At 72.6% G+C, this 230,686-nt stretch carries 195 protein-coding genes and 2 tRNA genes (1 of these 197 cut by a window edge); 84 read left to right on the top strand and 113 right to left on the bottom strand.

Going from position 1 to position 230,686, the window contains the following annotated elements; translation table 11 throughout:
• Positions 1-779 carry the 3' portion of an ABC1 kinase family protein gene (locus CC117_RS27820; RefSeq protein ID WP_071089273.1) on the top strand. It extends 778 nt beyond the left edge of the window, so 779 of the gene's 1,557 nt are visible here — the last part of the coding sequence; the start codon falls outside the window, past its left edge; it ends in the stop codon at positions 777-779.
• A gap of 50 nt (positions 780-829) precedes the next feature.
• Here the strand turns inward: CC117_RS27820 and CC117_RS27815 are convergent, their stop codons facing one another.
• From CC117_RS27815 to CC117_RS27800, 4 genes are all read right to left on the bottom strand, one after another.
• Positions 830-2,557, bottom strand: coding sequence for an alkaline phosphatase family protein (locus CC117_RS27815; protein ID WP_241830482.1), 1,728 nt, complete (start codon positions 2,555-2,557; stop codon positions 830-832).
• Between the two features lie 123 nt (positions 2,558-2,680).
• Positions 2,681-2,974 (bottom strand): WhiB family transcriptional regulator, encoded by a 294-nt coding sequence (locus CC117_RS27810; protein WP_018634512.1) that lies wholly within the window; start codon positions 2,972-2,974, stop codon positions 2,681-2,683.
• 153 nt (positions 2,975-3,127) lie between these two features.
• A complete protein-coding gene (locus CC117_RS27805) occupies positions 3,128-3,430 on the bottom strand; it encodes a hypothetical protein (RefSeq protein WP_071089267.1) in 303 nt (100 codons plus the stop codon).
• Between the two features lie 245 nt (positions 3,431-3,675).
• Positions 3,676-5,988 (bottom strand): ATP-dependent DNA helicase UvrD2, encoded by a 2,313-nt coding sequence (locus CC117_RS27800; protein ID WP_071089585.1) that lies wholly within the window; start codon positions 5,986-5,988, stop codon positions 3,676-3,678.
• Between the two features lie 263 nt (positions 5,989-6,251).
• Between CC117_RS27800 and CC117_RS27795 the strand changes: the two genes are divergently transcribed.
• Positions 6,252-6,491, top strand: a complete 240-nt coding sequence (locus CC117_RS27795) for a mycoredoxin (protein WP_071089583.1) — start codon at positions 6,252-6,254, stop codon at positions 6,489-6,491.
• Positions 6,492-6,802: 311 nt separating this feature from the next.
• Positions 6,803-8,116, top strand: coding sequence for an ANTAR domain-containing protein (locus CC117_RS39425; RefSeq protein WP_241830481.1), 1,314 nt, complete (start codon positions 6,803-6,805; stop codon positions 8,114-8,116).
• 52 nt (positions 8,117-8,168) lie between these two features.
• On the opposite strand, the gene CC117_RS27785 is transcribed toward CC117_RS39425, so the two are convergent.
• The 3 genes from CC117_RS27785 to CC117_RS27775 form a co-directional block, all read right to left on the bottom strand.
• Positions 8,169-9,572: a M16 family metallopeptidase gene (locus CC117_RS27785; protein ID WP_407673594.1), complete on the bottom strand. Its 1,404-nt coding sequence runs from the start codon at positions 9,570-9,572 to the stop codon at positions 8,169-8,171.
• Positions 9,573-9,645: 73 nt separating this feature from the next.
• Positions 9,646-10,986: a M16 family metallopeptidase gene (locus tag CC117_RS27780; protein WP_407673593.1), complete on the bottom strand. Its 1,341-nt coding sequence runs from the start codon at positions 10,984-10,986 to the stop codon at positions 9,646-9,648.
• 217 nt (positions 10,987-11,203) lie between these two features.
• Positions 11,204-11,467, bottom strand: a complete 264-nt coding sequence (locus CC117_RS27775; protein ID WP_071089261.1) for a hypothetical protein — start codon at positions 11,465-11,467, stop codon at positions 11,204-11,206.
• Positions 11,468-11,558: 91 nt separating this feature from the next.
• Between CC117_RS27775 and CC117_RS27770 the strand changes: the two genes are divergently transcribed.
• Entirely contained in the window at positions 11,559-12,836 is a 1,278-nt protein-coding gene (locus CC117_RS27770) for a PucR family transcriptional regulator (protein ID WP_407673601.1), read from the top strand.
• Between the two features lie 28 nt (positions 12,837-12,864).
• Positions 12,865-13,644 carry an endonuclease/exonuclease/phosphatase family protein gene (locus CC117_RS27765; RefSeq protein ID WP_071089255.1) on the top strand — a complete coding sequence of 260 codons (780 nt, stop codon included), beginning with the start codon at positions 12,865-12,867 and terminating at the stop codon, positions 13,642-13,644.
• Here CC117_RS27765 and CC117_RS27760 read toward each other — a convergent pair.
• Both CC117_RS27760 and CC117_RS27755 read right to left on the bottom strand, forming a co-directional pair.
• A complete protein-coding gene (locus CC117_RS27760; RefSeq protein ID WP_084132902.1) occupies positions 13,641-17,012 on the bottom strand; it encodes an ATP-dependent DNA helicase in 3,372 nt (1,123 codons plus the stop codon). The genes CC117_RS27765 and CC117_RS27760 overlap by 4 nt on opposite strands.
• Entirely contained in the window at positions 17,009-20,440 is a 3,432-nt protein-coding gene (locus CC117_RS27755) for an ATP-dependent helicase (RefSeq protein WP_241830496.1), read from the bottom strand. Before CC117_RS27755 ends, CC117_RS27760 begins: the two co-directional genes overlap by 4 nt.
• 257 nt (positions 20,441-20,697) lie before the next feature.
• On the opposite strand from CC117_RS27755, the gene CC117_RS27750 reads away from it, so the two are divergent.
• Positions 20,698-21,504 carry an SDR family NAD(P)-dependent oxidoreductase gene (locus tag CC117_RS27750; protein ID WP_084132900.1) on the top strand — a complete coding sequence of 269 codons (807 nt, stop codon included), beginning with the start codon at positions 20,698-20,700 and terminating at the stop codon, positions 21,502-21,504.
• Here CC117_RS27750 and CC117_RS27745 read toward each other — a convergent pair.
• From CC117_RS27745 to ku, 3 genes are all read right to left on the bottom strand, one after another.
• A complete protein-coding gene (locus tag CC117_RS27745) occupies positions 21,451-21,804 on the bottom strand; it encodes an MGMT family protein (protein ID WP_071089250.1) in 354 nt (117 codons plus the stop codon). The genes CC117_RS27750 and CC117_RS27745 overlap by 54 nt on opposite strands.
• A gap of 116 nt (positions 21,805-21,920) precedes the next feature.
• Entirely contained in the window at positions 21,921-23,093 is a 1,173-nt protein-coding gene (gene moeZ / locus CC117_RS27740) for an adenylyltransferase/sulfurtransferase MoeZ (protein WP_071089248.1), read from the bottom strand.
• A 241-nt stretch (positions 23,094-23,334) separates the two neighbouring features.
• Positions 23,335-24,378: a non-homologous end joining protein Ku gene (gene ku, locus CC117_RS27735; protein WP_084132898.1), complete on the bottom strand. Its 1,044-nt coding sequence runs from the start codon at positions 24,376-24,378 to the stop codon at positions 23,335-23,337.
• A 233-nt stretch (positions 24,379-24,611) separates the two neighbouring features.
• On the opposite strand from ku, the gene CC117_RS27730 reads away from it, so the two are divergent.
• The 3 genes from CC117_RS27730 (at position 24,612) to CC117_RS27720 (ending at position 26,077) form a co-directional block, all read left to right on the top strand.
• Positions 24,612-24,824 (top strand): hypothetical protein, encoded by a 213-nt coding sequence (locus CC117_RS27730; RefSeq protein ID WP_071089246.1) that lies wholly within the window; start codon positions 24,612-24,614, stop codon positions 24,822-24,824.
• A 165-nt stretch (positions 24,825-24,989) separates the two neighbouring features.
• The gene (locus tag CC117_RS27725) at positions 24,990-25,655 is read left to right on the top strand and encodes a TetR/AcrR family transcriptional regulator (protein ID WP_407673592.1); all 666 of its coding nucleotides are present in this window, start codon (positions 24,990-24,992) and stop codon (positions 25,653-25,655) included.
• 194 nt (positions 25,656-25,849) lie between these two features.
• Positions 25,850-26,077 carry a DUF3107 domain-containing protein gene (locus tag CC117_RS27720; RefSeq protein ID WP_071089244.1) on the top strand — a complete coding sequence of 76 codons (228 nt, stop codon included), beginning with the start codon at positions 25,850-25,852 and terminating at the stop codon, positions 26,075-26,077.
• A 113-nt stretch (positions 26,078-26,190) separates the two neighbouring features.
• Here the strand turns inward: CC117_RS27720 and CC117_RS27715 are convergent, their stop codons facing one another.
• On the bottom strand, positions 26,191-26,952 hold the full coding sequence (locus CC117_RS27715) for a ferritin-like fold-containing protein (protein WP_071089566.1): 762 nt from the start codon (positions 26,950-26,952) through the stop codon (positions 26,191-26,193).
• 682 nt (positions 26,953-27,634) lie between these two features.
• On the opposite strand from CC117_RS27715, the gene CC117_RS27710 reads away from it, so the two are divergent.
• The gene (locus CC117_RS27710) at positions 27,635-29,377 is read left to right on the top strand and encodes a DEAD/DEAH box helicase (protein ID WP_071089562.1); all 1,743 of its coding nucleotides are present in this window, start codon (positions 27,635-27,637) and stop codon (positions 29,375-29,377) included.
• A 51-nt stretch (positions 29,378-29,428) separates the two neighbouring features.
• On the opposite strand, the gene CC117_RS27705 is transcribed toward CC117_RS27710, so the two are convergent.
• The gene (locus CC117_RS27705) at positions 29,429-29,917 is read right to left on the bottom strand and encodes a hypothetical protein (protein ID WP_071089242.1); all 489 of its coding nucleotides are present in this window, start codon (positions 29,915-29,917) and stop codon (positions 29,429-29,431) included.
• Positions 29,914-30,828 carry a ParA family protein gene (locus tag CC117_RS27700; protein WP_071089240.1) on the bottom strand — a complete coding sequence of 305 codons (915 nt, stop codon included), beginning with the start codon at positions 30,826-30,828 and terminating at the stop codon, positions 29,914-29,916. The genes CC117_RS27705 and CC117_RS27700 overlap by 4 nt, the downstream gene beginning before the upstream one ends.
• Before the next feature lie 239 nt (positions 30,829-31,067).
• Between CC117_RS27700 and CC117_RS27695 the strand changes: the two genes are divergently transcribed.
• The gene (locus CC117_RS27695) at positions 31,068-32,561 is read left to right on the top strand and encodes a hemolysin family protein (protein ID WP_071089238.1); all 1,494 of its coding nucleotides are present in this window, start codon (positions 31,068-31,070) and stop codon (positions 32,559-32,561) included.
• Positions 32,558-33,649 carry a hemolysin family protein gene (locus CC117_RS27690; RefSeq protein WP_071089236.1) on the top strand — a complete coding sequence of 364 codons (1,092 nt, stop codon included), beginning with the start codon at positions 32,558-32,560 and terminating at the stop codon, positions 33,647-33,649. The genes CC117_RS27695 and CC117_RS27690 overlap by 4 nt, the downstream gene beginning before the upstream one ends.
• A gap of 129 nt (positions 33,650-33,778) precedes the next feature.
• On the opposite strand, the gene CC117_RS27685 is transcribed toward CC117_RS27690, so the two are convergent.
• The gene (locus tag CC117_RS27685) at positions 33,779-34,195 is read right to left on the bottom strand and encodes an antibiotic biosynthesis monooxygenase family protein (protein ID WP_071089234.1); all 417 of its coding nucleotides are present in this window, start codon (positions 34,193-34,195) and stop codon (positions 33,779-33,781) included.
• 180 nt (positions 34,196-34,375) lie between these two features.
• Here CC117_RS27685 and CC117_RS27680 point away from each other — a divergent pair, with 180 nt between their 5' ends.
• Positions 34,376-35,146 carry a hypothetical protein gene (locus tag CC117_RS27680; protein ID WP_071089232.1) on the top strand — a complete coding sequence of 257 codons (771 nt, stop codon included), beginning with the start codon at positions 34,376-34,378 and terminating at the stop codon, positions 35,144-35,146.
• Between the two features lies 1 nt (position 35,147).
• Here the strand turns inward: CC117_RS27680 and CC117_RS37635 are convergent, their stop codons facing one another.
• Entirely contained in the window at positions 35,148-35,885 is a 738-nt protein-coding gene (locus CC117_RS37635; protein ID WP_198542002.1) for a hypothetical protein, read from the bottom strand.
• A gap of 342 nt (positions 35,886-36,227) precedes the next feature.
• On the opposite strand from CC117_RS37635, the gene CC117_RS27670 reads away from it, so the two are divergent.
• Both CC117_RS27670 and CC117_RS35360 read left to right on the top strand, forming a co-directional pair.
• The gene (locus CC117_RS27670) at positions 36,228-37,127 is read left to right on the top strand and encodes a helix-turn-helix domain-containing protein (protein ID WP_071089229.1); all 900 of its coding nucleotides are present in this window, start codon (positions 36,228-36,230) and stop codon (positions 37,125-37,127) included.
• The gene (locus tag CC117_RS35360) at positions 37,099-37,320 is read left to right on the top strand and encodes a DUF397 domain-containing protein (protein WP_084132894.1); all 222 of its coding nucleotides are present in this window, start codon (positions 37,099-37,101) and stop codon (positions 37,318-37,320) included. Before CC117_RS27670 ends, CC117_RS35360 begins: the two co-directional genes overlap by 29 nt.
• A gap of 202 nt (positions 37,321-37,522) precedes the next feature.
• Here CC117_RS35360 and CC117_RS27665 read toward each other — a convergent pair whose 3' ends face one another.
• Both CC117_RS27665 and CC117_RS27660 read right to left on the bottom strand, forming a co-directional pair.
• The gene (locus CC117_RS27665; RefSeq protein WP_071089227.1) at positions 37,523-37,750 is read right to left on the bottom strand and encodes a DUF397 domain-containing protein; all 228 of its coding nucleotides are present in this window, start codon (positions 37,748-37,750) and stop codon (positions 37,523-37,525) included.
• Between the two features lie 167 nt (positions 37,751-37,917).
• Positions 37,918-38,748: a RecB family exonuclease gene (locus CC117_RS27660; protein WP_071089225.1), complete on the bottom strand. Its 831-nt coding sequence runs from the start codon at positions 38,746-38,748 to the stop codon at positions 37,918-37,920.
• 332 nt (positions 38,749-39,080) lie between these two features.
• On the opposite strand from CC117_RS27660, the gene CC117_RS27655 reads away from it, so the two are divergent.
• A complete protein-coding gene (locus tag CC117_RS27655) occupies positions 39,081-39,422 on the top strand; it encodes a chorismate mutase (RefSeq protein WP_071089223.1) in 342 nt (113 codons plus the stop codon).
• Between the two features lie 36 nt (positions 39,423-39,458).
• Here the strand turns inward: CC117_RS27655 and CC117_RS27650 are convergent, their stop codons facing one another.
• The 3 genes from CC117_RS27650 to CC117_RS27640 form a co-directional block, all read right to left on the bottom strand.
• Positions 39,459-40,085, bottom strand: a complete 627-nt coding sequence (locus CC117_RS27650; RefSeq protein WP_071089221.1) for a DUF1003 domain-containing protein — start codon at positions 40,083-40,085, stop codon at positions 39,459-39,461.
• On the bottom strand, positions 40,082-41,452 hold the full coding sequence (locus tag CC117_RS27645; protein WP_071089219.1) for a magnesium transporter MgtE N-terminal domain-containing protein: 1,371 nt from the start codon (positions 41,450-41,452) through the stop codon (positions 40,082-40,084). Before CC117_RS27645 ends, CC117_RS27650 begins: the two co-directional genes overlap by 4 nt.
• 230 nt (positions 41,453-41,682) lie before the next feature.
• Positions 41,683-43,137, bottom strand: coding sequence for a TerD family protein (locus tag CC117_RS27640; protein ID WP_071089217.1), 1,455 nt, complete (start codon positions 43,135-43,137; stop codon positions 41,683-41,685).
• Between the two features lie 63 nt (positions 43,138-43,200).
• Here CC117_RS27640 and CC117_RS27635 point away from each other — a divergent pair, with 63 nt between their 5' ends.
• Positions 43,201-43,929 (top strand): suppressor of fused domain protein, encoded by a 729-nt coding sequence (locus tag CC117_RS27635; RefSeq protein WP_071089215.1) that lies wholly within the window; start codon positions 43,201-43,203, stop codon positions 43,927-43,929.
• Between the two features lie 31 nt (positions 43,930-43,960).
• On the opposite strand, the gene CC117_RS27630 is transcribed toward CC117_RS27635, so the two are convergent.
• Positions 43,961-45,394, bottom strand: coding sequence for an aldehyde dehydrogenase family protein (locus tag CC117_RS27630; RefSeq protein WP_071089213.1), 1,434 nt, complete (start codon positions 45,392-45,394; stop codon positions 43,961-43,963).
• 350 nt (positions 45,395-45,744) lie between these two features.
• Here CC117_RS27630 and gabT point away from each other — a divergent pair, with 350 nt between their 5' ends.
• The 3 genes from gabT to ctaD all read left to right on the top strand — a co-directional run bounded on the left by gabT (position 45,745) and on the right by ctaD (position 49,802).
• Entirely contained in the window at positions 45,745-47,160 is a 1,416-nt protein-coding gene (gene gabT, locus CC117_RS27625; protein WP_084132893.1) for a 4-aminobutyrate--2-oxoglutarate transaminase, read from the top strand.
• 246 nt (positions 47,161-47,406) lie between these two features.
• A complete protein-coding gene (locus tag CC117_RS27620; RefSeq protein ID WP_071089211.1) occupies positions 47,407-48,036 on the top strand; it encodes a DUF6758 family protein in 630 nt (209 codons plus the stop codon).
• Between the two features lie 65 nt (positions 48,037-48,101).
• Positions 48,102-49,802 (top strand): aa3-type cytochrome oxidase subunit I, encoded by a 1,701-nt coding sequence (gene ctaD / locus CC117_RS27615; protein WP_071089209.1) that lies wholly within the window; start codon positions 48,102-48,104, stop codon positions 49,800-49,802.
• Positions 49,803-49,891: 89 nt separating this feature from the next.
• Here ctaD and CC117_RS27610 read toward each other — a convergent pair whose 3' ends face one another.
• Together CC117_RS27610 and CC117_RS27605 are read right to left on the bottom strand one after the other, a co-directional pair.
• Complete coding sequence (locus CC117_RS27610; protein ID WP_071089553.1) at positions 49,892-50,851, bottom strand: diacylglycerol/lipid kinase family protein; 960 nt, start codon at positions 50,849-50,851, stop codon at positions 49,892-49,894.
• A gap of 120 nt (positions 50,852-50,971) precedes the next feature.
• A complete protein-coding gene (locus tag CC117_RS27605) occupies positions 50,972-52,627 on the bottom strand; it encodes an alkaline phosphatase D family protein (RefSeq protein WP_071089207.1) in 1,656 nt (551 codons plus the stop codon).
• 259 nt (positions 52,628-52,886) lie between these two features.
• Here CC117_RS27605 and CC117_RS27600 point away from each other — a divergent pair, with 259 nt between their 5' ends.
• The 4 genes from CC117_RS27600 to CC117_RS27585 all read left to right on the top strand — a co-directional run bounded on the left by CC117_RS27600 (position 52,887) and on the right by CC117_RS27585 (position 58,164).
• On the top strand, positions 52,887-54,161 hold the full coding sequence (locus CC117_RS27600; protein WP_116287916.1) for an HNH endonuclease signature motif containing protein: 1,275 nt from the start codon (positions 52,887-52,889) through the stop codon (positions 54,159-54,161).
• 146 nt (positions 54,162-54,307) lie between these two features.
• The gene (locus tag CC117_RS27595; protein WP_071089205.1) at positions 54,308-56,815 is read left to right on the top strand and encodes an AAA family ATPase; all 2,508 of its coding nucleotides are present in this window, start codon (positions 54,308-54,310) and stop codon (positions 56,813-56,815) included.
• A complete protein-coding gene (locus tag CC117_RS27590) occupies positions 56,812-57,246 on the top strand; it encodes a hypothetical protein (RefSeq protein ID WP_071089204.1) in 435 nt (144 codons plus the stop codon). Before CC117_RS27595 ends, CC117_RS27590 begins: the two co-directional genes overlap by 4 nt.
• A gap of 51 nt (positions 57,247-57,297) precedes the next feature.
• A complete protein-coding gene (locus CC117_RS27585; protein ID WP_407673600.1) occupies positions 57,298-58,164 on the top strand; it encodes a PHP domain-containing protein in 867 nt (288 codons plus the stop codon).
• A 137-nt stretch (positions 58,165-58,301) separates the two neighbouring features.
• Here the strand turns inward: CC117_RS27585 and CC117_RS27580 are convergent, their stop codons facing one another.
• Positions 58,302-58,754, bottom strand: a complete 453-nt coding sequence (locus CC117_RS27580; RefSeq protein ID WP_198542007.1) for a MarR family winged helix-turn-helix transcriptional regulator — start codon at positions 58,752-58,754, stop codon at positions 58,302-58,304.
• A 295-nt stretch (positions 58,755-59,049) separates the two neighbouring features.
• Between CC117_RS27580 and CC117_RS27575 the strand changes: the two genes are divergently transcribed.
• The gene (locus tag CC117_RS27575; RefSeq protein ID WP_071089198.1) at positions 59,050-60,195 is read left to right on the top strand and encodes an Mrp/NBP35 family ATP-binding protein; all 1,146 of its coding nucleotides are present in this window, start codon (positions 59,050-59,052) and stop codon (positions 60,193-60,195) included.
• Positions 60,196-60,342: 147 nt separating this feature from the next.
• Here the strand turns inward: CC117_RS27575 and tatB are convergent, their stop codons facing one another.
• From tatB to sigE, 4 genes are all read right to left on the bottom strand, one after another.
• Positions 60,343-60,879 (bottom strand): Sec-independent protein translocase protein TatB, encoded by a 537-nt coding sequence (tatB, locus tag CC117_RS27570; RefSeq protein WP_071089547.1) that lies wholly within the window; start codon positions 60,877-60,879, stop codon positions 60,343-60,345.
• A 240-nt stretch (positions 60,880-61,119) separates the two neighbouring features.
• Complete coding sequence (locus tag CC117_RS27565) at positions 61,120-62,193, bottom strand: S1C family serine protease (RefSeq protein WP_071089196.1); 1,074 nt, start codon at positions 62,191-62,193, stop codon at positions 61,120-61,122.
• A 2,133-nt stretch (positions 62,194-64,326) separates the two neighbouring features.
• Positions 64,327-65,145: an anti-sigma factor family protein gene (locus CC117_RS27555; RefSeq protein WP_071089192.1), complete on the bottom strand. Its 819-nt coding sequence runs from the start codon at positions 65,143-65,145 to the stop codon at positions 64,327-64,329.
• Positions 65,142-65,999, bottom strand: coding sequence for an RNA polymerase sigma factor SigE (gene sigE, locus CC117_RS27550; protein WP_071089190.1), 858 nt, complete (start codon positions 65,997-65,999; stop codon positions 65,142-65,144). The genes CC117_RS27555 and sigE overlap by 4 nt, the downstream gene beginning before the upstream one ends.
• Before the next feature lie 166 nt (positions 66,000-66,165).
• Between sigE and CC117_RS27545 the strand changes: the two genes are divergently transcribed.
• From CC117_RS27545 to CC117_RS27535, 3 genes are all read left to right on the top strand, one after another.
• Positions 66,166-66,828 carry an O-methyltransferase gene (locus CC117_RS27545; RefSeq protein ID WP_071089188.1) on the top strand — a complete coding sequence of 221 codons (663 nt, stop codon included), beginning with the start codon at positions 66,166-66,168 and terminating at the stop codon, positions 66,826-66,828.
• Positions 66,829-67,045: 217 nt separating this feature from the next.
• Entirely contained in the window at positions 67,046-68,272 is a 1,227-nt protein-coding gene (locus CC117_RS37630) for a hypothetical protein (RefSeq protein WP_157905464.1), read from the top strand.
• Positions 68,273-68,412: 140 nt separating this feature from the next.
• Positions 68,413-68,811, top strand: a complete 399-nt coding sequence (locus CC117_RS27535; protein ID WP_071089542.1) for a hypothetical protein — start codon at positions 68,413-68,415, stop codon at positions 68,809-68,811.
• Positions 68,812-68,859: 48 nt separating this feature from the next.
• Here the strand turns inward: CC117_RS27535 and CC117_RS27530 are convergent, their stop codons facing one another.
• The 3 genes from CC117_RS27530 to CC117_RS39420 form a co-directional block, all read right to left on the bottom strand.
• The gene (locus CC117_RS27530) at positions 68,860-70,632 is read right to left on the bottom strand and encodes a leucyl aminopeptidase (protein ID WP_071089186.1); all 1,773 of its coding nucleotides are present in this window, start codon (positions 70,630-70,632) and stop codon (positions 68,860-68,862) included.
• A gap of 52 nt (positions 70,633-70,684) precedes the next feature.
• The gene (locus CC117_RS27525; RefSeq protein ID WP_018634565.1) at positions 70,685-70,852 is read right to left on the bottom strand and encodes a DUF3117 domain-containing protein; all 168 of its coding nucleotides are present in this window, start codon (positions 70,850-70,852) and stop codon (positions 70,685-70,687) included.
• A 178-nt stretch (positions 70,853-71,030) separates the two neighbouring features.
• Positions 71,031-71,675, bottom strand: coding sequence for a DivIVA domain-containing protein (locus CC117_RS39420; protein WP_241830479.1), 645 nt, complete (start codon positions 71,673-71,675; stop codon positions 71,031-71,033).
• A 336-nt stretch (positions 71,676-72,011) separates the two neighbouring features.
• On the opposite strand from CC117_RS39420, the gene folP reads away from it, so the two are divergent.
• Positions 72,012-72,824 carry a dihydropteroate synthase gene (gene folP, locus CC117_RS27515; RefSeq protein ID WP_071089539.1) on the top strand — a complete coding sequence of 271 codons (813 nt, stop codon included), beginning with the start codon at positions 72,012-72,014 and terminating at the stop codon, positions 72,822-72,824.
• A 24-nt stretch (positions 72,825-72,848) separates the two neighbouring features.
• Here the strand turns inward: folP and CC117_RS27510 are convergent, their stop codons facing one another.
• From CC117_RS27510 to fdxA, 6 genes are all read right to left on the bottom strand, one after another.
• Positions 72,849-73,448, bottom strand: coding sequence for an LOG family protein (locus tag CC117_RS27510; RefSeq protein WP_071089183.1), 600 nt, complete (start codon positions 73,446-73,448; stop codon positions 72,849-72,851).
• Positions 73,445-74,245 carry an LOG family protein gene (locus tag CC117_RS27505; RefSeq protein WP_071089181.1) on the bottom strand — a complete coding sequence of 267 codons (801 nt, stop codon included), beginning with the start codon at positions 74,243-74,245 and terminating at the stop codon, positions 73,445-73,447. Before CC117_RS27505 ends, CC117_RS27510 begins: the two co-directional genes overlap by 4 nt.
• Before the next feature lie 144 nt (positions 74,246-74,389).
• Positions 74,390-75,475, bottom strand: coding sequence for a succinyl-diaminopimelate desuccinylase (dapE, locus tag CC117_RS27500; RefSeq protein WP_071089179.1), 1,086 nt, complete (start codon positions 75,473-75,475; stop codon positions 74,390-74,392).
• Positions 75,476-75,511: 36 nt separating this feature from the next.
• A complete protein-coding gene (locus tag CC117_RS27495) occupies positions 75,512-76,399 on the bottom strand; it encodes a 2,3,4,5-tetrahydropyridine-2,6-dicarboxylate N-succinyltransferase (RefSeq protein ID WP_241830478.1) in 888 nt (295 codons plus the stop codon).
• A gap of 129 nt (positions 76,400-76,528) precedes the next feature.
• Entirely contained in the window at positions 76,529-78,229 is a 1,701-nt protein-coding gene (dapC, locus tag CC117_RS27490) for a succinyldiaminopimelate transaminase (protein WP_071089175.1), read from the bottom strand.
• 59 nt (positions 78,230-78,288) lie between these two features.
• Positions 78,289-78,612, bottom strand: coding sequence for a ferredoxin (gene fdxA, locus CC117_RS27485; RefSeq protein WP_071089536.1), 324 nt, complete (start codon positions 78,610-78,612; stop codon positions 78,289-78,291).
• An 89-nt stretch (positions 78,613-78,701) separates the two neighbouring features.
• Between fdxA and CC117_RS40915 the strand changes: the two genes are divergently transcribed.
• The 3 genes from CC117_RS40915 to CC117_RS27480 all read left to right on the top strand — a co-directional run bounded on the left by CC117_RS40915 (position 78,702) and on the right by CC117_RS27480 (position 80,200).
• Positions 78,702-79,085, top strand: a complete 384-nt coding sequence (locus tag CC117_RS40915; RefSeq protein WP_456320357.1) for a putative acetyltransferase — start codon at positions 78,702-78,704, stop codon at positions 79,083-79,085.
• Entirely contained in the window at positions 79,027-79,227 is a 201-nt protein-coding gene (locus tag CC117_RS37110) for a hypothetical protein (protein ID WP_131803147.1), read from the top strand. Before CC117_RS40915 ends, CC117_RS37110 begins: the two co-directional genes overlap by 59 nt.
• A gap of 67 nt (positions 79,228-79,294) precedes the next feature.
• Positions 79,295-80,200 carry a transglutaminase family protein gene (locus CC117_RS27480; protein ID WP_198542001.1) on the top strand — a complete coding sequence of 302 codons (906 nt, stop codon included), beginning with the start codon at positions 79,295-79,297 and terminating at the stop codon, positions 80,198-80,200.
• A gap of 16 nt (positions 80,201-80,216) precedes the next feature.
• Here the strand turns inward: CC117_RS27480 and CC117_RS27475 are convergent, their stop codons facing one another.
• From CC117_RS27475 to CC117_RS27450, 6 genes are all read right to left on the bottom strand, one after another.
• A complete protein-coding gene (locus CC117_RS27475; RefSeq protein ID WP_321572648.1) occupies positions 80,217-80,828 on the bottom strand; it encodes a flavin reductase family protein in 612 nt (203 codons plus the stop codon).
• Positions 80,829-80,985: 157 nt separating this feature from the next.
• Complete coding sequence (locus tag CC117_RS27470) at positions 80,986-81,453, bottom strand: DUF6113 family protein (RefSeq protein WP_071089170.1); 468 nt, start codon at positions 81,451-81,453, stop codon at positions 80,986-80,988.
• A gap of 247 nt (positions 81,454-81,700) precedes the next feature.
• Positions 81,701-82,768: a S1C family serine protease gene (locus tag CC117_RS27465; protein ID WP_241830477.1), complete on the bottom strand. Its 1,068-nt coding sequence runs from the start codon at positions 82,766-82,768 to the stop codon at positions 81,701-81,703.
• Positions 82,769-83,038: 270 nt separating this feature from the next.
• Positions 83,039-83,962, bottom strand: coding sequence for an N-acetyl-1-D-myo-inositol-2-amino-2-deoxy-alpha-D-glucopyranoside deacetylase (gene mshB / locus CC117_RS27460; RefSeq protein ID WP_071089168.1), 924 nt, complete (start codon positions 83,960-83,962; stop codon positions 83,039-83,041).
• A gap of 121 nt (positions 83,963-84,083) precedes the next feature.
• The gene (typA, locus tag CC117_RS27455; protein ID WP_071089166.1) at positions 84,084-85,925 is read right to left on the bottom strand and encodes a translational GTPase TypA; all 1,842 of its coding nucleotides are present in this window, start codon (positions 85,923-85,925) and stop codon (positions 84,084-84,086) included.
• A gap of 192 nt (positions 85,926-86,117) precedes the next feature.
• Entirely contained in the window at positions 86,118-86,591 is a 474-nt protein-coding gene (locus CC117_RS27450; RefSeq protein ID WP_071089164.1) for a (deoxy)nucleoside triphosphate pyrophosphohydrolase, read from the bottom strand.
• 211 nt (positions 86,592-86,802) lie between these two features.
• Here CC117_RS27450 and CC117_RS27445 point away from each other — a divergent pair, with 211 nt between their 5' ends.
• A complete protein-coding gene (locus CC117_RS27445) occupies positions 86,803-87,102 on the top strand; it encodes a 4a-hydroxytetrahydrobiopterin dehydratase (RefSeq protein ID WP_018634583.1) in 300 nt (99 codons plus the stop codon).
• A gap of 19 nt (positions 87,103-87,121) precedes the next feature.
• Here the strand turns inward: CC117_RS27445 and CC117_RS27440 are convergent, their stop codons facing one another.
• Positions 87,122-87,463: a DUF952 domain-containing protein gene (locus CC117_RS27440; protein WP_071089162.1), complete on the bottom strand. Its 342-nt coding sequence runs from the start codon at positions 87,461-87,463 to the stop codon at positions 87,122-87,124.
• A 103-nt stretch (positions 87,464-87,566) separates the two neighbouring features.
• Here CC117_RS27440 and CC117_RS27435 point away from each other — a divergent pair, with 103 nt between their 5' ends.
• From CC117_RS27435 to CC117_RS39860, 3 genes are read left to right on the top strand one after another with little or no spacing between them, the layout of a single operon-like run.
• Positions 87,567-88,793 (top strand): heparan-alpha-glucosaminide N-acetyltransferase domain-containing protein, encoded by a 1,227-nt coding sequence (locus CC117_RS27435; protein ID WP_071089160.1) that lies wholly within the window; start codon positions 87,567-87,569, stop codon positions 88,791-88,793.
• Entirely contained in the window at positions 88,790-88,924 is a 135-nt protein-coding gene (locus CC117_RS39865; RefSeq protein ID WP_256385421.1) for a hypothetical protein, read from the top strand. Before CC117_RS27435 ends, CC117_RS39865 begins: the two co-directional genes overlap by 4 nt.
• Positions 88,921-89,046, top strand: a complete 126-nt coding sequence (locus CC117_RS39860) for a hypothetical protein (protein WP_256385420.1) — start codon at positions 88,921-88,923, stop codon at positions 89,044-89,046. Before CC117_RS39865 ends, CC117_RS39860 begins: the two co-directional genes overlap by 4 nt.
• A gap of 49 nt (positions 89,047-89,095) precedes the next feature.
• On the opposite strand, the gene ychF is transcribed toward CC117_RS39860, so the two are convergent.
• Entirely contained in the window at positions 89,096-90,172 is a 1,077-nt protein-coding gene (ychF, locus tag CC117_RS27430; protein ID WP_071089158.1) for a redox-regulated ATPase YchF, read from the bottom strand.
• Between the two features lie 449 nt (positions 90,173-90,621).
• Here ychF and CC117_RS27425 point away from each other — a divergent pair, with 449 nt between their 5' ends.
• The 10 genes from CC117_RS27425 (at position 90,622) to CC117_RS27380 (ending at position 105,331) form a co-directional block, all read left to right on the top strand.
• Positions 90,622-91,224, top strand: coding sequence for a DUF6542 domain-containing protein (locus tag CC117_RS27425; protein WP_071089156.1), 603 nt, complete (start codon positions 90,622-90,624; stop codon positions 91,222-91,224).
• Positions 91,225-92,386: 1,162 nt separating this feature from the next.
• The gene (locus tag CC117_RS27420; protein WP_241830475.1) at positions 92,387-93,265 is read left to right on the top strand and encodes a polysaccharide deacetylase family protein; all 879 of its coding nucleotides are present in this window, start codon (positions 92,387-92,389) and stop codon (positions 93,263-93,265) included.
• Between the two features lie 257 nt (positions 93,266-93,522).
• A complete protein-coding gene (locus CC117_RS27415) occupies positions 93,523-94,914 on the top strand; it encodes a hypothetical protein (protein WP_131803146.1) in 1,392 nt (463 codons plus the stop codon).
• 15 nt (positions 94,915-94,929) lie between these two features.
• Entirely contained in the window at positions 94,930-96,282 is a 1,353-nt protein-coding gene (locus CC117_RS27410; protein ID WP_241830474.1) for a glycosyltransferase family 4 protein, read from the top strand.
• Positions 96,283-96,831: 549 nt separating this feature from the next.
• Entirely contained in the window at positions 96,832-97,725 is an 894-nt protein-coding gene (locus tag CC117_RS39415; RefSeq protein ID WP_084132878.1) for a glycosyltransferase family 2 protein, read from the top strand.
• On the top strand, positions 97,632-100,181 hold the full coding sequence (locus CC117_RS27400) for a glycosyltransferase family 2 protein (protein ID WP_071089150.1): 2,550 nt from the start codon (positions 97,632-97,634) through the stop codon (positions 100,179-100,181). The genes CC117_RS39415 and CC117_RS27400 overlap by 94 nt, the downstream gene beginning before the upstream one ends.
• Positions 100,178-100,603 (top strand): hypothetical protein, encoded by a 426-nt coding sequence (locus tag CC117_RS27395; RefSeq protein ID WP_071089148.1) that lies wholly within the window; start codon positions 100,178-100,180, stop codon positions 100,601-100,603. Before CC117_RS27400 ends, CC117_RS27395 begins: the two co-directional genes overlap by 4 nt.
• Positions 100,600-102,534, top strand: a complete 1,935-nt coding sequence (locus CC117_RS36735) for a hypothetical protein (protein ID WP_071089146.1) — start codon at positions 100,600-100,602, stop codon at positions 102,532-102,534. Before CC117_RS27395 ends, CC117_RS36735 begins: the two co-directional genes overlap by 4 nt.
• The gene (locus CC117_RS27385; RefSeq protein WP_071089144.1) at positions 102,531-103,934 is read left to right on the top strand and encodes a lipopolysaccharide biosynthesis protein; all 1,404 of its coding nucleotides are present in this window, start codon (positions 102,531-102,533) and stop codon (positions 103,932-103,934) included. Before CC117_RS36735 ends, CC117_RS27385 begins: the two co-directional genes overlap by 4 nt.
• Positions 103,931-105,331, top strand: coding sequence for a hypothetical protein (locus CC117_RS27380; RefSeq protein WP_071089142.1), 1,401 nt, complete (start codon positions 103,931-103,933; stop codon positions 105,329-105,331). The genes CC117_RS27385 and CC117_RS27380 overlap by 4 nt, the downstream gene beginning before the upstream one ends.
• On the opposite strand, the gene CC117_RS27375 is transcribed toward CC117_RS27380, so the two are convergent.
• The 5 genes from CC117_RS27375 to xseA all read right to left on the bottom strand — a co-directional run bounded on the left by CC117_RS27375 (position 105,332) and on the right by xseA (position 110,041).
• Positions 105,332-106,135 carry a sterol desaturase family protein gene (locus CC117_RS27375; protein ID WP_071089140.1) on the bottom strand — a complete coding sequence of 268 codons (804 nt, stop codon included), beginning with the start codon at positions 106,133-106,135 and terminating at the stop codon, positions 105,332-105,334.
• A 194-nt stretch (positions 106,136-106,329) separates the two neighbouring features.
• Entirely contained in the window at positions 106,330-107,355 is a 1,026-nt protein-coding gene (glpX, locus tag CC117_RS27370; RefSeq protein WP_084132873.1) for a class II fructose-bisphosphatase, read from the bottom strand.
• A gap of 411 nt (positions 107,356-107,766) precedes the next feature.
• Positions 107,767-108,357, bottom strand: a complete 591-nt coding sequence (locus tag CC117_RS27365) for a DUF4245 domain-containing protein (RefSeq protein ID WP_084132936.1) — start codon at positions 108,355-108,357, stop codon at positions 107,767-107,769.
• A 153-nt stretch (positions 108,358-108,510) separates the two neighbouring features.
• Positions 108,511-108,789: an exodeoxyribonuclease VII small subunit gene (locus CC117_RS27360; protein WP_071089135.1), complete on the bottom strand. Its 279-nt coding sequence runs from the start codon at positions 108,787-108,789 to the stop codon at positions 108,511-108,513.
• Complete coding sequence (gene xseA, locus CC117_RS27355) at positions 108,776-110,041, bottom strand: exodeoxyribonuclease VII large subunit (protein WP_071089133.1); 1,266 nt, start codon at positions 110,039-110,041, stop codon at positions 108,776-108,778. The genes CC117_RS27360 and xseA overlap by 14 nt, the downstream gene beginning before the upstream one ends.
• Before the next feature lie 122 nt (positions 110,042-110,163).
• Between xseA and CC117_RS27350 the strand changes: the two genes are divergently transcribed.
• The 3 genes from CC117_RS27350 (at position 110,164) to sthA (ending at position 114,769) form a co-directional block, all read left to right on the top strand.
• The gene (locus tag CC117_RS27350) at positions 110,164-111,123 is read left to right on the top strand and encodes a 4-hydroxy-3-methylbut-2-enyl diphosphate reductase (RefSeq protein ID WP_071089131.1); all 960 of its coding nucleotides are present in this window, start codon (positions 110,164-110,166) and stop codon (positions 111,121-111,123) included.
• A gap of 430 nt (positions 111,124-111,553) precedes the next feature.
• The gene (locus CC117_RS27345; protein ID WP_071089129.1) at positions 111,554-112,945 is read left to right on the top strand and encodes a class II fumarate hydratase; all 1,392 of its coding nucleotides are present in this window, start codon (positions 111,554-111,556) and stop codon (positions 112,943-112,945) included.
• Positions 112,946-113,356: 411 nt separating this feature from the next.
• On the top strand, positions 113,357-114,769 hold the full coding sequence (gene sthA, locus CC117_RS27340) for a Si-specific NAD(P)(+) transhydrogenase (RefSeq protein ID WP_026310530.1): 1,413 nt from the start codon (positions 113,357-113,359) through the stop codon (positions 114,767-114,769).
• Between the two features lie 11 nt (positions 114,770-114,780).
• Here the strand turns inward: sthA and CC117_RS27335 are convergent, their stop codons facing one another.
• Positions 114,781-115,836 carry a DUF3616 domain-containing protein gene (locus tag CC117_RS27335; protein WP_407673599.1) on the bottom strand — a complete coding sequence of 352 codons (1,056 nt, stop codon included), beginning with the start codon at positions 115,834-115,836 and terminating at the stop codon, positions 114,781-114,783.
• Between the two features lie 83 nt (positions 115,837-115,919).
• Positions 115,920-116,441 carry an NUDIX domain-containing protein gene (locus tag CC117_RS27330; RefSeq protein WP_195905213.1) on the bottom strand — a complete coding sequence of 174 codons (522 nt, stop codon included), beginning with the start codon at positions 116,439-116,441 and terminating at the stop codon, positions 115,920-115,922.
• A gap of 430 nt (positions 116,442-116,871) precedes the next feature.
• Here CC117_RS27330 and CC117_RS27325 point away from each other — a divergent pair, with 430 nt between their 5' ends.
• Positions 116,872-117,465, top strand: a complete 594-nt coding sequence (locus CC117_RS27325) for a hypothetical protein (protein ID WP_071089125.1) — start codon at positions 116,872-116,874, stop codon at positions 117,463-117,465.
• 19 nt (positions 117,466-117,484) lie between these two features.
• On the opposite strand, the gene CC117_RS27320 is transcribed toward CC117_RS27325, so the two are convergent.
• Positions 117,485-118,231: an adenylate kinase family protein gene (locus tag CC117_RS27320; protein ID WP_071089123.1), complete on the bottom strand. Its 747-nt coding sequence runs from the start codon at positions 118,229-118,231 to the stop codon at positions 117,485-117,487.
• A gap of 392 nt (positions 118,232-118,623) precedes the next feature.
• Here CC117_RS27320 and CC117_RS27315 point away from each other — a divergent pair, with 392 nt between their 5' ends.
• On the top strand, positions 118,624-120,075 hold the full coding sequence (locus CC117_RS27315; protein WP_071089121.1) for a hypothetical protein: 1,452 nt from the start codon (positions 118,624-118,626) through the stop codon (positions 120,073-120,075).
• A gap of 26 nt (positions 120,076-120,101) precedes the next feature.
• Here CC117_RS27315 and CC117_RS27310 read toward each other — a convergent pair whose 3' ends face one another.
• Together CC117_RS27310 and CC117_RS27305 are read right to left on the bottom strand one after the other, a co-directional pair.
• Positions 120,102-120,845, bottom strand: a complete 744-nt coding sequence (locus CC117_RS27310) for a maleylpyruvate isomerase family mycothiol-dependent enzyme (RefSeq protein WP_071089119.1) — start codon at positions 120,843-120,845, stop codon at positions 120,102-120,104.
• 19 nt (positions 120,846-120,864) lie between these two features.
• On the bottom strand, positions 120,865-121,473 hold the full coding sequence (locus CC117_RS27305; protein ID WP_071089117.1) for a hypothetical protein: 609 nt from the start codon (positions 121,471-121,473) through the stop codon (positions 120,865-120,867).
• Positions 121,474-121,635: 162 nt separating this feature from the next.
• Between CC117_RS27305 and CC117_RS27300 the strand changes: the two genes are divergently transcribed.
• Both CC117_RS27300 and CC117_RS27295 read left to right on the top strand, forming a co-directional pair.
• Positions 121,636-122,352 (top strand): JAB domain-containing protein, encoded by a 717-nt coding sequence (locus CC117_RS27300; protein WP_241830472.1) that lies wholly within the window; start codon positions 121,636-121,638, stop codon positions 122,350-122,352.
• 51 nt (positions 122,353-122,403) lie between these two features.
• The gene (locus CC117_RS27295) at positions 122,404-122,874 is read left to right on the top strand and encodes an HIT family protein (protein WP_071089113.1); all 471 of its coding nucleotides are present in this window, start codon (positions 122,404-122,406) and stop codon (positions 122,872-122,874) included.
• Positions 122,875-122,913: 39 nt separating this feature from the next.
• Here the strand turns inward: CC117_RS27295 and msrA are convergent, their stop codons facing one another.
• From msrA to CC117_RS27280, 3 genes are all read right to left on the bottom strand, one after another.
• Positions 122,914-123,579, bottom strand: coding sequence for a peptide-methionine (S)-S-oxide reductase MsrA (msrA, locus tag CC117_RS27290; RefSeq protein WP_071089110.1), 666 nt, complete (start codon positions 123,577-123,579; stop codon positions 122,914-122,916).
• 232 nt (positions 123,580-123,811) lie between these two features.
• Positions 123,812-125,104 carry a PhoH family protein gene (locus tag CC117_RS27285; RefSeq protein ID WP_026310533.1) on the bottom strand — a complete coding sequence of 431 codons (1,293 nt, stop codon included), beginning with the start codon at positions 125,102-125,104 and terminating at the stop codon, positions 123,812-123,814.
• Between the two features lie 529 nt (positions 125,105-125,633).
• Positions 125,634-127,457, bottom strand: a complete 1,824-nt coding sequence (locus CC117_RS27280) for a phosphoenolpyruvate carboxykinase (GTP) (protein WP_071089108.1) — start codon at positions 127,455-127,457, stop codon at positions 125,634-125,636.
• A 375-nt stretch (positions 127,458-127,832) separates the two neighbouring features.
• On the opposite strand from CC117_RS27280, the gene trhA reads away from it, so the two are divergent.
• Complete coding sequence (gene trhA / locus CC117_RS27275; protein WP_071089530.1) at positions 127,833-128,450, top strand: PAQR family membrane homeostasis protein TrhA; 618 nt, start codon at positions 127,833-127,835, stop codon at positions 128,448-128,450.
• Positions 128,451-128,638: 188 nt separating this feature from the next.
• On the opposite strand, the gene CC117_RS27270 is transcribed toward trhA, so the two are convergent.
• Together CC117_RS27270 and CC117_RS27265 are read right to left on the bottom strand one after the other, a co-directional pair.
• Positions 128,639-129,208, bottom strand: coding sequence for a hypothetical protein (locus CC117_RS27270; RefSeq protein WP_071089107.1), 570 nt, complete (start codon positions 129,206-129,208; stop codon positions 128,639-128,641).
• A 249-nt stretch (positions 129,209-129,457) separates the two neighbouring features.
• Positions 129,458-131,467: a thioredoxin domain-containing protein gene (locus tag CC117_RS27265; RefSeq protein WP_071089105.1), complete on the bottom strand. Its 2,010-nt coding sequence runs from the start codon at positions 131,465-131,467 to the stop codon at positions 129,458-129,460.
• A 248-nt stretch (positions 131,468-131,715) separates the two neighbouring features.
• On the opposite strand from CC117_RS27265, the gene CC117_RS27260 reads away from it, so the two are divergent.
• Both CC117_RS27260 and arfB read left to right on the top strand, forming a co-directional pair.
• Complete coding sequence (locus tag CC117_RS27260; RefSeq protein WP_071089103.1) at positions 131,716-134,715, top strand: leucine--tRNA ligase; 3,000 nt, start codon at positions 131,716-131,718, stop codon at positions 134,713-134,715.
• A 66-nt stretch (positions 134,716-134,781) separates the two neighbouring features.
• Positions 134,782-135,222: an alternative ribosome rescue aminoacyl-tRNA hydrolase ArfB gene (gene arfB, locus CC117_RS27255; RefSeq protein ID WP_071089527.1), complete on the top strand. Its 441-nt coding sequence runs from the start codon at positions 134,782-134,784 to the stop codon at positions 135,220-135,222.
• Between the two features lie 77 nt (positions 135,223-135,299).
• On the opposite strand, the gene CC117_RS27250 is transcribed toward arfB, so the two are convergent.
• Both CC117_RS27250 and mca read right to left on the bottom strand, forming a co-directional pair.
• On the bottom strand, positions 135,300-135,695 hold the full coding sequence (locus tag CC117_RS27250) for a hypothetical protein (RefSeq protein ID WP_071089101.1): 396 nt from the start codon (positions 135,693-135,695) through the stop codon (positions 135,300-135,302).
• A 162-nt stretch (positions 135,696-135,857) separates the two neighbouring features.
• Complete coding sequence (gene mca, locus CC117_RS27245) at positions 135,858-136,763, bottom strand: mycothiol conjugate amidase Mca (protein WP_071089099.1); 906 nt, start codon at positions 136,761-136,763, stop codon at positions 135,858-135,860.
• 560 nt (positions 136,764-137,323) lie between these two features.
• Between mca and greA the strand changes: the two genes are divergently transcribed.
• From greA to CC117_RS27220, 5 genes are all read left to right on the top strand, one after another.
• On the top strand, positions 137,324-137,809 hold the full coding sequence (gene greA, locus CC117_RS27240; RefSeq protein ID WP_018634619.1) for a transcription elongation factor GreA: 486 nt from the start codon (positions 137,324-137,326) through the stop codon (positions 137,807-137,809).
• 99 nt (positions 137,810-137,908) lie between these two features.
• Positions 137,909-139,420, top strand: a complete 1,512-nt coding sequence (locus CC117_RS27235; RefSeq protein ID WP_071089524.1) for a magnesium chelatase — start codon at positions 137,909-137,911, stop codon at positions 139,418-139,420.
• A gap of 27 nt (positions 139,421-139,447) precedes the next feature.
• Positions 139,448-141,451, top strand: coding sequence for a vWA domain-containing protein (locus CC117_RS27230; RefSeq protein ID WP_071089097.1), 2,004 nt, complete (start codon positions 139,448-139,450; stop codon positions 141,449-141,451).
• 105 nt (positions 141,452-141,556) lie between these two features.
• Positions 141,557-142,708 carry a trypsin-like serine peptidase gene (locus CC117_RS27225; protein ID WP_321572647.1) on the top strand — a complete coding sequence of 384 codons (1,152 nt, stop codon included), beginning with the start codon at positions 141,557-141,559 and terminating at the stop codon, positions 142,706-142,708.
• A 99-nt stretch (positions 142,709-142,807) separates the two neighbouring features.
• Positions 142,808-143,269 (top strand): hypothetical protein, encoded by a 462-nt coding sequence (locus tag CC117_RS27220; RefSeq protein WP_071089094.1) that lies wholly within the window; start codon positions 142,808-142,810, stop codon positions 143,267-143,269.
• On the opposite strand, the gene CC117_RS27215 is transcribed toward CC117_RS27220, so the two are convergent.
• Positions 143,244-144,152 carry an alpha/beta fold hydrolase gene (locus CC117_RS27215; protein ID WP_071089091.1) on the bottom strand — a complete coding sequence of 303 codons (909 nt, stop codon included), beginning with the start codon at positions 144,150-144,152 and terminating at the stop codon, positions 143,244-143,246. The genes CC117_RS27220 and CC117_RS27215 overlap by 26 nt on opposite strands.
• Positions 144,153-144,371: 219 nt before the next feature.
• On the opposite strand from CC117_RS27215, the gene CC117_RS27210 reads away from it, so the two are divergent.
• Both CC117_RS27210 and CC117_RS27205 read left to right on the top strand, forming a co-directional pair.
• On the top strand, positions 144,372-146,060 hold the full coding sequence (locus CC117_RS27210; protein WP_071089089.1) for an MBOAT family O-acyltransferase: 1,689 nt from the start codon (positions 144,372-144,374) through the stop codon (positions 146,058-146,060).
• 511 nt (positions 146,061-146,571) lie between these two features.
• Positions 146,572-147,555, top strand: coding sequence for a DUF459 domain-containing protein (locus CC117_RS27205; RefSeq protein WP_071089088.1), 984 nt, complete (start codon positions 146,572-146,574; stop codon positions 147,553-147,555).
• An 86-nt stretch (positions 147,556-147,641) separates the two neighbouring features.
• Here CC117_RS27205 and CC117_RS27200 read toward each other — a convergent pair whose 3' ends face one another.
• Positions 147,642-148,046: a hypothetical protein gene (locus CC117_RS27200; protein WP_071089087.1), complete on the bottom strand. Its 405-nt coding sequence runs from the start codon at positions 148,044-148,046 to the stop codon at positions 147,642-147,644.
• 127 nt (positions 148,047-148,173) lie between these two features.
• On the opposite strand from CC117_RS27200, the gene CC117_RS27195 reads away from it, so the two are divergent.
• Together CC117_RS27195 and CC117_RS27190 are read left to right on the top strand one after the other, a co-directional pair.
• Entirely contained in the window at positions 148,174-148,401 is a 228-nt protein-coding gene (locus CC117_RS27195; protein WP_018634628.1) for a DUF4287 domain-containing protein, read from the top strand.
• Between the two features lie 77 nt (positions 148,402-148,478).
• Positions 148,479-148,889 (top strand): PPOX class F420-dependent oxidoreductase, encoded by a 411-nt coding sequence (locus CC117_RS27190; RefSeq protein ID WP_071089086.1) that lies wholly within the window; start codon positions 148,479-148,481, stop codon positions 148,887-148,889.
• 60 nt (positions 148,890-148,949) lie between these two features.
• Here CC117_RS27190 and CC117_RS27185 read toward each other — a convergent pair whose 3' ends face one another.
• The 11 genes from CC117_RS27185 to mfd all read right to left on the bottom strand — a co-directional run bounded on the left by CC117_RS27185 (position 148,950) and on the right by mfd (position 164,497).
• Positions 148,950-149,759: a Bax inhibitor-1/YccA family protein gene (locus tag CC117_RS27185; protein WP_071089084.1), complete on the bottom strand. Its 810-nt coding sequence runs from the start codon at positions 149,757-149,759 to the stop codon at positions 148,950-148,952.
• Between the two features lie 363 nt (positions 149,760-150,122).
• Positions 150,123-150,197: transfer RNA gene (locus CC117_RS27180), tRNA-Leu, on the bottom strand.
• Positions 150,198-151,834: 1,637 nt separating this feature from the next.
• Entirely contained in the window at positions 151,835-152,647 is an 813-nt protein-coding gene (locus CC117_RS27175; protein ID WP_071089521.1) for a uracil-DNA glycosylase, read from the bottom strand.
• Between the two features lie 31 nt (positions 152,648-152,678).
• Positions 152,679-153,653, bottom strand: a complete 975-nt coding sequence (locus CC117_RS27170; protein ID WP_071089082.1) for a Ppx/GppA phosphatase family protein — start codon at positions 153,651-153,653, stop codon at positions 152,679-152,681.
• A complete protein-coding gene (locus CC117_RS27165) occupies positions 153,650-154,243 on the bottom strand; it encodes a DUF501 domain-containing protein (RefSeq protein ID WP_071089518.1) in 594 nt (197 codons plus the stop codon). Before CC117_RS27165 ends, CC117_RS27170 begins: the two co-directional genes overlap by 4 nt.
• Before the next feature lie 44 nt (positions 154,244-154,287).
• Entirely contained in the window at positions 154,288-154,689 is a 402-nt protein-coding gene (locus tag CC117_RS27160; protein WP_071089079.1) for an FtsB family cell division protein, read from the bottom strand.
• Between the two features lie 7 nt (positions 154,690-154,696).
• The gene (gene eno, locus CC117_RS27155) at positions 154,697-155,980 is read right to left on the bottom strand and encodes a phosphopyruvate hydratase (protein ID WP_071089078.1); all 1,284 of its coding nucleotides are present in this window, start codon (positions 155,978-155,980) and stop codon (positions 154,697-154,699) included.
• Positions 155,981-156,429: 449 nt separating this feature from the next.
• A complete protein-coding gene (sppA, locus tag CC117_RS27150) occupies positions 156,430-158,517 on the bottom strand; it encodes a signal peptide peptidase SppA (RefSeq protein WP_071089076.1) in 2,088 nt (695 codons plus the stop codon).
• A 154-nt stretch (positions 158,518-158,671) separates the two neighbouring features.
• Positions 158,672-159,931, bottom strand: a complete 1,260-nt coding sequence (locus tag CC117_RS27145) for a MazG family protein (protein ID WP_071089074.1) — start codon at positions 159,929-159,931, stop codon at positions 158,672-158,674.
• A gap of 125 nt (positions 159,932-160,056) precedes the next feature.
• Positions 160,057-160,812: a SurA N-terminal domain-containing protein gene (locus CC117_RS27140; RefSeq protein WP_071089072.1), complete on the bottom strand. Its 756-nt coding sequence runs from the start codon at positions 160,810-160,812 to the stop codon at positions 160,057-160,059.
• 109 nt (positions 160,813-160,921) lie between these two features.
• Positions 160,922-164,497 (bottom strand): transcription-repair coupling factor, encoded by a 3,576-nt coding sequence (gene mfd, locus CC117_RS27135; RefSeq protein WP_071089070.1) that lies wholly within the window; start codon positions 164,495-164,497, stop codon positions 160,922-160,924.
• A 441-nt stretch (positions 164,498-164,938) separates the two neighbouring features.
• On the opposite strand from mfd, the gene CC117_RS27130 reads away from it, so the two are divergent.
• Positions 164,939-165,352 (top strand): MerR family transcriptional regulator, encoded by a 414-nt coding sequence (locus tag CC117_RS27130; RefSeq protein ID WP_071089068.1) that lies wholly within the window; start codon positions 164,939-164,941, stop codon positions 165,350-165,352.
• A gap of 82 nt (positions 165,353-165,434) precedes the next feature.
• On the opposite strand, the gene CC117_RS27125 is transcribed toward CC117_RS27130, so the two are convergent.
• Positions 165,435-167,606 carry a glycosyl hydrolase gene (locus CC117_RS27125; protein WP_084132934.1) on the bottom strand — a complete coding sequence of 724 codons (2,172 nt, stop codon included), beginning with the start codon at positions 167,604-167,606 and terminating at the stop codon, positions 165,435-165,437.
• Between the two features lie 783 nt (positions 167,607-168,389).
• Here CC117_RS27125 and CC117_RS27115 point away from each other — a divergent pair.
• Genes CC117_RS27115 through CC117_RS27095 form a run of 5 tightly spaced genes read left to right on the top strand, consistent with a single transcriptional unit; the run spans position 168,390 to position 173,282 of the window.
• Entirely contained in the window at positions 168,390-169,232 is an 843-nt protein-coding gene (locus tag CC117_RS27115) for a glucose-1-phosphate cytidylyltransferase (RefSeq protein WP_071089062.1), read from the top strand.
• 19 nt (positions 169,233-169,251) lie between these two features.
• The gene (locus CC117_RS27110) at positions 169,252-170,763 is read left to right on the top strand and encodes a DUF4910 domain-containing protein (RefSeq protein ID WP_071089060.1); all 1,512 of its coding nucleotides are present in this window, start codon (positions 169,252-169,254) and stop codon (positions 170,761-170,763) included.
• Complete coding sequence (locus CC117_RS27105) at positions 170,760-171,530, top strand: IspD/TarI family cytidylyltransferase (protein ID WP_071089058.1); 771 nt, start codon at positions 170,760-170,762, stop codon at positions 171,528-171,530. The genes CC117_RS27110 and CC117_RS27105 overlap by 4 nt, the downstream gene beginning before the upstream one ends.
• A complete protein-coding gene (locus tag CC117_RS27100; RefSeq protein ID WP_071089056.1) occupies positions 171,493-172,419 on the top strand; it encodes a phytanoyl-CoA dioxygenase family protein in 927 nt (308 codons plus the stop codon). Before CC117_RS27105 ends, CC117_RS27100 begins: the two co-directional genes overlap by 38 nt.
• Positions 172,416-173,282, top strand: a complete 867-nt coding sequence (locus tag CC117_RS27095; protein ID WP_084132871.1) for an SDR family oxidoreductase — start codon at positions 172,416-172,418, stop codon at positions 173,280-173,282. The genes CC117_RS27100 and CC117_RS27095 overlap by 4 nt, the downstream gene beginning before the upstream one ends.
• Positions 173,283-173,307: 25 nt before the next feature.
• On the opposite strand, the gene CC117_RS27090 is transcribed toward CC117_RS27095, so the two are convergent.
• Positions 173,308-174,561, bottom strand: coding sequence for a glycoside hydrolase family 26 protein (locus tag CC117_RS27090; RefSeq protein WP_241830470.1), 1,254 nt, complete (start codon positions 174,559-174,561; stop codon positions 173,308-173,310).
• Positions 174,562-175,019: 458 nt separating this feature from the next.
• Here CC117_RS27090 and CC117_RS27085 point away from each other — a divergent pair, with 458 nt between their 5' ends.
• Positions 175,020-176,372 (top strand): hypothetical protein, encoded by a 1,353-nt coding sequence (locus CC117_RS27085; RefSeq protein WP_071089054.1) that lies wholly within the window; start codon positions 175,020-175,022, stop codon positions 176,370-176,372.
• A gap of 522 nt (positions 176,373-176,894) precedes the next feature.
• Here the strand turns inward: CC117_RS27085 and CC117_RS27080 are convergent.
• The 5 genes from CC117_RS27080 to CC117_RS27055 form a co-directional block, all read right to left on the bottom strand.
• Entirely contained in the window at positions 176,895-178,478 is a 1,584-nt protein-coding gene (locus tag CC117_RS27080) for a Wzz/FepE/Etk N-terminal domain-containing protein (RefSeq protein ID WP_071089052.1), read from the bottom strand.
• A 221-nt stretch (positions 178,479-178,699) separates the two neighbouring features.
• Positions 178,700-180,943, bottom strand: a complete 2,244-nt coding sequence (locus tag CC117_RS27075; protein WP_071089051.1) for an MATE family efflux transporter — start codon at positions 180,941-180,943, stop codon at positions 178,700-178,702.
• Between the two features lie 1,292 nt (positions 180,944-182,235).
• On the bottom strand, positions 182,236-183,519 hold the full coding sequence (locus CC117_RS27065) for a class I SAM-dependent methyltransferase (protein ID WP_071089047.1): 1,284 nt from the start codon (positions 183,517-183,519) through the stop codon (positions 182,236-182,238).
• Between the two features lie 624 nt (positions 183,520-184,143).
• Complete coding sequence (locus tag CC117_RS27060; protein WP_071089044.1) at positions 184,144-184,737, bottom strand: dTDP-4-dehydrorhamnose 3,5-epimerase family protein; 594 nt, start codon at positions 184,735-184,737, stop codon at positions 184,144-184,146.
• Positions 184,737-185,762, bottom strand: a complete 1,026-nt coding sequence (locus tag CC117_RS27055; RefSeq protein WP_071089041.1) for an NAD-dependent epimerase/dehydratase family protein — start codon at positions 185,760-185,762, stop codon at positions 184,737-184,739. The genes CC117_RS27060 and CC117_RS27055 overlap by 1 nt, the downstream gene beginning before the upstream one ends.
• Before the next feature lie 1,335 nt (positions 185,763-187,097).
• Between CC117_RS27055 and CC117_RS27050 the strand changes: the two genes are divergently transcribed.
• Complete coding sequence (locus CC117_RS27050) at positions 187,098-188,585, top strand: S8 family serine peptidase (RefSeq protein WP_407673588.1); 1,488 nt, start codon at positions 187,098-187,100, stop codon at positions 188,583-188,585.
• 132 nt (positions 188,586-188,717) lie between these two features.
• Here CC117_RS27050 and CC117_RS27045 read toward each other — a convergent pair whose 3' ends face one another.
• Positions 188,718-189,608, bottom strand: coding sequence for a glycosyltransferase (locus tag CC117_RS27045; protein ID WP_071089509.1), 891 nt, complete (start codon positions 189,606-189,608; stop codon positions 188,718-188,720).
• A gap of 70 nt (positions 189,609-189,678) precedes the next feature.
• On the bottom strand, positions 189,679-190,899 hold the full coding sequence (locus CC117_RS27040) for a glycosyltransferase family 2 protein (RefSeq protein ID WP_071089037.1): 1,221 nt from the start codon (positions 190,897-190,899) through the stop codon (positions 189,679-189,681).
• Positions 190,900-191,221: 322 nt separating this feature from the next.
• On the opposite strand from CC117_RS27040, the gene CC117_RS27035 reads away from it, so the two are divergent.
• On the top strand, positions 191,222-192,460 hold the full coding sequence (locus CC117_RS27035) for a glycosyltransferase (RefSeq protein ID WP_071089035.1): 1,239 nt from the start codon (positions 191,222-191,224) through the stop codon (positions 192,458-192,460).
• Positions 192,461-192,568: 108 nt separating this feature from the next.
• Here the strand turns inward: CC117_RS27035 and CC117_RS27030 are convergent, their stop codons facing one another.
• The 10 genes from CC117_RS27030 to CC117_RS26985 all read right to left on the bottom strand — a co-directional run bounded on the left by CC117_RS27030 (position 192,569) and on the right by CC117_RS26985 (position 198,383).
• Complete coding sequence (locus tag CC117_RS27030) at positions 192,569-193,222, bottom strand: PIG-L deacetylase family protein (RefSeq protein ID WP_071089033.1); 654 nt, start codon at positions 193,220-193,222, stop codon at positions 192,569-192,571.
• Between the two features lie 183 nt (positions 193,223-193,405).
• Entirely contained in the window at positions 193,406-193,993 is a 588-nt protein-coding gene (gene pth / locus CC117_RS27025; protein ID WP_071089031.1) for an aminoacyl-tRNA hydrolase, read from the bottom strand.
• A 17-nt stretch (positions 193,994-194,010) separates the two neighbouring features.
• Positions 194,011-194,634: a 50S ribosomal protein L25/general stress protein Ctc gene (locus CC117_RS27020; protein WP_071089029.1), complete on the bottom strand. Its 624-nt coding sequence runs from the start codon at positions 194,632-194,634 to the stop codon at positions 194,011-194,013.
• 287 nt (positions 194,635-194,921) lie between these two features.
• On the bottom strand, positions 194,922-195,599 hold the full coding sequence (locus CC117_RS27015; RefSeq protein ID WP_241830468.1) for an alkaline shock response membrane anchor protein AmaP: 678 nt from the start codon (positions 195,597-195,599) through the stop codon (positions 194,922-194,924).
• Positions 195,596-196,135, bottom strand: a complete 540-nt coding sequence (locus CC117_RS27010) for a DUF6286 domain-containing protein (RefSeq protein ID WP_071089025.1) — start codon at positions 196,133-196,135, stop codon at positions 195,596-195,598. Before CC117_RS27010 ends, CC117_RS27015 begins: the two co-directional genes overlap by 4 nt.
• 32 nt (positions 196,136-196,167) lie before the next feature.
• Complete coding sequence (locus tag CC117_RS27005) at positions 196,168-196,659, bottom strand: Asp23/Gls24 family envelope stress response protein (RefSeq protein WP_241830467.1); 492 nt, start codon at positions 196,657-196,659, stop codon at positions 196,168-196,170.
• The gene (locus tag CC117_RS27000; RefSeq protein ID WP_018634663.1) at positions 196,656-196,856 is read right to left on the bottom strand and encodes a DUF2273 domain-containing protein; all 201 of its coding nucleotides are present in this window, start codon (positions 196,854-196,856) and stop codon (positions 196,656-196,658) included. The genes CC117_RS27005 and CC117_RS27000 overlap by 4 nt, the downstream gene beginning before the upstream one ends.
• A 69-nt stretch (positions 196,857-196,925) precedes the next feature.
• Positions 196,926-197,345, bottom strand: coding sequence for a hypothetical protein (locus CC117_RS26995; RefSeq protein WP_071089023.1), 420 nt, complete (start codon positions 197,343-197,345; stop codon positions 196,926-196,928).
• Positions 197,335-197,832 carry a hypothetical protein gene (locus tag CC117_RS26990; RefSeq protein ID WP_241830466.1) on the bottom strand — a complete coding sequence of 166 codons (498 nt, stop codon included), beginning with the start codon at positions 197,830-197,832 and terminating at the stop codon, positions 197,335-197,337. Before CC117_RS26990 ends, CC117_RS26995 begins: the two co-directional genes overlap by 11 nt.
• A complete protein-coding gene (locus CC117_RS26985; protein WP_071089021.1) occupies positions 197,829-198,383 on the bottom strand; it encodes an Asp23/Gls24 family envelope stress response protein in 555 nt (184 codons plus the stop codon). Before CC117_RS26985 ends, CC117_RS26990 begins: the two co-directional genes overlap by 4 nt.
• 294 nt (positions 198,384-198,677) lie before the next feature.
• Between CC117_RS26985 and CC117_RS26980 the strand changes: the two genes are divergently transcribed.
• Complete coding sequence (locus CC117_RS26980; protein WP_084132869.1) at positions 198,678-199,847, top strand: 4-(cytidine 5'-diphospho)-2-C-methyl-D-erythritol kinase; 1,170 nt, start codon at positions 198,678-198,680, stop codon at positions 199,845-199,847.
• Between the two features lie 73 nt (positions 199,848-199,920).
• On the top strand, positions 199,921-201,711 hold the full coding sequence (locus tag CC117_RS26975) for an ABC-F family ATP-binding cassette domain-containing protein (RefSeq protein WP_071089017.1): 1,791 nt from the start codon (positions 199,921-199,923) through the stop codon (positions 201,709-201,711).
• 108 nt (positions 201,712-201,819) lie between these two features.
• On the opposite strand, the gene CC117_RS26970 is transcribed toward CC117_RS26975, so the two are convergent.
• The gene (locus CC117_RS26970; RefSeq protein ID WP_071089015.1) at positions 201,820-202,851 is read right to left on the bottom strand and encodes an acyl-CoA desaturase; all 1,032 of its coding nucleotides are present in this window, start codon (positions 202,849-202,851) and stop codon (positions 201,820-201,822) included.
• Positions 202,852-203,370: 519 nt separating this feature from the next.
• Between CC117_RS26970 and CC117_RS26965 the strand changes: the two genes are divergently transcribed.
• From CC117_RS26965 to CC117_RS26945, 5 genes are all read left to right on the top strand, one after another.
• Positions 203,371-203,442: transfer RNA gene (locus tag CC117_RS26965), tRNA-Gln, on the top strand.
• A gap of 266 nt (positions 203,443-203,708) precedes the next feature.
• Complete coding sequence (glmU, locus tag CC117_RS26960) at positions 203,709-205,211, top strand: bifunctional UDP-N-acetylglucosamine diphosphorylase/glucosamine-1-phosphate N-acetyltransferase GlmU (RefSeq protein WP_071089007.1); 1,503 nt, start codon at positions 203,709-203,711, stop codon at positions 205,209-205,211.
• Positions 205,212-205,558: 347 nt separating this feature from the next.
• Positions 205,559-206,533 carry a ribose-phosphate diphosphokinase gene (locus CC117_RS26955; RefSeq protein WP_071089005.1) on the top strand — a complete coding sequence of 325 codons (975 nt, stop codon included), beginning with the start codon at positions 205,559-205,561 and terminating at the stop codon, positions 206,531-206,533.
• A gap of 371 nt (positions 206,534-206,904) precedes the next feature.
• Positions 206,905-208,365, top strand: a complete 1,461-nt coding sequence (locus CC117_RS26950) for a cytochrome P450 (RefSeq protein ID WP_241830465.1) — start codon at positions 206,905-206,907, stop codon at positions 208,363-208,365.
• A 1,149-nt stretch (positions 208,366-209,514) separates the two neighbouring features.
• Positions 209,515-210,537, top strand: a complete 1,023-nt coding sequence (locus tag CC117_RS26945; protein WP_071089001.1) for a tryptophan--tRNA ligase — start codon at positions 209,515-209,517, stop codon at positions 210,535-210,537.
• A gap of 42 nt (positions 210,538-210,579) precedes the next feature.
• Here the strand turns inward: CC117_RS26945 and rsmA are convergent, their stop codons facing one another.
• Together rsmA and CC117_RS26935 are read right to left on the bottom strand one after the other, a co-directional pair.
• Entirely contained in the window at positions 210,580-211,428 is an 849-nt protein-coding gene (rsmA, locus tag CC117_RS26940) for a 16S rRNA (adenine(1518)-N(6)/adenine(1519)-N(6))-dimethyltransferase RsmA (protein ID WP_407673598.1), read from the bottom strand.
• Between the two features lie 50 nt (positions 211,429-211,478).
• On the bottom strand, positions 211,479-212,303 hold the full coding sequence (locus CC117_RS26935) for a TatD family hydrolase (RefSeq protein WP_071088999.1): 825 nt from the start codon (positions 212,301-212,303) through the stop codon (positions 211,479-211,481).
• Positions 212,304-212,441: 138 nt separating this feature from the next.
• Here CC117_RS26935 and CC117_RS26930 point away from each other — a divergent pair, with 138 nt between their 5' ends.
• Both CC117_RS26930 and CC117_RS26925 read left to right on the top strand, forming a co-directional pair.
• Positions 212,442-213,782 carry an ABC transporter substrate-binding protein gene (locus CC117_RS26930; RefSeq protein ID WP_071088997.1) on the top strand — a complete coding sequence of 447 codons (1,341 nt, stop codon included), beginning with the start codon at positions 212,442-212,444 and terminating at the stop codon, positions 213,780-213,782.
• 10 nt (positions 213,783-213,792) lie between these two features.
• Complete coding sequence (locus CC117_RS26925) at positions 213,793-214,392, top strand: YdcF family protein (RefSeq protein WP_241830464.1); 600 nt, start codon at positions 213,793-213,795, stop codon at positions 214,390-214,392.
• A 33-nt stretch (positions 214,393-214,425) separates the two neighbouring features.
• Here the strand turns inward: CC117_RS26925 and CC117_RS26920 are convergent, their stop codons facing one another.
• The 8 genes from CC117_RS26920 to CC117_RS26885 all read right to left on the bottom strand — a co-directional run bounded on the left by CC117_RS26920 (position 214,426) and on the right by CC117_RS26885 (position 221,428).
• Positions 214,426-214,932, bottom strand: coding sequence for a YdcF family protein (locus tag CC117_RS26920; RefSeq protein ID WP_241830463.1), 507 nt, complete (start codon positions 214,930-214,932; stop codon positions 214,426-214,428).
• Positions 214,933-215,120: 188 nt separating this feature from the next.
• Complete coding sequence (gene rfbA, locus CC117_RS26915) at positions 215,121-215,984, bottom strand: glucose-1-phosphate thymidylyltransferase RfbA (RefSeq protein ID WP_071088993.1); 864 nt, start codon at positions 215,982-215,984, stop codon at positions 215,121-215,123.
• Positions 215,981-216,562, bottom strand: a complete 582-nt coding sequence (locus CC117_RS26910; protein WP_071088991.1) for a dTDP-4-dehydrorhamnose 3,5-epimerase family protein — start codon at positions 216,560-216,562, stop codon at positions 215,981-215,983. The genes rfbA and CC117_RS26910 overlap by 4 nt, the downstream gene beginning before the upstream one ends.
• A gap of 311 nt (positions 216,563-216,873) precedes the next feature.
• Positions 216,874-217,368 (bottom strand): acyltransferase, encoded by a 495-nt coding sequence (locus CC117_RS26905; RefSeq protein ID WP_241830462.1) that lies wholly within the window; start codon positions 217,366-217,368, stop codon positions 216,874-216,876.
• Positions 217,369-217,606: 238 nt separating this feature from the next.
• Positions 217,607-218,590: a glycosyltransferase family 2 protein gene (locus CC117_RS26900; RefSeq protein ID WP_071088987.1), complete on the bottom strand. Its 984-nt coding sequence runs from the start codon at positions 218,588-218,590 to the stop codon at positions 217,607-217,609.
• Positions 218,587-219,195 carry an acyltransferase gene (locus CC117_RS26895; protein ID WP_084132865.1) on the bottom strand — a complete coding sequence of 203 codons (609 nt, stop codon included), beginning with the start codon at positions 219,193-219,195 and terminating at the stop codon, positions 218,587-218,589. Before CC117_RS26895 ends, CC117_RS26900 begins: the two co-directional genes overlap by 4 nt.
• Positions 219,192-220,091 (bottom strand): glycosyltransferase, encoded by a 900-nt coding sequence (locus CC117_RS26890; protein ID WP_071088985.1) that lies wholly within the window; start codon positions 220,089-220,091, stop codon positions 219,192-219,194. The genes CC117_RS26895 and CC117_RS26890 overlap by 4 nt, the downstream gene beginning before the upstream one ends.
• Positions 220,088-221,428, bottom strand: coding sequence for a glycosyltransferase family 4 protein (locus CC117_RS26885; RefSeq protein WP_084132863.1), 1,341 nt, complete (start codon positions 221,426-221,428; stop codon positions 220,088-220,090). Before CC117_RS26885 ends, CC117_RS26890 begins: the two co-directional genes overlap by 4 nt.
• A gap of 320 nt (positions 221,429-221,748) precedes the next feature.
• On the opposite strand from CC117_RS26885, the gene CC117_RS26880 reads away from it, so the two are divergent.
• Positions 221,749-223,458, top strand: a complete 1,710-nt coding sequence (locus CC117_RS26880) for a lipopolysaccharide biosynthesis protein (protein ID WP_256385417.1) — start codon at positions 221,749-221,751, stop codon at positions 223,456-223,458.
• A 97-nt stretch (positions 223,459-223,555) separates the two neighbouring features.
• On the opposite strand, the gene CC117_RS26875 is transcribed toward CC117_RS26880, so the two are convergent.
• The 6 genes from CC117_RS26875 to CC117_RS26855 all read right to left on the bottom strand — a co-directional run bounded on the left by CC117_RS26875 (position 223,556) and on the right by CC117_RS26855 (position 229,733).
• On the bottom strand, positions 223,556-224,941 hold the full coding sequence (locus CC117_RS26875) for an O-antigen ligase family protein (protein WP_071088983.1): 1,386 nt from the start codon (positions 224,939-224,941) through the stop codon (positions 223,556-223,558).
• Between the two features lie 98 nt (positions 224,942-225,039).
• The gene (locus CC117_RS26870) at positions 225,040-225,648 is read right to left on the bottom strand and encodes a hypothetical protein (protein WP_241830460.1); all 609 of its coding nucleotides are present in this window, start codon (positions 225,646-225,648) and stop codon (positions 225,040-225,042) included.
• Between the two features lie 281 nt (positions 225,649-225,929).
• A complete protein-coding gene (locus CC117_RS40695; protein WP_407673597.1) occupies positions 225,930-226,145 on the bottom strand; it encodes a hypothetical protein in 216 nt (71 codons plus the stop codon).
• A complete protein-coding gene (locus CC117_RS26865) occupies positions 226,042-227,145 on the bottom strand; it encodes a glycosyltransferase family 4 protein (RefSeq protein WP_071088979.1) in 1,104 nt (367 codons plus the stop codon). The genes CC117_RS40695 and CC117_RS26865 overlap by 104 nt, the downstream gene beginning before the upstream one ends.
• Positions 227,142-228,203, bottom strand: a complete 1,062-nt coding sequence (locus CC117_RS26860) for a polysaccharide pyruvyl transferase family protein (protein ID WP_071088977.1) — start codon at positions 228,201-228,203, stop codon at positions 227,142-227,144. Before CC117_RS26860 ends, CC117_RS26865 begins: the two co-directional genes overlap by 4 nt.
• Before the next feature lie 396 nt (positions 228,204-228,599).
• The gene (locus tag CC117_RS26855) at positions 228,600-229,733 is read right to left on the bottom strand and encodes a hypothetical protein (protein ID WP_241830459.1); all 1,134 of its coding nucleotides are present in this window, start codon (positions 229,731-229,733) and stop codon (positions 228,600-228,602) included.
• Positions 229,734-230,686 lie beyond the last annotated feature (953 nt).

The following is a 230,686-nucleotide window of genomic DNA, read 5'->3' as shown; positions in this document are numbered from 1 at the left end:
CCGGGCTGCTCCTGGTCCGGTTCCTCTACTCCTGCCCGGGGCGGGCCGGGCTACTCCACGCCGACCCGCATCCGGGGAACTTCCGCCTGCTGCCCGACGGCCGGCTCGGGGTCCTCGACTTCGGGGCCGTCAACCGGCTCCCCGGCGGGCTGCCCGAACCGATCGGCCGACTCGCCCGCCTCACCCTCGCCGGCGACGCCGAGGCGGTGGCGGACGGGCTGCGGGCCGAGGGCTTCATCCCGGCCGGCGCCGACATTCCGGCGGACGGTCTGCTGGACTACCTGGCTCCGATGCTCGCGCCGATCGCCGCAGACGAGTTCACCTTCTCCCGCGAATGGCTGCGCGGCGAGGCGCTCCGGCTCGGCGACTGGCGGTCCGCCGCGGCGCAGCTCGGCCGCCAGCTGAACCTGCCGCCGTCCTACCTGCTGATTCACCGGGTGACGCTCGGCGCCATCGGCATCCTGTGCCAGCTGGGCAGCTCAGGGCCGTTCCGGGCCGAGATGGAGCGCTGGCAGCCCGGCTTCGCCGCGCCCCGCACCGCCGCGGCCCGGCATGCCGCGTCGGCGAACCGGCCCGGTCGCCGCCTGCCGAAGCTCGACATCGAGGACGATGCGGGGGTCGTCCGCGCACGGCAGGGCCCGGTGGTGCTCGCACCAGCGCAGCGTTCCGGCCGGTCACGGAGCCGGATCCGCCCACCGGAGCAGGCCGGGCCCGCCGAGCCGAGCCGCCCGTCCCGGCGGCCCACGCCCACCCGCAAGCCGAACGCCGACCAGGACTGAGCACGGCTGGCCACCGTCCCGGAACCAGGCCTACGCCCGCCCCGGCCGGGTCAGGAGCCGGCCGGCTGTGGCGGCAGCAGGTCCACCGCCGACTCGTCCCCTTCCGGCTCGCCATCCGGGGCTGCCCTGGTGGGCGGCTCCGCTGGGGCGGGAACGTCCAGGTAGATGAACCCGTAGCCCTCGTCGCGAAACCGCAGGCCCTGCTCGCGCAGGACAGCGTCCCAGTCACCCCGGCAGTCCGGATCGGCTGTCTCGAACCCGTGGTCGGCGGTCAGCAGAATGGCGGTGGAGTCCGTGAGCCCGCGGCGGTCCACCAGGTCCAGGAAGACCCCCAGGCGGCGGTCGGCGTCCGCCAGTGCGGCCCGTGCCTCAGGCGAGAAGGCCCCGCCGCCGTGGTGGCCGGTGTCGGTGATGGTGGTGTTCCACCAGGTCAGCGCCGGTGGTTCCTGCCCTTCGGACCACAGGTCGACGACCTGGTTGAGCCCCAGCGCGTCCACCCGCGTCGACCAGGCGTAGTCCCGGTCGGCAGCCACCCAGTCGGGACTGGCGTGCGGGTCGTCCTGTGCGGAGGGCAGGTAGTCGTCCATCCGCCCGCCGCCCGCACCGCCCGCCTCCCCGGAGTCGCCGCCCTCGGCGGTGCCGCTGGTGACGCCGAGGGCGCGGACGAGGCCGAACGTCGAGTAGTCCGCGCCGCGGTCGATCGGTTCGTTCACGCAGGCTGTCGCGGCTCCGGGGCGCGAGGACGCGACCGCCTCGAACACGGTGAGCACCCCGTCCCGAAGCTGGTCGCAGGCGGCGTGCCAGGAGGCGGCGTCGTTGGTGATCACCTGGCGGCCGGTGGCGCGGTCGAAGTAGACGTTGTGCAGGATCCCGTGCCGGCCCGGACCGAGACCGGTGAGGGCCGAGGTGTGGTTCGTCAGGGTGACGCTCGGGAACTCCGCGACGGCACCGCCGGTGAGCGCCACCCCGCGGGCAAGCAGGCGGGCGACGTTCGGCAGCTCCCCACGGGACGCCAGGTCGAGCAGGTCGTTGCAGTTCGTCCCGTCCCAGAGCAGCCCCACCACGTGGCGAGCCCCGGGCTCGGCGAGGTCGGCGAGCGGGGCTCCCTCCGCGCGGGGCATCTCCGCACCGGCGAGCATCGCCAGTGTCGGGCCGATGTCGACCACCCGGGCGGCCCTCGGCAGCAGGCCACGGGCGGTGACTCCCGCCCCGGAGAGGATCAGCGGCGCGCGGGACTGACCGGCGTCCAGCGAGCCGTGCTCGCCCAGATGGCCCCCGCGTTCGGGCCAGTAGTGACGCGGCGTGTGGACGACGACGACGTCGGGGGAACGGGTCGGGTCGGCGAGGACGGACAGCAGCCGCCGCCCGGCGAACGGATAGGAGTTGCGGGCGGAGGGCGGCGACGGGTCTGCGAGCGCCGCCGCCAGCGGGACGCCGTGCAGCGGGTCCTGGACCGCGACCGGGTCGCGCCCGCRCACGACCTCCCATGCCCCGTCCGGGTCACCGGTCGGCAGGCGTGACGCGCCGTCGGCGTTCGCCACGTGCAGCCAGCCGTCCTCGATCCAGGCGACGAGGTCGACCACCTGAGCGAGGTCGGAACCGGTGAGAACCTCCACCGCCCGCCTCAGCGCGACAGACACCGCGGCGACAGGCGCCGCGGCGGCGCTGGCCTGCGCGCCAGGAGCCTCAGCGCCGGAGGCCTCGAGAACATGACCGGTACCGGCGACCACCCTGCCGTCACCCGTCCGGACCGGATACACACGATCAGTGCTGGGCACGCTCGCACCCTACCGGCACCGACCGCACCGCCAGGAGAAGCACATACCAACGTGGTGCGGCGGGACGCCGAAGACTCGACGTCCCGCCGTGGTGCCGACAGTCGGCGTGGAGGGCCGCGGCCTTCAGGCCGCGACCTCCTTGCGGGGCCGGCCGCGAGGCCGCTTGCGCGGGACGACGCGGCCCGTCACAACAAGCTCGCCGCCCCAGACTCCCCAGGGCTCGGCCCGATCGATCGCGGCGGCCAGGCAGGCCAGCCGCACCGGGCAGGCGACGCAGACGGACTTGGCGGACTCGACGTCCGCCGGGGATTCGGCAAAGAACAGCTCGGGGTCCACGTCCCAGCAGGGCAGGACGAGACGTTCCCGCTCGATCCGGGAATCGATCGAGGGGTCGAACACCGGGGTCACCTCCGACACTGGCGGTTTCTTCGGTTCGGTTGCGGTCCTGCGTCCATCGACGACGGTCAAGATCACACCTCGGGTGGTGGCCGGCACTGATGCGCCAGGAGAAACAAAAAGGCCGCGAGTCCCTGTCGGGACCGCGGCCTTGGATGTCACTCCGAGTCGGCGTTATGCCAGGAGCGGATCCGGGACGGGGCCCGACGGGTGGTACAGACGCGTGGTGCGTGCGCCTGCGCGGATGCCGGTCGTGTGCTCATGCGTCATGTGCTCGTGCGCCGTGTGCGCCGCCGGGACGGCGGAGCCGCAGCCGGCAACGCGTGCTTGGGCGGACCCGGCGACAGCGAGCGCCGCGCGGGCATCACCCAGGGCATCTGCCTGCAGGGCGGCCCTCGGCGCGCCGGCACCACGCGGCAACGAGACGTCGGCGGGGAGCGAGCGCATGCGCGCGAAGGCCACCATGAGGTACTTCATCGTGGTGACCTCCCTCCGCGAGCCCGTAGGTGCGGACCGCATCCGGCCCGCGAGCGCGATGATCGCGCCCCGGTGTTCACGGACAACGGTAGGAGCCGCCGCCCGCGCTGACAACCTATTTTTCGCGCGATCATCCAGACACGTGCAGCCACAGGCACGATCGGGCCGTCCCGGGCGCGTCACCGTCCGCGACAGATCCGTTTCCGACACTCGGGCGCGGTGTCGTCAGAGCGGGTGCGACACGCTCAGCCGGTGGGCCCCGGTGGCCGCGGGCTGCCCGCGACCAGCGCGAGGACGTCCTCGCCGTACCGGTCGAGCTTGACCTGGCCGATGCCGGGCAGTGCAACGAGCTCGGCGACGGTGGCGGGACGCCGTTCGGCGACGAGGCGCAGCGTCGCGTCGGTGAGGACGACGAAGGCGGGCTGGCCCTGTTCCTTCGCCCGCTGCGCCCGCCAGGCGCACAACCGCTCGAACAACGCCGTGTCGACCTGCCCCGGGCAGTCGTCGCACCGGCCGATCCGGGCCCGGGCGCCCGCGAGAGCGCGCCCACAGACCCGGCAGGTGACGCTCTGCCGCCCCCGCCCGCGGGCCTGCCCGCGGTCCGCGCCGCCGGTGGACCGGGCGGCGGCGTCCCGGCCACCGGGCGAGCCACCCGCGTCTGGTCCACCGGCGGGGCCGGACGTCCGGGCCGCGGACCTGCGCAGGTCGTCAAGGAAGCGCGACGGCCGCCGGGAGCGGCGCGTGCCCTCGGCCCGGGCCAGTGCCCACGACAGCGTGAGGTGGACACGTGCGCGGGTGACCCCGACGTAGAGCAGCCGCCGTTCCTCGGCCAGTTGCTCGTCGGTCTGCGCGTGGACGATCGGCAGGGTCCCGTCGACGAGCCCGACCAGGAAGACCGCATCCCATTCCAGGCCCTTGGCCGCGTGCAGCGAGGCCAGCGTGACGCCCTGCACGGTCGGGGTGTGCTGGTGCACGGCGCGCTCGGCCAGTTCGGTGACGAAGGTGGCGAGGCTGGCTTCGGGCTGGTYGGTCTCGAGGTCGGCGGCGAGGCGGTGCAGCGCGGCCAGGTTCTCCCACCGCTCACGGTCTGCGCCCGGGCCCGCCGGGGCCTGGCCCGCTCGCCAGCCGACGGCACCGAGGGCGTCCGCGACGGCGTCGGCAAGCCCGCCGGGACGGTCCGGTTCCGCGGAGCGGACCGCCGCGCGCAGCATCCGCACCGCCGCGGTGACCTCGGGCCGATCGAAGAACTTCTCCCCGCCACGCAGAAGGTACGGGATGTCCGCCCGGCCGAGCGCGGTCTCATACGCCTCGGACTGCGCGTTGATCCGGTACAGCACCGCGATCTGGCTGGCGGGGACGCCGGCGGCCAGCAGAGCGCGGATACGCCGGGCGACCCCGGCTGCCTCCTCGGGCTCGCTGTCGGCCTCCAGCCAGGCGGGCGCCGGGCCCGGTGGGCGCATGGCGACCAGCCGCCCGGCCCGCCCGACCCGCCCGACCTGGCTCGCCTGGCCCGCCCGGTCACCGCCCGGCACGGTCGCACCGTCGAGCAGACCGTTCGCCAGGGCGACCACCTGCGGAGTGGACCGGTAGTCGCGGACGAGCCGGACGACCGTGGCGGTCGGGAACCGACGTGGAAATCCGACCAGGTAGCGGGCGCTCGCCCCGGTGAAGGAGTAGATGGTCTGGTGCTCGTCCCCGACGACACACAGGCTGTCCCGGTCGCCGAGCCAGGCATCGAGAACGCGCTGCTGGAGCGGGTTGACATCCTGGTACTCGTCGACGACGAAGTGCCGGTAGCGGGCCCGCAGCTCGGTCGCGACCCAGCTGTGCTCCTCGATGACGGCCGCGGTGAGCAGCAGCAGGTCGTCGAAGTCGAGGACGCTCGCCTCGCTCTTGACGTCCTCGTAGGCCTCGTAGAGCCGGGCGACGAGGTCGGGGGCCAGCGAGGTCTCCCGCCTGTGTTCGGCGGCGGCGGCGGGGTAGTCCGCAGGGGTGACCATCGTCGACTTCGCCCACTCCACCTCGGAGGCGAGGTCGCGCAGCTCGGCCCGGTCCGGACGGATCTGCAGGCGGGCCGCCGCCCGGACGAGCAGGGGTATCCGGCTCTTCTCCAGCCTCGGCAGCGCCACGCCGGCCACCTGCGGCCAGAAGTAGCCGAGCTGGCGCAGCGCGGCGGCGTGGAACGTCCGGGCCTGGACGCCTTCCACCCCCATCGACCGCAGCCGCCCACGCAGCTCACTGGCGGCCCGGTTGGTGAAGGTGACGGCCAGGACCTGGCCGGCGCCGACGCCCCCTTCCGTCACCATGTGCGCGATCCGGTGCGTGATGGCCCGTGTCTTGCCCGTGCCGGCGCCCGCGAGGATGCAGACCGGGCCCACCGGGGCCAGGACTGCGGCGAGCTGCTCGGGGTCGAGACCCTCGCGCGGCGCCGAGGCGGCTGCGTGCTCCGCGGCTGCGGCGGGCTTCGGCTCCACGGCGGGCTTCGGCTCCGCGGCGGGCGGCCGGCTGCGCGCGGCGGACGTCACCTGGCGGTTCCCGCGAGTACCTGGTCCGGACATCATGCGACACGGTAGTCGGGGCACCTCCCGACACGCGGGACCGGGAAGCGAAGACGCCACATCGGGGTTATGCACCTCGCCGGCCACCGGCCATCCACCGGCACAACCRCCGAAGACCGGACCTCCCGGGCGAGGCCCCGCCAGACCGGGTGATCCGGCCTACCATCACCAAACGTATCGGCAGTGCCGGCACCGCCGATGAGACCACACCGCGCTACCGGTCGCCGTCCCCGGACGGGTCACTCACCAACGGAGGTTCCGCCGTGATCACGATGTACACCACTCCCTGGTGTGGTTACTGCGTCCGGCTGAAGGGTCAACTTGACCGGGCCGGCCTGGAGTACGTGACGGTCGACATCGAGAACGACCCGACGGCAGAGCAATTTGTCCGCGATGCCAACAACGGCAACGCGACCGTACCGACAGTGCTGTTCGCCGATGGGACGGTGATGACGAATCCGTCCATCCGCCAGGTCACCGAGAAGGCCACTTCCGCCGCATAGCGGATACGTAGAGCAACGACGACGGGGGAGTTCACCTCTTCCCGACGCACACGCGGCCGGCTCGTGGGACGGTGTCCGTCACTGCCCGTGAACTTTGTGGGAGAGTTCGGCCYGTGTCGTCAGCACCTTCAGGACTCCCGTGGAGCACGGTCGACGCCGCGCTGAGAGCCACGCACGCCCTCCACCAGCTGGAGCAGACGTGCCTCGTCGCGGTGTCGGCGACCGATGCCGTATACCTGCGGGTGACCGGGYCGATCCCCGAGCTGGTTGCCGGGCTTGGTATCCCTCGCGCCCGGTGTCTACCTGCCCGAATGCTCGACGGGGCGCCCGCAGCCGGCTCCCGGGCCGACCAGGAACCCGCTCTGGCCGACACCGTCGAGGTCGAACGGTTCGGCATCCGCAGCCATGTCTCCATGCCCATCCTCGGCCCGGACGGAACGGTGCTCGGCATCCTCGCCGGGCTCGACCGGTCCCCAGTGGAGGTGCCCGCGGAATCACTCGGCGTAATACGGGCGATAGCGGACAGCCTGGGCGCGTCCGACACACTACGGGGCCAGCTTGCCCGCCAGGCCCACGCCGAGGTTGCTGCCAGTAACGGAAGCGGGGCCGGCCGGCAGGAAGCCGCCGCGGAGGCAGCGGCAGCAGCCGGCCGGATGGGCAGCCCCGGCGGCGCCGCCTCGCCCACCGGGCGCCCGCCCGCCGCCCCACCGCCGCCCGTCGCGTCGTCTCCCGAAGTGGTCCCGCCTGCCGCACCCGGCACCGCGGCTCCGGCGCCGGCCGAGCCACGGCCCGCCGCGGTCCAGCCGTCGGCCCCGGCCGCGGGCTCCCCGGAGGCAACCGGCGACATCAGCGCGCCGATCGAACCGGAACGTCCCCCGGCTACGGGCCAGGGCCAGAGCCCAGGGCAGGGCCAGCCCGGGCTGGCCCCGACCGGTGGCGCGTCGCGGGTCACCCCGGAGGTCCTCGCCCGGGCAGCTCGGCCCGGGCCTGCCGCGCGGGGAGGCGCCCCGCGGCCCGCGCCGCCGCGGTCCGGGCCGCCGCGGTCCGGGCCGCCGCGGTCCGGCGCCGCCCGCGGGCAGGGCGGGCCGTCCGGACCATCCGGGGGAAGCGTTCCGGGACCGTCCGACATGCGCCTGCGGCGGGCATCCGCCGGGTGGGTCGTCGAAGGGCCCGGTTCCGAGGTCCGCCCGGTCGGCGATCTCATCTCCGCGATGGTCCTCGCCGATCTGCTTGCCGACGATCTCAGCCCACCGGGCCGGCCCCGGCGGGCGGACCGTGATCTCAACGAGACCGAACAGCTTCGCCTGTCAGTGATCCAGCTGGAACACGCGTTGGCGTCACGGGTCATCGTCGAGCAGGCGATCGGCGTGCTGGCCGAGCGGAACCACATCAAGCCCAGAGACGCGTTCGAACGGCTGCGCCGCACCGCACGCGGCATGGGCAGGCGGGTTCATGACCTGGCCCGCCAGGTGGTCGAGTCGGTGGGCGACCCACGGATCAACCTGCCTGGGGAACTGGGCCGTGGCAGCGCCGGACCGCCGCCGGGCGCGAGCCCGGCAGGGGGAGGTGCCGGCGGCGGGTCACCCCGGCCCAGCCCGCCACGCGCCACGCCCAGCCGCCACTGACCGCCGCGACACGACCCACTTCGACAACCCACCCGGCCTGACCCCGCGCGGTTCAGGCGGACTCGACGTCGCCGAGCACCCGCACCGCACTGGTGATCTTCGACGCGTCGCCCACCAGGACGATCACCAGGCCGGCCGGGGCGAGCAGCTCCGCCGAGACCGCCTGGACGTCCGCCGCGGTGACCTCGGTCAACGCTCGCGGATGGTCCCGCAGGAACTCCACCCCGATGCCCGCGCCCGACAGGCCGGACAGCGTGCCGGCCAGCCCGGCCGCGGTGGCGCTGGCCAGCGCCAGCGTGCCGATCAGGTACTGGCGGGCGGCCTCGAGCTCGTCGGCGTCGGGCGGCAGCAGCGCGATCCGACCGAGCTCGTAGAGGATCTCGAGCAGCGCCGGGCCGGTCACGTCGGTGGAGACGTCCGCGGCGGCGGTGAACCGGGAACCGGCCTGGTAGTGCTCGACCGAACTGCGCGGGGAGTACGTGTACCCCTTGTCCTCCCGGATGTTGGAGACCAGCCGCGAGCTGAAGTAGCCACCGAAGATCGTGCTGGCGAGCCGCAGCGCCGGGTAGGCCGGGGCGGTCCGGTCCAGCGCACGACCGCCGAGCCGGATGTTGGTCTGCACCGCCCCCGGCCGGTCGACGATCACGATCCGGCCGGCCGCCGGCACCGGGGGGGCCGGGTGGCCCGCACCGGCGGTGCCGCTCCAGGCGCYGAGGGTGGCTTCGACGGCGTCCAGTGCGCGCTCGGGATCGACGTCCCCCACGAGGGTGAGGATCGCGCCGCCGGGGCGGACCCGCGCCGCGTGCAGCGTGCGCACCGGCCCGACGCCCACCTCTGCGAGCACCGACGGCGGCGTGACGGCGGTGCCGTAGGGGTGGTCACCGAACATGCGCTTCAGCAGGGCCTCGCGGGCGATCACCGCCGGCTGACTCAGCGCCGTCTCGGTGTCCTCGACAACGCGGGCGCGCTCGCCGGTGAACTCGTCCTCGGGGTAGCTCGCCGAGATCAGGACGTCGGCGATCAGCGCGAGCAGCGGTTCGAGGCTGGTGGCGAGGGCGGAGCTGACGATGGCCAGCCGGTCCGCGTCGACGCCGGCCCGCAGCGACCCGCCCAGGGCCTGCACCGCGGTGGCCAGGCCGACGCGGTCGTACCGGCCGCTGCCGGTGAGGATCGTCTCCGCCAGCAGCTCCGCCTCGGCCTGGTAGACGCTGCCCGCGCCCGCGAACGGGATCCGCAACCGCAGCTCCACCAGCGGAACGCTCGCCCGGGCGACCACGTCGACGCGCAGGCCGTTGGCCAGCGTGCGCCGCACGACCGTCGGCAGGTCGCGGGGGACCGTGGCAGCCACCGCGGGGATCACCGAGCCCGCCCCCACCGGCGTCCCGGCGCCGGTTCCCGCGCCGGCACCGGCCTCCGGCGTGGAGGGGGTGGCCGCGGTCTCGGTGGTCGTCGTCACGCTGTCTCCTCGTCCCCCGGGCGGGGGATCGCTCGGCCGATCATCCGGCTGCTGGCGGAGCACCCGGCCGTCATCAGGCGGCCCCGGCCCGCAGCTCCAGCACCGCGCGGCCCTGCCCGCGCAGCGCGCCCGCGGCGGCGGCCACCGCGTCACCGGTGATCTCCGCGAGCAGGCCGGGCAGCTCGTTGAGCAGCTCGGGGCGACCGTGGTGCAGTTCGAACGTCGCGATCTTCAGGGCCCGGCCGAGCGCGTCGTCCGCCTCGCGCAGGATGCCGGCCCCGGCCTGCGCCCGCACCCGTTCGAGCTCACCGGGCTCCAGCCCGTCGCCCGCGATCCGGTCGAGTTCCTCGTCGACCGCGGCCAGCACCGCGTCAGCGGTGGAGTCGCCGGCGTGCCGGGCATCCAGCGTGAGCAGCAGCGGGTCACGCTGGCCGAAAGGATCACCGAAGGTGCCGACGTAGGTGCTGACCGCGGTCACCAGGCGGTCCTTCTGGACGAGCCGTCGCTCCAGCCGACTCGCGTCACCGTTGGTGAGCACGTCCGCCAGGAGCTCGGCCGCCAGCAGCCCCGGCAGGTCGCTGTCGGGGTCGGGCACCCGGTAGCCCACCGCGAGCGCCGGACGGGGGGCGAGCCGGTCGGTCAGCACCTCGCGGCGCTCCTCGGCCCGCACCGGCTCGGCGAAGCTGCGTCGCGGCGGCACGGGCCGGGCCGGGATCGTGCCGAAATACCGCTGGACGAGGTCGAGCGCCTGCTCGGGGTCGAACTCACCGACGATCGTCAGGATGGCGTTGCCCGGCGCGTAGAACGTGTCGAAGAAGTCCGCGGCGTCGTCCAGGCTGGCGGCCTCCAGCTCGGAGAAGTCGCCGTACCCGTTGTGGGCGTTGGGGAAGGTGTCGAACGCGACCGGCGGCAGCGCGATCCACGGGAACCCGCCGTAGGGCCGGTTCAGCACGTTGACCCGGATCTCCTCCTGGACCACGGCGATCTGGTTGTCCAGGTTCTCGCGGGTGATCTTCGGGGCGCGCATCCGGTCGGCCTCGAGGAACAGCGCCCGCTCCAGCGCGCCGGACGGCAGCAGCTCGAAGTAGTCCGTGTGGTCCGGGTGGGTCGACCCGTTGAAGATGCCACCCGCCGCCTGCACGTACTTCGGGTGCTCGGCCTTGCCCACGTTCTCGCTGCCCTGGAACATCAGGTGCTCGAACAGGTGGGCGAAACCGGTGCGACCCTCGGGCTCCGAGCGGAAGCCGACGTCGTAGTGGACCGCGACGGCCACCACCGGCGCCGTCTGGTCCGGCGCGAGCAGGACGCGCAGGCCGTTGTCCAGCACCACCTTCCGCAGCGGGTAGGCGGGCGCGGGCAGCGCTGCACCCACCGCACTGGAGGCGGCCGAGCCGGCGGCTGTAGGTGAGGACACAGCGCCACGCTACTGCCCGCGCTGCCCGCCCGGCCACGTTCGGCAGCTTCCCCCGACGGCCCCGTCCCCGCGCGGAGATGCGCGGACTACGAAAGGGCCAGTCGGACGCCCGCCCGCCGTCCCACATGGTGGTCCTGGACTGAGCTCGCCGCGATCAGCAGGTACCGCCAGTCAGCAGCACAGCGGTCAGCAGGCACCGCGTCAGCGGCGACCGCGGTCAACGGCGACCGCGGCCGCCCACGGAGGAGACGAGGAGGACGAGCACCGTGGCGACGGCCACCTGGAGCAGCAGGGTCAGGAACCAGCCGGCGTCGATGCCGCTGGCGACCACCAGCCCGAGCGCGGCCCCCAGCAGGCCGATCAGCACCGTCATCAGACAGCCGATCGGCACCCGGCGCCGGGCCGGGACGGCCAGCCGGCCCAGCAGGCCGACCAGGCAACCGGTGATCAACACACTGACAATGCCGGTCGGGGTCTCCACGGAGCCGATTGTGCTCCTCCCCACCGCCGCCGACCGGCCCGCGAACGCCACCCATCCCACCGTGCGCGGCGCGAGGGGACAGACTGTGCCGGTGGGAACGTTTCCGCCCGGGCTSAGCGACTCCCTGGCCCATGGCCTGGAACAGCTGGCCGACGAGATCATCGCGGCGATCGCCGCGGAGGTTCCGGCCTATGCCCGGCCGCTGGAGGGCTCGTTCGGCCAGGGAGTCCGCCGCGGCGTCGAGGAGGCGCTCGCCCGGTTTCTCGCCCTCGTCGACGCCGGCCCGCAGGCCGCCGGTGACCTGGCCGCGAGTCGGGACGTCTACGTCCGGCTGGGGCGTGGTGAGGTGCGGGCCGGGCGCTCCCTCGACAACCTGCTGAGCGCCTACCGGGTGGGCGCCCGCATCTCGTGGCGCCGGATGGGCGAGGCCGCGCGCCGCGCGGGCCTCGACGCCGCCGGGCTCGTCTCGCTCGCCGAGATGATGTTCGCCTACATCGACGGGATCTCCGCCGCCTCGGCCGACGGCTACGCACTCGCGCAGTTCGAGGTTGCCAGCGAGCGGGAGCGGCTCTGGGACCGGCTGGGCGAGCTGCTGCTCTCCGGCGCGGACCCGGCCACCATCGAGCACGCCGCCAGCACCGGCGCGATCCGGCTGCCGGAACGGATGGCAGCCGTTCTGATCCCCGACGGGCCCGGTGACCACCTCTCGGCGCGTCTGTCCACCGGCTGCCCCCGCGCCAGTCACGGGTCGGACTTCTGGTTGTTCGTGGGCGAGGCGGACGATCCCTCCCGGCGGCTCTGGCTGGCCGAGCGGCTCGCCGGCACCGGGGCGGTGGTCGGGCCGTGCGTGGCGTGGCAGCAGATCACGACCAGCGTGGAGCGGGCCGGATTCGCCCGGGCCGCCCTGGTCGCCGGACGCCTGCCCGCCGCGACGGGACCGGATCCCCTGATCACCGACGATCATCTGACCGAGCTGCTGCTGGCCCGCGACCCACGGCTGCTCGACGATCTCGCCCAGCGCCGGATCGCCCCGCTCGCGGGGCTGCCCGAGCGCACCCGGGCCCGGCTGGCCGAGACCCTGCTGTACTGGCTGACACTGCACGGCCAGCGGCAGCTCGTCGCCGAGCGCCTGCACATCCACCCGCAGACCGTGCGTTACCGGGTGGGCCAGCTCCGGGAGCTGTTCGGAGACACCCTGGACGATCCCGACGCCCGCTTCGAGCTGGAACTCGTCCTGCGGGCGACCACCTGCCGCGGGCCGCGGCCCACAGCGCACCCGCCCGCCGCACAGGCGCCTACAGCGCACGTGTCCGTCACGCAGCAGCCCGCCGCACAGCAGCCCACGTCACAGCGGGACCCGGCCGGCTGACGCCGCCGGCCGCGCTACCGTCCGTACCGTGCGGGTGGGTTCGTTCAACGCGATGCACGGCCTGTCCCTCGCCGACGGCCGGGTCGAGGTGGACCGCTTCACCGCCGCGATCGCCGATCTGGACTGCGACATCCTCGGCCTGCAGGAGATGGACCTCGCCCAGCCGCGTTCCGGCGGCGGCGACCTGGCGGCCACCGCCGCGGCCGCGCTGGGTGCCGCCGACAGTGGCTGGCGCTTCGCCCCCACCGTCTACGGGACTCCGGGGCACAGCTGGCGGCCGGCCGAGGGGGTCCGGGCCGACGGCGAACCCGCCTACGGCATCGCCCTGGTCAGCCGGTTGCCGGTACGCCGCTGGTGGGTGCTGCCGCTCGGCCGGGCGCCGGTGCGCGCGCCGATCCTGGTCCCCGGCGGATCACGGCGGGCGCGCCTGATCCTGTTCGATGACGAGCCGCGGGTGGCACTGGCGGCCGTCGTCGAGACCCCCGCCGGGCCGCTGACCGTGGTGACGACCCACCTGTCGTTCGCGCCGGGCTGGAACGCCGTCCAGCTGCGCCGGCTGGTCGGGCTGCTGCGCGGCCTCGACGGCCCGGTGCTGCTGCTCGGGGACCTGAACCTGCCCGGCCGGCTGCCGACCGCGCTCACCGGCTGGCGGCGCCTCGCCGCCCACCGCACCTACCCGGCCCACGCGCCCCGGGTACAGCTCGACCACATGCTGGCCCGGGGCCCGGTGGGGCCGGTCACGGCGACCGAGGCGCGCCGCACCGCGGTCTCCGACCACCTCGCGCTGCTCGCCGACATCCGCCGCTAGGGGTCGTTTCGGCGACCGGACAGCAGCGCGACGATCTCGGTCTCGCCCAGCAGGGCCGGGCGGACGATCTCGCCGGAGGTGACGTAGAAGTAGGACGCCTCGACGTCCGCCACGGGCACCCCGCGCACCCGGGCCCAGGCGACCCGGTAGACGGAGAGCTGGGTCGGGTCCGCGGGCTCCGAGCCGGTCTTCCAGTCGACGACCTCCCAGCGGCCGCCGCCCAGGTCGTAGACGGCGTCGATCCGCCCACGCACGGCACGCCCGCCGATCATCACCTCGAACGGGGCCTCGACGGCGAACGGCCGGCGCGCCCCGTACGGCCCGACCAGGAAGGCCTCCTGCAGGCGGGACAGGTCGTGGTCGTCCAGGGTCGCGGCGTCGGCAGCGTCGGGGAGGTCCTCCACATCGATCAGCGGCCGCTGGTCGAAGATCTCCTCCACCCAGGCGTGGAAACGGGTGCCGCGGCGGGCCTGCGGCACCGGCCGGCGCGGCACCGGCCGGGCCAGGTCGCGGGCGAACTCGGCCGGGTCGGCGCGCATCCGCACGATCTCGGACGCCGTCAGACTGGCTGGCAGGGCGACGTCCCGGACGGGGCTGCGGGCGGCGCGTTCCTCGGCGAGCAGCAGCGCGGCCTCGCGGTCGAACTCGGCGAGCTGCGCCCGTTCCCGGGCGGTCATCCCGGCCAGGTCGTCCGGCGGCGGTGCCTGGCCGGCGCGGAGCAGCTCCAGGGCCTGCCGGACGGCGTCCGCGGCCGCCTGCCGGCGCGCGAACGCGACCGGTTCGTAGGGCACCGGCCAGACGAACTCCGGCGGGACGGCCAGCTCGGGGTTCCCGCCCGGCGGCGGTTCGGCAGCCCAGACGTCCACCTGCCCGTGGCCGGCCGCGGCATGGTCGTGCAGCTCGGTGAGGAACACGGAGGGACCACGCCGGGTGCGCTGGGTGGGCCCCCACCAGTGGCCGCTGCCGAGCAGCACCGACTTCGCCCGGGTGAAGGCGACGTAGGCCAGCCGGCGCTCCTCGCGTTCCTGGTAGCCCCGGCAGTCCTCGTCGAAGGCCGCCAGCGCGGCCTTCGAGTCGCCGACCGTGTAGGACGGCAGCTCGTCCGCGTCGCCGCGCAGCGGAGTCGGCAGCGCGCCGGGCGAGGTCGTCCACCTGTCCCGCACGGTGAGGTCGGGGAAGACCCGCCGGCTCAGATCCGGCACCGCGACGACCTCCCATTCGAGGCCCTTCGCCCGGTGCACCGTCATGAGCGCGACAGCGTCCGCGCCGGTCGGGCCGGTGATGTCCAGGCCCCGCTCGTGCTCGCGGGCGGCCCGCAGGAAGGCGAGGAACGACGTCAGCGAGTTCGGGCCGTCGGGATCGTCGAAGTCGGCGGCGGCGTCCAGGAAGGACGCCAGGTTCTCCCGCCGGCGGGCCGCGACCGCCTTCGGGCTGGCGGCGAGCTCGACATCCAGGCCGATCGTGGAGATCACCCGGTGCAGCAGGTCGAGCAGGCCGTCACCGACGTGCGCGCGTAGCGCCGCCAGCTCGGCTCCGAGGCGAGCCACCCGCTCCCGCCCCGGCGCGGAGATCTCGTCTCCGGCGTCGAGGAGGGCGTCCGCGAGCGAGACGACGTCGCACGGATCAACACCCGCGACGGCCTCGGCCAGCGGATCGGTGCCGTCCCGCGCGACCTCGGCACGGTCCGTCGCCGCCCCGCCGACGGCCAGCAGGCCGCGGGCCCGGCGGCCGAGCGCCGCCAGGTCACGCGGCCCGAGCCGCACCCGCGGGCCGGTGAGCAGCCGGACGAGCGCCGCGTTCGCGATCGGCGAGTCGAGCACCTCCAGGACGGTGACGACGTCGGCGACCTCCGGCAGGTCCAGCAGGCCGGCGAGGCCGACGACCTCGACGGGCAGCCCGGCCGCCGTCAGCGCCGTGTGCAGCGCTCGGACATCCGACCGGGCCCGCACCAGCACAGCCATGTTCCCGGGCTTCTCCCCCGCCGCGACCAGCTCCGCCAGCCTGGCGGCGACCCAGGCGACCTCCTGCGCCCAGCTCCCGTGCAGCGCCACCAGGGTCCGCCCGGCCCCGACCACGTCGGCCCGGGGCCGCAGCTCCACGACGTGGTGGCGCGCCCGCAACGGGGCGGCGACGTCGTTCGCGAGAACGAGCAGCCGGCCGCCGCTGCGCTGGTTCACCGACAGCCGGTAGCGGGCGGCCGGCGAGCCGTCGGCGCGCGGGAAGTGCTCCGGGAAGTTGTCGAGGTTCGCGACCGAGGCCCCGCGCCAGCCGTAGATCGCCTGACAGGGGTCGCCGACCGCGGTCACCGGATGGCCGTCGCCGAACAGGCCCGCCAGCATCGTCCGCTGGGCCACGGAGGTGTCCTGGTACTCGTCCAGCAGCACGACGCCGGCCCGCTGCCGCTCGGCGGCGCCCACCTGCGGGATGTCGCGCGCCAGCCGGGCGGCGAAGGTGACCTGGTCACCGAAGTCGAGGACGTCACGCGCCCGCCGGGCGGCCCGGTAGTCGGCAACCAGCCCGGCGAGCTCGCGCCGCGCCCGCGCGGTGGACGCCATCCGGCGCAGCTCCTTGCGCAGCGTCTTCGTCCCCGGTCGCAGCGCGGCCGATGCCAGCGCAGCCAGTGCGCGCTCGAACATGCCGGCGTCAAAGGCCATCAGGTCGTCCGCGGAGACCAGGTGCTCGCTCATCTCGCCGTCCAGGGCGACGAGGTCGGCGACGAGGGCTGGCAGCGACCGGCTCAGCACCTCCACCCGCCCGCGGTGGGCGCGGGCGACCCGGGCGGCGAGCTGGTAGCGGGCCGCCGCGACGAGCATCCGGGTGTCCGGCTCGAGGCCGAGCCGCAGCGCGTGCTCGCCGACGAGCCGGCCTGCATAGGCATGGTAGGTGCTGATCGTCGGCTCGTCCGCGCCCGCCGCGTCGTCCTGGGCACCGGCAGGCCCGGCAGGCCCGGCGGAGTCGGCAGACCCGGCGGAGTCGGCAGCGCCGGCAAGCCCGGTCGTGCGGCCAGGGTCGGTGCCGCCGGCGCGGCGCAGCGCCGTGCGCACCCGTCCGGCCAGCTCGGCAGCCGCCTTGTTCGTGAAGGTGAGGCCCAGCACGCGGCCCGGCTCGACCTGCCGGGTGGCCACCAGCCAGACCACCCGGGCGGCCATCACAGACGTCTTCCCCGAACCGGCCCCGGCGATGACGACAGCCGGCTCCAGCGGTGCGGTCGCCGCCRCGAGCTGTTCGTCGGTGTAGGGCACGCCGAGCAGCTCGCGGAGGTCCTCGGGGTCGAGCCGGGGTGCGGTGACCTCACCGTCCCCACCGCCGGACGGTGAGCCGAAGCCGGGGAGCGCCTGCTGCGCGCCTGTGCCGACGACGCCGGTCAATCGATCACCTGCTCTCCCTCCGGCCGCGCCGGGCAGCACCGACGGAACGAACACATGGTGCACGCATCGCCCGGAACCGGCTGGAACGACTCGGTGGTGACGGTCTCCACGGCGGTCTCGAGCAGGTCGTCGATCCACGCCCGCCCGGCGGGAAGCGCCTCCTGACGCTGCACCTCGGGCGGCGCGGGTTCCTCCCCGGGCAGGCGGGGCCCCAGGCTCTCCCCGCCCGTGTCCCGCCGGAGCTGAACCAGCTCCGCCCCGCCCGGCACCGCTGCCGCCGGACCGGACGGCTCACCACCACCGGCCGGCTCACCACCACCGGACGGGCCGTCACCACCGGACGGGCCGTCACCACCGGACGGGCCGTCACCACCGGACGGGCCGTCACCACCGGACGGGCCGTCGCGGTGGCGGGCCTCGTCGAGCACCTGGTCGAGCGCACCCTCCCGGACGGCGAGCTGGTAGCTCCCGAGCTGGGCGTGGGTCTGCAGGTCGCGCCGGCTGGGCGCCGCGCGGCCCGTCTTGAAGTCGACGACGTGCACCCGGCCGGCGTCGTCGAGTTCGACCCGGTCGATGAAACCGCGCAGCCGGACCACCCGGCCGGCCACCTCCAGGTCGCAGGAGAAGCGCACCTCGGAGGCCACAACCTCGCGCCGACGGGCGGCGTGCCAGTCCAGGAAGCGACGCAGCGCCTCACGGGCGGCGGACCGCTCCTGCTCGGACCGCCACCGCGCGTCGAACTCCAGGTGCCGCCACACCAGGTCGAGCCGGGCGTCGAGGGCGTCCATCGACGGGGGGGTGCGGCCGCTCGACACCTCGTCGGCGAGGGCGTGCACCACCTTGCCGAAGCCCTGCGCCGCCGAGGCCGCCTCGGCCGCGTTCGCCTCATGCTCGAGGAACCAGCGCAGGCCACATGCGGCCAGGCTCGACAGTGAGGACCCGGAGAGCCGGATCGGACCGTCCGGCGGAACGACCGGCACCGGCGAGGTGGTGACGTCCACCAGCCCCCACCACCGCCTGGGGTCGGCGGCGGGGACCAGCGGGCGCCCGGCCCCGTCCCCGGTGGCCGCGAGTGCGGCGAGGCGCACCGCGGCCGCGGCCCGCACGGCCGCCGAGGCCTCCGGGTCGACGGTCAGCCGGCGCAGCGCGGCGACCAGGCCGACCAGCGTGAGCGGCCGGGCCGGGCGGACACGGACGTTCTCCACCTGCACGCCCAGCTCGCCGAGAAACCGGCTGGGCTGCTCCCCGTCGTCGTCGGCGCCGTCCACCGCCGTCACCACGAGCCGCCGGCGGGCCCGGGTGATCGCCACATAGAACAGGCGGCGCTCGTCGGCGAGCAGCTCCTCCCTGGTCCGCGGCGCCCGGACGCCCCCACCGCCGCGCCGCGGGGTGTCGAGGGTCTCGGCGGCGAGCAACGTGTGCCGCGCCCGCAGGTCGGGCCAGACGCCGTCCTGCACCCCGCAGACGACCACGACCTCCCACTCCAGGCCCTTGGAGCGGTGTGCGGTCAGCAGCCGCACGGTTGCCGGGCGGCCGGCCCGGGCGGTCTCCGTGTCCGGCGCGATCTGCTGCCGGGTGAGCTCGCCGACGACGGAGGCCACACCGAAACCGGGCCCGCGCCGCTCACCGAGGCGGCCCACCGCCTCGAACAGCGCCACCACAGCGTCGAGATCACGGTCGGCCGACCGGCCAGCGGCCCCGCCGGCCGCCGAGACGCGCTCCAGCCTGGGGCCCCATTCGCTGGCTGTCCACAGTGTCCACAGCGCGTCCTCGGGGGCGGCACCGCGGCGCAGCTCGGCGCGCACGGCCCGCAGCAGGCGCCCGAGCCGGCGGGCCGGGGCCGCGATGTCGTCCGGGATCGTGAGCAGCATCCGCTCCGGGTCCGCCACCGCCGCGCGCAGCAGCTCGGCGGACGACGCCGCTGTCCCCGCCAGCAGGCCCGCAGGGCTGGCCGTGTCGGCAGAGGACTCCGTGTCAGCAGAAGGCTTCCCCTCGTCGGCAGAGCTGTCCATGCCGGCGGCGCGAGCCGCCGCGTCGAAGGCCCGCAGCTCGCGGCCGAGCGCACGCAGACCGGCCGGGTCGGCACCGCCCAGCGGCGAGGTGAGCAACGCACGCGCCGTCTCCGGCGTCAGGTGGACGGACGGCTCGTCCGCGCAGCGCAGCGCCGTCAGGAGCAGCTGGGCGGCCGGCTCCCGCGCGGCCGGCAGGTCGCCGCCCGCGACGCTCACCGGGACCCCGGAGGCCGTCAGCACCCGCCGCAGCAGTCCGAGGCCCGCGGTGGAGCGCACCAGGACGGCCATGCCGTCCCAGCCGACGCCGTTCTCCAGATGCTCCCGCCGCAGCACCTCGGCGATGGCCTCCGCCTCGGCGCCCGCCGTGGGGTAGGTGATGGCCGCGACCTGGCCGGGGCCGGTGGTGCTCCCCGCCGGAACGAGATCGCGGTGCGCGCGGATGTACCGGACGGGCAGACCCGCCGACGGGAGCCGGGCCGCCACCCGGCGGCTGGCCGCGAGCGGCGCCGGGGCCATCCGACGGCAGCGGCGCAGCGCCGTGACCTGGGCGGGCGAGCCGTCCCCGTGCGGGAAGCGGGCCGTGAAGTCGAGCAGGCCGCGCACCTCCGCCCCGCGGAAGGAGTAGATCGCCTGGTCGGGGTCACCGAAGACGACCAGGTCCCCRCCCCCACCGGCGACGGCGGTGAGCAGCCGCTCCTGCGCCGGGTCGGTGTCCTGGTACTCGTCGACGAAGACCGCCCGGTAGCGACGACGCAGGGCGGCGAGGACGTCCGCGTCGCCGGCAAGGGTGGCCGCACTGTGCACCAGGTCGGCGTAGTCGATCGCGCCTTCGGCGCCGAGGGCGTCCAGATAGTCGCCGTAGAACTCGGCCACGGCCGCCCAGTCGGCCCGGCCCGTCCGCCGGCCGATCCGGGCGAGCGCCGGCGGGTCGACGCCGACCTCCCGGGCCCGGGCCATGAGCATCCGGACCTCCTCGGCGAAGCCGCGGGTGGTCAGCGCGGCGGCAAGTGCGTCGGGCCAGACGGGACGCCCCAGTTCCCGCGAGCCTTCGAGCAGGTCGCGTAGCCGGGCGTCCTGCTCGGGGCCGGACAGCAGCCTGAAGCCGCCGAGCGGGGTGTCGGCGCCGTGGGCACGCAGCAGCGCGAGGCACCACGCGTGGAACGTCCAGGCCGGCGGGCCGACGGCACCCGCCCCGAGCCGGACGGCGAACCGTTCCCGCAGGTGGCGGGCGGCCCGGCGGCTGAATGTGAGCACCAGCAGCGAGGCCGGGTCGGCACCCGCCTCGACGCGCCGGGCGACCGCTTCGACCAGTGTCGTCGTCTTCCCCGTGCCGGGCCCGGCGAGGACCAGGAGGGGACCACCGGCGTGTCCCACCACCTCGGCCTGCGCACCGTCCAACACGATGGGTGACGCCATCGGCGCCGGCGGTGCCACCAGACGGAACGATCGCCTGGACAGGTGGCGGGTGACGGGCGGCACGGTGACCACGCCGCACAGCACATCACGACGCTCTGACAAGATCGCCAACGCATGGCGCGGGAACGCGGGCCGCACTGCCGCGGAGCCTGCGCCGCGGCGCAGGGACACTTGGAGCAGCAAAGATGAGCACGAATAGCACTAAAGGCGGCGAATCGGATGCCTCGCGTGCCGCCGACATGACACCTTCCCCCGATATGAGTGAAGGCACTGAAGGCACGACACGCCCGGCAGGCACCGATCGGGCCGCGTCCGCGGGGCAGTCGGCACGCGAGGAGCACGCGGGCCAGGTCGCGTTCGTGACCGGCGCCGCGGCCGGGATCGGGGCCGCCTGCGCACGCCGGCTCGCCGCCGCCGGTGCCTTCGTCGTCCTCGCCGACCAGGACATCGCCACGGCGAAGGACGTCGCCGCCCAGATCGAGGGCGCCGGTGGCGGTGCCCTCGTCCTGGAGGTGAACGTCGCCGACCCGGAGTCGGTGCTGGGCGCCGTCCGGACCACCGTGGAACTCCAGGGCCGCCTTGACCTGGCGGTCAACAACGCCGGCGTGGCCACCGACCGGGCACCGCTGGAGGACACCCCGCTGTCCGACTGGGACAGGGTGCTCGCGGTGAATCTCTCCGGGGTCTTCTACAGCCTGCGGGCGGAGATCCCGGCGATGCTCGCGAACGGCGGCGGCTCGATCGTCAACATGGCCTCCGTGCTGGGCACCGTCGGCCTCCAGGGAACCCCCGCCTACGTGGCCGCCAAGCACGGCGTCATCGGCCTGACCAGGGTGGCGGCGCTGGACAACGCGACTCGCAACATCCGGGTCAACGCGGTGGCACCCGGGTTCATCGACACCGGGATGGTCCACGGGCAGCGCGGCGCACGGTTCTTCCAGCCGACGAACCGGCTGGGAACCGCCGACGAGGTCGCCGAGGTCGTCAGCTTCCTGCTGTCGCCCCGGGCCTCACTGGTCACCGGCAGCGTCTACTCGGCCGACGGCGGATTCACCGCTCGCTGACGCCATCGCCCCAGCTTCCCCGGCCTCCCCGTCCCAGCGGGCGCGGGCGAGGTCGACCCGGTCGCCGCTGCGGCCCAGTGGCGTGCCGTCGGCCTGCAGCCGCCGCAGGGCCTCAGCCGGTGCGCTCGGGTTGGGCTCCCCGGACGCCCGGATCACGCGGTGCCACGGGACGTCGTCCTCGTCGCCGAACCGGGCCAGGACGGTTCCCACCGTGCGCGCGGTGCCGGCACCGACGTACTCGGCGACGTCCCCGTAGGTCATGACCCTGCCCGCGGGGATACGCGCGACGGTGTCCAGCACGGCCAGCGTGTAGGGGGTCGGCGCGCCGCCGGCGTGGATCCGCGCCGCGGCGACGGGCCCGGGCCCGAAGCCAGAAGCTTCGGGCCCGGACCCGGTCCGCCCACCTGTGGGGGCGGTCAGTAGACCGGCAGGGTCTTGTCCACCTGGGTGGCCCAGGCGGTCACCCCGCCCTGGACGTRCACGGCCGAGGAGAAACCGGCCGCCTTCAGGGTCGCCAGCGCCTCGGCGGAGCGCACACCGCTCTTGCAGTAGACGACGACCCGTCGGTCCTGCGGCAGCTCCGACAGGTGCGCCGGCAGCTCCCCCTTGGGGATCAGGCGCGCGCCGGGAATCCGCACGATCTCCCACTCGGCGGGCTCGCGGACGTCGACCAGCTCGATCGGCTCCCCACCGTCCAGGATGCCCTTCAGCTCGGCGGCGGTGATCGTCGAACCGGAGGCGGCCTGCTGGGCCTCCTCGGAGACCACACCGCAGAACGCCTCGTAGTCGATGAGCTCGGTGATCGACGGGTTCTTGCCGCACAACGGGCACTCCGGGTCCTTGCGGACCTTGATGGAGCGGTAGGACATCTCCAGGGCGTCGTAGACCATCAGCCGGCCGACGAGCGGCTCGCCGACCCCGGTCAGCAGCTTGATCGCCTCCGTGGTCTGGATCGACCCGATCGAGGCGCACAGCACCCCGAGCACGCCACCCTCGGCGCAGGACGGGACCATCCCCGGCGGCGGCGGCTCCGGGTACAGGCAGCGGTAGCAGGGGCCGTGCTCGGCCCAGAAGACGCTCGCCTGCCCGTCGAACCGGTAGATCGAGCCCCAGACGTACGGCTTGCCCAGCAGCACAGCGGCGTCGTTGACCAGGTAGCGCGTCGCGAAGTTGTCCGTGCCGTCGACGATCAGGTCGTACTGGCTGAAGATCTCCTTCACGTTGGAGGTGTCCAGCCGGGTCTCGTGGATCACGACGTTCACATACGGGTTGATCTCGCGGACGGCGTCACGCGCCGACTCGGCCTTGCTGCGGCCGACGTCCGACTGCCCGTGGATGATCTGCCGCTGCAGGTTCGACTCGTCCACGACATCGAACTCGACGATGCCCAGCGTGCCGACACCCGCCGCCGCCAGGTACATCAGCGTCGGCGAACCGAGGCCGCCGGCGCCCACGGCGAGCACCCTGGCGTTCTTGAGCCGCTTCTGCCCGTCCATCGCGACGTCGGGGATGATCAGATGTCGCGAGTACCGGCGGACCTCGTCGACGGTCAGCCCCTCGGCGGGGGAGACCAGGGGCGGTAGTGACACGTTGCTCCTCGCCTTCTGAAGTCTTACCACCCGACGATGCCACAGCCGCCCGCTCCGGCAGCCATGATCGACGGCTCGCGTGACCCCGGGCTGGCCACACCGCGGCCGGCACCCGAGGTCCTCCCCCGGTGCAGCGCATGCCGGCGGCACGATGTTCCCGCCGGTCGGGTTCCCACCCGCCGGTGTTCTCGCCCACCGGTGTTCCCGCTCACCGAGCCGGGAACCCACGCTCCGGGAGGCGTCAGGCCGAGCGGCGGGTGGAGCGCGGGCCTGCGCCGTTCTCCGCGGCCACCTCCGGCTTCTTCTTCGCTCTCGTGCTCGTACGCGTGCTCGCCTTCGTGCTGCCCGCCTTCACCCCGCCCGTCCCGCTCTTCGTACCGCCCGTCCCGCTCTTCGTACCGCCGCTCCTGGCACCAGTACTCCTCGCACCGCCGCTCCTGGCACCCGCGCCGCCGTGGCTCGCCCGGCTCCTTCGTGCCGCCGGCGTGGCGCCGACGGAGCCTTCCTCCCGCCCCTGCCGGGCAGCCTCGATGCTCGCCCGCAGCGCCGCCATCAGGTCATCCGCCGGCCCGGCGGACTCCYCCCCTGCCGCGGGGCCGGCGACCTCCCGGCCGGCGATCTTGGCCTCGATGACGGCCTGCAGCGCCTCGCGGTACCCGTCGCGGAACCTGGTCGGGTCGAAGTCGGCGGCGAGGGTATCGATCAGCGACGTCGTCATCGCCAGCTCCTGCGGCCGGACGTCCACGTCGTCGGACAGGAAGTCGAACTCGGGCTCGCGTACCTCGTCCGGCCACAGCATCGTCTCCAGGACGAACACGTCGTCCCGGACCCGCAGGGTGGCGAGCTGCTCGCGCTGACGCAGCGCGACCTTCACCAGCGCGACCCGCCCCGAGCCGGCGAGCGCGTCCCGCAGCAGGACGTACGGCCTGACGCCCAGGAGGTCCGGCTCGAGGTAGTAGCTCTTCGCGAAGTAGATGGGGTCGACCTGGTCGAGGGGCACGAACTCCAGGACGTCGATGGCACGGGACGTCGTCAGGGGCAGGCTGGCGAAGTCCTCGTCGGTCAGGACGACCGTCTCGCCGTCGGGCAGCTCGTAGCCCTTGGCGATGTCCGCGTACTGGACCTCCACGCCGTCGCTCTCGGCCACCCGCCGGTACCGGATCCGCACGCCGTCCGAACGCCTGACCTGGTGGAACGAGACGTCCCGTTCCTGGGTGGCGGGGTACAGGCGGACCGGGATCGACACCAGGCCGAACGAGATCGCACCTTTCCAGATCGCACGCATGCCCCGCCCCTCACGTCACATCAACACAATGATGTCCCACCGGACACCCATGGGAAAGTCGACGGGTCGACCCGTGTATCGGCGTCGCCGACGGCGGGTATCGGGGACTGGCGGCCAAACGGTGGCCAGCTGGGCCGCGCAAACGCCACCGACAACGTCACCGACAGGCCACGGACAAGGCCACCGACAAGGCCACGGACGAGTCCACCGACGAGCGATGAGGGAGCGACGCGATGGGGTCATCGACCGAGCGGCTGCTGGACGTCCCGGACGCGGACGCCGCCGAGCAGTCCCGGGACCTGCGCCCGCCGTCCGCCGGGGAGGGCGAGGGCCAGGCCGCCGACACCTCGCCCGGCACCGGCGGCGACGCAGCCGAGGCCGACGAGTTCGACGCGGCCGAACAGCGCCTCGTGGTCGAGCAGGACGACGAGGAGGAATACCGGTAGACCGGGCCGACGGAGCGGGGGGAGCCGGGTGGTCCGGGCGCAGTGGTGGGCAACGGGAGGATCGAGGCCCGGGCGCGGGTAGTGTTGGCACGATGTCGACGTGGCTGCGCACCGACGGCCCGCGTGTGTTCGACGGACGCCGGTGATCTGCCAGGAGGTGCGCGGGTGACAGCCGAACCTGTGACGCCCGGACCTGCGGCGTCGCCGTCGCGCCCGGGTAGGACGCCCCGGCTGCCTCGTACCGCCCGGCGCTTCCAGCTCCTGGGCGCGGCCAGGGAGGTCTTCGTCGCCCAGGGCTACCACGCGGCGGCGATGGACGAGATCGCCGAGCGGGCCGGCGTCAGCAAGCCCGTCCTCTACCAGCACTTCCCCGGCAAGCTCGACCTCTATCTGGCGCTGCTGGACGAGCACTCGGAGCGGCTGATCTCGGCCGTGCGGGCGGCGCTCGCCTCGACGTCCGACAACCACGTGCGCGTCGAGCGGTCGGTCCGGGCGTACTTCGACTTCGTCAGCGACCCGAGCGGCGCGCACCAGCTCGTCCTGGAGTCCGACCTGCGCAGTGAGCCCGCCGTGCGGCAGCGGGTCGAGGACAACTTCGCCCAGTGTGTGCGTGCCATCGCCGCCACCATCGTCGCGGACACCGGCCTCGGCCAGGACGAGGCCGACCTGCTCGCGGTCGGGCTGGTCGGCCAGGCCGAGTCGGGGGCACGCTGGTGGCTGCTGCGCGGTGCCGCGATATCGAAGGAGCGCGCCGTGGAGCAGCTGGTGGAGCTGGCCTGGCGCGGGATCGCCGGGTACCCCCGTCAGGTGCCCCCCGCCGAGAGCGCGTAGCGCCGGTCACAGCCCTGGTCCCCGGTACCGATCCGCCTGGTGGCGGTGGCATCGGCGTGTGCCGGGAGCGAACAGCGGTCCCGCGGGCCCGTCCCGGGGCCGGAAGGCCATAGTGTGGGCGCTGATCGTCCGACGGAGGCAGCCGTCACCGTCGGCACGCGCCCCAGCAAACTCGACCACGCGGAGGTCATCGAGTGGAGGTCAAGATCGGGATCAAGCAGGTCGGTCGCGAGCTGGTACTGGAGAGCAGCCAGTCACCGGAGGCGGTCGCCGCGCTGATCGACGAGGCGGTCGGCGGCAAGACCGGACTTCTCACCCTCGTGGACGAGAAGGGGCGCCGGGTCGTCGTCCCGGTCGACGCGCTCGCCTACGTCGAGATCGCCGAGTCCGAGTCTCGCCGGGTCGGTTTCGGCACCGCCTGACAGCGGCATGAGCCGGCTGGCCGCCGCCGTGACGCTGGCCGCGGTCAGCCGGACACACCCGGCCGGAGCACACCCGGTCAGGCCCGGAGCCGGAGCACATCCGAGCCCGGAGCTCAGGCGGAGAGGCCGAGGGCGGACATCCGCCGGCCGTGCGCGGCCATGATGCGGTTGAAGATGGCGGCGATCTGCTCCAGGTCACCGACCCCGGCGAGCAGGCTCGTCAGCGCGTCCCGGTCGACCGCGACCCGCTGGGCCTGCGTCAGCGCCTCGCCGACCAGACGGCGCGCCCACAGCGCGAGGCGGCCGGCGACCGCCGGGTTGCTGTCGATGGCGGCGCGCACCCGGTCGACGGCGAAGGCCGCGTGGCCGGCGTCGGCGAGCACGCTCAGGACCAGTGCCTGCGGGCCCGGCTCGAGCCGGCCGGCGATCTCCCGGTAGAAGTCCGCCGCGATGCTGTCGCCCACGTAGGCCTTGACGAGGCTTTCCAGCCAGTCCGACGGGGCCGTCAGGTTGTGGAAGGCCGTCAGCGCGGGCACGAACGGCGTCATCGCCTGCTCCATGTCCACGCCGAGCCGGGTCAGTTCCCGCTCGATGGCCTCGAAATGCGCGAACTCGGCCGCCGCCATCCGGCCCAGTGCGATCTTGTCGGCCAGGGCCGGGGCCATCCGGGCGTCCGTCGCCATCCGCTCGAAGGCGGTCAGCTCACCGAACGCCAGCAGACCCAGCAGGTCGACGAGGGCGGGGTCCGCCGCTTCAGGTATGACGGGCTCTCCGGCGGCGTCGGCCGTGGGCGCGGCGGCACGAGTGCCGGCGTTCGTCCCGGCGTTCGCGTCGGTGGGAACGGATCCGGTGCGGGTCTGCGAAGTCTGCGCCACAGCGTGATTCTGGCACCTCCAGGTGCTCCGCCCGTCGCGTCTGTCCGCGGCGGCGCCCCGGGTCCGTGGCCTGCGGATGCCGGTGGCCGCCAGGAGTCGCCCGGGCGTCGACCAGACGCCGATCCAGACGTCGATCCAGACGTCGATCCAGACGTCGACCAGGAGTCGACCAGACGTCGGCGCAGGGCCGACCAGGAGTCGATCGGGCCTGATCGGGGGCCGGTCGGAGTGGTGTCCGAGAGATGTCAGCGACCGTTGCCGGACGGGTCGGCGACGGCGGAAGCCGTGCCGCGGGGCACCCACAACCACGAAATCCGGCGGCCGTCGGGCCTGCCCGGCAACGACTTCGTGGGCCAACGAAGCCGGGAACCTTGCAATATCACACCCACTCGGGGCGGGACACGGGTTATCCTGGGCTCAGCCGGTGGTCATCACACCACCCAGCCAACAGGCCGCTGATCGACTGACGCCGCCCCGGGGAATCGGGCCGCTGGCGCCGCGCGGCGAATCGCGAGCGGGTTCAGCGAACGGACACCGCTCAGAGCAGACCAGGAGTGTCCCGCTGTCCGTCACAGACACACCATCGACCGACACTGAAACCACCAGCCCCACCGAAGCCGTCAGCGAGTCCCCGGCCGGCCTGACAGACCAGGCCCCGGAGCAGGCTCCGCAGGAGGCCCCGCTGTTCGCCGAGATCGGCGTTCGCGCGGAGACCGTTGCGGCACTCGCCGAGGTCGGCATCCTCCGGCCGTTCGCCATCCAGGCGCTGACTCTCCCGCTGGCTCTCGCCCGTACCGACATCATCGGGCAGGCGCRCACCGGCACCGGCAAGACCCTCGCCTTCGGTATCCCCGTCGTCCAGGTCGCCACGGCCAAGGACGAGGGTGCGACCGGGCGTCCGCAGGCCCTCGTCGTCGTTCCCACCCGTGAGCTGTGCGTGCAGGTCACCGCGGACATCGCCCGCGCCGGCCTCGGCCGCGCGCTGCGGGTGCTGGCGGTGTACGGCGGCCGTGCCTACGAGCCGCAGCTCAGCGCGCTGCGTGCCGGCGTCGACATCGTCGTCGGCACGCCGGGCCGGCTGCTCGACCTGGCCCGGCAGAAGGTGCTCGACCTCAGCGAGGTCCGCACCCTGATCCTCGACGAGGCCGACGAGATGCTCGACCTCGGCTTCCTGCCGGACGTCGAGCGCATCATCGCGTTCCTGCCGGCCGACCGGCACACGATGTTGTTCTCCGCGACGATGCCCGGCCCGGTCATCTCGCTGGCCCGCCGGTTCATGACCCGGCCGGTGCACGTCCGCGCCGAGCAGCCGGACGAGGGCAGGACCGTCCCGAACACCCAGCAGCACGTCTTCCGCGCCCACGCGCTGGACAAGATGGAGGTGCTGGCCCGCCTCCTCCAGGCGGCGGACCGTGGCCTCGCCATGGTCTTCGTCCGCACCCGCCGCACGGCGGACAAGGTGGCCGAGGACCTGGCCCGGCGCGGCTTCGCCGCCGCCGCCGTCCACGGCGATCTCGGCCAGGGCCAGCGTGAGCAGGCCCTGCGCGCCTTCCGCGCCGGCAAGGTCGACGTGCTCGTCGCCACCGACGTCGCCGCCCGCGGCATCGACATCGGTGGCGTCACCCACGTCGTGAACTACCAGTGCCCCGAGGACGAGAACGTCTACCTGCACCGCATCGGCCGCACCGGCCGGGCTGGCGGCAGCGGCGTCGCGATCACCTTCGTGGACTGGGACGACCTCCCCCGGTGGACGCTGGTGAACCGCGCGCTGGCGCTGCCGTTCGAGGAGCCGCTGGAGACCTACTCCACCTCGGCGCACCTGTTCGAGCTGCTGGGGATCCCGGCCGAGGTGAAGGGCACGCTGCCGCACGCCGCCCGCACCCGGGCCGGGCTCGCCGCCGAGGAGGTCGAGGACCTCGGCGGCGGTGGCCGGCGCGGCAGCCGGCAGCGCACCCGCGAGCGCGGCACCGAGGAGCAGCCGGTCCGTCCCGCGGCGCGCACCCGCGTACGCCAGCGCACCCGCGGTGCCGGCGCTGCCGCCGCGGCGAGCGGGCTCAGCGTGGCCGGAGCCGACGGGGCGCCCGGCGACCCGAGCGTGGACGCCGGTCCCGACGCCGACGTGACGGATCTGGCCGGCGCTCCGGCCGGTGGCGTCACCGACGGTTCCGTCGCCGAGGTCCATGTGCTGGGCAGCGAGACGACCGTGCGGCACGACACCGGGTCCGCGGAGGCGGACGAGGACGGTCTCGACCTCGCCTCCACCGATCCGTCCGCCGAGCCGGCCCGCCGGCGCCGCCGACGCCGCGGCGGGCGCGGGCGCGGCACCGGCTCCGTCACCGTTCGCGACACCGGCTCGGAGCCGGGCAGCGACGGCGACGTCGGTTCCGACGCCGACGACCACGCCCCCCGGGCCGAATCCGCCTGACACCCGCACGAAACCGCAGGGCCCCGGTGATGTCCGGGGCCCTGCGGCATGTCAGGGCCTGGTGCGCAGCGCAAGCCGCACCCAGCTGGCCCGTCCGCAGGCCGGGCAGCGCAGGAGCGACGGGTGTCGCAGCGGCAACGGCAGGTGCATGCTCGGGGTGAGTACCAGGAGCGCTCTCCACAGGCCGACCGCGCTGCTGCGACCGCAGCGGGAACAGGCGATGGCGAGTGTCGGCCGCCGGTTCCCGGGCGGCCGTACCCCGCTGTAGAGGGCTCGCTTGCCGTGCGCGTCACGGCCGATCGAGGCCCCGCGCCCGTGGGCACTGTCGGTCGCCGGCATTTCGACGACCCGCTCCCGCAGCGGCACGGGCCTGGATGCGGGGATGCCGGCCCCGCCCCGCCCGGCGCCGCCCCGCCCGGTTCCACTCGCCGTCCCGTCCGTGCGGGCACGGCCGGTGTCCTGCCCGGACGCGCTGCGGATACCCCCCGCCGTCCCCCGCGGGCGCAGGCGCTCGAAGCCTGCCGACGCGCGCGGGTTCATACCGGCGCGCCGGACACGGCGGCGTCCGGCCCGACAGTCCGCGCGGGCGGGCGGGCCATGGGGGGCACCGGTAGCCGCACATCGGGCAACCGCGGCGGCCCGCCCCGGCCAGGACCGGTGCCAGGACCGGTGCCAGGAGCGGCGCCGGTGCCGGAGCCCTGTCCGGCGATGGCGCGGGCATGCGCCCGGTACGCCTCCGCCCCTTTCGAACGGGACGCGGTGGTGAGGATCGAGCGGCCCAGACCGGGTGCCTCGGCGAAACGCACCGACCGGGCGATCGGCGGCTCGAGGATCGTGACCTCGTAGCGCGTGGCGACGTCCAGCACGACGGCGCGGCTGTGCGCGGTACGCGCGTCGAACAGGGTGGGCAGGACCCCACGGACCCGCAGCCGCGGGTTCGTCAGCCGCTGGACGTCCGCGACCGTGTCGAGCAGCTGCCCGACCCCGCGGTGGGAGAGCGTCTCGCACTGCAGCGGGATGACGACCTCGTCCGCGGCCGTCAGCCCGTTGATGGTCAGGACGCCGAGCGACGGGGGGCAGTCGACGAGGACGAAGTCGTACTGGTCGGCGACCTCGTCGAGGGCGAGGCGAAGCACGTGCTCCCGCCCGGTGCGGGAAAGCAGAATCGCCTCGCAGCCGGCCAGCTCGATGGTGGCGGGCAGCAGATCGGCGCCGTCGGGCGTCGGGCGGGTGACGATCCCGGCGGGCAGCCGACCGAGGAGCACGTCATGGACGGAGAGTTCCAGCGCGTCGGGGTCGAGGCCGAGGGAGAAGGTCAGGCACGCCTGCGGGTCGAGGTCCACCAGCAGGACACGCTGGCCGAGCTCGCTCAACGCGGCGCCGAGGCTCGCCACCGACGTGGTCTTGGCCACGCCACCCTTCTGGTTGGCTACAGCGAGGACCCGGGCCACACCGACCAGTGTGGCAACTGGAACAGCCTGACCACAACACTATGTGTGACCGAGTCTTGCGCAGGCGACAACCGTGGGGACGAACCCGCCCAAGCGGGGACGCGCCAAGGGTGCCTTTCGTGAGATCTCCGGAGCATTGGTGCCGCGAGCCGTGTTCCGGGCGCTACCGGGGGGCAGGGCCCTTCCGGGGCAGCGCGCACAGCGCACACCCGCCAGGCCGACCAGAGGGAGCCATCAGCATGCTTGAGGCCGCCGGCTATCTGCTCGTGGCCGTGCTCCTGATCGCCGGCAACGCACTGTTCGTCGCGGCCGAGTTCGCGCTGGTGGCCGTCGAGCCGCACCAGGTCGCCGAGGACGCCGAGGCGGGCGAGCGCCGCGCCGGCGTCGTGCTGGGGGCGGTACGGTCGCTGTCGTTCCAGCTCTCCGGCGCCCAGCTGGGTATCACAGCGACGTCCCTTGCCGTCGGCTATCTCGCCGAGCCAGCCATCGCCACCCTGCTGCGGCCGCCGCTGGAGGCGATCGGGCTGCCGACGGCACCGAGCGGGCTCGTCGCCATCGCCCTGGCCCTGGTGCTGGCGACCGTGACGCAGATGGTCTTCGGCGAGCTGGTCCCGAAGAACTGGGCGATCTCCGAGCCGGTACGGGTCGCCCGGGCGGTCGCGCCGGCGCAGGTGCTGTTCTCCCGGGTGTTCCGGCCCCTGATCAGCCTGCTCAACGGGGCCGCGAACGTGCTGGTGAGGGCAGTGGGCGTCGAGCCGCAGGACGAGCTGCGCACCGGTCGTTCCTCCGAGGAGCTGGGATCGATCGTGGCGTCGTCCGCCGAGCACGGGACGCTCCCGGTCACGACAGCCTCCCTGCTGAGCAGATCACTGCGGTTCGGTGACCGCCGCGCCTCGGACGTCATGACTCCCCGGATGCGGACCGTGTTCGTCCACGCCGACACGTCCCTCACGGAGCTGCTCGGGCTCGCCGAGCGGACCGGCCTGTCCCGCTTCCCCGTCCTGCGCGCCGGGCGGGGCACCACCCCCCGCGGCGGGCTGGCCTCGGCGGGCACACCCGCAGCCACCAGCGAGACCACGAGCACGGGCGGGTCTGCCGGGGCGCACGGCGACGACGCGGCCGGCGACGACGCCAACGCCGGCGACAGCAGGAACGACGGAGACGCCTACGACGTGATCGGTGTTGTCCACGTCAAGGACGCGTTCCGGGYGCCCCCGGCGGAACGCCCCCGACGCGGCGTCGCGGAGTTCATGGTCGARCCACTTCTGGTCCCCGCGTCGCTGCACTGCGAGGTCCTGCTGCACCGCCTGCGGCGCGGCGGCCTCCAGCTCGCCGTCGTGATCGACGAGTACGGCGGGATGGACGGCATCGTGACCATGGAGGATCTCGTCGAGGAACTGGTCGGCGAGGTCGACGACGAGCACGATCGGCCGGCGTCGCCGGACGTGGTGGCCCTCTCCGCCGGCCAGTGGCTGCTGTCCGGCCTGCTGCGCCTGGACGAGGTGCGGGAGGAGACCGGCATCAGCCTGCCCGACGGCCCGTACGAGACCGTCGGCGGCCTCGTCCTGGCCCGGCTCGGCCGCCTCGGGAAGCCGCAGGACGTCGCGGTCGTGGACCACAACGAGCTCGTCGTCGTCGCGGTCGACGGCCGCCGCATCGACCGCGTCCGCCTCGTCGCCGCGCCGACCGCCGCGACTGCCGCGACCGCCGCGGGCCGGGCGGACCACCGATGAACCTGCTGGCCCTCGCCGCCGGGCTGCTCCTGCTCGCCGGGAACGCCTTCTTCGTCGGGGCCGAGTTCGCGCTGATCTCGGCGCGCCGTGACCGCGTCGAACCGCTCGTCGACAGCGGCGACAAGCGCGCGGCCGCCGTCCTGGCGCACATGGAGCACCTCTCCCCCATGCTCGCCGCCACTCAGCTCGGCATCACCGTGTGCTCGCTGGCGCTGGGCTCCGTCGCCGAGCCGGCGATGGCCCACCTGCTGGAGTCGGGCCTGGACGCCGCCCACGTTCCGTCCGACGCCCAGCATGTGATCGCGTTCGCGATCGCCCTGCTCATCGTCGTCTCGCTGCACATGGTCCTCGGCGAGATGGTCCCGAAGAACCTCTCCATCGCCGGGCCGGAGCGCGCCGCGCTCTGGCTGGGCCCGCCCCTGTTCGCGTTCGCTCGCGTCACGCGCCCGTTCATCATGTTTCTGAACGCCTTCGCGAACACGATCCTGCGGCTGCTGCGCGTCGATCCGCAGGACGAGCTGGCCTCCGCCTACACCCCGCAGGAACTGGGGGCGCTGATCGGGCAGTCCCGGCAGGAGGGCCTGCTGCACCCGGGCGAGCACGAGCTCCTCACACACGCCCTGGAACTGTCCGGCCGCACCGCCCGCTCGGTGATGGTGCCGCTCGCGGACACCGTGACCGTCCCGTGGACGGTGACGGCCACCGAGCTGGAGCGGATGGTGGCCGAAACCGGGTTCTCCCGCTTCCCGGTCCGTGCCGACGCCGAGCTGGCCGGCTTCCTGCACGCGAAGGACGTCCTGGGGATTCCGGCGGAGGCCCGGGACGAGCCGCTGCCGCCTCGCCGCCTGCGCCCGATGGCGCGGATACCCGTGGACCTGAACCTCGACGAGGTGCTGCGGCTCATGCAGCGGACGAGAAGCCATCTCGGCCGCGCCGTGGACGCGACCGGCGCCACTCTCGGCGTCGTGGCGATGGAGGACGTCGTGGAGGAGTTCGTCGGTGAGGTCGAGGACGCGAGCCATCGCGATGCCGACGCCGCGGACACCGCCGACGCCGACACCGCCGACGCCGCCGGCCCCTGGCAGTGAGAACCCACCTCCGGCTCCGGGTTCGGCCCGCGACCGCCGTCCCGGCCGGGCCCGCGGAGCAGGCGAGCCCGGCCGCTCAGACGAGCGCGACCCGGACGGTGTGGATCGGGTACAACCCGTCGTGCCTGGTCAGCCCGCGGCCGGCGCGGCGCTCTGGACGACCTCGAACGACCACAGGGTGGCCCCGCTTGCGGCCGGCCCGCCGTGGCCCGGCTGGCCGCCGTGACCGCCCGAGGCACCGTTTCCGGCCGGGGCGCCTGTGGGCGCTCCGCCGGGATGGCCGTGGGCCCCAGGCGCGGCCTCGGCGCCCGCGGCCCGGTGCCCCTCGCTGAAGGCCATCGAGGACTGCCACTTCTGGAAGTCCTCCTCGCTGCGCCAACGGGTGTAGACGAGGTAGGTGTCGGTTCCCTCCAGGGGCCGCAGGAGCTCGAACCACTCGAACCCGTCGGCCTTCTCCACCATCCCGGCGCGGCCGGCGAACCGCGACTCCAACGTCTCCCGCATCGCCGGGGGAACCGTCAGGACATTGATCTTCACGACACTCATATCCGCAACGGTAGTGCGCGGCGGCACGCCGCGGCGGTGCCGGCCCCACGACCGTCCCATGCCTGTCGGGCTGGAGACCGCGCCGGCGGCGGTGGCGACACGTGCGGGAGACCCGCGTCTCCGCCGGTGCCCGGGAGGCCCCGCCACCACCGCCGGCAGTGGTCACTACAGTCGGCGGACGTGTCCCGTCTCCCCCGCCTCGCCGTGCTCATCGAGGCCGGCGTTGTTTCCCAGGCCCCGTCTTCCCAGGGCCCGTCCCGCGCGAGCGCGGAGCCGCAGGCACTCGGTTACGCCGGGGCGGCCGCGCTCGTCTCCCTCGTCGACAGCGGACTGGACGCGATCGCCGTGGTCGCGGGTGGCGCCGGCCTGGCAGCCCGCGCGGCAGCCCGGGAGCTTGGTGAGTTCGGCCTCGTCGACCGGCTCACTGTGCTGCCGGAGCCGCTCGTACTGCGCGCCGGGCCCGGCGGACGCCGCCCCTWCACCGTGCTGGGTGGCGCACCGCAGCACGGGCCGGAGCAGCTGCCCGATCAGGACGCGGTTGTGCTGGTCGGCCGGCCCGCCGCCATCGGGCCGGTGCGCTGGGACACCCCGGCTGGACCGCCACCGCCGCCCGAGCTCGTCCGCGGAGCCGGTGGTTTCTTCGGTGGTGTCTTCCACCCCGAGCTGGAGGGCGTGTTCCGGGTCTCACCCGATCCCGAGCTGGCCGGGCCGCAGGGACGGTGGATCGGCGAGTACGTACGGGGGCGGTACCTGCTCCCGCCCCGTTCGGTGATGGTGTGCGGCGCCGGGCGGCTCGCGGGCCTTCCTGGGCGAGGCGGACTGGTCTCGAGGTCGGACGGGCGGGCTGCCAGCCGGCGCTACCTGAAGGCGCTCGCCAAGGAGATACGCCGAGGACACGACCGCGCGTCCCGCGCCGGTTACCCGCTGCCCGTCCCCGCCGGCCAGGCCTGAATCAGCCCGGCCGCCGCCGGGGACCCGGAGCTTCCGGATTCGGCGTCACCTCCACCGCGGGCTGCGCGGGCGCCGAAGCCGGCCCGGCAGCCGCGGCAGCCTCGGCGGCGGCGGTGACGTACACCGGCGGCGGCTCGGGCTGGCGGCGCCAGACCGAGAGCTGGCACAGGCCAGGCTCGACGGTCCAGGTGCGGCCGTCGAGGTGGTCCTCGATGCGGAGGGGAAGCCGCGCCCCGGGTTCGGCGGCCCGGCGGTGCCCCCAGGCGTGGGCGGCGTCCCAGCTCTCGAAGACGCCCACGAACTGGTCGTCCCCGTCGAACACCTGGTAGTGGCAGGCCTCGGCGACCGAGCGGTCGATCTCGGCACCGCCCCGGCCGCCGCCCACCGCCCCAGCGGTTCCCCCCGCCTCAGCCAGCCGGGCCCGGGCCGCACCGGCTGCGCCAGCCGACCCGGCCCGGCCCACCGGCCCGGCGGCGCCCGCGGTGTGCGCTGGACCCGCGGTGTGCGCTGGACCCGCGGCTCGCGGGACACCCGCCGAACGCACCCCGAGGGGCCCGTCAGGACCCGCGAACACCGATCCGACGAATCCGCTGGACCTCGATCCGGTCGCCCCCGCCGCGTGGGCGCCTACCCAGCCCTCCATCACGATCACCCCGTCCACCAGCGACGACGCCCCGAGAGGCGGGCCAACCTGGCCACCAAAAGCAAGATACCGGACACTCAGTGTCAGACGGGCCATGTGATCGGCGCACATGCATTCACCATGATTGTGCATCCATTGTTCCAAGGCTCTGGCAACTTATGCTGAGATCATGACCCTCAGGCTACATTGGCATGCAAACCGTTATATTCAGCAAACTATTTAAACTGACACAAACTCGTGGTAACCCCACGGCGGCGGAGACCGCTCCCCGTTTGGTGTGCTCAGCTCCGTTCGACGTGCGTCCCGCGGGTATGYGCCGGCACCGTCGAAAACACCGCGACACGGGGTGTTCCGGCCAGGTGTATGCCCCGGCCGGGCAACAGCCGCGCGCAGGGATGACGCGCAAAGCACCCACGAAAACAGCCACAGAGAGGCACCATGTCCGAGCTCACCATCGGGGGAAGTCCCACAGTGCGCCGCCGGCGGCTCGGCGCCGAGCTCCGCCGGCTACGCGAGCAGGCCGGCCTGTCCGCGGACGACGCCGCACGCCACCTGGAATGCTCGCCGTCGAAGATCAGCCGGGTCGAGACCGGGCGGACCCCGGCACGCATCCGCGATGTTCGCGACCTGCTCGACCTCTACGGGCTCCACGACACTCCCGAACGGGAGACCCTGCTGGACCTGGTGCGCCAGTCGAAGGAGCAGGGCTGGTGGCAGTCGTTCGGGGATGCGGTTCCGGAGTGGCTGGAGACTCTGATCGGCTTGGAGGGCGACGCCGACACCATCCTCACCTACGAGTCCGTGCTGGTCCCCGGGCTGCTGCAGACCGAGGAGTACGCACGCGCCCTCGCACTGGACTTCGACCGGGACGGCTCACCGACCGACGCCGAGCGCACGGTGGCGCTCAAGCGGGAGCGGCAGAAGCGGCGCGGTCAGAGCGGCCGGCCGCTGGTCCACGCGCTCCTCGACGAGGCGGTCCTGCGCCGGCCGGTGGGCGGGCCGGACGTCCTGCGCGGGCAGCTGGAACACCTGCTCGCGGAGGCGGCCCGTGGGCGCGTCATCATCCAGGTGATCCCGTTCCAGGCCGGCGGCTACCCGGCCCAGGGCTTTCCGTTTACTCTTTTCGAGTTCCCCGACACGCGGGACCAGCCCGTGGTCTATCTGGAAGCTCTCTCCGGCGCGGTCTACCTGGAAAAGGCGCACGAGGTGCGCCGCTATAAGGTCGCGTTCGAGAAACTGCGGGCCTGCTCTCTCGGTCCTGACGAGGCAGGTGCCATGATCATGCGCATAGTCGAGAAGGTGAAACAGGGTGAAGGCATACACGGCCAGCGGCGGTAAGGGTGGCTTCGAGTCTCTCCACTGGAGGACGAGCAGCCACAGCCAGCCGCGCGGGAACTGTGTCGAATGGGCACCCGGAACGGGTTCCGCGTACGTTCGCGACTCCAAGGACCGCACCGGAGGCACTCTTGAGTTCTCCGAGCGGTCGTGGTCGTCGTTCGTCAGCGCCATCCGCGCCGGCGACCTGGCCTGACGGAGCCAGCCGGGACTGATCAGCCCGCCGTCCGGCTCATCGCGGTGCCTCCCGAGGGCCGCGATCGGCCGGCGGCGAGGCACGGCTCCTCGACGCAGGCCGCAGCCACCGACGCAGACCGCAGCCACCTGTGCCGGCGTCGGCACTGGCCACGACGCCGACGACGCCTCCGAGGCGCCCGAGGCCCCGGAACCTGCTGCCGTCAGATCGTCAGGTCGAACTCGCCGTCGGCGAGTCCGGCGATGAAGTCGTCCCACTCCGCGTCGGTGAACAGCAGGACAGGGCCGACCGGCCGGTCGGAGTCCCGCATCGCCATGCCGCCAGGGATCCGCGCCACCTCCACGCGGTTGGGCTCATCGCCCTCCGGACGTGCCGAACGCCACGACGCGGTGGCGAGGTCGCGATGGGAGAGATCGAACTTGCGCGGCACCGGAACAGCCCCTGACCTGTCTGAAACGGACATCTGGACCCAGCCACCGGGCGGCGAGCGACACGCCCCGGACCGCGTCACCCCTATGGACAAGGGTAGAAGGCGCGGCACCTGACACCGGGTAGGAGCATCGGCGCGTCACTCGCCGGCATCAACCTGCCACCCGGTCACTCGCCCAGCCCGGCCCAGGGCTCGCGGTCGGGTGTGACCTCCCGCCCCTGCGGGCAGTGCCGCCGGAAGTCGCACCAGGAACACAGCGTGCCGGGCCGGGGCGGGAAGGCCACGTCGCGGTCGGCGCCGGCCCGCAGCCGGTCGGTCGCCTCGGTGATGTCCCGCGCCACGGACTCGGCGCGCCGCACATGACGGGCCAGCGACTCCTCGGTGTGCTCGGCGGCTGCGACCGACCCGGTCGGCAGATGGTGCAGCTCCACCCGGCGGCACGGGGTGCGCAGCATCCGCCCGGCAGCGAGCGCGTACAGGGCCAGCGCGGACGAGCCGCGGGCGTCGGCGTTGTCGAGGGGGCGCCGGCCCGTCTTGTAGTCGACCACAACGAGCTCACCGCCGCGCTCGTCGAGGCGGTCGACGCGGCCGTGGAAGGCCAGCTGCTCTGTCCGGGTCGCCACCTGGCGCTCGACCGCGCGCGGCTCGGYCGCCGGGTCGAGACCGGCGGTGTACCCCTCCACCATCGCGGCTGCGCGCTCCCGCCAGGCCGCGGACTGTGCGCTGTCGCGGAAGCCGTCCTCGATCCAGGCCGTCCGCAGCAGGGAGCCGGCGCGCTCCGGCGTGCGGGCCGGAAGTGGCACCTCCCACCAGCGGTGCAGCGTGTTGTGCACGCTGATACCCAGGGACGTGTGCGCCCACGGCGGGCCCTTGGGTGGGGCCGGCCGATCCAGGTAGATCATCCGGTACTTCCGCGGGCAGTCCTCGAACGCCGCCAGGCGGGACGGGGTGCAGGAGAACAGCCGACGGGGCATCCCGGCCAGTTCCATCTGGTCCATCAGCCGATCATCTCATCGCCGTGACTCGCGCCAGGTCTCACATACATACCTTCTGGACGGCGCGAACCCCGCCTGGCATGCTCGGTCCATGCGGTTCGGTGGATCTCAGGCGCGCGTGACGGCGCTGCCGACCGGGACCGCACCACGGGCCGGGCGCGGGCGGCCGGTGGCCGGTCGGGTCGGCCCTCGTCCACCGCGAACGTTTTATGGGGGCCGGGTACGGTCCCCGCACTGCCGCTGATCCCACGCGGCTCCGCGCCAGACCACAGCCCGGCAACCCCCGGGCCCTTCGTGGCGCGGGTAACGCCGAGCCCTACCGAAGGGCCCCCACCGTGACGAACGTCGTCGACGCCTCCAGCTCCGCCGCCGCGGCCGGCGATGCCGCGCCTGCCGAGCCCGAGACGGCCRCCGCGCCCGCCGCCGTGCCGACCATCTCCTCCATCGACGAGGGTCGACACCTCATCGATGACATCGACGCCAGGCTGCGCGCGCTGGTGAGCACCCGCAAGGAGCTGTCCCGCCAGGTACAGGCCCTGCGGGCCGAGGCCGGCGGGCCGCGGGTACAGCACGGGCGCGAGAACGCGATCATCTCCTCGTGGGCGGACGAGCTCGGCCCCCGGGGAGCCGAGATCGCGCTCGCCGTGCTGACCCTCTGCCGCGGCAACCTCCCGTAGGCCCCTCGGCCTCCCGCAGGCTCGCCAGCTGCCAGGTCAGTCCGGCCTGCGGGATCTGCCGGACCTGGCCGGGCCACTGACACCGCTGCGCGGGGCCGCCGTCTCCTCCGGACGCTGGCGGCGTTCCCGCCGGTCCCTGCGCGCCCGCTCCCCGCGAGCCCCGGCACCCGCGTCGGAGTTCGCGCTGTCGAGGTCTGCGAGCAGAGCCTTCAGCTCGGAGCGCAGGAAGTCCCGGCTGGCCAGCTCGCCGATGGAGACCCGCATCGCGGCCAGTTCCCGCGCCAGGTACCCGGTGTCGTCCTGGAGGCGCACCGAGGTCTCCCTGTCCTGCGCGAGGTTCGCGCGGTCCCGGTCATCCTGCCGGTTCTGCGCCAGCAGGATGAGCGGCGCCGCGTATGCCGCCTGCAGTGACAGGGCGAGGGTCAGGAAGATGAACGGGTAGTTGTCGAAGCGCGCCGGCGGCGGCGCGACGATGTTGTAGACGACCCACACCACGACCACGACCGTCTGCGCGGCGATGAAGCGGGCGGTGCCGAGGAACCGCGCGATCCGCTCGGCGGCACGACCGAACGTCTCCGGCTCGTAGCTGGGCCGCAGATGGGCCCGGCGCGACGGACGCGGCTGGTCGAGACGCTCGCCGCGCCTGCGCAGCAGTCTGGTCACGAGCCCGTCGGATCGCCGGCCGGTGACACGCCGGTCGGTGGGGCGCCGACGGCCGCCCGCGGCGCGCCCGGCCCGGTCCGGTTCACGACGTCCGAGGCGAGCTGGCCTTCCCTCCAGTCGGAGGGGAGCAGGTGGTCCAGCACGTCGTCCACGGTCACCACCCCCACCAGGCGTCCCGCGTCGTCGAGGACGGGCGCCGCGACAAGGTTGTACGAGGCCAGGTGACGTGTCACCTCAGGCAGCGGGGTGTCCGGGCGCAGCGGGGTGATGTCGACGTCGATGACGCCGCCGACCAGCGTGCTGGGCGGCTCCCGCAGCAGCCGCTGGAAGTGCGCGAGCCCCAGGTAACGCCCGGTCGGCGTCTCGTACGGCGGGCGCACCACATACACCTGGGCGGCGAGCGCCGGGGAGAGCTCGGGTTCACGCACCCGCGCCAGGGCCTCGGCGACCGTGGCGTTCGGGGCCAGCACCACCGGCTCACTGGTCATCATGCCGCCGGCGGTGTCGTCGGCGTAGACCAGCAGGCGGCGCACCGGCGCCGCCTCCTCGGGCTCCATCAGGCGCAACAGCCGCTCGGCCTCGTCGGTGGGCAGCTCACCCAGCAGGTCGGCGGCATCGTCCGGGCCCATCGCCTCCAACACGTCGGCGGCCCGCTCCGCGGCAAGGCCACCGAGCAGCTCCACCTGCTCCTCTTCGGGCAGCTCCTCCAGGACGTCCGCCAGCCGCTCGTCGTCGAGCGCGGCCGCGACCTCCGCGCGCCGTTTGCTCGACAGATGGTGCAGCAGTGACGCCAGGTCGGCGGGGCGCAGCCGCTCGAAGGCGGCCAGCAGGTTCGCCGCGCCCTGGCCCTCCTCCGGCAGCGTGAAGCCGGTGACCTCGTCCCAGCCGACGGTCCGGACCTCGCCACGGCGCCCCTTGCCGACCCGCACCGCGACCTGGTCGAGGAGCCAGTCCCCGCTCCGGGTCGGCTCGATCGCGGCGTCGACGACGGTCACCTCGCGCCCCTGCGGGGCGGTGCCGTCCGCGGACGGCTCCGCCCTCGGCGGCAGCAGGGTGACCCGGCGGTCGAGCAGCTCGGCGAGCACCCGGGTCTCGTTCGGGCGCTGCGCGAAACGGCGCCAGCTCAGCCGCGCCGAGGAGAGCACCACGGCGCCGGACTCGACGCCGGTGACCCGGGAGATCGGCACGAAGATGGGGCGCCGCTGGACCTCCACGGCCAGGCCGAGGACCCGCGGGGGCTCGTGGCCCAGCCGCAGCGTGACGATCACGTCGTGGACCCGGCCGACCTGGTCGCCGTTCGGGTCCAGGACCAGCAGCCCGGCGAGGCGCCGGCAGTAGACCCTGGAGGGGCCCTGCCGCGCTGTCACCGCCGCCCTCCCGCGAGGCGTGCACCGGCCAGGCGGCCGTCAGGGGCGGGGGAAACCGGGGCCGGCGCCGCGCGCGACGGTGCCGGAGGCGCAGGGGTCACGGCCGGAGGCTACCCTCGCGCCGCCCGTCCACAACACGCCGGGACGCGAGACCGCGCGCATCACATCCGGCCGCGCCCGTCGGCGGCCGCGCCCGTCGGCTGCCGCGCCGCGGCCGTACCGGAGGTGGCCTAGAGGTACTGCTTGGCCGGGCCGACCATCGCGCGCACGGTGCGCCCGTCGTGGAACTCGCCGATCGCGGTCATCGCCCAGGTGGGCGCCCCAGGCTCCCGCTGCAGCCGGCACATCACCAGGCCGGTCGCCGGCTTCGACTCGGACAGGTCGAACCGCACCAGCTCCTGGCCGGTCTGATCGTCGATCAGCCGGCAGAAGGCGTTGCGGATGTCGGTGAACGACTGCCCCTGGAAGCTGTTCACGGTGAAGATCAGGCTCACGACGGTGGGCGGCAGCGCGCCCAGGTCGACGAAGATGGTCTCGTCGTCGCCCTCGCCCCTGCCGGTGAGGTTGTCCCCGGAGTGGCGGACGGCGCCACGGGCGCCCTTCTTCGACATGAACCAGACCTTGTCGACGTCCTTGCCCCGCTGGTCGAACAGGATGCACGACGCGTCGAGGTCGATGGACTTCCCGTGCTGCGCGGGATCCCAGCCGAGGCCCATCCGGACCCGGGCCAGGGGCGGGGCGCCGGTCTTGACCAGCGACACGCTCTGGCCCTTGCGCAGCGAGACCCGGCCCTTGTCGAGGTTGATCCGGCCGGCGGCGCCGGGCGGCGGCCCGCCGACGGGCGCGCCCCACTGCTGGCCCCCGCCGGGCGGCGGAGGCGGCGGACCCCACTGCTGACCACCGGGCGGCCCCGCGGGCGGCGGGCCCCACTGGCCGGGAGCCGGCGGCGGGCCCCACTGCTGGCCCGCGGGCGGGCCCCACGGCTGCCCGGCCGGCGGTGCCGGCGGCGGACCCCACTGCTGACCACCGCCGGGTGGCGGAGGTGGCGGACCCCACTGCTGACCACCGGGCGGCGGCTGCACGACCTGGGTCGGGGCGTCGTAGTGCGACGGGACGGGCGGCGGCGCCGCGGGTGGGGCGGACGGGGCCGGCGGYGGGCCTGACTGCGCGGAGCCGCTGCTGGCGGTGCCCGGGTCGTCGACGGCGATCCCGAAGTCGGTGGCGATGCCCGCGAGCCCGGACGCGTACCCCTGCCCGACGGCGCGGACCTTCCAGGACCCGGCGCGGCGGTACAGCTCGACGAGCACCAGCGCCGTCTCGGTGCTCAGGCCGGCGGGGTCGAAACGGGCGATCTCCTGGCCGCGGCCGTCCCGGACGGCCACCGCGAGACCACGGACACCGGCGAACGTCAGCGGGCCGCTTCCGTCCAGGCTGCCGGTCACGACCACCTTGTCGATGTCGGACGGCACCGCGGTGAGCGTGAACTCCAGCGCGGACGGCGGTGCGAGACGCACCCCGGGCCCGGCCGGCTGGTTGAAGAAGACGAAGTCGGCGTCATCGCGCACCTTGCCGGACGGAGTGACCAGCAGCGCGGCGATGTCCAGCGGGGTCGACGAGGAGACCTCGACCCGCACCTCGGTCGTCGGCAGTGCGGCGTTCGCACCCTTGCTGAGCATCTGTGCCATCTGACCCTCCCATCCGCCGTCACAACGAACAGGTGCGGCGTCGCGATCCTACGATCGACCGCTATGAGCGCAACCGACGATCCGGAGCATGACAGCCCTGACCGCCCGGGGCACCCGCCCAGCGGCGGCGACGTCCTGCGGCGCGTCGAGGGGCACCTCGTCGGCTGGTTCGGCCCGGACAGCGGGCGGGCGAGCCTCACCTTCCTCGGGGCGGACCCGATCGAGGTGCTCCGCTTCGGCCCGGACCCCGATGGCGTGGTCCGCTATGTGACCCTCGGGATGGCGCGGGAGCCGATGACACCCGCCGAGGCCACGGTGCGCGACCCGGCCGGGCCACGGGCCGAGCTCGTCCTGTCGCTGCGCGGCCGGCGGGACGGCGCGGCGCGGGCGCTGGCCGTCCTCGCCTCGGTGCCGGTGGTCGAGGGCCGGCCGGTGGTTGCCGGCGCCGGCCTCGACCTCGGCGAGCCGTTGTGGGACGGCGCCCGGTTCACCGCCGTTCTGGTCGGCGAGCCCGGCGGCCTGGTGCCCGACCTGCCGCTCGCGTCAGCTCGCCCGGCCGCGGCTGGCAACGGCTCCGGCCCCACGACCCCAGACCCCACGACCCCAGACCCCGCGGCCCCAGGCTCGGCGGCCCCCGGGCCGGCTCCGGTCCACTTCCTGCCACTGCTCCCAATGACCCCGAACGAGGCGGCGTACAAGCGCGTACACGGCGCCACCGCGATGCACCAGCGCTGGCTGGACGTCGGCACCGACCTGCGCGACCCCGACCGGGCGGAGGCCCCGCTGAGCTGACCGCCGTGGGCCCGGCAGGGGCGCGGGCCAGTCAGAGCTCGACGCCGGCGAGCACCATCACCCGCTCCACTGTCAGGTCCGCCATCGCTGCGCCGACGCCCTCCCGGCCCAGCCCGGAGCCCTTCACCCCGCCGTAGGGCATCTGGTCGGCGCGGTAGGAGGGGACGTCCCCGATGATCACACCGCCGACGTCGAGCGCCCGGTGGGCGCGGAAGGCCGTCCCGAGGTCGCGGGTGAAGACGCCGGCCTGCAGGCCGTAGGAGCTGTCATTGACCCGGGCCAGCCCGTCGTCCAGGCCGTCGACGGGTTCGAGCACGAGCACCGGCCCGAACACCTCCTCGCTGGCCACGGTCGCGTCGCGCGGCACGCCGGTCAGCACGGTCGGCGCGAAGGCGGTGCCCTTCGCGATACCGCCGCACAGCACGGTGGCACCGCGCGCCACCGCCTCCCGCACCCAGGCCCCGACCCGCTCCGCGGCGGCCGCGTCGATCAGTGGGCCGACGTCGGTGGCGGGATCGGCGGGGTCGCCGCCGCGCAGCTCGGCGACGGCGGCGACGATCTCGTCCCGGACCGGCTCGTACAGGCTGCGGTCGACGAACACCCGCTGCACGGCGATGCACGACTGGCCGGCCTGGTAGTTCGAGAACAGGGCGATCCGCCGCGCTGCGTGCCGCAGGTCCGCCGGGCTCGAGTAGTCCGCCGCGACCAGCACGGCCGCGTTCCCGCCGAGCTCAAGGACGACGTGCTTGCGCGGGACGGCGTCCCGGATCGCCCAGCCGACCCGCGCCGACCCGGTGAACGACACCACCGGCAGCCGTGGGTCGGCCACCAGGGCGGGCATCTGGTCGTCGCTGACGGGCAGGACCGACCAGGACCCTTCCGGCAGGTCGGTCCCGGCGAGCAGCTCGCCGAGCAGCAGGGCGGACAGCGGGGTACGCGGCGCGGGCTTCACGACGATCGGCGCGCCCGCGGCGATGGCGGGCGCGACCTTGTGAGCGACGAGGTGCAACGGGAAGCTGAACGGCGCGATGCCCAGCACCGGCCCGATCGGAAAGCGCCGGGTGAGGGCGATGCGTCCCTCACCGGTCGGGTCGGTGTCGAGCCGGTCGACCTCACCGGCGAAACGGCGGGCCTCCTCGGCGCCCCAGCGGAAGGTCGACGACGCCCGGGCGACCTCGGCCCGCGCCCAGGTGATCGGTTTCCCGGACTCGCTGGTGATCAGGGCGGCGATCTCGTCCCCGCGGCGGGCGATCTCCCGGGAGACGCTGCTCAGCGCGCCGGCCCGCACGTGGGCGGGCAGCGCCGCGCAGGCGCGCGCGGCGCCGGCTGCCGCGGCCAGGGCGTCCTCGACGTCGGACTCCGCCGGGCGCGCCACCGTCGCGACCAGCCGGCCGTCGAACGGGCTCCGCACCTCGAAGGTCTCCGCGGACCCACGCCGCCGGCCGGCCACCCAGAACCCGGTCATGACACGACCACCTTCTCCTCACCACCAGGACGGGTGGACGCGCGGGGGCCCGGCCGGACACCATCTCCGGACATGGCGGATTCCCCACCCGTCGGAATCCGCGCGACAACAACTGACATCCTCCTCCTCGCGATCGATGGGACTCCAACTCCCACACACCGGCCACAGCGGGTGCACGGTGTGGGGTCGCAGTTCACGGGCGCGTCGGGAGCCCCTGGAACCGTTACTCGGCACACTCACCAGCCAGCCGCTTACACTCGGCACCCGATCGACTCCTCTCCGAAGTGGGCGTCGGTCCGAGACAGGCACAGCCGGCGCCGCCGGACGGAGCCGCCAGGAGGAGAGGCCCAGTGCGGAGCGGGACATACACGGCCCTGCGGCCGCCACACGGCGGTCCGGGGCTTCCGCAGGTCCGGCGACTGGTCACGGCCGTCCCGGGGCCGGGCTCGACAGCGCTGGCCCGGCGCCGCTCGCAGGCGGTGGCCCGCGGCGTCGGCGAGACGCTTCCCGTCTACGTGACGGCCGCCGGCGGCGGCGTGCTGGTGGACGTCGACGGCAACTCGCTGATCGACTTCGGTTCCGGCATCGCGGTGACCAACGTCGGCAACAGCGCCGACAGCGTGGTCCACAACGTCACCGACCAGGCCCGCCGCTTCACCCACACCTGCTTCATGGTGACCCCCTACGAGGGGTACGTCGCCGTCTGCGAGGAGCTCACCCGGCTGACGCCGGGCGGGCACGAGAAGCGCTCCGTGCTGTTCAACTCGGGTGCCGAGGCGGTCGAGAACGCGGTGAAGATCGCCCGCGCTTACACCGGGCGATCCGCCGTCGTGGCGTTCGCACACGCCTACCACGGTCGCACCAACCTCACCATGGCCCTGACCGCGAGGTCGACGCCCTACAAGGCGGGCTTCGGTCCGTTCGCACCGGAGATCTACCGGATGCCGATGGCCTACCCGTACCGCTGGCCCGGTGGTCCGGTGGGCTGCGGCCAGCAGGCCGCCGGGCAGGTGATCGACGCGATCCGCGCGGAGATCGGCGCGGAGAACGTCGCGGCCGTCGTCATCGAGCCGATCCAGGGCGAGGGCGGGTTCATCGTCCCCGGCGCCGGCTTCCTGCCGGCGCTCGCGGAGTTCTGCGCCTCGGCCGGAATCGTCCTCGTCGCCGACGAGGTGCAGACCGGGTTCGGCCGCACCGGCCACCTGTTCGCCTGCGAGCACGAAGAGATCGTGCCCGACCTGATCGTCACCGGAAAGGGCATCGCCGGCGGCCTGCCGCTCGCCGCCGTCACCGGCCGCGCCGAGGTGATGGACGCGCCGCAGGTCGGCGGCCTGGGCGGGACCTACGGCGGCAACCCGCTCTCCTGCGCCGCCGCGCTCGGCGCGATCGCCACGCTGGAGCGCGAGGACCTCGCCGCCCGCGCCCGCCTGATCGAGCGGATCGCGATGCCGCGCCTGCGGGCACTGCGCGGCCGGTACCCCTTCGTCGGGGACGTCCGCGGCCGCGGGGCGATGCTCGCGCTCGAACTCGTCGCCGACGAGCCACCCCCCGCCGGGCAGACGGCACCCCGGCCCGACCGGGCGGTGACGGTGGCCTGCGCGGCCGAGGCACACCGACGCGGCCTGGTCCTGCTCACCGCCGGTACCTGGGGGAACGTGCTGCGTCTGCTCCCCCCGCTCGTCATCCCGGAACACCTGCTTGTCGAGGGCCTGGACGTCCTGGAGGAGGTCGTCGCCGACATCGCGCGCCACCGCTACGGCACCTGACCGCCGCCGCGCCGCAGAGTCACGGGCCCGTCCGACATCTGGCGCCGAGGTGGACAAGTCCCGCGCGAAGGAGTCGGAACCCGCCTCGGTGGGCATCAAACCTCCGCCCACCTGTACATGGAGGCGGAGGATGCCCGTGGTTCCCGTTCTGTCAGTTGACGCGCTCCTGCCCGTCGACGCGCTCCTGCCTGTAGACGCGCTCCTGCCTGTAGACGTCCTCGTCAGCGCGTCGCGGCGGGGTGCGCGGTGACCACCCCGCCGGTGTGCCCGGCCTGCCTGAGCGACCTCGACCCGCCGAACGTGTGGAGCGACCGGTGGCGCTGCACCCGGCACGGCGACGTCGAGCCCTTCCACGAGGCGCACGCCTCCCGCGAGCAGGTGCTCCGCTCACTGGGGCGGACCAGCCGGGTGCCGGTGTGGCTGCCCTCGCCGATGCCGGTCCACTGGTTCGTCAGCGGAGTCGGCTGGGCCGGTGACGAGCGCACCGGGGCACACGCGGCCGCGCTCTCGGTGAGCGGTCCGTCGCCGGTCGGCGGCCCCGCCGAGATGGTGCTGGTCGCCGAGGCGCCGCGGATCGGCCTGGGCAGCCGGCTGGCCGGTCTTCCGCTCGCCGACCCGGACCGTCTCGAGGAGAGGCCCGAGGCGAAGGTGGAGGCCGCCGGGCACCCGACGGCACTCTGGCCACTTGCTGCTCCCCCGGACCGCGCGGCCTTCGTCGGAGAGGCACTCGGTGTCTGGCTGTGGTGTGTGCTCTGGCCGGCCGACGCGGCGCTGATTCTGCTCGAACACCTGGTGATAGAGGACATGCGCGACGACCCGAGGCTTGTCGACCACCTGCTGTTCGGCGCCACGGGTTCTCATCTGTCCGCACCCTGATTCGGCTCCGGGCGCGCTAGTATTCTGCCGCCCGCCCGTTCGCCGTGCCAGAGCCGGGAGCCGGAGTGACTCTTCTACGCGAACCACCCGGCCCCGACACCCGGCCCGGCACCGCCGAACACGGCGAAACCGGGCACACGCGTCCACGCGTCTCCCTGCTCGGATACCTGCGCACGACCTCGCACAAGGACATCGCCGTCATGTACGCGGTGGCCTCGTTCGGGTTCTTCGCCTTCGCCGGCGTGCTGGCGATGATGATGCGCGCCGAGCTGGCCAGGCCCGGGCTGCAGTACTTCTCGAACGAGCAGTACAACCAGCTGTTCACGATGCACGGCACGCTGATGCTGCTGATGTTCGCGACGCCGCTCGCGTTCGCCTTCGCGAACTTCCTGATCCCGCTGCAGATCGGCTCCCCCGACGTCGCCTTCCCCCGGCTGAACGCGATGTCGTTCTGGTTCTTCCTGTTCGGCTCGCTCACCGTGGTGGCCGGCTTCCTCACCCCGGACGGCGCCGCCGCCTTCGGCTGGTTCGCCTACGCGCCGCTGAACAGCGAGATGTACAGCCCCGGCGCCGGGGCGGATCTGTGGGTCATGGGGCTGTCCGTGTCCGGGCTGGGCACGATCCTCGGCGGGGTCAACATGATCACGACGGTGCTGACCCTGCGCGGGCCCGGGATGACGATGTTCCGTCTGCCGATCTTCTGCTGGACGTTCCTGGTGACGTCCATCCTGGTGATCGTCGCGTTCCCGGTTCTCGCCGGAGCACTGCTGGCGTTGGAGGCCGACCGGCGTTTCGGCGCCCACGTCTTCGACGCCGAGAACGGCGGGGCGATCCTCTGGCAGCATCTGTTCTGGTTCTTCGGGCATCCCGAGGTCTACATCATCGCGCTGCCGTTCTTCGGCATCATCAGCGAGATCATCCCGGTCTTCTCCCGCAAGCCGATCTTCGGCTACAAGGGCCTGGTGTTCGCCACGATCGCCATCGGCGTCCTGTCCGTCGTGGTGTGGGCGCACCACATGTTCGTCACCGGCGCGGTGCTGCTGCCGTTCTTCGCCATCATGTCGTTCCTGATCGCCGTGCCGACCGGCATCAAGTTCTTCAACTGGATCGGCACGATGTGGCGCGGCAACCTCAGCTTYGAGACCCCCATGCTCTTCTGCATCGGGTTCCTCGTCACCTTCCTGCTCGGYGGGCTCACCGGCGTTCTCCTCGCGAGCCCGCCCATCGACTTCCACGTCAGCGACAGTTATTTCGTCGTCGCACACTTCCACTACGTGGTGTTCGGAACGGTCGTCTTCGCCGCGTTCGCCGGCACCTACTTCTGGTTCCCGAAGCTCACCGGCCGGTTCATGGACGAGACCCTCGGAAAGATCCATTTCTGGACGGTCTTCGTGGGCTTCCACCTGACCTTCCTCGTCCAGCACTACCTCGGGATGCAGGGCATGCCCCGCCGTTACGCGGACTACGGGCCGAACGACGGGTTCACCAGCTGGAACACGGTGTCCACCGCGGGCAGCTTCCTGCTCGGCGTCTCGACACTGCCGTTCATGTACAACGTGTGGCGGTCGTACCGGCACGGCCGGCTCGCCCTCGTCGACGACCCGTGGGGCTACGGCAACTCACTGGAGTGGGCGACGTCCAGCCCGCCGCCGCGGCACAACTTCCACCGGCTGCCCCGCATCCGCTCGGAGCGGCCCGCCTTCGACCTGCACTACCCGGAGGTCGCCGGCACGGCCGACTACCACGCGACCCCCGAGCTGCGCTGAGCGAGCGCCCGCCCGGGCCACCGGCACCGGCACCGGCACCGGCACCGGCGTCAGCCTCGGCCCTGGCTGGGTACGGGCCCGCCTGGCCCTCAGGGCTGCGGCGGCACCAGCAGGCGCAGCGCGCCCGGCCGGACGACGATCTCGGCCGGCAGGTCGGCGACGGGGTCGCCGTCGGCGTACACCTGGAACGGCCGGTCGGCGTCGACGACGAGCCGCCGGGCCCGGCTGACCTGCACGTAGGGCACCTCGACGTGGCGGCCGGAGAAGATCCGCGGGAACAGCCGCAGGAACGTCAGCCGCTTCGCCTTCGCGACCAGGACGATCTCCAGCAGGCCGTCGGCGATGTCGGCGTCCGGGGCGAACTTCATCCCGCCGCCGTAGTAGGCGCCGTTCGCCGCGCCCACCGTCCAGCCAGCGTGCTCCCGCGGGGCCTCGTCGTCGATCGTCACGGTGAACCGGGCGGGCTTCCACGCCGCGAGCGCCCGCAACACCGCATAGGTGTACACGCTCTGGCCGGAAAGCCAGGTCGTCTGGTTCGCGATCACCTGGACGTCGGAGTCGAAGCCGAGGCTGGCGATCCCCAGGAACGGCACGCCGTTCGCCTCCGGAAGGTCCACCCGGCGCTCCACCGCGGCGACGAGCGCCGTCGCGGCGAGAGCGGGGTCGCGCGGGATCCCGAGGCCGCGCGCGAAGTCGTTGCCCCGCCCCCCGGGGAGGATCGCGAGCACACCCCCCGCCCGGGCGACGGCGCCCGCGACTCGGCCGGAGAGACCGTCACCGCCGAGCGCGACCGTCACCCGGCCATCGGCCACGGCAGCCCGGGCCAGTTCGTCGGCGTGCTCCAGGCTCTTCGTGGTCTCCACGGTGACGTCGTCCGCCCACCGCGCCAGGGCGGCGCGGACATCGTCAAGCGCCTTGGCCGCCCGCCCACCACCCGCCTTCGGGTTGACGACGACCGTCAGCCGGGAGCGGTCCACCGCCGCGTCCGCCACTGCGGGCGCGTGGTCCGCCACCTCGGCCACCTCGGGCACCTCATCCACGCCGGCCATCTGTCCCTCCCACACCACCGCCGAGCCGATCACGGCACAGCCTACGGCCATGTCCTCACACCCATGAGGACCCGGCCGCGCCCGCCTCGCGCATCCGCGCCCCGCTCGAGGGCGGGGGGATCAGGCCCTGGTCGCTCCGGGGGCTCCGGCCTCGACGACCCAGGTCTCGTCGGTGGACGTCGGGGCGTCCCGCCTCTCGATGGTCTCGACGACGCGCATGTCCGAACGCCACTCGTCGTCGCTCACCGTGATCCGGGTGTAGCCCCGCCGATCCCCGCGGAAGTAGCGCACGTGCGGGTTGAGACGGGCGTTGTTCTCCCGGACGAAATCCTCGCTGATCAGGAAGAACCCTGAGCTGACCGAGGTGCAGACGAACTCGGTCGCGATCACCGGGGTCTCCGGCCGGTCGAAGTCGACACGCAGGTCGTTCACCCACGCGCAGTGGATGTCCCCCGCGAGAACCACCGGGTTCGCGACCCGGCTGTCCCGCACCGCCGAGAGGATCCGCGTGCGGTACGGGAGGTAGCCGTCGGCCTGGTCCAGGTTGGTGAGCGTCTCGCTGCCGTTCAGCTGGCCGTGCAGCTGGGCCAGCATCGTCTGCTGGGCGATCACGTTCCAGCGCGAGCGGGACGTCCGCAGCCCGTCGACGAGCCACGCCTCCTGGGCCGCACCGGACATCGTGCCGCTGCTGTTGTCCCGGCCCTGCCTGACGGCGCCGATGCCGTCCGCGGGCGATCCGGGCAGYGGCGTCCGGTACTGGCGGGTGTCCATGACGTTGAGGGTCAGCAGGTCGCCGAACGTCAGACGGCGGTAGATGCGCAGGTCCGGCGACCCCGGGTCGAGCTCGGCCCGGATCGGCATGTGCTCGTAGTACGCCTGGTAGGCCGCCGCCCGCTGCCGGGCGAAGGTCACCTCGTCCTGGCGGCGGTCGCCGGTGTCGCCGGCCTCGTCCACCAGGCCGGCATAGTTGTTCTCGGTCTCGTGGTCGTCCCAGGTCACGACCCAGGGCGCGGCGAGGTGGGCTGCCTGCAGCGCGGGGTCGGACTTGTACTGTCCGTACCGGTTCCGGTAGTCGGCAAGGGTCTGGAGCTGGTCGAGACCGGGGGTCTCGGGGGTGGTGTGACGGCGGTCCGGGTAGGCGCTTTCCGGGTCGTACTCGTAGATGTAGTCCCCTACATGGAGGACGAAGTCCGGGCGGTCTCCGGCGATGGCGTCGAAGGCCGGCCAGTACCCGTTCTGGAAGTCCTGGCAGCTGGCGAGCGCGAACGAGAGCCGCCCGCCGGCGGCCCCGGGAGCGGCCGCGGTCCGGGTCCGCCCGACCGGGCTCAGGACGTCCCCCGCCCGGAACCGGTAGAAGTAGTCCCGCCCGGGCTCCAGGCCGCGGACGTCCACGTGCACCGAATGCGCGAACGAGGCGGTGGCGAGCTGGGTGCCGCCGCGGACCACGTCGGAGAACCGCTCGTCCCGGGCGACCTGCCAGTCGACCTCGACATCCCGCAACGGCATGCCGCCGCCGGACGTCGGCTCGGGCGCCAGCCGGGTCCAGAGGATCACCCCGTCGGGCAGCGGGTCACCACTGGCGACCCCGAGGGAGAACACCCCGTCCCGGATTCCGGGAATCGGGGTGGGCGCGCGCATCGTCGGTGCGGGCGACGGCGCCGACCCTGACCCGCCCCCGCATCCCCCGACCGCGGCAGCCATCAGGGCACCGACGCCACCTGCCAGAACCGCTCGCCGGCCCGGTCGCACGACCGCGAAGGAGCCCTCGTCCCGCATCACCGGCTGATGACACCACAGTGGGATGAACGGCGGACGACCAACCGCCAACCGGACCGACCCCGCCGTCACCCGAACCCCGCATCGCCGTCCTCCCAGGCGTTGGTAGTGCCGTTCCCGGGGGTCGTCAAGGGCGTGCGGTGCTCTGCGTGGCCTCACACGGACACGCCGGCCGCGCACCACAGACGACGCCTAGGATCGAACATGAGTTCGATAGCGATGGCGGGCGTTCCCGCCCCTGCCCCGGACGGAGCACTCCATGCCCCACATCGACAGCCAACCCCACACCCACGGCGGTGGGTCGATGGTGGATCCGATGGATCTGTTCGCGGCCCAGCTGAACGCCCGCCTCGCCGCGGTGGGCGACACCGCCCGACAGGTCGCGGCCAGCCAGGCCCGAATGCTGCGTGCCCTCGCCGAAGCCGCCGCCCTGCAGGCACCTCGGGAAGGCGACCCGGCCGGGATCTTCTCCGACTACGCCCCGGAGGAGGTCGCGACCATCCTCGCCGTGTCCGGTAACTCCGCTCGTAACCAGATGCACTTCGCCGAAACCGTGGCACGGCGTCTCCCGCATGCGTTGGACGCATTGGAAGCCGGCGAGATCGACCTGCCCCGGCTCCACACCCTCGAACATGCCATCAGCCCGCTCGACGACGACACCGCCGCCGCGTTCGAGGCATGGATGCTGCAGCGGGGTCGACGCAAACACCGCGCCGCCTACGCCGCCGCGGCACGCCGCGCCGTCCTGCGGCTGGATCCCGCCGGCGCCGAACGCCGCGCGGAGGAACGGAAGAAGGAACGCGGGGTGTGGATCGAGCCGGAAGACGACGCGGTCAGCACCCTCGCCGCACGGCTACCCTCCGACCAGGCAGAAGCCTGCTACCGGCGGATCTGCACCCTCGCCGAGGGCATCGCCCGCGACCGCGCCGACGATGACAGTCGCACCCTCGACCAGATCCGCGCGGATGTTCTGGTCGACATCGTGATGGGCCGCACCGAGCATGCCGCGCCGATCGGCTGCGAAATCCAGGTTGTCGTACCCGTCACGACGCTGCTCGGCCTCGGCCAGGAGCCGGGCGAGCTTGCCGGCTACGGCCCGCTGCCCGCCGCGGTCGCGCGAGAGATCGCGATGCGACCAGGATCAACCTGGCGGCGTCTGCTCACCGATCCCCAGGGGGCACTGCTCGAAGTCGCCGACCGACGGCTGCCCAGCCCGGCGCAGGTGCGGCATGTGCGGGCCCGGAACCGGCAGTGCACCCATCCGACCTGCACCCGCCCCGCGGTACGTACCGAAACCGACCACACCGTTCCCTACGCCGACGGCGGGCCCACTCTGACCACGAATCTTGGCCCCTGCTGCAAGCGTCATCATCGGATGCGGCACCAGCCGGGCCGGCTGTGGAAGGTCCGCCAGCCCCGCCCCGGCGTGTTCGAGTGGACCGCACCATCCGGCACCACCACCATCACCTACCCGCACAACTACCTCACCGGCGAGGAACAGCTCCCCGCGACCGACTGGAGCATGTCCCAGTAACGAGCAAGCGGCGTAACGAGCAGGCGGCGACGAGCGACGCGGTCGATGTGATCACGAGCTTCGGCGAGACGGACCCGGCACCACCGAGGGATATGGCCCGCTCGTCTAGGATTTCGCGGGTCCGCCGCCGAACCGGAAGAACCAGGATGCCTCGCGACCGTCTCCGGGATCTGATCGCCGCGCAGCTGGTGCACAGCGACCTGCCCACCCGGGTCAGCGACCTGATCCTCACCGCCCTCGACGAGCCCGCAGCGGGCCGGCAGGGACCGGGCGACGCCCGCCCGGGCGACGCCGGCCGCGGCTCCGAGCGGCTCGCCGCCGAGGCGGCGGTGTATCTGCGAGCGGTCAGCGTCGAGGGGTTCCGCGGCATCGGTCCGTGGGTGACCCTGCGACTCCGCCCCGGCCCGGGGCTCACGCTCGTCACCGGGCGGAACGGGTCGGGCAAGTCCAGCTTCGCGGAGGCAGCCGAGATCGCGCTGACCGGCGAGGGCCGCCGCTGGTCCCAGCGGGCGGCGGTGTGGCGCGGCGGCTGGCGCAACCTGCACAGCGGCGGGACGGTCCGCATCGAGGTCACCTGCACGGTCGAGGGGATCGCCGGCCCGGTCACCGTCACCCGAAGCTGGCAGGACGGTGACGGCCTGGCCGAAGGACACGGTGCGGCGGCGACCGCGGACGGCGGTCGGCTGTCGACGTCCGGCTGGGACGCGGCGTTCTCCACCCACCGGCCGTTCCTGTCCTACGCGGAGCTGAGCGACCTGCTCGGCGGCCGGCCGAGTGCCATGTTCGACGCGCTGCACGCGATTCTTGGCCTCGACGCGGTCGCGGACGTCGCCCGTACGCTCACCGCGGCCCGCGGCAGGCTCACCGACGCCGCCCGCCGGCTGTGGGAGGAGCACCCGCCACTGCTGGCGGCGCTGCGGGCGAGCGGCGACCCCCGCGCCGCACAGGTGGCCGACGCCCTCGGCGACCCGGCCCACCTCGACCTGGACCGCGCATGGGCGCTCGCCGCCCAGCCACCCCCTGCCGCGGGTTCCGCGGTCCCCCCGGGCCAGGCGGTGACCGAGGGGCTCCAGCACGCCCGGCTCGCGGCCCTGGCCGCGCTGCGCGTACCGGCGTCTGGCGAGGTCGCGGTCCTGGCCGCCCGGCTGCGTGAGCTGGCGGCCGAGGAGTCCGGGCTGCTCGGGACCACGACCGGCGACGCGGCCCGGCTCGCCACCCTGCTCGCCGCGGCAGTCGACCACCACGAGCGGCACTCCGACGCCATCGCAGACGCCGTCGCGGCGGCGGAGCGACCCTGCCCGGTGTGCGGCACCGGCCGGCTGGACGAGGCGTGGTTGCGCACGGCCACCGCGGAGCTGGCTCTCCTGCGGGAGCGGGCCGCGCCGCTGGCCGCCGTGCGGGAGGGGCTGGCGCGCGCCCTCACCGAGGTCCGTCTGCTGGTCACCCCGGTGCCCGCCGCGCTGGCCACCGCGCAGGCGGGGAGCTGCTCCACGCCGGTCCGTGCGGCGGGAGCGGCCTGGGAACGTTGGGCCGCGCTGCGGCTGCTGACCGATCCGGTCGCGGTCGCGGACGGGCTCGCGGCTGCCTACCCACCGCTGCGCGAGGCGGTCGAGGAGCTGGCCACCGCCGCGGCGAAGGCCCTCGACCTGGCGGACGCCGCGTGGCTGCCACTGGCCGCGCGGGTCGCCGCCTGGGTCTCGGCGGCGCGCCGGGCCGAGGCCGACGCACAGCCGCTGGCGGACGTCCGACGTGCCCTGGAATGGTTCCGCGGGGCCGCCCAGGACCTGCGCGACGAGCGGATCCGGCCGTTCGCGGAACAGTCTGCCGGCATCTGGTCGCTGCTGCGCCAGGAGAGCAATGTCGATCTCGGCCCGGTGCGGCTCACCGGCAGCGCGAACCAGCGGCGGGTCGATCTCGACGTCACCGTCGACGGGGTGGACAGCACCGCTCTCGGCGTGATGAGCCAGGGGGAGCTGCACGCTCTCGGCCTGGCGCTGTTCCTCCCGCGGGCGACGAGCGAGGCGAGCCCGTTCCGGTTTCTCGTCATCGACGACCCGGTCCAGTCGATGGACCCGGCGAAGGTGGACGGGCTGGCCCGGGTGCTCGCCCAGGTGGCCGAGACCCGCCAGGTCGTCGTCTTCACCCACGACGACCGACTCGCGGACGCCGTCCGGCGGATGCGGCTGCCGGCGACGGTGCTCGACCTGGTGCGCCGGGAGGGATCACGGGTCGAGCTGCGGGAGAACCTCGACCCGGTCGAGCGGCACCTGGCCGACGCGCGTGCCCTCGTCCGCACCGCCAGCCTGCCGCGCGACATGGCCGCGATGCTGGTCCCGGCGATGTGCCGGACGGCGGTCGAGACGGCGTGCAACGAGACGGTCCGGCGCCGCCGGCTGGCCGCGGGCGCGCGGCACGCGGACGTCGAGGCGGCGCTGACGGCGGCGCACTCGGTGACCGAGAAGGCGGCACTCGCGCTGTTCGACGACGCCCGCCGGGCCCGGCTGGTGCTGCGCCAGCTGGACGGGCACGCACCGTGGGCGGCGGACACCTTCCGTGCGCTGCGTGACGGGGTGCACGTCGGCTACGGCGGCAACCTCGCCGGGTTGATCCGCAACACCGCCCGGCTGGCGGACCACTTCCGCTCGCTCGCATGAGCCGCCCCGGCCCGCGGCTGGATCCGGAGGTGCCGCTCGCCCAGGCCGATCGGCTGCTGCGCGGCGAGGGCGTCGCCGACCTGCGCGGGTCGTGGCCCCGCATCTGCGCCTGGCTGCTGCGGCTCGCCGTCGAGCAGGCCGTGGACGAGGTATGGCGGGCCCACGGCCGCCCGGAGCTGATGCGGCTGCCGATGCGCGCGCAGCTGCTGCTCCTGCCGGCCTTCGTGGACGGCGCGGCGGCGGACGAGGTCGGCAGTGCCTGGTACGCGCTGTCCCGGGCCGGCCACCTGCACGCCTACGAGCTGGCGCCGACCGCCGCCGAGCTGCGCCGCTGGCACCAGGACCTGCGCACGCTCCTGCCGCGGCTGGCGCAGCCGGAGCCAACACCGCCGAACGGAATGCCGCCGAACGGACTTCGACCAAGCGGATAGTGTGAGCCGGTTGGGCTCAAGGAGGTCGCGTCAAGGAGGTCCCCCCTGACCATCGGCCCGCACCCGCGCATCGACCTGCACACGCACTCGACGGCCTCGGACGGCTCCCTCACTCCGGAGGAGCTGGTCCGGCACGCCGCGGGCGCCGGCCTCGACGTCCTCGCGCTGACCGATCACGACACCACGGCCGGCATCGACCGGGCCGCGGCCGCCCTGCCGCCCGGGCTCACCCTGCTGCCCGGCGCCGAGATCTCCTGCTCGGTCGCGGTCCGTGGCCGGAAGGTGTCCCTGCACGTGCTCGCCTACCTGTTCGACCGGGCCGAGCCCCGGTTCGCCGCCGTCCGCGCCCGCCTGCGCGACGAACGGGCCAGCCACGCCCGGCGGATGGTCGAGGGGATCGCTGCCGCCGGCCACCCGCTGCGCTGGGAGCGGGTCCGGGAACTCGCCGGCGGAACGGTCGGCCGTCCGCACGTGGCAGCGGCTCTGGTGGACGCGGGCCTCGTCCCGACAGTGCGGGACGCGTTCACCCACGACTGGATCGGTGCCGGCGGGCGGTTCTGGCTTCCCAAGACGCAGCCGGACGTCGGGGAGACACTGCGGCTCATCCGGGACGCGGGCGGCGTCAGTGTGTTCGCCCACCCGTTCGCCAGCGCCCGCGGGGAGACCGTCGGCCCGGAGGTCATCACGGACATGGCCCACGCCGGCCTGACCGGCGTGGAGGTCGACCACCCCGACCACCAGCCCCCCGACCGGGACCGGCTGCGGGTGCTGGCTGCCGAGCTCGGCCTGGTGGTCACCGGGGCCAGCGACTTCCACGGTCCCGGCGACCGCCGGGTGCTCGGCTCGGAGACGACGGCGCGGACGTCCTACGAGGCGCTCGTCGACCGGGCGAGCGGCGCCGCGCCCATCAGCGGGTAGCGGCAGCGGGTAGCGGCAGCGGGTAGCCGCCCGGGGCCGGGCGCCGCCACCGCCAGGACCGCCGCCACCGCCGGGACTGCCGCCACCGCCGGGAGACCAGTGGGTCGGCGTGGGCGATGGTTCGATGTGGGCGGCGCTCAGTGGACGGCGGGTGCGATCTCCGGGTCGCCCAGGCGCCCGAGGAGCTCCGCGATGATGTCCTGCTCCTCCGGGGTGAAGTGGCTCAGGACGTGGCGCGCGACCCCCCGCAGGTGGGTACCGGAGGCATCCCGCAGCCGGGAGAACCCCGCGTCGGTCAGCGTGGCCAGGGTGCCCCGCGCGTCCGACGGGCAGGAACGGCGCTCGACCAGGCCCTCCCGCTCCATCCGGTCGACCAGCCGGGTCAGGCCACTGCGGGAGAGCAGCACCTTGTGCGCGAGCTCACTCATCCGCAGCTGGTGCCCGGGCGCCTCGGACAGCTGCACGAGCACGTCGTAGAAGGCGAGCGGCAGATGGTGCGCCGCGTCGAGCTCGGCCTCCAGCAGGCGGGTCACGTGCGCATGTGCCCGGAGCAGCTGCCGCCAGGCGCGCATTCCCCGCGCGTCCACCATCTCCCGCGCCATGTGGATCAGGGTACGTCGCACGAAACGGTCGCGTCGCCCGCCACCGAGGCCGCCCGGGGCGGCCGTGACCCCACCGCCGGGCCGGCCCGACGACCCGGCGGCGGGCTATCGTGGACAGGGTCGTGCCCGGTAAGCATCCACCGCGCGGCCGCGACACGCGATCCACACAGCGAACCCGCGATCTACCCAGCGATCCCGTCCACAGGCCCGTTCCGAGCCCCCGCTATGCAACATCCGTGGTCGTGACCCGACCGTGGATGTCGACCCGCGACCGAGGTTTCCCTTGTCACCAGCCCTGCCTTCGTCCGACGCCATCCAGACCGCCCTCGCGACAGTGCTGGACCCGGAGATCGGGCGGCCGATCACCGACCTGGACATGGTGGAGTCGGTCCACGTCCGCGATGACGGATCCGTCGACGTGGCCGTTCTGCTGACCGTCTCCGGCTGCCCGATGCGCGATGAGATCACGTCCCGCGTCAGTCGTGCCGTCAGCGCTGTCGACGGCGTGCGGGATGTCCGGGTGGCTCTGGGAGTGATGACTGCCGAGCAGCGGACGGCCCTGCACGAGAAGCTGCGGGGCGGTACCGCGCAGCGGGTCGTCCCCTTCGCCCAGCCGGGCTCCATGACCCGCGTGTACGGCATCGCCAGCGGCAAGGGCGGTGTCGGAAAGTCCTCGGTCACCGTGAACCTGGCCGCTGCGATGGCCCGCTCGGGGTTGTCCGTCGGTGTCCTCGACGCCGACATCTACGGCCATTCCATCCCCCGCATGCTCGGCATCGACCGCCCGCCCACCCAGGTCGAAAAAATGATCATGCCGCCACAGGCACACGGGGTGCGGGTCATCTCCACCGGCATGTTCACCCGCGGCAACGAGCCGGTCACCTGGCGCGGGCCCATGCTGCACCGTGCCCTGGAGCAGTTCCTCTCCGACGTCTTCTGGGGTGACCTCGACGTCCTGCTCCTCGACCTGCCGCCCGGCACCGGCGACATCGCCATCTCGCTGGCCCAGCTGGTGCCGACATCCGAGCTGCTGCTCGTCACCACGCCGCAGCTCGCGGCGACCGAGGTGGCGGAGCGGGCGGGCACCATCGCGGTGCAGACCCACCAGAACGTGGTCGGCGTGGTCGAGAACATGGCCTACATGCCCTGCCCGCACTGCGGCGAGCGGGTCGACGTGTTCGGTGAGGGCGGCGGCGCGGTCGTCGCCGAGCGGCTGACCCGGGTCCTCGGCCACGACGTGCCGCTGCTCGCCCAGATCCCGGTGGACGTCCGGCTGCGCGAAGGCGGCGACAACGGCCGCCCCCTGGTCCTCTCCGAGCCCGACTCCGAGGCCGGGAAGGCGCTGCGCGCCGTCGCCGAGCGGCTCACCTTCCGCTCCCGCGGGCTCTCCGGCCGTTCGCTCGGGATCAGCCCCGCCGGCCGCGTCTGACACCAGCACGCGCCACACAGCGGAAAGGGCGGGCCTCCGAAGAGGCCCGCCCTTTCCGCTGTTCTGCTGTGATGAGATGCCGTACGTGGCGCTGGTGTCGTGACCGTGGCAGGCCGCCCTCGTGACCGGGCTGCCGCGAGCGAGCTGCTAGGTGGCGTCCGAGTCGAACGGCGCCGGGCTCGCGAGCGGCTCGGGCCGGGCCGCCGGTGCGCTGCCCGTGGCGACGGCGCGCCCGGGCGAACCGGGCTTCGCCAGCGACAGGTGCGGGTCGGGCTTCGCCGCCGGGGCCGGCTCCGCGGGGCCCGGCGGCAGGTGGTCCTTGGTGAGGGACGGCGGCTGGTCCTTGGTGAGGGACGGCGGCGCGGCCGGCAGATCGTCCCCGACCAGCAGTGACTCGAACGAGGCCCGCTTGCTCGGATAGCCCGTGAGCAACGGGTCGTCGTCGCCTTCGAACAGGTGCTTGCGCACGAAGGTCTTGGGGTGCAGATCCCGCAGGTCGAGATCGGCCAGCTCGGGGCCCAGCTCCGACCGCAGGTCGTTGCGCATCCCGTTCGCCATCTGGCGGAACTGGCGCAGCATGCGACCGGCGTCCCGGGCAGCCTTCGGCAGCCGGTCGGGTCCGAAGACGAACAACCCGATCAGGAGCAGAACAACTACCTCGCCCCATCCGACGCCGTTGAACACATCGGTCAGAGTACCCCCAGTGTCGTTGCGCGCGAAGGGCTCCGACATGACGAGCAGGTGACCTGTTCCCGGCCGATCCGGGCGCGACCAGCACGTACCGAGCCGTTCCGGGCATGGCTCATCCGCCTGCCCGGATCTCGCCGCCCCCACTGTCGTGCCAGCCGGGCAGGGCCGGCCCGGCAGTGCAAGCCGGGCAGTCCGGCCGGCGAGACCCTGCATCGCTCGTCCGGACTACCCGGACTACCCGGGCTGCTCCTGCAGCACCACCCGAGTGGTGGTCTGGGCCCCGTTGCGCCAGAAGGTGACGGTCACCGTGTCACCGATGCGGTGCAGGCGCGTCGCCGCGTTGAGATCGTTCGTGCTCGTCACCGTCCGGTCGTCGACCCGCAGGATGATGTCGCCGGGGATCAGGCCCGCCGACGAGGCCGGCCCGGTCGGCTCGATGTCCCGGATGATGGCCCCCGGCACGGTGCCACGCGCACGAGCCTCGGCCGCGGTGACCGTGGCCGCCGACACCCCGAGGTAGGGATGGGTGGCCCGCCCGGTGCGGATGATCTCGTCGGCGACCGACGAGGCGTAGTCGATCGGGATGGCGAACCCGACCCCCACGCTGCCCGACTGGCCCGCCGCTCCGGGAGCGGTCGCGATCGCCGTGTTGAGGCCCACGACCTGCCCCTTCGCGTCGAGCAGCGGGCCACCCGAGTTACCCGGGTTGATCGCCGCGTCGATCTGGATCGCGCCGATGATGACGGACGCCCCGCCGCCCTCCGCCGGCACGGTCGGGTTGCGGTCCAGCGCGCTGACGATCCCGGTCGTCACCGTCCCGGCCAGGCCGAACGGGGCACCGATCGCGATCACCGGAGCGCCGGCGACGAGCGATCCCGACCGGCCCAGGGTGGCCACGGGCAGCCCGGACGCCCCGGGCAGCCGCAGCACGGCCAGATCGGAACGCGGGTCCCGGCCGACGATCTCGGCGAGGATCGGCTCGGCGCCGGCGGTCGTCGTGACCATGACCTGGCCAGCCGCGTTAGCCGCCGGGGCGATCACATGGTTGTTGGTGAGGACGTAGCCGTCCGCCCTGATGATCACACCGGAGCCGTTCCCGCCCTGGGTGCCGGCGGTGACGTCGATCGTCACCACCGACGGGAGCACGCGGGCGACCACCGAGGCCACCGAGCCGGGGTCGACAACGGTGGGGGCCGGGGCGGCCAATGCCGTCGGCGCGGGATCACCGGCCGACCGGTCGGACAGCAGACTGGTCACCCAGCCGCCGATCACGCCGCCGCACAGCCCTGCGATGAGCGCGGTGGCCACGAGGGCACGCCGTCCCCGCCCGCCCCTGAACCGTGAGGGAGTCCCCGCCGCAGGCCCACCCGCGCCGGACGCGCCGGACGCGCCGCGGACGACCGCGTCGGCCGCCGCGGTCCTCGCCGCCGCCTCCGCCCGGAGAGCCGGTCCGCTCTGGGCGGCCTGAGCGGTCTGGGTTGCTTCTGACGGCGCGGGGGAATCCGCCGCCCGCCGGAGACTGACCGGCCCGGTGTCGGACCGGGCCCCGCTCCTCGTGCGAGACGTCAGCTCGGAGGGCGGCGGTGTCGGCGGCCGCGGCGGCCGGCGCTGGGCGACCAGATCCACGAAGGGATCCGGCGTCGGCCGGCCGGCCGCCCGCCCGGGGGAACCCGGTGCCGCCCGCGCCGTCGTCGACCGGTCGGCGACGGTGGCCGCCGACTCCCGCGGTGCGCTCCCCCTCGGCGTTCCCGACGGACGCGGGCTCCCGGAAGCCGCCGCGGCGGGGCGGGGGGCCGCGGCACGGGACGCCGCCGGTGTCGACGATGTGGACGTGGACGTGGACGTGGGCGTGGATGCGGGTGCGCCCGGCGCGGAGGGACCCGAGTGGGCAGCGGGATCCGAGCGCGCGGCGGGACCGGACGGAGCCGGCGGCGCGCCGGCGTTCCGGGCGGGCGACGCCGGCGGGGCAACGGCGGCCGGACGACCAGGCCCGCCAGCTGCCGGGGCGGAAGAACGACCGGCCGGGCCAGCGGGCATGGGGGCGGAGCGGACCGGCGCCGGTGCGGGGCGGGCCGGGGCGGACCGGTCGGTCGAGGCAGCAGGGCGGGCGGGCGGTGCCGAGGGGGCAGCGGAACGCGGTCTGCCATCCTCGGCACCGCCCGAGGTCACCGCTCCCGGCCGGGAGCGGGACGAGGAGGCGTTCCGGAACAGATCGCCCTTGCCCTCTTCCGTGTCGCCTGCCCGGGTACCCCGGGCGCCGGACCCTCCGGCACCCCCGGACCGGGCGCTCGCGTCCCGAGACCTGGCACCGGCGTCACCAGGCCGGGCACCGCCGGCGCCGGCCGCCGCCGCCGCCGCGGCACGATCAACGCTTCCGCCCGAGGCGGTTCCGGCGGGGGTCGCACCGCGCCCGGCCTCCGTACTCCCGGGCACCCGCGCTGCGGACCGGACCGGCTCGACGAACGGCGCCCGGTGGGGGCTCTGCCCGCGTGCGGGGGTCCGTTCCGCAGCATCGGTCTTCCCGGACCGGGTGTCCGCGCCCGGACCCGTCGGCGAAGGTGCGGCCGGCGAAGCTGCGGCCGGGGCCGGCTGGGCTGCCGCGGAGGCGGAGCTGACCGATGCAGGTCGGGCCGGGGCGGATGCGACCGAGGTGGCGGGCCGGCCGGCGGTCGACGGGCCCGCATCCCGATTCCGCTGGTCTCCCTGCTTACCGGGCCCCGGAAGGTCGTCGTCGGGACGCTCCCGCTTCGTCGCCGGTCTGCCGGGCACGAACGGGGCGGCCGCTGCTGGCTGTGCGGAGGCCGCCCCGGTGCGGCGGGACGCGCCGCCGGTTCCGGCGCCGGGCTCGGGGTCCGAACCGGCTCCGGTGGGGCGGCGGGAACCACCTGCCGGCCGGTCCGGCTGCCCACCCGGCGGACGGCGCGCGGGGCCGTGCAGCGGCGTCAGATCCGGGACCGGGCGGTCGACGCCGCCGCTGGACGGAGCGGTGCCTTCCGCCGCTTCCCCGGGGCGGGGACGAGATGCCGGCCGGGCCGGCGCCGAGACGCGTGGCGCCGCAGTGCCGGCCCGGCCTCGATCTCCGGGTCGTGCGTCCGCGCCGGACGGGGCATCCGCGGTCTGGTCGTCGCCGGTGGTGTCCACATGCCCTCCCCGAAGTGCCCGATCACCACACTGAGGACCGTGGGCTTCCTGTGGGCCCGCCTCACGGTCCGCGCATCAGGCGGACAACACGGTAAAGGTGTCGGACGGGCACAGGAAGGTCAGCAGGTACCAAATCCCCCCGGCGTGGCGCGCCACGGTAGCTCATAGTGAGGGATGCGGTGCGTTCGCGCACCTGGTGGCGGCCGACCTGCCCTTTTCGCCGGGGAAGATGACAGCTGGACACTTTTTCGGTAGCCCAGTCGGGCTATTGCCCACGCCTCACCGGAGCACGCAGGTCCGCTATGGCCGCGGGAACGAGGCGGAAGCGATCATCGGACCTGGGCGGGGGACGCTGACGGACGGGGCCTTGGCCGGTATCGCCGTCACCACCGTCGGGACGATCRTCGTCGGCCCGCTCGGGCGGGACGCCGCCCTGCCATCCGCGAGCGCCGAGCCGCTGACGGCGAGCAGCATGAAGGCGGCGGAGCCGACGAGTGTCCGCCGCATCCGGCCGCGGCCGTTCGAGCGCGCCGCTCGAACCGGCCGACGGACGGGTGCGGGCCCGCCGCGCGGTGATCCGCTCTGGCCCGGATACGGATGGGCGCCGGCCCGCGAGGAACCCGAGCCCGGCGGACGGCCCGCGGCCGGACCCGGCCGGACCGCCAGCTCCCGCCGTCGGGCAGGAAGGACGGGACCGGGTGGACGCGTTCTCGCCGCCCCGACCGTGCCACCGCCCCGGTTCGCCCGGGGCGCAGGACGGGACACCTCCGGACGGGAAAGCGCAGGCCCGGACAGCTCCGGACGGGAGCCGGCCCGCTCGGCGCGCCCAGCCACGAAACCGCTCGCCATCGCCGGGATCCTGAGCGGGACCGGCGGCGGAGGTACGGGCGGGGCTGCCCGGTACTCCCGGGCGCCCAGGTTGAGAAGGTTGGCGGCCAGGCCGCTCGGCAGCGACGGTTCAGCGAGCCGCGCGAGCCGGGACTTGATCAACCGTTGCTCAGCCACCTCCGCCTGGCAGGCGGGACACCGCGCGACATGAGCCAGTGCCCGGTCGCGATCGTCGTGGCCGAGCTGGCCGTCCACCAGAGGGGTGAGACGCTCGCCCAGGTGACCGCTCACGCCCGCCGCTCCCGAGGAGCACCGCCCTCGGCTCCGACGGCACTACTCACCGGACCGCGCCGGCGTTCACCTCTGCGCCCTCGCCGACCCGGCCGTTCTCCGTCACCGAAGCCGTCGTCGCCGAACGCCTCGCCGCGGTGCGGTGCGTCGGCCGGCTCGCGCTCCCAGGAACCGGCGGCCTCGGCCGCGGCCGGAACGCCGGCGGACGTGGGAAGGGGCGGCGCCCCGGCGTCGCTCTGGCCGCTCTGCGCCAGCGCGCCCTCGGCGGCCATCGCCGCGCCACGCGGTGCACGGTCGGCCAGGGCCGCCCGCAGCATCGCCCGGCCACGGGAGATCCGGCTGCGCACGGTGCCGAGCTTCACCCCGAGGGTCTGGGCGATCTCCTCGTAGGAGAGCTGCTCGATGTCGCACAGCACCACCGCCGCCCGGAAGTCCGGCGGAAGCGCGGCGAGGGCCGCCTCGACATCGGCGTCCAGATGACTCTCGGCGTACACCGCCTCCGGACTCGCCTCGCGACCGGCGAGGCGCTCGGTGTCCTCCGGCAGCGCATCGAACCTGATCTTCTGCTGGCGACGCATCCGGTCCAGGAAGAGATTCGTGGTGATGCGGTGCAGCCAGCCCTCGAACGTGCCGGGGGTGTAGTCGGCCAGCGAGCGGAACACGCGCACGAAGACGTCCTGAGTGAGATCCTCAGCGTCGTGGGCGTTACCGGTCAGGCGGTAGGCAAGGCGGTACACCCGGTTGCCGTGCTCCCTGACCACGTCCTCCCAGGACGGGGGCACCCAACTCGTGACTTCTGGGGCGGTGGCCGAGTTCCGGACGGCCGATCCCGCCCCGAGTTCCTCCGCCGCCACGGCCGCCTCTCGATCGGTTCGCGACGAACGTACCCGACGCGCCGGCCAGGGAGCGGCGAATCCCGCTGCGGACACCGAATTTTCTCCCCTCGACCCAGTCGACACGAGCGCACTGACAAGACGAACGTTCCTGTCTCGTCTCCCGTTCCCGTAGGCTGCGGGTGTCATGCCGGACATTGACATCGCGGCACGGGAATCTGCCGTCGCCTACGCAGAGGGCTTCCTCCTGGAGGACCCCGTCCTTCGTGCTGCCCGCGCCCGCGCCGAGGAGGTCGGGATCCTCCCGGTCAGCCCCGGTGCCGGAGCAGTGCTCCGTTTCCTCGCCGCCTCCGTGGGGGCCCGCGCGGTCGTCGAGATCGGCACCGGTACCGGCGTGTCCGGAACCTGGCTGCTGCGTGGGATGCGCCCCGACGGCACGCTGACCACCATCGATGTGGAGGCCGAGCACCTGCGGCTGGCCCGGCGGATCTACGCCGATGCCGGCATGGCACCCGGCCGCAGCCGACTGATCACCGGGCGGGCCCTCGAGGTCCTGCCGCGGCTGACCGACGGCGCCTACGACCTGGTGTTCTGTGACGCCGATCGGCGGGAGAGCACCGAGTACCTCACCCAGGCACTGCGGTTGCTGCGTCCCGGTGGCGTGGTCGCGTTCGCCGGAGTCCTCGCCGCCGGTCTGACGATGGACCCGACCGCCCGCAGCCAGGAAGTCGTCGCCGTGCGCGAGGTCGCCACCGCCGTCCGGGATGACGCGCGCCTCACTCAGATGCTCCTCACCGCCGGTGACGGGCTTCTGGTGGCCGTCGTCGCCAAGTCCTCGCCCGTCGGCTGATCGGCCGGCGCGCCCGCGTACATCGCGCACTCAATCCGGGCTACCGTTTAGTCTCGTTTTGGCCCGTTCGTGCCGGGGGGCACCTTCGTGTTGACGGAACCGGGGATCACCGCTGTCACCGTCCTGGCGCCACGGCACCTCGCGGCGGCGACCGGGAGCCGTCGGCACGTCGGTGGGCACAGGTCGGGCGGCACAGCGTCGAGCCGGGAGATGTCAGGTGCGCAGTCAGGTGGAGCGTCGTCGCTCTGACGACGACCGCGACCGCTATGACGACCGTGGTGACGTCCACGAGCCCCACTCCTGGGCCGGCCACCGTGGGTGGGCCGACGAGGCCGGCTACCGCGAACGGTCCGGCTACTACCGGAACGAGGCGGGTCCGGTCCCCGGCCGGGATGGCCACGACGCCACTGGTGGCTACCGCAGGGACGGGTGGGGCGGCAGCAGGGACGGGTGGGGCGGCAGCCCCGACGGCTCGCCCGACCGCGGGGGCAGTGGCTACGAGCGCCAGGGCGGCTATGCCGGTCACCGCGGCGACGACCGTCACCCCGGCCGGTCAGGTGGCACCGGCTCGCACGCCCTTCCCGAGGGGCGGGGTCACACCGGCGGCCGTCCCACCGGCCCCGGCCGTCCACCGGCCCCGGGGCCCGGCCGCCCGGGAGGCCCAGGGCACCCGGGAGGCTCAGGCCGCCCGGTAGGCGCGGGCGGCACGCGGCCGTCTGCGGCGGACTACGCCGACCAGCCCACACCGCCACCGAACAGCATCCGCCGGCCACCCTTCGGTGGACCGGGTGGCTTCGCCGTGCCACCGGCCGCCTCCGCCCCACCGCCGCCTCCGGAACGGGGTGAGAACTGGCTGGGCTGGGTGGCCTTCCTGGTCGGCATCGCGGTGCTGGCCGGAGCGGCCGGCTATGCGCTGAACCGGGTCACCGCCGGCACCGCCGAGGCCCCGGCGGCACGCCCGACACCGACCGCCGGCGCCACCATCGGAGGTCCCGGCACGGGTCCGACCGATCAGGCCGGGGGTGTGCCCGGCCAGGCCGCCGGCCCGACCGCGGAGCAGGTCGCGATCATGCTGGCCGGCAACGGCCTGCCGCTGCGTACGACCGTGGTCTACACCGCGCAGAACGACCCGGACAGCCTGCTCGGACGTCCAGGCGGCTACAGCAGCCGGATCGCGTTCAGCGACGCCCGGATCAGTGCCAGCGAGATCGCCGGGGCGCCGCCGGACGCCATCGAACGCGGCGGGGCGATCGAGGTCTTCGGGGATCCGGCCGCGGCGCAGGCCCGCGGCTCGCGGCTGAGCGCCCCGGGCGCCGGCGGCGATCTGCCGGCCGAGTACACCTTTGTGCAGGGGCGGGTCGTCCTGCGGCTCTCGATGATCCTTCCGGAGGCGATGGCCTCCGCGTACCGTTCCGCCCTCACCCGGGTCGGCGGCGGGTCGTAGCGCACGTCCCGTGGAGTCGTGGCGGGCCGCCGGTGGAGTCGTGGCAGCCGCCCGTGGCGGAGGTCCGCCGCGGCGCGCCCCGGCAGGGCCGGCAGGGCCGCGACGTTTGCGGCGGCGGTTCGGAGGGGCAGGCGTACAGCATGAACATCCGCGAGTTCTACGACGCTGATCCCCGCCGGCGGACGTCCGAGGAGATCTCTCTCGGCGACGGGTGGACCACCGAGGGCGACGAGCACTCCACCTACCGCCTGAGCTGGGTGGTCGACACCCGGGAGGTCTACGCGGTGCGGGAGCCCCACCCGGGTGGCATCCTCGCGCGTTATCTCGACCAGCTGCGGGTCGACCAGGCGGACGTCGACGAGCTCCTGGTCGAGATCCTGGCGCGGGCAGACCGCTACGACATCGAGGCGGCCCTCGCCGGCTGGCCCGCGGTGATGCCGGAGAAGAACAGTCTGCGCTGGGCATGGCAGCAGCTCACCGCACTGGACCCGACGAGCATGGCGAGCCCCACAGGCTCTGTCAGTCCCACACGGCCCTGATCCGGCGGCCACAGGGCCCGCGGGTCTGCACCCGCGGGCCCTGTTGGCTCAGGCCTCGGCCGTCCCGGCTCCGGCCAGGTAGGCGAGCAGGGTGCGGACACCCCACCCGGTGCCACCACGGCTGATCTCGCCGTCGTCGGAGTCGGCGCGGGCGGTGCCGGCGATGTCGAGGTGCGCCCACGGCCGGCCGGCGGTGAACTCCCGCAGGAACAGCGCCGCGGTGATGGAGCCGCCGTTCACGTCCAGCGCCCGGCCGATGTTCGCGAGGTCGGCGACCGGGGAGTCGATCGCCGGGCGGTACTCCTCGGTGAGCGGCAGGCGCCAGACCCGCTCCCCCGCGGTGGCGGACGCGGCCGCGAGCTCGGCGGCGAGCGTGTCGTCCGAAGCGAACAGGCCCGCGGTGCGCCGGCCCAGCGCGACCGTGATCGCGCCGGTCAACGTCGCGAGGTCGACCATCTGGTCGGGCTCGAGGGTCGCGGCCGCGTAGGCGAGCCCGTCGGCGAGCACCAGGCGCCCCTCGGCATCGGTGTTGAGTACCTCCACCGTGGTCCCACCCCAACAGGTGATCACGTCGCCGGGCCGGACAGCGGACGCGCCGATCATGTTCTCCGCCAGGCAGAGCAGCGCCGTGACCCGGCCGGGAACCGCCAGGTCCCCCAGCGCCGTCATCGCCCCCAGAACGGCGGCTGCGCCCGACATGTCGGTCTTCATGCTGGCCATCGAGACCGACGGCTTGAGGGACAGGCCGCCGGAGTCGAACGTGATCCCCTTGCCGACCAGCACCCGGTGGCCGGGAACGGCCCCCGCGGGCGCGGGCGGGCCGTCGTAGGTGAGGCGGACAAGGCAGGGCGGGCGCGGCGACCCGCCGCCGACCGCGACCAGCCCACCGAAACCCTCACGGATCAGGTCCTCGTGGGTGAGGACGGTGACCTCCAGGCCGGCCTCGGTGCCGACCCGGCGCGCCTGCTCGGCGAACCAGTGTGGCGTCTTGATCAGGCTCGGCATGTTGATGAGATCACGGGCAAGGCACACCGCGTCCGCGATCGCCCTCGCTCGGCGCACGGCCTCCGCGACGGCCGGCTCTCCGGCCTGCTCAACACTCAGGACGACGACCCGATCGGCACGCGAATCCGCCGCGACGGCGGCCCCTGCTGCCACTGCCGCATCCGGCCCGTCGGCCGCCGCCTCGGTCGGACCGGTGGACCCGCCCGCTGCCCCAGGCACCTCGGCGCCGGGCGCAGTCGTCGCGGCGGCCCGGTCCCCGTCGGACGGAGCGCCGGAGACCGCGTCCGCCAGCCGGTAGGAGCCGAGAGAGAAGCCCTCCACGAAGGCGTGGGCCCGGTCGGCGTCCAGGTCCGCGACAACGAGGGGCCGGCCCTTGGCGCCCGCGCGCCGCGCGAGTGCGGCACCGGCCGCGCGCCAGTCAGCCACCTCGCCGGAACCCACACCGAGCAGCATCAGCCGCCACGGCCGCTCGGTCCGGGACAGGGGAACCACCAGCACCCCGCCGGTATCCGCGCGGAAGCCCTCGTTCTCGATCAGCTGCTCCGCATCGACCCCGACACCGGCGCAGGCCCGCTGACCGCGGTCCGACACGACCACGGTGCCGTCGACGGGCGCGGCCACGACGGCGAGGACGGCGCAGTCAGCGACTGCGCCGTCGGTGTCAGCGTTGGGCCCACCGGCCTCACCGGCCGGTCCCGCCAGCCCGCCCGCGGGCGGGAGGAGGAACGGAAGGTCAGCAGAGGTGAGGATGACGAGCGGGGCTCGGTACCTCGACTCCAGCAGATCGGGGCCGGCGACGACTGCGCCGGGGCTCATACCGGGCACCGCGTGCCGCGGATGCCTCGGCGGTGGTTGATGACCACCGAATCTAACCGACCGCGACCTTGAGGGCGTCCCCCAGCGCGCTCGCCTCGTCGGCCGTGAGTTCGACGACGAGCCGGCCGCCCCCTTCGAGCGGGACACGCATGACGATGCCGCGCCCCTCCTTGGTGACCTCGAGCGGACCGTCACCCGTCCGCGGCTTCATGGCCGCCATCGGTGCACCTCTTCCTGCCGTCGGACCTGCGTCTGACAACGATTATCCCGGAGACCCGCCCGCAAACGGAAACACGTCCCAGCGGGGAATCACAACGGTCACGGCAGGATAGTGATCTCGATGGTCTTCCGGGCGCTTCCGGGCTCGACGCTAGTGGATCTGATGCGTTTCACTACCGTTACCCATCAGCCCCCTTGTCCGGTGACGCGGTGCCGGGCTCGCCGGGCTGGTCCTGGACGGGACGGGGCCCGCGCGGCTCGTCCCGGTCGGGCCCGTCGTGGCGGGCATCGCCCCGGGCCGCGCCCAGGTCGACGGAGGTGCCCAGGTCGGAGACCGGGCCATGGCCGCCAGCCGGGTCGGGCTCGGCCGGGTCGGACTCGCCAGCCGGGCCGGACTCGCCAGCGGGGCCGCCAGCCGCACCACGGTCGGCGGACGTGCCGCTGTCCGTCGCGGCGCCGTGGGCCCAGAGCTGGTCCGGAGTGTCATCCCCCGGGTCGGTGGCGGGGTCCTGCACGCCGCCGAGACGTGCGAGTTCCGCGAGGCGCAGGAGCTCGTCGTCCCGGCGCGCGAGCTCCTCGTCCCGCCAGGCCAGTTCGTAGGCGAGGCGGGACAGCACCGCGTCGACCTCGGCCATCCGGTAGCCGCGCACCGCCATTCCGAAACGGACCGCCTCGACGTCACCGGAGGCGACCGTCTGGCCGCCGAGACCGACGTGGGGCCCGTCCGGCACCGCGGGCGCCAACCGGTCGAACCGCCCGACTGCCAGCGCGGCCACGACGAACACGACCGTCGCGATGAGGACGATCTCCACTGCGAGCACCACGTGGTCGATCGTGCCATGGACGGCGTCGCCCGGCCGACCCGCCCACCCGGGCCACCTGGGCGCGTCGCCAGGGTGGCCCGGCGCGGTGCCGAGGGGCGGGATCACCGCCGCGGGCCGGCCGGAGACAGCTGGCGCGCCAGCGGGATGCCTCGCCTGGCCGGCAGGATGTCTGGCAGGCTGGGCCGGGTGCCCGTTGATCCTCACCCGACCGCCGATCCCCGCCAGGCCGGACATCCGCATCCCACGGGGAACCCTCACCCGACGAGCGGCGAGGCACCGGCCGCCCGGTCGCTCCGGCTCGGCGCGCGCGTGTTCGGCCCGTCCGAGCTCGTCGTGATGGCGATCGTGAACCGCACGCCGGACTCGTTCTTCGACCGCGGCGCCACCTATGGCGAGGCCGAGGCTCTCGCCGCCGTCGACGCGGCGGTCGGCGGCGGTGCCGCGATCATCGACATCGGCGGGATCAAGGCGGCTCCGGGCGAGGAGATCGACGCGACGGAGGAGCTGCGCCGCATCGGGGGGTTCGTCTCCGCCGTGCGGGGCCGCCACCCGGAGGTGGTGATCAGCGTCGACACCTGGCGTGCCGAGGTCGGGCGGGTGGTCGCGGGCGAGGGCGCCGACCTGCTCAACGACGCCTGGGGCGGCGTCGACCCGGAACTGGCGGAGGTGGCCGCCGAGTTCGGCGCCGGTCTGGTCTGCACCCATGCCGGCCACCTGCCACCGCGGACCCGCCCGCACCGGATCGCCTACGACGACGTCGTCGCCGACATCGCCGCCACAACGGTCGGGCTGGCCGAGCGCGCGGTCTCCCTCGGGGTGCGGCCGGACGGAGTGCTGATCGACCCGGGGCATGACTTCGGCAAGAACAGCCGGCACTCGCTGGAGGCCACCAGGCGGCTGCCGGAGCTGGTGGCGACCGGGTGGCCGGTGCTGATGGCGATGTCCAACAAGGACTTCGTCGGCGAGGTGCTGGACGCCCCGGTGGACGAGCGGCTGGAGGGTACCCTGGCCGCGACCGCCGTGGCGGCCTGGCTCGGCGCCCGGGTCTTCCGCGCGCACCAGGTGACCGCGACCTGGCGCACGCTGCGGATGGTCGCCGCACTGCGCGGGGATGTCGGTCTGCGCATCGCGCGCCGCGGTGTCGTCTGACACCGGCGTTCGCTACACCGGGGACTACTCCCCCTCGGCGAGCTCCGCCGAGGTCGGCGCCGGCGGGTGGCCGGGCCCGTGCCCGGCGGCACGGCTCTCCAGGATGTCGAGAGCCTCGGTGACGCTGGTCGCCCAGACCACGGTGTCCCGGGCAGGTGGGCGCACGAAACCGCGGTCGACCAGGTCCTCGACGAGCATGCGCAGGTGTGCGAACACGCCGTCGTGGTCGAGCACCACGACCGGCTTGGCGTGCATGCCGAGCAGCGCGCCGACCCAGATCTCCAGCAGTTCCTCCAGGGTGCCCAGCCCGCCGGGGAGTGCCAGAAAACCGTCGGCGCGGTCGTCCATCACCGCCTTGCGCTCGCGCATCGTGGCTGTGACGATCAGCTCGTCGGAGTCGGCATCGCCGACCTCCATCGCGATCAGCGCCTCGGGGATGACCCCGATCGTGTGCGCACCGCCGGCCCGCGCAGCGCGGGCGACCGCGCCCATGCACGACACCGACCCGCCGCCCGACACCAGGCTGTGGCCGCGCCGGGCCAGCTCCGTTCCGACCTCGGCGGCAAGCAGGACGAACGAGTGATCGATCAGGTCGGACGACGAGCAGTACACGCAGATGTTCACGACGGGTCCGTCGGCACGGGCCGGCCGCCACCGGCAGCGGCACCGTCGACGCTGCCGCTGCCTGCCTGCTCGCCGGTCTCCGGCCCACCGGGCGGGTCGAGCCGTCCGGTGCCGCGCAGGATGACCTGCACCGCCTCGTCGACGTCGTCGGTGAGGGTCACCAGGTCGAGGTCGCCGGGCCTGATCCGGGCCGCATCGAGGACGGTGGTGCGCAGCCAGTCCAGCAGGCCGGCCCAGTAGCTGGTCCCCATCAGCACCACCGGGAAACGGGTGACCTTGCCGGTCTGCAGCAGGGTCAGCGCCTCGAAGAGTTCGTCGAGGGTGCCGAAACCGCCTGGCATGATCACGAACGCCTCGGCGTACTTCACGAACATCGTCTTGCGGACGAAGAAGTACCGGAAGCTCACGCCGAGATCGACCCAGTCGTTGAGCGCCTGCTCGAACGGCAGCTCGATGCCCAGGCCGACCGACAGGCCGCCGGCGTCCCGCGCACCCCGGTTGACCGCCTCCATCGCGCCCGGGCCGCCGCCGGTGATCACCGCGTAGCCGGCCTGGGCCAGCGCGGCGCCGAGCCGGCGTCCAAGCTCGTAGTCGGGCTCGTCCCGGCCGACCCGCGCCGACCCGAACACGGTGACCGCCGGTGGCAGGTCCGCGAGCAGGCCGAATCCCTCGACGAACTCGCTCTGGATGCGCAGCACCCGCCACGGGTCGCTGTGGACGAACGACGCCGGGCTGCGGGTTCCGAGCAGGCGCTGGTCGGTGGTCGACGCCTGCACCTGCCCGTGACGGGCCGTCACCGGACCGCGGCGTTGCTCCGGCGGCGGCCCCGTCGAATCAGGAGAGGCAGAGCGGGTCACGCCCCGCACGATACGCAGATATGCCGTGCCCCCCGGAGCTCCCGGGCCCGGAGCCCGGGGTCGAGYCGTGCCACGCCCGGACGGTCACACCGATGTGCCGGTGGCCAGGTAGGAGCCGAGAACGCGTTCCGCCTCCTCGATCAGCGCCACGTCGACGTACTCGTCCCGGGTGTGGGCGAGGTTCGGGTCGCCGGGGCCGTAGTTGAGCGCCGGGATGCCCAGCGCGGCGAACCGGGCGACGTCCGTCCAGCCGTACTTGGCGACCGGGGTGCGCCCCGTGGCCGCGACGAACGCGGCCGCGGCCGGGGCGGACAGCCCGGGCGGCGCCCCGGCGGCACTGTCGTCGAGGGCCAGTTCGTACCCGTCGAGCACCTCGGCCACATGCGCGAAGGCGCCGGGGACGTCCCGGTCGGGCGCGAACCGGAAGTTGACGGTGACCCGGYACTCGTCCGGGATCACGTTGCCCGCGACCCCGCCCTCGATCCGGACCGCGGACAGCCCCTCACGGTAGGTGCAGCCGTCCAGGGTCACCGAGCGCGGGCGGTAGGCCGCGAGCCGGGTGAGCAGCTCCCCCATCCCGTGGATCGCGTTGTCGCCGAGCCAGGAGCGGGCCGAGTGCGCGCGCCGGCCGCGGGTCGTGACGACGGCACGCAGCGTCCCCTGGCAGCCTGCCTCGATCTCCCCGGCGGTCGGCTCCATGAGCACGGCGAGGTCGGCGGCGAGCCAGTCGCGGTGGCCGGCAGCGAGCCGGCGCAGCCCGTTCCGCTCGGCCGCGACCTCCTCGTTGTCGTAGAAGATCCAGGTCACGTCGTGCCGGGGTATGACACCCGTACCCGTACCGAGCAGTGCCGCCAGCCGCAGCATCACGGCCACGCCGGCCTTCATGTCCGACGTCCCGCAGCCGTACAGGCGGGGGCCGTCGAAACGCGCCGGCAGGTTGTCGGCGATCGGCACCGTGTCCAGGTGGCCGGCGAGCAGGACCCGGGACGGCAGACCGCGGGCGGTGCGGGCCAGCACCGCGTCGCCGTCCCGGCGGACCTCGAGACCGCCCAGCGCTCCCAGCGCCGTCTCGACGGCCGCCGCCAGCACTGCCTCGTCACCGCTGACCGACGGGACGTCGACGAGTGCGCGGGTCAGATCGGTCACCGGGAGGGCCAGGTCGAGCTCCATGCCGCCGACCCTAACGGCCGGCGGCACCCGGCCGGGTCAGGAGGCGACGCCGTGCTCCCGCAGGATGTCGTTGAGGGCGAGCTTGTCGTGGATCTCGCCCTCCTCCAGGGTGCGCAGGACGAGGATGCACGGCATGGCGAACTCGCCGGCCGGGAACGAGCGGACCCGGCTGGAACCGACCGCCACCGCGCGCTCGGGGATCTCGCCGCGCGGGTACTCCTCGCCGGTGACGGCGTCGAAGACGTGCGTCGAGGCGGTCAGGATGGCACCCGCGCCGAGCTTCGCCCCGCGCCGCACCCGCGCGCCCTCGACCACCATGCAGCGGCTGCCGACGAAGGCGTCGTCCTCGACGACCACCGGCACCGCGCTCGGCGGCTCCAGCACGCCACCGAGGCCGACGCCGCCGGACAGGTGCACGTTGCGCCCGACCTGGGCGCAGGAGCCGACGGTCGCCCAGGTGTCGACCAGGGTGCCCGCGCCGACGTAGCCGCCGATGTTGGTGTAGCTGGGCATCAGTACCGCGCCCGGCTCGATGTGCGCACCCCAGCGGACGATCGCGCCGGGAACCACCCGGACGCCGTCGAACCGGGTCTTGAGCGGCACGCGGTCGTGGAACCGGAAGTCTCCGGCGGCGGACTCGGCCATCGGCAGGACCTTGAACGACAGCAGGATCGCGCGCTTCGCGCGTTCGTCGACGACGACCGATCCGTCCGTGCCGACCACCGCCACCCGGGCCTCGCCGGCGTCGATCGCGTCGACCGCGCCGACGATGATCTTACGGGACTGGGTGTCGTCCGGGGTCAGCTCGGCCCGGCGCTCCCACAGGTCGTCGATGGCCCGGTCCAGCGGGGAGCCGACCCCGTCACCGGACGCCCCGGCCACACCGGCCGGGCTGCTGGACGTTCCTTCACTCACGCTGCTCACGCCTGTAGACCCTACGGTCCGGACCATAGGCGGCGCGCGCGACCACGGACTTCGACCGACTTCGACGGAACGCCGAAGCAGGGCCCGCGGTGACGGTGACGGTGACGGACCGGCGGTCTCAGTCGGCGGTCAGCGGATGTCCGGCTCCGCCCGCCAGCCCCGGGCACCGTTGTGGTCAGCCGGGCCACCGGAACCGTCGGGGTTGCCGGGGCCCGGGGTGCCGGCGGTCACGTCCGCCTCCGCCGCCGCGGCGGGCCGGTACTGCGGCACATGGCTCGGGCCCGTGTCGTAGGGCGGCAGCGGCTGTTGCCCGGTGTCGTAGGGCGGCAGCGGCTGCTGCCCGGTGGCGTACGGCGGCAGCGGCTGCTGCCCAGTGCTGTACGGCGGTAGCGGCTGCTGGCCGGTGCTGTACGGCGGCAGCGGCTGCTGGCCCGTCTCGTACGGCCGCGGGGCGGGCTGGTCCGCCCGGTAACGGTGATCGTGGTCGAACGCCCCTGCCGGGCCGGCGGAGCCCGCGACGCGGTGGCCGCCGGTGTGCGCGGCATCGCCGGTCCCGTAACGGTCCGGCTGGTAGCTCTCCGGTGGGTAGTTCTCCGGCTGGTAGTTCTCCGGTGGGTAGGCGTCCTGGTAGCTGTCCTGCCGGGCGTGGGCCGGCTGGGGCGGCTGCGGGTAGCCGCCCGTGGCCGGGCCCTGGGCCCAGCCGTCACCGGCGCCGGCACCGTACTGGCCGGGACGCCCRCTCTGGGCGTTCTGACCGCCCGCCATCGGGAGCATCGTCATCCGCTCGGGAACGGTGGCGATCTGGGCGTCGGGCGCGGTGAGCGCGACACGCACGTGGCGCCGGCCCGACTCGCCGTAGAAACTGCCGGGCGCAACCAGGACACCCACGCTGGAGAGCGCGTCGACCGTGACCCAGCAGTCCTCACCGCGGGTCGCCCACAGGTACAGGCCGGCCTCGCTGTGGTCGATGGTGAAGCCGGCGACGGCCAGCGCCGCGGCGAGGACCGCCCGGCGGTTGGCATAGCGGGCGCGCTGGTCGGCGACGTGCATGTCATCGGCGAGCGCGGCGGTGGTCGCGGCCTGCACCGGCGTCGGCATCATCAGGCCGGAGTGCTTGCGGATCTGGAGCAGGCCGTCCACAAGCTCCGGATCACCGGTGACGAAACCGGCGCGGTAGCCCGCGAGGTTCGACCGCTTGGACAGCGAGTGCACGGCGAGCAGGCCCTCGTGGGAGCCGCCGCACACGTCCGGGTGCAGCACCGAGACGGCGCGGGCCTCCCAGCCCAGCTCGATGTAGCACTCGTCGCTGGCGACGATCACGCCGCGCTCACGGGCCCAGTTGACGACGGCGCGCATCTCCTCGACGGAGAGCACCCGGCCCGTGGGGTTCCCGGGCGAGTTCAGCCAGACCATCGTCACGCCCTCGGCGGGCCCGACGACGGGCTCGCAGCGGGCGAGCAGTGCGCCGACCTCGTAGGTCGGGTAGGCCGGGGTGGGCACCCAGACCCGGTCACCGGGTTCCAGCCCGAGCTGGGCGGGAAGCTGGGCGACCAGCTCCTTGGTACCCAGCACCGGCAGGACGGCGGACGGCTCGACGACCACCCCGAGACGGCGGGCCAGCCAGCCGGCCGCCGCCTCACGCAGATCCGGCGTCCCCGCGGTCAGCGGGTAGCCGGGAGCATCCGCGGACCCGGCGAGCGCGTGCCGCACGACCTGCGGCGTCGCGTCGACGGGAGTCCCCACGGACAGGTCGACCAGACCGTACGGGTGGGCCCGCGCCTTCTCCTTGAACGAGACCAGATGGTCCCACGGAAAATCGGGCAGCCGCACCCGAGACCGCCCCGGCGATCTGATCGTCCGGGGCGGTCCAGCCGACTCCCCCGGACCGGTCAGGACTCGCCCTGGGGGGCCAGCGCCGAGACGGCGGGCGGGTCAAACTCGAGCGCGCCGACCTTCGACGCGCCACCCGGCGAGCCGAGCTCCTCGAAGAACGTGGCGTTCGTGTCGGTGTAGGTCTTCCACTGCTCGGGGACGTCGTCCTCGTAGTAAATGGCCTCCACCGGGCAGACAGGCTCACACGCACCACAGTCGACGCACTCGTCAGGCTGGATGTAGAGCATCCGTCCGCCTTCGTAGATGCAGTCGACCGGGCACTCCTCGATGCATGCCCTGTCCTTTACATCAACACAGGGCTCCGCGATGACGTAGGTCACCGGACGTTCCTCCTCGAGCTCACGGACGACTGAGTTCCTTAGTATCGACCTGGACAGTTCGGTGTCGACAGCAAGGGCGTGCACTGGTCGTGTATGTCGTCCACATCACTCCAGCAGACATCGGCTCACGGGTCGTGATCCGGCGTCGTATTCCCGGGCCGCTCCCCCTGAGTGATGTTCTGGGCACGCTTGAGTCCTGGTCCGAAGGCGAGCTTCGCCTCCGTCGCTCCGACGGTACGACAGTGAGCGTGCCCGAGGAATCCCTAGTGGCGGCGCGTGTCGTCCCCCCGACACCCCGCCGGGCCACCGGGCGATCCCCCGGCCAGGCACCCGGTTCATATCAGGCCGGATCAGGTCGCCGCGAGGAGATCGCGGAACGCGACAACCAGATCACAAAAGGGGACATCCCGTCGGATGACCCGAAGAACGGGGCGGACCGCGGCGCCCCGCGCGGCGATACTGAAGGACAATGACGGTCAGCAGGACGGCTACCAGGACGCGAGCGGCTGGTCCGCGTGCTGGTCAGCCAGGGTGACGGGTCCGGGCGCACATCCGTGGGCCCGGGTGGTGGGAGCGGGGGTGCGGGAGGGCCGGGCCGGGTGGGCCCAGGCCTGATCGGTCCCCGGATCGACGCAGACGCCGGTCGGCTCGGACGGGCTGATCCGAACGTGGAGGTCCAGCGGTGAGCGCCCACAGCAGGCGGATGTTCGCCACGGTCGTCCGGCGCGAGCAGGTCGATCTCGCTCTCGCGTGTCACCTGATCGCCGCCGAGGCCGGTCCCGAGACGAACCCGGTCGAGACGACCCGGGCGCTCGACGCGTTGGCCGCGGAGACGGCCCCGCTGCTCGCGGCGCGCGGCGCGGCCACCCGGGGCAGCGGCCGCGGGCAGCCCGCGCCGGAGGCCGCCGCCGAGCCGGCCGCCGACGGCCGGGGCCTCCTCGCCGGCCTGGATCTACGGGTCGCCGCGGAGACGCTGGGCGAGTCGCTCGGTGAGCACTCCGGGTTCGCCGGTCACGACAGCGACTACGACGACCTCCGGGCCTCCCTGCTTCCCGAGGTGCTCCGCCGCCGCCGCGGCCTGCCGATCCTGCTGTCCGTGGTCTGGGTCGAGGTCGCGCGCCGGCTCGGCATCCCCGCCTACGCGGTCGGGCTGCCCGGGCATGTGATCGTCGCGGTGGGCGCGCCCGGCGAGAACATTCTGGTCGATCCCTACTCCGGCGGCCGGATCATGTCCGTCCACGACGCGGCGGCCCGGGTACGCGCCGGCGGCACCCCGTTCACCCGCGCGCATCTCGCCCCGATGTCCCCGGAGGACCTGCTGGCCCGCATCCTGGGCAACATCCGGGTGCTCGCGGCGCGCACGGACGTCCCGCGGACCCGCCTGTGGGCGGTCGAGCTGTCCCTGCTGCTGCCGCACCACCCGGCGGCGCTGCGGCGGGAGCGCGGCGAACTGCGCGTCCGGCTGGGCGACTTCCTCGGCGGTGCCCGGGATCTGACCAACTTCGCCGATGCCGTCGCGACCGTCGAGCCCGCGGCATCGGCGGCGGCCCGGCAGGCGGCCGGCTCCGCGCGGGCCAAGCTCAACTGACCAGTGCCCGCCCGTCTCAGCTCCCGTCGCCCGCGCGCGGGCCGGTCGACAGGTAGGCGCCCTCGTAGAAGACCAGCGGCGTCGCGTCCGGGCGGGGCCGTGCCAGGCCCATCACCTCGCCGACGACAAGGGTGTGGTCACCGGCCGGATGGGTTGCGACAGTGCCGCATTCCAGGAGTGCCAGCGCGCCGTCCAGCAGTGCGACACCGGTGCGCGGCCCGAGCGAATGCGCCCAGCCGCGGAGCTGCCGGTCTCCCGGATCCGGGGCGCCGCCCCGCCGGGCGAAGTCGCGGGACGCCTGGCTCATGTCGGCCGCGAGGACGGAGACACCCCACACCCCGGCCGCCAGCAGCGGATCATGGAATCGGGCGTCCTGCCGCACACTGACGAGGACCAGCAACGGCTCGAGCGACACCGAGACGAACGAGTTCGCGGTCATGGCCAGATGACGTCCGTCGACGACGGTGGTCAGGACGGTGACACCGGTGGCGAACCGCCCGACGACCTTGCGGAAGGCATCTGGATCCGGCCGCTCCAGGATTCCGGGCGCATCCGCGGGACGGGATCGCGCGCGATCCGAGTCCACGGGGACGGGCTCGGGCAGGGGCTGGCGCGCTGGGCTTGCCACGGCGGCCACGCTACCGCCGCGGCAGGGGCCACACCGGGCCGCGGTTCCCCATCAGTGACCATCGACACTGCCACCCGCACGCCAGCCGGTGGCGGCAGAACCCGCGCGACGGCCCGGCCGACCACGCTCGATGCCCCACGGCGGCGCGCGCCGCCGGTCAACCTCCGCCGGCGCGCGGCGCAGGCCGTGACGGCACCCTCGGGGGCGCTGCCATCGGCGGCAGGGCCGTCAGGCCGCGCCGGGCCTTCCCGACCACGGCGACGACCACCGGCGTCAGCACGCCGATCCCGAGGAAGAGGTAGCCCGTCGCCGACGCCTTGAGCAGAAGATCACCCTCGGTCCGCGACGACGCCAGCGCGAGGACGATCGGCAGCCAGCCGACCAATATGATCATCGCCCCGAGCCGGGTGCCGGTCAGCCAGCGGACCAGCAGCGCCGCACCGGCGTTGCCGATCAGCGCCATCAGCAGGCCGACCGAGATCAGGAAACCTCCCGGCCGCGGCCCGGCAGCCACCAGGACCACCCCGTACAACCCGAGAACGAACCCGGCGAGGACGCCGAAGGCGTAGGACCCGCCGAGGAGGACCCGCCCCGGCGCGTGCGGACCGGAAGCAACCGATGCCACCGGCGGGGCGGGCGGGGCGGATGGGGCGGGCCCGGCGCCGTGAGCGGCCGCCCTCGTACCGGGGGCGGAGCCGCCCCTGCCCGTGGCGGCTCCGCCCCCGGTGCGGGCAGGCCTGCCGCGGGCAGCCTTGCCGGGGCCTGAGCTCGGGCCGGGGCCGCGGGTCGGACGGGGCATTCTCCGACAGTAGGCCATGGCCCGCCCGGTTCGAGCGCCGGCGGCGAACGGGTGATCGACCCGCGGCCGGTCATCAGCGGACGGCGAGCTCCACCGGCACGGCGATGACGTCCACGAGTGCCCCGCGCCGCCAGACCGTCATCTCCACCGGTTGCCCGATGGTGTCCTCGGAGAGCAGCCTCTGCAGATCACCCGGCCCGGCCACCGGCGTCCCGGCCACCGAGAGGACGAGATCGTCCGCGAACAGGCCGGCCCGCCCCGCCGGGCTCCCCCGCACCACCTCCGCGAGGCGCAGGCCGAACCGCTGCCCCGTCCGGCCGGCGAGGCCGGAGGGCAGCGGGACCCGCGCGCTGGCGACCCCGAGGTAGGCACGGCGGACCCGCCCGTCCCGGATCAGCGCGGCGAGGATGCGCCGGGTGGTGCTGTTCACCGGCACCGCAAGGCCCAGCCCGATGCCGGCGACGGCCGTGTTGACGCCGACGACCCGGCCGTCGCCGGTGACGAGCGCACCACCGGAGTTCCCCGGGTTCAGCGCGGCATCGGTCTGGATCACCTCGTCGACGACACGCACCGCAGAGCCGGAACGGGTCGGCAGTGATCGGTTCAGTGCGCTGACGACGCCGGCGGTGACACTTCCGGTCAGCCCCAGCGGGTTGCCGACGGCCACGACCAGCTGGCCGACCCGCAGGGTGGCCGCGTCGCCGAGCTGGGCCGGCGCCGGTGTGGACCCTCGGGCCCGCAGGACGGCGAGGTCCGACAGCGGATCGGCGCCGACGAGGTCGACTGCCCGCTCGGTCCCGTCGACGAACTCCGCGGTGCCGACGGACGTCCCGGCGTGGTTTCCCTCGACGACGTGGGCGGAGGTGAGAAGGAAGCCGTCCTCGGTGAACAGGACGGCGGAGCCGGCACCGGGGCCACGCGGGGTGCGGACCCGCAGGCTGGCCACACTCGGGGTCACCTGTTCGGCCACCCGGGTGACGATCCGCGAGTAGGCGTCCAACGCGGCGTCGTCGACAGCGGCGTCCTCGGCAGCACCGGCGCCGGCGGACTCACACGGGCCACCGGGCTGGCCCGGCTCCGCGGGGCGGCCGGGTTCGGCCGGGTCGCCTCCGGGGCGGGGCACTCCCCGGTTACGGAACATCCGTGCCGCCCTCGGGGATGACGGTCACGCCCGGGGTTTCGAGGGGCGCGAGCCACCCCTTCGGGCTCGGGCGGGCACTGCCATGGCGAGCCATCCGAACCTCCTCGTACTGATTACAGCGTTGCATCTGTATCAACGACTGCACCTGAGGAGGACATGCCGCCCCGGCGTCCGCCCTCGGCGGAAACACCACTTACGTGGACGGACCAGCAGCGACACGGCGGCGCTGCACCGCGGCACCGCGGCCGGCGGGTCAGCGCAGCCGGCGAATCAGCGCGGCAGCGACAGGCCGGCGAAGAGATCGTTCTCGTGTGCCCCCGGCTCGGCGCCGGGCTCACCGCGGGTGAGGACGAAGTGTTCCGCGGCCCAGATGCGCTGGCCGATGCCGTCGGCGAGCGCGAAGAAGAAGCCGTCGACGGCCATCTGCGTGCGGTGGGCGCGCATCGCCGCCAGCTTCGCCGGCAGGAACTCCTCCGCGCTGATCAGCGTGGTGATCCTGTCGTCCGGGACGGCGAGCGGGACGTCGTCCGCCGACTCGACCTCGAACGGGTTGTTCCCCGGCGAGTGCTCCCGGAAGTAGTCGATGCTCGCCTGCACGATCGACTTCGGCATCGCGGTCTCGTAGAACTTGGTGATCTGCCAGGGCGGCCCGGCATCGGGCGCGAACCCGGGATCGGCAGCATCCGTGAAGGCACGGACGGACACATCGTGAGCCCGGATGTGGTCCGGATGCCCGTAAGCGCCGTTCGCGTCGTAGGTGACGAGAACCTGCGGCCGGACCTCCCGGACGACGCGGACCAGGGCCTCCGACGCCTCATCCAGGCTCGCCTGCCACAGGCAGCGCGGATCCTTGTTGGCCTCGGTGCCCATCATGCCGCTGTCGCGCCAGCGGCCGGGACCGCCGAGAAAACGCTGGTCGGTGATCCCGAGCTCGGCACAGGCCCGTGCCAGCTCGCCGATGCGGTAGCCGCCGAGCTGGTCACCGCGGTCCGCCCGCAGGTTGATCAGGTCGGGGACGAGCACCTCACCGACCTCGCCCAGCGTGCAGGTGACAAGCGTCACGTGCGTGTCGTCCCGGGCCGCGTTGGACGCGATGGTCACCCCGGTCGAGATGACCTCGTCATCCGGGTGGGCGTGGACGAACAGCACCCGGCGGGGCGGCTGGGACGGCACCGTTTCGACGGTTTGTGTCACGACACGACCCTACGTGGGCCACCCGCCGCACCCACCCGCGCCACCGCACGGGGCGGCGCGGCGCGGGTGGGTGGGTGGGCCGGGTACGGCGCGCGTGCGGTTCGGGGGCTGGCGGGCGCCGTCAGCCGGTGYGGCGGCGCGAACGCAGCTTCTCCCGCTCCGACGCGGTCAACGCGACCTTGCGCAGCCGCACCGTCGCCGGGGTCACCTCGACGCACTCGTCCTCGCGGCAGAACTCCAGCGCCTGCTCAAGCGAGAGCTGCCGGTGCGGCGAGAGCCGGACCAGCTCGTCGCCGGTCGAGGAACGCATGTTGGTGAGCTTCTTCTCCTTGGTCGGGTTGACGTCCATGTCGTCGGCCCGGGAGTTCTCACCGACAATCATGCCCTCGTAGACCTCGGTCGTCGGCGCGACGAACATCGTGCCGCGTTCCTGCAGGTTGAACAGGGCGTACGCGGTGGCGACGCCGGATCGGTCGGCGACCATCGAACCGGTCGGGCGGGTGCGCAGCTCGCCGAACCAGGGCTCGTACCGGTCGAAGACGTGGTGCAGCAGGCCGGTCCCGCGGGTCTCGGTGAGGAACTCGGTGCGGAACCCGATGAGGCCACGGGCGGGCACCAGGTACTCCAGCCGGATCCAGCCGGTGCCATGGTTCACCATCTGCTCCAGCCGGCCCTTGCGCAGCGCCAGCAGCTGGGTCAGGACCCCGAGGTACTCCTCGGGCGAGTCGATCGTCAGCCGCTCGACGGGCTCGTGGATCTTCCCGTCGACCTCCTTTGTCACCACCTGGGGCTTGCCGACCGTCAGCTCGAACTCCTCGCGGCGCATCAGCTCGACGAGGATCGCAAGCGCCAGCTCGCCCCGGCCCTGCACCTCCCAGGTGTCGGGACGCTCGGTCGGCAGCACCCGGATGGACACGTTGCCGACCAGCTCGGCGTCCAGCCGGTTCTTCAGCAGGCGCGCGGTCATCTTCTTGCCGGACTTGCCGGCCAGCGGCGAGGTGTTCACGCCGATGGTCATGCTGATGGACGGCTCGTCCACCGTGATCACCGGAAGCGGCTGGGGGTCCTCGGTGTCGGCCAGCGTCTCGCCGATCATGATGTCGGGGATGCCGGCGATGGCGATGATGTCACCGGGGCCGGCCTGCTCGGCCGGGACCCGCTCGAGCGCCTCCGTCATCAGCATCTCGGTGATCTTCACCCGCTGCTGGGTGCCGTCCACCCGGCACAGGGTCGCGGCCTGGCCGCGCGTGATCGTCCCGTTGTGCACCCGGCACAGCGCGAGGCGGCCCAGGTAGGGCGAGGCGTCGAGGTTCGTGACCAGTGCCTGCAGCGGCGCGCCCTCGACGAACGACGGCGCGGGCATCGTCTCCAGCAGCAGGTCGAACAGCGGCTTGAGGTCCGGTGAGTCCGGGCTCTGGCCGTTCTCGGGGCGGGTGACGGACGCCCGGCCGGCCTTGGCGTTGCAGTAGACGATCGGGAAGTCGATCTGGTCCTCGTCTGCGTCGAGGTCGAGGAACAGCTCGTAGGCCTCGTCGACGACCTCGCTGATCCGCGCGTCCGACCGGTCGACCTTGTTGATGACCAGGACGACGGGCTTGCGCGCGGCGAGCGCCTTGCGCAGCACGAAGCGGGTCTGYGGCAGCGGGCCCTCGCTCGCGTCCACCAGCAGCAGCACGCCGTCGACCATCGCGAGACCCCGCTCGACCTCGCCGCCGAAGTCGGCGTGGCCGGGAGTGTCGRTGATGTTAATGGTCACGTCACCGAAACGTACCGCGGTGTTCTTCGCGAGAATGGTGATGCCCTTCTCGCGTTCGAGGTCCATCGAGTCCATGACCCGATCGGTGGCCTCACCGCGCTCTCCGAACGCGCCGGACTGCCGGAGCATCGCGTCCACGAGAGTCGTCTTGCCATGGTCAACGTGGGCAATGATGGCGACATTGCGAAGGTCAGCGCGTACGGGCACGGTGGTGAGCTCCGGGGAAACGTGGGGCTTCAGGGCTCGAACCTTGGACCCCGAAACGGTTCGTCAGATGAAGGACCACGGTCTTCGGCGCGCCACCCAGCGGGTGGCCCCGCCCGGGTGTACGACGTCCGCACCGCCGCGGTCCGTCTCCATGGTACGGACTCGCCGCGACACAGCGCGCGCGGCGGACCGTCACCGTGCCCACGAACCGTCCACCGGATCCACCGGATCCACCGGATCGGCGAGCTCGACCCGCAACGCGTCGACGAGCGGAGCGTCCGCGGGGATCCAGGGCACGTCGTCGAGTTCGTCCACACCCAGCCAGCGCAGCGCGCCGTGCTCGACGGCGACCGGTGTGCCGCCGCTCACCCGGCCCAGCCACAGCCGCATCCGCCAGCCCGGCCGGGGCAGCGCGATCTCCCCGAACAGACGACCGGTCTCGATCTCCACCCGGAGCTCCTCGCGGCACTCCCGGCGCAGTGCCGCGAGCTCGTCCTCGCCGGGCTCGACCTTCCCGCCGGGAAACTCCCACAGCCCGGCCAGCTCCGGCGGGGACCTCCGCCGGGCGGCCAGGACCCGCCGGACGCTGTCGACCAGCGCGACCGCGACGACCAGCCGGCCCGGTTCGCCGGGGCGCCCCTGAGCTTCCTCCGATGTGCCGACCACGGTCCGGACTCTCCCAGAGCCGGGCGGCCCGGACGCCCCCGGGCCCGCCCACCGGCCGCCGGCCACCGCGTGTGGATCTGGCGTAGCCGGGCCGCGGGTGGCACGATCCGCGCGAGGTGCGGGACCGGTCGCAACGCAGCCGGACGGCCACGGAGCACACACGAGGCCACCGTGTGCCTCGCACGGATCACTGCTCACCGAGGAGTCCCGGATGCCCACACGACTGGACAACAGCGCTGTCGCCACCTCCCTGGAGGCCCTCCCGGGCTGGATCGGCGACGCCGACCGGATCCGTCTGGAGATCCTCGTCGACGGCGAGGAGGCGACCGCCGTCGTCGACGAGGTGATGCGCGCGGCGGACGAGATGGATCATCACCCGGTCGTGGAGCACGGCCCAGGCAGCACGACCTTCACCGTCTGGACCCACTCCGCCGGCGGGGTGACCGAGCTCGACATGGAGCTCGCGCGCCGGATCTCGGCGATCCTGCGCTCCGCCGGCATCACGTTCTGAGCCGGCCTCACGTTCTGGACTACAGGACGGGCATCGTCGTGAAGGCGCCGCCCGGCCCGCACGGGATCGGCGTCACCGCCAGCACCGCCCCCGGGTCGATCGGGCCGTACAGGTGCGGGAACAACACGTCACCGCGGTCCGCTGGCCCGGCGGCCGGCTCCCAGCGGAGCGGGGCGGACAGCCGCTGCGGGTCCACGACAACCAGCAGCAGGTCGGAGCGGCCCGCGTAGTACAGGTTTGCCGTCTCCAGCAGCCGCTCCGGGGCAGAGAAGTGGATGAAGCCCTCGGTGCCGAGGCTCGCGGGACGGTAGCTGCCCGCTCCGAAGGCCCACTCGTCCCGCCCCACCAGATGACAGATCATCTGTGCGTCACCCGTTCCGCTTCGCCGTTCCCCCCGAACGAACCGCACCTTACGCGGCCGGTCCCCCACCCCGGGAGTCCCAGATGCTGCGACCCTGGAGGGCATGGACGATTCGAGCCAGCCCGGGTCCAGGCGGATCACCGGGGTCGACCTCGCCCGGGGCGTCGCACTGATCGGCATGGTTGCGACCCACGTCTACCCCGCTTTCACCGACACCGGGTCGGACGATCCAGCGGTCTCGCCCGCGTTCACTCTCGCCGCGGGACGATCCGCCGCGGCGTTCGCCGTCCTCGCCGGGGTGGCCCTCGTGTTGTCCACCCGCCGGCGGGCCGCTGCCGAGGCCCGGCTCTCGGTCTTCCTGCGCGCGCTCGGTGTCGGGGTGATCGGGCTGGCACTCGCCTACGCCGATTCGGGCATCGCGGTGATCCTGGTCTACTACGCGCTGTTGTTCGTGCTGGCACTACCGCTGCTGCGAGCGTCCGTCCCGGTCCTGGTGACGGTCGCCGTGCTGGCGACGACCGCGGTGCCGGCCGTCAGCCAGGCCGTCCGGGACGACCTGCCCGCCTCGGACCTGTCCTCACCGAGGTTCGACGACCTGGCAGAACCGGGCCACCTGCTGGCGAAGCTCACCGTCAGCGGGGTCTACCCCGCCCTCGCCTGGCTGGGCTACCTCTGTGTCGGCATGGCCGTGGCCCACGCGGACCTGCGGTCACGCGCGGTCGCGGTGCGCCTGTTCGCCGGCGGCCTGCTGCTCGCCGCCGTGGCCAGTGGGACGTCCTGGCTGCTGCTCGGGCCAGTCGGCGGTAGCGGCCGGCTCGGGGACCCGGCCGTGGTCTCCGGGGTGGGAAGCCTGCCACAGGGCTGGTTCATCGACTCGGGCCTGTACGGGACGACGCCGACGGACACCGCCTGGTGGCTCGCGGTCGACACACCGCACTCGACGACGCCGTTCGACCTGGCGCACACCACCGGGACGGCGCTGGCGCTGCTCGGCCTGGCGCTGCTGATCGCCCGTGTCCCGCTGACCCGCCCGATCGCGGCTCTCGGCGCGATGACCCTCACCTTCTACGCGCTGCATGTGGTGGTGATGTCCACGGACGTTCTGCCCACGGACCCGACCAGGTCGTACGTGCTGCAGATCCTGGTGGCTCTGGCCGCTGCCACCCTGTGGAAGGCCACCGGGCGCCGCGGACCGGCGGAGGCCGCCGTCTCCGTCCTCCCCCGTGCGGCCCACCTGCTGCTTCACACCCAACGGCCTGCTGTCGCGGCCGGACGGGGTACCTGGCCGACAGGGCCGAGAAGGACACGCCAGGAAGGACACCACCCATGACGGACAACGCCACGGACCCGACGAGCACTGGCAGAGGCGCCGACGCCTACGGGAACGCCCACGGGAACATCGCCGTCGTCGCCGTGGGCGGCCGGGAGGTCACCGCCGCCGACACACCACGAGGACGGTGACGCTGCCCGGGCTCACTCCCGAGAGCCTGCGTCGCGCCCATGAGATCGTCGGCTCCGGCCGGGCCGTCGGCAAGGTCGTCATGGACGGCTCGGAGCCCGCCCCGAAGAGCGCCCCGCAGTAGTCACCACCCGTGGGCGGCGGCACATCCGCCGCCGGGCAGCCGCCCCCGGTCAGACGTTGAAGCGAAAGTCGACGATGTCGCCGTCGGCCATCACGTAGTCCTTGCCCTCCATACGGACGCGGCCGGCGGCACGGGCCGCCGCCATCGAGCCGCCCGCCATCAGGTCGTCATAGGACACGATCTCGGCCTTGATGAAGCCGCGCTGGAAGTCGCTGTGGATCGCGCCGGCGGCCTCGGGCGCGGTGGCACCGGCCGTGATCGTCCAGGCGCGGGACTCCTTCGGGCCGGCCGTGAGGAACGTCTGCAGCCCGAGGGTGTGGAAACCGATGCGGGCCAGCTGCGCCAGCCCGCTCTCCTCCTGCCCGAGGGACGCCAGCAGCTCGGTGGCGTCCTCCTCGGGAAGCTCGATCAGCTCGGCCTCGACCTTCGCACAGAGGACGATCGCGTCGGCCGGAGCCACGAGCTCGGCGAGCTCCTTGTGCCGGCCGGGGTCAGCCAGGACGTCCTCGTCGACGTTGAAGACGTAGAGGAACGGCTTCGCGGTGAGCAGGAACAGCTCCCGCAGCGCGGCCCGGTCGACCGACGGCTCGCTGGACAGCGGACGGCCCGCGTCGAGAACCTCATGGGCCGCCTTCATCGCGGCCAGCAGCGGCTGCTTCGCACGGTCGAGGCGTGCTTCCTTCTCCAGCTTCGGCAGCCGGGCACCGATGGTCTGCAGGTCGGCCAGCACCAGCTCGGTGTTGATGGTCTCGATGTCGGACGCCGGGTCGACGTTGCCCTCGACATGGACCACATCGGGATCCGAGAAGACCCGGACGACCTGACAGATTGCGTCCGACTCACGAATGTTGGCCAGGAAGCGGTTACCCAGGCCCTGCCCCTCCGACGCGCCCCTGACCAGGCCGGCGATGTCGACGAAGCTCACCGTGGCGGGCACGACCCGCGCACTGGAGAACATCTCGCCCAGCTTCGCCAGCCGCGGGTCCGGGACGCCGACGACGCCCACGTTGGGCTCGATCGTCGCGAACGGGTAGTTGGCCGCCAGGACCTCGTTCCGGGTGAGGGCGTTGAACAGCGTGGACTTGCCCACGTTGGGCAACCCGACGATGCCGATCGACAGACCCATGACCGAGCAGTCTACGGGTGATCGCCCCGGTCACCGCCGCCGGTGCGGTACAGCGGCCGGGCCGCGGCGGCCCCGGGCGGGATGGCCGCATCGGGACCCGGGTGCCCGGCAGCGGCACCATCGGTCCATTCGAGCACACCATCTTCCCGATGCGACAGGCGTGGTCACGGACAGTGTCGACGGCGCCCCCGGTCGCGGGCGCCGTCCGACCCGGCCCAGGCACTGCGCGACGCGGGGCACTCGCCCACCACCCGGTGGATCGAGCTGCTTCCGCACGGTCATCCGCGCAGTCCCGCGCCATCCCGCGCAACCGACGCGCCCGCGCGGGACGCGCCCGCCGTGGCCTGGCGCGCCACGGCAATTGGTAGCGCATCGTGCATAAAGGTATGCCCAAAGTGCAGTGACCAGGACGCGTTCGTTCTCCGGCCCATCGCCCTGACGCAGTCGCAATGTCGGGGCGGTACCTTGCCCTGGTGAGTACGCCGCCTCACCGGCAGTCCGCCGGATCGCCCGGCAGGCCCGGCCGCGGCCGCGCGCCGGATGACGCGTACCCGCCCAACCCACGCCAACGCCCTGGCGCACCGGAACGCACGACGGTCGTCACCGGAACCCGGCGCGGGCTCACCGCGCTGGGCGCGGCGCTGCTCGTGGTCATTGCCGGCAGCGTCGGTGCCGTTGTCGATTCGCTGCTCTTCGACAATCTCCGGTATGTCTTCGGGGTCCTCTTCGTGGCCTCGTGTGTGCTGGCGATCGCGCGGGTCCACGTCGACGACCTGATCGGCGTTGTGATCATGCCGCCGCTCGCCTACGCACTGATCACCATCATTGTGGGCTTCCTGAACCCCGCGGCCGGTGACGGCAGCGCCGGGCTGCGCAACCGCGCGCTCGACATCGGTTCCGAGATGATCCTGCACGCTCCGGTGCTGCTCGCCGCGGTCATCCTGGTCGCGGTGYTGGCCGCGGTGCGCGGCCGGCGCGCGCAGGTCGCCCGCCGCGAGCGGCAGCGCTCGCTCGCCCAGTCCGCGGCGGCCCGCCGCCGCCGGCCGCTGTAGCCTCTCCGTCCCCTCGGCCGGCCTCTCCCCTCCCCGCGCCGGAGCCGGGCCAAACCCGCCCAGCCCGGAGCGGTACTCCGCCGCGACGGTCGCCGGGCCCGGAGGGTGCGCCGGCCGCACCGTCCCGCCCGGTTCCACACCGGCGCCGAGCAGGGAGTTTCCGCGACCGGGGACACACACCAAGGCGCCACCGGAACGATTCGTCCAGATTGTTCACGGGTTAGCACTCTCGGGCTTTCCTCAGGCCAGGACGGCCCTCCACCACCATTAGGCACCCGAGGGTAGGCAGCACAACAATCGGTTGGGCTGATCCGTGGGGTACTGTCAGTCCGTGCCCACCAACACGCCGAATTTCCAGGGTCGCGCCCCGCGCTCCTGGTGGCGTACCTGCCGGTGCGGCCACAGGGATGATTCGCACCGGCATTACCGACCGGGAAGCGACTGCGGCAAATGCGAATGTCCGCGGTTCACGCGCCTTCAGCGCCGTTTCGGGCGGGCGGGAGCACCCCCGCCCTAGCCGCTTCCCGCCGGCCGTGACGCAGCGCCGCTCTCGGCACTGTCGCCGGGCGCACGAGCCGCTGGCGGCAATCCGTGCAACACGACAGTCCGGCCCGTCCACCCGGCACCGCTACCGGTCTCAGCCCCACGAGCCGGTGCCAGGTGCTGGTGTCGGCGGGTACTGACGCGCGCCGCGCCGCGAGTCACAGCGGAGATCGGCGGCAGAGGTGACGACCGTCCCTGGCTCCACAGCGGACACGGCGACGGCGGGGTCATCCCGACTCTCCGACCGTCATGCGGCACAGAGTTAACGAAACAAGATGATCTAACTTGCAAGAATGAGAACGCACCAAGGGCCGGCTGGGACCGGCGAATGACTCCGGGGTCCCGCACGGAAGCGCCTTCGATGACCTTTCATTTTCCGCTCACCTCTTGACACAGATCTGCCAGCCGTAATGGCGTCGCTACACCCAGCAATCACCCATGCTAGATTCCGCAGGACGCCAACCGGTTACTTTCCGCGATGTGAGCCGACCCGGCGAGAACGGGCGGCCCGGGGACCGCTGGAGGGGCGATAGTGTCTTCCCCACAATCCGTCACCACAGCTGAGTGCAAAGAATTCAAGGAAGGCCCGGACAACGTCGGGCCCGCACAGTCCGCGCCGGTGAGCAACCGGTACCGCGGCCATGCCGGCACGGCCGGTCGGCCGCAGCCGGTCCCGATCCTCCGCTACGACGTGGCCGCCGATCCCACCGGGCACGTCCCGCGCCGATCGACCGTCACCCCGGCCGTGTTCGCCCGGCACCGCCGCATGATCCAGCGATCCAACCGCCGGTTCATGACCGTCTCCGAGTACTGCGCGGCGTTGCGCTCCGCCGAGGCACCGGCCGACGCGCTCGTCGTGACCTTCGACGGCGACCGCGCGGCGACCTTCGTCGCCGCGCGCGAGCTGGCTGAGCGGGGCCTGGCGGCGACCGTCTTCGTGACCACCTCCCGGCTCGGGGGGCCCGGCATGCTCACCGAGGCAGAGGTCCGCCGCCTGCACGAACTGGGCGTCGAGATCGGCGCGAGCGGCCACAGTGGCCGGCGCCTCGACGAGCTGCACCGCTCCGACGTGACCGCGGAGATCACTCTGTGTCGGCGGCGGCTGGCCGCCGTCACCGGCGACGAGCCGCGGTCGTTCGCCTACCCCCGCGGCGGGTGGGACCCGACCGTCCGCCAGCTCGTGATCGCCGCCGGCTACAGCGCCGCCTGCGCCGTCGGGGAGGCGCTGTCGCATCCGGGCGACGATCCGTTCGCACTCACCCGGCTGACCGTCGACGGGGGCCTCGCCGACCACCGTGTGCGCGCCTGGCTGAACGGCATCGGCCGCACGCTGCCGCGCACGGTCCAGCCGGCGTCGCGCTTCCGGCTCGTCCCCTCCACGATCGGCGCACGTATCCCGGCTCGGCTCAGCATCGCCTACCGCCCGCGCTTCGCGCCACGCGCCGCGGAGGGAACGCACCTGCCCGCGTCGGACCGGCCTGGACGTCCCCAGCAGTGAGCACTCCGGCGGCAGGCCAGCGGCACGAGCCGGTGGATCCGACAACCCCGACAGCCCCCACGGAGCTGACCGGGCCCGCGGATCCGACCTGCCGCGCGGACCTGATCGAGAACACCGGCCGCACCCGGGCAACCGGCACGGCCAGAGAAGCAGGCGCGAGCAGGGATGCAGGCACGAGCAGCGATACCGGCACAGTCAGAGAGGCCGGCGCAGTCAGAGAGGCCGGCACCGGCCGGGAGACCTGCGCCGAGGGGGAAGTGAGCGCGGGCCGGCGCACCAGCGCCGCCACGCGCGGTGACGCGGGCAGTGGCCGGGACCTGAGCGCCGGTTGGGCCTGGCACGCGGCCTGGACCGGGAACGCCGACTGGGCCGGCACCGCGGACTGGACGGAGGACGCGGCTCGCGCGGGCTGGCCCGAGCGGGTGTCGCGGGCCAGTCGGACCGCCGCGGCGAGCCGAACGGTGGCCGTCACCTCCCAGGTGACGGCGCTGCTGCTCGCCGTCGCCTTCTGGGGTTTCGCGGCGCACCGGGTGCCGGCCCCGGTCCTCGCGGTCGACACCGCCGCGGCGCTGTGCGTGTGGCTCGTCGTGCAGCTCGCGCGCGATGCCACCGCCGGCGCCGGTGCGCACCGCCGGCTACGCGCAGGCCTGCTGGCCGCCTGCGGCGCCGCGCTGCTCGCCGGAGCGAGCGGCTGGCTGATTCCCGGCCTCGCCTTTCTCAGCGTGAGCCCCGGCTTCCTCATTCTCCTTCCGCTGGCCGCGGCCAGCGGAAGCCTGTGGCAGGGCCGGCCGCGGGGGCCGGCCGGCCCCCGCGGCCGGCTGGGGGCCGAGGCACTCGGTGGCGCGGCGGTCGGCCTCGCCCGGCTCGGCACGATCATTGCCCTCAGCGACACCGGCGCGAGCCAGGCGCATCTGGCTCTGCTCGCCTGGCTGGCCCCGGTCGCGCTGGCGGCCGGCCCACGGTGCGGATGGCTGCTCTGGCAGTCCAACGCCGCCCAGCGGCCAGCGCCGTTCCCCTCGCCGGCACAGCCCCCGGCAGAACGGGCCGGGGCAGCCCGGCCCCACCCGTTGCGGGCCCCGGCGGGGCCGGTCGTGGCGGGACGGGCCGCCGCGGGGCGGCTGCTGGCCGGCGGCGCGGTCTGGCCGATGGCCGCGACCGCGCTGGTCCTGCTCCTGGTCGGCCGTCAGGCGGACGCCGCCTCGGGGGCGTTCGCGCTGGCGGTGTTCGTCATCCTGGCCGTCGGCCGGCTGGTCGAGGAGCACGGGCCCGCGGTGCTGCCGGGAGTTGTCGTGGCGCTGGTGGCAGCCCCGCTGCCGTGGGCCGCCCTCAGCCCGGAGCACGTCGGCGCGGGGACCGCCTGCTGCCGGCTGCTGCTACTGATCATGGTGATCGATGCGGTGACGGCCGCGGAGCCCACGGCGGCCCGGACCCGGCCACGCGCGCTGGGAGCCCTGGCGGGCCTCATCACCCTCGTCGCCGTTCTTCCGGCGGCGGCGTCCGCCTACGGGGTGGCGGGTTGGGCGCTGGCGCTCCTGCTCGGGCGGTTCGTCGCCGCCGTTCCGGCGATGTCCCGCCGCCTCGGCCGGCCCGGGTGGCTGCTGCGCAGCCCCTCGCCGACCATTACCGAGAAGACACGTCGAGTGACTTGAAGTAACGTCGCCGAGGTGGGCAGGCAGCCGGTCGCGCGGGTCCTCATCATCGAGCAGGGCGAAGGCCTCTGGGGTGCCCAGCGCTTCGTCCTGCGGCTCGCCCCGTTGCTGGAGCAGCGCGGGATCGAGCAGATCCTGGCCGCCCCGGCGGGCAGTGCCACGGCGGTGGCCTGGCGGGCCGCCGGCCGGGAGCACGTCGCCCTGCCGGTACCCGCGAACCGGGCGCTGCGCCGCTCCGACGGCCGCCCGAGCGCGCCGCTCGCCGCCCGCGAAGCCGTGCGGACCGCGGCCACCGCGGCCCGCACGGCGCGGATCGCCGGCCGGCTCGGCATCGACGTCGTGCAGGCGAACAGCCACTGGTCCCATCTCGAAGCCGTGCTCGCCTCGGCGGCATGCCGGCGGCCGGCGCTGCTCGTCCTGCACGAGGAGAACGAACCCGACCTGATCGGACGGCTGCGCGGCGTGGCCGTGTGGGCGGCAGCCCGCACGGTCGCCGTGAGCGACGCCGTCGCGGCCTCACTGCCCGGCTGGGCGGCCGGGCACACCGTGGTGATCCGCAACGGCGTCGACACCGATGCGCTGTCCCCCGGCCCGGCGGACCCCGGTGTGCGGGCCTGCCTGTCCACCGACCCCGATGCCCCGCTGGTCCTGGCCATGTCACGGCTCGACCCTCGCAAGGGCATCGACAAGGTGATCCGGGCGGTGGCCGCGCTGCCCGACCACCTGGCGTCGACCCGGCTGGCCGTCGCGGGCGCCCCCAGCCTCGATCCGACGTCCGGGACGTCCCTGCGCCGGCTGGGCGCCGAACTGCTCGGCGACCGGGTCGTCTTCCTGGGCGCGCGGTCCGACATCGGCGATCTGCTGCGGGCCAGCGACGTCCTCGTCCTCGCCTCCAGCCTGGAAGGGCTGCCGCTGAGCGTGCTGGAAGCACAGGCCTGTGGGCGGCCGGTGGTCTCCTTCCCGACCTCAGGAATCCCCGAGGTGATCACGGATGGCGCAACCGGCCTGCTGGCCCGTCAGGACGACGTCGACGATCTCAGCGCCGGGATCGCCAGAGTGCTGGGTGACCAGACGCTCGCCGAACTGCTCGGCGCCCGGGCCCGGGCCAGCGTCGTCGCGCATCACACCCTCGCCGCGCAGGCCGACTCGATGGCTGGAACGCTGATCAGTCTCGCCGGCCGAGCCCGACGCTCGGGACGGGCTGGCAGCACCGCTCGACGCCGCCCGACGCGCGGGAGGCCACTGCTCGACGTCGACCGGCGCCCGGACACCGACACCGACACCGACCGGGAGCCGCGGCCGGGCCTGGACGGCCACAGCCACCCAGGCCGTGACCTGCATCACCACACTTCCGAACGCGGCCGGTAGCAGCACCAGCACTCCGGGCCCAGGCACCGACGTCGATCAGGGACGCACCAGCGCCATCCCGCCACCGTGGCGACCAGAACGTGACTTCTCGTTCCGTTCTGCCCGGTTCGCGGTTGCGGGCCACGACATCTACCTGTTGTCGTCAGTGCATCACCCAGGGCAATCTCCGGCTGTCCGGGTGACCGCCCGACGCCCATCACCCCACGCGACGCAGCCTGCACATTCGCCGAGGCGGTTACGTTCGTCTCTGCTCAGGCGCGGACCGGACCCGGACGCGCCGGATGACGCACACGGGGCACGCGGCCACCGCCGACCACGTCCCACCGCCACCGCCACCGGCGCCGACGCCGACGCCGACGCCGGAACCTTTCGCACCCGCCCGCCTGGGCCATCCCGACGCGCGCCCGTCGCCACCACCACCGCGACCGCGCCGCGCCCTGCGCAGCCATGCCGCGCCATGTCGTGCTGGCCGGGCGAGGCCGTCGATATCCACAGACAACCCAGCTCGACCGTGCTGCCGCGGTCAGCGTCAGGGGGGAGTCAGGGGAAATGACAACCGACCAGGCACCGACCACCAGCACCGCCCGGGTCGAAGCGCCGGCTGTCAGCATCGTTGTCCCGACGCTCAACGAAGCACGAAACCTGCCACACATCCTCCTGCGGCTGCCCGCCGACGCGGAGGTCGTCCTGGTGGACGGTCACTCGACCGATGGCACCGTCGACGTCGCCCGGTCGCTGCGGCCGGACATCGTCGTGGTGTGCCAGACCCGCCGGGGCAAGGGCAACGCGCTTGCCTGCGGTTTCGCCGCCGCGACCGGCGACATCATCGTGATGCTGGACGCGGACGGCTCCGCCGACCCGACCGAGATCGCCGACTTCGTTCACGTCCTGCGATCCGGCGCCGACTTCGCGAAGGGCTCCCGCTTCCTGCCGGGCGGCGGCAGCAGCGACATCACGCCGCTGCGGCGGACCGGCAACCTCGCCCTCAGCGGGCTGGTCAACGGGCTGCTGCGCAGTCGCTACTCCGATCTCTGCTACGGCTACAACGCCTTCTGGCGCCACGTTCTCCCCGCGCTGGACGTCGAGCCCGGCGCCCCGGGCACGCCGGGCCAGTGGGGGGACGGCTTCGAGATCGAGACGCTGATCACCATGCGGGTCGCCCACGCGGGCCTGCGGGTGGTCGAGGTACCGAGCTTCGAACATCCGCGGATCCACGGCACCAGCAACCTCAACGCGGCCTCGGACGGGCTGCGGGTGCTGCGCACGATCATGGTCGAATGGGGGCGGCGCTCAGGAACGCCGCGACCACGGACCGACGTCACCCTGCCCGCCCCTCGCCCGCGGAGGCCGTGGACCGCCTCGCACGGCGGGGCCCGCATCCCCGCGCCGCGGCACACACCGAGCTACGGCTGGGCGGCCCGGAGCGGGCTGGGCCGCGCGTGACGGGCCCGCATCACGACACCGCGCCCCGCACGGTGCCGGCTTCCGTATCGGTGGTGATCTGCGCCTATACCGAGGACCGGTGGGTGGATCTCCAGCGGGCAGTCGCGAGCATCGTCGCCCAGCCGCCACCCGCCGACGAGATCATCCTCGTGACGGACCACAACGAGGCTCTCCGTCGCCGCGCCCGGGCCGCCTTCACCGGCGTCGACGTCATCGTCAACACGGGTCCCCGAGGCCTCTCCGGCGCCCGGAACACCGGGGTGGCGCGGGCGACGTCCGAGGTGGTGGCGTTCCTCGATGACGACGCGCATGCCGACGCGCACTGGCTCGCGCGGCTCGTCCGGCCGTACGCCGACCCGGCGGTGCAGGGAACCGGTGGTCTCGTCGTGCCCGCCTGGCCCGGGGGCCGGCCCCGCTGGTTCCCACCGGAGTTCGACTGGGTCGTCGGCTGCAGCTACCCGGGCCTGCCGCGGGGCATCGCCCCGATCCGCAACCCGATCGGCGCGGCGATGTCGCTGCGCCGATCCGCCTGGACGGCCGTGGCCGGCTTCACCGACGGGCTGGGGCGCCTCGGCGCGACACCGCTCGGCTGCGAGGAAACGGAGTTCTACATCCGCGTCCGCCGCGACATCCCCGGTGCCGCGGTGCTCCACGTGCCGGACGCGGTCGTGACCCACCAGATCGCGGCGAACCGCGCCACCTGGCGCTACTTCCGAAGCCGCTGCCTTGCCGAAGGCCTGTCCAAAGCCATTGTCAGCGGCCGGGTCGGCGCGGCGACGGGGCTCGCCTCCGAGCGTGCCTACGTCCGTTCGGTGCTGCCGCGGGCCGTCGCGCGTGACCTGCGCCGGCGCGGCGACCGGCGCCGCGCCGCGGCGGTTGTCGCCGGCCTGGCGCTCACCACGTCCGGTTACGCCCGCGGCCGGCTCCAGGGCCGCCCCGTCGGCACCCTGCCGTCCAGCGGCCCCGTCATGCCCACCGACCGCCGGGGCGCGGTGTGGACGGGTGAGATGGAGCTCGCCGATCCGCTCGGAGCCCCCCGCCGCCCGCTCGGCACCGGCCACGAGGCACCGAGCGGCCATGAGGCACGGACGGGATACGACCGGGCCCGGGTCCTCGCACGGTGGCAGGGAGTGCCCGTCGGTTTCGTCGTTCTCGACCTGCTCGGCACACCGGCCGAAACGACGGACGGAACGACGGCGGCGGTTCCGAGCGGCGGCGGGATCACCCCGGAGGCGGTGTGGTCCGCGGTCGTGACCGACCTGCCCGACGAGCTGGCCCGGGTACGCGCGGAGGTCGACCGGCTCGGCCCACTGGCCACGGCCGCCCGCCACAGTGGCGCCGGCCGGGCGGACAGCGCGGACAACGCCGCCGGTGCGGACACCGTCGGAGCCGCCGACGGGCGGGTGAGCGTCGTCGTCTGCACCCGGAACCGGGCCGGGCTGCTGCCGGGCTGCCTGGAACGGCTGCGGGCACTGCGGCACCCGGATCTGGAGATCATCATCGTGGACAATGCTCCGTCCGACAGTTCGACCTGGCAGGCCTTCCAGCGAACCGTCGGCCGCGAGCCGCGCTTCCGATACGTGCGGGAGGACCGGCCCGGTCTCTCCCACGCGCGCAACCGCGGGCTCTCCGCCGCCAGCGGAGCGATCATCGCCTTCACCGACGACGACGTCGCCGTCGATCCGTGGTGGGTCGCGGGGCTCACCCGCGGCTTCGCCCGCCGCGCGGACGTCGCCTGCGTGACCGGTCTCGTCCCCGCCGCCACCCTGGACAGTGCCGCCGAGCGCCACTTCGACGCCCGGGTCAGCTGGGGGAGCAGCTGCCGGCCGCGGGTGTACGACGCGCACACCGGGCCGTCCGTGCTCCATCCGTTCGCCGCCGGGCTGCTGGGCACCGGCGCGAGCTTCGCCGTGCGGACGGCGGTGCTCCGCGGGCTCGGCGGCTTCGACACCGCCCTCGGCGCCGGCACGCCGACCCGCGGCGGTGAGGATCTCGACCTGTTCCTGCGGGTCCTGCTGGACGGCCACGCGCTCGCCTACGAACCGTCCGCCGTGGCCTGGCACGGCCACCGGGCCGATCTCGACGCGCTGCGCCGCCAGCTCTTCGGGTACGGGACGGGCCTGTCCGCCTACCTGGCCAAGCACCTCTCCGACCGGCGCAGCCGGCGCCGCATGATCCGCCAGATCCCGGCCGCGGCCGGACACCTGCGCGCGCTGACCGCCCGCGGCGGCGCGGCCGGCACAGGCCACCCGACCAGTGCCAGTGCCAGTGCCGTGGGCGGCGCAGGCCATCTGGACAACGGCGGCCGGGCGTCGTCGGTCGGTCTCCCGCTGGCCGCCCGTGAGTGGCTCGGCTTCGCCCTGGGCCCGGTCTGCTATGCACGCTCCCTGCACCAGCAGCGGTCCCTGCGCCGACCGGGGAAGGCGGCCTGGGCGGGGACGGCCGGCGCGTCGTGACCGGCGCCCGACTCGACCGGGCGGTGCAGCCGGGGCTGCTCCTCGTGGCCGTCGCGACGGCGGCCATGGTCGCGACGGGATACGTCGGCCCGGCCCGCCCGGCGGCCGCGCTCGTCACCGCCGCGCTGCTCCCCGGCGCTGCGGTGCTCGCCTGGCTGCCGCGGCGCGACCCGATGGCCTGGCTCGCGCTTGCCTGCGCCTTCAGCCTGGCCATCGAGACGGTCTGCGCGCTGGCGATGGTGTGGCTGCGCCTGTGGCATCCCGCCGTCGCGGCCAGCGGTATCGGCCTGGCGAGCGCGGCCGCCCTCGTCACCAGGCTGTGGCTGGACGCACGGCAGTCCGGCGGTCAGACCGGAGCTGGGACCAGGGCTGGGACCGGGGCCGGGGCCGGGCTGGGCGAGGGCTCCGAGGGACCGCCGTGAGCATCATCGTCTCCTGCGTCCCACGCGCCGCGGTCCGGGCGGTGCCGCGCCCGCGGGCCGACATCGCCGTGCCCGTACTCCTCACCGGCACGGGACTGCTGTTGTGGGCGGTCTCGCTGGGCCGCATCGACCTGGCCCGCATGAACGACCACGGCCTGCTGCCCGCGCTGCCGATCACCTGGTTCGCCGGGGTGGCGCTGCTGCTCGGTGCCGCCGCGGCGGCGTTCTGCCAGCGCCGTGCCCGCCCGGCGCTGATCGCGCTGGCGACCGCGGCGCTGGTCGTCGCGCTCTACGGGACTGTCCCCGCGGTGTCGGACGTACCGCAGTACTTCTGGGCGTACAAGCACATCGGGGTGACCCGGTACATCGAGATGCACGGATCGGTCTCGCCGGACATCGACATCTATCACCGGTGGCCGGGATTCTTCGCCGTCAGCGCCGCCTTCTCCTGGCTGGCCGGTCGGGGCAGCCCCGTCGAGTACGCCGGCTGGGCGGAGGTCTTCTTCCTCCTGGTCTGCACGGCCGCCGTCGCCGCCCTGGGCCGCCGGCTGCTCGGCGACGCCCGGCTCGGCCAGCTCGCCGGCCTGCTGTTCGTGCTGACGAACTGGGTCGGCCAGAGCTACTTCGCGCCGCAGGCGTTCGCCTTCACCCTCACGCTGGGGATCTTCATCCTGGTGGTCGACCACTTCACCGAGCCGCGGGAGAACCGGGTCAACCGGGTGGTGCTGCGGGTAGCCGGGGCACTGGTCCACCGGCGCCTCGCCCTCGCCCCCTTCGCAGCCACGGACGTGGCGGCCGGCCGCCGGACACCACCGCGCGCGACCGTCGTCACGCTCGTCGTCCTGTTGCAGGCCGCCGTGGTCGCGAGCCACCAGCTGACCCCGTACATGCTGGTGCTCGGAGTCGCCGCGCTGACGGTTCTCGGGATGGTCCGGCCGTGGTGGCTCGTCGTCGCGCTCGCCGTCGTCGCGGTCGCGTACCTGCTGCCCAACCTCGACTACGTCCAGGGCAGCTTCGGGCTGTTCAGCGGGATGGACCCGATCGCCAACGTGCGTACGCAGGGCCCGTTCACCCCGGACCCGATGCCCGGCAAGAACCTCAACGGTCTCGCCGGACAGCTGCTCTGCATCGCGGTGTGGCTGCTGGCCGCGCTCGGCGCCGTGCGCTGGGCACGCGGGCCCGCGGCCGCCCCGACCGTCACCGCCCCGACCGTCACCGCGCCGGCCGTCGCCGCCCCGGCCGGGGCCCGACCGCTCGGGGACGGACGGGCCCTCGTCCCCGTCGTTCTCGTCCTCGCGGCAGGCGGGCTGATCATCGGGCAGAACTACGGCGGCGAGGGGATCCTCCGCGTGGTCCTCTTCTCGCTGCCGTGGTCGGCGATCCTGGCCGCCCGCGCGCTCGCGCCCGGCCCGGGACACCGGTGGCGCCCACGCCGGGCCCTCTCCGTGCTGCCGGTCCTCGGCGTGCTCGCCGCGCTGTTCATGCCGGCCTTCCACGGCCAGGCCGCAATGAACATCCTCCCGGCGGACGAGGTTCACGCCGCGGAGCATCTGTACGACGCGGCCACGCCCGGCGCCGCGATCGTGACGGCGACCCCCGACTTTCCGGTGAAGCTGACCGGCGGTTACGACCGGTTCGGCCCGGCCGAGCAGAACGTCCCCGCGCTGCTGGACCACGCCGAGCTGCGCCGCCGCCCCCTGGGCCGTCCGGACGTCGACACCGTCGAGGCGGTCCTGGACGGGTACGGCCCGGAGAGCTACCTGGTCTTCGCCACCTCGCAGGAGACGTACGCCGACATCTACCGGATCGCCCCGCCACGCGCGCTCCGCTCGCTGGAGGCCGCTCTGGAGGACTCCGGGCGGTTCAGCCTCTGGTACTCGACGGCGAACACCCGGATCTACCGCTACCGTTCCGCCGGGCCGTCCACGTGAGCGCGCCGACGAACGCGGCCGGCTCCCCCATGCCTTCCGGCACGTCCCCTGCCATCGGCACCGATGCCGCCGCCGTGGGCGCTCCCCCGCCGTCCGGAAGGTCCGCCGAGGCCTGCGGACGTCCGACCGGAGCGGGCGGGACGCTGTACCGCAACGGCGCGGCGCTCGCGCTGAGCGGGCTGATCTCCGCGCTGTTCGGTGCCGGGTTCTGGATCGCCGCGGCACACACCACACCGCGGGCCGCCGTGGGTGAGGCCACCGCGCTGGTCTCCGCGATGATGGCGCTGTCGATGCTCGGTCAGCTCAACCTCGGGCCGGCACTGGCCGCCTTCCTGCCACGGGCCGGGCGTCGGCGGGCGGCGCTGGTCGCCGGCGGTACCGCCACCGCCGCAGTCCTCAGCCTCCTGCTCGGGGCCGGGTTCGTGCTGGCCGCCCCGCGGGTGTCCGATGCCTTTCACACGCTGGAACGCCCACTTCCCGCCGTCGGATTCGTGCTGGCCGTCGGCATCTGGTCGGTGTTCGCGCTGCAGGACGCGGCCCTGACCGGGATGCGGCGCGCCACCTGGGTCCCGGTGAAGAACACGGCCTACAGCGCCGCGAAGTTCGGCCTGCTCCTCGCCATCGGCGGYACGGCCGGCGCCCTGCTGGCCGCGTGGATCATCCCCGCGGCAGTCGTGGTCGTGCCGGTGGCCTACCTGCTGTTCACCCGGGTGCTGCCGACCCGGGACGACCCGGCGCCCGGCGTCGACAGCCGCGTGTTCCGGCGCTTCCTGGCCGGCGAGTCGACGGCGATGGTGCTCGACCAGATCGGCGTGACGCTGCTGCCGGTACTCGTCGTCGCCCTGGTCGGGCCGGCCGCCGCGGCGCCGTTCGGGCTGGTCTGGATGATCGTCCAGGCGCTGGACGCGATGGTCGTCGCCCTGGGCTCGTCGCTGGTGGTGGAGGGGTCGCACGCGGAGGCGGACGTCGCCTCGATGCACCGGGCGCTGCGCCGCCGGACACTGGCCGGGCTCGGCGTCATCACCGCCGTCGCCGCGCTCGGCGCACCGGTACTGCTGCGCGTGTTCGGCACCCAGTACGCGCACGAGGGCGCGGACGTCCTGCGCCTGCTGCTGCTCGGCAGCCTCGGGCGGGCCGTCGTCACGCTGGCGATCTGCGCCGCACGGGCCCGCCTGCGGATCGGCTGGATCGTCCGGATGCACCTGCTGCTCGCCGTCCTGGTGCCGGGCAGCGCCCTCGTCCTCGGTGACCGGGCCGGGCTGACCGGCATCGGCGTCGCGTGGGCCGGGGCGCAGTGCCTCGCCGCGGCGATCGTCCTCGCCGGTGAGCGGCCAGGACGTCGGTCACTCCTGTCGCGCCCGCTGCCGGCGCCCGGAACACCCCAGGGGGAACACCTGTGACCGCGACGACCACGGCGGCGGAACGCCTGCGTCGACAGATGGGCACCCGCATGCCCGGCCGCGACCGCGGCTGGCGCGGCACCCACACCACCGTTCTGCTCGCCGGGCTGGACGCACCCGGCCCCGGCGCGCTGCGGGCCACGCTGCGGGACCTCGCCGCGCTGGCCCCCGACCACCGGATCTTCCACCGGCCCGGGACGCTGCGCGGGCAGTCCAGCGGGCCGGTCGGGCCGGTCGGGCGGGTCAGGCCGGTCGGGCCGGTCGGGCCGGCTATGACACGCTGGTTCCCGGTGCCGCGCCCGGAGCTGGCCGACTTCTGCGACCAGCTGGTCGTCCCGGTCGACGCGACGGCGGGTGACCTTGACAGCCTGCAGAAACAGCTGCACGACCAGGCCGATCCGGCTGTCCCGTTCCAGGTGCTGGCCGGGGAGAACCTGGTCGCGCTGTCGGTGGCCCACCCGCTGCTGGACGGTCGTCCGGTCGTCACCCTGCTGGCCGAACTCACGGCCCGCGCCCGGGACGGACAGCCCCCGGTGGGGCTGGTCGGCGCGGATCCGCGCCATCCGCTCGCGCTCGCGCTCGCCGATCACTTCGGTCGCTCGCCCGGCCGGCTGCTCGCCGTCGCCCGCGCCCACCGCAGCACCCCCGCCCGCGTAGCCACCGCCGCGCCCGCGCCCGCCACGGGTGACGGCCGGATCCGCTGGAGTTCGGACGTCTGCTCGGCCAGTGCCACCAGCGACCCTGGTCTGCTCTCCCGGCTGCACCAGTGGCGCACCCACAACGCACGTGGCGTGACCAGGACCGCGGTGTTCTTCGCCGCCGCCCGGGCAGCGCTCCTCGAGGCGGGGCTGACACCCGCCCCGGGCCTGCACGTCCTCGTCGACAACCGGCGCTACCTGCCCGGAGCGGCCGGCCTGACCGGGAACTTCTCCGTCGGCGTCCGCCTTGATCCGCCGGACGCGCTGGACCCCGCCTCGGTCGCCGCGACGCTGGACGCCGGCCTCGGCGCCGGGCGCCCCCTGGCGACGATGGCCCTGGTGACCGCCCGGGCGCAGTGCCGCCGGCCGCCGCCTCCGCCGGACAGCATGCCGCCGCTGCCGCGGCCCGCGATGGTCGTGAACTACCTGGGACGGCTGCGCGAGCTCGAGCGCCTGCCGTGGCAGCCCGGCCTGCCCTCCCGCCTGGCCACCGCGAGCACACCCGGCCATCCGGAGCTGGTGACCTTCGCGATCACCCAGCTGATGGGCCGCCTGCAGGTCAGCGCCTCGTTCCACGCCAGCACCTTCGACCCGGCGCGCATCCGGTACGCGGTGGAGACGCTGTGCACCGACCCGGCCGGCCTGCTCGAACGGGCTGACCGGACGGGGCCGGCGGGGCCGGCGGGGCCGGCGGGCTGATCAGACCGGCGGGTACGACCCGCGCGCCCTGGGGCCGGTCGTGCCTGCGGCGCCAGCCGTGCGGACGTCCCGGCCCCTCCGTCCGGGGCGACCCGGCCGATCGGTGCGCTCACCGCGGTCATTGCGGGCAACCAGTGCCGAGGCACCGAGCGCGGTCGGGGAGACCGGCACCTCGTCGCGGGTCGGCGAGGTGCGCAGCACGACGTCCGCGATCGGGCTGGTCACCCCCAGCCAGTACCGTTCGTTGCGGTAGTGGTGCAGACGGTGGCCATGCCACACCCGCCGGTAGTAGCGGCCCGAGGGGCGGATGCCGGTGTGGATGAGGAAGTGCGTCCAGTCGTAGGCCAGCGCGCCGAGGCCGAAGCAGACGGCGACCGTTCCTGCTGCCGGCGGGGCCAGCGCGGCCACCGCCACGCCGGCCGCGGCTCCGGCCGTGACCTCCCGGGGCCGCAGGAACATCGTGTCCAGGTTGGTGGGGTCGCGGTGGTGCTGCTCGTGCCCGTACCCGGCGAGCTGGTAGCCGATCGACCCCAGCCGTCCGCCCGGCCGGGCGTGCAGCAGCCCACGGTGAACCCCCCACTCGACGAACGGCTGCACGCCGAGGCAGACCGCGGCGGTCACCGCGTCACGGCGGCGCACCGGGCCACGCAGCGCCCGGACGGCCGCGACCGCACCGACCGCGCCGAGGAGCACCGGCGGCCGTGGGTGCGCGAGGAACCGCCGCAGGGCCGCGGGCATGGTCGTCACCTCGGCCGCGCTGCCGTGCGGCCCCGGCCGGTCGAGCCGGGCCACCGCCCGCCCCACCGGGCCACCACCCGTCGGACGCCCCTGCCCGGACCGCGCCCCGCCGGACCGCCGCACCCGTTCGGGACGCCGCAGCCGTTCGGGACGCCATCGCCCGGGTCGCCGCCGGCCACCGGACGGCGTGGATGCCGGCGTGCCGGTCGGCGCGGCGGCGGAGCCTCGGGCCGTGTCAGCCATGGCCCGAGGGTAGGAGACTAGAAGGGCACGGTCGAGTAGGCCTGCAGCTTCGTGAGCTGGTGCTGGCTGTCCACCCGCCGGATGGTGCCGGAACGGGAGCGCATGACGAGCGACGAGGTGTTCGCCCCGCCCGGCCGGTAGCGGACCCCGGCCAGCAGCTCCCCGTCGGTGATGCCGGTCGCCACGAAGAAGACGTTCTCGCTGTCGACCAGGTCGCGGGTCTGCAGCAGGCGGGTCGGGTCGTGGCCCGCGTCCAACACCTTCGCCCGCTCCGCGTCGTCACGTGGCCACAGCCGGCCCTGCACCACGCCGCCGGTGCAGGTCACGGCGCAGGCGGCGATGATCCCCTCCGGGGTGCCGCCGATGCCCAGCAGCAGGTCGACACCGGTGTCGGCGGAGGCGGCCATGACCGCGCCGGCCACGTCACCGTCCGAGATCAGCTTGACGCGAGCGCCGGCGACACGGATCTGGTTCACCAGCTCCGTGTGCCGCGGGCGGTCGAGAACCACCACCGTGACGTCACGCGGCAGGATGCCCTTCGCCTTCGCGACCGCGCGGATGTTGTCCTCCACCGGCGCGTCGATGTCGACGACGCTCGCCGCCTCCGGCCCGGTCACCAGCTTCTCCATGTAGAAGCAGGAGCTGGCGTCGTACATCGAGCCGCGCTCGCTGACCGCCATCACCGACACCGCGTTGTTCATGCCCTTGGCCGTCAGGGTCGTCCCGTCCACGGGGTCGACGGCGACATCGCAGTCCGGGCCTTCACCGGAGCCGACCTCCTCGCCGTTGAACAGCATGGGGGCCTCGTCCTTCTCCCCCTCGCCGATCACGACGACTCCACGCATGGACACGGTCCCGACGAGCCTGCGCATCGCGTCGACCGCGGCCTGGTCGGCGCCGTTCTTGTCGCCGCGCCCGACCCAGCGGGCGGCGGCGAGCGCGGCGGCCTCGGTCACGCGGACCAGCTCAAGCGCGAGGTTCCTGTCCGGCGCCTGGCCCTGGACGGCTAGAGATACGGGTACGGAAGCGGTCTCGGCAGCCACGGGAGGAGCGTAGTTGGCTGGCGCGCCGCGTGCCGATGGTAACGCTCCAGCACCAGGTGACAGCGCTCCGGCACCGGGCGCCAGCAGTCGGTCCGGTGCCGAGGACGGCTCCCGTACGGGCCTGCGCGGGCCCGCCGGCCGCCCGCAGGGGCCGCCACGGAACCATCGGAAAAAATCTTCGACAGGCGCGCAACCTTCGCCGGACGTGCCGCGTCAAACAGATCGATACGGGTGGCCGTCACGCGGAGGGGGCGTGACGGCCACCCGCAGCCGTTTCCGGGCCAAAGCTTCCGGATGCCGTTTCCGGGTCGATGCTTCCGGACTGATACCGGCAGGCGGAGCCGGCCAGCCCCGCCGGGCGGGGGGCATACCGCGCAGGAAGCGGTGTTCTGCTCAGGTGGCGGTGTCCGCTCAGGAAGTCGTGCCGACGGCCGCCGTGGCATCAATGGGGCGGACCGCGGCGGCGAGCGTCCGCAGATCGGCCAGCTCCGCGGCACCCGGGCCGCCGCCGTCGTCGATGATCGTGGTCACTCCGTCGACGATCCGGGTGAGCGCCAGGTGGCCGCGGTCGTCCCGCCGTTCCTCCCAGGGCTCGCCGGCAACGTCCACCGAGCCGGTGACCGGGCGGTCTCCGAGGATGGCCTGCACCGCGTCGGAGGCGTTGCTCTGCAGGAACCGGGCGAAGGTGCGGTCTTCGGGCCGGTCCACCACGTAGCCGATCGTGATCCTGGTGGTGTCACCGTCGCTGGTGCCGCCCGACGGCAGGGTCATCCGGATGGACGTCGGCTTGAACAGGTCCGGCAGGTCCCTCGGGGCCGAGGCCGGGTAGGGCGCCTGGCGCGCGTACGGGACCAGGGTGGCCTCGACGTCGACGACCTTGACCTCGGGATCCTCCGTCCCGCGCGGCATCGCGAAGATGAAGAAGACGGCGACGGCCGCCAGCACCACGCCGAGCGAGAGCACCATGTCCCGAACTGTTTCCTGACCGCGTTGACGCGCCACGCCCTCATCTTCCAGATCAGACGGCCGCACCGGCCCCGGTCGGGCCACCGGCTCGGCGACCGTCACCCACGGCCCGCACACCCGACCCTACGGCCCGCCGAACCTGTGCGGCGCTGGGTGGATCCGCCCAACGAGTGAACCCTGTCGCGGCGGTCAGGCGCCGCCCGGCCCGCTCGGGCCCCCCGGGCCCGGCTGGGGCACGGGCACGGCTGCCGCCCGTGCCGCCGGGCTCGCCGCCAGGCGGGCGCGAGCCCCGTCCAGCAGGTTCTGGCACAGGGCGGCGAGCTCCTCACCGCGCTCCCAGAGCGCCAGGGACTCCTCCAGCGCGCACCCGCCTGCCTCCAGCCGGCGGACGACGTCCTCCAGCTCCGCCCGCGCCGCCTCGTAGGTGACACCGGCGGAGGCCGCCGGCTCGCGATCAGGATCGGTCATCGTGGTCTCCCTGTCCGGAGAGGGCGTCGGCCGCGGCATCTCCGGCAGCGGGCACGGTGGCGGCGAACGTACCGCCCGCGACCCGGATCATCAGCCGCTCCCCCGGCGTGACCTCGTCCGGAGAGCGCACCACCAGGCCGTCCGCCCGCTGGATCAGGGCGTAACCGCGCTCCAGAGTCGCCGCGGGAGACAACGCGCGCATCCGTGCCGCCGCATGGGCCAGGTCACGTCCGGCGACGTCCACCGTATGGGTGACGCAGCRCCGCGCCCGCGCGCGCAGCGCGTCGACGGCCTGCTCCCGGTGCTCGACGTCGCGCAGCGGCGCCGCGAGGGCTGGCCGCCCCCGCAGGTCGGCCAGCCGGCGGGTCTCCAGGTCGAGGCGGTGGGCGAGGACCCGCCGGGCGCGCCCACGCAGAGCGTCTACCAGGGCGGACTGCTCGGCCATGTCAGGGACCACACGCTTGGCCGCGTCGGTCGGCGTGGACGCACGGACGTCGGCAACGAAATCGAGCAGAGGTGCGTCCTGCTCGTGTCCGATGGCCGACACCACAGGTGTCCGGGCGGCGACAACCGCGCGCAGCAGGGCCTCGTCGGAGAACGGCAGGAGGTCCTCCAGCGAGCCGCCGCCGCGGGCGATGACGATCACCTCGACGGCCCGGTCGGCGTCCAGCACGGCGAGTGCGTCCAGGATCTGGCCCACCGCCAGCGGCCCCTGGACGGCCACCTCACGTAGCTCGATGTGCACGGCGGGCCACCGTCGGCGGGCGTTCTCGACGACGTCCCRCTCGGCCGCGGATGCACGCCCGGTAATCAGACCGACGGCACCCGGGAGGAACGGAAGCCGTTTCTTGCGGCTCGCGGCGAAAAGTCCCTCGGCCGCCAGGGTGGACTTCAGCCGCTCCAGCCGGGCCAGCAGCGCGCCCGCGCCGAGCGGCCGGATCTCCGTGACAGCAAGGGCCAGAGTGCCCCGACCAGGGTGGAAGGACGGCCTCCCCCACACCACGACCCGCGCACCGTCGACCAGCCCGGGCCCGACCGCCTCGCACACCGCGCGCGGGCAGGTCACCCGCAGGGAGACGTCCGCGACGGGGTCGCGCAGCGTCATGAAGACCGTGCTCATGCCCGGGCGGCGGGAGATCTCGGTCACCTGACCTTCGACCCAGACCCGGCCCAGTCTGGAGATCCACTCGCCCATCGCGCGGGAGATCGTCCGTACCGGGAGCGGCTCGTCCGGCGTCRAGGTGAGGGCCACCCCCGAACGGTACGACCCGACCCGGCGGCCAAGGTCACCGGYGGTCGGGGCGATGCGCGCATCCGGGATGCTCCGCTCGGCGCCCCTTGGCGGCGGGCAGCGCCCGCGTAGACTGCTGCGACATGGGGCGGGTCCTGTTGGCCAAGCCGCGCGGCTACTGCGCGGGTGTCGATCGCGCGGTCCAGACCGTCGAGAAGGCACTCGATCTGTACGGGTCGCCGGTGTATGTACGCAAGCAGATCGTGCACAACGCCCACGTCGTCAAGACGTTGGAAGCCAAGGGCGCGATCTTCGTTGACGAGACCGACGAGGTGCCGCATGGCGCCACGGTGGTGTTCTCGGCGCACGGCGTGGCACCGACGGTCCATGAGGAGGCAGCCTCGCGTCAGCTCCGCACCATCGACGCGACGTGCCCCCTTGTCACCAAGGTGCACTCCGAGGCTCGCCGATTCGCCAAGGAGGATCTGGACATCCTCCTGATCGGTCATGAGGGCCACGAGGAGGTGGTGGGCACCACCGGCCAGGCGCCGGACCGCATTCATCTTGTGGACGGTCCGGAGGACGCGGCTGCGGTGAAGGTCCGGGACCCGAAGCGGGTCGCGTTCCTGTCGCAGACGACGCTGTCCGTTGACGAGACGATGACCACGGTGAACGCACTGCGTGAGCGGTTCCCGCATCTGCAGGGTCCGCCGAACTCCRACATCTGCTACGCCACCCAGAACCGTCAGGTGGCCGTGAAGGAGATCGCCGAAAAGGTCGACCTCCTGATCGTCGTCGGCTCGCCGAACTCGTCCAACTCGGTCCGGCTCGTCGAGGTCGCCCTCGACGCCGGGGCACCGAAGTCCTTCCTGGTGGACGATTCCACCGAGGTGGACGAGAGCTGGCTCGACGGCGTCGAGACGGTCGGTGTGACGAGCGGGGCGTCCGTGCCCGAGGAACTGGTCACAGGCGTCATGGCCTGGCTGGCCGGCCACGGGTTCAACGACGTGGAGGAAGTCACCTCCGCCGACGAGCACCTCCTGTTCGCCCTCCCGCCGGAACTGCGCCGGGACATGCGTGCCCGCGAACGGGCCACGGGCTGAGTTCAGCTCACCTTCCGACTCCGCGCCGGGTTCGGGCCGGCCGCCAGCTCACACAGTGGCGGCCAGGCCGGGCCCGGCGCCTTTTTGTGCCGTCATCCCGCTCTCCTGCCCTCCGGTGGGAGCACGATCGGGCCCTCGGCGCCCGAAGGTCCCGCCTGCGCGGCCCGGCCACCCTGGGCAGGTTCCGCGCGGCTCCTCACGGGTCGACGCGGGCGTGACGGGGCATCGCGGCGGGGCCGCCCGTCCCCCGCGGTGCGGTGTGACGATCGCCTGCGGTGACCTCGGCCGAGGCGACGGGTGCTTCTGATGTCCTAGGGTCGGCAGTGGCCGGCCTGCGCCCCGGACGTGTCCGCGGGTGGCCGGGCAAGGCGACCAGCAGACCAAGGTTGACGGACATCTCGGGAGATCGGCGTATGAGCGAGCAGGCGTCATGAGCGAGCAGGACTACCGCATCGAGCACGACAGCATGGGTGATGTGCGGGTGCCGGCCGCGGCGAAGTGGCGTGCGCAGACCCAGCGCGCGGTCGAGAACTTCCCTGTCTCCGGCCAGCGGATCTCCCGTGCCCACATCACCGCGCTCGCCCGGATCAAGGCCGCCGCGGCCACCGTGAACGCGAAGCTCGGCGTGCTGGACGGTGACATCGCCGCAGCCATCTCCGAGGCCGCCGGCGAGGTCGCCCGCGGTGACTGGGACGACCAGTTCCCCCTCGATGTCTTCCAGACCGGCAGCGGCACCTCGTCGAACATGAACACCAACGAGGTGCTGGCGTCGCTCGCCTCCGAGCGGCTCGGGCGGGCCGTCCACCCGAACGACCACGTGAACGCCTCGCAGTCGTCCAACGACGTGTTCCCCTCGTCGATCCACGTGGCGGCGACCCAGGGCATCGTGCACGAGCTCATCCCCGCCCTCGATCACCTGGCCGTCTCCCTGGAGCGCAAGGCGACGGCGTTCGCCGGTGTGGTCAAGTCGGGCCGCACCCACCTGATGGACGCCACGCCGGTGACCCTCGGCCAGGAGTTCGGCGGCTACGCGGCGGCGGTCCGGCTCGGCGTCGAGCGGCTGAACGCGGCGCTGCCCCGGATCGGCGAGCTGCCCCTCGGCGGGACGGCGGTCGGCACCGGCATCAACACGCCACCCGGCTTCTCCGCGGCCGTCATCGAGGAGCTCGCGGCCTCCACGGGCCTGCCGCTGACGGAGGCGCGCAACCACTTCGAGGCGCAGGCGTCCCGCGACGGGCTGGTCGAGGCGTCCGGCGTGCTGCGGGTGATCGCGGTGTCGCTCTACAAGATCTCCAACGACCTGCGGTGGGCGTCCTCGGGCCCGCGGGCCGGGCTCGGCGAGATCCGGCTGCCCGACCTGCAGCCCGGCTCGTCGATCATGCCGGGCAAGGTGAACCCGGTCATTCCCGAGGCTGTCTGCCAGGTCGTCGCGCAGGTCGTCGGCAACGACGCCGCGGTGGCGTTCGGCGGCTCGGCCGGCAACTTCGAGCTCAACGTGATGCTGCCGGTCATCGCGCGCAATCTGCTGGAGTCGATCCACATCCTGTCGACGATCAGCCGCCTTTTCGCCGACCGGTGCATCGACGGCATCGAGGCGGACGAGGAACGCTGCCGCCGGTATGCCGAGTCCTCGCCGTCGATCGTCACCCCGTTGAACAAGTACATCGGCTACGAGGAGGCGGCGAAGGTCGCCAAGCTGTCGCTGGCCGAGGAGAAGACGATCCGCGAGGTGGTGCTCGAGCGCGGCTACATCGCGGCGGGCAAGCTCACCGAGGAGGAGCTCGACCGGGCGCTGGACGTCCTGTCGATGACGCACCCGTAGCCGACAGGCACGAGTCGGGCCCGGCTCCCCGCAGCTGCCGGGAGCCGGGCCCTCATGCCGACGCCGTCCCCCGCGGGCCGGCACCGGGGCCGCGGGAGCCGTGGAAGACCCCCCAGCCAGCCTCCACGACCTCCGCGGCCCCGATGCATGTCCAACGAGGCACCGGAGCTTTCGTTACGGCCTCCGCTGCGGATTTTCCGACTGCCCCGCCGACGGGGGGGCACCATAGGACCACTTCACCCCCGTCCGCCGATATGTGACCATGGGCACTCAGTTACCAACTCGGCGCGCCAGATGTGTCGATGTGGGGACCTGGGAGGGAAAAGAACGCAACAACACCAGCTGCCGTGCGTTCCAGGCCGGATGGGCGGATAGCCTCGGGCGACACGACAAATGACAGGGGGAAACGACGTGCATGAGGTCGATGTCCTTGTCATCGGTTCCGGTCCCGGTGGGCAGAAGGCTGCCATCGCCGCGGCCAAGCTCGGGCGCAGCGTCGCGGTCGTCGACAAGCGGGACATGATCGGCGGCGTCTGCATCAACACGGGAACGATCCCGTCCAAGACGCTGCGCGAAGCGGTCATGTACCTGACGGGTCTGGCGCAGCGCGAGGTCTACGGACAGAGCTACCGACTCAAGGACGAGATCACCGTCTCGGACCTCTCGGCGCGAACCCAGCATGTGATCGGCCGCGAGATCGATGTGATCCGCAGCCAGCTCACGCGCAACCGGGTCCAGGTCCTCTCCGGCCTCGCCACGTTCCTCGACCCGCACACCGTGAGCGTGCGGGGGCAGGGTGGCGTCGAGGAGCGACAGGTCCGCGCAAACAAGATCATCATTGCCACCGGCACCCGGCCGGCGCGGCCGGAGTCCGTCGACTTCGACGGCCGCACGGTGGTCGACAGYGACCAGATCCTCGACCTCGACCGCATCCCGGGCTCGATGGTGGTGGTCGGTGCCGGCGTGATCGGCATCGAGTACGCCTCGATGTTCGCGGCCCTGGGCACCAAGGTCACCGTCGTGGAGCGGCGCGACCGGATGCTGGACTTCTGCGACCTGGAGATCATCGAGGCTCTCAAGTACCAGCTGCGTGATCTCGCGGTGACCTTCCGGTTCCGGGAGTCCGTGGTATCGGTCGAGCGCCACAACGGGGGCACGCTCACCCTGCTGGAGAGCGGCAAGAAGATCCCCGCCGACACGGTCATGTACTCGGCCGGCCGGCAGGGGCTCACCGAGGTGCTCCAGCTACGCAACGCCGGGCTCACCGCGGACAACCGCGGCCGCATCCTGGTCGGCCCGGACTTCCGCACCGAGGTCGACCACATCTACGCGGTCGGCGATGTGATCGGCTTCCCCGCGCTGGCGGCGACGTCCATGGAGCAGGGGCGGCTGGCCGCCTACGCCGCCTGCGGCGAGCCGTCGACGGGGATGCGGGCCGAGCTGATGCCGATCGGCATCTACACGATCCCCGAGATCTCCTACGTGGGCAGCACCGAGGACGAGCTGACCGAGCAGGCCGTCCCGTTCGAGGTCGGGGTCGCCCGCTACCGCGAACTCGCCCGCGGCGCGATCCTCGGCGACTCGTACGGAATGCTGAAGCTGCTGGTCAGCCCGGAGGATGGCCGGCTGCTCGGCATCCACGTCTTCGGGACGGGCGCGACCGAGCTGGTCCACATCGGGCAGGCCGTCATGGGGTGCGGCGGGACGGTGCACTACCTCGTCGACACCGTCTTCAACTACCCGACCCTCGCCGAGTCGTACAAGGTCGCGGCACTCGACGCGATGAACAAGATGCGGGCGGTGGCACGTATCTCCGCCCACTGAGACGCGCCCGGTCAGCCGCCTGCCGGCGGGAGCGGCACGATGTCCGCCAGGATCTCGTGGCGGTGCCGCCGGCGAGCGGGGGCCGGGCTGTCGTGAATCACCAGCAGCACGTCCTGGCCCGAACCGTCCGGGTCGGGCATCAGGCTGATGCCCTCGGCGTGGTCCAGCCCGTCGCCGTAGGGGATGTCGAGGATCTTCTCGATCTCCTTGTCGTGCACGACGACGGACGTCTCGGCCTGCGCCGCACCCCGCCAGACGTATACCCGGACGGGGCCGTCGAGGTCCATCGTCGGGCCGGTGAGCAGGAGCAGGTCGTCGCCGTGGGCCGCCATGTCCCGCACGCCGAGGCCGCCGAGGTCCAGGAAGTGCTTGCGGTAGCTGCCGCCGTCGAGTGGCGCGAGCACCAGGTCCTGGCCGTCGCTGCCGGCGACGCGCAGCTCGAGGACGACCGCCCAGCCTCGCAGCACCGGCCCCCGCAGGCCCAGGTAGATCCGTTCACCGACGACCGCCAGGCCTTCGATGTCCAGGCCGTTGTCCTTGCTGGGGATGCGCAGGAACGGCCCGAGGTGCGGGTCGTCGCGCAGCGCCCGGGTGAGCCTGGTGGGCTTGCTCAGGCCGAGGGCCGCCGCGGTCAGCGACGCACCGCTGTCGGAGGTGGGATCCGGCGCGGTGGCGGCGAGCACCGGGCCGTCCTCGGTGTCGAGGATGGGGATCCGACCGACGAGGTGGCGGTTCGCGTTGTTACTGACCCGGGCGAGCCGGGCGAGGGCGGTCTCGGTCGCGTGGTCGGACCGCACCCGCTTGCGGGTCCGGGCGTGCGAGCCGGTGAACCACAGGTAGCCGCCGGCGAGGTCGAGACCCTCRATGTCGATCTCGGGCACCACGCCGTGTTCGTCGGGCGGCTCGGGCAGGGGCAGGAAGTCCCCGACGGCGAAGCTCACGTGCCCGGCGAAGGCATCCCCGGCCGGCGACAGGGTGAGTCGCTCGATCGTCACCGTCTCGTCCCCGCCGAGCCACAGGTGCCGACCGTCGACCCGCAGCGTTGACAGCGACTCGGCGATGTCCATGACCGCGTCGTCGTCGACGAACCGGATCGGTACCGTACCCACGCCTGCCCCCTCCGCCTGTGCCCGCCACCGGCGCCGGACGGTCAGACGCGGGCGCGGGCGGACTCCAGCCGCAGCTTGTCACCTAGCTTGCCCCGCACGTCGGCGATGTTCACCCAACGCCGGGAGATCCCTTTCCCGGTGAGTTGCCCGAGGGGATGGTCGGCGAGGTGCAGCAGGAACGTGGCCTCGTAGTGGACGTGCTCCGGTTCGCGCCGGGACGGCACCGCGTCGACCGGGTACGGGGTGACGTCAACCGGCAGCACGCTCGCCGGGATCAGGCCGTTGGTCTCCACCTCCGCCTGGTCCGTCAGGTGCCGCAGGGCGGCGCCCAGCAGCGACTGGTCCTCCTGGTCGACGTGCCCGCCGGGCAGCCGCCAGGCCGGGGCGGCGCGGCCCTTCGTCTGCAGCACCTGCCAGTCGGGCGAGACGAGGACCGCGCTGCAGGTGACATGCGCCGGAGTGGTGGACGTACTGGCGATGGGTGGGCCGTGGAGTGCCAGCACGATCAGGGAGCGCAGGAGGTCCCGCTCGTCGGGATTGGCCTCGATGTACTCCAGAGCCATACCGATCACCGCATTGTTCGTGACCGTCACAAATGGAACGTACAGGTGTAAGACGCCCCACACACCCCCTGGCCGGGTGTACACCGAGGTGCTTTCATCCCTACACGGCCACCGTCCCCACACAGTAACAATAGCCGCACACCAGGACATATCCAGGCAAAAGGGAATGACCAGCCGGCCTGACGATCACCACATCACACACCGCATCGCTCGCCGGCAGGGCGCACCGCGTCACGGCCCCGGATCGCCGCACGGCGCCGCCCCCGCGACCCGACAGGGGGCCGAGGCGGAGCGGGTCGCCTTGGTGACAGGATTAGCCGCGGTCGGACGATATGCCGTTATGGTGTGATCGTTGATCTTGCGCGATCAGGCCACCCCGGACGGGTGGCACCGGCAGTCGCGCCGCGTGCGAGCAGGGGAGTGACCGGGCATGCCGAACATCACCCGCACCCAGACCCGGCGGGTCGTCGGAGACGGGCGGGGGCCGCGCCTCCTCGTCGCGGTGGGAGTGGTGGCGGCAGCCGTCACCCTGGCGGGCTGCGGAGGCGGCGGCGACGCGCTGGACGACATCCCCCGGCCGTCGGTGTCGGCCCGGCCCACGCTGCCGGCCGACCTGTCCTCGGCCCTCCCGACGGGCATTCCCACCTCGCTGCCGAGCGGAATCCCGACGGCCGTCCCGACCTCGCTGCCCGGCGTCGGACGGGTCGACACCGCCACCGGTGCCGACGCACTGAAGGGCACCAACATCCCGCCCGGCTTCCCGGTCCCGCCCGGCGCCACCGTCAAGGTGGGTGCAACCGGCGGCAGCCGCTCCACCGTGACGATGCAGGGCGTGAGCAGCGACGCCGTCCGCACCTTCTACCGCCAGGCGCTGCCGGCCGCCGGCTACGAGATCACCTCGGACGTCGGCGTCCCCGGTGTCGCCAGCTCCCTCGGGTTCCGGGGCAACGGGGTGACGGGGACCATCGGCGCCGCCGGCTCCGGCTCCACGAACGGCGTCGCGGTGGTCTTCGAGAAGCAGTGACCCGGCCCGCCGCGGCCGCTCAGCCGRCGGAGCGGTCGGCTCCGGCCGGCTGGTCCTCCGGCTGACYGGCCACCTGACCGGCGGAGCGGCGCGCGGCACCGGCCGTGGGCCGTGCCGCCASCGAGCGGGGGGCCGGCAGGTCGAAGTGGTCGCGGATCTCGGACTGCACCTCCAGCACCGACCGGCGGGCGTCCACCACGGCCACGTGCTCCTTGCGCTGGAAGATCTCCATCACCGGACGGGTCTTCATGTGGTAGTCGGAGAGCCGGACGGCGAGGGCCTCCGGGTTGTCGTCGGAGCGGGTCACGAGCGCACCGCCGCAGACGTCGCAGGTGTCCTCCACCTGTGGACGGCTGGCGATCAGGTTGTAGTCGAGGCCACACCGCGAGCACAGCCGCCGGGCCAGCACCCGGCGCACGACCTCCTCGTCGGGCAGGTCGAGGTAGATCACCCCGTCGATGTCGTAGCTCTCGAGGAAGAACTCCGCCTGACGGGCGTTGCGCGGGAAGCCGTCGATGATGAACCCGTAGTTCCAGTCGTGCTCGGTCAGCCGGGTCCGGACCACCGACTCGACGAGGTCGTCACCCACCAGGTGGCCGCTGGCGACGATCCGCCGGACCTGCGCGCCGATCTTCGTGTGGTTCTGCACGTTCCAGCGGAAGACATCTCCGACGCTGATGTGCACCAGGTCGAGCTCGTCGGCCATCAGCTTCGCCTGGGTACCCTTGCCGCTACCCTGCACGCCCATGATCACGAACTTGCGCACCGTGCCTCCCCGCGTGCTCGACGGCCTGTGGTCAGTGGYCCCCGCCCCAGYACGTACCCCCAAGAATGATGCCGGACGGAATTGTGCCCCCGGGCGTCTGGCGGGCACGTTCGGAGGGATTTCCCGGCGCGCCGGAACGCGACATCCGCCACCCCCACTCGGGTGTACTCACGTGTGACATCCGGATGACGGATCCGCGGCTACCGGGAGTTGCCGACGACACCCCGCGTATCCGCACCTACCAGGACGATGCCGTCCAATGCGGGGAGCCGGCTGCGACCGAGCACCACCTACCCGTCAGGATGGAGAGGCGCGGTTTCGCGTGAGGATTCGGGACGGGTGGGACAGCCGCGGCCGCGGGGGGACTCCCGGATCGCACGAAGGAGATTCGGGTGTCTGGGCAACTTCGCCGGCTGCTCGGCGGTGGGCTGACCGCCGCCATGCTGGCCGTGGCCGTCACGGCCTGCAGTTCCGACGGGGACGACCCCGCACCGCCCGCCTCGGTCGTGCTGGAGCGTGCGGGCGAGAGCACCGTCCCGTTCGAGGTACCGGCCGCCGRCGAGGTGGTGCTGGACGTCACCACCGAGGCCCCGGGAGCAACCTGGGGCACCGTYGGCTCGGAGTCCGCTGTGGTCTCCCTGTTCGTTGACGGCACGTACACGACGGACGTGGTGATCCCCGCGTCGTTCCCGATCCGGCGCAGCCTCGCGCTCGGCAGCCTCAGCGGGGGCAGGCACGACCTGCGCGTGCAGTTCGCGGCGGACCGCTCACCGCAGGGCTCCACCCAGGCGAAGCTGTCGAACTTCGCCTTCCGGGCGATCGGCCCCGGCGACCCGCAGTACGCGGCGGCCCGCAACGCGCCGGTGGTCTACGGGCGGACGGCGGTGAACCCGGCCCTGCTGCCGGGTACCCCCGCGACGGGCCCGTTCCAGAACGCGCTGACCGACTCGCCGCTCGTCGCCTTCCACACGGAGGCAGCGACAGCCACCGGGCACCGGCTGCTCACCTACTCCATGATCTGGAGCAATGAGGACGGCGGGACCTCGACCCCGGCCCTGATGGCCCGCTGGGGGCGCACCACCGACATCGAGTGGACCTACAAGGTCGAGGTCGACAGCGCCGGCAACGCCGTGCCCGGCAGTGCCGTCATGCAGGGCCCCGACCACATCGACGTCCCGTTCCGCGGGCAGGTCGAGGGCACCCACCCGATCCTGCAGACCTGCACCCTGAACAACAACATCTGCGACCGGACCGACGGGCAGATGCGCTTCGCCCTCGCCGCCGGCGAGCGGCTGGACCCGGTCAACGAGGCCCGCGAGCGGATCATGGACCGCAACCCGTGGACGTACTGGGTGATGGCCCAGGAGGTCAACCGCGAGGGCAAGGTCACCGAGGCGCCAGAGTCGTCGTCCACCGAGCAGATCAGCGACCCGCGCAACTACCTGTACCTGGTGATCCGCAAGTCCACCCAGGGGTCACCGAACACCGACGCGGCGTGGGTCGGGGTGTCGGTCGGCGTGCGTCTGTCCGGCAACCCGAACACGTTCCGCTCCAACCAGGTGTACCCGGTGTGGTCCATCGAGCGGGACTCCCCGGCCCAGACCGCCATCGCGCTCCCGCCGGGCACCGTCGCCGAGGACATCGCGTCCATCCAGGCCACCCGGGTGGTCGGCGAGGGGCGCGACACCGGCGCCCGGGTCCAGATCGACTCCATCGAGCAGGCGTTCTTCCTCGGCCCCGACGGGCTGCCGCAGGAGTCCTTCCTGTTCACCCCGACCCGGGCGACGCTGACCTCGGCGGCCCCGACCGCCACGCTCTTCCGCCGCCCCACCGGCACCTCCTGAGCCGACTGGGCGGGTTCACACCAGGATCACCGTCCGGTGCGCAGCGCCTGCAGCAGCCCGGCGTCGCCATGGACCTCGGGCCCGCCGCCGCCGGCAGCCCCGGGAGCGGCCGGATCGAGCCGGCCCCACAGCGCGAGCAGCACCGGGCCCGCGGGGCCGCGCAGCGCGGCGTCCCCCTTCGCGTGCTCGGTCGTCACCGTCGCGGTCGGGCCGTCCAGCCGCACGAACCACTCCCCCGGAACGTCGGTCAGGTGGACGTGCACGCTGCCCTGCCCGGGCGGCGAGAGCCCGACCGCGCGCGCCGCCGGCAGCAGCAGGGTCAGCAGCTCGTCGATGCCGTCGGCGGCCCGGTCGGGCGGGAACGCCGGCGGCTCGCCGACCGCGCCGGCGGCATCCCAGGCATGGACCAGGGTCTCGTTGGCCAGCCGGCGCGGCCAGAATCCGGCCACGCCGGGGGTGACGTGGAGGGTGAACGTCCAGGCCGGTGACCGGGGGTCGACGTCCCGGAGCACGGCGAGAACGTCGGCCACCGAACGCCGGTAGTAGTCGGCGAGCTCGGTGTCGCCCCGCGGCGGCGCCGGAACCCGCTCGGGCTCCTCGGTCGTGCCCCTCGGCAGGTGCCGCGCGGTCACGGTGAACAACCGGCCGACGTGGGATACCAGGCGGCGGCAGTCCCAGCCGGGACAGCTCGGGACCGGCGCGTCCAGATCGCGCAGCGCCGCGGTCAGCAGGGCGTCCGCGTGCGTCTCCAACAGTGCTGGGTAGTCCATCGGACGGAGTCTTGCAGCATCAGCTGGCAGGCGCCGCGGGCACGGACGGCGCGGGCCCGGTCGGCGCGGGCTGGCCGAGGTCGGCCGCGAGCCGAGTCCACAGGCCGTCCGCGGTGTCGAGCGCGGTCGTCGTGCGCGCCAGCAGCGTGCCGACAGGTTCCTGGGTGCCGTCAAAGAGGTGGCCGCAGGCCTGCGCCGCGCCGCCGTAGGCGGCCACGCCGTCGGTCCAGGCCTTCCGCGCCCCGTCCGCGGGCGCTTCCGCCACTCCCGCCGCGTCCCGCGCGGCCGTACCGAGCACGGCGCAGGCCGGCTGCAGAGCGCGCCCGTCGTTCGCGGCGACGGCGGTGCGGACGCCCTCCGCCGCCGCGACGACCTCGGCCCGTGCGGCCGCGGTGGATCCGTACCAGGCGTCGAGCTCGGCGGCGACGTCCAGGGTCGGCGGTGGGGCGGCGCCGGTCTCGGCCTCCACGCTGGTCTCGCCGCCGACCAGGAACCACACCGCGGCGACCGCGACGATCCCGATCGTGGCCAGCACCGTGATGCCGGTCCGTCGCTCCTGCCGGCTGAGTTCGTCCCAGGTTCGGAAGTCGTTGTTACGTACAAGAAGGTCATAATTACGGCGTGTCATGTGTTCTCCCACGCGCCAAGGTGTGCAGGCACAAGGCAGACGCGCAGGCAGCCACCGACGTTGCGGCGACCCGGGGCAGCCAGACCGCGGAACCTGTCGTACCCGACGCCTACGGTGTTCGCGCGGGCCGGACAACGCTTTCCCGGCGGGGYACGACACACCATGAACAGGCACACCATGAACGGGGTAACGGCCATGCGGTTGAAGGACCTGCCCACCCACGAGCGGCCCCGGGAGCGGGCCCTGGCATCCGGTGTCGAGGCGCTCGCCGACCGCGAGCTGCTCGCGCTCCTGCTGGGCTCCGGCGCCCCCGGCAGCGACGCCGTCGACCTCGCCGGGCGGCTCATCGCCCGGCACGGCGGCCTGTACGACCTCGCCCGGGCCGCGCCCGCGGAGCTGGTCGCGCACGCGGGGGTCGGCCCGGCGAAGGCCGCCCGGGTCTGTGCCGCGTTCCAGCTCGGCCACCGGGCATCCCGTCCCCCGCCGGCGCGGCGGGCGGTGGCCAGCACCGCGGCGCTGGCCGCGGTGGCCGCGCCGCACCTGCGGGGGCTGCGCGCCGAGCGGGTCATCGTGATCGTCTGCGACGGCGGTGGCACCGTCCTGCGGGCCGGCCCGTTCAGCCCGGCGATGGGTGACGGCACGTCCGACGGCAGTCCGCTGAGCGTCCGCGAGCTGCTGGCCCACGTCCTGCGCTGCGGTGGCTCGGCGTTCGGGCTCGCCCACAACCATCCGGACGGCAACCCGGAACCCAGCCGGGCCGACCGCCAGGTCACCCACCGGGTCCAGGAGGCCGCCGGCCTGGTCGGCCTGCGTTTCCTCGACCACGTGATCGTCACCGAGAAAAGCTGGCGACGGGTCGAGCCCGGCCTGGGATCATGAGGAACGGCGGGCGCGAGCGTCCCGCTCCGCGCACGGCGAGGAGGTCCGGCCCTGACCGACGAGGAGTGCGTGTTCTGCGCGATCCTGCGCGGCGAGGAGCAGGCCAGTCTGATCTACGAGGACGACGCCGTCATCGCCTTCGCCGACCACTCACCGGTGACGCCCGGCCACCTTCTGGTTGTCCCCCGCACGCACGCCGTCGGTTTGGAGGATCTGGCCGAGCCGGATGGCATCCGGGTCTGGCAGGTCGCACACCGGCTCGGGCGGGCCCTGCGCCGCTCCGGGCTGCGGTGCGAGGGAGTCAACGTCTTTCTCGCCGACGGCGAGGCCGCCTTCCAGGAGGTCTTCCACCTCCATCTCCACGTGTTCCCACGCTTCACCGGCGACACGTTCCGCATCGACGCGCACTGGGAGATCCGCGACCGCGCCGAACTCGACCAGACCGCCGCCGCCGTCCGCGCCGGCCTGGCCGCGCTCGCGCGGGGCGGGTCCGCACGAGGCGCCCACGAACCGTGGTCGTAGCCCCGTCAGGGCGCCCGGTGCAACCGGCTGACGATCGCCTCAGGACTCCGCTGACGCGACCCCGACCGGGCAGGACAGGCCGGTTCCGCCGAGCCCGCAGTAACCGTGCGGGTTCTTGCTCTCCGAGAGGTACTGCTGGTGGTACTCCTCGGCGTAGTAGAACGGGCCGGCCGGAGCGATCTCGGTGGTGATCGCCGGGTAACCGGCGGCGTCGAGGACGCGCTGGAACGCCTCCCGGCTCGCGGCGGCAGCTGTGGCCTGCGCGTCGCTGGTCGTGTAGATCGCCGAGCGGTACTGGGTACCGACGTCGTTGCCCTGCCGCATGCCCTGCGTCGGGTCGTGGCCCTCCCAGAAGACACGCAGCAGCTCGTCGTAGCTGACCTTCGCCGGGTCGTGGACGACGAGCACGGCCTCGGTGTGGCCGGTCTGCCCGGAGCAGGTCTCCTCGTAGGTCGGGTGCGGAGTGATCCCGCCCGCGTAGCCGACGGAGGTGGAGTACACGCCGGGCACCTGCCAGAACTTCCKCTCGGCGCCCCAGAAACAGCCCATGCCGAACACCGCGGTCTCCAGCCCCTCCGGGAAGGGGCCGAGCAGGGACGTCCCGAGAACGGTGTGGCGGTCAGGACCGGTGAAGATCGGAACGGTACGGCCGGGCAGTGCCTGCTCGGCCGTCGGCAGGGTCGTCTTGTGGCGACCGAAGAACATCACGAACCACCTCCGGGCTTCTCCCCGCACAACCACCGCGCCGCCCGCTTAGTTCCCGCGTCGGTGGCAGCACCCGCCGGCCGTGGGTGCCCGCGGCTCGCACCGGGCCGCCTCCGCCCCCCGGCCCGCCCCCGGTCCGGCCCCGTCGCCTGCCACTACCAGCGACGAGGCCATCGCGATGTGCTGTTGGGGATTTAGGCCAGTCTGGGCCAGTCCGGCCGATCCGGTCCGATCAGAGCACGAGATCCTCAAGCATGGTCGTGACCAGAGCGGCAATCGGCGACCGCTCCGACCGGGTGAGGGTGATGTGGGCGAACAGGGGGTGGCCCTTGAGCGTCTCGATGACCGAGGCGACCCCGTCGTGCCTGCCGACACGCAGGTTGTCGCGCTGGGCGACGTCGTGGGTCAGCACGACCCGCGACCCCTGACCGAGCCGGGACAGCACGGTGAGCAGGACCCCGCGTTCCAACGACTGGGCCTCGTCCACGATGACGAAGGCGTCGTGGAGGGAACGCCCACGGATGTGGGTCAGCGGGAGGACCTCCAGCATGCCCCGGTCGACGATCTCCTCGATGACCTCGGGCGACACCAGCGCGCCGAGGGTGTCGAAGACGGCCTGCGCCCAGGGCGCCATCTTCTCGTTCTCGCTGCCGGGCAGGTAGCCGAGATCCTGGCCGCCGACGGCGTAGAGCGGGCGGAAGACGACGACCCGGCGGTGCAGCCGGCGCTCCATGACCGCTTCCAGGCCGGCGCACAGCGCGAGGGCGGACTTGCCCGTCCCGGCGCGGCCGCCGAGGGAGACGATGCCGATCTCGTTGTCGAGCAGCAGGTCGAGGGCGACGCGCTGCTCCGCGGAGCGGCCGTGCAGGCCGAAGGCGTCCCGGTCACCGCGCACGAGCTGGATGGTCTTGTCGGCGGTGACGCGGCCGAGCGCGGAGGCACTGCCACCGGCGGTGGTGAGCACGAGCCCGGTGTGGCAGGGCAGATCGGCCGCCTCCGGGGGCTCGACCAGCTCCTTGGCGTACAGGCGGTCGAGGTCGTCCTGGTCGAGGGTCAGCTCCGCCATGCCACTCCAGCCGCTGTCGACCGGTGACAGCGCCTGGTACTCCTCCGCGGCGAGCCCGACGACGGATGCCTTCACGCGCAGCGGGAGGTCCTTGGTGACCAGCACGACGTCGGCGCCTTCGCCGGCGAGGTTGAGCGCCACCGAGAGGATCCTGGAGTCGTTGTCGTCCACGCGGAACCCCGGTGGAAGCACGGACGAGTCGGTGTGGTTAAGTTCGACCCGAAGCGTCCCACCGGACTCCAGTGGCAGCGGCATGTCCAGCCGCCCGTGACGGATCCGGAGGTCGTCCAGGATGCGCAGGGCCTCCCGGGCGAACCAGCCCAGTTCCGGATGGTTCCGCTTGGCTTCCAGCTCCCCTATGACGACCAGGGGGAGCACGACATTGTGCTCCGCGAACCGCAACAGCGCGCCAGGATCAGAGAGCAGCACGCTTGTGTCGACGACATGCGTTCGTGGCACACGCCCACCCGCCTACTCGGAGGTATCCGGGACCGGGCCCCTGGTCAGGGGCCGGGTACCGGCCTCCTGGCGTTGTCGCAACTGCGGCACCGAGGGGCCTCCCGAGTGGCCGACCCGATGTCGGACCACGACTTGAGACGCTAGGGCTCTCACGTTAGCCGTCACCCCGCAAGATGGCGACCAACTTCTTACAACACGCTTCGCTTGTCTTTGTGTGCCCTTCGTGGTCTATGCTCGGCGATCGCCGGCCACTGGTCACCGTCTGCGAAGAATCTCACGGTACGAAACCGCGCAGTTCTTCTCAGATGACACAACAGCGGAGGTCCGGGCATCCCGCTGCGATGAGACGCTCGCCACCGTGAGCTGGGCCCCACCGCTCCCTGGCCCGACGGAGCCAGGCACCGCCCCCGGGATGCATCACCGTCGACCCACCGGCCACCCACTGGACCGGCAACGACGAACCGGCGCCCGCGAATGATCGCGGGCGCCGGTTCGTCGACGGGGACGGGCGAGCGGGTCGCCGAAGGCCTCAGCCGTTGAGGCGCTTGATCAGAGCCTCGTGCTCAGCCCACAGCTCCTCCGGCAGGCGGTCACCGAAGGTCTTGTAGTGCTCGGGGATCAGCTCGGCCTCCTGCCGCCACACCTCGGTGTCGACGCTCAGCAGCGTCTCGAGGTCGTCGGCGGGGACGTCCAGGCCCTCGACGGGCAGCTCGCCCGGCGCGGGCAGGATGCCCAGCGGCGTCTCGACGCCCTCGGCCGTGCCTTCGAGACGAGCGGCGATCCAGGCCAGCACCCGGCTGTTCTCACCGAACCCGGGCCACAGGAAGCGACCCTCGGGGCTCTTGCGGAACCAGTTCACGTAGTAGATCCGTGGGAGCTTGCCGGGCTCGGAGCGCTTGCCGATCTCCAGCCAGTGGGCGAAGTAGTCGGCCATGTTGTAGCCGCAGAACGGCAGCATGGCGAACGGGTCGCGCCGCAGCTTGCCAATGGCGCCCGCCTGGGCCGCGGTCGTCTCGGAGGCGACGATCGAGCCGAAGAAGACACCGCGCTGCCAGTCCGGGGCCTCGGTCACCAGCGGGACGGCCGTCGCACGGCGGCCGCCGAACAGGATCGCCGAGATCGGCACGCCCGCCGGGTCCTGCCACTCCGGCGCCATGGTCGGGCACTGGCTGGCCGGGACTGTGAACCGGGCGTTCGGGTGGGCCGCCGGCTCCGCCGACTCGGGGGTCCAGTCCCGGCCCTTCCAGTCGATCAGGTGCGCGGGCTTGTCCGCGGTCAGACCCTCCCACCAGACGTCGCCGTCGTCGGTGCGGGCGACGTTCGTGAACACCGCGTTACCCCAGAGGGTCTTCACGGCGTTCGGGTTGGTCTCCTCACCGGTGCCGGGAGCCACGCCGAACAGGCCCGCCTCCGGGTTCACGGCGTAGAGCCGGCCGTCCTCGCCGAAGCGCATCCAGGCGATGTCGTCACCGACCGTCTCGGCCTTCCAGCCGGGCAGCGTCGGGATCAGCATCGCCAGGTTGGTCTTGCCGCACGCCGACGGGAAGGCCGCGGCCACGAAGTGGACCTTCCCCTGCGGCGAGGTCAGCTTGAGGATCAGCATGTGCTCCGCGAGCCAGCCCTGGTCACGTGCCATGACCGACGCGATACGCAGGGCGTAGCACTTCTTGCCGAGCAGGGCGTTACCGCCGTAGCCCGACCCGTACGACCAGATCTCCCGGGTCTCCGGAAAGTGCGAGATGTACTTCGTCGTATTACACGGCCACGGGACGTCTACCGCGCCCGGCTCCAGCGGAGCGCMCAGTGAATGCACCGCGGGGACAAAGAAACCATCCTCGCCGAGCTGTTCAAGGGCCGGCGTTCCCATACGGGTCATCGTGCGCATCGAGATGACGACATATGGCGAGTCCGTGATTTCGACCCCGAGCGCGGAGATATGCGACCCGAGCGGCCCCATGCAGAATGGAACGACATACATCGTCCGCCCGCGCATGCTCCCGGTGAACAGTTCGCCCAGTTTTACCCGCATCTCCGCGGGATCCAGCCAGTTGTTCGTCGGACCGGCGTCCTCTGCCTTTTCCGAACAGATGAACGTCCGGTCCTCCACCCGCGCGACGTCGTTGGGATCCGACGCCGCATAGAAGCTGTTCGGGCGTTTCTTGTCGGCCAGYCGGACCAGTGTGCCCTTCTCAGTGAGAAGCGAGGTCAGCCGATCGAACTCGGACTCCGAGCCGTCGCACCACTCAATACGGTCCGGCTGGGTGAGTTCGGCGATCTCACGCACCCAGGCGATCAGCCTGGCGTGCTTGGTGGGGGCGGCATCCAGCCCGGGAATCTGTGCCGCGGTCGTCACAGCTCACACCTCCGGTCGAGTTGAACCTGTCGCGTTCTCGTCCCGTGTGCGAGTGCCGTAGCCAGGTGCCGCGTTCGCACCCGAACACCACCAGACACCCAGGTACAAACCTGCGGGAAACGGGGCAGTTCGAGGCCGCGTTCAGGATCATTAGACTGTACCGCGCTTTCGGTGCAGAGTCGCGCGGTAGGCAGTGCGCGGAAACGTAGGATCCATCACGCACCGGGACGGACCGACCGGCACTGACCCGCTCCGCTTCGTGACCTCGATGGCGACCCGATATCCTTCTCCCCTGTGGCCACCCTCGCGCGTCAGACCCTGGGCTCCACCGGCGCACCACTGAACACCCATCCGCGTGACCTGGTGCGACCACGCATGCGGGGKTGGCTACACGCCGGAGCTTTCCCTGTGAGCCTCGCACTCGGCGTCATAGCGTTGACACTGGCCACGACACTGAGGGCCCGCCTGGGTGTGGCGGTTTACGCCGTCAGTATTGCGGCACTGTTCGGAACCAGTGCCCTCTATCACCGAAAAGTGTGGTCGACCTCACGCACGCGGTCGCTGATGAAGCGCCTCGACCACTCGATGATCTTCGTCTTCATCGCCGGCACCTACACCCCGTTCGCGCTCATCGCGATGCCCGAGCGGACCGCCCGGATCGTGCTGGGCGTCGTCTGGGGCGGCGCAGCCCTCGGCGTGCTGCTGCGCATGCTCTGGCTCCACTCCCCGCGCTACCTGATCATCCCGCTCTATATCGCACTCGGCTGGGTGGCCGTGTTCGTCATGCCCGAACTGCTCCACCAGGCCGGGGTGGCGGCAATCGTGCTGCTCCTGGTCGGCGGCGCATGTTACAGCCTTGGTGCGGTGGTCTACGCCACACGCCGACCGGACCCCGCACCGACCACGTTCGGTTACCACGAGGTGTTCCACGCCTTCACTCTGGTCGCCGCCTGCTGCCACTACATCGCCCTGATGATCGCAATGCTGGGTTGAGCCACCCGCGTACACGCAGCAACGCACGAATGCGGAACGTCACCTGAGCACGGAACACCACCMTCCCCCGTGAGGGGGGATTCCTGATTCACCCGGTCCGGCGGCGCCCATCCGGAGGCACACAGGACAGACCGCCCGGCCCCGGCCCGACGCAGCGTGACGAAATCCGCCCGCAGATGCCCGGAGCGTTAAATCCCTGGGCCTTCCGCCCGGATCTGCTCGACCTTTTCCATGGCTTCACGCAACCGGGCGAGCCACTCGTCGGCGTTCTCGCCGACCAGCCGGACGCACCAGGCAAGGGCCTCGCTTCGGCTGCGCGCGACTCCCGAATCAACGAGGGTGTCCAGAACCTGTCGTTCCGGTTGCCGAAGACGGGTCATCACCGGAACGGACAACGTGGTGAACAACTCGGTGCCCCCGCCGAGGGAGACGCCCCAGGACACCTTGCGGCCGAACTGGTGCTCGGCGTCGCGGGCGAGTTCGATGCGGACGTCCCGGGTCTCCTCCCGGAAGCGCCGGGTCCGCCCCGCTCCGCCAGCCGACGGGGCCGGCCCGGCCGCCGGGTCCCCGGGGTGCGGGTCTCCCGGGGGCAGCGCGCCGACGACCGTGATCTCGTCCCGGTCGACCGTCACTCTGGGTGGGCCGGTGAACCAGCCCTCGGGTACCCGGGCGGTGAACCAGGCCGCGACCTCGTCCGCGGAGACGGTGTCGCCGCCGTCGCCTCCCCGCGCAGGCCCACGCCCTCGAAGACCGGCCATGACAGTCCCCTCACTGGTCGGACGGCACCTACCGACACCCGACGACACCCACCGACACCCGACGACACCCACCGACACCCGACGGCGCCGGCCGGCACGCGTGCGGCCGGAGACCAGGCGTCCGACCGCCGGCCGTCTCCCGTCACGCTACTGGCCCCATCGGTCCTGATTACACGCTTACATCAGAATCATCACACTCGCGGGTCGGGCCCGGCCAGCCGGTTTCGGTCTCAGCGAACGCGACCCGGGTCACCCGGGCAGGTGGACGCCGAGCTTCGCGCGGACCTCCTGGGCCGTCGTCACGGGCAGTTCGCAGACGAAGTCCCGGCACACGTAGACCGCTGGGACGTCCCGGCCCTCGGCGAGGGGGCCGGCGGTGACGACAACCGCGCCGGGTGCGGTACCGAGCCTGGCCAGCCGTTCCAGGTCAGGCCGGCCGACGACGGCGACCTCCGCCGGGCCGGCCAGCACCGCCTCGGCCACCGCGCCCGCCCAGCCGGCGAAGCGGGCGTCCCGTTCGAGCAGGGGGGTGAGCAGTCCGACCGTCGTCAGTCCGGCGTCACGGTGCTCGGCCGACCCGGTCAGCGCCGCGTAGGTCACCAGAGCACCGGCGACGGCGGCCTGCCCGGACGGGGTGGCCGAGTCGGAGGACTCGCGCGGTCGGCGCAACAGCGCCTCGGCGTCGTCGGCGGTGTCGAAGAAGCCTCCGTCCGGCGCGGCGAAACGGGCCCGGACGACGTCCAGCAGCTCGCCGGCGAGGGTCAGCCAGCTCTGGTCGGCGGTCACCTGGTGCAGGGCGAGGAAGCCCTCGGCGACGCACCCGTAGTCCTCCAGCACTCCCGCTCCGGGCCCCCGGCGGGCGTCACGGCTGGTCCGCCACAGCCGCCCCTCGTGCAGGTGGACGTCCCGCAGCAGCGTGGCGGCCCGGGTGGCGGCCTCGACCCAGGACGGTTCGGCGAACAGCGCGCCGGCCTCGGCGAGTGCCGCGACGGCCATCCCGTTCCAGGCCGAGACGATCTTGTCGTCGCGGGCGGGCTGCGGCCGGCGTGCCCGCGCGGCGGCCAGCGCGGCGCGGATGCGGGCGAACCGGTCCGGGTCCTCCGGGTCCGCGGGAAGCATCAGGACGGAGGTGCCGTGCTCGAAGGTCCCGGCCTCGGTGACCCCGAGGACCTGGGCAGCCCAGGGCCCGTCCTGCGACCCGAGGACGTCCGTCAGCTGCGCGGGCGTCCACGAGTAGGAGGCGCCCTCCTCGGCGTGTGCGCCCGGCTGCCCGGCGGGAACGGCGTCGGCGTCCAGGGCGGAGGCGAAGCCGCCCTCGGGGGTGCGCAGGTCGGTGAGCAGGAACTCGACGGTCTCCCGGACGACGCRCTCGGCCAGCGGCGAGCCGGTCGCCCGCCACAGGTGCAGGTAGACCCGCAGCAGCTGGGCGTTGTCGTAGAGCATCTTCTCGAAGTGTGGGACGGTCCAGGTGTCGTCGACGCTGTACCGGGCGAAACCGCCGGCGAGCTGGTCGTAGATACCGCCGCGGGCCATCCGCTCGCAGGTGGTCACCACCATCGCCAGCGCCTGTGGGTCGCCGGTGCGCGCCCAGTGCCGGAGCAGCAGCTCCGCCACCATCGACGGCGGGAACTTCGGCCGGGCGCCGAAGCCGCCGTGCCGGGCGTCGAACTTCTCGGCCAGGCCGGCGACCGCGCCGTCGAGCAGCTCGGCGGTGACCGCCGGGACCGCCCCGCCCCCGGCGGTGCCGCCGGGCAGCGCCACGATCTCCGCAAGCCGGCGGGCGATGTCCGCACCGGACTCCTCGATCTCCTCCCGGCGCTGCGTCCAGGCGTCGGCGATGGCCGTCATCAGCTGCGGGAAGGACGTCTGCCCGCGCTGCGGGCGCGGCGGGAAGTAGGTGCCGGCGAAGAACGGCTCCGCCCGGGGGGTGAGGAAGACCGTCATCGGCCAGCCGCCGTGCCCGGTGAGCGCGACCGTGACGTCCATGTAGACCGAGTCGACGTCGGGGCGCTCCTCCCGGTCGACCTTGATGTTGACGAAGTGCTCGTTCATGTACGCGGCGATCTCGGCATCCTCGAACGACTCGTGCGCCATGACGTGGCACCAGTGGCAGGAGGCGTAGCCGACCGAGAGCAGCACCGGCACCCCGCGGGCCGTGGCCTCGGCGAAGGCCTCGGGCCCCCACGGCCACCAGTCGACCGGGTTGTCGGCGTGCTGCAGGAGATAGGGGGACGTCTGCTCCGCGAGCTTGTTGGGCACCGCACCACCATGCCACCGGCGACGGGCCGGTCACGGCGGCACCGCCGGCAACGATCGAGGCGGCCCGGATACGCTGGACGCCAGAGGTGATCCCCGCCGCTCACCCGCCCCGGTCCGCGACCGGCGCCACCGCCAGGACCGCCGCACGGGCCCACGACCCCGGCCGGCTCCGCGGTCGCCCGGCACCGACCCGGGCGCGCGAGCGGGAGCGGGTCAACAGTGATCGATGCCTTGGGATGCGACCAGCCATGAACGAGCCCACCGAGCGCGACACCCCTGCGGCACCCGCGGGCGGCGACGGCGACCTGCCCCACCGGTACGACTCCCGGCTCGCCGCCGAGATCGAACGGAACTGGCAGCGGCGGTGGCTCGACGAGGGCACCTTCGAGTCACCCAACCCGACCGGCCCGCTCTCCGGCGGCTTCGACGCGGTCCGTGGGCGCGACCCGTTCTACGTGCTGGACATGTTCCCCTACCCGAGCGGGGCGGGTCTGCATGTGGGCCACCCACTGGGTTACATCGGCTCGGACGTCTTCGCCCGCTTCCTGCGGATGAACGGCCGGCACGTCCTGCACACCTTCGGCTACGACGCGTTCGGGCTGCCCGCCGAGCAGTACGCCATCAACACCGGYCAGCACCCGCGGGTGACGACCGAGGCGAACATCGCGAACATGCAGCGCCAGCTCGCCCGGCTGGGCCTGGGCCACGACACCCGCCGCGAGATCGCCACCACGGACACCGCGTACTACCGGTGGACCCAGTGGATCTTCCTGAAGATCTTCGGGAGCTGGTACGACGAGGCCGCCGGGCGGGCCCGCCCGATCGAGGAGCTGGTCGAGGAGTTCGAGAGCGGGCGGCGTTCCGCCGCCRGCCCGGCCACCCTCGAGGCGAACCCGCGCCGCGCCGAGTGGGCCGACCTGACCCCGGCCGAGCGGCGCCGCGTCCTCGACGCGCACCGGCTGACCTACATCTCCGAGGAGCTGGTGAACTGGTGCCCCGGCCTGGGCACGGTGCTGGCCAACGAGGAGGTCACGCCCGAGGGGCGCAGCGACATCGGCAACTATCCGGTCTACCGGCGCCCGCTGCGCCAGTGGATGATGCGGATCACCGCCTACGCCGACCGGCTGATGTCCGACCTCGACCTGGTCGACTGGCCCGACTCCATCAAGCAGATGCAGCGGAACTGGATCGGGCCCAGTGACGGCGCCACCGTCCGCTTCTCCACCGCGGCCGGTGACAGGGCGGGCGTCGACATCGAGGTCTACACCACCCGCCCGGACACGCTGCCCGGGGCGAGCTTCCTGGTCCTGGCGCCCGAGCACCCGCTCGTCGACGCACTGACCGCGGACACCTGGCCCGCGGGCACTCCCGCCGGCTGGCGGTTCGGGCAGGACCGCCCCGCCGGCACGTCCGACGAGCAGTGGAGCCCGCGGGCCGCCGTCGACGCCTACCGCACCTTCGCCGGCCGGCGCAGCGACCGCCAGCGCGGCGGGGCCGAGATCGACCGCACCGGCGTGTTCACCGGGACGTACGTGACCAACCCGGTCGGCGGCGGGGTGATCCCGGTCTTCCTGGCCGACTACGTGCTGCTCGGCTACGGCACGGGCGCGATCATGGCGGTGCCGGCGCACGACGAGCGGGACTTCTCCTTCGCCCGCGAGTTCGGCCTGCCCGTCGTGGCCGTGCTGGATCCCGGTGCGGCCTGGTTCGCCGAGCGCGAGCTGCCCGCCGGGGCGCCGGCGGCGTCCTGGCCGGAGTCGTTCGCCGGCGAGGGTGCCTACCTGCCCGGCCCGCCCGACCTGCCGGCGCTGACCGGGCTGTCGAAGGGCGAGGCGGTCAAGACGACGATCGGCTGGCTGGAGGACGCCGGCCGCGGCCGCGCGACCCGCTCCTACCGGCTGCGCGACTGGCTGTTCTCCCGCCAGCGCTACTGGGGCGAGCCGTTCCCGATCGTCTACGACGACGACGGCCTGCCGCTGGCCGTGCCCGAGCACCTGCTGCCGGTCGAGCTGCCCGAGATGACCGACTTCCGGCCCCGGGCGATGGCCGACGACGACGAGAGCGAGCCCGTCCCGCCGCTGGCAAGGGCCACGGAGTGGACCACGGTGACCCTCGACCTGGGGGACGGCCCGCGCCCGTACCGGCGCGAGACGAACACCATGCCGCAGTGGGCCGGTTCCTGCTGGTACTACCTGCGCTACCTGGACCCGACGAACACCGAGAGCTTCGTCGACCCCGCCGTCGAGCGTTACTGGATGCACCCCGAGCGCGGGCCGGCCGGCGACGGCGGTGTCGACCTCTACGTCGGCGGTGTCGAGCACGCCGTGCTGCACCTGCTCTACGCCCGTTTCTGGCACAAGGTGCTGTACGACCTGGGTCTGGTCTCCACCCGGGAGCCGTTCAAGCGCCTCTACAACCAGGGCTACATCCAGGCCGACGCCTTCACCGACGAGCGGGGCATGTACGTCGCCGCCGCCGAGGTCGTCCGCGACGAGGACGGGACGTACCGCCACGACGGAGCACCGGTCAACCGGCGTTCCGGGAAGATGGGCAAGAGCCTCAAGAACAGCGTCAGCCCCGACGAGATGTACGACAGCTACGGGGCCGACACGCTGCGCGTGTACGAGATGGCCATGGGCCCGCTCGACGCCCACCGCCCGTGGCGCACCGATGACATCGTCGGCTCCTACCGGTTCCTGCAGCGGCTCTGGCGCAACATCATCGACGAGGAGACGGGTGCCCCCCGGGTCCGCGACGCCGCGCTCGGTGACGAGGTCACCCAGGCACTGCACCGGACGATCCTGACCGTCCGGGCCGACTACGCCGAGCTGCGGTTCAACACCGCGGTGGCCCGGCTGATCGAACTGACCAACCTGGCCAGCAAGCACTTCGGCGCCGGCCTCGACGGGCCGCCCCGCGAGCTGGCGGAGGCGATGGTGCTGATGACGGCACCGCTCGCGCCGCACCTCGCCGAGGAGCTGTGGAGCCGGCTCGGGCACACCGGCTCGGTCTCCACGGTGCCCTTCCCCGAAGGCGACGAGACGCTCGCCGCCGCCTCGACGGTGCGGATGCCGGTGCAGGTCAACGGCAAGGTGCGGTTCACGATCGACGTCGCGCCCGACGCGGACGAGGCCGCTGTGCGCCAGGTGCTCGAGGCCCACGCGGACTACGCCCGGCACACCTCCGGCCGGACCGTGAAACGCCTCATCGTGGTCCCCGGCCGGATCGTCAACATCGCGCTGGGCTGACCGGCGCCGCGGGTCCCGGGCCGAAATCCCCGGGACTCCCCCGGCACGGCCTGGCACGATGTGATGATGCTGCCGGACGTCCTGGTGATCCGGCCGGGTTTCAGGATCCCGGCCGGCGAGCTGACGTGGCGGTACTCCCGGTCCGGCGGCCCGGGCGGGCAGTCGGTGAACACGTCCGACAGCCGGGTGGAGCTGCTCTTCGACGTGGCGGGCTCACCATCCGTACCGGAGCAGCTGCGGAGCCGGGCGGTGTCCCGGCTCGGGAGCCGGCTGGTCGGCGGGGTGCTCACCCTGGCCGCGTCCGAGCACCGGTCGCAGCTGCGCAACCGGGAGGCGGCGCTGGAGCGGCTGGCAGCCGCCCTGCGGGAGGCCACCGCCCCGCCGCCACGCTCCCGGCGACCCACCAACCCGACGCGCGGCTCGGTCGAGCGCAGGCTCGCCGGGAAGAAGCGGCGGGCGCAGGTCAAGCGGCAGCGCGGCGGCCGGACCCCCGGCGCCGACGACTAGCAGTCGCCGACGGTTAGCAGTCGCCGACGGCTGGTGGTCGTGCCGTGACCGGGCAGGGTTCACAGCACCGGCCCCGGTCAGGCGGGGTCGGAGCCGACGTCCTCCCCGGTGCCCTTTCCCTCGCGCTGACGCGGGAGCGTGCCCGTCCCGGCCGCCCCGGCTGAGGTGGTCGCCGCCGTAGCGGCCCGGTCACCGCTGGGCGCGGCACCGGTCTCCCCGGCGCCTGCTCCTGAGCCCGAGCCGTCGCCCGCGCTGCTGGACTCCGGCGCCGGGCCGCCGGGAGCCGCCGGCCTGTCGGCGGGACCCGACCCGAACTCTCCGCTGGCGACGTTCGCGCGCATCCTGCGCAGGCTCCGCGAGAGGAACACGAAGAGCGCAACCGACGCGAGGATCAGTGCGAAGACCACCAGGGCACCACTGGTGCCCGTGCCTATCTCCGCGGCGAGCCGCAGTCCGCCGGACGTGTCAGACACCGACCGGCACCTCCTGTCCGTTCCGTCAGTTCCCCGACGTTCCCGTACGCCCGCACATCGCGACGTCCGTCCGTCAGCCGACCTTACGTTCACCCGCCGCCGCAGCGCGCCGCGCGGCGGCACCGGCCGGCCACGGCGGGCGGCGGAGGCGGYGGGGCGCCCTCAGCGAACGCCGTTGAACAGATCGTTCTCGGGCAGCACACCGACCTCGATCAGGGACCGGGCGAGCTGGTAGTCCTCGGTGGGCCAGGCCTCCCGCTGCAGGGCGAGCGGCACCTGGAACCACGGCCCGGTCGGATCCACCTGGCTGGTGTGCGCCAGCAGGGCACGGTCACGCACCTCGAACCAGTCGTCGCAGCRCACCCGGGTGGTCAGCCGGCCCGCGTCCTCCGCCCGGTCGATCCACTCGCCCAGCCGCTTCGCGTAGGGCGATTCCAGGCCCGCGGCAAGCATTCCCTGGTGCAGGGCAAGGATGCGGTCCTTGTGGAAGGTGAGGTGGTAGTAGAGCTTCAGCGGCTGCCAGGGGGCCAGGCCGACGTCGGTGCCCACCTCGGGGTAGCGCTGCGGGTCGCCGGCCGCCTCGAACGCCTCGACGCTGATCCGGTGCGTCATGATGTGGTCCGGGTGGGGGTAGCCGCCGTTCTCGTCGTAGGTCGTCAGGACCTGCGGGCGGAACTGCCGGATCAGGCGCACCAGCGGGCGGGCGGCCACGGTGACGTCCAGCGTGGCGAACGTCCCCTCGGGCAGSGGCGGCGGCGGGTCACCTTCGGGCAGCCCGGAGTCGACGAACCCGAGCCACTCCTGGCGCACGCCGAGGATCTTCCGGGCCCGCTCCATCTCCTCCTGCCGGACCTGGGGCATCCGGGCGAGGTTCGCGGGCGTGTCCATGGCCGGATTGAGGATGCTGCCCGCCTCACCGCCGGTACACGTGACCACCAGCACCTCGACGCCCTCGTGGGAGTAGCGCGCCATCGTCGCCGCGCCCTTGCTGGACTCGTCATCGGGATGCGCGTGGACGGCCATGAGCCGCAGCCCGCGCTCCTCGTCGGCCGGGAGCATGCGCCCCATTGTGGCTGACGAATGGGACGGACGACGACGACCGCCGGACCGCCGCGGATCGGCGTGGATCGGCGTGGACGGGCCCGACCGACGGGCGGCGCGTATCCGGAGAACGGTCAGAGAAGGAGACCCAGTTCACGTGCGATCTGGAAATGTTACCGAGCGCCGTGGCAGAATGCACAGTCCGCGCACACTCCGATGACGCCCGAACCCGAGAACGCACGATCGGCGGAGACATACCGCCCCGAAGACGCACGGTCGCCCGACCGGCAGGCCGCCAGCCGGCCCGCCGGGATCCGGCTGAAGGTCCGACATCGTCGTCGGCCCGGCCGCCAGCGACGGCCGCCGCGGCGCCGCACCGGTTGTCCTCACGGACGGCCTGGCGGCCGGGAACGGCGTCAGGAGTGGCCGGATCACCTGCTCGGCCTGATCCCGCGCCGGCCGCCGCCCCCGGCCGGGGGCGGATCCGCGCGCGGTGGTGGACCGTGTGGCGGTGTGGCGGTGCGGCCGGGAGCCGATGCTCCCTCCGTTAAAGTAAGAACTTTGGTATCCCTCGAGGAGCGTGACGCGTGACGCAGCAGACCTGGCTCACCCAGGAGGCCTACGACCGACTTCGCTCCGAGCTGGACTACCTCACGGGCACCTGGCGTACGGAGATCGCCGCGAAGATCGAGGCCGCCCGTGAGGAAGGCGACCTGAAGGAGAACGGCGGCTACCACGCGGCCAAGGAGGAGCAGGGCAAGCAGGAGGCCCGCATCCGCCAGCTCATGGATCTGCTGCGCGACGCCAGCGTCGGCGAGTCCTCGGGTGCCGCGTCCGGTGAGGCCGGCCCCGGCACCATCGTCGAGATCCGGTTTCCCGGCGAGAAGGAGACCGAGCGGTTCCTCATCGGCTCACGTGAGGATCACAGCGCCAGCATCGAGGTCTTCTCCCCCGCCTCCCCCCTCGGCGGCGCCGTCACCGGCCACAAGGCCGGCGAGACGGTCACGTACACACTGCCCAACGGGCGTGCGGCCAAGGTGGAGATCGTCTCGGTCTCGCCGTACTCGCCGTGAGCGCGGCCCAGGCCGCCGGGGCCGCCGGGGCGACTACGCCATAAGCGGACGGCCTCCCACTCCGCTGCGCGCGGGCCGGTGTGGACGTACCGTCGGCTGGTGGCAGATCCGCCGGCTCCGCACCGTCCGTCCACGCCTCCGACGCACCAGACCGCCGCCGGCGCGGCGGTCCCCACGACGGCCGACCCGGCCGCGTCCGGGCCCCCGCCGACCGTGATCACCCTGGCCGACCTGCGCCGTTCCGGCCATGTGCACCGGTCGGTCCGGGCCGAGCTGCGGGGCAACCTGCTGGCCCGGATGCGGTCGGACGAGGACCGCTTCCCGGGCATCGTGGGATTCGACGACACCGTTCTCCCGCAGGTCGAACGGGCCCTGCTCGCCGGGCACGACATCGTGTTCCTCGGCGAGCGTGGCCAGGGCAAGACGCGGCTGATCCGCACCCTGGTCGGCCTGCTCGACGAATGGTCGCCGTCCGTCGCCGGGTGYGAGATCAACGATCATCCGTACGCGCCGGTCTGCGGCCGCTGCCGGTTGCTGCTCGCCGAGGTGGGCGAGAAGCTGCCGATCACCTGGCGGCACCGCTCCGAGCGGTTCGGCGAGAAGCTCGCGACCCCGGACACGAGCGTCGGTGACCTCATCGGCGACGTCGACCCGGTCAAGGTCGCCGAGGGCCGCACGCTCGGCGATCCGGAGACGGTGCACTACGGGCTGGTCCCCCGGACCAACCGCGGCATCTTCAGCGTGAACGAGCTGCCCGACCTGGCCGAGCGCATCCAGGTGGCGCTGCTCAACGTGCTCGAGGAGCGGGATATCCAGGTCCGCGGCTACATGCTGCGGCTTCCCCTGGACCTGCTCCTGGTCGCCTCGGCGAACCCGGAGGACTACACCAACCGCGGGCGCATCATCACCCCGCTCAAGGACCGCTTCGGTGCCGAGGTCCGCACGCACTACCCGCTGCGGCTGGACGACGAGCTGCGGCTGATCCGCCAGGAGGCGGTCATCTCCTGGGCCGGCTCGCCGCTGGGCACGCCCGAGCTTCCCGATCACCTCATCGAGGTGGTCGCCCGCTTCACCCGGCTGGTGCGCGAGGCCCCGCAGGTCGACCAGCGTTCCGGCGTCTCCGCCCGGCTGGCGGTGGCTGCCGCGGAGACCGTCGCGGCGTCGGCCGTGCGCAGGGCCGCCCTGACCGGTGAGGAGACGGCAACGGCCCGGGTCGTCGACCTGGCCGCGATCGTCCCGGCGGTGCGGGGCAAGGTCGAGTTCGACCAGCTGGAGGAGGGGCGCGAGGACGACGTCCTGGCGCTGCTGCTGCGGCGGGCGATCGCGGAGACCTTCCGCGCCAAGCTGGCCGGGTCCGACCTCTCGGGCCTCCAGGAGCGCTTCGAGCGCGACGGGGCGGTGGAGACGGGCGATCTCGTCCCGGCCACCGAGCTGCTGCGCCGGATCGGCCCGGTGCCGGGGCTGGCCGCGATCCTCAACCGGCTGGATGTCGATGGCGCGGAGTCACCCGGCCTGGCCGCCGCGGCCCTGGAGCTGGCGATGGAAGGCCTGCACCTCAACCGGCGCCTGGCCAAGGAGGAGCTTCCCGGCCGGACGGTCTACGGGGGCTAGACGGTCTACGGGGGCTAGGAGGCACCGGTGAGTTCCGGACAGTTCCGATACGGCCCGTGGGACGGCGGGCCCGACCCGCTCGCGTCCCCGTTCGCGGCGACGGATGCCATGGATGAGATGTCCCGCGAGATCCTCGAGGGGCGTACGCCCCGGGAGGCCCTCGAGGCCCTGCTGCGCCGCGGCATGCCGAACCGTCGCGGTCTGGACGATCTTCGCCGCGCGGTGGAGCGCCGCCGCCGGGAGGCCCGTTCCCGCGGCCGCCTCGACGGGACGCTGGAGGAGGTCCGCCGCCTGCTCGACACCGCCGTCGGGCAGGAGCGGGCCGCGCTGTTCCCCGACCCTGCGGACGAGGCGCGGATGCGCGAGGCGGAGCTGGACGCCCTGCCCTCGGACCCGGCCCGTGCCGTCCGCGAGCTGGCCGACTACGACTGGCGCTCGCAGCAGGCCCGGGAGACCTACGAGCAGATCTCCGACCTGCTGCGCCGGGAGGTGCTCGACGCGCAGTTCCGCGGCATGAAGCAGGCGCTGGAAGGCGCCACCCCCGAGGACATGGCGCGGGTGCGCGACATGGTCCGTGACCTCAACGAGCTGCTCGAGGCGGATGCCCGCGGTGAGGACACCCAGGACCGCTTCGCGGAGTTCATGCGCCAGCACGGCGAGTTCTTCCCGGAGAACCCGGGCGATCTCGACGAGCTGATCGACGCGCTGGCCCGCCGCGCCGCCGCTGCGGAGCGTCTGCTCGCCGGGCTGACACCCGCGCAGCGCCAGGAGCTCGCCGACCTGATGGCCACGGCGATGGAGGACATGGGCCTGGCCGGGGAGATGTCGCGGCTGTCGCGGGCGCTGCGGTCCGCCCGACCCGGGCTGGACTGGGGCGGGCGCGGTCGCGGCCGGGGGCGTGGCCGCGGGCGCTTCTCCGGCGCGATGACCGGGGATGAGCCGCTCGGCCTCGGCGACGCGACCAGCGCGCTGGAGGAGCTCGCCGAACTCGACGAACTCGCCGCCTCGCTCAGCCAGGACTACCCCGGGGCCTCTCTCGACGACGTCGACCCCGAGGCGGTCGAGCGGGCGCTCGGCCGGGCCGCCGTCGACGACCTGGCGCAGCTGCAGCAGGTCGAACGGGAGCTGGAGCGCCAGGGCTTCATCACCCGCCGCGCCGGCACGCTCGAGCTCACCCCGCGGGCGGTGCGGCGCATCGGCGAGACGGCACTCGCCCGCATCTTCCGGGACGTCACCGCCCGCGGCCGCGGTGACCACACCCACTCGGACGCCGGTTCCGCCGGCGACCTGCTCGGGACGTCCCGGCGCTGGCAGTTCGGCGACACCCAGCCGATCGACGTGGTCCGCACGGTGCGCAACGCGGTGCTGCGGGCCGGCCCGCCGGGCCCGGGCAACCGGATCCGGCTCACGGTCGACGACTTCGAGGTCGCCGAGACGGAGCGCCGCACGAGCGCGGCCGTCTGCCTGCTCGTCGACCTCTCCTACTCGATGGCCCTGCGTGGCACCTGGGGGGTGGCGAAGTCGACGGCGCTCGCCCTGCACTCGCTTGTCACCACCCGCTTCCCGCAGGACAAGGTGCACATCATCGGGTTCTCCGACTACGCCCGGGAGCTGCGGCCCGTCGAGCTCGCGGGTCTGGACTCGGAGATGGTCCAGGGCACGAACCTGCAGCACGCGCTGCTCATCGCGGGCCGGCTGCTGCGTCGCTACCCGGAGTCCGAGCCGGTCGTCATGGTGGTGACGGACGGYGAGCCCACCGCCCACCTGCAGCGGGACGGCACCCCGTCCTTCTCCTGGCCACCAATGCCCGAGACCCTCGAGCTGACGCTGGCCGAGGTGGACCGGCTGACCCGCCGCGGCGTGTCGATCAACGTCTTCATGCTGGACGACGAGCCCCGACTCGTCCGCTTCGTCGAGGAGATGGCCCGGCGCAACGGCGGCCGCGTCCTCTCCCCCGATCCGTCCACGCTGGGCAGTTTCGTCATCCACGACTACCTGCACTCCCGCAGCTCCCGGCGGGTTGCCCGCTGAGCCGGTGGCGGTCGTTCCGCTGAGCCACCCAAACCGGACCGGTGGGGCCACACCCATCCGCCGTCAACACCTTCCGTTATCAAGCTGCTACCGTGCGCGCTCGTGGTGGCAGAGCGCGCACGGCACGACAAGCACCGGCCGGACCGGCACGAGACAGCTCGGCACGACCCTGACCGTCCCGGTCGGGCGGGCCGGCGACGGCTCGTCGTCGCCGCGGCTGCACTCGCGCTCTGCACTCTGGCCCCGGCCGTCCCCGCCCTGGCCGCGGTGGCGACCGGCGGCGTCCCGGCCGCGGGGCCGCCGCCACGCGCCGTCATCTCCGAGGATCTGCCCGGGCCGTTCGCCGGCCGCTACTCCGAGCCGCTGGAACGCCCGCTCGCGGAACCGATGTCGGCGCCCGTCGCGCTCAGCGGCGTCGAACAGGCGCGGATCGCGGCGTACTGGTCGGCCGAGCGCCGCACCCGGGCGCAGGCGGCCGGCACCGTCGACCGGGACGGCGCACCCGTTCCGCGGGCCCTGGACGGGCCGGCCGCCACCTGGCAGGCCCCGGACCGGACCGGACCGCCGCCGCCCGCCACCGGCACGCCCTACACCTACGGCGGGCTGGTGACGAGGACGGTGGGCCGGCTGTTCACCACCCTGCGCGGCATCGACTACGCCTGTAGCGCGACGGTGGTGTCCAGCCCGGGCCGGGATCTCGCCGTGACGGCCGGGCACTGCCTGCACGAAGGCCTCGGCGGGCAGTTCGCGACCAACGTGGCCTTCATGCCGGGCTTCGCCGACGGCTCGGTGCCCTTCGGGCTGTGGACCGCCCGCCGGATCACGGTCACCCCGGACTGGGGGCTGCGCGGCGACTTCGACTACGACACCGGCTTCGTCCTGTTCAACACCCTCGGCGGGCGGCACATCCAGGACGTCGTCGGTGCCCAGAAGATCGCTTTCAACCAGCCGCGGACCAGCGCCCAGTACGCGTTCGGCTACCCGCGCCTCGCGCCCTACGACGGCGACCGGCTGATCTACTGTGCCGGACCGCCGACGTCCGACCCGTACGGCACCACCYCGATCGGTCTGCGCTGCGACATGACCGGCGGTGCCAGCGGCGGCCCGCTGTTCGTCGGACTCGGCCGCGCCGGGCCGGGGGCCGGCTGGGTCGACAGTGTCGTGAGCTACGCCTACGCCGGGGACCCGAACACTGTCTACGGCACCTACTTCGGACGCGCGATCGAACTGCTCTACTACCAGTCCGGCGAGCTCTGACACCCCTCCAGCGAGCTCTGACGCCCGTCCGGCGAACGCCGGCCAGGCTGGCGCGGCCCCGCGCCCGGCCCGGCGGGGGCGGGCCGATACGGTTCGGGCATGCCTCACTCAGGCAGTTACGGCCTCTTCCTGACCCTGCACGTGCTCGCCGCCGTCCTGCTCGTCGGCCCGCTCTGCGTCACGACGGCAGYGGCCCCCCGCCTCGTCCTCGGCGGCCCGGCGGCCCTGCCCCGGCTGCGGGCCGCGGTGCGTTCCACCCGGTACTACCCGCCGGCGACGGTCCTGGTCACCGGCTTCGGTCTGGTGATCCTGCGGGCCGGCTCGTTCGGCAGCACGCGTGGCCTCGGCGATCCGTGGCTGGCGGCCTCGCTGACACTGTGGATCGCGGCGGTCGTGATCACCATGGCCGTCGTCTCCCGGAACCTGCGGCGGGCCGTGTACGAGATCGAGCGCGGGGGTGACGGCCGCCGCCAGCTGCCCATGATCACGATCGGCGCCGCCGCCGCGGTCACCTGCTGGATTCTCGTCGTCGTGCTCATGGTGGTGAAACCGGGCTCCTGACCGCCGCCCGCAACGACTCGCCGTGCTGGGTGGTGTCGTCGATCCGGTCCAGCAGGCGGGCCCAGATCTCCCGGGGCAGGTCGTGGGCCATCCCGTCGATCTCCAGCAGTTCGGCGGACGGGACCGCGGCCGCGGTCAGCCGCCCGCCTCGGACGGGGATGAGCGGGTCGTGCGACCCGTGGACGACGAGGGTGGGCACCCGCAGGCCGGCCAGGGCCGCCGAGCGGTCCGCTGCGACCAGGATGGCGGCCAGCTGGCGCGCGACCCCGGCCGGGTTCTGCCGCCGCTCCCAGAGGGCCCTCGACCGGCTGTGCAGCCAGCTGACGTCGACCGCGAACTCGGGCGAGCCGATCACCCGGGCGGACTCCTCCGCCCCGAGGATGAACTCGTCCAGCGTGGTCGCGCCGGGCCGCAGCAGCAGGTTGATGGCCTCGTCGGTCGGCTTCACACTGTGGTCGCCCGGGTGCGACATCACGGAGATGAGGCTGCGGACCCGGTCGGGGCTGGTCAACGCGAGGAGCTGGGCGATCATCCCGCCCAGTGACACGCCCATGACATGGGCGGAGTCGAGGCCCAGCGCGTCCAGCAGCCCGACGGTGTCGGCGGCCATGTCCTCCAGGCCGTAGGGCGCGAGCCCGGGCTGGCCGGCCACGATGCCCAGCAGGTCGGGTGGGCCGTGCCAGTCGAGGTGGGTGGAGTGCCCGACGTCCCGGTTGTCGAAGACGATCACGTGGTAACCACGCCGGACCATGCTCGCCAGCAGATCGGGATGCCACCCGATGAGGTGCTGCCCGAGCCCGYTCACCAACACCAGCGGCAGGCCGTCAGGATCACCGTGCGTCTCGACRGCGAGTTCGATGCCGTTGACCGGAACGATTCTCATGCCCCGGGACGGTAGCGACAGGCTGGCCATCTCGTCAGTACACGGCTACGGATTCGGCCCCAGATCACCCGGGCGGGCCGGTGGTCCGTCCCGGGCAAACCGCACCAGGGCCGTCCCCGGGCGTGCGCCGAGGGCACGTCGAGGAGCGCGACAGCCGCACCTCGACTACTTTCAGTAGTCGACTGAATCCTCTCTGTAGCAGATGCCGGACGGTTACGCGTGGTATTCCCAACGATCGAGTTCGCCGCGTTCCTGGTGATCGTCATGGCCGTCTCCTGGCTTCTCATGCCGATCCCCGCGCTGTGGAAGCCCTTCATCCTCGGCGCCTCCTACTTCTTCTACGCCTACGCCGACGCCCGGTTCGTCCTGCTGATCATGGCTTCCACACTGATCAACCAGGCGGCCGCGGTGGCGATCCACCGCTGGCGGGACCGCCGGATCCTGATCGCCGCCATCGTCTGCGACCTCGGGCTGCTGGGCTGGTTCAAGTACTACGGCTTCTTCGCCCTCTCCGTGGACAGGGCCCTGCAGGACGTCGGGCTGCCTGCCCCGCTTCCCCTGCTGCAGGTGGCGCTGCCGATCGGCATCTCGTTCTTCACCTTCCAGGCACTGTCGTACGTGATCGACGTCTGGCGGGGCGACATCCGCCCCGTGTCACTGATCGACTTCGCCGTCTACGAGGCGTTCTTCCCCCACCTCGTCSCCGGGCCGATCGTGCGCGCCAGCGAGTTCACCCCGCAGCTCGCCTCCCCGCGGGACCCCAGGCAGGTCCAGGTGACCCGCGCGATCTTCCTCATCGGCGGCGGCCTGGTGAAGAAGGTCGTCCTGGCGGACCTGATCGCGACCAGGATCGTCGACCCGGTCTTCGACGCACCGGGCCAGCACTCGGCCCTGGAGATCGGCGTAGCCGTGTATGGCTACGCCGTCCAGATCTACTGCGACTTCTCGGCCTACTCGGACATCGCGATCGGGGTGGCCCTGCTGCTCGGCTTCCGGTTCCCCGACAACTTCGACCGCCCCTACGCGGCCGTCAGCCTGCAGGACTTCTGGCGCCGCTGGCACATGACCCTCTCCCGCTGGCTGCGGGACTACGTCTACCTCCCCCTCGGCGGCAACCGCCGGGGTCGCCGCCGGACGTACCTCAACCTCATGATCACCATGACGCTCGGCGGACTCTGGCACGGTGCCGCATGGACCTTCGTCCTGTGGGGCGCGCTGCACGGCGCCGGTCTCGCCGCGGAACGGGCCTGGCGCGCGCACCGCAACGGCCGCCCGGGCCCGGAGCGACCCGGGTTCACCCCCGCCCCCGCCCCCACCCCCGCACCTGTCGAGTCCGGGCCGAAGCACGTCATCATTCAGCCCACCGGGACGGTCACCCAGCCCCGCTCGCCGGGCCTGCCACCCGGTCTGCCACCCGCGCTGCCGCTGCCGACGCCCTCCCGGGAGTCCCTGCTCGGCGCCCACGCCGGAGCCGGCGGCGTTCCGGCCGGCACCGGGATGGGCACCGAGGCCGCCGACCCGGTGGCCACAACGCTGGCGGCACCCGCCCCGACCCGCCGCCCCGTGCACACCCCCGGAGCCTGGCTCAGCCGGATCCTCGTCTTCCACTTCGTCTGCGTGGCCTGGGTCCTCTTCCGCTCCCCCGACCTCGGCACCGCGGGCGAGATCTTCACCCGGCTGTTCACCGCCTGGGGCCCAGCCCCTCTGGTCACGACGACGGTGCTGGTCGCCATCGCGGCCGGGCTCGGTGCGGCCGCCATCCCGCGCTGGTGGTGGGTGCGCGCCCAGGGCGTCTTCGCGGCCCGCCCCCTCGGCGTGCAGATCGTGCTGGTGGTCGCGTTCCTCCTGGTCATCTACACCTTCGTCGGCCAACAGGACGTCGCACCGTTCATCTACTTCCGGTTCTGACCCCGTCCACGGCTGGTTCCCGACCTCACCGGCCGGGGCCGGCAGGCCCCGGCCGGCTGCCTCCACGCGCACCGGACAGAACGCCGCACGGCCAGCAGCACGAGCGATCATCACTTAAGGTAATCGCTCGAATACAAGCATCCCGATGACGGCGGGAGACGCCATGACGCAGCGCGACGAGCCCACGGCATCGGCGCCATCCGCGCCCGCTCCGCGCGGGGATCCCGACAGGCCGGCGGCCTCCCCGCCGCGGCCCCCCGCCCCGGCACCGCGGTCAACGGCACCGCAGTCCATGGCCGCGCAGGTCACAGCACCGCAGTCAGCCGCCCCGCGGGCGACCGCGCCGCAGGCCACAGCACCAGAGACCGGGGCACCGCAGGCCACAGCGCCGCGACCCGTCGCTCCCGAGCCGACGGCGCCATCCACCGCRCCGCGCGCCACGGGTGCCGCCATCCCTCCCGCTGACACACCCGATGAGCCCGATGCGCCGTCGGGCCCGCGGACCCCGGCGATGTCGGCGCGGCGGGCGCTGATCCTGGTCACGGCGTGCCTGGGGCTTCTGGCGGTGCTGCGGTCGTCCGCGATGGTGCACGCGGGTGAAGGGATGCCACCGGGGACCACCCGCGACCTGGTGCTCGCCGTGGCACGCCCGTTGGACCGGGTCACCTCGACGCTCTGGCTCGACCGGCCTGACCGGCTGCTGACCAGGGCGTTTGGGCACCCCGACCCCGCCGGGGCGAAGGCGGACAGCTCCGAGCTCGCCTCCGCCGCCGCACTGGCCGAACCACCGGCCGACGGCCGCGACGGCGCCGCCCGCCGGGAGGGCAGCGGCGGCGAGGCCACCCGGCTGCGGACCCCGACCGCCGCCGATCCGCTGCGGGTCCTCGTCACCGGTGATTCCCTGACCGAGTCCCTCGGACCGACGATCACGAACACCGCGCCGGCGGCGATCCGCGCCGAGACCGACACCCGCTTCGGCACCGGGCTCGTCCGCCCCGACTTCTTCGACTGGGCCACCCACGCCCGCCACCAGGTCAGCGAACGCAACCCGGAGGCCGTGGTGGTCGCGATGGGCGGCAACGACGGCCAGGGCATCACCCAGCCGGACGGCACCATCCTGCCCGCGGGCTCCGACGAGTGGGCAGCCGAGTACCGCCGCCGGGCCATCGTCCTGATGCGCATCTGGTCGGACGGCGGCAGCCGCCGTGTCTACTGGCTCGGCCTGCCGCCCGCCCGGTCGGAAACCCTGAACAGCTACTTCACCCGGATGAACGAGGCGACCCGGGCGGCGGCCGAGCGGGTGCCCGGCGCGCGCTTCCTCGACCTGCGCCCGACGCTGTCCACCGGCGGGCGCTACACCGACTACCTGACGGACAGCGGCGGGCGCTCCGTCCTCATCCGCACCCGCGACGGCGTGCACCTGACGCTGGACGGCGCCCGGATGGCCGCGGCGCCCGTCCTCGCCGTGCTGGCAGGCGACTGGCATCCACGCTGAGGTAGACAGGTCGGCCGGAGCAGGTCATGCCCGACGCACCGGGGCGCAGCGCACGAGGCACCGGGGCACCGGGGCACCGGGGCACCTCAGAACGGGTGGAAGCCGAAGCCCGGGGTGTCGAGATCGGCCCTGGCCGCGCTCACCGCGGTGCCCGCGCGCGCCAGCAGCCGAGTGACTTCGTGCTGGGGCGGCGGCGCGCCGGGCCCGCTCCCCGCCACGGCGGTCGCGGCCGCGGCGAAGAAGTCGTCCGCGAGGACGACGAGCTGGTCTGGCAGTGCATGGTCGGAGATCCGCGGCGGGCGGGCTCCGGAGGGCGCGCCGCTGCCCGCTTCCCGGCCGAGCCCCGCGAACTCGTCGATCAGGGCACGGAGCCGGTCTGCGCGGGTCGCACCGCTGGAGATCCGCACATCCCAGGCGGAGCCCATCCACCCGCGGGCCCTGGAGACCAGCATGCTCGTCTGCCGGGAGACCTCACGGAGCGAATCCGACATCCGGCCAGGATACCCGCGCGTAACCGTGCTGCACGCCTTGCCGATCGGTGCGGCGGAGCGCACGCTCGAAGCATGTACCRCTGATTCCGGGTTCGACGGACGTCGGGCCTGATCTCTGGAGGCGCGCATGTTGAAGCATCGCTCCCCGCAGACCCACCGGAGCCTCATCGAGCGCATGCCGAAGGCCACCGGACACGATCTGGGGCACTGGCTCGCCCAGCTCAACGAGGGCCCAGGGCTGCTCCGCTCCTCCGAGCGAGTGGGCTGGCTGCGGGACGTGCACAGCCTGCCGCATCGGTACGCCGCTGCCGTCGTGCACGAAGCCCACCTGCGCCGGCATGCGCTCCGCACCTGACCTGCGCTCGCTGCGCTGATCGCCCGCCCGGCGCGGCCCACGGTGGCCGGCCGCGGTGGGCGGGCGACAATGACCCGGTGGACCTTGACGCTGCCCGCTCCTTCGCCCGGGATCAGCACCGTGCCGTGCTGGCCACCGCTCGGCGTGACGGCACTCCGCAGCTCTCCCCGGTGCTCGTGGCCGTCGACACCACGGGGGCGTTCGTGATCAGCACCCGGACGACGGCGTTGAAGACGGCGAACATCCAGCGTGAGCCGCAGGTTTCGCTGTGTGTCCTGTCCGATGGTTTCTTCGGGCCCTGGGTACAGATCGGCGGCGTGGCCGAGATCATCCGGCTGCCGGAGGCGCTGGAGCCCCTCGTCGACTACTACCGGCAGATCTCCGGCGAGCATCCCGACTGGGACGACTACCGCGCGGCCATGGAACGCGAACATCGCTGCCTGATCAGGGTGACGCCGACGGCGGCAGGCCCCGACCGCTCGGGATGATCTTCGAGCTGCGGCCACCCGACCCGCCCCCGCAGGGTCGGGGTGGCAGCCGCCCGGCGGTTACTGCCGGAGCTTGGACAGCAGGCGCAGCAGCTCCAGATAGACCCATACGAAGCCGACGAGCAGGCCGAACGCGGCCCTCCATGCCTCCTCGCGCGGGGCGCCGTTCGCGACCGCCCGCTCGATGTAGTCGAAGTCGAGGATGAACTGCAGGCTCGCGACGGCGAGGACGGCGACGCTGAACAGGATGCCCAGCGGCGAGGCGTCGTTGATGATCGGCAGGTGGCTGCCGGAGACCGCCCTGACAACCAGGTCGGTGATGCCGAGCAGGACCACGCCGAGCAGTGTGCCGGTGATGATCCGCGCCATGCGGGGCGTGGCCCGCAGCCGGCCGCTGCGGTAGGCGGCGAGCATGGCCACGAAGACCAGCGCCGTGCCGAGCAGGGCCTGCAGCACGATGCCGGAGAAGGCCGACTCGTAGAACCGGGAGACCCCGCCGACGAACAGGCCCTCGAGCGCGGCGAACAACACGACCAGAGGCGGACTGATCCGGGAACGGAACGAGATCACGAGGCTGAGGGCCAGCGCGGCGACAGCCGCGCCCAGCGCGATGCTCGGCGAGTCCGGCGAGAGGTACCAGCCCACCCCCGCGCCGACGAGCATCACCGCGAACACGCCGAGCGTGTGCATGACCACGTCGTCGAAGGTCAGCCCGCCCCGCGGCGGGGCCGGCGGCGCGGGTGGGAAGCCCGGGCCCTGCGGCCACGGACCGGGCTGCCAGGACCCCGGGGGCGGAGGCGGCACGGGCGACCTCGTCTGCCCGAAGCCGGACCGGGTGAACGCCGGATTGGACGAGTGCAGCTCTGCCATCGGCCTGGACCTCCCCAGCAGCCCGCGCGGGCGACCTGCCGCACGACGATCGCACAGTACAACGGCCCCGCCTCGCCCACCGTTCCGCTCAGGTGCGCGGGGCGACCTTCGTGCCACGGACGGTTGGCCGGTGCCCGGCCGCACGGCCGCACCGCGGTGCGCGCTGTCGCGGCCCGGAGACAGACCGCCGCGGCCAAGCCGGACATATCGGAAGAAGGCGCGGCACACAGCCGCAGAGATCCACTGGATCAGAAACGAGCTGCTGGCAGTCGCTCTTCAGACAAAGCGCCCTTAGGCGTCGCCAGCGTCCGGCCGACCGCCGGCCTCAGGGGCAATAGGAGGCAGACGGTCGCCATTGATAGGTGCCGGTGGTCGGAGTCGAACCGACACTCGAGCTGTTTTTAGGACAGCCTCCTCTACCTGTTGGGATACACCGGCTCGTGCACATCGCTGATGTTTCTACCACGCTACGTAGGGTCTGGGAATAACGCATCGCAGGAAAAGTCGTACGGAGCGGCCGACCCGGATCATTTCGTGACTCCTGGTGACGACAGCGACGCGCTCGCCGTCATCTCGCGCCAAGCGGTCACGCGTCGATTCGCTTCGGAGGGCAGCCTCGGCCGCCGGCCGACAGGCATCCGCCAGCTCGGTACCGGGGCCCTGGCGACCCTGCCTCACCCCGGCCACCCACCGCCCAGAAGCACGGGCACGCACCAGCGAAGATCAAGGATACCGAAGCCGACGGCCCACATCCGGACAGGTCCGGGCCGGATCACCGCAGTACTCGGGGCCTCGGCGTACAGCGACCCACCCGGCATCCGCCGCCACGTCCGACGGCACGGCCGGCTCTGACAACAGCCCGCAGTCCTCACTTCACAGCCGGCCGTTGCAGGTCGGTCGCCGAGCAGGGCACGCGCTCCTCGCCGACCCGAGGCCGGACCCGACACCGCCCACGCCGAGGTCGGTCGGCGGCCGGCGACGAAGCGGACGTCAGAGCGGATACCGGAGCCGACGCCGCGGCAGGGCCGGCGAGGGCACCGGGCGGAGGGCGCTGGCCCCGATGCCGGGACGGACAGCTGGTGGGACACGAACCGGGGGGAGGTCATGCCCGGGCGCTCCCGACGGAAGCCGCCGGCGACAGCGGTCGGACCATCACAGAAAGACAGCACCCGCCGGACGCCGCGCGCCGTCGCGGCCGCCGGCGGACCCGACAAGGAAAACAATCCGACGCTCCGCCGAAATCGCTGGCGGCTTCCCGTCGGGGGCGCCGCGCGGCGCGGGCGGCGATGCAGGGCGCATGCGCCCGTGTTATTCACCTGCAGCCGAATGGAACAATGCGCCGTTCTGTCGGTGCGGCCCCGGATTAGGCTCCGCATGCTCACCCGTGCTTTGCTCATGCCCTCACCCGGGTGTGCCAGGTGCGCGCCGCCATCCATCCGAGAGGGGCCGACGGACGGCTCTGCTCCACATTTCTCGGCTGGCACCGGCGCCGTCCCCGGCACCGGCGTTCGGGCCGCCCATCGGAGTGGGGGGGCTGCCGGCGGAGGCCCTCGCGGCACGGTTCGACCGCTCCCGCGCACCGAGCACGCGAGGGCCCATGCTGTCCGAGGCACCAGGGTGACGCAGGCCACATCTGAACGAAAGCGCAACACGAGGGCAACACTTTCCGCAAGGGATCCGGGACGGACCGCTAGCTCGGCACCCCGGGATCGCCCGCGTCCCGGACGGGCTCGGATGCGATGCCTGGCCCGCAATCCCGTTCCGCGGAGTTCGGCTACGCAATCCACGGACAACAATGAGCTGCCGGATGAACCCTCTTCTGGGCCGGAAACCTTCTCCGCGAAGAGAAGCCTCTCGACGAAAACGAGGCCTCGGACCGGGCCCTCGGTGCGCGCTTCACCAGGATCGGGCGATCGGTCCGGGCGGTCATCCGGCGAGAAAAGTGATCTGTCCCACTGTTCTCGGCGCCGGAACAAGGCCTGGCCCAGTCAATACTGGGCGCGGAGGATTCCGGCGGCGCGCGCGTTACCGACTTTCGTCACAGCATCGCCCGGCCGTCGCCGGCCTCCCGGCCGTCACGAGTGGTCACCTGCCCGAGCGTGACCGGCTGCCGCGGCGAAGACCATGTCGAGCATCGGGGCCGTCAACCGGCCGGTGAAGGTGTTCTGCTGGCTCGGGTGATAGCAGCCGAAGACCCGCAGCGCCGCCAGGTCGACGGTCGCACCGTGGCCGAACGGCGTCCGGCGCGCAGGCAGCTCGTACCCGGCCGCGCGCAGCGCAGGCCACAGCGCCACCCAGGCGAACCCGCCCAGCACCACGACGGCGCGCAGCCCCGGACGCAGCAGCTCGAGGTCCCGGACGAGCCACGGTCGGCAGGTGTCACGTTCGGCCGGGGTCGGCCTGTTCGCCGGTGGTGCGCACCGCACCGCGGCCGCGACCCTGGTGTCGATCATGCGCTGGCCGTCGCCGGCCGCGACCGACGTCGCCAGCCGGGCCAGGCCCACCCGGTGCAGCGCCGCGAACAGCCAGTCCCCGCTGCGGTCGCCGGTGAAGATCCGGCCGGTCCGGTTGCCTCCGTGAGCCGCCGGGGCGAGCCCGACGACCAGCAACCGTGCGTCAGGCGGGCCGAACGAGGGCACGGGCCTGCCCCAGTAGGGCTGGTCCGCGAAGGCGGCGCGGCGCACGGAGGCGACCTCCTCCCGCCAGGCCACCAGCCGCGGGCAGGCCTGGCAGACCGACATCCGGGCGTCCAGGTCGGCGCAGCCGGCGGCCGTCGCGGCAAGGTCCGCGACCTGCGCGGCGGCCTGGGCGACCGGGGTCGACGCCGTCGCGGGGTCCTCCGGCCATCCCGCCCCGGGAGCGGCGGGCCCGCGGGGCGGGCCTGTCACACGATGCGGGTTGTCCGCGCTTCGGTGCCGTTCACCGGGCGCCGGACCCCACCACTCCGCCGGACCCGACCACTCCACCGAGCGACAACGCGATGCCGTCCAGGATGTCCCGCTCGCTGGCGATCACCGCGGTGGTGCCGGAACGTTCGACAAGAGTCCGCAGCACAAGCGCGCCCGCGGCGATGACGTCGACCCGACCCGGGTGCATCACCGGGAGAGCCGCGCGCTCGGCGTGGGTCATCGCGAGGAGCCGGGCGGTCACCGCGGCGACGTCCTGCGCCGAGGTGACCATGAGGTGGATGCGGTCGGCGTCGTAGGCGGGCAGGTCGGCGGCGAGCGCGGCAACCGTCGTCACCGTGCCGGCGACACCCACCAGGGTGGTGGCGGTGGTGATCGGGACGATGCGCTCGGCCTGGTCGAACGCCGCGTTCACGTCGGCCACGATCGCGGCCACCTGCGCTGGGGTGGGCGGGTCGTCGTGGAGGTGCCGCTCGGCCATGCGTACACAGCCCACGTTGACCGAGATCGACTCACGGACGCCACCCGCGTCACCGAGGACGAGCTCCGTCGAGCCGCCGCCGATGTCGGCCAGCAGGATCGGGGTGGAGACACCGTCGAGGTCGCCGATCGCGCCGGCGAACGACAGCGCGGCCTCCTCGTCGCCGCTGATCACCTCGGGGTCGACGCCGAGGATCGCGCGGACGCCGTCCACCAGGTCCGCGCGGTTGCGGGCGTCCCGGGTGGCGCTGGTCGCCACCATGCGCACGCGTGACGCGCCCAGCCGGCCGATCTCGTCGGCGTAGTCGCGCAGCGCGGCGAGTGTCCTGGCCAGCGCGTCCGGGGCGAGCTCTCCGGTGCGGTCGACCCCCGCTCCCAGCCGCACGATCTCCATCCGACGGGTGAGTTCGTGCAGGCGGCCGCCGGAGCCGCCGGCTCCCTCGTCCACCTCGGCGACGAGCAGGCGGATGGAGTTGGTACCGCAGTCGATCGCGGCGACACGGGTCATCCGGCGGTCTCCTCTCGTCCCTGGCCGGGTCCGGCCGCACGACCGCGCGAACGCACGGGCTCCTCAGCACAGGATGCGCCGTCGGCGCCGACGCAGGGCCCACGGCCCCCCCAGTCCGCGAGCGCGGCGAGGGCCTCGTCACCGAACGGGTTGACACCGGGACCGGCGGCGAGGCTGTGCGCGACCAGCACGTGCAGGCACTTGACCCGTTCGGGCATGCCGCCCGCGCTCGGGTGGCCCGGCAGCGCGCCGCGGGCGTCACGCCGGGCCAGATAGTCCCGATGGGCGGCCGCGTAGGCAGCCGCGAGCTCGGGGTCCGTGGCCAGGCGGGCGGTCATCTCCCGCATGACCCCGGATCCTTCGAGCCGCGAGACCGCCGACGACGCCCGCGGGCAGGTCAGATAGAACAGGGTCGGGAAGGGCGTGCCGTCCTCCAGCCGCGGCGCCGTCTCGACGACGTCGGGCAGCCCGCACGAGCAGCGGTGGGCGACCCCGAGCACCGCCCGCGGCTCACGCCCGAGCTGCCGCCGCACCGTCTCGGCCTCGGCACCAAGCCCGGCGCCGGCTCCGGTGCCGGGCCTCTCCTGCACGCCGTGCGCGCCGGAAGAGGCATCGGCGTCCGCCCGGTCGGGACTCACGGCTTCGCCTGCGCGGTCGGCACGGCCGGCTCGGAGAGCTGTGACCACAGCCGGTTGTACCAGGACCCGTCGCCCGTGCCAGCGCCGGATTCCGCCCCGGGCTCCGCCGTCTGCTGGGGAGTCGTCCGCATGAGATAGGACCTCTCCCCGGGCAGCACGTAGTGCAGCCGGCGGCGCGCCTCGTCAGCCACCCACTCGGAGTCGTTGTACCGGCCGACCTGGTCACGCAGGTCGTCGACCCTGGACTGGCGCTCCGCGTTGGCCCGCGTGAGCTCGGAGATCTTGGCCTGTTGCTGCAGGTACAGCCGCAGCGGGTAGGCCAGGGTCAGCACGAGCACACAGATCACGACGRCGAGCAGCGTGGCCCGGGTGGTCAGCGCCCGGCGGCGGAACGGCACCGTCAGCTCAGCCGGCGGTCGTCCGCCGCGGGAACGCGGCGGCCCCGGCGAACCGTGCCGCGTCGTCGAGCTCCTCCTCGATCCGCAGCAGCTGGTTGTACTTGGCCACCCGCTCGCTGCGGGCGGGAGCGCCGGTCTTGATCTGGCCGCAGTCGACGGCCACCGCGAGGTCGGCGATCGTCGTGTCCTCGGTCTCGCCGGACCGGTGCGACATCATCGCCCGGTAGCCGCTGCGGTGGGCGAGGGTGACCGCGTCGAGCGTCTCGGTCAGCGTGCCGATCTGGTTCACCTTCACCAGCAGGGCGTTCGCGGCGCCCTCGGCGATGCCGCGGGCGAGCCGCTCCGGGTTGGTGACGAACAGGTCGTCCCCGACGAGCTGCACCTTCGCGCCCAGCCGGGTGGTGATGCTCACCCAGCCGGCCCAGTCGTCCTCGGCCAGCGGGTCCTCAATGGACACGATCGGGTACGAGTCGACCAGATCGGTGTAGTAGTCGATCAGCTCGTCGGACGAGCGGGCGCTGCCCTCGAAGGTGTACGCGCCGTCCTTGAAGAACTCGGTCGACGCGACGTCGAGCGCGAGGGCGATGTCACTGCCGAGGCTGAAGCCCGCCTTGTCGATGGCCTCGGCGATCAGGTCGAGCGCCTCCCGGTTCGCCGGCAGGCTCGGGGCGAAACCGCCCTCGTCGCCGACGCCGGTCGCCAGGCCGCGGCCCTTGAGCACGCTCTTCAGCGCCTGGTAGACCTCCGCGCCCCAGCGCAGCGACTCGGCGAACGTGCCGGCGCCGATCGGAGCGATCATGAACTCCTGGATGTCGACGTTGGTGTCCGCATGCGCCCCGCCGTTGAGGATGTTCATCATCGGCACGGGCAGCAGGTGGGCGTTGGGCCCGCCCAGGTACCGGAACAGCGGCAGGCCGCTGGAGGCGGCGGCCGCCTTGGCCACGGCCAGGCTGACGCCGAGCAGGGCGTTGGCGCCGAGCGCGGACTTGTCCGGCGTGCCGTCCAGGTCGATGAGGCGGGCGTCCAGCAGCCGCTGCTCGGTGGCCTCCAGATCCATGATCGCGGGGCCGATCCGGGTGATGACGGCCTCGACGGCCTTGGTGACACCCTTGCCGCCGTACCGGTCGTCGCCGTCACGCAGCTCCACGGCCTCGAAGGCACCGGTGCTGGCGCCGCTGGGGACGGCGGCGCGGCCGGGCGTGCCGTCCTCAAGAACGACCTCGACCTCGACGGTGGGATTGCCTCGCGAGTCGAGGATCTCGCGAGCTCCGACAGCCTCGATGGACGGCACGAGCGCACCTTTCGACGGAACGCGACCGGGACACCGGCGCGGGACGGCAGCTGCTGGCGGACAGACGGACAGATCAACGGAACCGCTGACGGACACACACCGCGGAGCCGCCGAGCGAACCGGCCGCACCGGGGCCGGCCCCGGTGGGCCGGCCGCGACAGGGCCGGTGAGCCGGCACCGCGGCACCGGCGGCCGGACTCGTCGGGCCCGCCGGGCAGCCGCCCGGGCGCCCGGAACGCGGGACGGCACGGGATCTCGGCACCCGGGGACGAGCGACGCCGTCCGGACGAACCGGTCGGTGCGAGACTACCGCCGGGACGTGCCGCCGCGTCGCCTCCCGGTCGCGCCACGCGGACGCCGGCCCGCCCGGCGTCGTCATCTGACCACGCCGGCGGCCCGCGGGCGGCGCGCACACCACGTTGGTGGGTCTCCCAAGGACTACCAGGGGACTACCGGACCCGCCCGATGGGTGGCATCAGCAACGGCCCGTGGACCGGAAGTCCTGCCCGGGCAGCCAGGGGGGCGAGCGCGCCCCAGCTCTCCGCGAGCCCCCACCCCTCGGCGAGACCACCGGCGCCACCGAACCCGCCAACGCCGCCGGCGCCGGCCCGCAGCACCGCAGCGGCGCCGAGGAGCGCGGCCGGCCGCGCCCACGCACCGAGCGCGGGCGGCACCGCCGCGGCTGCCGCCTCCTCACTGGATTTCGGGACCCGCAGCCGGTCCAGCACCGACGGCTTCGGGGTCACCCGCACCCGGGGTGTCTCCCCGGCGGGCAGCCCGGCCCGGGACCAGGCGAGGTCGATCGCGTGGGACAACCCGCCCAGCTCGTCGACCAGGCCGTGGCGATGCGCGTCGGCACCCGTCCAGACCCGGCCGCGGGCCAGCTCGTGTGCCTCCTCGGGCGACATCCCCCGGGCCTGGGCGACCTTGGCGACGAAGTCGGCGTAGACCCGGTCGAGGAACTCCTCGAGCTTCGCCCGCTCGGCCTCGGTGAACGGCCGTCGCGGGGACATCATCAGCGCGTTCTCGCCCGCGGCGACCGCGCCGAAGCCGATACCGACCTTGCCGAGCAGGTCCCGGACGACCTGTTTGCCGCCGAACACGCCGATCGAACCGGTCAGCGTTCCCGGGGCGGCCACGATCAGATCACCGCCGAGCGCGACGAAGTAGCCGCCGGACGCGGCGACCGCGCCCATCGAGACGATCACCGGACGGCCGGTGGCCCGGAACCGCTCGATCTCCCGACGGACCACATCCGAAGCCACGTAGGAGCCGCCCGGGCTGTCGACACGGAAGACCGCGGCGGCGACGCTCGCGTCCCGGGCCGCCGCGCGGAAGGCCGCCGCGACGGTCTGGGCGGCGAGCACCGGCCCGCCGAACGGCGTCGTCGACGGAGCGAGCACGACCGGCCCGGTGCCGTAGACCAGCGCGACGACCGAGCTGCGTGGATCGAGATCGGGCGGCACCTCGCGCGACGCGCCGGCCCCGCCCCCGTCACCGGCCGGGCCGCCCTCGGCCGACCCGCCGCCAGCGCTGCCGGACCCGGCCGGCCCGCCCGCTTCGTCACCGGCACGGCGCCGCCCCGCATCGCCACCCTGCCCCGCGGAGAGCACCGTCGCGGGCAGCGAGGCGGCGAACGCACGGGCCTTGCGCACCGGGGACTCCTCCCGGCGGACCGACGTGCGCCGGTAGGCCGAGACGTACATCAGCACGGGTTCGATGTCGTCCGACGATCCCGCGCCACCGGAGCCGGACAGGCCACCCGCCGCGCCGGCAAGATCCCGGGCCCGCGCCCGGGCCTGGTCGTAGATCTCGTCGCGGTAGCCGATCCGGTCGACCAGGCCGGCGGCGAGTGCCGCCTCGCCGGTGAGCGGGGCGTCGTCGATCAGGCTTCTGACCCGCTCGGCCGGCAGGCCGCGGCTGCCCGCGACCGCGGCGACGACCTGCTCGGAGCAGGAGTCGACGATCCGCTCGAGCGCCTCCCGGTGGGCGGGGGTGAATTCCCGCTCGACCAGCGTGTTCACCGCGTTCTTGTACTCGTGGCGCTGGCCGATCTCGACGCTGACGCCGAGCCGGTCCAGGGCGTCGCGCAGGAACGGCGTCTCCATCGCCATCCCGGTCAGGCCGAGATCGCCGGGGGGCGCGAGCCAGATCTCGTCGAACGCGCAGGCGAGGTAGTAGGGGACGGTGCCGCCGCCGAACTCGCCGAACGTGTCGGCGTAGGCGTAGGCGTAGCCGCCACGGGCCCGGAAGCCGGCGACGGCGTCGCGGACCTCCTGCACCCGTGCCAGCGGCATCCCGGCTGCCCCGATGTGGGCGACGAGCACCCGGGCGCGGTCGTCCTCGCCGGCCCGCCGCAGCCCGTCCACGACCTCGCGCAACGTGACCCGGCGGTGGGCGACCGCCGCCGTGAGCGGATCGGTGGGCACACCTTCGACCAGGTCGGACGTCAGATCCAGTTCAAGGATGACGGGGGCGACGCGACGCCGCGCGAGGCGCTGGACGTCAGCCACCGCCCGCCTGGGCGAGGTAACCATGCTGTGAGGCTAGACGACCTGGCGCCCACCCAGGCACCACCCGTACAACAGCGGACCACGCGGTGGCTCGGGCCCTGGGCACAGGCGGGCACCTCCGGGCCTTCGGGCCTTCGGGCTCCCGGCAGTCAGGCTCCCGGAGTCGGGCGGCCGGCAGTCAGGCTCCGGGGGCGGCCACCGGAGCCGACGCGGTCGCCGGTCCGGCAGACTCCCACAGCGCGCCCCAGCCGGCCGCGTCGAGCCGTGCGGGCTCCTGACCGCCGTCGAGGGCGGCGTGCTCGGCCCGAGCGAGCCGATCACGGAAGGCCCGGGCCCGCCCCCGCAGCGCCGCCTCCGGGTCGACGTCGTACGCGCCCGCCAGCGCGGCCGCGGCGAACAGGAGCTCCCCGATCCACTCCTCGTCGATGCCGTCCGCGCCAGCAGAGGCGCCGGCGCCGGCGCCGCGTGCCAGTGCGACGGCGAGCCCCACGAGCTCGGACGGACCTGCCGGGGCATCCGGGGCATCCGGGCGGCCAGGCTCGTCGTCCTCCGGCGGAAGGGCCAGGACGAGCGGGAACCCGAGCTTCAGCGCACGCCGGAGCAGCTTGGCCGTGAGAGACAGCGCCGGCGCGGAGAGCGGCACGCCCTCGGTCACCGACTTCCGGCTCTTCTCCTGGGCCTTGATCGCGTCCCAGTTGGTGACCACCTCGTCCGCGCCGGAGACGGCGACGTCGCCGAAGACGTGCGGATGGCGGCGGATCAGCTTGGCGGCGAGGCCGGTCGCGACGTCGTCCACGTCCCAGCCCTGCGGGCCGGCCTCGGCCGCCACCCGGGCGTGGAAGAGCACCTGCATCAGGACGTCCCCGAGCTCCTCGCGCAGCTCGGTGAGATCACCGTCCTCGATGGCCTGGTAGGCCTCGTACGCCTCTTCGAGCAGGTAGGGCGCCAGCGAGGCATGTGTCTGCCTGGCGTCCCAGGGGCAGCCGCCGGGCGAGCGGAGCCGGTCCATCACCGCGACGGCGTCGAGCAGTGCCGAACCGGGCAGGTCCTGGGTGGCGGTGAGCAGGTCGATCCCCGCCGCCGCACCGGCCTCGCGCAGCGCCTGGTCGGCGGCGTTCGGGGTGACCGGATCGAGCAGCCAGGCGATCTGCTCCGGCTGCCGACCGCCGGCCGTCTCCGCCGCGGGATCCCCTGCGGTGGCGGCAGCAGCGACGGCGGCGCCTACAGCGGCCCGCACCTGCGCGACCGGGTCGGCCTGATCGGGCAGGTCGCGCAGGAGCGACACCTCGACGCCGGCCGCGCGCAGCGCCGCAAGCTGCGGATGGGCCGGATTCGCCGTCCAGACCGGGACCGAGCGGAGCAGATCCCAGGCAGCGGCCGTAAGCAGCCCGGGTGCCACCCGGGCGCTCGTCGCGACCAGTGTGATGCGCGGTGCCATGACGGATGTTCCCTCCAGCAGGCCGGGGCCCGCCGGCCGTGATCAGGACCGTGGTGTCAGCACGGCGGCGTCAGCACGGCAGCGTCAGGACTGTGGTGCCAGGACTGTGGTGCCAGAACCGTGTGTCAGGACTGCAGCGAGAGGTCCAGCGCGGGCTCCGGCGCGGATGTCGTCGCGATCGTGCCCGGCGCGGCGACCACGGCGAACTGCTTCGGGTCCCACTCGCCGAAGCGCGGGTTGACGGAGATGTGCTCGCGGATCGCGGCCTCCTCCAGCAGCGGCTGGATCCTGGCGGAGCGCTGGTCGGACGCCAGGAAGCGCTGCAGGTAGGGCCGTGCCACCTCGAAGGTCAGCGGCAGGTTGCCGACCTGGGCGACGATGCCGTCGTACTGCGCACGGGCCTCGGCGGGCGAGGCGAGCGTGCTCGGGGCGACCTTGTCGCCGATCGCCGACTCGAGCGCTCCGGCCCGGACGATGACGCCGACGTCCTCCTGGGCGAAACCGGCCGCGGCGGCCCGGGTCTCGAACGCCTCGACGCTGCCGAAGCGCAGAACCGAGTACGCCTGGTAGTAGGCGTCGATGTCCTGGCCGCTCAGCGTGATGCCGAGCCGCTTCGCCTCCGTCTCCAGCACCTTCAGCTGGACCAGGGTCGTGATCGTGCGGCGCTGGAGCTCCGCACGGTCGAGGCTCCGGGCGGCCTGTTCGGCGGGGACGGACTCGACCGCCTCGAAACCGCGGTCGACGATGCCGCGCACGGTGGAGGTCTCGATCGTGCTGGACCCGACCTGGGCCGCCGCCCCGGCGTGCGTCGTGCATGCGGTACCTGCGATGCCGGTCAGCACGGCGAGCCCGAGCCCGGCAAGAAGACGCGGAAACTTCACAGCACTGACCGTATCCGCTCCTCGGCCCGGAAGTGGAAGGGGCCGGTCCGGCTCACCTCACCGGCGGGCCGCGAACGGCTCCCGGCGCAGTCCGCCGCGCCGGCCTGCCTCACCGGCCGGCCGAGCCTGCGGCGTCCCGGCTGGCCGCCGCGGCGATCGAGTCGCCGGCGATGGCTTCGAGCAGCTGCCCGGCCCAGGCCAGCAGGGCGCGGTCGCGCAGCGGGCGGGAGCCGATCCGGCCGGTCTCGGTCGGCGCCGGGACGAGCACCGTGCGCACCGCCGGCTTGACGACGGATCCCTTGTAGAGCCGGTTGAGCCGCAGTGTCTGGCTCTCCCGCAGGTCCAGCGGGGCGAACCTGATCTGGCGGCCGGCGACGGTGATCTCGGCGACGCCGTGCCGGCGGGCGAGGACCCGCAGGTGGGCGACGGCCAGCAGGTTCTCCACCGGCTCGGGCAGCGGGCCGAAGCGGTCCGTCAGCTCGCCGCGGACCTCGGTGATGTCGTCGTCGGAGACGGCGGCGGCGAGCCGGCGGTAGGCGTCGAGACGCAGCCGCTCGCTGGGCACGTAGTCGTGCGGCAGGTTCGCGTCGACGGGCAGCTCGACCTTCACCTCCAACGGCTCCTCGACCTCGCCCTTGTACTCGGCCACCGCCTCGCCGACCATCCGGACGTACAGGTCGAAGCCGACGGAGGCGATGTGGCCGGACTGCTCCCCGCCGAGCAGGTTGCCGGCGCCGCGGATCTCCAGGTCCTTCATCGCCACGGCCATGCCGGCGCCGAGGTCGTTGTGCTGCGCGATGGTCGCGAGCCGGTCGTGCGCCGTCTCGGAGAGCGGGCGGTCCGGCGGGTAGAGGAAGTAGGCGTAGGCCCGCTCGCGGCCGCGGCCGACCCGACCGCGCAGCTGGTGYAGCTGGGAGAGACCGAAGTTGTCGGCCCGCTCGACGATCAGCGTGTTCGCGTTCGAGATGTCCAGGCCCGACTCGACGATCGTGGTGCAGACGAGGACGTCGAACTTCTTCTCCCAGAAGGAGACCATCACCTGTTCGAGGGCGTCCTCGTGCATCTGGCCGTGGGCGGTCGCGATGCGGGCCTCGGGGACCAGCTCGCGCAGCCGGGCGGCGGCGCGGTCGATGCTCTCGACCCGGTTGTGGATGAAGAAGACCTGGCCCTCGCGGAGCAGCTCCCGCCGGATGGCCGCGCCGACCTGGTTCGGGTCGTAGGGAGCCACCGAGGTGAGCACCGGGTGGCGCTCCTCGGGCGGGGTGTCGATGGTGGAGAGCTCACGGATGCCGGTGATCGACATCTCCAGCGTCCGCGGGATCGGGGTGGCGCTCATGGTGAGCACGTCGACCGCCGTCCGCATCTTCTTCAGGTGTTCCTTGTGCTCGACACCGAAGCGCTGTTCCTCGTCGACGATGACCAGGCCGAGGTCGGAGAACTTCGCCTCGCCGGAGAGCAGCCGGTGGGTACCGATCACGACGTCAACCGTGCCGTTCGTGAGCCCCTCGAGCACCGCCCGCTGCTCGGAGGGCGAGTTGAACCGGCTCATCGCCTTCACCGTGACGGGGAACGGCGCGTACCGCTCGGCGAAGGTCTGGTAGTGCTGCTGGACGAGCAGCGTGGTCGGGACGAGCACGGCGACCTGCCGGCCGTCCGCCACCGCCTTGAACGCCGCCCGGACCGCGATCTCGGTCTTGCCGTAGCCGACGTCGCCGCAGATCACCCGGTCCATCGGGACCGGCTTCTCCATGTCGGCCTTGACCTCGTCGATCGCGGAGAGCTGGTCGGGGGTCTCCCGGAAGGGGAAGGCGTCCTCCAGCTCGCGCTGCCAGGGCGTGTCGGGGCCGAAGGCATGGCCGGGCGCCGCCATCCGCGCGCTGTACAGCCGGATCAGCTCGCCGGCGATCTCCTTGACCGCCTTGCGGGCGCGGGTCTTGCGCTTGGCCCAGTCGGCGCCGCCGATCCGGTCCAGGCTCGGGCCCTCGCCGCCGACATAGCGGGTGATCTGCTCGAGCTGGTCGGTGGGCACGTACAGCCGGTCGCCGCGGGCGTACTCCAGCAGCAGGTACTCGCGCTTGGCCCCGGCGACCGCGCGGGTCACCATCTCGACGTAGCGGCCGACTCCGTGGGCGTCGTGCACGACCAGGTCACCGGCGGCGAGGGCGAGCGGGTCGATGCCCTTGCGCCGGCGGCTCGGCATCCGCCGCATGTCCCGGGTGGTGACACCGCGGGCGCCGGCCAGGTCGGTCTCGGTGAGCACCGCCAGGCGCAGGGTCGGGCTGAGGAAGCCCTGGCCGAGCTGGGCCTGCGTGACGATGGCGACGCCCGGGACGAGCTCGGCGTCGGCGGCGAGCCGCGCACCGAGGTCGGCCTCCCGCATGATCTCGACGAGCCGCTCGGCCGGCCCGTGCCCCTCGGTGACGAGCAGCACCCGCCAGGAGTCGGCGAGCCAGCCCTTGATGTCCGCGGTGGCCCGCGCGGTGTCGCCGTGGTAGGCGGGAGCCGGGCGCAGGCTCGCCACGACCGTGTCGTCGCCGAGCAGCTCGTCGGGCTCACCGGCGGCGGGGTCGGCGGCGAACGGGCTGACCGACCACCAGGGGATCCCCAGCTGGGCGGCCCGCTCCCGGGCTTCGGCGACCGAGCGGTAGGTGGCCGCGCCCAGGTCGATCGGCGTCCCGCCGCCGAGCGCCGCCACGCTCCACGAGGCCTCGAGGAACTCCTTGCTGGTCCGCACCAGCTCCGCCGCCCGGGTACGCACCCGTTCCGGATCACAGACGAGGACACGCGAGCCGCGTGGGAACTCGTCCAGCAGGAGGGTCATCTCGTCGACGAGGAGAGGCGAGAGCGCCTCCATCCCCTCCACCGGGATGCCCTGAGCGATCTTGTCCAGCATGTCGACGAGCTGCGGGTGTTCCTGCGCCAGCGCGGCTGCCCGGGCCCGGACGTCCTCGGTGAGCAGCAGCTCACGGCACGGCGGGGCGAACAGGGCCGGCGGCCCGGCGCCGTCGGCCGCGGGCAGGGCCCGCTGGTCGGCGACGGAGAAGTGACGGATGTCGTCCACCTCGTCGCCGAAGAACTCGACCCGCAGCGGATGTTCCTCGGTGGGCGGGAAGACGTCCAGGATGCCGCCGCGCACCGCCATCTCGCCGCGGCGCTCGACCAGATCGACCCGGTGGTAGGCGATCCCGACCAGCCGAGCGGTGACCTCCTCCAGGTCTGCGTTGTCCCCCTTGGCCAGGGCGACCGGGGCCAGATCGCCCAGGCGGGCGACCTGCGGCTGCAGCACCGAGCGGACCGGGGCGACGACGACCGCGAGCGGGCCGGCGCCACCTCGCGCATCCGGGTGTGCGAGGCGGCGCAGGACGGCCAGCCGGCGGCCCACCGTGTCGGCGCGTGGGGAGAGCCGCTCGTGCGGCAGCGTCTCCCAGCTCGGGTAGACGGCGACCCGCTCCGGGCCGAGCAGGCTGCCCAGCGCGTCGGCCAGGTCGTCGGCCTCCCGCCCGGTGGCGGTGACGACCAGCACGGTGCGGCCCGGACCGGCCAGCGCCGCGGCGGCGAACGGCCGCAGCCCGGCGGGACCGGCCAGGTCCAGGACAGGCTCGTCCAGCGAGGACAGGGCGCGGATCAGCGCCGGGTCACCACCAGGGCGAGCTACGAGCGCGTCGAGCAGCGGCGCGAGGGTCATGTGATCCGTCCCGTGCCTCTCCAGTGCCAGCGAATCAGGTGCGGCTCCGATGTGGCTCCGACCGACCGGGGAACCGGAAGAAGCCGGAGAACCGGGAAAGCCGGAGGGCGGCACCGCCCGGCGGCCGTCCACCGGTGCAACAGTCCCGCGGCGGGCGATATTGCCGAGGGAGGGGCACGACCGGAGATCACCATGGCGGGCAGGCGGGCCCGGCCCCCACAGACCAGACTCATGCCAGCCGGACTCATGCCAGCTCCGTGCCCCCCGGCCGCATACCCGGCCCCGCATACCCGGCCCTCGGCCACATACCCGCAGCGAGGTCGTCGCACCCAGCGTACGGCAGGGCGCTGCGCCAAGATGCGGGCGCCGCGTGGCGGATCGACGTACAGTCTGCTGACGCCCGGTTTGCCGCCGGCGACAGATACTGACGTAAGGGTCGACTTGTCCACCACGCGACGCCGCGACGTCCACCAGATCGGGGATGTCGCCGAGCGAGTCGGGCTGTCACTGCGCACGGTGCGGTACTACGAGGAGGCCGGCCTCCTCATGCCCGTGGGCCGGACGGTCGGTGGCTTCCGCCTCTACGACGACGACGCCGTCGACCGCCTCTTCCTCATCAAGAAGATGAAGYCGCTCGGTTTCACCCTGGAGGAGATGCGCTCGCTGCTGATGCTGCGCGACGAGCTCCAGGAGCCGGAGCTGCCCTCCGCGAGGCGGGCGGAGCTGCAGGCCAGGCTCGCGACCTGGGTGGCGCTGGCGGAGGAGAAGCTGACCACGCTGCGCGAGCAGGTGCAGGTGGCGGAGGCGTTCGTCGGTGGCCTGCACGACGACGCCGAACGCTCCGGGACGTCCTGACCAGAAGCTTCAGGACGTCCGGCGAACGGCACCCCGGGCCTCCGGCGGAGGCCCGGGGCCCTGGGCCCGGAGTGGGGTGGGGCTACCAGAGACGCTGGTAGAGGGCGGACGAGCCCGGGTGCCGGTTCGGGTTCACCAGGGTCGAGCGGACGTTGCCCACGATGTCGTCGTTGAAGTACGCCTCGTACGCGAGGATGCCGGCGTTGCGCCGGAAGATGTTGTACATCTCCTGGATGTAGACCGGGTTGTCCCCGCCGCCGTTCATCCCCGCCTTGGTGTTCTGCTGGCTCACCACACCCCACTCGGGCACCGAGAACAGCTTGCCGTTCTGGCGTGCGAAGTTGATCACCTGGCACAGGCCCTCGGCGGCGTTGCACTGCTCACTGAACTCGCTGGACGTGGGGCTGGGCGGATACTGGTCGTAGCTGTCGATGCCGATGACGTCGACGTACTGGTTGCCCGGGTAGACGCTGAAGGCGTTGTAGTCCGGGCCGTGGGCGTTGAGGGTCCAGTCGATGCGCACCTCGGGGCTCGTCTCCTTGATCGACGACGAGGCGTTCTGGAAGCACTGCTTGTAGGCAGTCGGGTTCGCCGAGGCCCGCCAGGCGAACCAGCCGCCGTTGAACTCCCACCCCAGCCGGACGAACGAGTCGCCCCGCCCCTGGTTCACCAGCCACCGGCCGAACTGGCGCCACCGGGCGTTGTAGTCACCCGCGGCGCAGGAGACCAGGTTTCCCTTCTGTGGCCCCTCGTCGGGAAACATCGGAACGCTGATCACCAGATCACCGGGGAAGGACGAGAAGACCCGGCCCATCCACGGGTTGACGATCGCGTCCCAGCTGTCCCGGTCGGTGTAGGTCACCACGACGTCCACCGGGGTGCCGCGGAACTCCGCCCAGGCGTTCGCCTCGGCAATCGTGTGCGCGGCGACCCCGCTCGGGAAGAGAGCGCTCGTCGCCGCCCGCTCGACCCTGGCCACCGGTGGCACTGCCACCGGCTGCTGGTTCTGCGGCCCCGGCGCCGGGGCCGTGGCCGGGACCTGCGATGCCGCGGCCGGGCTCGGCGTCGGCGCCTGCGCCGGGGCGGTGTTGGCGGCGAGGTGGGTGTCCTCATGCTGGGCGGGCCCTAACATCCAGGCGACCAGCGCGAGGAGCACGGCGAAGACCACCAGGGCCACCGGCAGGTAGGGGTGCCGCCCGGGCTTCGCCCCCCAGTGCTCGATGATCCAGTCGGTGGCCCGGTGCGTCACCGAACTGCCACCACCTGAGCGGTTCCTGCCACCAGCAGCGCCGGCGACCCGCCCGCGCTCGCCATGATCATGATCGTCGCCCGCCACGGGCAGGATCCCGGTGACCGAACCGCTGGAGGCCACGGCAGCGCGGCCTCGCGCCCCGCGGCCGGCGCCGCCTGCCTCGGCAGTGCGGTCGCGGTCGGCGCGGTCGCGATCCCGGCCGGTGCGCTCCGTCCCCGCGCCGCGATCCCGGCCGGAGCGCCCGGTGACCGCGGCACGGGACCCGCCGTCGTGGCGGCCGGGGCTGTCGCGGAGCCCGGGCCCGGGCCCTGCCTCGGGCGGCTTCGGCCGGACCGGCGGCATCACCATCGTCTGGTCGGCACCCACACCGCCGTCACCGCGGGCGTCGGTGTTCTCCCGCGGCCCGGCCGCATTGCGCTCGTCTCGGGACGACCCGTCCCAGTCGCTGCGGCGGAAACGCTGGGTGGCCAGGTCACCGGCAGCCGGCCGGTCGGTGTCGCGGCCCCGCTCCCGGGCCCGACCGCTCGGCTGGGACCGGCCCGCCGCAGACCCGCGGTCACGATCGCGACCGCGCCCGTCGGGCCGGCCGCGCGCCGCGCGCCGGTCGGCGGCGTCGGGCCGGCCCGCCTCGCCGAGCGGGTCGGCAGCGCGACGCCCACTGCCACCGGAGCGCCGGTCCTCACCTGGATGGCGATCGGTGGGATGGCGATCGGTGGGATGGCGATCGGTGCCCGGGCGCCGGCCGGCGCCATCACGGCGGCCGGGCTCGCCCCGGCCGCCGGTGTCGCCGCGGCCGGCGTCGTCGAAGTTCTCCTGCCGGTCCGGGTACGGCGCGAGTGGTGCTGTGCGCCCGCGGCGGCGCGTCGGACGCCCACGCGTCGACAGCATCTCGGGGTCGAAGGCAGCGCCGGGTGCGTCCGGCCCATCTGCCTCGATCTCACCACCGCGACGCGGCCGGGAGAGCGGACGCGCCCCGTGGCCGTACCGCTCATCAGACGGCATGGGATCCACCCCCGGGCGCGATGCCACTCCGGACCGGTTCGCGGAACCGACCAGGTCGTTCACTAAAAGTAAAAAGTTCGACCGAAAGCATGGATCTTACCTCCCGGCCGACGTAGAAGAAGACGACGTTATTGACGTGCTGGATCTCCGCACCGCGGGGTCCGGAGGGGCCGGGAGAGGCCGCGACACGGCGTTCATCCCGGGGCATCCGACAAACCGTAACAAGGCCCTCCGACGCCAGCGACAAAGGGACCGGGTAGACCACTGCTCAGACACTCACGTCAACGTCGACGACAGGTAGAGGAGTCCCCGTCGCGGACCGCGGGCCGGCCGCGACACGCGACCGGGCGAATCCCGCCCGACTCGGCGTGGTCGCCGCTCCGGGGCCGGCCCGGTGGCCCCCGCCGGCCCACAACCGGGCCGCGGGGTCGTGGACCAGCACGGAAAGGGCGGTACGGTACCGTTGCCGCGTCGCGCCCGGACCAAGGGAGGACACTGCGCATCCGCCTCGCCGGGCAACGCCCCCCGCGGCCCCGCTCCGCCCGTGACGCCGGCGAGCAGGACGGCCGCACCGGCTGCCACGGCGGGAGGCAGTTCCGCAGCCGGCCCGGGCCGGCAGGCAGGGCCCGCAGAGCCGAAAGGCCCGCGGGCAGGGCCGACAGGCCCGCGGCAGGCGAGCCACAGCTGACATAGGCATATCTGACGTCACCGGACCGGCCGCGGGCTGGAGAAGCCAACCGCCCCCGGGTCCGCCGGGGCACCGACACGGGAGACGCGACCGCCTTGACGACCGAGACAACCCGATCTTCTACGACTGATACCACGGCTGTCGACCCGCGCGACATTCCTGTGGTCATCCTCTGTGGYGGCATGGGAACCCGGCTGCGCGAGGCCAGCGAGAAGCTCCCCAAGCCGCTCGTCGACATCGGCGGCAAGCCCGTCCTGTGGCACATCATGAAGACGTACGAGCACTACGGCTTCCGCAAGTTCGTGCTGTGCCTCGGCTACAAGAGCGACCTGATCAAGAACTACTTCCTGGCCTACCGCGAGCAGGTGGCCGACTTCACGCTGCGGTTGTCGGACGACCACACCCCGCAGTTCCACAACACCGCCGGCGACGAGGACTGGGAGGTCACGTTCGCCGAGACCGGGCTGCTGACCGGTACCGGCGCCCGCCTGCGCCGGGTCGCGCAGTACCTCACCGGCCCGCGCTTCATGATCACCTACGGTGACGGCGTCGGCGCCATCAACGTGGCGGACGTCCTCGCCGACCACGTCCGGTCCGGCCGGATCGGCACGGTGACCGGTGTCCGCCCGTCCAGCCGCTACGGCGAGCTGGTCACGGAGGGCAACGCGGTCACCCAGTTCGCCGAGAARCCCCCGGCGACCGGCTGGGTGAGCGGCGGCTACTTCGTCTTCGAGCGCGAGTTCGTCGACAAGTACCTCGACGACGACCCGTCCACCATGCTCGAGCGCCACCCGCTCCAGCAGCTCGCCCGGGACAGCCAGCTCACCCTGCACACCCACGAGGGCTTCTGGATGGGTATGGACACCTTCCGTGACTGGACGGAGCTCAACCAGCTGTGGGACGCGGGCGCCGCGCCGTGGCGCGTCTGGGCCGACTGAGCGAGCGGACGCCGAACCCATGAGCACCGCCGACAACGACGCGACAGGGCACCGCCTCCACAGCCTCGTCGCCACGCTGATGCCGCCGATGCGCTCGATCACCGGGCACGGCGTGCGGGCCACGCTCGACCTGGTGCGGGCGGCGCTGCCCGCGCAGGTGCCGCTCACCGTGCACGAGGTGCCGAGCGGCACGCCCGTCCTCGACTGGACCGTGCCGCGGGAGTGGAACGTCAACGGCGCCCGGCTCATCGGGCCGGACGGGCGGATCGTCCTCGACGCGGCCGACAACCCGTTGCACCTGCTCGGCTACAGCGTTCCGACGCACGCCCGGATGCCGCTGGAGGACCTGCGCCGACACCTGTACTCGATGCCGGACCGGCCGGACTGGGTGCCCTACCGGACGTCCTACTACAACGACGCCTGGGGCTTCTGCCTGACCGACCGGCAGCTCGCCGCCCTCCCCGACGGCGAGTACGAGGTGCAGATCGACACCTCGCTCACCGACGGCTCGCTGACCTACGGCGAGATCGTCCTGCCCGGGGCGACCGACGAGGAGTTCCTCGTCACCACGCACCTGTGCCATCCGGCGATGGCGAACGACAACTCGTCCGGCATCGCGGTGGCGACCGAGCTGGCGGCGATGCTGGCGAGCCAGCCGCGCCGCTTCACCTACCGGCTGCTGTTCATCCCCGGCACCATCGGCTCGATCGCCTGGCTGGCCCTGAACCCGGCCGTGACCGGACGCATCCGGCACGGCCTGGTCCTCACCGGGCTCGGGGACAGGGGTGCGCCGACGTACAAGCGCAGCCGGCGCGGCGACGCGACGATCGACCGCGCGACGGCCCGCGCGCTCGCCGAGACCGGCCGCCCGCACCGGATCGTCGACTTCTCCCCCTACGGCTACGACGAGCGCCAGTTCTGCTCGCCCGGCTTCAACCTGCCGTTCGGCCGGTTCGGCCGCAGCCAGCACGGCGAGTACCCGGAGTACCACACCTCGGCCGACAACCTGGACTTCGTGACCCCGGAGGCGCTGGCGGACTCGTTCGCCATCCTGCGCCGGACGATCGAGATCTGCGAGGCCGACCAGGTCTGGCGCAACACCTCCCCCTACGGCGAGCCGCAGCTCGGCCGACGCGGGCTGTACCGGTCGATCGGCGCGACCATGAACCGTGCGTCGATCGAGATGGGCCTGTTGTGGGTGCTCAACCTCGCCGACGGGACGAACAGCCTGCTGGACATCGCCGAGCGGGCCGACCTGCCCTTCGACGCCGTCGCCAACGCGGCGGACGCGCTGGCCGGCGTCGGTCTGCTGGTCGCGGCGCCGGCCGCTGCCGCCGGCGGCCCGGGTGCCCGCGACACCCTGCCCATCGCGCACGTCCCRCCGACGGGGGTCCCGGAGATGCCTGTCACGGCAGCCCTGCCCGTACCCCCCACGCGACCGGGCGCTCCCGCCATGCCCGCGCCTTCCACACCCTCCGTGCCGCCACCCTCCGTGCCGCCCTCGCCGACGGCGGAGGTCGTCATCCGATGACCGACGGCGGACGTCCGGCCGGTGTGCCGGCGGATGGCGGGGCGGCCTGGACGATCGTGCTGGCCGCGGGCGGCGGCACCCGGTTCGGCGGACCCAAGCAGTTCGCGGATCTCGGCGGCGATCCACTGGTGGCGCACCCGGTGCGGTCCGCCTCCGCCGCCTGCGACGGGGTCGTCGTCGTCCTCCCCGCACCGCTGCTCGACCGGTGGGTGCCGCCGCCCGGCGTCCGGGCGGTGCCCGGTGGCACCACCCGGGCCGAGTCGGTGCGGGCGGGCCTCGCCGCCGTCCCGGCCGACGCCGACGTGATCGTGGTGACGGACGCCGCGCACCCGCTGGCCTCCCCGGCGCTCTACCGCGCGGTGGTCGCGGCGGTCCGCGCCGGGGCGGACGGCGCCGTGCCCGGGCTCCCGCTGACCGAGGTGGTCAAGGAGGTCCGGGAGATCCCCCGGGACGACAGCCCGGATGCCGGCACCGACCTCGTGACGGGTGCCTCCCTGCCCCGGGAGACCCACCGCCTGGTGCAGACACCGCACGCCTTCCGGGCCGCGGCCCTGCGTGCAGCGCACGCCGGCGCCGTCGAGGCGGTCGAGGACTCCGCCATGGTCGCCGACGCCGGCGGCCGGGTCGTCGTCGTGGCGGGGGAACCGGCCAACATCCACGTCACCACGCCGGAGGAGCTCGACCTCGCCCGGCTGCTTCTCATTCACGTCCAGGACGAGGGGGAACCCGATGAGCACCGTGCTGCTCGACTCAGCGCTGTCCGATGACGAGCGGCGCGCCAAGCTCTACGAAGGCGAGCTCTTCGTCTACTCGCCGCGGCCCAGCACCACGGCGTTCGTCGAGTTCACCCGCGGGCTCGTCCGGGAGGCCTTCGGCGACCTCGATCCCGAGACGGCCCAGCACCACATACCCGTCGAGGAGTACGCGGCTCTGCTCGCCGAGCTGAAGCCGCGGTTCATCCACCACCCGACCTGCAAGGAGCTCATCCCGGCGATGCTCGCCGAGCTGGGCTGCGACATCAGCAGGACGTACTTCGACGTGCCTCGGCTGCGGACGTCCACCAGCGACGACTACCTCACCTCGGGTATCGCCTACGCCTTCCACCCGCACCGCGACACCTGGTACTCGGCGCCGTTCTGCCAGCTCAACTGGTGGATGCCGATCTTCGACATCGTCCCGGAGAACGGCCTGGCCTTCCACCCCCGCTACTTCACCCAGGCGGTGAAGAACGGCTCGCGCACGTACAACTACTACGAGTGGAACAAGACGAACCGCGCGTCCGCCGCGAAGCACATCAAGTCGGACACCCGGGTGCAGCCGAAGCCCGAGGAGGAGGTCGAGATCTTCCCGCAGACGCGGGTCGTCGCGCCTCCCGGCGGCATGCTGATCTTCTCGGGTAACCAGCTGCACTCCTCGGTGCCGAACACCTCCGGCCGCACCCGGTTCAGCATCGACTTCCGCACCGTCCACTTCGACGACGTGATCAACCACGTGGGCGCCGTGAACGTCGACTCGGAGTGCACCGGCACCACCATGCGCGACTACCTGCGCGGCACCGACCTGAGCAGGATCGCCGAGGACGTCTGCCTGACCTACGACGAGGCTCCCCCGCTGCCGGACGCCATGCTCGTCTACGAGCACGGGACCGCCTCGTGACCGACACCGCTGATACCGCTGATACCGCCGACACCACCAACGCCGCCGGCGCGCTCGGTGCGGCGCCGGGGACGTTCGCCGGCCGGGTGGCGGTGGTCACCGGGGCGTCGAGCGGTATCGGACGGGCCGTGGCCGGGCGGCTCGCCGCCGACGGCGCGACCGTACTCGCGCTGGGCCGGGACCAGGCCCGCCTCGACTCCCTCGCGAAGGAGACCGCCGCGGCCGGCCCGGCCAGCCCGGTGGGCGGTGCACTCGTGCCGGTCCAGCTCGACCTGACCGACAGCGTGGCCGTCGAGCGGTTCGCCGCCGACACCGTCGACCGGTACGGGCGCGTGCACCTGCTCGTCCACAGCGCCGGCGGCTACCTCAGCTCACGGATCGAGGACGCCTCTGTCGACGACTTCGACGCGCAGTACGCCGCGAACGTCCGCGGCCCCTTCGCGTTGACCCGGTCGCTGCTGCCCGCCYTGCGGGCCGCCGCCGATTCCGGAGAGTCCGGGCCCGGCGGAGCCGGAGCCGGGCCTCCCCACGGCGCGGACGTGGTCATCATGAACTCTTCGCAGGGTGTCCGCGCGGGTGCCGGCACCAGCCAGTTCGCCGCCACCCAGCACGCGATGCGCGCCGTCGCGGACAGCCTCCGCCAGGAGGTCAACGCCGACGGCATCCGCGTCGTGACCATCCACCTCGGCCGGACGGCGACCCCCCGCCAGGAGACGATCTTCGAGCGGGAGGGACGCCCCTACCGGCCCGAACTGCTGATCCAGGCCGAGGACGTCGCCGACCTGGTCACCTACCTGGCGCTGCTCCCCCGCACCGCCGAGGTGACCGAACTGCACCTGCGCCCGGCGCAGAAGTCCTACTAGCGGCCTCGGCGGGCCGGCTGGTCGGTCACCGGGCGGCTCCGGAGGTGCCGGTCGCCGGCCGGCGGGGCCCGCCGAACAGTTCCAGGTAGCGCCGGGCGCTGTCCGGGTTCGTCGCCGGGTTGTGCAGGGACGAGGCGACGTTGTCGTTCTCGTCCGGCGAGGCGCTGTAGTACGCCTCGTAGGCGAGGATGTCCCGGTTCGCGAGGAAGAACTCGTACATCTTCTCGATGTAGAACGGGTTGTCGCCACCGCCTCCGGCGGAGGCGCGCCGGTCCAGCCCCCACTCCGCCACCGCGAGCTGCTTGCCGTGCTCGCGGGCGAAGCGCGCCACCGTGCAGACACCCGACGGCCGGTTGCACTGCTCGTTGAAGATCTTCTGGGTCATCGACGCCGGGGAGCTGTCGTAGGCGTCGATCCCGATGATGTCGACGACGTCGTCCCCGGGATACGCCTCCCACACACCGTCACCRTTCTCCATGGTGTCCCGGTGCGCGGTCATGTTCCATTCGATCTTCACCTGGGGTGCGGTCGACCGCAGCGCCGCCGCCGCGCGGGTGAAGCAGACCTTCCACGTCCCGCTGTCGCGGGGAAGCCAGTCCCGGAACCAGTCGCCGTTGAACTCCCAGCCGAGCCGGACGATCGCGTCCGGGCGGCCGTTACGGAGGAGGGTGTTCCCGAAGTCGCGCCAGTGGCCGTCGTACTCACCGCGCGCGCAGGCCGCCTCGTTGCTGCCCCTGGGGAACAGCGGCTGGGCGATGGACAGCGCACCCGGGTAGTCGCGGAAGTCGGACATCGGCCAGTCGGCCTGGGTCACCGTCTCCCAGTTCGTCCGGGCGGTGAACAGGATCGCGATGTCGGTGGGGCGCCCGACCCACTGTTCCCAGGCGCCGAGGTCGTTCGGTGGGTTGGCGTTCGCACCGGACGCCCAGCTCACGCCGGTCGTGGTCGGATGGGTCGTGGGCGGGCCGTCGTCCCCGCCGGTGAAGACGATCACACTGACGGCGAGCAGCACCACGGCGAGCGCCGCGCCGACGGCGCCGAGCACCAGCACCCGGCGCTGCCGCCGCCGGCCCTGACCTGTCGCGGTGTCACTCCCGGCCGCCCACGGCGACCGCGCCCGCGATCGGGACCCCGCACGCCGCGGCGCGCCGCCCGCACCGCCCGCACCGCGGCGGTGCCCCGTCACGCCCTCGTCAGCGGCAGCGGCTGCCTGGCCGGTCGGCGACTCACCACCGGACGGTGGTCCCGCGTCGGGACCTTCCCCTCGGCGATGTTCCACGCCCCCCACCTCCATCGCTGACACACCTCCGCACCTTGATGATCATTCGATGACATGCGGCAGCGCACGCCGGACCTGGCGCCGGACCGGGGTGCCAGCGGTGCCTGCTCGTGGCCGGGCGCTCCTGATCCGCCCAACGGAGCACCGGGGACGGACCGTTCCCCCGCCACGGAGATGGTCAGATCTTTACAAGCATGTGGACGTGCCCATTGGCTTCAGCTCCTCACGATCAATGCGACAGGCACAACCAAGATCGCCTATCGCAACAATGACGTGACGTGAGGTTTGCTAACCATACCTGGTCGCGATGGGCCCGGAGCAGCCGCCACGGGGCCGCATTCCACCCACAGTTAGACTGGCGCCCCGAGCCGACGCATGGCGTCTGTGGCCAGCGCCGCGGGCAGGGCGGGCGCGGGCGGGGCATATCCGACTGCGCTAGGAACGGGGGGCGGGAGCAGGTGGTCACCACCACCCTCACCACGAGGATTCCACGCTCGTGGGTGATCCCCACCGCCGAGGCCGCCGAAAGGCGACCGGGCAACGCGCGCATCCTGAAGACACTCACGGTGCTGCTGTGCGCGAACATCTTCCTGCAGCGGCTCGCCATCCCGGTCGCGGGAGCCCAGCTGCAGCTCATCCTGCCGATCACCATCATCGGCGTCGCGGTGATGCTGAGTCACGGCGACATCCAGCTGAACATCGGCCGGCTGCGCGCCTACCTGCTGGCGATGACCGCCTGCTGCGCCGCCGCACTGGTGGCCTTCCTGCGCGAGCTGGACGACAGCGCCATCACCTCGCTGGTGCTGCTGTTCGCGACCTACATCCCGCTGTGCTTCGGGCTCGCCCCGGCCGACGCGAAGGCGATCTTCCCCCGCATCCTCGACCGGTTCGTCACCCTGACGACGATCCTCGCCGGGATCGCCCTCTTCCAGTTCGCGATCCAGCTCGTCGGGTGGAAGTACACCGACGTCCTGACCGTGATCCCCTACGACTTCCGCATGCACGGGTTCAACACCAGCTACCCGGTGCAGTACGGATCCGACCTCTACAAGTCGAACGCGTTCATCTGCCTCGAACCGTCGTTCTGCTCGCAGTTCCTGGCCTTCGGCGTCGTCGTCTGCATCCTGCGCAACGGCAACTGGTGGCGTTACCTCCTCTACGTGATGGCGCTGCTCTCGACGGTCTCCGGCACCGGCGTTGTCCTGCTCGCCATCGCCCTGGTGCTGCTGTCCGTCCACAAGGGAGCCCGGTTCGCGACCACGGCCCTGATCGGGGTCGGCATCGTCGTGCTGGTCCTCAGCTTCACCCCGGCTGCCAGCATCTTCGCCGAACGCGCCACCGAGACGTCGTCGAACAACTCCAGTGGCAGCCTCCGGTTCGTCCAGCCCTACACCAGGACCTGGGACGCACTCGACAAGGACCCGGCGACCGTCGTCTTCGGCCAGGGTCCCGGCTTCGCCGACCGCGACGCGACCGCGTTCTTCCTGCGGACGAGCCTGCCGCTGAACTACGCGCTCCTGCCGAAGCTCGTGCTGGAGTACGGCATCCTCGGCACGGTCGCGTTCCTGGCGTTCGTGCTGAGCATGTTCGTGCGCGGCTCGCCGTCGTTCGTCCTGTCCGGGTCGGTCGTCGTCTTCTACAGCGTGCTGTCGGGTGGTCTGCTCAGCCCCGTGGTAACGACACTGGGCATGCTCCTCGTCTCCTGGTACACCGTCACGCCCGAGGACGAGCGCTGGAACCGCGGCCGCCCCAGCCCCCGCGCAGCGCAGCCCTCCGCCGCTCTGCTGGCCCCGGCGCAGCACGAGGTCTGAGCGGGGGCCTCACCAGCCTGTCAGCTTCCCGGCCCGGTCCAACGCAACCCGGTCCGCTGCGCTCCGCAGACCTCTRTGGAGACCGCACGTTCGGAGCAGCTCTCGGGACGTCCGCGATCACCAGCCGTCCTGGCGGGGCCGGGTGGTCCTTCCGTGTACGGCTGACGAGGCGAGAGCTGCAACAAGCTCGACTGAGGAAGGCGGTGGCCCAAGCCGCGAGGCCTGGCAGCGCAGCGAGCCGCACCACGGGGTAGCCAGCGGCACCGTGGACGCGGCCCGCAGCCGGGGCCAGGCACCGAGGTGAATCCTGCTGGATGCACGGGCCGCGTTCAGCGGACCGGTGGTCAGGCGCTCCGGGCAGACAGCGAGGGGCGGGTCAGCCCGGACTCTGCCAGATCCAGGCCAACCCGCCCCTCATTCGGTGCGGTCCCACATCCCCCACCCGCTCGTCGCGGGCGGGGGCCCCTCCTGCCTTGCCTTACGTGCTGGTGACGGCCGCCGGCGAACCGGCGGCCGTGGTGCTCAGCGGTTCGCGGGCCGTGCGTACCGGTCCGTGGTCTCGGTGTCGCGCACTCCGCGACCGGCCGGCTCGGCGCCCAGCGGGGACGCCGACGTGATCGACTCCACCGAGGCCGGGGCCGCACCGCGACCGCCCGCGCCGGCGTTGCGCCGCACGGCGGTGCGCCCGTCGTGCACGACACCGACGACCCGCTCGGCCAGGGCCGGCCAGTCGCGCGGCACCTGCTCGAGTTCCTTGAGGTTGGTGTCGGACGAGGTGATGACGACGACCGCGTCCGCCTGGATCGCCGAGGCGGCCGTCATCGGCAGGTCCGCGAGCGCGGCCGTGACGAGGATGACCAGGTCGACGACGGGCGCGCGGTCGGCCAGGATCGGCGCGAGACCGCCGGGACGGGCCGCCCGGGCCGGCGACACCCGGTTGTAGAGGATGTGGCCGCGCCCGGTGCCCGAGGAGCGGGCCAGGCAGGTCGGCTCGTGCGCCCAGCGGGGCAGCTCGGCCGAGGTGGCCCGCGGCAGCCCTTCGAGGGACGCCCGGACCTCGGACTGCGCCGAGGTGTCGAGGATCAGGACGACGCCCTGGTCGTCGGACCAGGCGGCGGCCACAGCAGCCACCAGCTCGGAGCTGAGGTCCGTGCGGGAGGCCGGGGTGAAGGCCACCACCTTGCTGGTCGGCGACATCACCGCCGACATCGCCGAGACCAGGGTCTCCGCCGCGTTGGCACTCGTCCGGCTCGGCGGGAGGTCCGCGATCAGCGGCACGCCCAGCAGGTCGGCCGAGTTGTGCGGGTCGAGGATCGTCGGGCGCCGCTGGTACATGATCCACAGCCCGGCCACGGACCCGAACAGGCCGAGCAGCGCAGCCACCAGAACGTTGCGGAAGGTGTTCGGTGCGACCTGCCCGTCCGACCGCGGCGACTCCGCAAGCCGGATTGTCGTGGTCGCTGTTGCCTGACCTACGCCAACTGCGGCTATCTGGTCGTTGAGCTGCCCGACCTCCTTCCGGAGCACGTCGGCCTGCGCCACCATCACCGGGGTGGCTGTCTCTGTCCGGGGGGCTTCGAGCTGGGAGAGTTCCTGGGCCTTCCGGTCCCGAACCGCCGTCAGCGAATCAATGGTCGTGGTCTCGCCGGAGCCGGACGTGCCGAGCTGGGCGGTGTAGGCGGCGATCGCGGAGTTCACGAAGTCGATCGCGGCCTGCTGGCTCGRGCCGGTGCCGGTGATGACGAAGAAGTAGCCCTCGTCCGACGGGGTCGTCTCCAGACGGTCCGCAACGTCCGCACGTGAGATCTTCCGATCCTCGGCGATCCGGTCCATCGTGGCCGTCGAGGTGGCGACCTGGGCCTGGGTCTGGGTGAAGCGGCCCGCGTCGACCGAGTTCCCGCCGAGGGTGTCCTCGCTGGTGTTCAGGAAGATCCGGGAGCTGGCCTCGTAGGTGGCCGCCTGCTGCTTCGAAACGATCATCGCGAGCGCGGCCAGGATGACCGTGGCGATGACGATGACCATCCACCGCGGTCTGACGATGCGGACCAGCGACGGAGCGGACGGTGCGCGGCCACCTTCGGCCGGCGGCTGTGCCGAGCGGCTCACCTGACACCCGCCTCAGTACCTCTGACCGACTCGAAGGAGCCAGCCAGCCGCGCGCGGACCAACGTCGACGCGGGCCCTGCCGGTGGCGTGTGAAGCGGAGTCAATTGGGCCCCCCACTGGAGCGTCAAGCCCGGTCATTGGACCACGGCCAAGATCTGACGGAACCGATTTGTGAGCATAGCCGATAGCTCAAAGTGAGCGACCTATAGCACGGATGCAAGCTACCGTTCGGGTAAATTTCCGCTCTCAGTTCGGCCGTCCGTGCTTCCCTGTGGTCCTGAACCGGTCGGTGTTGCAGATCCGCCCCCGGCCGGGGGCGGCGTGCGCATCATCGCGGACGTCCGGCCGCCGGCACCCGGGCGGTCCTGCTCGGGGCCCTGTATCAGCCGGACGTTGCGGCCCGCCCCGTGCCGGCCGGACGTCCCGGCACCCATCGCCAGATCCGCGCTGCCCGCRCCGTCGACACCCAGCAGACCTTCTGTGCTCGCCGGATTCCCTGCGCCCACCAGATCCTCCGCGCCCGCGGCGGCATCCGGATCCTGCATGCCGTCCGCATCCCACCTGCCGTCATCCCGCTGCCGCGCCGCCTGCCGGCTGCCGCCCCGCGCGGCGCCCGCGTGGTCGGCGTCGGCGAGGGCCTGCAGGCGTTTCGCCTCGTGCTCGCGGATGACGCGGCGCAGCACGATCCACCAGACCGGCGCGATGCCCCAGAACACGATGTTGAATCCGACGACGGCGCCCTGCACCCCGCCGATCAGCACCCCGACAAGCGGGAACGCGAACAGCATCGGCGCCATGACCAGGTTGATCCGGAACGTGGTCCTCGTGTGCCCGAGCGCGTACATGATGCAGGCCGGACCGGTCGGCACCGCCGTCCCCGCGTAGTGCAGGACCGACAGCAGCAGGATTGCGTGCACRCCGGGCCAGGTGTCCCCGAGCAGCGCCTCTCCGACGCGGGGGAACAGCAGGAAAATAACGCTCCACAGGCCGCCGAGACCGACCACGATCGCCGTCAGCAGCACCGCGGCCTGCTCCCGCGCCCGGGCGGACATGGCGCTGCGGCGCGAGAGTTCGGGCACGGCGAAGCTGACGATCCCGATGCCCACGACCGTGGTCGGGGCAAGCAGGGTGCGCACCCCCTGCAGCGATCCGACCATCTCCTTGGAACCGAGCACGCCGATCAGCAGGATCGACGCCTGCAGGGCACCCTGGACGGTGACGAACTCCRCCGACAGGTTCATCGCGTTGGCCCGGTTCTCCCGGATCCAGGCGAGTGCCCGGGAAGGCGCCGGCCACAGCCCTGCCTGCGCCACGCCGAGCAGGGCCGCGATCAGCGCGGAGACACCCCAGGCCAGCAGCATCGGCGGAGCGGCCTTCACCCCACGCTCGATGAGGACGGTCACGCCGATCATCTGGACAGCGGCCCAGGCGATGTCGTTGAGAAAGGCGCCGAACGGTCGGCCCTGGGCGAAGAACACGTAACGCCAGGCGTCCTGGACCAGCAGGCCGGGCAGGACGAAGCCCATCACGACCAGGCCGGCGCCGACCGAGCCGCCGAGGATGGCACCCGCCCCGGCCAGCACGACCCCGAGCACCGCACCGGCAGCCAGGCAGGTCCCCGTCGCCGAGGCGGCGGCGTAACGGAAGGCGCTGGCGGACCTGCCCGAGTAGGCGATGCCGAGCGGCAGGCAGCAGCCCGCCCGCGAAAGCCCGATGATCACCGAGAAGATGATGTAGGAGATGGCGAAGGCGCCGTACTCGGACGTGCTCACCTGCCGCGCGATCAGGAACGAGACGGCGGCGTTGGTGGCGCTGGAGACCCCCTGGTCGGCGAGCGTCCAGATCGCCTTCGACTTCGTCGACCCGGTACCGACCGCGGCCTGCTGGCCCGTCTGGTCCTCGATCGGCCCCGTGCCGGAGAGTCGCTCGGCCGGGCCGCCCTCGCCCCGACCGGCCCCAGCCGCCCCAGCCGCGCCGGCCCGGTGCCGGTGCGGTGAACGGACCCGCTGCGTTCCCGTGGACGCCGGGTCCGCACCCGGGCCGCCGGGGCCGGCCGGGCCGGGCCGGGCCGTCTCGCCGGACCAGTCGTCCCAGCTGCCGCCGGCGGCACCAGGTCGCCGCACGACCTGGGTGCTGGCGGCATCGGTCGGGCGGTTCCGGCCGTACAGGCGCGGGATGTACTCCGTCTGCTCGGGGGTGCCCGCGTCCTCCATCTCGAGCCGGCGGCGCAGCGCGGACAGGTCGACGGTTTCGGTGAACGCGTTGATGAAGTGGATGTCCGAGCCGGGCGTCCCGGCCGGTCTGGCCTCGCCACCGCCTCGACGGCCCCGGCCTCGTCCATCGGACGGACCGCGCCCACCGGACGGGTCCCGGCCACGACCCGAGCCGACATAGGGACCCGCGCCGGTCCCGCCGCGCCCCGTGGCGCCGGCCTCCGGACGAGGCTGGTCCCGTCGGCCCGTCACCGACCAGCCGCGGCCCGCGCGCCGACCCGGCTCGGCGCCACTCGGGGAGGGCGGAGACGGGGACGGCCCCGCCGGCACGGCCCCTGATGTTGGCGCGGACCCTGAAGCCGGCGCGGACCCCGATGCCGGTGCGGACGGATGAACGGGTCCGGACGGCCGGTTCTGCCCGGGCGGCGGCGTGGGCAGGTCCACCCGGAAGCCCGGCGAGGAGTCCTGGCCGGGGGGCGGGCGCCGCCCAGGAGCCGGTGTCGGCTGGCGCGCCCCCTCCACCGGACGATCGCCGCGCGTCGACGGCTCGGGCGGGATCGAGGGCAGCGGCCCGCTCGCCATGCGCACCGTGGTCTCCGGTGGCACCCATCCGCCTGCCGGTGTGCCCGGCTGGCTGCGCGCAGTCGCGGGACGGTCGGTGTCGCCCCTCCACGGCGGCCCGGGCGGGGGGGTGTCGCCGACCGGCTGTCGCGGCATGGCGGTCCAGCCCGGCGGCGGTGTCAGCGCACGCGAAGCACCCGACGGGGACGCCGCGTCCGCCTCCGGCGACGGCGTCCGACCGGGCGGCGGCGTCCGACCAGGTGGCGGTGTGCGACCAGGTGGCGGTGTGCGACCAGGCGCCGGCGTGCGGACAACACCGGACCCGGAACCGGGCGGCGGGGTCCGGCCAGGCGGCGGCGTCCGCACCACACCGGACCCGGAGCCGGGCGGCGGGGTCCGGCCAGGCGCCGGGGTCCGGTCCGGGCCGCGGCGGGTCGGGCCGGAAGCGCCTTCCACCAGGATCGGGCCGGACGGTGGCCGACGTGGGCCGGGCCCCGCGGCCTGATCCGGCGGCGTTCCCGGTGGGACGTCGCCGCCGGGATGCCCGCTGCCGCCAGGATTCCCGCTGCCCCGGGGCGGGACGTTGCGCGGTGCCGGGGTCCCCACATGGACGTCCGAAATCGGCCGTGCGCCGCCCTGACCGGACCACCCACCTGTGTCGGCGTGCCACCGGCCATCACGCTCGGGCACACCCTGCTCCGGCGTGTCCGGCCCGGAACGGGGGTGCCGCGGGAGACGAGGGACGTACTGCGTGGTGCCGGCATCGCCTGGCGGCGTCTCGGGCGGGAGATCGTCGTCCTCGCCGCCGGCCGCCCTCGGCTCCGTGCCGAGATCGGTCACGCCGGACACCCCGATCCACCCGGGACGTGCGGGACGTCCGGGCCACGGGGTGCGGGGCRCAACCGGGTGGCTACCGACACTGGTGTCATCGTTTCGGTGGKTACCGCTTCCCTTGTAGAGCGTTCCCTGGTCGGGCGCTTTTCCTAGAGCACGACCGGGCGGGGGACGGGGACGATGAAGCGCCCGCCTCGCGCCGCGTACTCCTCCTGCTGGGCGATGATCTCCTTCTTGACGTTCCAGGCGAGCAGCAGCAGGTAGTCGGGCTGGCGCTCGAGCAGCACGGCCGGGTCCAGGATCGGGATCCGCGCGCCGGGGATGTACTTGCCCTGCTTGTGGACGTTGCGGTCGACCACGAAGTCGATCAGGGTGTGGTCGATGCCGGTCGAGTTCAGCAGCGTGGCGCCCTTCGCGGCGGCGCCGTAGGCCGCGACGGACTTCCCGTCCGCGCGCAGCGACCGCAGCAGCTCGGTGAGCTCGGTCTGCAGGGTGCGTACGTCGCCGCCGAAGCTGGCGTACCGGTCGAACGTGCCGAGGCCGGCGGCGCGCTCGCCGTCGAGGACGGTCGCGACGGAGCTGGCGGGCTCGGCGGCGGCCTGGTGCTGCATCCGCCAGCGCAGCGTGCCGCCGTGCAGCTCCGGGAACTCGTCGACGCCGGCGAGAGCGAGGCCGTGCCGGCGCATGAGCGCGTCCACCGCGATGGTGGAGAAGTAGCAGAAGTGCTCGTGGTACACGGTGTCGAACTCGTTGTGCGCCAGCAGCGCCCCGACACCGGGGTTCTCGACGTCGATGACGCCGTCGTCCTTGAGCAGGATCGAGAAGCCCTCGACGAAGCTGTTCAGGTCGGGGACGTGCGCCATCACGTTGTTGGCGATGATGACGTCCGCCTTCAGGCCCTCGGCGACGAGCGCGCGGGCGAGGTCGGCCCCGAAGAACTCCTCCCGGGTGGGCACGCCCGCCTTGCGGGCGGCGGCCGCGGGGCCCGGGGTCGGCTCGATGCCCAGCACCGGGATGCCCCGCTCGACGAACGCCTTGAGCAGGTAGCCGTCGTTGCTGGCCACCTCGACGACGAGGCTGTCCGGGCCGAGGTCACGGCTGGCGATCAGATCGATGACGTGCTTCTCCGAATGCCGGACGAGCATGTCCGAGAACGAGGAGAAGTACGGGTAGTCGGCGTCGAAGATCTCGTCCGCGGGAAGCGCGTGGGTGAGCTGGACGAGCGCGCACTGCTCGCAGAAGCCGACCTCGAGGGGGAAGACCGGGTCGGCGGCACCGAGCGCGTCGGCCTTGACCAGCCGGTTGGCGACGGGAGTGGCGCCCAGCGACAGGAAGAGGCGAGGCGCCGGCCCGTCGCAGGACCTGCAGGCGGTGACCGGGGCGGCGAGTCCCGTCCCGGCCGGGCTTCCTTCTGCTGTGCTTCCGGATGACATGCGTTCCCCTGTTCGAGGTGACCTACGGGCGGTGACCAGTGAGCGGCGGTTCGGATGCTGCGGTTCGGATGCAGTGGCCCGGATCGAGGACCCGGCCTCGTACGGAATCATGACGTCGACGGCACGACGGCCGTCAGCCGTGTCCGGACCACCTCCACGCTACTCAGCGTTGCGAACTGCCACGTCAGGTGCCGCTTTCGCCGCTGTCACGGCTTTCGCCGCGTTCCGGCGCCCGCCACCCTCATGACACCCCGCCACTTTCACGCCACCCACCACGTTCACGCCGCCCGCCGCCTTCTCCACGCTCGCCGTCGTCAGGCGCCCGCCGCCGCGGTGCTGATCGCCGTCGCCGCGGCTCCCGACTGCCGCCGTGGCGTTCGCGACCCGCACCTGCGCCGCGCTGTCCGGGTCCTGCCCAGGACGCACCCACCGCAGGCGCCTTTCCCGTCACGTGAGTGTCACACACGCATGGAGTTGACCTGAGGCAAGCACGCCGGGCATCTCGGCAGGCCCGGCCCTGCTGTCGCCCCGGCACGGATCGCGTCCTCCCACTCCGGTGGCGGTCGAGGGCAGCCGGAGGGCGGGTGGAGTGGGCGGCCGGGGACGGCGATGGCGAGGGATCCGTCAGGCGCTCCGGCCGGCAGGTGCGGGCACGGGTGCGGGCGCGGTCTCGCTGCTCGGTATGTCGGTGGCGGGAAGCAGCGGCCAGGCACGGTCCTTGTCCGAGATCACCGAGACGGGCAGCGGCCAGGCGATACCGAGCCGCGGGTCGTCGAAGCGCACACCACGGTCGTGCCCGGGAGTGAACGGCACACTCATCTGGTAGGTGGCCTCGGTGTCGTCCACCAGGGTCTGGTAGCCGTGCGCCAGCCCGGCCGCGATGAACAGCGCCCGGTGGTTCTCCGCCGTCAGCTCGACCGACACGTGCTGCAGGTAGGTCGGCGAACCGGGCCGGGTGTCGACCACCACGTCCAGYAGCGCGCCGCGGGTGCACCGGACCAGCTTCGTCTCCCGCACCGGCTCCCCCGCCCAGTGCATGCCGCGCACCGTGCCGGCCAGCCGGTTGTAGGCCACGCTGCACTGGGCGACGGCCACCTCCAGCCCGGCGGCGGCGAACTCCTCCTGGCAGAAGGTGCGGGCGAACAGGCCGCGGGCGTCGGTGAACGCCTCGACGTCGACGATCGTCACGCCCTCGACGGCCGTCGGACTGAGGATCATCAGGCGGTCCAGAACAGCTCGGCGTCGACCTGCCCGGTGCCGATCAGGTACTGGAGCTGCTTGAGGCGGGTGTGCCCGCGCCCGGTGAAGATCTCGTCGTCCAGCTGGATGCGGCTGAAGACCTCGTGCAGCTGCTTGGCGCCGCGGTGGGCGTCCCAGTCGCAGGCGAAGCCGGGGAGCTGGGTCGCGATCTTGTCGAAGGACACGCGGTAGCTGCGGTTGTCGCCGCCGTTGTCCCCGAAGCTCAGCCGGCAGCCGGTGAACACCGTGGCGACCGCGTCCGCGATCTCCTTCACCTGGTAGTTCTGCTCGCTGTCGCCCACGTTGAAGATCTGGTTGTGGATGGCGTCCCGCGGCGCCGCCAGCACACAGCGGATCGCCTTCGCGATGTCGAGGCCGTGGACCAGCGGCCGCCACGGCGTGCCGTCCGACGTCATCGCGATCTCGCCGGACGTCCACGCGACACCGGCCAGGTTGTTCAGCACGATGTCGAAACGCATCCGCGGCGACGCGCCGTAGGCGGTCGCGTTGCGCAGGAAGGTCGGCGAGAACGTGTCGTCGGCGAGCGGCGCCACATCCCGCTCGACGTAGACCTTGCACTCCGCGTAGGGCGTCTGCGGGTTCACCGGCGACGCCTCGGTGACGTCCTCGCCGGTGGCGACGCCGTACACGCTGCAGGACGACATGTAGACGAAGCGCTGGACGCCCGCCTCCTTGGCGAGCTTCGCCAGCCGCACGGAGCCCTGGTGGTTCACCTTGTAGGTGACGTCCGGCGCGAGGGCGCCCAGCGGGTCGTTCGACAGCTCCGCCATGTGGACGACGGCGTCGACACCTGCGAAGTCCTCGACGGTGAGGTTCCGCAGGTCCTTGTCGAGCGTGTACGGAACGCGGTCGGTCCCGCGGTAGAGCCAGCCGTACTTGTAGTAGCCGGTGTCCACGCCGACCACCTCGTGACCGTCGCGCAGCAGCTCCGGGGCGAGCAGGCAGCCCAGGTAGCCTTCCGTGCCGGTGACGAGCACCTTCATCCGCGAGTCCTCCCGATCTCGACGACGGCACGCGGGATTCACACGTGACCCAACGTTCCGACCCCAGAAGGTACCGAGGTGGTCCGACGGCACCTGAGCGACGCCCCGTTCCGTTCCTGTCCGTCTGGCGACGGCCACTCTGCGCATATCGCCGCCCGGCGTGGGCTTCGGTGCCGCCATCCCCGACGATCATCGGTCACCACCGCCGGCACCGGACAGTCCTGGCCTTGGCGCCGACGCCCATCCGGCGCTCATCCGGGCGCCGGCCGGGCGCCACGAGGTAGACGCCGCCCCGCGCCGCCGACGGCCTGCCGGGGTCCGGGTGACCATCCCACAACCGTTGCACCGTGCTCGCCGGCCCGCCGGCCGCGCCCGTTCGGAACCCGGCCGGTTCGCCGGTATTCCCCGCCCGCCGATCGCGCGGAACGGTGCCGGAGAACGGTTCCTGGAAATGCCACGAGAGGATCGCACGAGGCGCTACCGGAGTACCGCTCAACGCGCCTCGACCGCGGGTCTCGGCACAGCGCCGTTCACCGCCGCCAGCGCCTTTTCCCACTCGCGGCGGCCCATCGCCCCGGGCCTGTGCCGGCGATCTCCCACCCGGCCGGACCGCAGTGCTGCCAGCGGCGAACCCCGCACACGCGACCGCCCCGGGACAGCGGGCTGATGCGGCCCGCGACACGCCTGAACGGCGACCCGAGGAACGCTCGCGCACAGCCGGAGGCCCGCGTCCGAGGCCGTCGCACGCATTGATCCGGCCGGTCCACGTGTATTCCCGCCGGCGTCGACCACGTCGGAACCTCGCACCCATCCCTGACCCACACAATAATCCGGGCAGCGCCTTCGAGTGCTACGGATTCGTACCAGCGAGAACATTGACTCGCGGACCGGAGTGGATTCCAGGCAGGCCCCGCCGTCACCGCGCCGGAGAAACCACCGGGCCCGGCCCGGCCACCGCAGTGCCGCCTGACCAGCGCCTGCCGAAGCCGGCCAACGGGGTCCAGCCAGGAGCCGGCACGAATCCACCCGTCCGCAACCGGTCACGAAGAGCAACGCCGCACGGTCGACCGCCGGCTGTCCGGAAGGACGCCCGAAGAGGGGCTCGCGGCGGCGCGGGCGCACGGCTGCCCTTCCCGGCGACGCCAAAAGAATGTGACCAGCACCATAAACGGTTGCGGACGTGCGCCCTGACCCCGGACAGTCTGTCGACTCGCGGACAAACAGCTGCACAATCCCGCGAATGTGGAAGGCTCGTCTCCACAGCATGTACGTGTTGATGGCGTGATGCACCACTCCCGGTCCGCGCTCATGGAGCGCGCAAAGGCAGGTCAGGCAGTGAGGGCTCACCGACACGGCAGCCAGGCCCGGCCCGGGCGGACGTCCAGGGCCCTGCGCACGGTGCCTCTGGCCGTACTGACACTGCTGGCTGTCCTGACAGCAGGCGCCGCGCCGAGCCTGGCGGCAGGCACCCCGCCGTCACACCCGTCGATGGTGCCCAGCTCGCCTCCGGGCAGCCCGCGGTCCAGCGGGTTCTCCGCCGAGGGCCGGCAGTGGTACCACGAGACGCTCGGCCTGACCGACGCCCAGCAGCTCACCCTGGGCGAGGGCGTCATCGTCGCGATCATCGACGGCGGCGTGGACTCGACCCATCCGAAGCTGCGCGGCCAGCTGCTGCCCGGGTTCGGCATCGGCCCGGACGCCGCACCCGACGGGCTGCGGGACGACGACCCGGACGGCCACGGCACCGCGATGGCAGGCATCGTCGCGGCGCGCGCGGACATCGGTGACCCCTCCGTCTGGGGGGTGGCACCGAAGGCGAAGATCCTGCCCATCTCCACCGGCGCCGAGGCGGACTCCGAGGAGGTCGCCCGCGCGATCCGGATCGCGGTGGACCGCGGCGCCAGCGTGATCAGCATGTCCCTCGGCTCCGTGGGGGAGGCGACGTCCCAGGAGGCGAGCGCCGTCCGGTACGCCCTCGCCCACGACGTCGTCGTGGTCGCCTCCGCCGGCAACACCGAGCCCGGCGACACCGAGGTGAACTCGCCCGCGAACATCCCCGGCGTGATCGCCGTGACCGGATCGGACTACCGCGGCCGTTTCTGGGGTGGCTCCGTCGAGGGGCCGGAGGCCGTGCTGGCGGCGCCCGGCCCGGGTATCAGGGCCCCGGTGCCGGCCCGGGTCTCCAGCGACGGGCTCGACACGGGCGGCGGCACCAGCAACTCCGCCGCGATCGTGGCGGGGGTCGCGGCGCTGGTCCGGTCGGAGATGAGCGGCCTCGACGGGGCCAACGTCGTCAACCGGCTGATCCGCACGGCCGTCGACATGGGCCCGCCCGGGCGCGACGACCGCTACGGCTTCGGGCTGGTGGATCCGGTCGCCGCGCTGACCGCCGACATCCCCTACGTGGCCGCGAACCCGCTCCTCGCGACTCCGGCCCCGCGGCCCGCGACGGCGCTTGATGCTCCCACCGCGGCACCGGGCGCGCCGCCCAGCCAGCGCGCTGACGAGCCTGTCGAGGCTGTCGAGAACTCGGACGGGCCCTCGATCGAGGTCTGGCTGCTCATGCTCGGCCTGGCCGTGGTGGAGGGCGTGCTGCTGGGGACGCTCGCGTACATGCTGTTCGGCGACCGCTTCGCGGCCCGCCGGGCCCGCCGCCGGGGAAGGACGCCCCCGCCGGTCCGTTCTCTCGCGAACAACCCGCTGCCAGGTCAGCCCCTGCCACGGGGGACCCTGCCGGTCCCGCCGGCCTGGCCTCCCGCGTCGGCCCGGCCGGTGCCTCCACCCGTCCCCGTCGACACCCGCGGCTGGCGCACCCCCCACTGACCCGCCGGGGCCACAGCGGCACGCCTCACCAGAGCCGGCCTCGCCCGAGACGGCCCCACGCAGAACGGATCCGCGCGGAACGGATCAGGGTGAACGAATCAGATCAGGGCAAAAGGATCAGAGCAGAACGGTTCAGCGCGGCGGGGGGCCTACCAGCAGGCCCTTGATGTAGGCGGCGTGCTCGTCGGCCGTCGCCTTCCGACCGCGGGCACGGGAGAGCACCGTCCGCCCGGCGTAGCCCGCGACGAGCATCGAGCGCATGACGTTCACCCGGGCCGGGGCGTTGTGCTTGCGCAGGTAGCGGACCATCGAGGCGCCGCGCATCTGGAGCATCCAGGTCTTGCCGGCGCCGGAGCCACCCGCCCCGTGCGGGACGAACAGGTCGGTGCGCAGCTGCTGGCGCAGCCCCGCCTCCCTGATCGCGCGGCCGAGGGCCATGTCCTCGTTGTAGACGTAGAACGTCTCGTCGAAGCCACCGAGCTCGAGGAACGTCTTCCGGCGCACGGCCATGCAGGCGCCGGTCAGCCACTCGGGGTTCATCGGCTGGTTGGGCGTCGGGCGGGCGAACAGCGCCGAGGCGGGAGCGATCTTGTGCGCGCCGAGGACGTGCATGAGAACCCGCCGGGGGGTCGGCTCCCAGCCGCCGTTCCCGAGCTCGGGCCGGCCGTCGGTGCCCTGCATCGTGGCTGCGCTGACGACCAGTTCCGGGTCGCGTTCCAGGTCGTCGACGAGCGCCTGGATGACCTCGAGGGTGGGCCGGCTGTCCGGGTTGCCGAGCACGACGTAGTCGTAGGCGGACGTCCGGATCCCCATGTTCGAGGCTTTCGCGAAGCCCTTCCCGCCGCCCGAGTCGATGTAGCGGCCGTTGGGCCGCTGGGCGACGAGCTCGTCGACGTGATCGATGCCCTTGGCGTTGTCGACGACCACCACGGGCATGTCGAGCGGCAGCGTCTCGAACATCTGCTCAAGCTGGTCGCGGCTGTGGAAGCTGACCAGCGACAGCTCGAACGACCAGCCCGGCACGGCCGGCCGGGTGTCGGGCGCGGCCGGGGTGGCAGGCGCAGGGGCGTTGTCCGGCACGGGGTCGCTCCTCTCAGCTTGCCCTGGAGGCCTGGGTGGCGGGGCCGGTGGTGGGCTCGACCGCGGCCGGGAGCTGCGTCGGGGACGGCGCCTGGCCGGGCGGGGCCTGCCGCTCGGGCTTGGGCCACACGGCGGGGCGGTCGTGGGCGAGGAACCGCCGCACGCCGCCGAGCGCCACGGCCTGCAGGAAGAAGACCTGGGCCACGAGGCGGGTCGGGCCGGGGGGCGTCCCACCCCTCATCAGCACCCCGGCGCTGGCCGCGCCGGCCGCGTTGCCGGCCAGGAAGATCCGGGCGGCCCAGCTGTGCCGGGCGGCCGGCACGCTGAGGGCGACCAGCGCGACGTGGGCCATCGGCCCGAACGACGACCGGACGAGGCGGTGCCCCCACAGCTGCGAGGTCACCGGAAGCGCGCCGGGGACGAGCGCGCTGCGCCGCCGCCAGAGCATGTCGAGGTTGCCGGCGACGATGCGGGTGCGGCGCTCCCACTCGGCCTCGTAGTCGGGCGCGGACGTCTCAATCGAGTACGCCTCGGGCTCGTAGACCACACGAAGGCCACTTTCGAGAATGTCCAGCGCCAGCCAGGCGTCGTCGACCGCGGTGTCGGCCGGCAGCGGCCGGAACGCCTTGCGGCGGAAGGCGAGCATCTCGCCGACCACGCCGATGGTCGCGCCGGTCGCGGACTCGCACTGCTTGAGCCAGGATTCGAACTTCCAGTAGAAGCCCTGGGCGCCCGCCGGGTCGTCGACCTGCTTCTCCCCGGCGACCGCGCCGACGGTCTCGTCCGAGAAGTGGCGGGCCGCGGCACGCAGCGCGTGCGGCGCGAGGACCGCGTTCGCGTCGGTGAGCACCACGACGTCGTGGCTCGCCGCCGCGACCCCGCGGTTCACCGCCCGGGCCTTGCCGAGCCGCTCACCCGAGGACAGGACCCGGACGCCGGGCCGGCGGGCAGCCGTGGCYGTCTCCGCGTCGTCGGCGACGACGATGATCTCCATCTGGCCGGGGTAGTCCGTGCCGGCGAGCTCGTCGAGCTTCGTGCCGATCACGGCGGCCTCGCGGTAGGCGGAGACCACCACACTCAGCCCGGGCCAGACCGCCGGCTCCTCGGGCTGTGACGGTGTGAGCCCACGACTGCGGTGCCCGATATAGGCGGGATACAGAACGTGACCGTACACGGCGGTCGCGCCGAGCGCCGCGATCGCGGTGCCCTTACCGAACGCACGAGCTCCTGTCATGGCATAACCGTAGCGGTGGCCTTGCGCGCCCGCAGAGAGGCCCCCGGGCGTTGTTACCGTCGGGTCCCGACGTCACCCGCCGGAACCGCGAGGTCCGTGACAGATCCGCGCCTTATCGCGACCTGGGGCTCCGGCATGTCGCCGCAGGACCGGCACTGTTCCCTGCCCGCAATCACGGGGAAACGAGACATGCCATCCCGGCAGCACGCCGATACCTGCCGATACCACCAAAGTGTGATGCCTCCACCGCACCGCCCGTGACCGAACCGCCACCTGCGGACCACTCGGCGATGGTGTCGGCCACCGGTCTAAAGTGACTGGGATGAGCGACTCCGAACGCTGGATCGTCGTAGTCGAGGAGCCCTTCCTGCCCTCGGACGCCGGCGGTCGGGTGGAGACATTCAGCTTCCTCACCGCGGCCTCGGCGGCCGGTATCCGGATGCAGGTTCTGGTGCCGTCCCRCACCGACCTGGACATCGCCGCCTACGAGGAGGCCGTCCCCGGCGCGGCCGTTATCCGGCTTCCCCGCGACGACAGCCCGCTCGCGCACCTTTCCCCGCGGCCGTTCATCCACGCGTCCCGCCCCGTAGGCCCGTTGCGCCGGGCACTCGAACACACGCCCCCGCGCGCGGACGCCGTCATCAGCTACAGCTGCCGGACGTCCCATCTGGGCGAGGAGATCGCACGCATCTGGCGGCTGCCCCATCTGGTGCGCGCGCACAACATCGACTCGGAGTTCTTCCACGTTCTGGCACGCAGCTCCACCGGGCCGCGGGCTGTCGCCTACGAGCTGGAGTACCACCGGCTGCGGCTCGCCGAGCAGGAGATGCACCACTCGCCGCTGATCAACGCGATCGCCGACATCTCCGTCGAGGACCACGAGTGGCGCCAGGCGCGGGCGAGCGTCCCCACCTACCACCTGCCGCCGTTCCTGCCCGCCAGCACGGTCGCCGCCGCGCGGGCCGCCGGCGGGCTGACGAGCATCGAGCGTGCCCCCGAGACGCTGGTGTTCGTCGGCTCGCTCGACACCCCGACGAACATCGAGGCGCTGCGGTGGTTCCTCGGCGGCTGCTGGCCCACGATCCTGATGCGGCACCCCTCGGCGACCCTGCAGGTGGTCGGGCGGCGCCCCGAGGAAGGCCTGGCCGACTGGCTCGGCGGGTTCGAGGGCGTCGAGTTGCACACGAACGTCCCGAGCGTGGTCGGTTACGTCGCAGGCGCCACCGTGTCGGTGAACCCGATGCGCTCCGGCTCCGGCGTCAACATCAAGGCGATCGAGGCGATGTCCGCCGGCACGCCGGTGGTCAGCACACCGACCGGCAGCCGTGGCCTGGGCTGGCGCCCGGGCGAGCACCTGCTCGTGGCGGACGACCCGGGAGCGTTCGCGGACGCCATCTGCGGGCTGCTGGAGAACCCGTGGCTGGCGGCGGAGATCGGCACCGCGGGCCGTGAGTTCGTCCTGCGGGAGCTCGACCACGCGACGCTGATCGCCCGCATCCGCGGCATGCTCGCCAGCCGCCCCGGCGAGACCGCCCGGGTCACCGAGCGGTCAGCCACCTAGCCGGAGCTGTCCCCGCGCCGGCGCGGATCGCCGCTCCGGCGCGGGTAGTTGTGGCGGCTGCGGCAACCCCGGTGGTCGTGGCGGCCTGGCCGCCACGGCGGCCGGCGGTCACCAGACGAGCGTCAGCTTCCGCGCGTCGAAGGCCTCGGCGTAGCGGCTGCCGCACTCGACGCCGCGCAGGCGCATCGTGGCGCGAAAGGTCTCCTCGTCGAACCAGACGCGGTCGTGCTGGCTGCGGAAGTGCCGCTCGAGATGGTCGACCTTGGCCGCCACCACCGGCTCGGGAACGGGAACGTACAGGTTCGCGGCGCCCCGGTCGCCCTCCCACTTGGGGATCTCGTACCCGAGGATCAGCGCTCCGCGGAAGGCCTGCCAGGCCAGCTCGGCAAGCATGCGATGGTCCTGATGGGCGTCACCGAGGGACGGCGCGAAAACGATGTCCGGCGTCACCTGGCGGGAGATCTGGAGCAACATCTCCTTGACCCCGCTCCACTCGCGGGGAAGGAAGCCGTCCCGCACCTCGTGCAGGTGCAGCGACCCGAGCGAGGCACCGAGCAGCTCCCGGGCACTGGCCTCGGCCTCGGAGCCCCGCTCGCCACTGCCGGCGAAGACCACCCAGTGGACCACCGTGCCCGGATGCGCCTCGATCATCTGGGCGATCGTGCCGCCGGCGCCGATCTCCACGTCGTCCGCGTGCGCACCCAGCGCAACCACCGTGTAGGCGCTGCCCTCGAGCGGCCGACCGGGCGTCAGCGCGAGCATCGGGCGCTCAGCTCATGGATCCGGGTCACCGGCGCGCACGCTCCTCCCGACTGCCGCCCGGGTCACGCCGGCAAGCAGCCGGGACCCGACCGCGCAGTGGTTCACAGAGTTGTCAGGGCTGGCCCAACTTACCCGGATGCCCCGTGGCCGAACATGGTCGACACCCGGTGTGCCCGGGCCCGGTCACCCTGCGTGGAAGCGGTTCTGGGCCACCGAGAGCTCCTCGTGGACCAGTGACTCGACGGCGTCCGCGGCGCTGTCGACGAGGAGTGGGAGTTCCTTGCGCTCGACGGTGCTGAAGTCGCGCAGAACGAAGTCGGCCGGGTCCATCCGGCCCGGGGGGCGGCCGATGCCCACCCGGACCCGCAGGTAGTCCCGCGAGCCCAGCGCGGACGTGATCGACCGCAGCCCGTTGTGCCCGTTGTCACCGCCGCCGCGCTTGAGCCGGATCGCCCCGAACGGGATGTCCAGCTCGTCATGCACGACGATCACCCGCGCGACGTCGGTCTTGTAGAAGGCGCGCAGACCTGCCGCAGGCGGCCCCGAGACGTTCATGAACGTCCGGGGCCGGGCGAGTACCGCAGGCTGGCCGGCCAGGCGTACCTGGTCGACGTCAGCCCGCGCGCGATGGGACCGCAGCCGAGCGCCGGTGCGCTCGGCCAGCAGTTCCACCACCATGAAACCGATGTTGTGCCGGTTCCCCGCATAGCCCGGGCCGGGGTTGCCGAGCCCGACGACGAGCCAGGGCCCGTCGCTGCCAGACACGTCCATGCGGCTCGCCGGAGCGCTCAGGCCGAAGCGGTTTCGGTGGCCTCGGAGCCCTCGGCCGCGCCGCCCTCACCAAGATCGGTCTCGAGCTGCGCCGCGGTCTTCTTGGCCAGGCCCTGGACGACGACCAGGTCGGCGTCGRCCTCGAGCTCGACGCCACTCGGCAGCTCGAGCTGGGAGGCGGCGATGCCGTGCCCCGGCTCCAGGCCCGTGATGTCGACCTCGATCGTGCTGGGCAGCGCGGTCGCGTCAGCCTTGACCGAGAGGGCCATGACCTGCTGGTCGACCAGGGTGTCGGTGTGCGCGTCACCGGTCAGGACGATGGAGACCTCGACCGTGACCATCTCGCCACGATTCACCAGAACCAGGTCGAGGTGCTCGTAGCTGCCGCGGATCGGGTGGCGCTGGACTTCCTTGGGAAGCGCCAGCTCCGTAACCCCGGACAGCTCCAGCGTCAGGAGGACGTTGGTACCGGCGTCGGTCTTGAACGCGTGCAGCAGGTCGTGCGCGGGCAGCGCGATGTGACGCGGTGGTTTGCCGTGACCGTAGAGAACAGCCGGGACCTTGCCGGCCCGGCGGGTGCGACGAGCCCCGCCCTTCCCGAACTCGGTGCGCGGCTCCGCGGCGATGCGGACCTCGGACATGGGGGTGCTCATCCTCTCGACAAAAACGGGACTCGGCGCCTGTGGCTCACCCGCAGGGCGATGTTCAGGGCCGACAACGTTCGGGGGCACGACGTCCAGTGGCAACGACGTTCAGGGGCAGAGGCGGATCGCGCAGTGACGCGGTCCTCAACAGTACCGGAAGCTTTGCTGTCAACACCTGACAGGTGTCGTGTCGCCGGGAACCGCCGTGCCGTCCACTGCCCCACAGCACCCACCAGGTTACAAAGCCACCGGACACCCGGTGACGGCGGGGCCCGTCCGGAGGGTCAGCGCACCCGGGCGGGCGAACCCGCGTCCACCCCGATCTCGATCTCACCCGCCAGGTCAGGGCGGCCCAGGGCCCGGCGCGCCCGGGGCAGTACCCGGCCCTCGACGTCGGCGCGTAGCGCGCGGGCGTCGGCTCCGGCGTCCGTCTCGATGCTCATCTGCAGGACCGGACGGCGCGGCCGGCCCCGGACGACCACCCGGGCCGCCCGCACGACCGGGTTGCCGACCAGGTCGTCCACGACCGCGTCGGCGAGTGCGGCAGACCCGACACGCACGCCGCCCAACGCGTCATCGGTCACAAAGAGGCCACGCAACCGCCCCGTTCGCAGCTGTGCGGCCAGCCAGCCGACGGCGCAGAGGGCCAGCAGCCCGAGCACGACACCGAGAGCGGGCCAGAACCACCCGTGGCCGGCGGCGAACGACCGGACGTCCGGCCCGAGCACGGGCCGGTTCTCGACCGCCGCCCCGAACACGCCAGCTCCTGCCAGGAGCACGACGACTCCGGCGGCGAGGAGCAGCAGGCCGGCGGCGAGGAGCAGGAACCTGTTCCAGCGCTCCACGGCCGGGACGAAACGGCGCGACCTCCGGGCGGCGCCTGGGGTGGTTGGGGCGCCCGGGGTGGCTGGCGGCCTGCCGTCCGCGGCGAGGTGGCGCGCGGGACCGCCGCCGGTCCTCACCTGGGGCCCCTCACGGCGTGCCCGCCCACCTCGATCACGAGCCGTGGGGGACGGGTGAGGTCGAAGGACTCCACCGTGCCGGCGAGCCGCGTCCGGACCTGCGCCACCGCGCCGGCCGAGGTACGCGGCCGGAGCCGGGTCCGCACCACGGCGCGGCGGCGGCGCACCCGCACCGACGCCGCGGTGATCCCGTCGACGGAGAGCGCCGCTGCCCGCAGAGCACGGGAGAGGGYACGGCGGCGGACGTACATGACCGTCCCGGCCGCGCTCGGGTGAGCCTCGAACCGACCGCCGCCACCCGCGGCGCGGCCCAGCAGGAGTACCGCCAGGCCGGCGAGCGCCAGCAGCACGCCGCACAGCCGGACCGCGCCGGACGACCACGCCCAGCTGGCGAGCCGCGCCGACCATGCGGGCCAGTCGACCACCATCGGTCCGTGCCCACCGGCCGCCGCGATGATCTCCAGGACCGCGATCACCCCGGCGGCGGCGAGCACCGCCGCCACCAGCGCGGCGGGAAGCCGGTTTCCGACCCGCATGGTGCCCCCCTCCCGATCTGTCCGCCGACGGCTCAGTACGGGTGTGCCCTGGACCRCCCGCACAGCGTCACGACCTGGATGTCGATCCGCGTGACGGGAAGCCCCGCGAGGGCGGCGACCCGTTCACGCACCCGGTCCCGGACCGCCTCCGCGGTCCCGCTGACGGATGCGGGGTAGGTGACGGACAACGTGAGAGACACGCACACCCCGCCATCGACGATCTTCGCTCTCGCCTCGGGCCAGCCCTCGGGCCGCTGGCCGGGGCTCCGCCGCACCGGACCTGGCCGGTGCCCGCCGCCGGCCGGCCGCCCCCGGACGCGTTCTTCCGGATGGACGGCCCGGCTGGCCCAGCCGCGAAGCCGGGTGGCTGCGCCGACCGCGAGCCGCGGGGACGGGGCCGTGACGTCCTCGACGTCCGCCGCGGCCCCGGCGGCGATCTTCGCCACCACCCGCTCCGCAATCCGCACCGACCCCGGACGCCGCGTCCCTCCCGAACGGACACGGTCCGGGAGCTCGATGGTCACGGGCGCCTCCGGCGCCGCATGCCGGCAAACCCGTCCCGGTCCGACCGGCCCAGCTCGATGTCACCATCGACGATCTTGCCGACGAACAGCCCGATGGCTCCGAAAAGCAGAACAATGAGGAACTCCCCGAAGCCGCCGAAGGCCAGTGCCAGCCCAGCGACGAGCCCGGCGACGAGCCCCAGCGGACCCCATCGCATCCAGGACCTCCTTCACCAGCCGCCAGGCCGCCCCGGCGGGTTCGTGGACACGCGGCGGAGTCGCCGCGGTCACCTGTGGCCGTCGCGTCGTGACGCACGGCGGTGAGCAGTCTCGAAGCTCAGTCTCAGCCGGGCGGCCGGGACCTTCCAGTTCACCGCCGCCGCACGGGCGAGCGCCCGGTGCAGCGCGCTCCGGCGGCGGTAGAAGCTCACCGGCGGGCTCACCGGCGGTGAGCCCGCCCGCGGCGCGGACCCGAAGGCTCGCAGGCCCGCGGCGAACTCGGCCGGGTCACCACCGCGATCCGGATGGTTCGCCAGGATGAACCGCCGCCGCGCGGCTCGCGCGGCCTCGCCCGCCGCCTTGCCTGCTTCGGCGCCGCCTGCTTCGGCGCCGCCCGCTCCGGTGCCGACGGGCCCGTGGCCGCCGCAGGGCCGGGCTGCTCCCCCGACCCGTGCCCGCCCTCCGGGGCGGCCACGGTCAGGTGACACCGGCCCAGGCGGGGATGTCCACCTCGAGGTCATCGATGATCACATCGATCCGCGGAGCCGTCGGCATGGCGATGAGCACCGCGGCCCGGACCTGGGCGGCCAGTTCGGCCATGGTCGGGCCGAAGCGGCAGGCCACCGCCACGACCACCGCATCCGGGCCGACCCGCACGCCCTCGATCCGGCGCCCGCCGACGTAGGTCGCCAGCTCGCCCGCGCCGCCCGCACCGCCTGCTCCCCTCGGGCCGCCCCCGTGGCCGTATCCGTGCCCGTCCCAGCCGGTGCCGTACCGGGCCGGGTGACCGACGAGCCGGACCACATCGGGACATGCGGTCACCTGCCGCGCAACGGCAACAGCCATTTCGCCGTCGCCCTCGGCATCCACGACCACGTCCACATCCGGACGGGCGTGGCCGTCAGCAGCCGCGACGATCCCGGCGTCCGCCGCGACGTCCGCGTCGGCGCCGACGTCCGCCACGCTGCTGGTCACTGGACCCGGGGTGCTGTCTCGGAGCCCTCGTCGTCGCCGATGTAGACGTCGTCCACGGCGATGTTGACCTCGGTGACCTCGAGCCCGGTCATCTGCTCGACCGAGTCGACGACGTTGCGCCGCACCGCCTGCGACAGGTCGACGATGGAGACGCCGTAATCGCAGACCACGTCGAGGTCGATGGCGGCCTGCCGTTCACCGACCTCCACCGTCACCCCCTGCGACACGCTCGCGCTGGTGCCCGGCAACCGGGACCGGAAGGAGCCCATCGCGCGACTGCCGCCGGAGCCGAGCTCGTGCACGCCGGTCACCTCCCTGGTCGCCACACCGGCGATCTTGCGAACGACGGAGTCCGCGATCGACGTCCGGCCCTGGGCCGTCACCAGTTCGGTGGACGTCCGCCGGGCCGGGGAGGCCGAACGCCCGGGACCGGTTTCGGGCCCGGGACCGGATTCGAAGGTGGAGGCGCTGTTGCGGTGGTCTTCCCGGGTCTCTCCCAGCCCTGGATGCGCCGCGTCCGGTGGGGACTGGTTCCGCGTGGTGGTCGTCATGGATTTCCCTCCGTGTCACGGTTCCGTTCGTCCGGCCGACCGGCCTGGCCGGTCTGACCGCGCGTCGCCGGACACCTGCGGAGCCGCCGGGGCAACACCCGGCAACGGYCCCCACGTCCCGACGGTGCCGTGCACCCGACGGGGTACCCGCCCGGACCGGACTCATACGTCCGCCCGGCGTGCGGGGCCGATCGGACGTCGCGACCGATAAGTTGAGCGCAAGCCCTGGTGACCCACCACCGGCCATGCCGAGCGCGCTCGCTCGCGAGCGACGCCTGAGCCAAGGAGCGTCCGCTGCCTCGATCGAATCCGGGTCGACGCACCGCCGAACCCGGCCACGCCCAGCCCGCCGTCACCGTCCGTGCACCCGCGAAGGTCAACCTGCACCTCGGGGTGGGTCCGCTGCGCCCTGACGGGTACCACGAAGTCACGACGATCCTGCAGGCCGTCTCGCTGTACGACGAGATCACCGCGACCTCGGTTCCGCTCGAGTCCGTATCGGGGCCGGGTGGTTCCGCGCCGGTCTTCACCGACGAGGACCCGATCGTGGTCACTGTCGGCGTCGCCGGCGAAGGTGCCCGGCCGACAGGCCCGGCCACCGACAGCGAGGACGACAGCGACACCGGTGACCGTGCCGGCGAGCTGGCGGGTGAAGCCGCCGAGCCGTCGATCTCCGTGGTGCCGACCGGCCGCGACAATCTCGCCGTCCGCGCCGCCTACCTGGTCGCCGAGGCGGYCGGCATCCGCGGCGAGGCCATCCACCTGACCCTGTCGAAGGGCATCCCGGTCGCCGCCGGCATGGCGGGCGGCAGCGCCGATGCCGCGGCCGCCCTGGTCGCCTGCGACGCGCTGTGGGGCACGGAGCTCGACCGCGCGACCCTCGTCGAGCTCGCCTCCCGGCTCGGCAGCGACGTCCCGTTCCCGCTCACCGGTGGGACGGCACTCGGTACCGGCCGCGGCGAGCAGCTGACCGACGTCCTGGGGCGCGGCGAGTACCACTGGGTGTTCGCCCTCGCCGACGGCGGGCTGTCCACGCCGGCCGTCTACGCGGAGTTCGACCGGCTCGCCGAGGGCCGGCTGCAGACCGGCCCGACGCCCGCCGACGCGGTTCTCGCCGCCCTGCGCAGCGGTGATCCCGAGGAGCTCGGGGCCGCCCTGGTCAACGACCTGCAGCCGGCGGCACTGCGGTTGCGCCCGTCCCTGCGGCGGGTGCTGGAGAGCGGGATCGAGCTCGGCGCGATCGGCGCGATCGTCAGCGGCTCGGGCCCGACCTGCGCGTTTCTTGCCCGCGACGCCGCGGCGAGTGTCTCGCTGGCGGCCAGTCTGGCCGGCATGGGTGTCGCCCGCGCGGTGCGGCGTGCCCAGGGGCCGGTGGCGGGTGCCCAGGTGAGCCGTCCGTCCACGGAACCCACACCCCCCGCCCCGCCGGTCTCCCCCGCGCCCTCCGCCTCGTCACCGGCGTGAGTCGGGTGCCGGTGCCAACTGTCGCGACCTCCCGGGCGCGGGTCGTGCCCGAGCCCGTGGAGGGTGTCCGTCTGTGAGCTCACATCTGCTGGGGGCCGAGGCGCTGCGTCTGGAGTACCCGACGCGCGTGGTGTTCGACGCGGTGACGATCGGGGTGAACGAGGGCGACCGGATCGGCGTCGTCGGCCGCAACGGCGACGGGAAGTCCTCGCTGCTGGGGATGCTGTCGGGCCGGGTCGAGCCCGACTCGGGGCGGGTGACCCGCCGCGGCGGGGTGCGGATGGGAATGYTCGACCAGTCCGACACGCTGGACGACGCCTCGACCGTCGGCTACTCGATCGTCGGTGACCGCATCGAGCACGAGTGGGCCGGTGACCCGAAGGTCCGCGACGTGATCGCGGGCCTGGTGCCCGACATCGCCTGGGATGCACGGATCGGCACCCTCAGCGGCGGGCAGCGCCGCCGGGTCGCGCTGGCCACCCTGCTGGTCGGCGACTGGGACGTGATCGCCCTGGACGAGCCGACCAACCACCTCGACGTCGAGGGCATCACCTGGCTCGCGGCGCACCTGCGGTCACGCTGGCCCCGGAACGCGGGCGGGCTCCTGGTGATCACGCACGACCGCTGGTTCCTCGACGAGGTCGCCACGACGACGTGGGAGGTGCACGACCGGATCGTCGAGCCGTTCGAGGGCGGTTACGCGGCCTACGTGCTGCAGCGGGTCGAGCGTGATCGGCAGGCCGCGGCGGTCGAGGGAAAGCGCCAGAACCTGATGCGCAAGGAGCTCGCCTGGCTGCGGCGCGGCGCCCCCGCCCGCACGTCCAAGCCGAAGTTCCGGATCGACGCCGCGAACCAGCTCATCGCGGACGTGCCACCGCCGCGGGACCGGCTGGAGCTGTCCCGGCTGGCCGTCGCACGCCTGGGCAAGGACGTGATCGACCTGCTCGACGCCGGGGTGTCGTTCGACGGTCGCGAGGTGCTGCGGGACGTCGAGTGGCGGATCGCGCCGGGCGAGCGCACCGCGATCCTCGGCGCGAACGGCGCCGGCAAGTCCACGCTGCTCAACCTCGTCGCCGGGACGCTCGAGCCCACCTCCGGGGTGGTCAGGCGCGGCAAGACCGTCAGGCTGGGGGTGCTCGACCAGCAGTTCCGCGAGCTGGAGGACATCGCCGGCGACCGGGTACGAGACGTGCTCGCCCGCACCAGGACGACCTATGTCGTCGACGGCAGGGAGCTGACTCCGGCGCAGCTCCTCGAACGCCTGGGCTTCGCCCGCGAGCATCTGTCGGCCCGGGTCAAGGAGCTCTCCGGTGGGCAGAAGCGACGGCTCCAGCTGCTGCTTCTGCTGCTGTCCGAACCCAACGTCATCGTGCTCGACGAACCGTCGAACGATGTCGACACCGACATGCTCGCCGCGATGGAGGACCTGTTCGACTCCTGGCCGGGCACGCTCATCGTCGTCTCGCACGACCGCTACCTGGTCGAACGGATCACCGACCAGCAGTACGCGATCATCGACGGGCGCCTGCGGCACCTGCCCGGCGGGGTGGACGAGTACCTGCGCCTCCGGGAGGCCGGCACGCCGGCACCGGGTGCCTCGGGCAGCTCCCGCGCCGATCCGGTGCCAAGCGTGCCTCGCCGTTCGAGCGCCGAGGAGCGCGCCACCCGCAAGGAGCTGAGCGCGACCGAGCGGCGGCTGGAACGACTCTCCGAGAAGATCGCCAGCATCCATGAGCGCATGGCGGCCCACGACCAGAGCGACTACGCGGTGATCGGCCGGCTCAACGACGAGCTGCGCGAGGCCGAGGCGGAGACCGCCACGCTGGAGGAGCGCTGGTTCGAGCTGTCGGAGCTTGCCGGCTGACCGCCGCACGTGACCGCCGCACGCCCCGGGACGTGACCGCCGCCCAGGACACCCGGCGCCGGCGCCGGCGCGGGTGCGGGCGGGAGCGCGCGTCGCCCGCGCTTCCGGTCAGGCGCGCTTGCTCTCGAGCCGCGCCGGGTCGGGCCAGCGGACGYCCCGGACCAGCCGCAGGGATTCCATCAGCTTGATCCCGTAGAAGCTGGTGTCGACCTGCCACGGACGGACACCGTGYCGGGCCGAGGTCGGCTCGGCGTGGTGCAGGTTGTGCCAGGACTCGCCCATCGAGAGCAGCGCGAGCGGCCAGACGTTGCCCGAGTGGTCCCGCGAGCGGTACGGCCGGGACCCCATCACATGGCAGATGCTGTTCACCGACCAGGTCACGTGGTGCAGCAGGGCCACCCGGACCAGCGAGGCCCAGAAGAACGCCTGGACGGCGGCCTCGAACGAGCCGCCCCACAGCCCGCCGACGACGGCTGGCAGCGCAAGGCTGACGAAGGCGCAGAGCGCGAAGGAGCGGCTGATCCGCACGATCATCGGGTCGTCGAGAAGGTCGGGGGCGTAGCGGCGCTGGTCGGTCTGTTCGACGTCGAAAAGCCAGCCGATGTGCGCGTGCCACAGCCCACGGGCGAGCGCCGCCGAGCCGGTTCCGTAACGCCAGGGCGAATGCGGATCGCCGTCGGCGTCGCTGAACGCGTGATGGCGGCGATGGTCGGCGACCCACCGGATCACCGGGCCCTCAATGGCCATGTTGCCGGCGATCGCCAGCGCGGCCCGCACCGGCCTGGACGTCTTGAATCCCCGGTGYGTGAAATAGCGGTGGAATCCAATAGTGATGCCGTGGCCCGTGATCGCGTACATCACCGCGGCCAGTATGACGTCCCGCCAGGAGATCCACCGCCCCCACAACAGCGGAACGGCCGCGACAAGCGCGAGGAACGGAATGAGGATGGTCGTGACCAGCACGACCTGTTCACCGCGGGCACGGGCGAGCGAACTCGGGGCGATGGTGTGGCGCCCGGGCGGCGTCGAGGAGGTCGACGAGTCGGGCTGACCGGTGCCCGTCACTTCACCGTCGCTGCCGGCCGCGGGCGTGCCCTGATGCCTGGTTTCGGTGGCTTTCACCGTGTCGGTAGCGGTCATTGCTTCATCCCGTCCGTCGCGGTGGGCCGCTCACTGCCGACCCTCTGGTCGCCACGTTAGCCCGCCCGCATGACAACGGGCACCAATCACGGCGTCCGCCACGCAAACGGGCGGGGCGACCGGGCACACAGGGTGCGCGGGCTGGCGGATCACGTCGGATACCGGAGCGGGGATTCCCCCTTCGTCGCCCCCCGACACCCCCCGCAACAAGATCATCACCTTGCGTTCCCGGGCGCCGGAGGGCCATCTGTGCCCACACCGACACCGAACGAAGGCGAGGCCGCACCACGGTAGTGCGGCGACAACCGGCCGTGGCCGGCCGACCCCACCCCGGCGACCGCCTCTCGGCGGTGGCGACCCGAACCGCACACCACCCCGGCGGGACCACGAGCGCGCGCCGGAGACCCCCGAACATTTCTTCCGAGAGCCGGCCCGATGGTAGAGTGGGCGTAGAGTGGCCGGCGTTTTCCGGACGGTTACCTTCTCCACGGTACGCCCGCAACGGTCCTCCCTCAACGGTCCGCCGTAGTGTAATAGGCAGCACAGGGGATTTTGGTTCCCTTAGTCCACGTTCGAGTCGTGGCGGCGGAGCGCGAGGGGACGCCGGGTCTGCGGAATATACAAACCGCCGCGATCGTGTTTCATCGGCAGCCCTGCCAAAACATTCTTCTTATTTCGCGCCGCGTTACGACCGGCCGGTCCGGCGCGAGGCCCGCCCGGTCTTCGCCGGAGGCCCGACCCGGTAGGCTGGCTGCCGTTACCTCACCCTCCGTGAGTCGGCCGGGTCCGTCCACGGCACGTCGTTCCGGGTGGGAGTGGCACCACCACCAGGTCCGCCGAGATTACGGGGAGCTCRTGTGACTGAGGTACGTCCGGCGGCGGTCATCGTCCTGGCTGCGGGCGAAGGTCGGCGCATGYGTTCGGAGACACCCAAGGTCCTGCACCACGTCGCCGGGCTCAGCCTGCTCGAGCACGTGCTCCACGCGGCCGGCCCGCTCGGCGCGGAGCACTCCGTCGTCGTGGTCGGCCATGGGCGGGAGAAGGTCACCGCCATGCTGGCCGAGCGGGCCCCACACGTCGTCACGGCGGTACAGGAACGCCAGGGCGGCACCGGGCACGCCGTGCGCGCCGCCCTCGGCGCGCTGCAGGACCTCCCGCCCGACGCGGCGGTCGTGGTGATGCCGGGCGATGTCCCGCTGCTCACCGCCGCGGCGGTCACGGGGCTGTTCGACCAGCACCGCGCGGCCGGCGCCGCTGCCACGGTCCTGTCCGCCGCCGTCCCCGACCCGACCGGGTACGGGCGGATCGTGCGGGCACCCGGCGGCCAGGTACGCGAGATCGTCGAGCAACGCGACGCGGATGCCGCCACCGCCGCCATCAAGGAGATCAACACCGGTGTCTACGTGTTCGACCTGGAGCTGCTCCGGGGCGCACTCAAGCGGCTGACCACCGACAACGCCCAGGGCGAGGAGTACCTCACCGACGTGGTCGGCCTGCTGGTCGCCGACGGGCAGCCGGTGGCCGCGCACACGCTCGCCGACGCCGCCGAGGCCGCCGGGGTCAACGACCGCCTGCAGCTCAGCGATGCCGGCCTGGCGCTGCGCGACCGCATCGTCCGGGCGGCCATGCTCGCCGGCACCACGATCGTCGATCCGGCCTCCACCTGGATCGACGCCGGCGTCGTCCTGGAGCCGGACACGACGATCCAGCCGAACACGCATCTGCGCGGCGCCACCCGGCTCGCCCGCGGCGCCGAGGTCGGGCCGGACTGCACCCTCGTCGACACCGCCGTCGGGCCGGGCGCCCGGGTGACCCGATCCGTCGCCGAGCGCTGCGAGGTGGGCCCGGGCGCCGTCGTCGGCCCGTTCGCGCACCTGCGGCCCGGCACCACCCTCGGCCGGAACGGCAAGATCGGGGCCTTCGTCGAGACGAAGGCTGCCGAGATCGGCGCCGAGTCGAAGGTGCCGCACCTCGCCTACGTCGGCGACGCGGTCATCGGCGAGCGCAGCAACATCGGCTGCACCAGCGTGTTCGTCAACTACGACGGGGTGGCCAAGCACCGGACGGTGATCGGCTCCGACGTCCGGATCGGCAGTGACACGATGCTGGTGGCCCCGGTCACCGTCGGCGACGGTGCCTACACCGGCGCCGGCTCCGTGATCAGGGAGGACGTCCCGCCGGGCGCGCTCGCCATCCGCGAGGGCCGGCAGCGCACCCTGGTGGACTGGGTGCTGCGCCGCCGGCCGGGCAGCCCCGCCGCGGCCGCCGCCGAAGCCGCGCTGAACGCGGCCGGGGGCGGATCAGACCGCAGCCCGAACGGCGGCTCGCGTGGCGGGGCGGGGCACCGGCCAGAAGCGTGAGTTGGAGCACAGCCAGATCCCCATCCCGGCTCATCGCTGGCGTCTGCACGCCCGGGGGCCGAACGTAGGAAGAGTTCAGCCGACGATGTGCTGATCAGGGCTTATGGTCGGCGTCCGGCGTGCGGAGGGGGCTCCCTATCCCGAGACCGCCCGCCCTCCGCTCCCGCGCGCGCCCCGATCGAAGCGGGTAGGCCCGACCTGACCGGGCGGTCGCGTTGCCCGGGCCCCGGCCGCGGGCAGGCACCATCCGAGCGAGGGTGCGTCGTCCCAGCAAGGATTCCACGCCCACAACTGTCCCTGTCACGGCCGCCTGTCAGCGCCGCCAGTCATGCCCTGAGGAGAACACGGTGGGATACCAGACCGAGAACCGCCGGAACCTGATGCTCTTCGCGGGACGCTCCCACCCCGAGCTCACGGCCGAGGTCGCCCGCGAGCTCGACGTGGCGCCGGTGCCCACGAACGCCTACGAGTTCGCCAGCGGTGAGATCTTCGTCCGGTTCGAGGAGTCGGTGCGCGGGTGCGACGCCTTCGTGCTGCAGGCCCATGGCGCCCCGGTGAACACCTGGCTGATGGAACAGCTGATCATGGTGGACGCCCTCAAGCGCGCCAGTGCGAAGCGCATCACCGTAGTCGCACCGTTCTACCCCTACGCCCGCCAGGACAAGAAGCACCGTGGGCGGGAGCCGATCTCGGCCCGCCTGGTCGCCGACCTGTTCAAGGCCGCCGGCGCGCACCGGCTGATGTCCGTCGACCTGCACACCGCGCAGATCCAGGGCTTCTTCGACGGGCCGGTGGACCACCTGTTCGCCCTGCCGCTGCTCGCCGACTACATCGAGAGCAAGCTCGACACCTCCGAGGTGACGGTCGTCGCACCGGACTCGGGCCGCGTTCGCGTGGCGGAGCGGTGGACCGACCGGCTGGGCTGCCCGCTGGCGATCATCCACAAGCGACGCGACCCGGACGTGCCCAACCAGGTGAAGATGTTCGACGTCGTCGGCGAGGTCGACGGCCGCACCTGTGTGATCGTCGACGACATGATCGACACCGCCGGGACGATCACCAAGGCCGCGGAGTCACTGAAGGAGCACGGCGCGGCGAAYGTCATCGCGGCCGCCACCCACGGCGTGCTGTCCGGCCCGGCGGCGGACCGGTTGAAGAACTCCGAGATCAGCGAGGTCGTCCTCACCAACACCCTGCCGCTGCCCAGCGAGGCGCGCATCGACAAGCTGACCGAGCTGTCGATCGCACCGCTGATCGCCGCCGCGATCAAGGCCGTCTTCGAGGACGGGTCGGTGACCGGCCTGTTCGGCGGCGACGCCTGACCGTTCTGCCCGCCACCGGGGCCGGTCGGTCTGCGTCTGCGCGACCGCCCCGACGGCGCACCCATGCTCGGGGCGGCCAGTGTCACGGGGTCTTCGTCGGTCGGCCGACCAGGCGCGTGAACCGGGTGGTGACGGGACGCGTGACCGCGAAGCAGGGCTGCCCTGTTCGACAGGCGCTGGATCGACGCGTCGGGAGGCGCGGGTTCGGCGCGCGGTGGCTGCCCGTCTGATCTCTTTCGTTCTTTTCGCGCACTGAACTCACGGCCGCGCCCGGTGGACGGCGGCGGCGCAGTCGTAGCTTAGAGAGGCATGTGGGTCTCTTGGTGAAGCTGCTGGAGGGAATCGACCGGGCTCGGATGGAGAGCGGTCGGGTGAGGTTTCTCGGACCCGACTCCGAGGACGTGATGGGCTGGTCCGCCTTCTTCACAAAGGCCGAGCGCGTTGCCGCCTGGCTGCAGCGTGCACATGAGGGCGGGCCGGGCTCCCCGGTGGTGGTGCTGGCAGACACCTCGCGGGCGATGGTCACCGCGTGGTCATCGAACAGACCTGCCGCCGGACTGCCGCACTCGGCGACCCGCGGGTCCTCCTCGGCACACCGTACGAGGAGCCCGCGGCTGGACCTGTCCTCGGTCAAGGCCGCGCTCTGCGGCGGCGAACCGATCGAGCCCGAGGCCGACGCCGACATCCTCGCCGCCCGACAAGTCGCGGTCCCCGCCCGCGCTTCCTCCGGGTCACGGGCCCGGCGGCTTGTCCGCCTCGGCCCGGCGGTGCCGGGCCTGCAGGTCCGGGTCGTCGATCCGGAGACCGGGCAGGTCTGTCCCGAACGGTCCGCCGCCGCCGCGAACCGCGTGTACGAGGCCTGGGCGGTCCCGGACACCGCTGTGCGTGCCCGGATTCTCGCCGAGGTCTGTACTCCCGAGGTCACCTATGCGAACCCCCTGAAGAGAGCGGGCGGAGTCCAGGCCCTCGCCGAACTGATCACGGAGCTGACCGGCGCCCCCCGGCCTTCCCCCGGAGATCCCGATCTCGTTCCCGACCAGCAGGATCCGATCAGCGCCCTCCTCGACGCCTGCGGCACTCTTGCGACGCTCGCCACCGATCTTGCCCAGAGCCGCCGACGCCGGCCCGCCGACGACCTTCTCACAGCCCTCGTCGAGGCCGAGGTCGACGGAACCCGCCTCACCACACGCGAGATCGCGTCGTTCTTCACCCTGCTGGCGTTCGCCGGCCAGGAAACCACCCGCAACGCGATAAGCCTCGGCTTCTGGGCACTGCACACCAGTCCGGACGCCCGGCGTGCCTGGGCCGCCGACTTCGACCAGCTGACCCCGACCGCCGTGGAGGAGATTCTCCGCTACTCCACCCCGGTCGCCACCATGCGCCGTACCGTCACTCGCGACACTGTTCTGAACGACCGCCCGCTCGCCGCCGGCGACAAGGTCGTGCTCTTCTACTCCGCCGCCAACCACGACGACCGAGTCTTCGCCGACCCGGACCGGCTTGATCTCAGCCGGGACCCCACTTCTGTCTCGGCTCCCACTTTGCCCGCGCAGAGATCACCGCAATGTTTCGCGAAATCTTTCGACAGCTCCCCGACCTCACCATCRCCGGAGAGCCCGAGTTTCTGYGCTCGATCTCCGTCAACAGCATCAAGCGGACCGCCGCAGGATCGAAAAAATAGTTCCGCCGCAAGCTCGGTTCAGTCATACCCCGGATCATCGAACCAGCAGCCACGCCGGACCCCAGTCCGGCGTGGCACTCAAAACTCGGGGAAAAACTTGTCGACTACGGAACTAGCAGGTAATAGGGCGTTGATCGGTCGTCACTCCTGAAGCTACGGTCCCGCCGGTGGTCGTCTTCACAGCCGTCCGATAGGAGGCGTTCGCGGGACAAGCAACTTGCGCCGCAGCTGACACCGTTCCGTAGCCTGTATTGCTACCCGATACCACGTTGGTCCAGCCTCCGTTCTTGAGAATCTGGAGAGTCACAGTCACATCATTGTAGTTGCTGCCCCCCGGAATGAAGCAGCTCGCCGAGCCGGATGCCTCCACGTAGGAGAAAAAACTGGTCCAAACCACCTTGGGCGGGTCGGCGATAACGCTGCCATTATACGTGTTGCACACCGCCGTATCGGCGGAAGCCGGACTGAAAGCTCCGCCAGCTACTGTCAGTGCGACCGGGCCACACGCTCCGATGGCGACTCGGGTAGCAATTCTTCTGGCATTCGTCATGGACGCACCTTTCCCGCAAGACCGCGACAGTCACGCTTCCCGGACATCTCAACTATTCCAGARCGATAGTCGCCGCAGCCAGAACCGGAGGCCGGAATACATTCTCCGACCAGCTGTCGAGGTAAAATCGTAAGCCTCCCCCAGAGGAGATGGCAACCAGTATTCAAATATCTGAACCAATCTCGGGAGCAGCACCGAGGCCGACCGCCCCATATCGGACTTCGAGCTCCTGGATTGCGCACCGAGAGTATCCGCCGGAAGAGCACGGATCACCGGCCCTCGGTGYGCGCCAGAACTCCCGACCAGCAGCAACAGGGATCTACAGGCCTTCACCGCCCTCGACTGCAACGGCAACCCGATTACCGAGGGTGCCGATCGGCGGCCTTCAACCCCACAAATAACCAGAGTATAATTTAGATCACACGCCATTCTCGCTCTGTTGGGCGAGAAACGTGCAGACGCCTCGCCGATGTGCGACTACACCGTCAGGCCTCTGCCCGCTCGCCCTGGCCGCCCACCACCACCACCACGGTGTCCGATCCGGCCCGCACGGGACCGTACTCGACCCCGGCGGCTACCCACCGGCACCATCGCGCGCGACGAGATCATGAGTGACGGTTGTCGGCGACTCCTGGATCCGGAACCCCCGTGGCCACGCCCCGACCGTTCAAGATCCGTACTGGCGTCGACCTCGAACCGGCCGGTCTCGGCTGCCGGGGCTGTCGGAGGGTGGCCGTAGAATCAGCGGGCATGACGCAGGACCGCCCGCGGGTGTCGCTGACCGGGATCAAGCCGACCGGCGATCCCCACCTGGGCAACTACATCGGGGCGATCCGCCCCGCGCTCGAGCTGACGGCGAAGTACGACTCGATCTACTTCATCGCCGACTACCACGCCCTCACCTCGATCCGGGACAGGGAGAAGTTCGCGGCGTACACCCGCTCCGTCGCCGCCACCTGGATCACCCTCGGTCTCGACCCCGAGCGCACGGTCTTCTACAAGCAGTCCGACATCCCGGAGATCTTCGAGCTCGCCTGGATCCTGTCCTGCGTCACGGGCAAGGGCCTCATGAACCGCGCGCACGCCTACAAGGCCGCGCGTGACCGCAACGCCGAGAACGGCGTCGCCGACCTCGACGCCGGGGTCAACATGGGCCTGTTCAACTACCCCGTCCTCATGGCCGTCGACATCCTGATCATGGGCTCCGATGTGGTCCCCGTCGGGCAGGACCAGGTCCAGCACGTCGAGTACGCGGCCGACATCGCCGGCTCGTTCAACCACCTCTTCGGCGCCGACTACAGCCTGAAGATCCCCGAGGCGATCATCCCGACCGGGGTCAACGCCCGCACGATGCCCGGCACCGACGGCCGGAAGATGAGCAAGTCGTACGGGAACACGATCCCGCTGTTCGCACCGCCGTCGCGACTACGCAAGCTCGTCCGCGGCATCGTCAGTGACAGCACCCCCGTCGAGGAGCCGAAGGACCCGGACTCCTCCGCCGCTTTCCAGATCTTCGAGAACTTCGCGACGCCTGAGGCTGTCAAGGAGATGCGCGTCCGGCTGGAGCAGGGCGGCACCGGCTGGGGTGAGCTGAAGAACGCCCTGTTCGAGACGCTGGACACCTGGCTCACCCCGCTGCGGGCCCGCTACGAGGAGCTCATCGCCCCCGGCAGCGAGCTGGACGCGATCCTGGCCGCCGGCGGAGAGAAGGCCCGCGACCGCGCCCGCCCGGTGCTCGCCGGCGCCCGCCGCGCCATCGGCGTCGACCTGTAGCACGTCGGCCTGGAGAACCCCGCACTCCCGCATGTGCGGCGGTCAGCTGTCCTGCCCCGCAACGGGTCCCTGCCCGGCGAGGCGTGCCTGCCGGGCGAGGCGGGTGAAGGCGTCGACGTCGAGCGTCTCACCGCGGGCCCCCGGGTCTATACCGGCGGCCCGGGCGAGCCGCTCGGCCGCCGCCGCCGAGCCGGCCCAGGAGGCGAGCGCCGTCCGCAGGGTCTTGCGCCGCTGGGCGAACGCGGCGTCCACCGCCGCGAAGACGTCTGCCCGCAGGTCCGGCTCCCCCGGCGGGGCGGCTCGGCGTTCGAACGCGACGAGGCCGGAGTCGACGTTGGGCTGCGGCCAGAACACCGGGCGGGGCACCGCGCCGGCCGGGCGCGCGTGGGCGTACCAGGCCAGTTTGACGCTCGGCACGCCGTAGATCCGCCCGCCCGGCGGCGAGGTGAGCCGGTCGGCCACCTCCGCCTGCACCATCACCAGGCCGCGCCGCACTGTCGGGAACCGTTCCAGCAGCCCCAGCAGCAGCGGGACGGCGACGTTGTAGGGCAGGTTGGCCGCCAGCACGGTCGGGGCGGCGACCTCGGCCGGCAGGTCGGCGGGCCCCACCCGCAGCCCGTCGGCCTCGACGACATGCAGCCGCCGCGCGACCGCCGCGGGCAGCCGGTCGGCGGCGGTCAGCGGGAGGGCGGCGGCGAGCGGCGGGTCCACTTCGACCGCGACGACCGCGGCCGCCTCGGCGACCAGCCCGAGGGTCAACGAACCCAGCCCGGGGCCGACCTCGAGCGCCACGTCGTCCGGGCCGATCGCGGCCAGCCGGACAAGCCGGCGGACGGTGTTCGGGTCGACCAGGAAGTTCTGGCCACGCCGTTTCGTGGGCCGCAGGTCCAGCGCGTGGGCGAGCTCGCGGATGTCGGCCGGCGAGAGCAGCCCGTCGGTGTCTACCAGGGCCCGAAGGTCCGTTCCGCGTTGGCGGTCACCTGGGCGGCGAGCTCGTCGACGGCCACGCCGCGGGTCTGCGCGAGGACCCGCAGGGTCAGCGGGATCAGATACGGCCCGCCCGGACGCCCCCGCCACGGCACCGGGGTGAGGTAGGGCGCGTCCGTCTCGACCAGCAGCAGCTCGGCGGGGGCCACCGCGGCGGCCTCCCGCAGCGCCTCGGCGTTCCTGAAGGTGACGTTGCCGGCGAAGGACATCACATACCCGGCGTCGGCGCAGACCTTGGCCATCGCCGCGTCGCCGGAGAAGGCGTGGAAGACGACGTGCTCGGGCGCCCCCTCCTCGGCCAGGATGCGCAGCGTGTCGTCGTGCGCCTCCCGGTCGTGGATCATCAGGGCGCGGCCGGCCTCCTTGGCGATCGCGATGTGCCGGCGGAAGCTCTCCTGCTGGGCGGCGTGCTGCTCCGGCGGGGTGCGGTAGTAGTCCAGGCCGGTCTCTCCRACGGCAGCGACCCCGTCCGCGCGGGCGAGTGCGGCGATCGCCTCGAAGGTCTCCTCGGGCACCCCGCCGGCGGCCTCGTTCGGGTGGATGGCGACCGCGGCGCGCACCTCGGGGTGCTCCGCGGCGACGCCGGCCTGCCAGCGGCTCGTCGCCAGGTCGACGCCAACCGTGATCATCCGGGTGATGCCGACCGCCCGGGCGGCGGCGATGGCCTCCGCGACCGGCGTGTCCATCAGGTCGAGGTGGCAGTGCGCGTCGACCGCGGGAACGGGCAGCGCCTCGGGGGGCGGCGGCGGATCACCCGACCGACCGGAGTTCCTCGCCACCCGTTCGCTCCTCACCCGTCGCCACCGGGGCGCCGCACACGGGCCGCCCCCACGCCAGATCTTAGGACTCCCGCCGGGCGTGTCACCGCGGCGGCCGTGGGATTCTGAGTGAGTGCTTGACCTCACGGGCTCCCGGCCATGACGACACCGCTTCCTGTCGCGCTGGTCACGCCGCTGACCGGACCGGACGCCGCCGTCGGCCTGGCGGCGCTGCGAGGCATGACGCTCTGGGCCCGTGACGAACGGCTCCCTCCCCCCTGGGACGAGATCGGTGTGACGGCGTACGACGCCTACCCGGACCCGGTCCGCGCGATGCGGGCGGCGGTCGCCGCCGAGCCGGCGGCGATCTTCGGCCCGGTCGGCGCGCGGGCGGCACTGGCCGCGCTCGGCGCCACGAACCGCCTGGTGATCAACGCGGGGGCGCCGTCCACCCGCTTCGTCCGCCAGGCGTTCCCGCACATCGTGAACATGGCTGCTCCGGCGTCCACCTGGCCGCGCGGGGTGCTGGCCGCGATCCGCTCCGTCGACCGGCAGGCCCGCCGCGTCGCGCTGCTCGCCTCCGGTGAGATGGCCGTCGAGCTGACGTCGGTGTGCCGGGCGGCGGCCCGGGCACAGGGCTACGAGGTCGCGTCGAACACCTTCGCGCCCGGCCGCGGCGGCGCGGCGGCCCGGCCGCTGGCGCCGGCGGACGTCCTCATCGTGCACGGCAGCGCCGAGGACGAACTGGAGATCGCCAACATCCTGCTGCGCCGCTCGTGGCGGGCCGCCGCGTTCTCCACCGCGGTGAGCGCGGAGGCGACGGCGACACTGGGTGCCCTGCGTGAGGGCCTGCTCGCCCCGGCGAGCTGGGCACCGGACAACGCCGCCGAGACGGGAACCGGGCCGACCGCACGGCAGTTCTCCGTCGACTTCACCGCGCTGCACGGGGTCCCCCCCACCACGACCGCGGCGTGGGCGTACGTGTCGGGCCTCATCCTGGGCCGCTGCATCCGGCACAGCGGCGGCATCGGTGACGCATCGATCCTGGCCGCTGCCCGCGGGCTCGACACCACCACGCTGCTCGGCCGCTTCCGCCTCGACCAGGCGACCGGGCTCCAGGTCGGCCACCAGGTGCCGATCGTGCAGTGGCAGTCCGGTGCCTCCTGGACGGTCTGGCCCCGGGACGCCGCCCGCGCACCCTTCCACCATCCGCGTTGGAACGCACCGCCCCCCGGCGGCCTCGCCGGCGCGCACAACGGCCCGGACGCCGTCACCCGGAACCCTGCTGACCGGCGCGCGCCGGCCGCGGCTCCGGACGACAGGTCCGCGGGAGCACCGCCGGCCGGCACGGGCCCCGAACCAACGCTTCCCCTGCCCTCCCAGGGCGGCGCCAGCCCGCGCCCGTTCGGCCTGGGACGGCCGCGCCCGGGCCTCGGCACCAGCGGCCTCGGCACCGGCGGGCTGGGCGGCCGCGGCTTCGGCCCGCGCCGGCCCAGCTGACGGGGTCCGGATGTCAGCGCCGGTCGAACGCGCCTACGAAGGCTCCGCCTCGCCGCGCCCCGCCACCGGCACGAGGCCCGGTGGGAGCGCCGGACGGCGGCGGCGCACCATCGTGGCCGTGGCGCTCGGGGTCACCAGCCTGTTGTTCCTGGGCGCGACCGGCCGGCTGTTCGTCTTCCCACGGCGAGACGAGCCGGCGCCGGTGGACGCCATCGTGATGTTCGCCGGGAGTCCCGGCCGCCTCGAGCACGCCGTCGCGCTCGCCGCGGCCGGTTATGCACCGACACTCGCCGTCTCCGTGCCCACGGTGGACGACCCCTGCCCCCCGCCGATCCCGGGTGTGGAGGTGATCTGCTTCGCGCCGGATCCCCTCACCACCCAGGGTGAGTCGCGCTGGACGGCCGCCGCGGCCGCCCGTTACGGCTGGAGGTCCGTCCTGGTGATCACCTCGACGAGCCAGACAACCCGTGCGCGGCTGCGCCTCGCGCGCTGCTACCCCGGGCAGGTCCTGATGAGCCCGGTGCCGCCGCCCCGGCTCATGTGGCCGTACATGATCGCCTACGAGTGGGCCGCGATGGGCAAGGCCCTCGTCGTCCAGCGGGAGTGCTGACCTTGCGGTCACGGCACCTGCGGTGGGCCCGACTCAGCAGTCCCGCTGCCAGACGAGCGCCTTGACGGTGGCCGCTGTCTGATAGGCGAACAGGTACGGCCAGTCACGCAGGGGGGTCTCGACGACGTCCACGAGCACCTCACCGTCGTAGCAGCGCTCGATGCGCAGACGCGCCCGGCTGTCCTGGGAGCGGTCGGTGACGAACAGCATGGAATCCCACCCGCGGAGCCTGGCCAGACGCGCTGCTTCCCGGGCCTCGCCCTGGGTGGTCGAGGGGTCCGGCCGGAAGCAGATGATCTCGATGTCCCGACCGACCTCGGCCGCATCGGGGCAGCGGCGCGCGTTCGGGTTGGAAATGACGAGGACAGGGGCGAATCCGGCGCGGGCGAGCTCGAAGGCCTTGGCTTTCCGGTCACCCGGCCCGCCGAGCATGAAGATCGCGTCCACCGGACGAGGCCGGTCGATCTTGGGCAGCACGATCATGCGCACTGTCAACGCTGTGAAGAGCAGTACGACAGCGAGGACACCGTAGCCGGACACCCGCCGCCACGACCACCGCCGTWGCTTGTCGGATACGTGGATGATCACAGGAGTGACGGTAGCGACGAACAGCGGCGGTCGGAGCGGTGCAGTATGTGCCCTCTCTCACCGAAGAGGCGGGAACTCATGCGCCTCCTCCGAGATCGGGCAGGTGCGGCCGACTGCTGGCAGCGCCGTCGTGCCCAGCGCTAACCGTCGAGCAAGTGGCGCAGATAGGCTCCATAACCGCTCTTCGCGAGGGGTTCCAGGAGCCGCTCAAGCTGCCCGTCATCAATGAAACCCTCCCGCCAGGCAACTTCTTCGAGGCATCCGATCTTCAGGCCCTGCCGCTCCTCGATGACCTGAACGAACTGGCCTGCCTGCATCAGAGAGTTGAAAGTACCGGTATCCAGCCAGGCCGTGCCGCGGTCGAGCAGATGGACACTGAGATGGCCTCGATCGAGGTACGCCTGGTTGACGGCGGTTATCTCCAACTCGCCGCGCGCGCTGGGCACCATTGCCGATGCAATTTCGGCGACATCATTGTCATAGAAGTACAGTCCGGTCACGGCGTAACTGGACTTCGGCTTCTCCGGCTTTTCCTCGATGGATACGGCCCGATTGTCGCCGTCAAACTCTACGACACCATACCGCTCAGGATCGGAAACGTGGTAAGCGAAGACAACGCCGCCGTCGGGGTCAGTGTAGCGCTTGAGCTGGTCACCGAGCCCGACACCGTAGAAGATGTTGTCGCCGAGAATAAGGCAGACCTTTTCCCGCCCGATGAAGTCCCGACCGACCCGGAATGCGTCCGCGAGGCCACGCGGCTCGTCCTGGACAGCGTAATCGAAGGAACAGCCGAACCCCGCACCGTCACCGAGAAGCCGCTGGAACTGCGCCTGATCGGCCGGTGTTGTGATGATCAGAATCTCGCGGATTCCCGCTGCCATCAGGGTGGAGAGCGGGTAGTAGATCATCGGCTTGTCGTACACCGGCATCAGTTGCTTCGAGACAGCACGGGTGATCGGGTAGAGACGCGTTCCGGTTCCACCGGCGAGGACGATTCCCTTCATGAAGGGTCTACCTCCAGGGGCTCGACCGAGGCTAGCGATGGGTGCCCCCGGTCCCGATCCGAGATCACCGCCTTGTCGAGCGAGATCGGCCACGCGACACCCACGTCCGGATCAGCGAGGTTCAGGAAGACATAGCTCTCGTACCGCTCGACGCTCCAGTGCTCGTTGACGCTGTACAGATAATAAGTGTCGTCCTCGAGCGTCTGGTAGGAGTTCGCGACTCCGCGGGGGAGGAATACGGACYGCCCCCCGTCGARCTCCACGGTGACRACCGTTCCGAACTGCTCACCCGCCCGCAGGTCGACATAGGCACAGAAGACGMTCCCCTTGACCACGGAGATGTACTTGTCCCACGGTTCCGCGTGAAATCCCCGGGTGACGCCCGCCTTCTTGTTGTACGACAGGCTGTTCTGCACGATGCTGAATTCCTTTGGCATTCCAGCGTCGACGAGCTTTGCGTAGTGAAATTTCTCCTGGAACCAGCCGCGCTCATCCTCGACCGATGTGACGTCGAAAACCCTCAGGCCGGGGATCTTCGTCTCCATCCCGCTGATCTGAGTAGTAGCCAGAGCGGCCACGAATGATCTCCCCCTTGCGTTGTCTGGCCGGCCTCCGGGGAACCCGGCAGCTCTTTCCACCACTCGACAGCCCGAGCGCCGATGGGCCACCGACTCCACGACCGGGCCCTTATCCTGCCCGCCGGGGGTACCCCATCCGCGACACACTCGTCTCTCAATAGTGGGGACGACCATGGGCGTCCCCACAGTACCGGCCACTACCGGAAGACCCACGCGAACACGCCGCGCACGGGCCGGCACACCCGCGGCGAATGGTCACGGAGCAAGGAGCAGCGGGAGCCGATCTCACCCGGATCACCGAAGTGACCGCTTCACCTTGACGGACGGCGGACCTCAWCCACCGAGGAGGCCAGCGGGCTCGGCACCGAGTGCCGCTCAGGATCCCAGTTCCGGACTATTCGCGCGGGCGCTCCCACCGCGAGACTGTAGTCCGGCACATCGCCCTTGACGACGCTGTTCGCGCCGACAGCGGCACCGCGGCCGATCCTGGTTCCGGCAGTGATCACGCAGTTCTGCCCCAACCAGGCACCGTCACCGATCGTCACGGGAGCGAGTCCATGGTTGCCCTGATCGCGGATGGCTACGCCAACCTGCTGGTAAGCATGATCGTGATCCGCCACATAGACTCCGCGTGCGAACATCACCCGWTCCCCGATCGAGATCCCGCATGCGGCGGACAAGGTGCACCATCCGACGAAGGAGGAGCCTGCTCCGATGCGGATGACCGGCTGACCGTCCCCACTCGGCGGCTCGATGACCTGGAACCACGACCCTGGTCCGACGAATACGCCGTCGCCGACCACCATCCAGCGAGAGCCATGCACACGGAACGGGGGCTCGATGCTGGTCCGCGTCCCGAAGGCGCCGAAGGAGGGCGCAAGAAAACGAGTGAAGGCGCGGCCGCGAGCCTTGCGCCAGATATCGAGGGACCGTTCGGGTAACGAGCTACTCATGGTCTTTCTTTTCCTTGTATCGGTCGTGGAACCGCTGCGAATGATGGAACGGCGTTTCGATGGGCCCGACCGTTGCGCGGGCCGGGGTAGATCAGACGCGGGAGCCGGGCCCATGGTGCTCGAGGCCAGTCGGAAGCGGAACGTACTCGGGGTAGCCAGACCACCAGTCACGACGACGCTTCCACACCGCCCGCCAGTCRCTCCTGCGTGAAGTCGGGCCGCGCCGTTCGGCGATCAGATCCAGAAGGGCGCGCACCGTGACGCCAAGGATGATCATCGCCAGGCAGAACTGACGGCRCCAACCACTCCAGTGCTTCCGCACCAGAGTGGTCTTTCCTCGAAGGACGAGCACGTGCTTGTTCGCCCAGCCTGACGACGAGGCTCCGACATGGTGCACGATCGCCGCAGCGGGCGTCACCACTGGCCGATAGCCCGCCGACCGGACACGCATCGACAGATCCGTGTCCTCGCCGTACATGAAAAAACGGGGGTCGAAGCCGCCGAGACGTTCAAACAGATCACGTCTCACCAACAGCAGACAGCCCGTCACGACACCGACCTCGCGCACCGTATCCCGCGGCCAGCGCCCGAGCGACTCGGGATCGAACAGCCTCGACCTCCGGAACAAAGTCGACAGGCCCAGGCCGAAGCAGGCGAAGCTCCACAGGGAGGGGGCTCCCCAGCAAGAGCTGGGATCGACGGTTCCGTCCGGCCGCAGCGTCCGCCCGCCGTAGACACCGCCGTTGGGCCGACGGCGCGCGAAGTCGAGTATCTCCGCTACCGCGTTGTCTAGAACTACCGCGTCAGGATTGAGGAGGAGCAGGTACTCGCCCTTTGCCCGGAACGCGGCAAGGTTCACCGCCCGGCCGAAGCCGAGGTTCACATCCTGCTCGACCAGGTCGACTCCTGGGAACCTGTCACGGATCACCGCGGCCGAACCGTCAGTGGAGGCGTTGTCGACCACGATGATCTCGGTCGACACCCCGATCGACGTGGCGACGGCGGACTCAAGACACCGCACTGTCAGGTCCGCGGTGTTGTACGAGACGACGAGTATCGACACCTCGACCGTCATGGCTGACCTGCGGATCGGGGGGTGCCGTGTTCGGCGGATCCCTCGGACTGCCCGGCTCCACCCCGCCCGGCTCCACCCTGCGCGGACTCACCCCGCCTACCGATGACCTTCGCCGGCACGCCAGCCGCCAGCATACCCGGGGGCAGGGACTTCGTCACGACTGAGCCGGCCCCGACGATCGTGCTGTCCCCGATCGTCACGCCCGGCAGGACGACCGAGTTCGCGCCGATCCAGACGTCCTTCCCCACGATGATGTCAGCCTCCCGCTTGGGCTGGCTGTCGATCACGATATCGGGAAGGGTTTCGTAGTTGGCCGCCGTCATGAAGGTGCCAGGACCGATCAACGAATGCTCGCCGATCTCGATCCGTCCGCTGCGATCACCGGCCCACAGCGAAGCGCGTTCACCGATGTGAGCGAAATTCTTGATCTCGACCCGCTCACCGTTTCGGATCGATACATTCGGYGCGAGACGGACGCCTTTTCCGACGGCGGCCTTGCGGATCTGCTGGACATGCGCGTAGTTGTAGAAATGAACGATACGGAGGGAATGCAGCAGTGCGCGAATGTTCAGCAGCGAGCGAACAAATCCGATAATCTTGGTCACGCATTCTCCTGGAAGACGGTCCGGCTGCTGTCGTCTCGCTCCCAGCTGCGGAGGTCGCCCCGCCGGACCTTCCGCATGCCCAGCAGCTTGGCAACTGTCGAGATGACGAAGTAGGCGGGTGCTGCCGTGAGCAGCCGGGGGTCCGCGACGATCACCGACAGCCAGGAGGCCTCGCTCCCAGCAGCCGCAGCGGGCAGCTGGCCGAGGCGGCGGATCTCGAGGTTGCCGGCGTACACCCGAATCTTGCGTCGGATGAAGTCCCGGGTCGTACGGGCGGGAAAAACCGTAAAATGGACCGAGTCCACAGTGGCTCGTTCCCCCGGTGCGAACAGCCGGTAGAGGAAGAGATCATCAGCGATAATCGCCGGAAAGCGGTCGAACCGCCTCCGTCCGGCCTCACTGAGGCCGATGACTCCGGAGCCCACGTGCCCGTTGACGACGTAGGGCAGCCGCATCCATATGCGGTAATAATCTCGGACCGGGCGCGGCACCTGGGTCATGCATGGGCGCAGCCGCGGAGCGGCGGCCAGGGCATCACCCGCACGGAGAAACTCGGCCACTTCCTGGAGGGCCAGACCCGTCACTTCGATGTCCGCATCGAGATAGAACCGCGGGAACGCAGCCACGGCCGCATCGCCCAGGTTCAAGGCGGCGGACTTGTTCGCCTGGCCACTTTCGACCACTCGGACCCCGAACGTCCGAGCGATCTCCGCGGTGCGGTCGGTGCACCCGTTGCAGACGACGACGACCTCCAGCGCCCCCGCTGGCAGGTCGGCCGTGAGCGACTTGAGGCATCGCCCGATGACGGCCTCCTCATTGTGGGCCGGCACGACGACGCTGGCGAGGGTGTCCGAGGAGACCAGCRCATCCGACAGGCCTGCCGGCTGCGGAGTCATCCCGCCGCCGACGTGAGCTGATCGCCGTCATGACCCGGATCGTCACCCGCGAACACCTGCTGGTCATCAACCGGCTGACGCTCCGCGGAGGCGATGGGCACCGCCCCTAACGCCGCGACCTCATCGGCCGGCCACACGGCCGCACCCTCCCGACCACTCAGCTGGTCGAACACCGCGACATAGCCTGGTACCTGCAGACGCCAGTCCAAGATCTCGACGGCCCGCTTCCGTCCCCACTCGGACAGCTCCGCCCGGCGACCCGGATCCTCGAGTAGACGCTCGATCGCGTCTGCGAAAGCAGGAACATCCCCGGGCGGAACGTACTCGGCCGCCTCGCCAGCCGACACACGGGTCTCGGCAAGATCGAAGGTCACCACCGGCAGCCCGTACGCCATGTATTCCATGGTCTTGTTCATGGTCGAGACGTTGTTGAGGGGATTGAGTGGATCAGGCCCGACTCCGACGTCCGCGGTCGACAGATACTGGCTGATCATCTCATGATCAGCCCGTCCCGTGAAAGTGACGTACTCGTCGAGATTCAGTTCCGTCGCCAGCGCTCGCAGCTCGTCATAGCAGTCACCGAAACCGAGAAGCGCGAGATGCACGTCACTACGGCCACGCTTGTTCACCAGCTCATCCAGTGCGTGGATCGCGTTATCGACACCGTCCTGCGGACCCATCACCCCGAGGTAGCAGAGCAGGAATCTGCGACCTTTCCGCAGCTCCGGGTACTCCTGCCCGGGCAGCATGCGATCCGTGTCCGGCCCACTGCGCACGACTGTTGTGTCCTCAAGGCTTCGGCCGCCCCGACGCATCGCGATACTGCGATACGAGTCGTTAGTGGAGATCACATGGTGTGCAGTCCGATAGGTGATCTTTTCCAGTGCGTACAGTCCCGACAGGAGGATCCGCGAGGGACGCTCGAAGYGGGACTGGTAAACTTCGGGGCAAAGATCGTGTTGATCATAAACGAATCGGACACCACGCCGCCGGTAGAGCAGGGCGAGCAGAGCGTACGTGTCCGGAGGGTTGCAGGCCTGAATAATATCGAAGCCTTGCTCTCGATACACACGACGCGCCAGACGTGCGGTACGGAGCCAGCACACGAAGAATTCTCGAAGGTAGGAGACCACCCCCGAGTCGGCGRCTACGGGCTCATATTTGTAGATGTGCACGCCATCGAGCAGCTGATAGTCCGGGTCACCCGGGCCTTTGGGGCAGATCACCCGCACCTGGTAACCGGCTTCCGTCAACGCCCGGYATTCCAGCCAGACTCGACGGTCAAGAGGCACTGGCAGGTTCTGCACGATGATGAGAACACGATTACGCAACGTCACGAATCCCCCCAAAACTGACGAGTGAAGCCTACTGCGAGGTACCGAGACTGGACACGTCACCCCCTACGGACATACTAGAGCAGATGGGGTTCGGGCTGAGCAGCCCTCGGGGAACTTGGGATGGCCAGCCGGCGAGATTCTGGGATGGCCAGCCGGTGAGATCGATCAGCCCAGCCGGGTAAAGTGCCGCTGACCATGCCTTAACGGGGGAGGCTAGATCTTCGGTGGTAAACCTTGCCGACCCAACGGAGGGTGCAAGGCGGTCCGAGCGCCCAGCATCGGTGGGCGAAAGACGCCAGCGATGGCTCGACGCGCCATCGGTGGAGCAGGGACTCGCGCGCCGGTCCAGGAGAGGTGCGGCAGCCACCGCCACCGCCCAGGTGTGGCGCCTGTTCACCCAATTCGGTTCGACAATCATTCTGGCCCGGCTGTTGACGCCGGATTCCTACGGCCTCGTCGGCATGGTCCTCGCCATCTCCGCGCTGGCCGACCAACTGACCGACCTCGGTCTGTCGCAGGCCGTGATCCAACGCAGGGTCGTGACCCACCGGCAGGTCAGCGCGTTATTCTGGATCAACGTCGTGGTGGGCCTGAGTCTCGGTGTCATCCTGGCGGCCGCCAGCCCATTGGTCGCGCTCTTCTACGGGCACGACGAGCTGGTCGGTATCGCGCTCGTCGTCGCGCCGTCGTACCTGATATCCGGTGCGCTGGTGCAGCATCAGGCACTGCTGCAACGACAGATGAAGTTCGGCTCCGTCGCTGCCCGGGATGTGATCGGCCGCACCACCAGTATAGGTGTGGCGATCACATTGGCAGCGTTGGGTGCCGGGTACTGGGCGCTGGCGCTCATGCCGGTCTCCGGAGCGCTCGCGCGGGCTGCGCTGGTCTGGTCGGCCTGCGACTGGCGACCGAGCAGGCCGGCGAAGGCGGAAGGCCTTGGTCCCATGCTGCGCTTCGGCGGAAGCGTCGCAGCGTCCGACCTGCTCGGGTACGTCAGTCGCAATGCCGACAACGTGCTGGTCGGCCGTTTCAGCGGCCCGGCGGCACTCGGTTACTACTCCCGTGCATATGCGCTTCTACTGCTTCCGCTGCAACAGGTGAACCAGCCTGTCAACATGGTCGCGATCCCGACCCTGTCCCGGCTGTCCGACCAGCCCGCCCGGTACCGTTCCTATTATCGGGCCGCGGTTTTCACCGTCTCCTTGCTGGCGCTTCCGCTGGTCGTGTTGATGGCGCTCCTGGCCGACGTCTTCGTGACCGGCCTCATGGGCCCCGCCTGGGATGGCGTCGTACCGATCTTCCAGGTTCTCGCGATTGCAGGCTTTGCACAGGCGATCAGTTCGACCGCGATCTGGCTGTGGGTCTCCCGGGGCCGCGCCGATCAGATGCTCAGATTGTCGGTGGTTACCCGCCCGCTCACTGTCGCCTCGTTTTTCGCCGGTCTTCCCTGGGGGCCGGTGGGCGTCGCCTGGGCCGTCAGCATCGCTTCGGTCGTGACCGCGATCCCCATGCTGCTCAGCGCCACCCACGGAAGCCCTGTCCGCCTCTTCGACGTTGTCCTGTCGATCACACCGGCGGCGCTGGCCAGCGTGGTTCTCGCCGCGGTGACCCTGGGTGTCCGCAACGCTTTCACGCTCGCTCCGTTCGCCGAGCTTGTCGTGGCGGGCTCCGCGGGTGCGACCGCATACGTCGCCGTCGTCCTCGCAGTTCCGTCCTGGCGAAGGCGGGTGCGCGGGGTGCTGGGAAACAAGGGGTCTGGCGACGCGGAGCAGCCCCGGCCCCGGGCGGCCACAGAGGCCGAGACCCTCCGGCCAGGCCAGGAAGAGACGACCGTCCTGCTGAAGTACCAGCAGGACGAGGAGAAAACGGTCTTTCTGACCTTCCCGAATGCCAAGGCCTCCAGGACGGACCAATTGTCACCCGACCCGCTCGGGCTGGAGCCGTTGTTGCCTCTCGAGAAGGGTGACCTGGCGGATGGCAGGAGAACCTCGGCGTTCCCGTGGCGGCGGAGGCGAAGAAAGTCATCCTGACAGCTGGCCGGAAGAGCACTCCAGACCCGGCGCATTATGGCGGGCGGCGCAGAAGCCTGGGATATCGCCGCCCGCCGATAAGGAGTACGAAGAATAGCTACAGGATCCCCGCGGGTGTTCTGTCCCCCGGACCGGCCTCGGCAGGCGAGGTGGGCCGGGCTCCTTCAGTGGTCCGCCCCAGGCGTTCTCGMCAGGAGATCTCTCCCGGCGCATCCCTTCTGTCCCGCCGCTCGAGCCGCCACAGCGCCCCGACGATACCGAGCATGAGATAGAAGAAACCAGCAAACCCCGGGAAGGACAGCGAGTCAAACGTGTACGAGGTGACTGCAGCAGCGACGATCATTGCCGCGAGGGCCTGAGCAAGTTCCCGGGTCACCGGGTCGGCCGCATTCCTCGCAACCATGAAGGCCATGACCATCCCGCCAAGAATGACGAGGAGCAGTGCCGCGAGGCCGATGTATCCGGAGGTGAGGATCGTGCCCATATACTGGTTGTCAAGGAAGAAGTACTTCGCGGGAAAGAACGTTCCGGGACCCCGTCCGAGCCATGGCCGTTCACTGATGAACTGCTGCGCGATYGCATAGTCGGCGATACGCCCCTGGTAGCTGGGGTCGTCCTCGTAGTTGACGAAGAGACTTCGCAACGTACCCAACACGCCGGGAACCACGACACCGAATGCCGCCGTACCGAGGAGGAACATTCCGAAGATATTAAGTCTACGGCGCCAGGTCCACACCGCCGACTGAACGAGCAGGACGCAGGCGAGTGCGATGATGGCCGTCCGGGACACCGACATGGGCGCCRCCACCGCAACCAGCAGCAACGCGCACGCGGAGCGCTGCCGAGCGCCGCGCGTCGGTGCGTTGAGGGTCCGGTACAACGCGAGGGGCACCACCWTCGCCATGACTACGCCGAACTCGATGTAGTGGGAGGCCGTCGCCGCTACCCGGGACGTGCCGCCGCCTCTGGAGACCGCCTCCAGGGCCGGCGTCCACATCACAAAGCCCGGGAGCTTTATGTACGTGCTGTAGTCTCGATGTGTCAGGTACTGGGCAATGCCGAAGCTCGCCATGATTGCACCGAAGGTGACGATCCGCGAGATGAGTACTTCAAGTCTTTCCCTCGACGGAATACCGTCCGCAGCGCCCAGCGCGATACCCACGAGTGCCAGCAGAGCCAGAATCGCGCGGTCCTGTGCCCGCGCTTCCGTACCGTCCAGGCCGCGGCTCTGACCTGCAACGTATGCCGCAAGCAGCGTGCAGATGTAGATGACGAGAAGTATGCGGAGCGGTTGGCGTCCCCGCCTTACCAGGGCTGGATGGAAACGTGTCATGACCCACGCCGCAAGTACGAGGATTCCGGCCAGAAATATTGGCTTTCCGGCGGCGCCGAGCGATTGTAGCGAGTTTCGTGCTGGTACGACGAACACGAGGAAGGCAATCAGCGACAGAACGCTCACGGCGTCCGGCCGCCACGCCACCATCGGCAGCTCAGCAACCCGCGTCCGAAGAACCACCCAGCGGGAAACGGATCCAGCTTCAAACGGACGCGCCTCCGACGGAAGTGCACCGCCGGGTCCCGTCACCGGATTCGGCCGCTTCGGTCTGTGCCAGGCACGCCCGACCACGGTCCGCCTCGACCAGCCGTGTTGATGGTCATCGTGTCCTCGTTGATCACGGCACTGCTGTTGTTCTCCCGCTGGACGTCGTCGCGTGTCGCGGCAGCCGGGTAGCCAGGCGAGGTGGGCCCATAGTCCGGGAAGTCCCCGGCGGAGCGGACAGGGTTGGAGCCCTCGCCCGGCTCCTGGTTCTTTGGCCCCCGGCCACGACGACCGCTGACGAGGCCATCCACCGCGATCGAGAGACCCACCGCGACAATGACCGAGATCGCACCGATCATGAGCCGCTGGCGACCCCGGCCGGGGTAAAGGGCGGGCGAGACGTTGGCCCCGTCGGTGGCCGGGAGGATCGTGAACTGGGCGGCGCGTTCCGTGACGTTGTTCGTAACCTGGTGCGCGATGAGATGCCTGTTGGCCATCGCCACGACTTCCTCGACTGTCCGCCGAGACTGGTCCTGAACGGGGCCGGTGACGGCGATGGTCAGCACCAGCGTCGCCCGGGTCCACTTGACCGTGTACCCAGGGAGGAGGCCCTTGTCATGGATCTGCTGGCGCGAGGAGTCGGAGTCCATGGCCCGCTCTTCGAACGAACCGGCGAACCCCACTCCGCCAGAGTTCTCCAGGCTCCCGGCGGATCTGGTTGTGGTGCTCGGCGGTGCGTTGACGAATGCGTCGATGGAAGCCGAGTACCTCGGCTTGATACCCGAGGTGACGGTAAGAGCGACCAGGGCGCCGATGGCTATGATCGTTAGCGCGACATACCAGCGCCGAATCGTAATCCGTATGATTTGGGCTATGTCCATGTCAGCATTCTCTCCCCTCCCATGCCGCCGGCATTCGACCGGCGACGGACCTACACTGATCGCTCCGCGCAGATATTGGGATCTCCGCCGGCGGCTTGCACGATGATGGGACACCGCGAGCCAGGTCTCGCCCGAAAGCTCGGATCTGGACCGCGCAGCAGATCACATGGCTCGAAGCAGATCAGCCAGCCGACGCGCCTGTGCATCGGTGTTGAAAAGCGCCTCGACGGCTGCCCGTCCGGCGCGCCCCAGCGCCGCGGACCGATCGGGATCCAGGAGGAGGCCCGCCATCTCGGTGGCGAGTGCGTCGACATCGCCGGGCGGGACCAGCAGCCCGGTCCGGCCATGGTTGACGTAGTCGTCCATGCCGGGAGTGCCGCTGACGATCACCGGGCGACCCGAAGACATCGCCTCGAGCACCACGCTGATGCCACTGACATGGAGATTGGGCTTGAGTGCCACAACCACTACCGACGAACGGCCGTAGAGGTCGACCAGTTCGGGATGCGCCAGTCGCGGGCGGCGTACCCCGAACTCGGCGGGGACCTCGACGTCCCGACCGGACACCAGCTCCAGGCACAGATCCGGAACTTTGGCCGCGGCCGCCGCAGCCGCCCGGAGMAGGGTTTCGTGGTCGCGGTGCCGGTCGTTGCCGATGCTGACGACGAGGCCAGGTACCGGCTCGACGATCGCGGGGCGGAAGAAATCGGCGTCGACACCGAACGGCAGATGGCCGAGCTGGCGCTCCGGAACGCCGAAGACGTCCCGGAGAACAGGAATCTGAGCACTCGACAGCGCCCAGACGAGCTGGGCTGAACGCAGCGCGCTGGGAGCCATCGCCAGTGCTCCCCGCGGCCGGCCGACCGCATCGGTCAGCCAGATGACACCAGTTGCGACAGCCTGCTGCCTGCGCCGCCTGGCCAGGAGCGCCGCTGGGACGCCCGCTCGCTCGTCCCAGCACATGACCGCCGCCGCGTCGCGGCGGACCGGGCGCGCGGCGACCTCCAGCCACTCGAATCCGCCGACAGCGCGGGCAGCGCGGGCACCCAGGGCGGAGTGCCGCACGTTCGGCGCCGCGGCCGTGACTCTGAAACCGTGGTCAGCCAGCCTGTTCAGGCCGTAGGGCCAGGCATCCGGCACCTCACCACGGGTGTGCCTCCGCTCCCAGGCATAGGGGTCGAGAGCCCGGCTCAACAGGACGTCGACCGTCGGCTCCGCCTCCGCGCTCCCACCAGCCGGCCCACCCGGGATCGTCAGCGGGTTCATGAGGCGTACCGGCTGCAGTGCGCCAGCGCCTCGTCCGCTGAAGTAGCCCAGCGGGCGATGTCGCTGCCCGAGGTCCAAGCCTCGTACGTTCCGCCCACCTTGCCGTAGCTGTTGTCGAACACCGTGTGCCGAATTCCGAGCAGCAGGCACAGGACGTGCGCGTGCAGGCGGTCCGTCACCACGTAGCGTGCAGTGCAGAGCAGGCCCGTCGCAGTCTCGACGCTGACCCTCGCCATGGACTCGTAGGCGGCGTACAGCGCGGGCCGCGCTGCGCGGTAGGCGACGCCATGCCGACCGAGGAGATGACGCTCGGCCTTCGGAAGCCCGCGCGCGGCCTTCCACCGCAACTCCGGAACCCGAGGCATTACCCAGTCAGCTCGGCGAATCCCCGGGCCGACGACGCCGTTGATGAGACCAGTTCCTTCGACATCATCACGGGCGAGACACAGAACACCCTCGGGCCGTACCGGGCGCGGCGGGCTCAGCGGCCCGTTCGCGAACGCCGAGTCCGGGGCCAGTACCACGCGGACGTCAAAGTTCTCCTGGGCGAAGGCGAGGCTGCGCCGCTCACGGACCATGAAGACGAAATCTGGATGTTCCGCCGTCACCCGCCGAGCCTCGTCCAGAGCCCTGTCATCACGAAATGCGATGCTCTGCGGAAGCTGGATGACGGTGCGATCCGGGAAATCACGCAGAACCTGTACTCGTAACTCCTGGTGCCCTGGCCACAGGTCACCGAAGTTACCTCCCCCGAGCAGCAGAATCGGCCCTACCGGCAGCGCCTCCCGCAACCGGTCCGGTCGATAACGTGCAGTGTCCGACACATAGGCGACCCGGACCCCGAGGCGCTCAAGGGTCCGGCGTACACCGAGCCAGATGGCGGAGTCACCGGAGTTCCGGTGGTATGGAAAATCGAGTAGCGCGACCGAAGTGGTTCCCGGTGGCAGAAGCTCACCGAGTGCCGTCACGGTCTGTGTTGCCAGTCGTTCGATCAGGGACCCAGTACGCTCAGCCGCTGACTCCGAGGCATACGGTCCCCCCGTCCCGTCCTCTGGCATGACTCACGTCCCCCCAGCGTCATGGTCGATTGAGGATGGGCCCAATAGTACGGGCCCGCGACACACCCTGGTGACGGGGTGCCTGCGATGCGGTACGGGGCCTACCCGAGGCGCTGCGAGCGCCTCGTGAGACCGGGATGTCGGAGGCGTTGGTTCCGGGATGACCACTGTGTGGAGCACCGAATGTCGTTGCGATCACCGCGATCGGGTGCCGCCCCCTCCGGCAGCCATACAGCTGACCGACATCACACCGACGCCCTCCGTAGGAGATAGTGCCGAGAAAAAACACGGCGGCGAGGTTGATGAGGTTGGGTCACAGGACGGCCTCCGCATTGCCGTTCTCCCGAGCCCGCGCAGGCCGCGGCACAGGCGGATCTGCGATGCGAGCTGATCCGCTCACGTCGACACGGCGCTGTTGCGCCGAGCCTGCCGACGAGCGAGCCGACCCACCCGTCGGACGTCGGAGCGCGCGATGGCCTCGGCCAGGGCGCGCACGAGCTTCGGGTCACGGTTTGCCCGGCGAAGCTCCCTCAGGTTCACGACCGCCCAGTGCCGCGGACCCCGGCCGGCCAGGTCGATCTGCCTTACGACGTCGATGTCGAGGCCTGACGGGAAGCATGTGAACTCGTCGAGGACGCCAAGTGCCTCCAGACCAAGCATGGTCCGCAGGCACTTCTCGCACCGACCGCAGTTGTAGTCGCCGTCCGGATTCTCCCAGCAGACCCGAAGATTCTGCTGGACCATCGGATGCCGGGCGATGAAGGCGACCTTGTCATGGCGGGTGGCGTCACACCCGTGGTGTTCGATCGCGACCTGATCGCCGGACAGCAGCGGATCGGTCAGCGGATGGGAGGCAAGTGGCTGGAGCTCGTGATACGCCAGGGTCCCCGCGATCAGAGCCCGGTTGAAGCGCCGCGACAGCACGTGTGCCACCGTCGCCAGACCCGAGGAGACATAGGCCGGCCAGGTGACGTGCGGGTCCGACATCCTACGGAGATCCGTCTCAAGCTCGATGAGCTCCTTGCCGAGCCCGTTCATCGTCCGGCGCAGGCTGCCAGCGACGAGCGACCGGAGCGCCGTGTCGTCGACGCTCACATCGAACCCGTGGACATAGACCGCCGCGTCCACCCGGTCGATGTTGCGCAGGAGGGTGTAGAAGCTGTCGACGCCGCCGGAGAAGAAGCAGAAGGTTTCACTTCCCTCGGCCCGGGCCGGCTGCCGGGTAGCCGCGAGGACCTGCACCGGCTTCAGGCGGGGATACCACCGGGATATCAGTGCCTGATAGTCGTCGGCCCTGGCCGAAAGCACCCGACTGATCGGCTGCATGATTTCGAGAGGTTCTCCGCGGCTCATAGCGAGAGTCAGAGCCGCGGTCAGGCCGGCGTCCGCCGTCTCGGCGAGCTCCGCCTGCGAGGACCGAAAGTAAATGTCCTCCACCCCGCTCAGACCACGCGCGGCCAGGGAGACGAGGTCCCCCGACGATGACGACACAGTCACCTTCATGATCTTCCCCCCACGTGCGATCACCATAGTGCGGTCCCCTGACGACCGAGCCAAGCATAACGAGGCGGCGTCCCGACGCCTCCCCCATACCGGGATTGCCTCGGCGCCGGCCGCCGAGGCGGGAGTCGCTCGGCGGGGCCTCCAGCGCTGGTCACCGAAGCTTCGCGCCAGGCCTCCCGGCACCATCTGTGACCTGGCGGCGGGCGGAGGGGGCCGCATTCTCGTCCGACGGTTGCCATAAAGAAATCCGGTCGCCTGTCGCCCTCCCAGGAATGCCGTCCGCCTGCCGGGCACAAGCCGGGGTGCGGGACATTCCGGATGACGACCGGATGCCTGCGACAGCGCCCCAGACAGAAGTCTGCGTTGCCGGGTCCGAACGCCACGTGGTCGGCCCGGGCGTGGTCCCGACCTGGGCACGGACGGCCTGGCCGCCGCCCGCCGAATACCCGCAGCACCGCAGCAGCGCACCGCGACCGCAAAGCGGAATTGCACTCAGTTGATCACGGAAGGTGATGGGAACCTGCCGCTCAGCTCATGCCCCCACATGTGTTCTAACCCGTCCAGGTGTGTGCTTAAATCATGCCTGTTCTCAGGGGGAGGGAGCCCGCGACGTGGGGCCGCTGGCTACGACCAGCACCACACTCTGGCATGTCGCTGATTACAGAGCGTAACCAGACCGCGAATCGCAGGTTCTCGAGCCGGACGAACGCCGGGAACTCTGGGTGTCGCGTTGGCGACACCCGTCGACAGCAGTTGTGTCAACGCGTGGTTTCGCGTTGATGGGGGGAAGGCAAGGAACGCATGATTGTCCGTCGAAGTATTTATGACCTGAGCCTGTCCGAAGTGCAGGCGTTCACCAGCGCACTGAATACTGTGAAGCTGTCGGGCGCCTACGACGAGTTCGTGCGCCGGCACCACATCGCGATGATGACGCTCACGCCGACGACGCAAGGGATTCGGAACGCGGCCCACAAGGGTCC

Source organism: Parafrankia colletiae (assembly GCF_001854655.1).
GTDB classification, from domain to species: Bacteria; Actinomycetota; Actinomycetes; order Frankiales; family Frankiaceae; genus Parafrankia; species Parafrankia colletiae.
This window is presented reverse-complemented; position numbering and strand designations above follow the sequence as displayed.

What these genes read in the sequence shown, in the direction of transcription:
- CC117_RS27805 (WP_071089267.1), bottom strand. Translation starts at nt 3,430, where the DNA reads ATGAAGTACCTCATGGTGGCCTTCGCGCGCATGCGCTCGCTCCCCGCC.
- CC117_RS39425 (WP_241830481.1), top strand. Translation starts at nt 6,803, where the DNA reads ATGCTCGACGGGGCGCCCGCAGCCGGCTCCCGGGCCGACCAGGAACCC.
- CC117_RS27750 (WP_084132900.1), top strand. Translation starts at nt 20,698, where the DNA reads ATGAGTGAAGGCACTGAAGGCACGACACGCCCGGCAGGCACCGATCGG.
- CC117_RS27730 (WP_071089246.1), top strand. Translation starts at nt 24,612, where the DNA reads ATGGGGTCATCGACCGAGCGGCTGCTGGACGTCCCGGACGCGGACGCC.
- CC117_RS27705 (WP_071089242.1), bottom strand. Translation starts at nt 29,917, where the DNA reads ATGAACCCGCGCGCGTCGGCAGGCTTCGAGCGCCTGCGCCCGCGGGGG.
- CC117_RS27690 (WP_071089236.1), top strand. Translation starts at nt 32,558, where the DNA reads ATGAACCTGCTGGCCCTCGCCGCCGGGCTGCTCCTGCTCGCCGGGAAC.
- CC117_RS27685 (WP_071089234.1), bottom strand. Translation starts at nt 34,195, where the DNA reads ATGAGTGTCGTGAAGATCAATGTCCTGACGGTTCCCCCGGCGATGCGG.
- CC117_RS37635 (WP_198542002.1), bottom strand. Translation starts at nt 35,885, where the DNA reads ATGGCCCGTCTGACACTGAGTGTCCGGTATCTTGCTTTTGGTGGCCAG.
- CC117_RS27670 (WP_071089229.1), top strand. Translation starts at nt 36,228, where the DNA reads ATGTCCGAGCTCACCATCGGGGGAAGTCCCACAGTGCGCCGCCGGCGG.
- CC117_RS27635 (WP_071089215.1), top strand. Translation starts at nt 43,201, where the DNA reads ATGAGCGCAACCGACGATCCGGAGCATGACAGCCCTGACCGCCCGGGG.
- CC117_RS27630 (WP_071089213.1), bottom strand. Translation starts at nt 45,394, where the DNA reads ATGACCGGGTTCTGGGTGGCCGGCCGGCGGCGTGGGTCCGCGGAGACC.
- CC117_RS27610 (WP_071089553.1), bottom strand. Translation starts at nt 50,851, where the DNA reads ATGGCCGGCGTGGATGAGGTGCCCGAGGTGGCCGAGGTGGCGGACCAC.
- CC117_RS27600 (WP_116287916.1), top strand. Translation starts at nt 52,887, where the DNA reads ATGCCCCACATCGACAGCCAACCCCACACCCACGGCGGTGGGTCGATG.
- CC117_RS27595 (WP_071089205.1), top strand. Translation starts at nt 54,308, where the DNA reads ATGCCTCGCGACCGTCTCCGGGATCTGATCGCCGCGCAGCTGGTGCAC.
- CC117_RS27590 (WP_071089204.1), top strand. Translation starts at nt 56,812, where the DNA reads ATGAGCCGCCCCGGCCCGCGGCTGGATCCGGAGGTGCCGCTCGCCCAG.
- CC117_RS27580 (WP_198542007.1), bottom strand. Translation starts at nt 58,754, where the DNA reads ATGGTGGACGCGCGGGGAATGCGCGCCTGGCGGCAGCTGCTCCGGGCA.
- CC117_RS27545 (WP_071089188.1), top strand. Translation starts at nt 66,166, where the DNA reads ATGCCGGACATTGACATCGCGGCACGGGAATCTGCCGTCGCCTACGCA.
- CC117_RS27535 (WP_071089542.1), top strand. Translation starts at nt 68,413, where the DNA reads ATGAACATCCGCGAGTTCTACGACGCTGATCCCCGCCGGCGGACGTCC.
- CC117_RS27530 (WP_071089186.1), bottom strand. Translation starts at nt 70,632, where the DNA reads ATGAGCCCCGGCGCAGTCGTCGCCGGCCCCGATCTGCTGGAGTCGAGG.
- CC117_RS27525 (WP_018634565.1), bottom strand. Translation starts at nt 70,852, where the DNA reads ATGGCGGCCATGAAGCCGCGGACGGGTGACGGTCCGCTCGAGGTCACC.
- folP (WP_071089539.1), top strand. Translation starts at nt 72,012, where the DNA reads ATGGCGATCGTGAACCGCACGCCGGACTCGTTCTTCGACCGCGGCGCC.
- CC117_RS37110 (WP_131803147.1), top strand. Translation starts at nt 79,027, where the DNA reads ATGACCCGAAGAACGGGGCGGACCGCGGCGCCCCGCGCGGCGATACTG.
- CC117_RS27465 (WP_241830477.1), bottom strand. Translation starts at nt 82,768, where the DNA reads ATGTTCCGTAACCGGGGAGTGCCCCGCCCCGGAGGCGACCCGGCCGAA.
- CC117_RS27445 (WP_018634583.1), top strand. Translation starts at nt 86,803, where the DNA reads ATGCCCACACGACTGGACAACAGCGCTGTCGCCACCTCCCTGGAGGCC.
- CC117_RS27440 (WP_071089162.1), bottom strand. Translation starts at nt 87,463, where the DNA reads ATGATCTGTCATCTGGTGGGGCGGGACGAGTGGGCCTTCGGAGCGGGC.
- CC117_RS27435 (WP_071089160.1), top strand. Translation starts at nt 87,567, where the DNA reads ATGGACGATTCGAGCCAGCCCGGGTCCAGGCGGATCACCGGGGTCGAC.
- CC117_RS39865 (WP_256385421.1), top strand. Translation starts at nt 88,790, where the DNA reads ATGACGGACAACGCCACGGACCCGACGAGCACTGGCAGAGGCGCCGAC.
- ychF (WP_071089158.1), bottom strand. Translation starts at nt 90,172, where the DNA reads ATGGGTCTGTCGATCGGCATCGTCGGGTTGCCCAACGTGGGCAAGTCC.
- CC117_RS39415 (WP_084132878.1), top strand. Translation starts at nt 96,832, where the DNA reads ATGACAACCGACCAGGCACCGACCACCAGCACCGCCCGGGTCGAAGCG.
- CC117_RS27360 (WP_071089135.1), bottom strand. Translation starts at nt 108,789, where the DNA reads ATGACCGATCCTGATCGCGAGCCGGCGGCCTCCGCCGGTGTCACCTAC.
- CC117_RS27345 (WP_071089129.1), top strand. Translation starts at nt 111,554, where the DNA reads ATGAGCGAGCAGGACTACCGCATCGAGCACGACAGCATGGGTGATGTG.
- CC117_RS27330 (WP_195905213.1), bottom strand. Translation starts at nt 116,441, where the DNA reads ATGGCTCTGGAGTACATCGAGGCCAATCCCGACGAGCGGGACCTCCTG.
- CC117_RS27325 (WP_071089125.1), top strand. Translation starts at nt 116,872, where the DNA reads ATGCCGAACATCACCCGCACCCAGACCCGGCGGGTCGTCGGAGACGGG.
- CC117_RS27310 (WP_071089119.1), bottom strand. Translation starts at nt 120,845, where the DNA reads ATGGACTACCCAGCACTGTTGGAGACGCACGCGGACGCCCTGCTGACC.
- CC117_RS27305 (WP_071089117.1), bottom strand. Translation starts at nt 121,473, where the DNA reads ATGACACGCCGTAATTATGACCTTCTTGTACGTAACAACGACTTCCGA.
- CC117_RS27300 (WP_241830472.1), top strand. Translation starts at nt 121,636, where the DNA reads ATGAACAGGCACACCATGAACGGGGTAACGGCCATGCGGTTGAAGGAC.
- CC117_RS27270 (WP_071089107.1), bottom strand. Translation starts at nt 129,208, where the DNA reads ATGGCCGGTCTTCGAGGGCGTGGGCCTGCGCGGGGAGGCGACGGCGGC.
- arfB (WP_071089527.1), top strand. Translation starts at nt 134,782, where the DNA reads ATGCTGCCGGACGTCCTGGTGATCCGGCCGGGTTTCAGGATCCCGGCC.
- CC117_RS27205 (WP_071089088.1), top strand. Translation starts at nt 146,572, where the DNA reads ATGTCGGCGCGGCGGGCGCTGATCCTGGTCACGGCGTGCCTGGGGCTT.
- CC117_RS27200 (WP_071089087.1), bottom strand. Translation starts at nt 148,046, where the DNA reads ATGTCGGATTCGCTCCGTGAGGTCTCCCGGCAGACGAGCATGCTGGTC.
- CC117_RS27195 (WP_018634628.1), top strand. Translation starts at nt 148,174, where the DNA reads ATGTTGAAGCATCGCTCCCCGCAGACCCACCGGAGCCTCATCGAGCGC.
- CC117_RS27185 (WP_071089084.1), bottom strand. Translation starts at nt 149,759, where the DNA reads ATGGCAGAGCTGCACTCGTCCAATCCGGCGTTCACCCGGTCCGGCTTC.
- CC117_RS27170 (WP_071089082.1), bottom strand. Translation starts at nt 153,653, where the DNA reads ATGACCCGTGTCGCCGCGATCGACTGCGGTACCAACTCCATCCGCCTG.
- sppA (WP_071089076.1), bottom strand. Translation starts at nt 158,517, where the DNA reads ATGGTTACCTCGCCCAGGCGGGCGGTGGCTGACGTCCAGCGCCTCGCG.
- CC117_RS27145 (WP_071089074.1), bottom strand. Translation starts at nt 159,931, where the DNA reads ATGGCACCGCGCATCACACTGGTCGCGACGAGCGCCCGGGTGGCACCC.
- CC117_RS27125 (WP_084132934.1), bottom strand. Translation starts at nt 167,606, where the DNA reads ATGCCGTCTGATGAGCGGTACGGCCACGGGGCGCGTCCGCTCTCCCGG.
- CC117_RS27105 (WP_071089058.1), top strand. Translation starts at nt 170,760, where the DNA reads ATGACCGACGGCGGACGTCCGGCCGGTGTGCCGGCGGATGGCGGGGCG.
- CC117_RS27100 (WP_071089056.1), top strand. Translation starts at nt 171,493, where the DNA reads ATGAGCACCGTGCTGCTCGACTCAGCGCTGTCCGATGACGAGCGGCGC.
- CC117_RS27065 (WP_071089047.1), bottom strand. Translation starts at nt 183,519, where the DNA reads ATGTCATCCGGAAGCACAGCAGAAGGAAGCCCGGCCGGGACGGGACTC.
- CC117_RS27055 (WP_071089041.1), bottom strand. Translation starts at nt 185,762, where the DNA reads ATGAAGGTGCTCGTCACCGGCACGGAAGGCTACCTGGGCTGCCTGCTC.
- CC117_RS27030 (WP_071089033.1), bottom strand. Translation starts at nt 193,222, where the DNA reads ATGCTCGCGCTGACGCCCGGTCGGCCGCTCGAGGGCAGCGCCTACACG.
- pth (WP_071089031.1), bottom strand. Translation starts at nt 193,993, where the DNA reads ATGGACGTGTCTGGCAGCGACGGGCCCTGGCTCGTCGTCGGGCTCGGC.
- CC117_RS27000 (WP_018634663.1), bottom strand. Translation starts at nt 196,856, where the DNA reads ATGCGATGGGGTCCGCTGGGGCTCGTCGCCGGGCTCGTCGCTGGGCTG.
- CC117_RS26985 (WP_071089021.1), bottom strand. Translation starts at nt 198,383, where the DNA reads ATGACGACCACCACGCGGAACCAGTCCCCACCGGACGCGGCGCATCCA.
- CC117_RS26945 (WP_071089001.1), top strand. Translation starts at nt 209,515, where the DNA reads ATGACGCAGGACCGCCCGCGGGTGTCGCTGACCGGGATCAAGCCGACC.
- CC117_RS26930 (WP_071088997.1), top strand. Translation starts at nt 212,442, where the DNA reads ATGACGACACCGCTTCCTGTCGCGCTGGTCACGCCGCTGACCGGACCG.
- CC117_RS26925 (WP_241830464.1), top strand. Translation starts at nt 213,793, where the DNA reads ATGTCAGCGCCGGTCGAACGCGCCTACGAAGGCTCCGCCTCGCCGCGC.
- rfbA (WP_071088993.1), bottom strand. Translation starts at nt 215,984, where the DNA reads ATGAAGGGAATCGTCCTCGCCGGTGGAACCGGAACGCGTCTCTACCCG.
- CC117_RS26870 (WP_241830460.1), bottom strand. Translation starts at nt 225,648, where the DNA reads ATGGACTCCGACTCCTCGCGCCAGCAGATCCATGACAAGGGCCTCCTC.
- CC117_RS26860 (WP_071088977.1), bottom strand. Translation starts at nt 228,203, where the DNA reads ATGCCAGAGGACGGGACGGGGGGACCGTATGCCTCGGAGTCAGCGGCT.
- CC117_RS26855 (WP_241830459.1), bottom strand. Translation starts at nt 229,733, where the DNA reads ATGGTGATCGCACGTGGGGGGAAGATCATGAAGGTGACTGTGTCGTCA.